This window comes from Streptomyces sp. NPDC088746 (assembly GCF_044751065.1).
GTDB lineage: Bacteria > Actinomycetota > Actinomycetes > Streptomycetales > Streptomycetaceae > Streptomyces.
The window spans coordinates 399438-628844 of sequence record NZ_JBIVLA010000003.1 but is presented as its reverse complement, the minus strand read 5'-3'; the positions used below and the strand labels follow the sequence as shown (position 1 = coordinate 628844).

Here is a 229407-nt window from a genome sequence, read left to right as displayed (position 1 = left end):
CACGTCAGTGCTCCCTGACCAGATCGGCGTACGGGCCCCCGGCGGCCACCAGGTTCTCGTGCCGGCCGCGCTCCACGACGGTCCCGTGGTCCAGGACCACGATCTCGTCGCTGTCGCGGACGGTGCTGAGCCGGTGCGCGATCACGACGCACGCACAGCCGCGCCGCCGCAGGTTGTCGATGATGACCCGCTCCGTCTCGGCGTCCAGCGCGCTGGTCACCTCGTCCAGGACCAGGATGCTGGGGCGGCGCACCAGCGCCCGTGCGATCTCCAGGCGCTGACGCTGCCCGCCGGAGAAGTTCCGGCCGTCCTGCTCCACCCGGCTGTGGATGCCGCGGGGGCGGCGGGCGACGACGTCGTACAGGGCGGCGTCCCGGAGGGCTTCGGCCACGGCCTCGTCAGGGACCGAGGGATCCCACAGCGCCACGTTGTCCCGGACCGTCCCCTCGAAGAGGAAGACGTCCTGGTCGACGAAGGACACGGACGCGGCCAGCGCGCCCCGGGGTATGTCCTCCAGGCGCTGCCCGTCGATGCGGATCGTGCCCTCCCAGGGGCTGTAGAGACCCGAGATGAGCCGCGAGACCGTCGACTTGCCGCTGCCCGAACCGCCGACGAGCGCCACCTGCTGCCCGGGTCCCACGGAGAGCGAGAAACCGGTGAGCAGCGGCTTGTCGAGCGGGCTGTAGCCGAAGGTGATGTCCTCCAGCGTCACATGGCCCTTGAGCCGGCGGGTGCTCGCCGCAGGCTCACGGCGGGAGTACAGCGGGTCGACAGGGAAGTTCTCGACGTCCTTGAGCCGGGCCACGTCGGCCGCGAAGTCCTGCACCCTGCCGGCCACCCCGTTGAGCCGGGTGACCGGCGCGGTGAAGCGGGTCACCAGAGCCTGGAAGGCGACGAGCAGGCCGATCGAGATGTGCCCCTCGACGGCCCGCAGTCCGCCGATCCACAGGATCAGCGCGCTGTTGAGCGTCGCGAGCGCGGGGGCGACGACGCCCAGCCAGGCGCTCGGCACACCGAGACGCTGCTGCTCCTCCAGCGTCGTCGCGTGCTGCCCGGCCCACCGGCGGAAGTACCCGTTCTCGCCCCCCGTGGCCTTCATCGTCTCGATCAGCTGGAGGCCGGTGTACGAGGTGTTCGTGAGCCGCGCGCTGTCGGCGCGCAGCTTCTGCGTCCCGACGGCCCGCATCCGTACGACGATGCGCATGGCGACCACGTTGAGCAGCGCGATCCCCACCCCGATCACGGTCAGCTGGGGGTCGTAGGTCCAGAGCAGGAACGCGTAGAGGAGGACGACGATGCCGTCCACGCCCGCCGCGGTGAGGTCCCGGGCGAGGGTCTCGGCCACGGCGTCGTTCGACTGGAGGCGCTGGACGAGGTCGGCCGGGCTGCGCTGCGAGAAGAAGGTGACGGGCAGCCTGAGCAGATGCCGGAAGAAGCGCGCGCTGCCGAGCGTGGACGCGATGACGCGCCCGCGCAGCAGATTCGCCTGCTGCAGCCATGTCAGCACGACGGTGAGGGCGACCATGGTGCCCATCGCGGCGAACAGCACGCCCAGCAGCGAGGTCTGCTCGCCAATCATGAACATGTCGATATAGGTACGGCTCAGGGCCGGGAGCGTCGCCCCGACCGCCACCAGCAGCAGGCTGGCGAGCAGGGCGACCAGCATCGTGCCCGTCGTGCCGCGCAGCCGGGCCGGCAGGGCGGCCATGACGCCGGGCTTCCGTCCGCCGCGCTCGAAGCCCTCGCCGGGTTCGAGGACCAGGACGACCCCCGTGAAGCTGGTGTCGAAATCCTCGGAGGGCACGAACCGGCGCCCCTTGTCGGGGTCGTTGATGTACACGCCCCGCCGTCCGAGACGGCGCCCCACGCCGTCGTACACGACGTAGTGGTTGAACTCCCAGAACAGGATGGCGGGCGCCCGGACCTCCGCGAGGGCCGCGGGCTCCATCTGCATGCCCTTGGCCTGGAGACCGTAACTACGGGCGGCCTTGAGCACGTTGCTGGCGCGCGAGCCGTCACGCGAGACGCCGCAGGCGATCCGCAGCTCCTCCAGCGGCACATGGCGGCCGTAGTGGGCGAGCACCATCGCCAGTGAGGCCGCACCGCACTCCAGCGCCTCCATCTGGAGCACGGTGGGGGTGTGCACGGTCTTGGTCCGCCCTGGCTTCGCCGCCGGGCGCGACCGCCGCCTGTTGCCCGGAGCCCCCTCCGGGCGGTGCCTGCCACGACTGGGCGGCGGCAGCTGCTGGGCGGTGGGGGACGGATGCGGTGCGGTCACGGGAGCAGCCAATCGATCGGGCGCTGGTCGGCGAGACGGACGGAGCCGGTGGCCAGGGTCATGGAGCCGATCGCGTACGGGGGGCCGTCGGCCGAGGACCACCGGTAGCCGGACTTCGTGGAGTCCGAGGGCTCGATCTTCACCAGGACCGCCAACGGCCTGCCGTGCCGGGAGAACTGCTCGCCGAGCTGGGCGTCACCGAGGAAGCGGGTGATCTGCTGCTGTGTCTGCGCGGTCCTGCCGACCGCGGCCACCTTGCCGCGCAGCACCCCGTACTGCTGGGCGGGCACGGACTGGACGGTGAGGTCGACGGAGGCGCCCACCGGGACCGAGGCGGCACTGCTGCCGGACACGTAGAGCAGGACGACGAGCGGGTCGTCGGCGCCCTCGATCCGTTCGACGCTCGCCACGTCCGCGCCGGTGGTGACCACGGCGCCGATCGTGGCCGTCACCGAGGTGAGCCGGCCCGCGTCGATCGTGCGGACCACGCGTTCGCCCTGCGCCGTACGGACCTTGAGCAGGGGGGAGTTCCGGGGCAGGGTCTCGCCCTCGTCGGCGAGCACCTCGGTGATCTGGCCGGCGACGGGGCTCTGCAGGATGTAACTGCCGCGGGAGTGCGTGAGGACGCCGGGGGCGTCGAGGGTGCTGGCGACGGAGCCCGTCACGGCCCAGAAGCAGGCCGCGGCCATCACCGCGACGGTGACGCAGAGGACGAGGAGGCCCTGCGGGCGGGCGAAGCGCACCGGAAGGTCGAGCTGTTCGGGCGACTGCAGCTTGGAAAGGGCCTGTTGGCGGAACTGCACGGAACTCTTCCCTCACCTGTCAGCGGTCGGCACCGAGCCCCGGAACCGACGGGTTCCGGGGCTCGGCGGGGTACTGCCGTGTCTCAGAGACCGGCGGTGAGGCCGGTGGCCAGGCCGGTGACCGCGCCCGTGTTCACGCCGGTGGCGGACTCGACGAGACCGGTGACCGAGCCGACGATGCCGGCGACCGGGACGATGCCCTCAACGGTGCCCGTGACGTTGCCGAGCACGCCGCCGACGAGGCCGCCCGAGACGTTGTCGAGGTCGCTGTCGGAGATCTCGGCGGTCTCGACCTGGGGGGTGTAGTTCATGATGAGCGCTGCCCTTCGTGTGGAAATTTCCTATATACGGAAACCCGTGGTGCGGCCTCCGTATGGGCCAGGATCAAAGCACGCCTGCGCCTCGTACAGCCAATCGAACTGCGGCGGATCTGTGGTTATGGGCCCGCTGGAATCGACTTACGTGCAGAAGTGTTCATTCCATGGCGGCAAATCCTTCACGAGCTTCACCGGATGAATTCCGTGATTCCGCGGCTTCACGCCCCCCAAGTGGGGCACTCCCGCCCCAATCGCCCTCTGACCGGGTCTGGACCTGGTGTTCCGTGCCAGGTCGCGTGATCGGTGTGCGCACGCCGTGTGCAGGTTTCTTCGATCCGGGGGCCCTTCCGATTCCGCGTGCCGGTGGCGAGGGCGGCCGCGCTCCGTTCGGAAGGTATCGGTATTCACGCTGCTGTGAAACATGAACATGGCTCTCTTTTCTCTGTGTCCGGGGTATGAATGAACAGCGCGTTTATGAAGCATTTTCCGAGTTCAAGTGATCACGGTGTCACCCTGCCTCCGGATATGTGGAGAAGATGTGCCGCCTTTCCTGGGTGCCGCGGGCGGGGTGTGGGTGCCCGCGTGGTCGCAAGGGAGGGGTGGGTCTGATTCATCCGATGAGACGTCCGCACCACCCTTCTCCGGAGCGGCATGCGGCGCTACCATCGGGATGCCTTATGGGAGCGCTCCCATCTCTGTGTCAGCCCCGTACCGCCGCTGAGCGGCGGTCCAGCTCGGAGAGGACGTTTCCGTGCGCTTGAGCACCAGACCAATCGCTGCCCTACTGGCGGCACTTGCCCTCACCGCCGGGTTATCGGTCACCGGAACCCCGGCGGTGGCACGCTCGGACGAAGGGCCCGCCGCGACCGAAGCATCGGATGTGTCCGTCGCCGCGGACACATACACATGGAAGAACGCACGGATCGACGGCGGTGGCTTCGTACCGGGCATCGTCTTCAACCGGTCGGAGAAGAACCTCGCCTACGCGCGCACCGACATCGGCGGCGCCTACCGCTGGGACCAGTCGGGCAAGCGGTGGACACCGCTGCTGGACTGGGTGGACTGGGACCGGTGGGGCTGGTCCGGGGTGGTGAGCCTCGCCTCCGACGCGGCCGAGCCCGACAACGTGTACGCCGCCGTCGGTACGTACACCAACGACTGGGACCCGACGAACGGGGCCGTCCTGCGCTCCTCGGACCGGGGCGCCTCCTGGAAGGCGGCCACGCTGCCCTTCAAGCTCGGCGGCAACATGCCGGGACGCGGGATGGGGGAGCGGCTCGCGGTCGACCCGAACAAGAATTCCGTGCTGTACCTCGGCGCCCCCAGCGGCAACGGGCTCTGGCGGTCCACCGACTCGGGCGTCACGTGGTCGGAGGTGACCGCCTTCCCGAACCCCGGCAACTACGCGCAGGACCCCACGGACACCAGCGGGTACGGCAACGACAACCAGGGCATCGTGTGGGTGACCTTCGACGAGCGCTCCGGCAGCGCGGGCACCGCCACCCAGGACATCTACGTGGGGGTCGCCGACAAGGAGAACACCGTCTACCGCTCCACGGACGGCGGCACCACCTGGTCCAGGATCGCCGGCCAGCCGACCGGGTACCTCGCGCACAAGGGCGTGCTCGATTCCTCGACGGGCCACCTCTACCTGACGCTGAGTGACACGGGCGGTCCGTACGACGGCGGCAAGGGACAGATCTGGCGGTACGACACGGAGTCCGGCGCCTGGACGGACGTCAGTCCCGTCGCGGAGGCCGACACCTTCTACGGCTTCAGCGGCCTCTCCGTCGACCGGCAGAAGCCCGGCACCCTGATGGCGACCGCCTACAGCTCGTGGTGGCCCGACACCCAGATCTTCCGCTCCACGGACAGCGGCGCGACGTGGACACAGGCGTGGGACTACACCAGCTACCCCAACCGCTCGAACCGGTACACGCTGGATGTCTCCTCGGTCCCCTGGCTCAGCTGGGGCGCGAACCCCTCACCGCCGGAGACCGCGCCCAAACTGGGCTGGATGACCGAGTCCCTGGAGATCGACCCCTTCGACTCGGACCGGATGATGTACGGCACGGGTGCCACGGTCTACGGCACCGAGGACCTCACCTCCTGGGACTCCGGGAGCCAGTTCACGATCGAGCCGATGGTGAAGGGGCTGGAGGAGACGGCCGTCAACGACCTGGCCAGCCCGCCCTCCGGCGCGCCGCTGCTGAGCGCGCTCGGTGACATCGGAGGCTTCCGGCACACCGACCTCGACGCGGTGCCCGCCATGATGTTCACCTCGCCGAACCTGGACTCGACCACCAGCCTGGACTTCGCGGAGAAGTCCCCCGGCACGGTCGTGCGGGTCGGCAACGCCGACGCCGCTCCGCACATCGGCTTCTCCACCGACAACGGTGCCAACTGGTTCCAGGGCTCCGAGCCCTCCGGTGTCACCGGCGGAGGCACGGTCGCCGCCGCGGCGGACGGCAGCGGATTCGTCTGGAGCCCGGACGGCGCGGCCGTCCACCACACCACCGGTTACGGCAACTCCTGGACGGCCTCGACCGGGATCCCGGCGGGGGCGACGGTCGAGTCGGACCGCGAGAACCCGAAGAAGTTCTACGGATTCAAGGCCGGCACCTTCTACGTGTCGGCCGACGGCGGTGCCACCTTCACCGCGAAGGCGACCGGCCTGCCGGCCGAGGGCAACGTCCGCTTCAAGGCGTTGCCCGGCAAGGAGGGCGACATCTGGCTCGCGGGCGGTGCCGCCACGGGGGCGTACGGGCTCTGGCGCTCCACCGACTCCGGTACGACCTTCACCGAGTTCTCCGGAGTGGAGCAGGCCGACAGCGTCGGCTTCGGCAAGGCGGCATCCGGGGCCTCCTACCAGACCGTCTTCGTCAGCGCGAAGATCGGCGGGGTGCGCGGCATCTTCCGGTCCACGGACGCGGGCGCCAACTGGACGCGGATCAACGACGACGCGCACCAGTGGGCCTGGACGGGCGCGGCCATCACCGGGGACCCACGGGTCTACGGCCGGGTGTACGTCTCCACGAACGGCCGGGGCATCCAGGTCGGCGAGGCCTCCGGCACCGGCGGCGGAGGCACGGACCCGGACCCAGACCCGGACCCAGACCCGGACCCCGACCCGGACCCGACCGATCCGCCGGCGGACGCCGACTGCTCGGTGACGTACACGGTCACCAACCAGTGGTCCGGCGGCTTCCAGGCCGAGGTGACGGTGACCAACACCGGCAGCACCGCCTACGACGGCTGGCAGCTGGGCTGGTCATTCCCGGGCGGCCAGAAGGTCACCCAGATGTGGAACGCCTCCCACCAGCAGGACGGGGAGAAGGTGACCGTGACGAACGTCGGCTGGAACGGCAAGGTGGCGCCCGGCTCCTCGGCCGGCTTCGGCTTCACCGGCACGACACCGGGCGGCAGCACCGAGCCCGACGCGTTCACGCTGGGCGGTGAGGCCTGCGCCGTCGGCTGACGTCCGGGGGCCGGTGCGGCGGGCGGAGCACGCCCCGCACCGGCCCTGCGGGCCGCCAAATGGACATACCGTCCACGGCGTGCTGCATTGGAGTGAACGCACCTCGCCCTGGGAGGCACCCGTGGCCGACGTCGATGTGCTGATCGCGGGGGCGGGCCCCGTGGGCCTGACAGCCGCGTCCGAGCTGTGCCGCCGCGGAGTGTCGTGCCGGATCGTCGACCGGCTCCCGGCACGGCTTCCCTATGCCCGGGCCGTGGGCGTCCAGCCCCGGACACTGGAGATCTGGGACCGGATGGGAATGGTCCGTGAGGCCCTGGAGACAGCCGTCCCGCTGAAGGGACAACTGCTCTACGTCAACGGCGAGGAAGGCCCGCGGATCGATCTCGAACTGCCGCCTGAGGTGCCGTACGGCTTCGCCGCCCTCCCGCAGTACGAGACCGAGCGGCTTCTGGAGGAGCTCCTCCGCAGCAGGGGAGGCGACGTCGGACGCGGCACCGAACTCGTCTCGTTCGAGCAGGACTCCGACGAGGTGCGGATCGTTCTCTCCACACCGTCGGGAGGTACCGAGGAACTGACTGCGAGCTACCTCATGGGCTGCGACGGCGCCCACAGCGCGGTACGCAAGGGGCTGGGCCTGTCCTTCGAAGGCGCGGCCCTTCCCGAGGAGTACATGCTGGGAGACGTCGAGGTCGACTGGGACCTGCCGGCCGGATACGGCATCCGCGCCTCACGCGTCGTCGACGGGCGACCGGACGACCTCCTCGTGTGCATCCCGCTGCCCGGTGACCACCGCTACCGGATGTCGATGGCGGCCCCGCCCGGACTGTCCCGTGCGGGGCGGCAGGACCCGGACGGCGTGACGCACGGCCTGAGCGGTGAACAGGGCCCGGTGCCCGGTCTCGACCACATCCAGGCAGTGCTCGACCGGCTCTCCCCCCGCCCCACGACCGCGTCCGCGCTGCGCTGGTCCTCGGTGTTCCGCATCAGCCACCGCATCGTCGGCCGGTACGGCCGGGGGCGGGTCTTCGTGGCCGGGGACGCCGCGCACATCCACCCGCCCACGGGCGCCCAGGGGATGAACACCGGGATCCAGGACGCCTACAACCTGGCCTGGAAGGTCGCCGCCGCGGTGCGGGGGCACGCGGGTCCCGGACTGCTGGAGAGCTACGACGCCGAACGCCGGCCGGTCGGTGAGGAAGTGGTGGACCGAACCCTGCGCCACGCGCGGAGCGGCATCCAGGCCGACCCGGACGACCCGGCGGCCATGATGCTCCGTGAGGCCCAGCTCCTCCTCGGCTACCGGGGCAGCGCGATCGTGGGGCCGGACGGCTCCGCACACGACGGCCCCTCTCCGGGCGACCGGGCGCCCGACTGCGGCGGCCTCCTGTACGCCCTGGGAGCCTTCCCCGTCCGGCTCTCCAGCCTGCTGCGGGAGCGCGAGCACACCCTGATCCTCTACGCCGACCACGAGGACCAGCTCGCACCGTTCGGACACGTGGCGGCCGCGGCGGTGCACGCGGCCCACGGCATGCTGAACGCCTGCGCGGTGCTCGCCCCGAAGGTGAGCGCGCCCGCGCTGCGCCTGCCCGCCGTGCACGACGGCCTCGACGAGTTCCGCCGTACGTACGGCGTGCGGGGCGGCGAGGCGGTCGTCGTGCGGCCGGACGGCTATCTCGGACTGCGTGCGATTCCGGCGGACGGACCGGACCTGCCGGCGTATCTGGCCATGCTCCTCGGGACGTGACGCGGGGCCCGGCAGGGAGTGACCGCCGGGCCCCGCGCCGTCCGATGAGCCGACTCCGCTCATCTCATCCCGCCTCAGGGAAAGGACACCACCTGGGAGGGGATGGTCGACGTACCGGATGTGGGGGATCCGGTGTTGTTGATGACGTGGTCGTACTGTCCCTGGCCGCCGAGGGAGACGACGAGCAGGTCGTGGAACTTGACTCCGGGTTTCACCGGGGCCTGGAAGCCGTGCTGCTGGCGGATGGTCGGGTCGACGTTGTAGTAGCAGTAGCTGCCCATGCCCCAGCCCTCGTGGGTGGTGACGGAGTCGGCCACCTTGTAGGCGGCGTAGCCCTTGATGTCGCCGTTCTGGATGGCGGCCTGGTTGGGGGCGTCGTACGCCTTCTCGTTCTGGAAGAAGATCGTCTTGCCGTTCTCGCCGTACCACTGGACGTCGTACTTGTTGAAGTGCTCGACGAACAGCCCGGTGGCCAGCACGTCGTCACCGTTCACCCGGAGACCGTAGTCGGACCGGTTGGTCTCCCAGCCGACCCCGTCGCCGTGGTCCGCGCGCCACAGCCAGGTGTGGTCGATGATCGTGTCGTCGCTGTTGATCACCATCCCGGTGGTCGCCTTGCCGGCGCCCGCGCCACCGACCCGGACGAACACGTCCTGGAGGCTGGTCGGATTGGCCGAGTGGTCGGTCGCCGCACCCTCAGGACCTACCTGGACGAGCACCGACGAGTTCTGCGTCCCCGCGTCCACGAGGAGTCCGGCGAGCTTGACGCCGTCGACGTCGCCGACCTTGATCGCGGTCACGCCGTTGTCCGGGATGATCGTGGCGAGCCCGAGACCGAGGGCCACGGTGTTCGCACGGTTGATCTCGATGGGCTGGTCGACGTGGTAGATGCCCGGGGTGAACAGCAGGTGCAGTCCCTGGCGTACGGCCGCGTTGATGGTCTGCGCGGTCGCGCCCGGCTTCACGACGTAGAACTGGCTCAGCGGGATGGACTCGCCCTGCGGCGTGCCGTTCCACGAGACACCGCGTGCGTTGGTGCGCTTGGCGGGGACGAAGACCTTGTAGGCGTCGCCGTCGAGGTAGAGGAAGGGCTTCTCGCGGGAGACCGGGGTGGTGTCCAGCGTGGTGTACGGCGGCTCGGGGAAGCTCTGGGCGGGGGCGCCCTCGACGCCGGAGAACGTCATGTTCCAGACGCCGTTGCCCCAGCTGCCGATGGAGCTGTCGCGGGTGTACCACTGCTGCTGCGAGTACGGGCCGACCTGGCCGTCGATCTTGCTGTCGGCGATGTAGCCGCCGCTCGCCCATCCATAGCCGTTCGGCGCGAGGTTGAGTCCGCCCTTGACGTGCATACGGCGGAAGGGGGCGGCCTGGGAGACGGCCCAGCGGTTGGTGCCGCTGACCGGGTTCAGGGCGAGGTTCTCGGCAGAACGCCAGAAGTTCTGGGTGGCGTTGCCGTTGAACCAGCCGGCGTCGACGGTGACATCACCGTTGAAGGTGGTGTCGTCGGGCTTGAGCCCGAGCCCGGCGATGGAGGTGTAGAAGCCGATCTGGGCATTGATGTTGTTGTACGTGCCCGGCTTGAACATCAGCGCGTAGCGGCCCGTGCCGAACTGCGCGGACTCCTGCTGCTTGAAGATCGCGTCGACCTTGCCCTGGATGTCGGGCGTCGAGGGGTCGAAGACCAGCACGTTGGGGCCGAGGTCACCACCGCCGGGGATCTGCGGGTCGCCTCCGCCGGTCGTGCCGAACACCTGGAACTCCCAGAGTGAGTGACCGTATCCGGTGGCGCGCGCCGTGCCGGTCAGCCGGACGTAGCGCGCGGTGCCGGAGACGTTCAGGGTCTCCGTGCCGCCGGGGCCGGTGGTGGTGGAGTAGGCGGTGCTCCAGCTGCTGTTGTCCGGGGAGAACTCGATCCGGTAGCCGGTGGAGTAGGCCGCTTCCCAGCGGAGCACGATCTGGCTGACCGAGGCGGCGGCGCCGAGGTCGATCTTGATCCACTGGGGGTCGGAGAACGCGCTCGACCAGCGCGTTCCGTTGATGCCGTCCACCGCGGCGGCGGCGGGGGTGCCGTCGTTCTCCTGGCTGGACGAGGTGACCGTCTTCCCCTGGGAGAGCAGCGAGGGTGCGGCGCTCGCGGGGGAGTGGGGGACGAAGGCCAGGAGCGAGAGGACGAGGCCGGCGATGACGGCCAGCACACCGCTGCGTCTTCCGAGCGGGGCGAACACGGGTCTGTGGGGGTTCGGAGGTGCGTACATGGGGTCTCCTGAGTCGTGGGGCGGGTACACGACGCGTACAGCCGGAGAGCGCTCTCTCCGGCTGTGCGAGATACTCCACCCTGGTTACGGACGCGTCAAGAGATGTGCAACAACAGGTATCTCAGGGCCTGTTGTCGACAAGAACTGATGGCTTCGGTGCGGTGCCGGCCCCTCCGGATCGCCCTCCTCGGTGACTGATTGTGATAACTGACGGGTCATGGGTTCAGGAAGTGGTGGCGGGTTTCAGGAGGCTCCGTACGTCCGCACGTAGTCGAAGTCCGCTGTCGCGCCCGCCCGGTTGTGGGACACCAGGCCGATCCTCAGATCGCCGCGCACCGGGAGGGTCCAGGTGCCGCCCGGTGACCAGTGGATGCCGTCGCGGCTGGTGGACGCGCGTACCTCGTGCTCCCCGTGCGCGGTGTCGCGGTGGTAGGCCATCCGCAGCCACATCGTGTCGGCCGTGGGTCCCCCGAACATCGGGGCGTTGGCCACGGCCGTCGGCGGGGTGGTGGTGGGGCGCTCGCCCTCCTTGCCGAACTCGCTGACATCGAGCACGGCGCCGTTGCCGTTCGTGAGCGGCAGCACCGAGTGGACGAGCTTGAACCACCGGTCGTCGTTCTCGTACAGCACGAGACCGGCCTGCTGGGCCGCCTGGCCGGGGGCGAAGCGCAGTTTGGTCTCGACCGTGTAGTCACCTCCGGGCGCGTCCCGCAGGAGCACGGACGCCGTGTTGGTGCCGAGATGGAGCTCTGCGTTCTGCGTCGGCCAGGAGAGCGCCCCGCCGGACACGGTGACCCCCGGGGCCGGTCCGCGCACCCACTGCCAGGGGGAGTCGGTACCGGTGCCCGGGACCATGGCGGTGGCGAACTCGTCGCTGAACTCCGGCAGCAGACGCCCCGGCGGATCGACGGCCACCCGCTCCGTCACCGGCCGGTACAGGGCGGCCGCCCCCACGTTGTCCGCCGCCGCGCCGACGCCCCGCGCGGCGGTACCCACCGCGCCCTTGCGCACAGCGGCGGCCGGCAGGTCACGGGACTGCAGGGCCACCGGGTCCCGCAGCCGGTCGCCGGTCACCTCTGCCGTCAGCCGGGTGCCGCGCAGTTCCACGGACACGTTGTTCCAGGTGTCCCAGGAGAATCCGGAGGGCAGCTCGGTGACCTGTTCGCCACGGCTCCTGCCGCCGACCCGTACGTCGGTGACGAGAGCTCCGCGGGCCCGGTCGAGCCAGGCCACGACCCGGTTGCCGGGGTCCCGGTAGGCGACGGTGAGCCCCGCCGCGCCATCCGCCGCCGACACCTTCAGATCCGCCTCGGCCCGCAGGTCCGCGGGGGCGCGCCCGTCGGCGACGAGATACGCGGTGCCCTTCCTGGAAGCGCCGGGGGTGTGCACGGCGTGGACGCCCGAGTCCGGATCGGTCGCGGTGGACCAGCCGGTGGGCGCGTCGCCCTTCGCGCGCCAGCCCGACAGGCCGCCGTCCTCGAAGGATCCGCCCGTCGCCCAGGAGGTCACCGGCGCGGCTGTCGGCCCGTCCGAGGGCCCCGCGCCCGCCCGCACGACCGGCCAGCCGTCGATCCAGTCGAGCCGGTCGATGAGCATCGGGCGCCGGGTCAGCTTCAGGGTGCCGTTCGAGGCGGGGGCGAGATCGGGCGACTCGGCGGGGATGCCGTGGTAGACCAGCCAGTCCTGGCCCGCCAGGTCGGTCTGGAGGGAGTTGTGGCCGGGCCCGATCCACCGGTTGCCGTTGGCCCCGGCGACCACGCCCGCCTTGCTGGTGAGGGCCATCAGGTCGGTGCCCTCGTCGTCGGTGAAGGGGCCGGTGGGGCTGGTGGAGCGGCCCACCTTCACCTGGTAGCCGCTGTACGCGCCGTCGCAGCAGCCGGCGTCGGAGTAGAACAGGTAGTAGAAGTCGTCGCGTCGCACGACGAAGCCGCCCTCGACCCGGCGGCCGCGGGCCACCTGCGTGACCTCGCCCTCGGTCCGGGACAGGTCGGCGTTCAGCTTCGCGACGCAGATCGTGTCATAACTGCCCCAGTACAGGTAGGGGGTGCCGTCCGTGTCCGTGAACTGCGCCTGGTCGATGTTGCCCGCCGGGCAGCCGCTCGGCGAGGGCAGCACGGCTCCGCGGTCGGTCCACGGGCCCGTGGGTGTCGTGGACGTGACGAGACCGACGGTGTTGCGCCCGGGCACGGAGTAGTAGAGGTGGTAACGGCCGAGGGCGTAGCGCACCTCGGGCGCCCACAGCCGCGAACCCTCGTGCCAGGCAGGCTTGTTCCCGGGCGTGAACACCTCGCCCGCGTACTCCCACGTCACCATGTCGGCCGAGCGCAGGATGGGCAGCATGCGCTCCCCGTCCTCGCCCTTGCTCTGCATGACCGGATTCTGGGTGCCGTAGGCGTACCAGAGACCGTCCTTGCCGCGGATCATCGCGGGGTCGGGGAAGGTGTCGACGGCCCCGGTGGACACCGGGTTGGTGTACGTCGCCCTGGAGGCCGCGCGGTCCTGCGCACCGTGCGACGGAGCGGAAGCGAGGGTGAGGATCCAGACCAGGGCGGCCGCTCCGGCCGCCCACCGGGGCAGGAAGCGGGTGCGGGCGGTCCTTCGTGTGCGTCTCATGGGGTCTCCGCGAGTGTCCCGCCCGGATCCGCCGTCGCGGTCCAGGTCGTGTCGTCCGTCTCGAAGGCGCTCAGGCTCGGGTCGTAGTCGGAGGCGCCGATGTCGTACATGGACGTCATCCAGTGGTAGAAGTTGTCGCCCCTGTCCCGCAGCAGCTCGTAAAGCCGCCGCATCAACCGGGCCCGGACCGCCTTGAATTCGGGGTGCGTGTAACGGTTGCTGAGTTCGTGCGGGTCCGCCTCCAGGTCGTACAGCTCGTTGACCGACTCCGGGTTGACGACGAGCTTGTAGCGGTCGTCGCGGATCATCCGCTGCGGGTACGGGAAGTGGTGACCGTGGAACTCCGCGACCAGCTCACCCGGCCAGTCCGGGGTCTCGCCCTTGACCAGCGGGACCAGGCTGTGGCTGTCCACGGCCGGTGACGGGTCGCAGCCCGCCAGTTCGAGCAGTGTGGCGGTGCAGTCGGTGAGGCTGACCAGCTCGTCCCTGACCTGCGGGGCGGCCCCGGGGATCCGGATGATGCCGGGGATGCGGTAGATGTCCTCGTACATCGCCGGGCCCTTGTCGTGGAGCCGGTGGGCGCCGGTGAACTCGCCGTGGTCCGCGGTGAAGAACACGGAGGTGTCGTCGCCGAGCCCCAGCTCGTCGAGGCGGGTGAGGATGCGCCCGATCTGTTCGTCGATGAGGGTCACATAGCCCCAGTAGACGGCGATCAGCTTGCGGGTCGTCTCGATCGGGATGGTGTCGAAGGCCCAGTGCGCGCTGTAGTTGCGCTGCACCGGTGGCTTGCCCTCGAAGGTCTCGGCGATGGACGGCGGCAGCTCGACGAGCTCCGGATCGTAGAGGTCGAAGTAGGCGTCCGGGAGCAGATAGGGCAGGTGCGGTCCGAAGAAGTGCGTCGCCAGGAAGAACGGCTCCCCACCGGCCGCGTACCGTTCCAGGTGCTCGATGGCCCGGGTGGCGAGGTAGTGCTCGAACGTCGCCTCCACCGGCTGGTGCAGCCGGGCGGCCAGCAGATTCCCCGGGTTGCCGCCCGGGGCGGTGCCCCGGACCGGTTCGGAGATCCGGTACGGCGGCAGCCCCCGCTCCTCCAGATACGCCAGGTAGTCCGGATGGTCGACGGGGTTGTGCCAGCCCGGCAGGTCCGGGCCCTCGAAACCGTACGAGGCGGCGTTGCGGTGGGTCCCGCCGTGCCACTTGCCGATGAGCCCCAGCCGGTAGTCGCGCTCCGCCAGGGCCGCCGGGAAGGTGAAGGCGTCCTCGCGCAGGTCCTCCAGATAGCCCACGTTGCGCTCGTAGTTGGCGAGCAGCCGGTGCCGGAAGGGTGCCTGTCCGGTGAGGAGACTCGCGCGCGCCGGGGTGCATATCGCGGTCGGCGTGTAGAAGCGGTCGAAACGTGTGCCGGCGGCGGCCAGACGGTCCAGGTTCGGGGTCGCGACGTGCGGGTTGCCGTAACAGCCGAGGGTGTCCACCCGGTGCTGATCGGTCATCAGGAACAACAGGTTCACTTCTTGTACGCCTTCGTGTAGAGGTCGCCCTCGTAGTACGTGTCCGCCGCCGGGGCCTTCTTGAGCTGGCCGGTGTCCACGAAGAACTCGCCGAGCCCGTCCAGCCAGCCGTCCACGGTGCCGTCCTCGGTCCTTGCGACCAGATCGGCCGTCGACAGCGTCTCCACGTTGGCCGCGTCCGCCGCGACCTTGGCGCGGTCGATCTTCAGCAGGGAGGCGGCCGCGTCGATGGCCTCGTCGGGGTGTGCGGCGCGCCAGTCGTTGGCCTTCTGGAGGACCTTGACGACCTTGCTGTTCAGCTTGTCGTCACTCCTGGCGGGCGCCACGAAGGCCGTGGGGAACGCCCGGTCCTTGAAGTCGGCCGTGCTGGCGACCTCGTTGAGCTTCGGCTTCTTCGCCTTGATGGTGTCGATCAGCGGATACCAGAGGCCTGCCCCGTCGATCTGCCCGGAGACGAACGCCGAGACGACCGTGGACGGGTCCATCGGGACCTTCTCGACGTCCTTCTCCGACATCCCGGCCTTCCGCAGCGCGAGGTTGAGCGCCATCGCGCCGGAGGTGCCCTCGGGCACACCGACCTTCTTGCCCTTGAGGCCCTCGATGGACGTGATGCCGGGCTGGGCTATGACCCGGTCGGCGCGGGCGAGCGTGTTGATCGCGACGACCTTGGCCTTGCCCGACGCGGGCAGCCACATGGCACCGGGCCCGATGTAACCGAAGTCGAGGTTGTCGGACCCGAGCGCCTGGATCTGGAGCGGGCCGTTGGTGAACGGCTTGTACTCGGGGGTCAGCCCCTCCTTCTTCCACAGCCCCTGCTCGTCCGCGATGGCCAGCAGGCTCGCGCCGTTGTAGTCGCTGATGTAGCCGAAGCGGACGGTGGCCCCGTCGGACGACGAGTCACCGGAGCATCCGGTGACGGAGAGTGCCAGGGCGGACACGGCGACGGCCGCCGTCAGGGCGCGCTGAGGTAGACGCATGACGCAGGGTTCCTTACGAGTTCGGGGGAGCGGGCGGGAGGTCTCAGGCGGCCTGGGCGGCCGGGGTCTGGTGGTAGACGGAGGTCCACACGGCATTGCGGATCCGGGCGAACTCGGGGGAGAGGCGGATGGCTTCGGTACGCGGATACGGCAGGTCCACGTCGATGACCGACTGGATGCGGCCCGGCCGCGCGGCCATCACGACGACGCGGCGCGCGAGGTACACGGCCTCGTCCACGTCGTGGGTGACGAACATGACCGTGCGCTTGTCCCGGCTCCAGGTGTCCAGCAACTGGTCCTGGAGCTGGACCCGGGTCAGCGCGTCCAGCGCTCCGAAGGGCTCGTCCATCAGCAGCACCTGTGGGTCGACCGCGTAGGCACGGGCGATCGCGCAGCGCTGCTTCATCCCGCCCGACAGCGTCTTGGGCAGCGCGTCGGCGAAGTCGGTGAGGCCGACCAGCTCGATGGCGCGCTCCGCCCGCCGCTTCCGCTCGGCGGCCGGCACGGACGCCAGCTTCAGTCCGAACTCGACGTTGCCGCGCACCGTCAGCCAGGGGAAGAGCGCGTACTGCTGGAAGATCACCCCACGGTCCGGTCCGGGGCCGTCGACGGGCCGCCCGTCGACGAGGACCTCGCCCGAGGTCGGGACGGCGAGGCCGGCGGCCAGATTGAGCAGGGTGCTCTTGCCGCACCCGGACGGGCCGACGACGGTGACGAACTCCTCGTCACCGATGTCCAGCGACACCTCGTCCAGAGCGGTGAAGGTGGTCTTCTTCAGCGGATACGTCCTGGACACGTTCCGGAAGGAGATCTTGGCGTTCATCGGGTCTCCTGCCAACGGGTGAGGCGGCGTTCGGCGAGCAGCAGCAGCCGGTCCATCAGAAGGCCGAGCAGACCGATGGTGATCAGACCGACGAAGATGGTGGGGAGGTCGTAGTAGAGCTGGGCGTTCTGCATCCGGTAGCCGAGCCCCTCCTGGGCGGCGATCAGCTCCGCCGCGACGAGGGTTCCCCAGGCGGAGCCCAGGCCGATCCGCATCCCGACGAGGATGAACGGAGCGGAGGCGGGGACGACCACCTTCAGGAAGATGGTCCCGTCCCGGGCGCCCAGCACCCGGGCCGCGTCGATGAGCGTCCTGTCGACCCCCACGACGCCCTGGAAGGCCGCCACGACGCTCGACAGGAACGCCGCCAGGAAGATGACGAACACCTTGGGTACCTCGCCGATGCCCAGCAGCACGATGGCCAGCGGGATCATGGCCAGCGGCGGCACGGTGCGGAAGAACTGGACGTACGGCTCCAGCAGCCCGCGTGCCACCGGGTACCAGCCCATCAGGAAGCCCACGGGCACGGCCAGCAGGGTGCCCAGCGCGAAGCCGCTCAGGACCCGGCGCAGGCTCGCCAGCGAGTCGTCGGCCAGCGTGCCGTCAGCGATCAGCTCCCCCGCCCTGTCCGCCACGGCAGCGGGCCCCGGGAGCGCCTGCACCCCGAGCGAGGCCAGCCAGGCCCACAGGCCGATGCCCGCCGCCAGGGCGATCAGGTTCAGGACGACCGCGGGGACCCGGAGGCGCTTCCGCCTGCGCTCGCGGGCGGGTACCGCGTCCTCGGGTACGGGTCCGGCCTGCTTCAGGGGTGTCTCCGTGGAACTCATGTGGCGTCCTCGGGAAAGTCGTCGGCGCCCGGACCCGGGTAGCGGGCGAGCAGAGGGGATTCGTGCAGGGCGAGGGCGACCCCGCCGAGCGCGCCGCCCGCCTCGCCGAGCCCGGCGGGCAGCAGCGTCACGCGTCCACGGGCCAGCGGCATGACATGCGCGTCGAGTGCCTCCTGCACGGGTGCGAGCAGAGCCTCGCCGGCCCGGGCCAGCTCACCGCCCAGCACGATCACACCCGGACCGACCGCGTTGACGACCCCCGCGAGCACCGTGCCGGTCCTGACCCCAGCCGCCCGCAGCACTTCGTGTGCCGCCCGGTCGCCGTTCTCGACCGCTCGCAGCAGGGTCGGGACGTCGTCCGCGCGTCCGCCCAGAGCGCGGAAGGAGGCGAGTACGGGCCCGATCGACGCGATCGTCTCCAGGCACCCCGTGCCCCCGCACTCGCACGGCCGGCCTTCGGGATCGGCGGTGATGTGCCCGAGCTCGCCCGCCAGTCCGTCCACACCCCGGTGGAGCGAACCGTTCACCACGAGACCGCCGCCCACTCCGTGCGACAGCCGCAGATACAGCACGTCCTGGCTGGCCGCCGCAGCCCCCCAGGTGGACTCCGCGAGGGCCGCGAGCCGGGTGTTGTTGTCCAGCAGGACCGGGGCCCCGAACCGCTTGCCCAGCAGCCCGGCCAGATTCGCCAGCGGTTCCTCCGGCGCGCCCGCGGCCGTCCGCACCGGGCCCACGACACCGACCCCGACCGCACCGGTCGTGCCGAGGGCGGCCAGCCGCAGGGTGCCGCCCGCCAGCGAGGCGACCAGCCGCTCGGCCAGCTCCACCCGCCGCTCCCAGGAGAGCCCGGGAGGATGGGCCCGGCTCGCCGACCCGATGACCTCGTGCGCCACGTTGGCGGCGGCCACATGAACGGCGCGGCGGGCGAAATCGATGCCGACGGCCTGGCCGGCCGCGGGATTGAGCGTGAGGTGCTCGACCGGACGGCCGCGCCGGCGCGGACCCGGTTCCGCGGCGGCCGCCACGACGGCACCGCTCGCGACCAGGGTCCCGACTATGTCGTACAGCGTGGTACGCGACAGTCCGGCCTGGCGTCCGAGCTCGGCCCGGCTCTGTGGTCCGTGACGGCGCAGCAGACCGAGTACGCGTTCCTCGTGCCCGCGCCTCAGCCGCGAGAGAGGTCCACCGTGTGAGTGCATGGCGCCCAGCATGATGACCGCGCGATTTTTTAGTCAATGACCCGGAAAAATATTCATGTTGCCGCAATGACGGCGGGATCAGGCCGGGCGCACACAGCGGAAGCCGAGGTTCCCGGTCGTGCTGTCCGGCGTGTTGCGGGTGCGCGCGGCCACCCGGTAGCGGTTGCAGTACGAGCGGTGGCACAGGTAGGAGCCGCCCCGGATCACCTTGGCGTCACCCGTGCCCGGCCCGCGCGGGTCGCTCCGGCGGGCCGCCCGACGGTCGGTGCTCCACCAGTCCTGGCACCACTCCCAGACGTTCCCCGCCATGTTGTACAGGCCGTATCCGTTGGGCTGGTACGCGTCGACCGGTGCGGTGCCCGCGTAGCCGTCCTCGGCGGTGTTCTTCGTGGGGAAGTGCCCCTGCCAGACGTTGCAGCGGTGCTCCCCATCCGGGGTCAGCTCGTCGCCCCACGGGAAGCGTGCCTGCACCAGGCCGCCCCGTGCCGCGTACTCCCACTCGGCTTCCGTCGGCAGCCGGGCCTCTGCCCAACGGCAGTACGCGCGCGCGTCGTTCCACGAGACATGCACGACGGGATGGTCCGCGCGGTCCTCGATCCCGCTGCCGGGACCTTCGGGCCTGTCCCACCGGACGCCCTCCACCCCGCACCACCACGGGGCGCCGTCCGGACGGCCCGCGCCGCGCCGGAGCGCGGCCGGCAGGAACCCGGCGAAGACGTACGACCAGCCGAAACGCTCGGCCTCCGTGACGTGACCGGTGGCCGAGACGAACTCCGCGAACCGCTCGTTGCTGACCGCGTGGGCATCGATGCGGAAGGCGGACACCCGCACCTCGCGGACCGGGCCCTCACCGTCCGCCCGGAACCCGTCGGGGTCCTCGGTCCCCATGAGGAACGGTCCGCCAGGGAGCAGCACCATCCCGTCGGCGGCATCCTTCGACGCTGATACCGCGGGGGCGGCCCGGTCCTGACCTGGGCGGACGGAGGGGATGGCCCCGGACGGGCCGTCAGGCCCTCCGCGCCCGGGTGAGCAGCAGCCGGCAGGTGCTATGTCGTTCATGCCGCGATCCTACGAGCACCGCTGAGCCCCCTACACCGGTGATCGCCGCCGCCCAAACCTCCTCCCGGCGTGGCGTGCCGTCCAACGGGTGACATCTGGCTCCCTGTCACACGATGGGCCCACCGCTTCCCTCGAATGCGGCCTTCCCGAGTGGTGGGCGTCCGGATTTCAGCTGACGGTGGATCACGTCGCACCCGTGATCCGATGAGCCGACAACCAGCCGGCCAGCGCGGGGGTGGCGAAAGGACTGTGTATCCATGCGCTCTGCCCGCACCCTGTTCGCATCGGCCGCCGTCACGGCGGTCCTCGCGGTCTCCGTTCCCGCCGCATACGCCGTGACCTCGGCGGACGACTGGGACAAGGACAGCGGTTCCTCCGCCAGCAGCAACGACGACCGTGAGAAGCCGGACTCGTGGAAGCACGACAAGCCCGAGGGCGGCGTCCACGCCGGCGGCGGTGCGCTGGCCGGCGTGTCGGCCGATGACTGGGAGAAGGACAAGGAGTCCGGTTCCGGCAGCAACGACGACCGTGAGAAGCCGGACTCGTGGAAGCACGACAAGCCGGAAGGCGGCGTCCACGCCGGTGGCGGTGCGCTCGCCGGTCTGTCGGCGGACGACTGGGAGAAGGACAAGGAGTCCGGTTCCGGCAGCAACGACGACCGTGAGAAGCCGGACTCGTGGAAGCACGACAAGCCCGAGGGCGGCGTCCACGCCGGTGGCGGTGCGCTCGCCGGTCTGTCGGCGGACGACTGGGAGAAGGACAAGGAGTCCGGCTCCGGCTCCGGCTCGGGTTCCGGCGACAGCGAGCAGACCTGGAAGCACGAGAAGCCCGAGGGCGGCGTCCACACCGGCGGTGGAGCGATGGCGCTCTCCGGCAGCGGCCTGGCCGCCGGTTCGGTGCTGATGCTCGGTGGCCTGGGTGCCGCCGCGTACAAGCTGCGCCGCCGCAACGCCTCGGGTGCGGCGGCCGCCTGACCGGCGCACCGCACCACTGAGCGAATCTGTCGTGGCCGCCGCCCTCTCCGGGGCGGTGGCCGCGCCGATTTTCCCCGTACAGCCGCCCGTCCCTCCCGTACGCGAAAGGCAGCATGCGCATGGCCGCCCCGCAGCCGTCAGAACCAGCCCCCGCCTCCCCTGCCCTCGGCCGTTCCCTGCTGTGGCCCGTCGCGGCGGTGGGGCTGGGCTTCCTCCTCGTCTACAACTCCTTCGACGCGTCGGCCGGAGTCCCGCCCGCCCCCGCCGTGGTGTCCCTGCCCGCTGCCTCGGCGCCCGCCTCGCCCGCACCGTCGGCATCCGCGTCCTCCGCCGGCCTCGGGCTGCCCCGGTCCGAGCCCGAACGCATCTCGATCAAGTCGATCGCCGTCGACGCGCCCTTCACGCCCCTGTCGATCGGCGCCTCCGGTCAGCTGGACGCGCCGCCCGCGCACGACGCGAATCTCGCGGGCTGGTTCAAGGACGGTGCCACCCCCGGCGAGCGCGGCACCTCGGTGGTCGCCGGGCACGTCGACACCAAGACCGGTCCCGCCGTGTTCCTGCTGCTCAGCACGCTCAAGGCGGGCAACACCGTGGACATCACCCGCCGGGACGGCTCCGTCGCCACGTTCAAGGTCGACACGGTCGAGACCTTCAGCAAGGAGGACTTCCCGGACGACCGCGTGTACGCCGACAACGGCACCGCCCAGCTGCGGCTGATCACCTGCGGCGGTGTCTACGACAAGAAGAAGAAGGACTACGAGGACAACGTGGTGGTCTTCGCCCACCTCGCCTCCACCACGAACTCCTGAGGTGGTCCGGCCCTTGCCCCTGACGCACGGGTGAGGGCTCGGCGTCTGCGTGCTTCCGGCCGCCCGGGCCCGGAGCACGCAGACGAGGAGTCCGCCCATGACCGCACGTCCGACCCTGCCGCATACCGCCCGCCTCTCCCCCCTGCGGGAGCAACTGGCGTCCGGGGTCGGGGCGGTCCGCTGACAGCACGTTATCCACTGGCTGAGCCGCCCCGTCCACACCTAACATCCCGGGGTGACCACGGGCCCCGCGGACGCGCGGATACAGCAGCGACACACGTCCCGTCCGGGGCGTGACATGGCGGTGGACCTCTGCCCGGTCTCCGAGCTCGGCCGGCTCGTCGGACACGCGGACCGTCGTACGAGACATCTGGGGCTCACCCTCCTCGCCGAGCGGGCGGCCGGGCCCCACCTGCCGGCCGGTGAAGCGGCCGAGCTGGCGTCGCTGCTGCCGCCGGACGTTCCCGGGTCGCCCGAGGAGTCACTCCTCCTGGCCGGGCTGCACGGCCGTCTCGGGATCCACCTGTCGCGCCGGCTGCCCGCCTGGCGCACGGTCCCGCTGCCGGAACGGGTACGGATCGCCTGGCTGCGGGCCGAACTCCTCACCGACCCCTCCGCGCTACGGGACGAGCCGCCCGGCGAAGCGCTCCACCAGGCCGTGCGCTCCATCGACGCCTGGGACGCCCACCGGCCCGACCGGCTCGTGGCGGAGGTCCTGGACACCCATGACCCCGCCCTGCGTGCGGAGGCGGTCCGGCTGGTCCGGCAGGGCCTGCACGCCGGCCTGCTGGCCCCCGGCCTCGCCAGGGGCCAGCTGGCCGGGCTGCTCGGCGCGGGCCCGGACGACACGGCCGTCGCGGCCGCCGCCCTGGCGGAACTGGCCGAGCCCTGGGCGGCGTCGGACCCCCTTCCCGCCGCCCTCTTCGAGCCGTATCTCGCCCCCGCCCGGCCGGCCGCGGTCGCGGCCCCCGCGCTCACCGCCGCGGCCCGGCACGGGCACGGATCGCTGCTGCCGCGTACGGCGGCGGACCCCGCCGCACCTCCGGCGGTACGCCGACTGGCCATGGAACTCCTCGGCGATCTGGCGGGACGCGGCGACATCGGCACGCTCCTGGACATCGCGGCCCAGGACCCGCTGCTGCTCGGCGGACCCGCGATGACCTGTCTGCAAGGGCTCCACAGGCGCGGGCACTTCCCCGACACGTCGCAGGCACCGGCCGTCGTCGGCCTGGCACTGGCCGATCACTCGATCGATCCCCGCACGGTCGCGACGATCCTCTACACCTGCCGCCGGACGGTCCTGGACCTGCTCGTCGACGCCCCGGCGGACGACCCGGGCGCGCCGCGCCGGCTCGACCTGCTCGTCGCCCTGGCCCGGCAGGGGACGGGAGACCTCCCGATCGGGGCCGCCGTCACCCGGCTGCTCCCCTCCTCACGCGTACCCGCGCCGTTCCTCGGCGCGATCCGCGCACTCCGTCACGAGGACGCCGAGGAGGCCGTCCTCGCGCTGCTGCCCGAAGCCCCGGCCGCCGTCCTCGACACGCTCGAAGCCATCGGCGGAGACCGCACCGTCACGGCGCTGACCGAGGCACTCGGCCCGGACCCCGACGGCCGTGGGACCGCGCCCTTCCTCCGCCCCGTGCGCCACCGGGCACTCGAGCTCCTGTGGCAGCTGAACACCGATCCGGACCTCCGGCGCCACCTGCTCGCCCGTGTCGATCCCACCGCGCCGCCACCGGCCGTCGCGGCCGACCTCGGGGCCCCCGACGAGCGCGAACTGGCCCTGCTGGCCGCAAGTCCGGAGCCGGCCGATCCGGTGGCGGCCCTCTGCGCGCTCGCGGCCCGCGGGAGCGCCGCCACCCTGCCCGTCCTCACCGGCCTGCTGCTGAGGGTCGTGAGCGAACTGGCGGCCTCGTGGGAGGCGGTGGAGACGGGTCCGCACCCGGAACCGGCCCGCGCCGGGGAGCCCGTGGTCCCCCAGGAGATCGTGGACGCCGTACGCGGACTGGGCGGCCGCCTGCACGAGCGGCGCAGGATCAGGCCGTCCTGCCTGCTCGGCGCCCGGGACGCCCGGGAGGCCGGCGACGCGTTGATGGCCGGGATCGTCCTGGACCTGCTGGACCGGCCGGAGCTGTCCGCCCGTCAGCAGTCCGTCCTCCTCGAAGCCCTGCGGCGCGCACCGTCCGCGGAGACCCGTCCCCGCGTGCACCGGCTGCTCCGCCACCGCGATCCGCATGTGCGCAAGCAGGTGATCGCCCTCCTGGCCGCGGGCGCGGGCGGCGAGGACGCTCAGGCCCTGTCGGCGACACTGATCGCCCTGACCCGGGCCGAGGACATCCGGACCGTACGGCAGTCGCTGCTGGCCCTCGGCCACGCGGAGGCGCACTGGGCCTGCCCGGCGATCACCGCACTCCTGGACCACCCCAACATGAACATCAGGAAGACCGCCGCGTCGGCCCTCGCGCGCGCCGGGACACCGGACGCCGTGCCCGGCCTCCTGCGCGCCCTCGGCCGTAACGACAACCCGGGGCTGCGCGCCGGACTGGTCACCGCGCTGCGCGCGGTGCTGGGTGACGCCTGCACGGCCACGGTCCTCGCCGCCGCGGCACGCACCGGCGACCCCCGTGAGCGCACGCTGCTGCTGGGGGCCCTGACCGGTACCCTCACCGCCCGCACCGTCGTCGCCCTGGCCGATCAGGGCTCCCCGCTCGTGGCGGACCTGCACGCCGCGATCGCCGACGGCCGGATCCGCCTCGGCGCGGGGAGCGCCGCCGACCTCGCGGAGCTGTCGGCCGCCTACGGGATCGCACCGTCCGGCCGTCCGCCGGCCGGCGAGGCCGAGTCCTGGGCCGCCCGGCTCGTCGACCACGGCTGGAGCGCGCAGGCCGCCCTGTGCCTCGCGGAGAGCCCGGACGCTCTGCCGCCCCGGCGGCTGAGGGAGCTTCGGCCGATGCTGGCCGAGTGGCTGTGCCTGGCCCGCTCGGTGCCGGAGGGCACCCGCGACCGGGTCATCGGCCTCGTCCTGCGGCTGTGTCCCGCACCGTGGCCGGCCGACGAGCTGGAGAAGATGGCGGACTCCGTCCAGGTGCTGACGGACGGTCTCGCGGGTGAGCGGGAACACCGGCCCGGACTCCTCGCCGTACTCCAGGCCGTGGCGCCCCGGCTGCCCTGGCCGGAGCGCATGGAACTCGCCGATTCCGTACGCGCCATGACACCCCCTCAGCACGTGCCGGCGCTGCGGCTGCTCCGTGCCTGCGACGCCGTGCCGGTCAGAGGCGACCTGGACCGGGCCCTCGCCGCCGCCCGCCTCGACGACGACGTGCGGCAGGCCGAGAACGCCGTACTGCGTGAGGCGTTCGGCGTGCCGGAGCCGCCCACGGCCGGTGAGGAGGCGGAAGCGTGGCGGTCAGCGCTGCGCCCGGCCCTGCGCACCTCTCGCGCCCTGGAGGAGTTCCGGCGCCGCACCCCGTACCCGCCGGACTCCAGGCAGCGCCTCGGCGCCCTCGTCGACGCGTACCCCGATGCAGGCGACGACGGGGTACGCGCTCTGCTGGTGGACTGGATGACGGACCTTCAGCCCCTCGGCACACCCCCGTGGACGCTCTCCGAGACAGCCGGCCCGGCTTCGGAAGTCGTACGCGACGCCCCCGGCCGGCCGCGTTCCGCCGAGCGGCGCACCCGGCTGATGGACACGCTGGAAGCGCCGGATCCCGGCCGCCGATCCGGCGCCGCCCGGGAGCTCCTGGACTGGCCGGAGCCGGAGCCGGCACGCGCGGTCCTCGACGCGTACCTCCGAGGACGTGTCGACCTGCCCCCCGGAGGCTGCCTGGCGCGCGCCCTGGCCACCGTCCCTCCCGCGGAGCTGGGCGGCGAAGGGATCGTGCCCGCCAGGGTGGCCCGCCTCGTCCCGCACCTGGGCCCCTGGGAGACCGTGCCTCTGATCCCGCTGCTCCTCGGATGGTGGGAGCACGGCCCCGCCGGTCTCCGGACGGAAGCCGCCCACGCCCTGCGGACGGCGCCGGCCGAAGTCCTGGCGGATCACCTCCTGCCCCGGATCGAGGCAGGGGCCTGGGGGCTCCTGGACCTGCTTGCGGGACGGCCGCTGCTGGGCTCCCCGGACAGGACGAGGATCCGGGAGCGGCTGCGCGCCGAGGGACGGGACGACCTCGCCGAGGGGCTTCTCCTGGACGAGGGGCCGGGTTCCGTCCCCCGTACGACAGCTCCCGCCGGAGTGGTCCACCGGCCCGGGCGCGCCGAACTGCTGCGTCTGGCCCGGACCGGGGGACCGGAGCAGATACGCAGGGCCCTCGCCCGCCTCGCCGAGGAGCACACCGGCCGGGCCCCGGACCCGGACCCGGCCCTGAAGGAGGTCATCGGTGAGCTGCTGGCCCATCCCCGGCCCAAGGTCAGGCTGCACGCCCACCGGATCTCACGCATTATGCTGGACCGGCCGGCCCACCTGCTGCACACGGCCGTCCTGCTCGACGATCCGCAGCCGGACATCAGGCGCATGGCCATCAGGACGCTCTGCCACGCCGGCTGGGCGCCCGCCGTTCCCGCGCTGGTCGCCCTGCTCGGCCACACGCATCCGGGGGTCCGGGGAGAGGCCGCCGAAGGACTGCTGCTGATGGGCGGAGCCGCCGTCCCCGCTCTGCGGCACGCCGTCGCCCAGGCCCGTCCCGACAAGCGCTCCCGCTACTCGGACGTCCTGCACCGGCTCACCGGGTCCGGCGACGAGCCGCCCCTCCGGTAGGGGTCAGCGGGCGCCCTCCCGCTCGGCCACGGCGACCTGGTGCAGCGTGCGGCCGGTGCGGGCCGAGCGCGCGTGGTACGGGTCGGGGGTGCCCGCCCGGTCGTGGACGGCCTGCCGGTCGTCGGCCTTGATCAGCAGCCAGGCCTCCGGCCCACGGGTCCCTTCCTCGTCGTCGATGCGGAAGCGGGTGAGCGCGAACTCCCCGTGCAGCTTGGCTCCCTCGAGCCGGAACGTGGCGTGCCCGCGCTCCAGGGACTCGGCGAACGGGACGGGGTCGCCGGCGAGGTCGTGGCTCGTCGGGGTGTAGGTGCCCTGGTCCCAGACGATCACGGTGCCGCTGCCCTGCTCGTCCTGCGGAATGACGCCCTCGAACTCGCGGTACTCCAAGGGGTGGTCCTCCGTCGGCACGGCCAGCCGTTTGTCGCTGGGGTTGTCCGACGGGCCGCGCGGCACGGCCCAGGACTTCAGGACGCCGCCGACCTCGAGACGGAAATCGAAATGCATGCGCCGGGCGTCGTGGATCTGCACCACGAAACGCCGTGTGCTCTCGGTGTCCACGCCTGATCCTTCCGCCGGGATGCGGTCGGACGATGTGCGCCTGCCCGGCCGAGGCCGGGCAGGCCCCGCACAGTCCATGTCTCCACTGTGCGGCCGTCGCCCGCGCGCCGCACGGTGGCAGCCGCGCGGAGAGTCCGGTCAGTCGGTGTACCGCTCGAGCGTCGCGTCGGCCGCCGCGCTCGAGCGGTGCCACCACGTGGTCACGGGCTCCCACACCCGGAGCCCGTCCGGCGCTCCCAGCGAGGCGGAGCCGAAGGTCCGCCCGCGGTGTGCGGGGTCCCCGGCGACCGTCAGCCGGTCCACCACCCGCAGTTCCGTGGCCGCCGGGTCCAGGGTGCGCACCGCGGCGTAGCCGGATCCGCCCGCCGGCAGACGGTAGGGACCGCTCTCGCCCTCGGGCACCGGCAGGGCCGGGCCGTCCAGGTCGCCGAAGACGACCGTGGGGATGCGGTCGACGACGCAGGCCTGGCGGCCCCGGTTGGTGACGCTGATGCGCAGCGTCTCGGGCTGGTCGGAGGCCGCGGCGGCGACCTTCAGGCTGCTCTCCCGACAGGCCGGGACAGCGGGTGCGGCGGAGGAGGCCGTCGCGGCGCCGGCCGGAGCCAGCAGGGCGACCGCCAGGGCGAGGGTGGCGGGAACGGTGACTTCGGTACGGATGCGCATGAGTTGTCCGTTCCCCGCCGCGTCGAGTTCTACCCGTACCCGCCCGGTCTGGACCAGATCCTTGACGGGCCTCGGACCACTCCCTTAAATCAAGTGTTGAAAGATGCCGCTGGGGTAAGCGCGACATGCGTTCACCTCTCGGCGTTCATCTGTCATGCGCATGACTGTCATCCCCCCACCCCGAAAAGAAGTGATGACCGTGCATTCTCCCCACCACGCCGTGCGCCGCCTCCCGAAGAGGCGCCGTACGACGCTGTACGCCGCGCTCTCCCTGCTCTGCTGCTCCATGGTCATGACCGCACTGCCCGCCGGAGCCTCGGCCGCACCCGACCCCCACACGGCTGCGTCCTCCACGGATTCCCGAGCGGCGGCCGTGGCCTTCGCCGACGAGTTCGACGGCCCCGCGGGTTCGGCCGTCGACGGCGGCAAGTGGCTGACGGAGACCGGCGACAACGTCAGCAACCACGAGCGGCAGTACTACACGGCGGGCAACAGCAACGCCGCCCTCGACGGCCAGGGCAACCTGGTCATCACCGCGCGCAAGGAGAACCCCGGCAACTACCAGTGCTGGTACGGGACCTGCGAATACACCTCGTCCCGGCTCAACACCTCGGGAAAGTTCACCGCGACGTACGGACACGTCGAGAGCAGGATGAAGATCCCGCGCGGGCAGGGCATCTGGCCGGCCTTCTGGATGCTCGGCGCCGACATCGGCAGCGTCGGCTGGCCCAACAGCGGTGAGATCGACATCATGGAGAACGTCGGCTTCGAGCCCGGCACCGTCCACGGCACGCTGCACGGCCCCGGCTACTCCGGCAGCGGCGGCATAGGCGCCGGCTACACCTTGCCCGGCGGAGCCGCCTTCGCCGACGACTTCCACACCTTCGCCGTGGACTGGGCCCCCGACTCCATCACCTGGTCCGTCGACGGAACCGTCTACCAGCGCCGGACACCGGCGGACCTCAACGGCAACGCCTGGGTGTTCGACAAGCCGTTCTTCCTCATCCTCAACCTCGCCGTGGGCGGTTACTGGCCGGGCGACCCCGACGGCAGCACGAGCTTCCCGCAGCAGCTCGTCGTCGACTACGTCCGCGTGACCACAGCCGACTGAGCGCGGACGCGGACCGGCGCCGGCCATCCCCGCCGGTCCGCGTGCGGACGTAGCATGATCCGTATGGAGCAGCGCACACTCGGCAGGACCGGCCGTGACGTATCGGTCGTAGGACAGGGCACCTGGCAGCTGGGCGGGGACTGGGGCGAGGTGCGGGAGGCCGATGCCTTCGGCGTCCTCGACGCCGCCGTCGAGTCGGGTGTCACCTTCTTCGACACCGCCGACGTCTACGGCGACGGCCGCAGCGAACAGCTCATCGGCCGCTATCTGAAGGAACGCCCGGACGCGGAGGTCTTCGTCGCCACCAAGATGGGCAGGCGGGCCGAACAGCTTCCGGAGAACTACGTCCTGGACAACTTCCGTACCTGGAACGACCGCTCGCGCGCCAACCTCGGCGTCGACACCCTCGATCTCGTACAACTCCACTGCCCGCCCACGGCGGTCTACTCCTCCGACGCCGTGTACGACGCCCTCGACACGCTCGTCTCCGAGCAGCGGATCGCCGCGTACGCGGTGAGCGTGGAGACCTGTGCCGAGGCGCTCACGGCCATCGCCAGGCCCGGAGTCGCGAGTGTCCAGATCATCCTCAACCCCTTCCGCCTGAAGCCCCTCGACGAGGTCCTCCCGGCCGCGGCGGAGGCCGGGGTCGGCATCATCGCGCGCGTTCCGCTCGCCTCCGGGCTGCTGTCCGGCAAGTACACCGCCGACACGGTCTTCGCTCCCGAGGACCACCGCACGTACAACCGCCACGGCGAGGCGTTCGACCAGGGCGAGACGTTCTCCGGCGTCGACTACGCGACGGGCGTGGCCGCCGCCGTGGAGTTCGCCCGATTCGCTCCCGAAGGCGCCACCCCGGCACAGACCGCACTGCGCTGGATCATCCAGCAGCCCGGTGTCACCAGCGTCATCCCCGGGGCGCGGTCGGTCGAGCAGGCGCGGGCCAACGCGTCGGCCGCCGCTCTCCCGCCACTCCCGCAGAGCACCCTCGACGCGGTGCGCGACCTGTACGACCGCCGGATCCGCGCGGAGGTCCACGCGCGCTGGTGAGCCGGAGGCTCAGTCGTCCTCGCCCTCGCCGTCCTGGGCCGGCTCCGCAGCCGGTCCGGTCGGCGCGGGCGATTCGAGCCCCGCAGTCGGCGAGGAACCGGGATCCGGGGTGTCCGCCGCCCCGGTGTCCGGTGCGAAGAGGATCGTGCCCAGATACACCGCCGCCAGGAAGGCGACCGTACCGGCCACGGCACTCGCCACGCGCGGGCGGCGGCGGATGGCCTCACTCGTGCTGATCCGGCGCGTCGTGGCCGGTCCGGCCGCGGATCTGGACGTCCGGGGCGCGGGAGCCGCCCGCCTGCGGCCGCCGGACTGCGGCAGCCGGTACGTCGACGGGCCCCCGGCGGTCGGGGCGCCCGGGGCGGGCGGGACGGGCGCGGGGGGCCGCGGGGCGGCGGCCGCGTGGTGCGGCAGCGGCTCGGGCCGGCCACGCCAGGCATCCGTACGGAACCAGTCCGAGACCTGCTGCGCACTCGGCCGGTCCTCGGGCTGCTTCGCCAGCAGGCCCAGGAGGTACGAGTCGAACGCGGGGGAGATGTCCACCCCCCGCTGCCTGACCGGCACCGGAGGCGTGTCCACGTGCTGGTAGAGCGTCGCGGTCGCCGTGTCCGAGCGGAACGGCGGCTGCCCGGCCAGCAGTTGATAGATGACGCAGCCCAGCGAGTACATGTCCGACGCGGAGTCCGCCGTACGGCCGAGCGCCCGCTCGGGAGCCAGATAGAGGCTCGTACCGACGATGTGGCCGGCCGTGGTCAGCGCCGTCGAGGGATCGTCGACGAACTGGGCGATGCCGAAGTCCCCGATCTTCACGGACCCGTCGGCGTCCAGCATCAGGTTGCCGGGCTTGATGTCCCGGTGGACGATGCCCTGCCGGTGGGCGGCGGCCAGACCGGCGGCGGCCTGGCCCGCGATACGGGCGACCTGCTCGGGATGGACGGTCTCCTGAGCCTCCAGCAGATCCCCGAGACTCCTTCCCTCGACCAGCTCCATCACGAGATAGAAGCGGTCCTCCCAGGAGCCGAAGTCGAACACGGCCACCAGGTGAGGGTGGCTCAGACGCGCGGCCGTCTGCGCCTCGAGGCGGAAGCGCGCGGTCGACGAGGCATCGGCCTGGTCGCCCAGCAGCAGCTTCACCGCCACGGCCCGGCCCAGCACTTCGTCCGTGGCGCGCCACACCTCACCCATACCGCCACGGCCGATGGGGGATATCAGCCGGTACCGCCCAGCAACCAGCACCTGTGCACACCAATCTCGAATTATGGCCCTCTCCGACTGCCGCGGCGGCGACCTCATCGGGCTCATCGCCTCGGTACGGTGCGTCGGGGTGCGCGGCATGATCAGGATATCCGCCCCCGGGACCCCCGCTCGCCCGGCCGGAGCACGAGACGCCGGATCCGGCCAATCGGCGGCCGGACCGGCTTGTTCTCACCCGGCCTGGAGCCAGTCCAGCACGGCGGCAGCGGTGAATTCCGCCTGCCCGCCCGGGAACAGCAACTCCGCCTTCCCGAACTCGGCGCCGTCGGCCGCCACATGGGCCTCGGGGACGGCGACGCAGCGCATTCCCGCCGCGTGAGCCGCCCGGACTCCCGGGACCGCGTCCTCCAGGACCACGCACGAGCCGGGCTCCACACCGAGCCGCCTGGCCGCCTCCAGGAACACGTCGGGCTCCGGCTTGCCGTGCGCCACCTCCTCCGCGGACACGTACAGGGGGAGGTACGCCTCCAGCCCCGTGACCGCGAGCGAGGCCGCGATCGCCGCCCTGGAGGACCCCGACGCCACCGCCATCGGCACCCCGTCCTCGTGCAGCCGCTCGACGAGGGCCCGCATCTCCGGGAAGGCTTCGGTCGAGGCGCCGGCGAGCTCCAGGTACAGGGCGTTCTTGCCGGCCAGCAGTTCGTCGACCGGCGCCTCGATCCCGTACTCCTCCCGCAGGACCGTGAGGGTCTCCCGGGTGCCGATCCCGATGAAGCGGGTGTGGTTCTCCCAGCTGAAGTCCCGCACGCCGTACCTGGCGAGCAGCCGGCGCCCCGCCTCGTAGTAGTTCGGCTCGCTGTCCACGAGGGTGCCGTCGAGGTCGAAGAGTACGGGCGGAGCGGGGAAGGGCGCGGTCTTCATGGCCTCCAGCATGCCCGACGGCGATCAGCCGGGGCCGGCTGCCCGCCCCACCGACTCGACCAGCGGCAGGACCCGGTGCGGCACACGCTCGCGCAGAGCCACATCCGTCCGGGTCCTGACCACTCCGGGAAGCTGGATCAGCTGCTGGATCACGTCCTCCAGATGCCCGTTGTCGCGGGCCACGACGCGGGTCAGGAGGTCGCCGCCCCCGGTCGTCGAGAACGCCTCGATGATCTCCGGGACGGCGGCGAGCGCGTCACCAACCTCGTCCAGATGCCCCTGTGTCACCTCCAGATGCACGAAGGCGAGTACCGGGTGGCCGAGGGCTGCGGGGGAGAGGGCGGGGCCCGTGCCCGTGATCACTCCGTCCCGCTCCAGACGGTCCATCCGGGCCTGCAGGGTTCCGCGTGCCACGCCGAGGATGCGCGCGTACTCGCGCACGCTGGTGCGCGGCTGCTCGATGAGCAGCCTGAGGATGCGGGTGTCGAGGGCGTCCACCGCCATGTCTGGCTCTGCTCCTCCTGGCTCGGCGACGGGACGCCCGACTCTACCCAGGGCCGGGGCTCAGACCGCGGACCAGCCGTTGTCGACGGGGAGGATCGCTCCGTTGATGTTGCTCGCCGCGTCGGATGCCAGGAAGACGATCGCCGCCGCCTGCTCCTCCGCCCGGGCGGGCGAACCGACGTTGCCCATGTAGGGGGCGAGAGCGGTCGGCCCGTGGGCACCCTGGTCGGCAGCGACCTGGATGCTGGTGATCGTGCCGCCGGGCGCGATGGCGTTGGAGCGGATGCCCTTTTCGCGGTACATGACGGCCAAGGACTTGGTCAGGCCCGCGATGCCGTGCTTGGACGCCGTGTACGCGGCACCCGCGGCGCTGCCCCTCAGGGAGGCCTCGGAGGCGGTGAAGACGACGGCGCCCTTCCCCGCGGCGAGCATGTGCGGGAGCACGGCACGCGTGAGGCGGAACGGAGCCGTGAGGTTGATGCCGATGACGCGCTCCCACTCGTCGTCACCGGTGTCGGCCGCCGCCGACATGCTGTCCATGATTCCGGCGTTGTTGACCAGGACGTCTATGCCGCCGAACTCCTCCGCCGCGGTCGCGGCCACCCGGTCGACGACGGCCTGGTCCCGGAGGTCCCCGATCACGGTTACCGCGGTCCCGCCGGCCTGTTCCGTCTCCTTCGCGACGGTTCGGGCGGCCGCCTCGTCGACGTCGGCGATCACGATGCGGGCCCCCTCCCTCGCGAACAGCAGGGCGGTGGCCCGGCCGATGCCCGAACCGGCGCCGGTGACGATGACGCTGCGGCCCGGGCCGCTGGTGGTGGTGCTCACGTGATGCTCCTCGGTTTTGTCGACAGGAATAAACATATTACCTTTAATGGCGGGTAGTGCCAAAATGGCGAGCGGTGCCAGAAAAGATGTCGCTACGATGGGCCCAGCCGTGAAGGAAGGTGGCCGAAAACCGTGGAAGCCGCGCATGCCGGAGGGGCGCCGGACCCTGCCTCGGCCACCACCGGAGCCCCGGCCGGCGGTGGAGTCCGCCTCGGCCGCCCGCCGCTGACGGAGCGCCGCAAGGCCGCGACCCGGCTGGAGATCGCCCGGGAAGCCGTGCGCCTCTTCGCCGACCGGGGTGTGGCCGCGACCACCGCCGAGGAGATCGCCGCCGCCGCGGGAATCTCGCAGCGGACCTTGTGGCGCTACACCTCATCGAAGGAGCTGTGCGTCCGCCCCCTTCTGACCTACGCGCTCGACTTAGTCATCGCGCTCATGAGGTCGTGGCCGCGCGACCGGCCGCTGGTGGAAGCCGTCGTGGGGATTCCGTCCTCGCACCCGGCCGCGTCGGCGGACACGGACACGGACGCGGACACGGACGCCCTGCGGGACCTGGTCCTGCTCACCCGGACCGAACCAGGGCTGCGCGCCGTGTGGCTCCAGGTCCACCACGACGCGGAGCCGGCCTTCGCCGCGGTCATCGCCGAGCGGACGGGCCACGGGCCGGACGACCTCGAACCACGGGTGCAGGCGACCCTGCTCAACGGGGCGCTCCGCATCGCGGTCGAGCAGTGGGCGTGGAGCGCGGAGCCCCAGCCGGCCGTACTGTCCCGCACCATCCATCGCGCGCTGGGGATCGCCCGGTCCGGCCTGTCCGACTGAGTGCCCCCGCCCCGCGGTTCCGGACGTGTCCGCTCGCACTGCCCGTCGTTGACCAGGGCATGAACCTGCGGTCCATCTCCCTCGTGCTCGTCGCCCTGCTGAGTGCGGCCGGCTGCGTCTCCGTCCAGGCCGAGGCGCAGAGGCCGGCGTCCCCCGCCTCCGTACGTCCCGGAAACGCCCCCGCCGCACAGGCGTCCACGGTGCCCACCGCGCCCCCGGCCGTCCACGACGCCCTCGGGAAGACCGAGGAGGGGCCGGACCGTGCGGACGGCGGGAAGCGGAAGAAGGAGAAGGGATCGCGTGCTCCGGCCCGGCGGGCGGACGCGGTCGCGCCCCCGGTCCGCCAGGAGGTGCGGAACCAGCCGAGACGTGCGGCTCCCGCCCGGCCCCGACCGCCGCGCGGCGCGGACACCCCCCACCGGGCGCGGCCGCGGCAGACGTACGACATGCGCACCGTCTGTGCGACGGGGCGGGGGGTCGCGTCCGCCGACATCGTCGACCTGTGCCGCGCCACGTACGGTCGTTGACGGGGCGTCACGGAGCGCGGGCGAGGGGGCTGCGGGAGCCGTCCCGCCGGGGCTCGGCCCAGGAAGGGCGCTGCTCGCGCAGATCGCCGGCCCTGACGGCGAGCAGGAGCGGCATGACGCGCCTGGCGATGGTGCGGTGGGTCGCGGCGCGTTCGACTCCGGACGTGTCGACGGCCGTGCGGGTGCCGGTGGACGCGGACGGCCGGGTGGCAGAAGGCCTCAGACCGCGACGGAGAGCAGATCCACCACGAAGACGAGTGTCGAGCCCGCAGGGATCAACGCCGAGGGGGACTGGTTGCCGTAGCCGAGGCGCGGGGGAACGATGATCTCGCGCCGGCCGCCGACCTTCATCCCTCTGACCCCGCGGTCCCAGCCCTTGATGACCTTGCCACCGCCCACGGCGAACTTGAACGTCCGGCCCCGGTCCCAGGAGGTGTCGAATTCCTTTCCGGACCCGAAGGTGACCCCGACGTAGTGAACCTGGACAACCCTGCCCGGCTTCGCTTCGAGCCCGTCCCCGACGACGAGGTCGCGGATGGTCAGCTCGGTGGGAGCCTCACCCTCCGGGAGGTCGATCTCGGGCTTCGTCAGTTCACTCATCGCAGCCTCATTCGCTCGCCGCCGGAAGCCTTGTGCAGACCGGCCAGGCGCATGGTCACTCCATGCAGTAGATCATCATGGTGCGCGGGGCTCGGCGTGACCGCCGACGTGATCAATCCGGGGCCGGTGGACAACGGCTGGATGCCCGCCCCGCCCCCGCTCGAGGAACAGCTGACCGAGGCCACACCGCTGAGTCGCCTCGGCGTCCCGCGTGACTGCGCGAACCTGGTCGGTTTCCTCTGCTCCGAGCGGTGCGGACGGATCAACGGGCAACTGCTCAGCAGCGACGGCGGGATCGGGAGCTGACCACCGGACGTCAGAAGCCCGAGCCGGGAGTCCGTCGCCCCAGACTCCTTCAGCTGTTCGTGCGGCGGTATCGCGCGCGGCTGGTCCGTTGGCTCTGCCGTGGCCGGGTGATGTCAGCTTTTTGTGGGCCAATGGCCCAGCTGATCGGGCCCCGGTTGAACCATCAGCCACCTGGATGCTGAGATGGAGACATCAATGGCGCTGCGGGTCCCTCGGGGATCTCCGCGGCGCCTTTCTCATGTCCGCGCTGGTCTGTGTGCGAAAGGTACGGGGCAACTTGCTGAAGAGGGCGTTCGTGGCACCGGATCCGGGACAGATACGGCTGCGGTTCGCTTCCCGGGCCGTGCTCGGCATCGGGCTCGCCGTCGCGCTGTGCGGGGCCGCCGGGCACTCGCTCGCGGCGGCCGTCACCGGTGGTCTGGCCGCGCTGCTCGCACTGTTCACGGTGACCGACGCGACGGTGCGTGGGCAGGCGGTCACGACCGCCTTCCTCCCCGTCGTGGGCCTCCCGGTTCTCACGCTCGCCGCCGTGCTGCACGACGTGCCCGTCGCCCGTGACCTGGCGTTCCTCGCCGTCGTGGGGGCGGGGGTGTACGCGAGGCGGTGGGGACCTCGCGGGCACTCGCTGGGGGTGTTCGGCTTCATGTCCTACTTCTCCGCCCAGTTCCTGCACACCGTGCCCGGCCAGTTGCCCGAGCTGTACGCGGCCGTGCTGCTGTCGCTCGTCGCGTCGTCGGCGGTGCGGTTCGGTGTGTGGTGCTACGAGCGGCGGCTCGCGGCCCCCGTGGCCGTCGCACTCCCCGCCGGGGCGTCCGGGCTCGCGCGGATCACGACGCGGCAGGCCGTGCAGGCGACAGTGGGAGCGGGGTTCGCGCTCGCGGTGGGGCAGGTGCTGTCCGACCAGCGTTGGTACTGGGCTGTCGGCGCCACCTGGTGGGTGTTCGTGGCCACGACCTCGCGAGGCGAGACCGTCGTCCGCGGGTTCAGGCGATTCCTGGGCACGGTGCTCGGGATCGGGCTGGGCTTCGCCGTGGCCGTGCCACTGCACCACGAGCCGGTCGTGGCCGCCGTGGTCGTGGCGATCAGTGTGTTCGGGATCTTCTACACCGCCGCTGTCTCCTACACCTGGATGATGCTGGCCGTGACCGTCATGGCGAGCATGCTGTACGGGCTGCTCGGCGTGCTCGACACGGGCCTGCTCGTGCTGCGGGTGACCGAGACGGCGGTCGGGGCGCTCGGCGCCGTACTGGCGGTGCTGTTCGTGCTGCCGGTGACCACGCACGCGGTCACCGAGGCCTGGGTGGAGCGGGCGCTGCGATGCGTGCACACGTGCACGGCGGAGGCCGCCGCCCGGCTCGCCGGGAGCGAGGACGCCGACCCACCCGGGCGTGTCGTCGAGCTGGAGGCGATCCTCGGCCGGGTGCGCTTGTCGCTCGCGCCGCTGGTGCACCCGCTCAACCCGCTGAAGGCCCGCAAGCGACGGGCACGGCAGGTGCTCGCACTGCTGGACGACTGCGTACGCGAGGTGCGCGGTCTGGCCTCCGTCGCTGCCGACCCGGAGGCCTCGCACGACGTCCGGCTCGCCGCGGCCTGCTGGCGGGTGGAGACGGCCGTCGAGGCACTCACCGACGCGCCGGCCGTCGGGCGGCACCTCCGACCCGACGACATGACGGCTACGGAGCCGACGGGCGCCGAACAGATGCTCGCCCACCTCCATGCGCTGGAGCAGGCCCTGCTCGAACTCGCGGTGCCCCTCCGCAGGTCCGGCCGGATTCCGGCCGGCGCCTGAGCCGTCACGCACGGCGGGATCGTCGAGCGTCACCCCGGCCCAGGCCGCTCCGCCGGTCGGCATCCTGACGCCCCTGTCGAGGCCCGGACCGGAAAACGTCGCCTGCTACCGTCGGCCCGGAAGATCGTGACGGACGCGAAGAGGGGTAGCGGGATGGGCGCCGACGAAGAGAAGCGGGCATTCATAGGGTCGTTCACGTCGGCGGGCGGACTCGGCATCAGTGTCGCCGCCGTCGACCGGGACACCGGGGCGCCGTCCGTGCTCGCGTCCACGGACGCCGTCGCCGACCCCTCCTTCCTCGCGGTCGGCCGTGCTCCCGGGTCGGGAGACCCCGTGTTGTACGCGGTCAGCGAGACCTCCGACGGCGCCGCCGCGGCCTTCGGCATCGACGACGACGGAACGCCGCGGCTGATCGGCGAGGTACGGCCGGTCGGCGGGGGCAGCCCGACCCACCTGACCCTCGCCGCGGGCCATCTCCTGACGGCCAACTACGGCTCCGGGAGCGTCACCGCGCTGCCGGTACGGGACGACGGCTCACCCGGCCCGGCGGCCGGGGTGCTACGGCACGAGGGCCGAGGCCCCGACGACGGCCGCCAGTCGGGCCCGCACGCGCACCAGGTGCTGGCCGACCCCTCGGGGAACTGGGTGCTGAGCGTGGACCTCGGTACGGATTCCGTACGCGTCTGCGCGCTCGATCCCGCCACCGGCTCCCTGCGGCTGCACGCCGAGACGGCACTGCGGCCGGGGACCGGACCGCGCCACCTCGCCTTTCACCCGTCCGGGGGACACGCGTACGTCCTGAACGAGCTCGAGCCGACGGTCACCGTGTGCCGCTGGGACGCGGCGGAAGGCCTGCTCGAACCGCTCGGGGAGACACAGGTGCTGCCGCACGACCACGACGAGGGCGCAGGCGTGCGGACGTACCCGTCGGAAGTGGTGGTCTCGCACGACGGCCGGTTCCTGTGGACCGCCAATCGCGGCCACGACAGCATCTCCGTCCTCACACTCGACGGGACGGGCGAGAAGCCGGCCCTGGCGGCGGCTGTGGGCTGCGGCGGACGCTGGCCCCGCGATCTCACCCTCGACCCCACCGGGCAGTGGCTCTACGCGGCCAACGAGCACTCCGGGAACGTCAGCTGGTTCGCCGTGGACGCGGAGACGGGAATCCCGGCACACGCGGGCTCCATCGAGGTCCCGGCCGCCTCCTGCGTGGTCTTCGCCTGACGCCCGGCCCCGCGACGGCATGCGGCGCGGACCGGCGAGAACCGGTCCGCGCCGCATCTCCCGGCGCATGCGTGGCGCGAATCAGTGCGCCGACGCCCCCTGGGCCCCCTGGGGCGTCTCCGGGGTGATGCCCAGCGTCGTCGCGTACAGCGAGAGCACCAGCTTGCCGATGGCCGGGTACGCGCCGAGCGGCTCGGCGGTCGAGCAGCCGGCCTCCTTCGCGGCGGCGTCCAGCAGCCCGGGGTCGATCTCCGGGCCCACCAGGTACGGTGCGAGCGCCAGCTGCGCCGAACCGGAGTTCTGCAGCTGCGCGGCGATCGAGGCGACCGAGCCCTCCACGTCCAGGGCCGCGGCCATCACGGGCACGGCGAGGCGGGCGGCCAGCAGCATGCCGGTGATCCCGGCGGCCTGCACGGCCTCCTCGCCGCCCACCGTGGCCAGCACGATGCCGTCGGCCGCGGTCGCCACGGTGAACAGCCTCGCGCGGTCGGCGCGCGCCAGACCGGCCTCCGAAAGGCGTACGTGCAGTGCCTCGGCGAGCAGCGGGTGCGGACCCAGGACGTCGGTCAGCTCGGCCTGCGTGCCGCTGTCCATGACGGCCTGCCGTATGCGCCGGATCAGGACGCTGTCCGGGCCCGCGAGCAGCGGCACCACGACGGCGGACGGGCCCGAGGGCTCGGCGACCTCGCGGCCCGCGGCGACGGCCTGCTCGTAGCGCGCGGTGCGCTCGGCGGCGACATGGGTGAGCGCGGAGACGAGAGTGGGATATTCGGCGTCGTCGCCGTCGAGATAACCGATCTGCGCGTTCAGACCGGGCAGCTCGGAGCGGGCGATGCTGATCACTTCCTCGGCCAGGCTGCGCGAGGCCGGGGAAGGGGTACCGGGAAGGGCGAGAACGAGCGCGGCAGCGCCCTCAGGTGCGACCACGGGCTCCGGGCGGCGGTGCCGTCCGGACTGGCGAGGTCGCGGCATTCGTACAGGCAGGCCGGAAGCGGGCCCAGTGGGGGTGCTCATGGCGCCGCATGCTACTGGTTTTGGGTGCCCCTCTGTTCGGGGAGGGGGCCGTCAGGCGTTATCTGTCCGTATATGTCTGTTGAATGGCATAACAGGCGACTGACCTGCTCTGTCCGGGACGGACGACCGCTCGAATCGTCTATGTTACTCCCGGTACGAAGAGCAGTGACGGGTGGGCCGGGAGTCGCGGCCCGGGCCCTGCGAGGGTGCGGGCGATCTCCAGCGCACCGTGCAGCGGATCGCCCTTCGCCGGAACCACCCGTGCCTGCGGGACCTGCTGCGCCAGCTCGCCCCGCAGCGGGCCGAGAAGGGGCTCGCCCATGCGGAACAGCCCACCGGTCAGGGCCACTTCACATTCCTCGTGGCGGGAGCCGGTGGGGCGGGGACACACCGCGGCCGCTGCCTCGGCGATGTGGGCGGCCGCCTCCCGCAGGATGCCCGCCGCGACCTCGTCCTGGAGGGCGCAGGCTCCGACCTCGGGGGCGAAGGAGGCGAGCAGCGCCGGACGGTCCGTACGCGGATAGAGCAGGCCCGGAAGGCCGCTGACCGGCCCGAAGACCGCCTCCAGCCGCGCCAGCAGCACGGACGACCCTCCGCGGCGCCCGTCGTGGGCCCGCATCGCGGCATCGAGTCCCGCCCGGCCGATCCAGGCGCCGCCGCCGCTGTCGCCCAGCAGATGCCCCCAGCCGTCCGCCCTGCGCCACGACGTCAGATCGGTGCCGAGCGCGATCAGGCCCGTGCCACCCGCGACGACCGCTCCGGGCCGCTGTCCCAGCGCTCCGGCGTACGCGGTCACCGCGTCGGCGGCCAGCGCCAACCGCCGTACACCCAGGGAGCCGGCGAGCGCGTCCGGCAGCAGAGCGCGCAGCTGTCCGCCCAGGGTCGCCATGCCCGCGGCCCCGATCGCGGCGGCGGCGACGGTCGTCCCGGAACCCGCCTGCTCCAGCAGCCCCCGTACGGCGGGCAGCAGCTGCTCCAGGAGATGTCCGGCGTCCATGCCGTCCGCACCGGTCCGCACCGGCTCGGCGCAGGCGACGGTCAGCGCCGGGGTCTTCGCGTCCACCGGCCCGAGCGCCACGCGGAGCCCTGACCCGCCCGAGTCGACGCCGAGGACGAACGTGCCGGCGCTCACGGCAGCCGCCGGGAGGCCCGACCGCCGCAAGCCACGGGCAACGCTGTCTGCGGACGAACGCCTGCGCGCCTCATGGCTGGACTCCGGGGGGATGGAGGACTGACGACGACCGGCACCCTATCGCTCAAGCCCGTTCCATGGGGGACCACATGATCACTCGGCCCCGTGTAGGCCGGTAGAGTGACAGGTGTGGCAGCGCGACCGTTGAGCGAACTTGTGGAGCCCGGCTGGGCCGAGGCGTTGGGGCCGGTGGCCGGCCGGGTCGCCGCGATGGGGGATTTCCTCCGTGCGGAGATCGGGGCGGGCCGCACCTATCTCCCCGCGGGGAAGAACGTGCTGCGCGCCTTCCAGCAGCCCTTCGACGAGGTGCGCGTCCTGATAGTGGGTCAGGACCCCTACCCGACACCGGGCATGGCCATCGGCCTCAGTTTCGCGGTGGCGCCCGATGTGCGGCGTCTGCCGGGAAGCCTGGAGAACATCTTCAGGGAACTCCACTCCGACCTCGGCCTTCCCCGGCCTTCGAACGGAGACCTGACGCCCTGGACACAGCAGGGCGTGCTGCTGCTCAACAGGGCACTCACCACGGCTCCCGGTAAACCCGCCGCACACCGTGGCAAGGGCTGGGAAGAAGTGACCGAGCAGGCGATCCGCGCCCTGGCCGCCCGGGGCAAGCCGATGGTCTCCGTGCTGTGGGGCCGGGACGCGCGCAATGTGCGGCCGCTCCTGGGCGACCTGCCCGCGATCGAGTCCGCCCACCCTTCCCCCATGTCCGCGGACCGCGGTTTCTTCGGCTCGCGGCCTTTCAGCCGCACCAACGACTTCCTGCTGCGCGCCGGGGAACAGCCCGTGGACTGGCGTCTGCCGTGAGCGGTGCCGGGCCGGACATCCTGCTTCACCGTCACCCTTCGTCATCCTTCCGCCCCCAGGGGTGGACACTCCGCTGACAGCGGTGTCCGGGGGCGGTGTCCCGACGAGCCGGGAGCTCGCTCCTCGCCGCCGGGCGCCCGTCCGGGTGGGGGCCCGGGGACGGATAGCCCGGACGCGGGACACCGCCCGGACGGCTGCCCGCCGCCGGGCGCCCCGGCTGTTAGCGTCCCCACTCCACCGGACCGGCCGGCCCGGCTGGAGCCGTTGCCGCGGCAGAAGCGGCAGAGGAGTGGTGTCCGATGCGTGTCCTCCTGGTCGGCGCGGGTGGCGTGGGCACGGCGATCACAAGGATCGCGGCCCGGCGGCCCTTCTTCGAGCACATGACGGTCGCCGACTACGACATCGGCCGGGCCGAGAGCGCCGTCGCAGCCCTCGGGGAGCGCGGGGACCGTTTCGACGCGGTCCGGCTGGACGCGTCCGACCGGTCAGCCGTGCGAGCCGCTCTCGCCGGACACCGCTGCGACGTCCTGCTCAACGCCACCGACCCGCGCTTCGTCATGCCCTTGTTCGAGGCTGCTCTCGCCCATGGCGCGCACTACATGGACATGGCCATGTCCCTTTCCCGGCCGCACCCGTCCCGTCCGTACGAGGAGTGCGGCGTCAAGCTCGGGGACGCGCAGTTCGACCGGGCGGCTGAGTGGGAGGCCACCGGGCGGCTTGCGCTGGTCGGGATGGGCGTGGAGCCCGGGCTCTCCGACGTGTTCGCCCGGTACGCCTCCGACGAACTGTTCGACGAGATCGAGGAGATCGGGATCAGGGACGGCGCCGACCTGACGGTGGAGGGCTACGACTTCGCCCCGTCCTTCAGTATCTGGACCACCATCGAGGAGTGTCTGAACCCACCGGTCGTCTACGAGGAGGGGCGCGGCTGGTTCACCACCGCCCCCTTCAGCGAGCCGGAGGTCTTCGACTTCCCCGACGGCATCGGGCCCGTCGAGTGCGTCAACGTCGAACACGAGGAGGTACTGCTCGTCCCGCGGTGGCTGAAGGTCCGGCGCGTCACCTTCAAGTACGGCCTGGGTGACGAGTTCATCGGGGTGCTGCGCACGCTGCACAAGCTGGGCCTCGACCGTACGGACCCCGTGTCGGTGAAGAGCGGTGCAGGGAACGCAGACGTCTCGCCGCGTGACGTGGTGGCCGCCTGCCTGCCCGACCCGGCAGGACTCGGCGAGCGGATGCACGGGAAGACGTGCGCGGGCACCTGGGTGAAGGGGAGCAAGGACGGGCGGCCCCGGGAGGTCTACCTCTACCACGTGGTCGACAACCAGTGGTCGATGCGCGAATACGGCTCCCAGGCCGTGGTCTGGCAGACGGCGATCAACCCCGTCGCCGCGCTCGAACTCGTCGCGAGCGGTGTCTGGGGCGGCAGCGGAGTGCTGGGGCCGGAGGCCATGCCGCCGAGGCCGTTCCTCGACCTGCTGACGGAGTACGGCGCCCCGTGGGGCATGCGCGAGCAGTGACAGCCGCGATGCCGGCCCGCCGGACATGCGCACCCGGAAGTACGTCCATAGCATGTGGAAGAAATATTCCGCCTTCTCTTCAGGCCTGTGACCCGAGCGAGGGAACATGGCGAAGGACCCTGCCGGATCCGCCCCACCGGCAACCTTGAAGCCGAACGCGATCGGCTTCGTCGACGCGCTGGTCATCGGACTGAACGCCACGTCCCCTGCCTATTCGGTGGCGGCCGTCATCGGCCCGATCGTCGCGCTCGTCGGCATCTACGCACCAGGCGCGCTCTTCGCGTCCTTCGTGCCGATGCTGCTCATCGCCTCGGCCTTCTACTACCTGAACAAGGCCGACCAGGACTGCGGGACGACGTTCTCCTGGGTGACGCGCGCCCTGGGCCCGTGGACCGGCTGGCTCGGCGGCTGGGCGATCGCGATGACCGGTGTGCTCGTGGTCGGGTCACTGGCGGACATCGCCGTCAGCTTCGGGCTCCTCGCCGTCGGACTCGACAGCTGGGCCGAGAACACCTTCGTCCGCCAGCTGCTCACCGTGCTCCTGATCATCGTGATGACCGGGCTGTGCGTCATCGGGACCGAGCTGTCGGCCAAGGTGCAGAACGTCCTGATCCTGGCTCAGGTGGCTTTCCTCCTGGTGTTCGTGATCGTCGCGCTCTACCGGGTCTACGCGGGCACGACGTCCTTCGACTCGGTCAGACCCTCGGCCGAGTGGCTCAACCCCTTCGGGGCGGGCGGCGCGGCCCTCACGAGCGGGCTGCTGCTGGGCGTCTTCATCTACTGGGGCTGGGAATCGGCCGTGAACCTCACCGAGGAGGTCGAGGACTCCGCGAGTGCGCCGGGAAAGGCCGGGGTGTGGTCGACGGTCATCCTTCTGGTCACCTACCTGTCCGTCGGCTTCGCCGTCGTCGCGTTCGCCGGAACGGCCTATCTGTCGGAGAACGCGGGGGAGGAGGAGTTCGTCTTCGCCCTGCTCGCCGGCGAGGTCATGGGGGGCTGGGACTGGATCGTGCTGCTCGCGGTCGCGACGTCCGCGCTCGCCTCGACCCAGACCACCATCATCCCGGCGTCGCGCACCGCACTGTCCATGGCCCGCCGCCACGCGCTTCCCGCTCACTTCGCCCGTATCAGCCCACGGTTCCGGACCCCCGACGTGAGCACGTGGTGGGTGGCCGCCATCGCCATCGCCTGGTATCTCGTCGTCAGCCAGATCAGCGAGAACGCACTCTTCGACTCCCTGACCGCACTGTCCCTGCTCATCGCCTTCTACTACGCGCTCACCGGGGTGGCGTGCACCGTCTACTACCGCCGCCATCTGACGGAGAGCGTGCGCAACTTCTTCCTCGTCGGCCTCGGTCCGCTGGTCGGAGCCGGGCTGCTCACCTGGCTGCTCGTCAGGTCGGTCATGGACATGTCCGACCCGGCGAACTCCTACAGCGGGACCTCCTGGTTCGGGCTCGGTCCCCCTCTCGTCATCGGCATCTGCATCAGCCTCGCCGGTGTGGTGCTCATGGTGGTGCTGCGATTCCGGTCGCCGGCCTTCTGGGCCGAACGCCGAGGTGTGGTGGACCCAGACCTCGTACACGGCAAGGAGCCCTGAGATGTCCGTGGTCCTCGGATACGACGAGTCGCCGGGTGCCGCGCGTGCCCTGAAGGCGGCGATCGAGGTGGCCTCCGCGTTCGGCGAGCGGCTGGTCCTGGTCTACGGGGCGGCGCCGCCCGGTCCTACCGGCGAGGAGTACCGCGCCCACTACGAGGCCATCCGCCAGGCCGGGCGCACCGGGCTGGAGCGCGCCGTCGCCTCGGCCGAGGAGGCCGACGTGCCGACCACGGTCGAGGTCATCGACCTGAGTCCGGCACAGGCGCTGATCGAAGCCGCCTCGCGCCACGGAGCGAGAGTCATCGTGGTGGGCAGCTGGGGCGAGAGCCCGCTGCGGGGTGCGCTGCTCGGCTCCACCCCGCACAAGCTCCTGCACCTGTCGACCGTTCCGGTGCTCTGCGTGCCGACCGAGGAATGATCCGGCGGGCGGTGACACGGCGGCCGGTCAGCCGATCACGGCTGCCCGCACGCACAGCACGTCCGGCAGATGCGAGACGAGCTGCTGCCAGCTGTCGCCGTCGTCCGCGCTCGCGTACACCTCCCCGTTGCGATTGCCGAAGTAGACGCCGGCCGGGTCTGCGTCGTCCGTGCAGAGCGCGTCGCGCAGCACCGTCCCGTAGTGATCGCCGTCCGGAAGGCCGCGGGTCAGCGGCTCCCACGTCTCGCCCGCGTCCCGCGTGCGGTACACCCGGCAGCGGTGGCCGGCGGGGACACGGTCGGCGTCGGCGTTGATCGGGAAGACGTAGAACGTGTCCGGACGGTGAGGGTGCGCGGCGGCGGCGAAACCGAAGTCCGAGGGCAGGCCGGAGCCGATGTCGTTCCAGCGCTTCCCGCCGTCGTCGCTGCGGAACACGCCCCAGTGGTTCTGGAGGTAGAGCCGGTCGGGATCGGCCGCGTCCCGGGTGACCTTGTGCACGCACTGGCCGAACTCGGGATCGGGGTCCGGCAGGAAGACGGCGGAGACTCCCTTGTTGGAGGGAGCCCAGCGCTCACCGCCGTCCTCGGTACGGAACACGCCCGCGGTGGACACGGCGACGGTCACCGCCCGGGCGTCCCTCGGGTCGGTCAGGATGGTGTGGAGGCCCTCGCCGCCCCCGCCCGGGACCCACTGGGACCGGGTCGGGTGCTCCCAGAGCGGGCGTACCAGTTCGAAGGACTCGCCCCGGTCGTCCGACCGGAACAGCGCGGCCGGCTCGGTCCCCGCGTAGACGACGTCGGGGGCCTCGGGGCCTGCGGGGTGCAGCTGCCAGACCCGCTCCAGCGACGCGTCGGTGAACTGCGGGAACTTCACGGCAGGCTGCTTCGGCTCCACCCAGGTGGCACCCAGGTCGTCGGAGTGGAAGACGGAAGGGCCCCAGTGCGCGCTGTCGCCGCCGACCAGCAGCCGGGGCGCCTTCCCGCGGGTGTCGATCGCGATCGAGTAGATCGCCTGGGCGTTGAAGTGCGGATCGCCGAACTCCCATGTCCCGCCGCGCCTGCGGCCGAGGAAGAGCCCTTTGCGGGTGCCTACGGTGAGCAGTACATCGGTCATGACAAGACCTCCCGAGACGCCGTTGTGCCGGATACGGGTCAGTCTGCACCCCGCCACTGACAACGGCCCGCAACGACGGCACCCACCCAGGTCACAGCGGCCGTGGACGCGCACAGCCACCGGCCGGCCCGAGCCTCACCGGTGGCTTACGGCCTCCTCGTCGCCCGGTCCGCGAAGTCACGGCCATCGCTCAGCGTGCAGGCGGGGCCGTGCTGCTGCGCACCACCAGGCTCGTCGCCAGGTCGACCCGGGTGGTCGCAGGCTGCCTGCCCCGGCCCAGGTCGAGGACCAGCCGGGCGGCGGTCTCGGCCATCTCTATGAGCGGCTGGCGCACCGTGGTGAGGGGCGGGCCGATCCAGCGGGTGAGCGGCAGGTCGTCGAAGCCGACCACACTGAGGTCCTCCGGGATCCGCAGTCCCAGCTCGCGCGCGGCCTCGTAGACACCGAGTGCCTGCAGGTCGTCCCCGGCGAAGATGGCCGTGGGCGGTTCCGGCAGGCGCAGCAGCTCCAGGGCCGCCGTATAGCCGCCCTCGTGGTTGAACTCGCCCTCCCGGACCAGCTCGGGGTCCATCGGGACGCCCGAGGTCTCCAGGGCGGCGCGGTAGCCGTCGATCCGGGCGCGGCTGCACATCATGCGGGCCGGTCCACCGATGACGCCGATCCGCCGGTGGCCCAGCCCCGTCAGATGGCGGGTCGCGGCAAGCCCGCCCTGCCAGTTGGCCGCCCCGACCGACGGGATGTCGTCCCCCGGGTCGCCCGCCGGATCGACGACGACGAACGGGATGGAGCGGCTCGTCAGCTGGGCACGCTGCGCAGCGTCCAGGTCCGAGAGCACCAGGATCACCCCTGCCGGCCGGCGCGCCAGCACGCCGTCCACCCATGTCTGGCCCGGGGTGAGCCGGCCCGCGCTCTCCGAGAGGACCAGGCTCAGGCCCTCCTCCCTCGCGACGTTCTCGACGCCCCGGACGACCTCCATCGCCCAGGCGCTGTCCAGCTCGTGGAAGACCAGGTCGATGAGCTGGGACTGCTGGGAGGCGCCACGCCTGCGGCGGTAGCCGTGCCGCAGCAACAGCTCCTCCACCTTCGTACGCGTACCCGGGGCGACATCAGCGCGGCCGTTCAGCACTTTCGAAACTGTCGGAGCCGAAACTCCGGCCGCTCGGGCGATCTCTGCCAGCGTGGCGGTGCTCTCCGACGGCTCGTCGACGGGCGCCTTCTCCTGTTGGGGCTGGACCTTTGCAGGGCTCATGCACGAATCGTAGCTCCCTCACGGCTCTGTACAGGCGTCCGGGCAAGGTTGGTAAATCCTTGCTCCTGCCCTCTTGACGTGCCCGAAACACGACCGTACGGTTCCGGCAACATTCGAAAGCCACGCCGAAACATTCGACAGAGGGTGCGGTCATGCGGTCGGGGATATTCACTCAGGGCACACGTACGACGAGATGGGCCGCGGCGGGCGCGGCGATGGTCATGGCCGGTGTGCTGGCAGGCTGCGGCTCCGGGGGCGGCGGGAGCGACAGCGGGACCATCACCGCTTACGTCTACGGGGACGACGCGGTCAAGGTCCAGCAGGCGGCGGTCGACACGTTCAACAAGACCTCCAAGGTCAAGGTGAAGCTGGTTCCGGTCCCCGGCGCCGACTACGTGAACAAGCTGCGCAGCGCCATGGGTTCGCCCAGCGCCCCCGACGTCTTCTTCAACTGGGGCGGCGGGTCCATCAAGCCGTACGTCGACTCCGAGGAGCTGGTCGATCTGACCTCGACGGTCAAGAACGACGCCACGCTCAAGGACGGCTTCATTCCGTCGATCATGACGGCCGGCGGGCTCGAAGGGAAGGTCTACGGGGTGCCCATGCGCGGCATGCAGCCCGTGATGCTCTTCTACAACAAGACCCTCTTCGCCGAGCACAAGATCGAGCCGCCGAAGACCTGGGACGACCTCCAGGCGGCGATCAAGACCTTCAAGGCCGCCGGGATCATCCCCTTCGCGCTCGGCGGCTCGGAGAAGTGGCCCGAGCTGATGTGGATGGAGTACCTGCTGGACCGGATCGCCGGCCCCGAGGTCTTCAAGAGGATCCAGGACGGCGACACCCAAGGCTGGGGCGACCCCGCGGTGCTCAAGACGGCGCAGACCGTCAAGGAGCTCATCGACCAGGGCGCCTTCGGCAAGAACTTCAACTCCGTGGACTACGGCAGCGGAGCGGCGCCGACGCTGCTCAGCAAGGGCAAGGCCGCCATGCACCTCATGGGTTCGTGGGAGTACTCGACGCAGCTGGGCAAGGCCCCCGAGTTCGCCAAGAAGGACCTCGGCTGGACGGCCTTCCCGACCGTCGCCGGCGGTGTGGGGGACCCCGCGAACGTGGTGGGCAACCCCACCAACTACTGGTCGGTCAACGCCCGGACCGAGCACAAGGACACCGCCATCGCGTTCCTGAAGGCGATGGCGTCGAAGACCTACGCGCAGGCACTCGTCGACAACGGTGACGTACCCACCACGTCCAACGCGGCCTCGATGCTCAGCGGTTCACCCAACCCGGAGTTCGCCACCGACCAGTACGAAATGGTGCAGAAGGCCCCGAGCTTCACCCTCTCGTGGGACCAGGCGCTCGAATCCCAGTACGCCACGCCACTGCTCACGGAGATCAGCAAGCTGTTCGCCGGCAAGACGACCCCCGAGCAGTTCGTCGAAGCGATGAAGGCCGCGAAATAACGATGTCCCACCACACTCCGGTCGCGAAGAGCCACGGAGACGGGAAGGCGGCCGTCGGCAACGTCGGCCGCCCGCCGGTCGCCTGGGCCGTCCCCGGCATACTCTTCTTCGCCGTCTTCGCGATCGTCCCTCTGGCGATCGCCGTCTATCTCTCCTTCACCGAGTGGGACGGGCTCGACTCCCCGACCTTCACGGGGCTGGACAACTGGACCCGGCTGTTCAACGACTCCGAGTTCGGCCAGGCCGCCTGGCTGAGCCTCCTGCTCACCACGATCAGCTGGGTCTTCCAGACTCCGGTGGCCCTGCTGCTGGGCGTGTGGGCCGCGGGCCGCCAGCGCAGCCGTGCCTTCCTGTCCGCGATCTTCTTCATCCCGCTCCTGCTCTCCACCACCGCCATCGCGATACTCTTCCGTGCGCTGCTGGACCCCAACTTCGGTGTGATCCAGACGATCGGGCCCTGGCTCGGCGTCGACCCCAACGTCATGGGATCGTCCACCGGTGCGCTGCTCGTGGTGGCGTTCGTCGGCGGCTGGCAGTTCATGCCCTTCCACACGCTGATCTACCAGGGCGGCGCCCGGCAGATCCCGGAGGTCCTCTACCAGGCCGCCTCCATCGACGGCGCCGGCATGCTGAGGCAGTTCTTCCACATCACCCTGCCGCAACTGCGCCACACGATGACGACCTCCTCGATCCTGATGATCGTCGGCTCGCTGACGTACTTCGACACCGTGCTCATCATGACCAAGGGCGGCCCCGGCACGGACACGACGATCCTGCCCTACCTGATGTACCGGACCGGCTTCCAGACGTACGACCTCGGCTACGCGGCGGCCATCGCCACGGCTCTCGTCGTCGTGGCCACCAGCATCTCGCTGATCATGGTCCGCCTCAGTGGCTTCGGGACCATGCGGTCAACCCGGGAAGGTATGTGACGAGATGTCGATCGACACCCGCCCCGCTTCGCCGCGGCAGCGCACGACACCCACCCCGCCGCGTCGCGGCCGCCCGGTCCGCCGGCGCAGGTCCCTGGGCAACCCCGTGGCCGGCATCGGCTCGCTGATCTGGCTCGTCATCGTCCTGGTTCCGCTCTACACGCTGGTCTCCGCGTCGCTGATGCGGCAGGACGAGGCGCTGAACGGCGACCCGCTGGCCATCCCCTCGGATCCGACGCTGGACAACTACGACTTCGTGCTCGACAGCGGGTTCCTCTCGCTGATCGGCAACACCGCGATCGTCGCCGTTGCCACGGTCGCCATCGTGCTGGTGCTCTCCGTCCCGGTGGCGTACGTGGCGGTGCGCACCCGCAGCCGGCTCTCGTCGCTCGCCTTCCGGACGTTCCTGCTCGGTGTGGCGATCCCGGCGCAGGCGGTGATCGTGCCCCTGTACCTGATGATCGGCAAGATGGGGCTGTACGACACCCTGTGGGCGATCATCCTGCCCACCGCCGCCTTCGCGATGCCCGTCGCGGTCCTCGTGCTGAGCGGCACGATGCGCGACGTCTCGGAGGAGATGTACGAGGCGATGGCCCTCGACGGTGCCTCGCCCGTTCGCATGCTCTGGCAGCTGGCGGTGCCGTTGTCCAAGGCCGGGATCAGCACGGTGGCGATCTTCTCCGCCCTGCAGGCGTGGAACGGCTTCCTCTTCCCGCTGATCCTGACGCAGTCGGAGGAACAACGCGTGCTGACGCTCGGACTGTTCAACTTCATGAGCCAGTTCGGCGTGAACATCCCCGCGGTGCTGGCGGCGATCATCCTCTCCGTCATCCCCATCTTCGCCGTGTACCTCGTGGCGAGGCGGGCGCTGATCAGCGGACTGATGGGGGTGGGCGGCAAATAGCACACCGACGCCGCTCCGGAACCACCGCACTCATGAGAGGAACCCCTGCCGCCATGGCAATCCACCCCGCCCCGCACACCCGCCGGGCCGACCCGCCCACCACCGCCGACGGCCCGTGGAGCGACCCGTCGTTCAGCCCCGAGGAGCGGGTGGCCGACCTCACGGCCCGTATGACGATCGAGGAGAAGGCCGCCCAGCTCTACGGAATCTGGGTGGGCGCCGACGCGGAGGGCGACGGAGTCGCACCGCACCAGAACGACATGGTCGACCCGGTCGACTTCGAGGACATCACCACGCGTGGACTCGGTCAGCTCACCCGGCCGTTCGGCACCGCGCCGGTCGACCCTGGCGTCGGCGCGGTCTCGCTGGCCACGGCGCAGGCCAGGATCTCCGCGGCGGGCAGATTCGGGATCCCCGCCCTCGCCCACGAGGAGTGCCTGGCCGGGTTCACCGCCTGGGGTGCCACCGCCTATCCGGTCCCGCTCGCCTGGGGCGCCGCCTGGGACCCGGAGCTGGTCGCCGAGATGGGCCACCGCATCGGCAGCGACATGCGGTCGGTCGGTGTCCACCAGGGCCTCGCCCCGGTCCTGGACGTGGTGCGGGACCTGCGCTGGGGCCGCGTGGAGGAGACGATCGGCGAGGACCCGTACCTCGTCGCGACCATCGGTACGGCCTACGTGCGGGGCCTGGAGTCCTCCGGGGTCGTCGCCACGCTCAAGCACTTCGCGGGCTACTCGGCGTCGGCCGGCGCCCGCAACCTCTCCCCGGTCCGGGCCGGTGCCCGGGAGATGGCCGACGTGATCCTGCCTCCGTTCGAGATGGCGATCCGTGACGGCGGTGCCCGCTCGGTGATGCTGTCGTACGCCGAGATCGACGGCGTACCCGTGGCGGCCGACGCGTCGCTGCTCACCGGACTCCTCCGCGACACCTGGGGGTTCACCGGCACCGTCGTCGCCGACTACTTCGGCATCGGCTTCCTCGAGACCCTGCACAAGGTGGCCGCGGACCGCGGCGACGCCGCGCGCCTGGCCCTCACCGCGGGCGTCGACGTGGAGCTGCCCACCGTGCGCAGCTACGGTGACGCCCTGGTCGCCGCCGTACGCGACGGAGCCGTGGCGGAGGAACTGGTGGACCGTGCCCTGCGCAGGGTCCTGCTGCAGAAGTGCGAGCTCGGCCTGCTCGATCCGGACCGGAAGGTCCTGCCCGCCGTGCTCAACGGGGTGGATCCGGAGCAGGCACGCGGCACGGTGGACCTCGACCCGCCGCGGAACAGGGCCCTGGCCCGGCTGCTCGCCGAGCGTTCCTGTGTCCTGCTGGCCAACCCCGAGGCCGCGCTCCCGCTGAGCGGCACCGGGCGGATCGCGGTCGTGGGGCCCCGCGCCGACGACCCGCTGGCGATGCTCGGCTGCTACTCCTTCCCCAGCCACGTCGGGGTGCAGCACCCCGAGGCAGCCATGGGCATCGACGTGCCGACCGTGCTGGAGGCGCTCCGTGAGGAGTTCCCCGGTGCGGGCATCGACTACGCGCAGGGCTGTGACGTGGACGGCACGGACGCCTCCCGGATCGAGGAGGCCACCGCTCTGGCGGCCGGGGCCGACGTCTGCGTGGCCGTGCTCGGCGACCGGGCCGGGCTGTTCGGCCGCGGCACGTCCGGCGAGGGCTGCGACGCGGCCGATCTTTCACTGCCCGGTCTCCAGGGCCGGCTCCTCGACGCGCTGCTCGCGACCGGCACCCCGGTCGTCCTCGTCCTGCTGACGGGACGGACGTACGCGCTCGGCGGGCGTGCGGACCGGCTGGCCGGCTGCGTGCAGGCGTTCTTTCCCGGTGAGGAGGGCGGCCCGGCGCTCGCGGGGGTGCTCTCGGGGCGGGTCAACCCCTCCGGGCGCCTGCCCGTGGGCGTGCCCAACGGTGCCGGCGGGCAGCCGTGGACGTATCTGCAGCCGCCTCTCGGCCGGGCCAACGGGGTCAGCAACCTGGATCCGACCCCCCTCTATCCCTTCGGTCACGGACTCTCGTACACCTCGTTCGCCTGGGAGGCCGGCGCCGACGTGCCGGCCGACCTTCCCACCGACGGCGAGACCGACCTCGCGGTCACCGTCCGCAACACCGGAGACCGGGACGGGGCCGAAGTGGTCCAGCTCTACGTCCACGACCCGGTCGCCCAGACCACGCGCCCCGAGGCGCGGCTCATCGGGTACGCCCGGGTCGAGCTCGCCCCGGGGGAGTCCCGGAAGGTCAGCTTCCGATTCCATCCGGACCTGGTCTCCTTCACCGGGGCCGACGGGCGCCGGATCGTCGAGCCCGGTGACCTGGAGCTGCGCTTCGCCACCTCCAGTGACCTGGCCGGCGTCAAGCACACCGTACGGCTGCGTCTCACCGGCCCTGAGCGGACCGTCGATCACCGCCGGCGCATGGTGTGCGCCACGTCGGTCGACCCGCTGATCGCCCCGGTGTGACGTACGGGGGCCTCGGCCCCCGCGTACCCGCCCCGCGCACCCCCTCCGGGGTACGCGGGGCGGCGCCGAAACTTTCGAAGGCCACCTCGGCGCGCCCGGGCGCAGGCTCGCGTCCCCGTGCCACCACGGAAAGGCACCTGTCATGCTCAAGGCAACTCGTTCGGTCGCGGTCGGCTCCGCGGCCGCCGTCCTCCTGGTCTCCGCGTTCACCCTCTCCAGCGCCTCCGCCGCCGGCAACGACTCCGGACGGCACGGCGGGAAGGGCCACAGCGCCGCCCCGCGGAGCCTCGGCGACCTCGGCAGGAAGGCCGGACTGCGCATCGGGACGGCGGTCGACACCTCCGCCCTGGCCGAGGACGCGCCCTACCGGGCCAAGGCCGCGGGGGAGTTCTCCTCCGTCACCGCGGAGAACGTCATGAAGTGGGAGGCTGTCGAGCCGCAGCGGGGGACGCACGACTGGGCCGCCGCCGACGAGCTCGTCGACTTCGCGAAGAAGAACGGACAACTGGTCCGCGGCCACACCCTGGTCTGGCACAACCAGCTGCCCGCGTGGCTGAACGAGGGCGACTTCACCGCCGCCGAACTCCGGGAGATCCTGCGCCGGCACATCACCGACCAGGTCACGCACTTCAAGGGCGAGATCTGGCAGTGGGACGTCGTCAACGAGGCCTTCAACGACGACGGCACGCTGAGGGACAGCATCTGGCTGCGGAAGCTCGGCCCCGGCTACATCGCGGACGCCTTCCGCTGGGCCCACCGCGCGGACCCCAAGGCCCGCCTGTTCATCAACGACTACAACATCGAGGGCGTCAACGCGAAGAGCACGGCCCTCTACGAGCTGGTCACCGAGCTGCGTGAGCAGCACGTGCCCGTCCACGGAGTGGGTATCCAGGGCCACCTCGGAGTCCAGTACGGCGCACCCCACGACATCGCCGACAACATGCTGCGCTTCGACCGCCTCGGCCTCGAGACCGCGATCACCGAGGCCGACGTCCGGATCCCCATGCCGGCCGACAGCACGGAGCTCGAGGCCCAGGCCGAGGGCTACGCCGTCCTGCTGCGCGGCTGCCTCCTCACACCGGGCTGCAACGACTTCACCGTGTGGGGCTTCTCCGACACCTACTCCTGGGTCCCGGACACCTTCCCCGGCGAGGGCGCGGCCAACATCTTCGACGAGAACTACGTGCCCAAGCCCGCCTACAACACCCTGCGCCAGACCCTGACGCTCGCCGCGGGCCGGCACTGAACCACGCACCACCACGGGCGCCGATGAGGCGCGCGGTCGGCGTGCACGCACCCCTCGCACCGCGGGCGACCGCGAGGTCGTGCTGCCGGGCCGTCACCACCGGGGCGGCCCGCTCCGTTCCAGGCTCCACCCCGGGATCCGCGGCACCTTCGGCCCGGGGCGATCCCGATGCCGCTGGGACTGCTGCCCGCCTTCCGCCGGTTCGGGCCCCGGGCCGCACTGTCCTCCTGGTCGCTGGGGACGCTCGGTACCTCTTCGTGCAGTTCGGGCTGATCAGCCCGGAGCCGGACGACACCGCCGACGCCATCGTCGCCGCGCTCCCGCCCGGCCCGGGCCAGGAGGGCGGCCTGACCTCGCGGCGCCCGCTCCGCACATCCGCCAAGGGCTCACGCCCACTCAATCAGTCATGCGTGTGAACGATATGGGGAGAGCGACATGGACAGGCACACCAGCCGCAGAGCGGTCCTCGGGGCCGGACTCGGCGTCACGGCACTGGCGACGACGCCCCTCGGATCGCTGATGGGACTGACGGGGGAGGCCGGGGCGACGCCCGCCGGCCCGGGGGACTCCGCGGCGGTGCGGCCCACCGACCCCGGGGCGTACATCTCCTTCACGCCACGCTCCGGCGCCTTCGCCCTGGTCAGGGCCGGCAAGGCGGCCCCGGTCGTGGTCAGTGACAAGGACCATGACGGCGTCGTCCGGGTGGCGGGCGACCTCCAGGACGACATCGAGCGCGTCACCGGCGTGCGCCCCGGGCTCTCCCGGAACGAGGCGCCCCGCGCCCGCGAGATCGTCCTCATCGGCACCATCGGCCGCAGCCCGCTGATCGACGGGCTGATCGCCGCGGGCAAGCTCAAGGTCTCCGGGATCGCGGGCGCGTGGGAGACCAGCCTGCAGACGGTGGTGGAGAAGCCGCTGCCCGGAGTGGACCGCGCGTTCGTCATCGCCGGCAGCGACCAGCGCGGCACGATCTTCGGCACGTACGACGTCTCCCGCGGCATCGGGGTCTCGCCCTGGTACTGGTGGGACGACGTCGCCCCCGTCCACCGCGACGCGCTGTACGTCCTGCCCGGCCGGCACAGCCAGGGCACCCCCGTCGTGAAGTACCGCGGGTTCTTCATCAACGACGAGAACCCCGCACTCGGCACCTGGGCACCCGCCTTCTTCGGCCCCGGCAAGGCGCCCGGCTTCGAGGGCGGCTTCAACGCCGCCTTCTACGCCAGAATCTTCGAAGTGATGCTGCGGCTCAAGGCCAACTACCTCTGGCCGGCGGTCTGGGGCCGCGCCTTCGCCGAGGACGACCCGGAGAACCACGCCACCGCGAAGGCCTACGGGGTCGTGATGGGAACCTCCCACGAGGCTCCCATGATGCGGGGCATCGAGGAGTGGAACCGGCACGCCGTCGCCGCTGTACGCGACGGCGAGGGAAACATCACCCAGCCGGGCCACGACCCGTACGGCGGCACCGGCGAGTGGTCGTTCCGCCGCAACGCCGAGGCCATCAAGGCCTACTGGCGCGAGGGCGTCCGCCGCATGGCGGACGAGGACTTCGAGGGCGTGGTCACCCTCGGGATGCGCGGCAACGGCGACGTCAGCCTGCCGGACGGCGACGGAATCGACCTGATGACGGAGATCATCGCCACCCAGCGTCAGATCCTCGCCGAGGAACTCGGCGCGCAGGACGCCGTCCCGCAGGTCTGGACCCTCTACAAGGAGGTCCAGCACTACTGGGACCGTGGACTGCGGGTCCCGGACGACATCACCGTCGTCCTCACCGACGACAACTGGGCCAACGTCCGCAAGCTGCCGGACCTGAAGAACGACGCCCGCAGCGGCGGTTACGGCCTCTACTACCACTTCGACTACGTCGGGGTGGGGCGCAACTACAAGTGGGTCGACACCGCCTCGCTCCCCAACATGTGGGACCAGCTCCACCAGAGCGCGGCCTACGGCAACCACGGCCTCTGGGTCACCAACGTGGGGGACCTCAAGGGCAACGAACTGCCCACCCAGTTCTTCCTGGAGTACGCCTGGGACCCCGACCGCTGGCCCCTGGAGGCGCTCCCGGAGTGGGAGGAGCGTTACGCGGCGCAGAACTTCGGCGAGCGCCAGGCCGAGGAGATCGCCGAGATCCTTCGTACCTACGCCCGGCTGCAGTCCCGCCGCAAGCCCGAGCTGCTCAACCGGAAGATCACCCTCGATCCGGCCAAGGACCCGGCCACGGACTCCTCCGCCATCGTCTACGACGACCGGGCCACGCCCTTCAGCATCGTCGACTACCGCGAGCTGGAGCGGGTCACCGAGGACTGGCAGCGGCTCGACGCCGCCGCCGAACGTGTCCGGCGGAGTCTGCCGGAGTCCGCGCAGGACGCCTGGTACGAGCTCGTCGGCTACGCGGTCCGGGCGACCGCCAATCTGTACGCCCTGCGGGAGGCGCAATTCACCAACCTGCACTACGCACCCCAGGGCCGCGCCCTGACCAACCAGCTCGCCGCGACCGCCGAGGCGGGCCTGGCCGAGGACTTCGCGCTGGCGCACCGCTTCAACACCGAGGTGGCCGACGGCAAATGGGAAGGATTCCAGACCCAGCCGCACATCGGCTACGGCGATGTGGACCGATACGGCCCCAACGCCCCCTGGCAGCAGCCCGAGCTGAACAACGTGGCCATCGCGGACGAGATCTTCCCCGCCGTGCGGCGCATCGAACTCCCGCGCGAGGCCGAGATGGGCGTGGCCGTCGACGGCTCGTCCGACTGGTGGCCGGCGTCCGGCGCGGAGGCGGTCCTGCCCGTTTTCAGCCCGTACCAGAGCCAGCCCGCGCAGTACGTGGAGGTGTTCAACCGGGGCACCGAACCCTTCGGCTTCCGCATCCGTACGGGTGCCCCCTGGCTGATCGCCGACCGGACGCGGGGCAGGGTGGACGCCCAGACCCGGGTGACCTTCCGGGTGGACTGGTCCCGGGCCCCGAAGGGCGTCACGCGGGTCCCCGTCACCGTCTCCGGCCCCGGCGGAAAGGAGATCACCGTCCGCGCCGTGGTCGACCGGCCCCTGCTGGAGCGGTCACAGCTCAAGGGGTTCGTGGAGGCCAACGGCTACGTCTCCGTCGAGGCCGACCACTTCCACCGGGCGGTCGGCGGGGAGGGGGTCTCCTGGCGCCGCATCCCGGGCATCGGACGTACCGGATCGGGCATGGAGCCCTTCCCCGTCACCGCGGCACGGCAGACGCCGGGCGGCCGGGGGCCCCGGCTGGAGTACCGGGTCAGCCTGTTCACCACCGGGCCGGTGACCGTCTGGGCGTATCTGTCGCCCCGCAACAGCGCCCTGGCCACCGACGGACTCACGTACGCCGTCTCCTTCGACGACGACGCCCCGCAGTCCGTCGACATCACCGAGGTCACGGGGTCGGACGACGGCACCATGAACACGCAGTGGGCCCGCAACACCTCGGACAACGTCAACCGCACCGGCACCGCGCACCACATCGGCCGGGCGGGCGCCCACGTACTGAAATTCTGGATGGTCGACCCGACCGTGGTACTCCAGAACCTCGTGGTGGACACCGGCGGCCTCAAGCCCAGCTATCTGGGCCCGCCGGAGAGTCTCCGGCTGAGCTGACCGGAGCGGGACGAGGAGGCGCAGGGATGAGCATCGAGATCCGGGACACCGAGGGGCGCGGCGCGGCGCTGGAGGTGGCCCCCGGGCCCGCGGAGGGGCCCCTCCAGGTCGCCATCCGGATCGAGGGCGCCTCCTGGTCCTGCTCCACGGCCGCGGCCAGGGAACTGGCCGCGACGCTCGTCGCCGCGGCCGCCGAGGCGGAGAACGCGCGGTCGGCGGAGCCCGTCACCGTCAAGGCGCGCGAGCTGCTGCGCGGGGACGTGCGGGACGGGGACCGGCTGATGACGGTGGAGTCCGTCCGGACGGACGGCGCGAACGTCCAGGTGACCTGGACGTCGGGAGGCGGACGCAGCTGGAGCCAGATGTACGAGGCCGACGCCGGCATCCGCCTCCGGCGGCGGCTGCGGCCGGAGAGGTGAGGAAGGGTCGTACGGGCCACCTCGTATTTCGACAGCCGCCGTAGTACGGTGAATCTCGTAGTACGGTGGATCTCGTACGAAGCGACGGCCCGGGGCGCCCCCGGGCCGTCGCGCCGCCCGTCGCGTCCCGAGGAACCGGAGTCCCCTGTGAGTGCACTGTTCGAGCCCTACGCCCTGCGGTCGCTGACCGTTCCCAACCGGGTCTGGATGGCCCCGATGTGCCAGTACAGCGCGGAAACGTCGGGCCCCGACACGGGGACGGCCAACGAATGGCACCTCGCCCACTACGCCTCCCGCGCCGTCGGCGGCACCGGGCTCGTCCTGGTCGAGGCGACCGCCGTCAGCCCGGAGGGCCGGATCAGCCCCGCCGACCTCGGCATCTGGAACGACCGTCAGGTGGAGGCGTTCCGCCGGATCACCGGCTTCCTCGCCTCTCAGGGAACCGTCCCGGGGATCCAGCTCGCGCACGCCGGGCGGAAGGCGTCGACGGACCGTCCATGGCGCGGTGGGGCCTCCATCGGCGTCGGTGACCCCGAGGGCTGGCAGACGGTCGCGCCGAGCCCCCTCGCGTACGACGAGGGCCACACGGTGCCCGCCGAGCTGGGCGTCGACGACATCCAGCAGGTCGTGCGCCAGTTCGCCGACGCCGCCCGCCGGGCGCTCGACGCGGGCTTCGAGGTCGCCGAGATCCACGGAGCACACGGCTATCTGATCGGACAGTTCCTGTCTCCGGAGAGCAACCACCGCACCGACGCCTACGGTGGCTCCTTCGAGAACCGCACACGCTTCGCCCTGGAGGTCGTGGACGCCGTGCGCGCCGTGTGGCCCGAGGAGCTCCCGCTCTTCTTCCGTATCTCCGCGACCGACTGGCTCACCGAGAACGCGGACGACCCGCGCGAGGGATGGACCGCCGACGACACCGTCCGCTTCGCACGCGAGCTGCTCGCTCATGGCGTGGACCTGCTGGACGTCTCGACCGGCGGTCTGGCGCCGAAGGCGAGCATCCCGGTGGAGCCCGGCTACCAGGTTCCGTTCGCCGAGCGGGTGCGCAAGGAGACCGGCCTTCCGGTGGCCGCGGTGGGCCTGATCACCGACCCCGTGCAGGCGGAGAAGATCCTCGCCGACGACAGCGCCGACGCCGTCCTGCTCGGCCGCGAGCTGCTGCGTGACCCCTATTTCGCCCGCAAGGCCGCGCGGGAACTCGGTGGTGACATCCGGACGCCCGACCAGTACGCCCGGGCGGTGTGACACCGCGTCTGTGGGTACGCTGAGCGGCGATGTTCACTCCTCAGGGCCCCACGCTGCGCGAACTGGCCGTTCAGGCGTTCTCCTCGACGATGCGCGGATACGACCTGCTCGCGCCGAAGTTCGACCTGACGCCCTACCGGACTCCGGACCGGGTGCTCGAAGCCGTCGCCGAAGCGGTGCGGCCCCTCGGGCCCTTCGGCCGGGGTCTGGACGTCTGCTGCGGCACCGGAGCGGGGGCCGGCGTGCTGCGCGGCCTGTGCCGGGAACGGGTCACCGGCGTCGACTTCAGCGCCGGCATGCTCGACGTCGCCCGCCAGGCGTACGCCGCGGACGCCGGCGGTCCCGCCGTGGACTGGGTCCGGGCCGACGCCCTGGCCCTGCCGTTCACAGGCGTCTTCGACCTGGCCCTGAGCTTCGGGGCGTTCGGCCATTTCCTGCCGGAGGAACGTCCCGCACTGTTCGACCAGGTGTACGCGGCGCTGCGGCCCGGCGGCCTCTTCGTCTTCCCGGTGGGCGCGCCGCCCGCGGTGGGCTCCCGGGCCTACTGGGCCCTGCTCGGCTTCGACCTGGCCATGCGGGCGCGCAACGCGCTGTGGCGTCCGCCCTTCGTCATGTACTACCGCACGTTCCCGCTCGCCGGAGTGGTGGACGACCTCGTGGGGAGCGGATTCACCGTGCGGCTGCTGCCGATGGAGGGGTTCGGCCGGAGACCGGACGGCAGCCCTCGCGTCCGGCTCGTGGTGGCGGCCCGTGGCTAAAACTACGACGACTCTCGTACAATGGATCGCCCGGAACGAAGTGGAGGCACCGTGACGTCGAACGCCGCTCGCGTGCTCGCCCACCCCTCGCGCGAGGAGATCCGCGTCGAGGGCGTGCTCCACGCGCTGTCCGACCCGATCAGGCTCCGCATCGTGCACCAACTGGCAGGCGCGGCCGACGAGCAGTCCTGTTCCCGCTTCGACCTCCCGGTCTCCAAGTCCACCACCACGCACCACTTCAGGGTGCTCCGCGAGAACGGCGTCATCTCCCAGTTCTACCGGGGCACGGCCAAGCTGAGCTGCGTGCGGACCGAGGATCTGGAGGCGCTCTTCCCCGGCCTGCTGGACAGTGTCCTCGGCGGGGTGGAGCTGCAGGCCGAGCGTCTCGGCCTGAGCTGACGCGCTACCGGGACTCGCCCCGGGCCGCGTCGAGCAGTCCGGACCAGTCGGGGATCTTCACCGGCCCGCGGCCGAGAGAGCGGCCGAGCGCCGACTCCGCACGCTCGATGGACTGCCAGCCCTCCCATTCCACCGGACGCAGCCCCTGGTCCCGGAGAGCGCCCAGGGGGTCGGCGGACACCTCCCGGGCGACGAGCAGCGGCGCGTCCTCGATCAGCGCGGCGACCGTCTCCTTCGCGCACGATCTGTTCGAACCGATCACCCCGGTGGGGCCACGCTTGATCCACCCGGCGACGTACTCCCCGGGCGACGCCGCCCCGTCCCTGACGACCCGGCCCGCGAGATGCGGCACGGTGCCGCGCACCGGGTCGAAGGGCAGACCGGGCAGGGGCGTCCCCCGGTACCCCACGGCCCGCAGCACGAGCTGCGCCTCGATGTCCTCGTACACCCCGGTGTCCCGTACGCCTCCGGCACCGTCCGGGGCCGTCCGCGCGAACCGTACTCCGGCGACCCGCCCGTCCCGCTCCAGCAGCTCGACCGGACGAAGGAAGAACCGCAGCCGGATGCGGCGCTCCCGGCCCACCGCCGCGGGTGGCGGATCCGTCGCCCACCCGCGCAGCACGTCCAGATTGCGCCGGACCACGGCAGGCAGCGGCGCCCCCGGACGCCCCGCCGTGACGGCGTACGCCGGATCCAGCGCCAGCTCCGCCCCGTCGACGGCGACCCGGGCCCCGGGGAGCGCGCCCAGTTCGCGGAGCTCCTTCGTGGTGAACCTGGCCTGCGAGGGGCCGCGCCTGCCGACGATGTGGACCTCACGCACCCTGCTCGCCGCCAGCGCGTCGAGCGCGGCCCGCGGGACGTCCGTCCCCCTCAGTTCGGCCGCGCCGCGGGCGAGGATCCGCGCCACGTCGACCGCCACGTTCCCGACGCCGACCACCACGGCCGAGCGGGCCCGGAGCGCGAAGCCGTCGGCGGCCGCGTCCGGGTGGGCGCTGTACCAGGAGACGAACTCGGTGGCGGACCAGCTCCCCGGCAGGCCCTCCCCGGGAACGGCGAGGGGCCGGTCGGCCGCGGCGCCGACGCAGTAGACCACCGCGTGGTACAGCTCCTTGAGCCGGGCGGGTGACAGCCCGCCCGCGCCACCCACCCCGACATGGCCGACGAAGGTGATCCGGTCGTCCTCCAGGACCGCCCGGAGACTGCTCTGCAGTGACTTGATCTTCTCGTGGTCGGGCGCCACGCCGTAGCGGACGAGTCCGTACGGTGTGGGCAGCCGGTCCAGCACATGCACGCGCACGTCCGGCACCCGGGACTGCTCCAGCAGGGCCTGGGCGGTGTAGACCCCACTGGGGCCCGAACCCACGACGGCGACACGGAGCACGGCGCACCTCCTCCGGCAGGTTCCCTCCAGCATGGCACCGCCGCGGGGAAGCGGGGAGAGGCTCGCGGGCCCGGGGGCCCCGGTGGGGCCCTTCAGGTCATCAGGCCGCGCATCCGGTCGATCTCCACGGTCTGCTGCGCGACGACGTCGTTGGCCATCTCCTCCACCAGCACGTTGTTGCCGTCCGCGAGAGCCTCGGTCGCCATCGTGACCGCGCCCTGGTGGTGAGTGATCATCAACTCCAGGAACAGCTTGTCGAAGGCCTTGCCCTGGGAGGCACGCAGCTTCTCGATCTGCTCGTCGGTCGCCATGCCGGGCATCGTGGAGTGGTCGTGCGTCTCCTCACGGTCGTCCCCGCCGTTGTTTTTCAGCCAGCCCTCCATGGCGCCGATCTCCGGCTTCTGGGCTGCCGATATGCGTTTCGCGAGCCGTTCGACAGATGGGGACGACGCCCGTCCGGGAACGAGGGCGGTGAGCACGAGCGCCTGTTCGTGATGCTCGATCATCATGCGGGCGTAGCGGAAGTCGGCCGAGTTGGGCGTGTCGTTCCCGGCGGCCTTCGCCGCTTCGTCCGCCGAGAGGGTCCTGGCCGGTTCACCGGGCTTCCCGGGAGCCACGACCGAAACGCCCCTGTCCGCCCCGGCATCGGCCGCTTCGCCGCTGCCGTCGTCGCAGGCGCCCAGAGCGAGAACCGCGGCCACGAGCGTCGTCGTCAGGGCGGCTGCGCGCACACGTGTGGTCCGACGGGGCATCAACACGGCGACCTCCATTGGCACATGAATCTGTCGCAGACTGTCCTAACACCTTCCACCTGCTCGTGATCAAAAACTTTTATTACGTCTCTGTTGCCGTCTGTTGGTGTGTACATGAGAGGGACGATACTGCCGGGGTCCAATGACCGTTCGTCGACGAACGGATACAAGGGAGGACGCAGTGACCTCGTTGCACACCACCAGCGTGCGGCGCAGACGTCTGGGCGTGGCGGCAGCCGCGGCCGGGCTCATCGCCACGCTGTTCACGGCCGGACCCGCGGCCGCGACACCGGACCCCGGTGACACCGCCACCACCCGCAGCGGTGTTTCCGCGAGCGAGCAGGCCGAAGCACGGGCCGCGATCGAGAGCGGCGAGATACCCGGCGTGGACGAGATCGTCCACAGCGCCAACATCGAGCACCTCACGAACGTCCCCAAGGACGCGCTCCAGGGGACCAACACGGACCTGGCCTTCCAGGGCACCTACGCCTATGCCGGAAACTACGACGGTTTCCGGATCTTCGACATCCGCAACCCGAAGAAGCCGAGGACCGTCGCGCAGGTTCTGTGTCCCGGGTCGCAGAACGACATCTCGGTCTCCGGGAATCTCCTCTTCCTGTCGACCGACTCCTCCCGCAGTGACAACTCCTGTGCCAGCACCACGCAGCCCGCCACGGAGAAGTCCTCCTGGGAGGGCATGAAGGTCTTCGACATCAGCGACAAGCGCCACCCGAAGTACGTCGCCGCCGTCGAGACCGCGTGCGGTTCGCACACCCACACGATCGTCCCCGAGCGCAGGAACGTGTACGTGTACGTCTCCTCGTACTCGCCGAACGAGACGTTCCCGGACTGCCAGCCGCCGCACGACGGAATCTCCGTCATCAAGGTGCCGCGCAGCGCCCCCGAGGACTCCCGGATCGTGAACTTCCCGGTCCTCTTCCCGGACGGCGGCAACCCCGGAGCGCCGGCCAACCCCGGCGTCTCCAAGACCACCGGATGCCACGACATCACCGTGCTGCCGTCCAAGGACCTGGCGGCCGGCGCGTGCATGGGTGACGGCCTGCTGTTCTCCATCGAGGACCCGGAGAACCCGAAGATCATCGACCGGGTCCAGGACAACGTGAACTTCGCGTTCTGGCACTCGGCGACCTTCAACCAGGACGCCGACAAGGTCGTGTTCACCGATGAGCTCGGCGGCGGCGGTGCGGCCACCTGCAACGACGAGATCGGCCCGAACCGCGGTGCCGACGGCGTCTACGACATCACGGGCAGGGGGGACCACCGCAAGCTGGTCTTCCGCAGCTACTTCAAGATCGACCGCCCGCAGGCGGACACCGAGGTGTGCGTCGCGCACAACGGCTCGATCATCCCGGTCAAGGGCAAGGACCTGATGGTCCAGGCCTGGTACCAGGGCGGCGTCTCCGTGTGGGACTTCACCAACTCCTCGAAGCCGAAGGAGATCGCGTACTTCGAGCGCGGTCCGGTCTCCACGGACGCGGTCACCACGGCAGGCCCCTGGTCGGCCTACTACTACAACGGCTACATCTACTCCAACGACATCGCCAAGGGCTTCGACGTCCTGAAGCTCGACGACCGGCGGACCGACCCCGCGAAGAAGGTGCGGCTGAAGGAGCTCAACGTGCAGACGCAGCCGGACTACTTCGACCGCTGAACCACCGGTTCCTCCCGCAGCTGAAAGCGAGTGCCCCGCCGGACGGTCTCCGCCCGGCGGGGCACGTTTATCTCATTGACCGGTGGGCGGCACGGGGACATGCTGTACCCCTGATTCCGGCGATGCGGGGGATCGCCGGAATCAGACGCGGGTGGCGCGCCGCCCCGGTCGCTCAGGCGGCCGGCCGCACGCTCGTACCCGCGGCCGCGGCCCACTCCACCAGCAGGCGCTGGTACTCCGTCTCCTCGTCCGGGGACAGCAGTCCGCCCGAGCGCTGCCACAGGGTGCGGATCTCTTCGTTGACCACGGAGGCGGGGCGCACGGTGGCGGACGGGTTCGGATACGGGGACATGTCCACCAAACTAAACCCCCCGCAGGCCGTAGGACCCCTTCCGGGACAGGGATATCCCTCACACCGTCTCCCGGAATCCTTCACGGACGGCGCGGGCCGGGTGCCTCCACGGGGAGTCCCGGAAGCCCGAGCGCCCGGAGCCCCTCCGGCCGCTCCGCCACGGGCAGATGGTCCACGAAACGCACCTCACAGCCCACAGCGGCCGCGCCGGCGTCCGCGTGGCGGTCGTCACCCACCATGACCACATCCGCGGGATCCAGCTCCAGCAGCGCGCACGCCGTGCGGAACAGGCGCGGATCGGGCTTCTGGACGCCGTGCTCGTAGGACAGGACGTACGCGTCGACGCATTCGTCCAGGCCGTGCGCGCGGAAGACGGGGCGCAGGTCCCAGCCGATGTTGCTGACGATCCCGACCGCGGTGCCGTCGCGACGCAGCCCGCGCAGCACCTCCGCCGCATCGGGGTACGGCTGCCAGGCCGCAGGGGTCATATGGCGGTCGTACAGCGCGTCGTACAGGCCCGGGTCCGGAAGGGGCACCTCCCGGGCCAGCCCGGTGTACGCCTCCCTGTGCGCCCGCGCGGTGCGGTCGCGGTCGGCCCACGCCGAGGCCAGTGCCGGCGGGATCCGTGCCGGGGCCGGGCCGCCGGGCAGCGCTCCGGCCTCGGTCAGCAGGCGCGTCCAGTGCTCGAAGTCCGCATGCTCCACCGCCGTGCCCCGCGCGTCCAGGACCGCGCGCAGCCACGCGGAGACGGACTCGATCCGGAAGAGGGTCCCGGAAAAATCGAAAAGTACACCCTTGATTGGCATGAGCCGATCTTCGCCGCCTCCGGCGAGGATCTACAAGGGCGTGCCGCCCTCACCGGCCGGCCGCCTGCTGCGCCTGGTGTATTCGGTGTAGCCGGCCGCTGACAGAGAGGCCAGGGCGACGCCCATGAGAGTTCCGCCCACCACATCGCTCAGCCAGTGAACGCCCAGGTAGACACGGGTGAGGGCCACGCCGGTGACCGAGATCACGGCGAGCGCGAATGAGCCCCACCACAGGGGCGGCCGCGCGCCGTACAGACGCAGCAGCCACACGAGCAGTCCGCAGGTGACCGCCGCGGTCATGGCGTGACCCGAGGGGAACGCCGCGTACTGCGCCGAGTCCACCGGGTCGATCCAGCGGGGGCGTTCCCGGCCCACGGCGGCCTTCAGCCCCTGCTGCACGAGCGAGGTGAGCAGACTGGTCGCGGCGACCCACCCCGCGAGCAGCCGGAAGCCGCGCCACCACAGGGCGACCACCACGACGGCGGTCAGCAGACGCATGGTCCAGGGGTCCCACACCCAGTCCGTCAGCACCCGGCTGACCTGGACCAGCCCCGGTTCGGTCACCGCCCGGCGGTGCAGCGCCCCGGCCACCGAGGTGTCCAGGGACGTCACGGGTGACCAGCGCACCGCGACCAGCACGAGCAGAACGAGGGACAGCGAGGCGCAGACGACGCCCGTGATCAGGAAGGGGCGCCGGGCGGGCGGGGGGAGGGGAGGAGGGGAGTGCATGGGGGTGATCCTCGTGCATGATCCGCTCGTGAGGCTATCCCAGAGCCCTGAGTCCCGGTACGAAGGCCACCAGCAACGGTACGACGGGTACCAGCGCGGCGGCGGCGGTCAGCCGCAGCCGGCGCCCCGCGGTCAGCCGGTCCACCGGGGCGAGCAAGCGGTCGACCCTGAGCGGCACATGGGCTCCGGAGGCCGGTGCCGGGCCGAACACACCGCGGTCCTCGTTGAGTTCGACCAGGGCGAGTGCGATCGTCAGACGTCCGAAGCGCCGTGACGCCACGTCGTCCGCTGCCAGTTCGACGAGGTGGTGCATCTCGTCGCGGAACGCCGCGAACACCGGCACCTGCGGGAATCCGGTCGCGAGCGCGTCCGAGCAGTGCAGGAGCCAGTCGTGACGGGCCTGGGCGTGGCCCTGCTCGTGCGCCAGCACGGCATCGAGCTGACGCCCCTTCAGCCGGCCGAGTGCCGCGGTGGTGATGACCAGTTGAGGAGCCGCTCCCGGCAGCCACCAGGCATCGGGCCGTTCGCCCTCCAGCACCACGAGGCGCCCGCTGCCGGGCTCCTCGCCCGGCATCAGCGGGGAACGTACCAGCAGTTCGCCGCGCCGCTGCCGACGGCGGGCCCGGGCCCGGTGGATCTCCCGGACGAGCATGGCGGCGGTCCACACTCCCCCGAGCGCCAGCAGGACCGCGATGACCGCCGACCACGGCCCGTACGCGCCCAGGGCGTACGCCTCGACCACGGCGTGCGGAGCGGGGGCGAAGACATGGCCGCGGACCGCCTGCCAGGCAGCAGCCGCACTGAAGGTCATGGAGAGCCCGAACGACAGCAGGACGCCCGCGACCACGCACTGCCAGACCCACAGGGCCACGACCGGCTCGCGCTCCGGCCATCGGGCCCTAGCCATCAGGCCCGGGGCCACGACGGCAGCCAGTGCACCGAGCAGCAGCAGCGCGAGGGAGACCAACATGGCGTCAGCCTATGAGTGCCGTGGTACCCACGGGTATGGCCGCGCGCGCCAAGTGACGTACGACACGGCGTGAGGCACGCCGCCTCACAGCGTGAGCAGCATGGCGAACATGGCTATCCCCATGGTCAGCCTGCACGCCAGGGCGAGCTCCGGCCGCGCGCCCCAGGCCGGGGCCGCCGGCATACCGCCGTGGCCGCCACCGCTCCCGCCGGCCGGCACGCCGACGGGCGGGGGAGCGGGTATCAGCCGCCCCGCCGAGTGCAGGACGTAGAGCGCGTAGTAGACCAGCAGCGTCCCGGTCAGCACGGGAACGCCCCCGGCCGTACCCGCTCCGTGGCCCGCGTGGCCGCCTCCCGTGGCATGGGCGGCTCCCGGGGCCATGGCCACGGCCATGTAGACCATGGCCAGCGAGCCCACCAGATGGTGCAGGTGGTGACCGCCGCCCCTGGCGTACACGACCGCGTGCAGCGCGGCCGCGCCGAACACCACCGCGTACACCACCCACATCCACTCCGGGAGCGTGAGCAGGGCCGCGGGCACGGCCATCGCGGCCATCCCGAACCCCATCAGCGCCTCGGCGCGCGCCGAGCCGCGTTCCCGCTCGGTGCCGTCGCGGGTCCGCAGCAGGCAGTACGCCCCCGTGGCCCCGCACAACACCATGAGCAGCCAGCCGGACAGCGCCGGTCCGTGCACGGTGCACCTCCCCCTACGGCGAATCACGCCGGTGTCGTCCCATCGATGCCCCGTGCCGGCCGCTCCTACCGGGGCGCATTGGGGTACTGGGGGAGCGCGGCAGAACCCGCGGGGGCGCGGCGGGGGGCGGGTTAGTCTCGGGAAAACACCGTCGGCAGCACAGGACCGGAGAAGAACCACATGGACAGCGCACCGGCCACGGCACGGGCAGAACTCACCTTCCGCGACGCGACCGGCGACGACGTGCCGGTCCTGGTGCGACTCGTCGAGTCCGCCTACCGGGGCGACGCGAGCCGGGCCGGATGGACCACCGAGGCGGACATCCTCCAGGGACAGCGCACGGACGCCGACGGGGTGCGCGAGGTGCTCGCGGTCCCCGGGGGCCGGGTCCTCGTGGCCGAGCGGGACGGCGAGCCGGTCGCCTGCTGCCAGCTCGAACACCGTGGGCAGGCCGCGTACTTCGGCATGTTCGCGGTGAGGCCGCAGCTGCAGGGCGCGGGTCTCGGCAAGGTGATCATCGCCGAGGCGGAGCGCACGGCCCGGGAGGAGTGGGGCGTGAGCGAGATGCACATGACGGTGATCTCGGTCCGGGAGGACCTGATCGCCTGGTACGAGCGCCGGGGCTACCGCCGTACGGGAGAGCTCACGCCCTTCCCGTACGGCGACGAGCGTTTCGGCATCCCGCAGCGCGACGATCTCGCGTTCGAGCTCCTGACCAAGGAGCTGTAGGGGCGCAGGAAGCGGGGTGCGCGCGGGGCGCCTCAGGCGGTGAAGCGGCCCGCGCGCCGGATCTCCGGATAGTCGGTCGTCGCGCCGTCCAGGCCCAGCGCGCGGACAAGACGCAGGTGGTCGGGGGTGTTGACCACCCAGCCGATCACCTTCAGCCCCTCCGCGTGGGCGCGCTCGACGACCTCGAGGGTGAGGCGGCGGATGTTCAGGGCGAGCGTCGCCGCGCCCACCGCCTTCGCCCGGTCGACCACATCGCCCTCCCAGTGACTGGCGATGAGCACCGTGCGTACGCCCGGGACGAGCTGCGCGATCTCGGCGACCGCCTCGTCGTGGAACGAGGAGACCTCGACGCGGGCGGCCAGATCGCGTCGCAGCATCACCTCGGCCAGTGCCCTCGCCGCCGCCACGTCCTTGATCTCGGCCTGGACGGGCGAGCCGATCGCGTCGAGCACCTCCTCGAAGACCGGCACCCGCTCGCCCTGCCCGGCGTCGAGCTCGCGGAGCTCCGCCAGCGTCTTCTCGGCGATCAGCCCCCGCCCGTCCGTCGTGCGGTCCACGGCGGCGTCGTGCATCACGGCGAGCGCGCCGTCCTTGCTCAGGTGGAGATCCAGTTCGACGGCGTCCATCCCGGCCTGCTCCGCGTGCGCGAACGAACGCAGCGTGTTCTCCGGCTCGACACCCATGACCCCGCGATGACCGATGGTGAGAAAAGTCAAGGCACTCCCGCTTCCGTCCGTCGTGTACGCCCCGCGTGCGGCTCCTACACCCCCCAGGGAACCAGTTCTCCCGTGCAGGACGGCCCCTGCCCTGCCAGTCCGGCGGAAGAAGTTGTCGCGTGGATGTGTGGCAGGAAAAATAACGGTGAAAATGTGGGTCGGCAGGATAATTTTCTGCCCTCCACTTGTCCGATGGAACCGTGGATGGATACGGTTGCTTGACGCGAGGTTCTCCCGTGAAGGAAGTGTTATGACGGAAATTCTTGAGCACGCCGCCGCCACCGGCGCGATAGCTTCTGCCCAGCGGGTCGTGGAGCACCCAGCCTGGCCGGCGCTCAAGAGTGCCGTGGAGGAGCTCCGCCCCTGGCAGTCCAAGGACGGCTCCATCGACTTCGGGTCCGAGGGCGCCCCCTCGGCCGAAACGGCCGGGGCCGTCATCGAGCGTGTCGTCACCGCGGTCGAGCAGCTCTCCCCGCTGCTCCCGCACGACGACGCCTACCACCGCGCGCTCGTCACCGACCTGCGCCGCTGGGCCGCGGACGGATTCGGCGTCCCGGACTTCCTCGACTCCCTGCTCGCCTTCCAGCCCGCCAGGAGCCGCGCGGACGGCCTCCAGCACCTGGTCGTGTTCGCGATGTACACGCAGAACGGCAATCCGGACCGCAATCTCGAAGCCGTCGTGCTGCGGATGGTGTGGCCCGAGTGGCTCGCCGACCTCGAGGCCACGCGCTATGACAACCCGCTGTTCTGCGGCATCACCTTCGAGGACTTCACCTCGGGCTACGACACCAACTCCGCCGTGCTCTTCCCCGAGACCATCGCCGTACGCGAGGCCCCGGAGCGCTTCAGCTGGGGCGGCATCTTCTGCGACCGTGAGGCCGCCCGGTTCCGCCGCGTGACCGAGGCCTCCGTCGACCTGCTGGGCGTCGAGCTGCCCGACGACGTCCGCGAGATGATCGGCGACCAGAAGCGCTGCGAGCAGGCGTTCGTGCTCTGGGACATGGTCCATGACCGCACCCACAGCCACGGCGACCTTCCGTTCGACCCGTTCATGATCAAGCAGCGCCAGCCGTTCTGGATGTACGGGCTGGAGGAGCTGCGCTGCGACCTCACCGCCTTCCGGGAGGCCGTGAAGCTGGAGGCCGACGGCTTCGGCCAGGGCCGCGACGTCCAGTTCGCCGTGCTCTTCGACCGGATGTTCCGCTTCCCCGTCACCGGCGAGCGTGTGCGCAACTACGACGGCCTGGGCGGCCAGCTGCTCTTCGCCTACCTCCACAAGCACGACGTCGTCCGCTGGACCGACAACACGCTCAAGATCGACTGGGCCCGCGCCCCCGAGGTCACCAACCAGCTCTGCGGTGAGATCGAGAAGCTGTACCGCGACGGCATCGACCGCCCCAAGCTCGTGCACTGGTTCGCGGCGTACGACCTGGTCGCGACCTATCTCGCACCCCACCCGGGGTCCCGCTGGGCCAAGGGCCCGGACGCGCTGGACCTCAACCAGCCGCCTCGTAAGCTCGTCGACGACGTGCTTCCGGACGAGTTTCCCCTGAGCATGTTCTATGAGGCGCTCTCGAAGAAGCTGAAGCATGTGATCGCCTCCACCAAGGGGATCACCGCGGCGGACGCCGGGCGGGCAGCTGCGTGAGCGCGGGTTCTGAGGAGGCGGTGGCGATGAACGGAACAGGCAGGGCCGACAGCGGTGTGCTCGAAGGCGCTGTGATCGCGGTGGCCGGAGCGGCGGGGCCGGCGGGCCGCGCCACCCTGCTCAGGCTCGCGGAGGCGGGGGCGACCGTGGTCGCCTCCGACGCGAACCCCGAGCGGCTCGTGGAAGCGGTCGACGCCGCGCGTTACGCCCACGGGGGAGCGACCGTCACCGGCGACACGGTCGACCTCCTCGATCCGGGGGCCGCGCGGGAATGGGCCCTCAAGACGGAGAAGGAGTTCGGTCGCGTCGACGGACTGGTGCATCTCGTCGGAGGCTGGCGCGGCGGCTCCGGCTTCGCGGACACCAGCCTGGCCGACTGGGACTACCTGGAGAAGCTGCTGATCCGCACGGTCCAGTCCACCTCGCTCGCCTTCCACGAGGTCCTCCAGCGCAGCGACCGAGGCCGCTACGTGCTGGTCAGCGCGGCCGGAGCCGGCAACCCGACCGCCGGCAACGCGGCCTACGCCGCGTCCAAGGCGGCGGCCGAGGCGTGGACGCTCGCCATGGCGGACGCCTTCCGCAAGGCGGGGGGCGAAGCGGGCCCGACGTCGGCTGCTGCGATCCTGGTCGTCAAGGCACTGGTGCACGACGCTATGCGCGCCGAGCGCCCGAATGCGAAGTTCGCGGGCTTCACGGACGTCACGGAGCTGGCCGAGGCCATCGCCGGAGTCTGGGACAAGCCCGCCGGAGAAGTGAACGGAAAGCGTCTGTGGCTGACCCCGCAACCGTAAGGACCGACGCGCGACGTCATCACGACCCGCAGGTGCGCGGTTTCGCCAGTGACAACTACGCGGGCGCGCACCCGGAGGTCCTCGCGGCCCTCGCCCTCGCCAACGGCGGCCACCAGGTCGCCTACGGTGAGGACGACTACACCGGACAACTCCAGCGGATCATGCACAGCCACTTCGGCCCCACCGCGGAGGCCTTCCCGGTCTTCAACGGCACCGGAGCCAACGTCGTCGCCCTCCAGGCTCTGACCGACCGCTGGGGCGCGGTCATCTGCGCCGAGTCCGCGCACATCAACGTGGACGAAGGCGGAGCGCCGGAGCGGGTGGGCGGGCTGAAGCTGCTCACCGTCCCGACGCCGGACGGCAAGCTCACGCCGGAGCTCATCGACCGGGAGGCACACGGCTGGGACGACGAACACCGGGCGATGCCGCAGGTCGTCTCGATCACCCAGAACACCGAGCTCGGCACCGTCTACACGCCCGGCGAGATCCGCGCCATCTGCGAGCACGCCCACGAGCGGGGCATGAAGGTGCATCTCGACGGCGCCCGGATAGCCAACGCCGCGGCGTCGCTGGACGTGCCGATGCGTACGTTCACCAACACGGTCGGCGTGGACGTCCTGTCCTTCGGCGGCACCAAGAACGGCGCGCTCTTCGGTGAGGCCGTCGTCGTCCTGAACCCGGACGCGGTCCGGGCCATGAAGCATCTGCGCAAGCTGTCGATGCAGCTCGCCTCCAAGATGCGCTTCGTCTCGGTCCAGCTCGAGGCGCTGCTCGCGCGGGATCTCTGGCTGCGCAACGCGCGCCACGCCAACGCCATGGCCCAGCGGCTCGCCGACGGGGTCCGGACGGTGGACGGGGTGGAGATCCTCTACCCGGTGCAGGCGAACGCCGTCTTCGCGAGGCTGCCGCACGAGGTGAGCGAACGGCTGCAGAAGCGGTTCAGGTTCTACTTCTGGGACGAGAAGGCCGGAGACGTCCGCTGGATGTGTGCCTTCGACACCCGTGAGGACGACGTCGACGCCTTCGTCCTGGCGCTCAAGGAGGAGATGGCCAGGCAGTAGCGGCATACATATGCGTCCGGCCGGAAACATATTGCTTCCGGCCGGGCGCATCGCTACGCTCCCCGGGCATGAAGCTGATCCAGCACGACTCGGACATCTCCGTCTATCTGGCTGAGGATGAGGTCATCGACCACCGTCATCCGCTCGTGCGGGAGACGTCCGAGCGTCTCGGTGACGAGGCGGCCGACGCATACGCATACGCTTCCGCGGCGTTCTCGTTCGTGCGTGACACCATCCCGCACTCGATGGACACGGGTGATCCGCGGGTCACCTGGCGCGCGTCCGACGTCCTCGCCGCCCGCACCGGCATCTGCTACGCCAAGTCGCATGCCCTGACCGCGCTGCTGCGGGCCGCGGGCATCCATGCCGGCCTCTGCTACCAGCGGCTCGTCGGGAGTGACGGCGTGGGCCTCGTCGTCCACGGCTTGGTCGCGGTGCGGCTCCCCGGGTGGGAGCGGTGGGTGCGACAGGACCCGCGCGGGAACGTGGGCGGAATCGACGCCCGGTTCTCGGCCGGCGCGGAGCGGCTGGCCTGGGTGCCGCGGCCTGAGTTCAATGAAATGGACTATCCGGTAGTCTATGCCGTACCGCATGCGGCGACTCTCCGTGCCCTGCGGAGCTCACGCGACCGCGAGGAGCTGGGCCGGAACCTTCCGGCCGCGCTCTGATCCCGGCCGTGCCCCCGAAACCCACACCGGAGCACTGCAGAAGATGACCCTGACGATCACGGTCTCCGACGAGGTCCGCAGCCTCGCCCCCGGCTTCACCCACATCGCCGTCGAGGCGCACGGCCTCGTCAACGGCCCCAGCGACGAAGAGAGTTCGGCGCTCCTCGACGACGCGACCCGAAGGCTCACCGAGCGGCTCGGCGGCCGGGCCCCGCACGAGGACGCGCACGTGGCCGCCTGGCGCGAGATGTACACGGCCTTCGGCGCCAAGCCCTCCCGGACCCGCAACTCCGCCGAGGCCCTCGCGAGGCGCGCCCTCACCGGGGCCGGGCTGCCCCGCATCAACCGCCTGGTCGACCTCTACAACGCGATCAGCGTCGCCCGTCTGATCCCGGTCGGCGGAGAGGACACCGACCGCATCAGCGGCGCCATGCGGCTGGTGCGCTCCACCGGCCTGGACCCGTTCCCCACGGTCGCGGGCGGCGAGGAGGTGGTGGAGTACCCCGAGCCCGGGGAGGTCGTCTGGCGTGACGACGCCTACGTCACCTGCAGGCGCTGGAACTGGCGCCAGGGCACACGCACCCGTCTCACCGAGGAGTCCGTCAACGCCGTCTTCCTTCTGGAGGGCCTCGCCCCCGTGACGGCGCCGGAGCTCGGGGCCGCGGCCGCCGAGCTCGCCGAGTCGCTCGAGAAGATCAGTCCCGGAGCACGGATCACCCTCCACGACCCGGCGTGAAGTTTCCTCCGACGCGCGGAGGATCAGCCGAGCTCGCGCGCCTCCGCGGGCGTCGGAGCCGTACCGCCGAGGTGCGCCGGCACCCACCAGGTGTCGGCCGCGTCCTTGGGGCGTACCGGATAGGCGCGCTGCGCCGCCTCGAGGAGCTCCTGGACACGTTCACGCAGCCGTCGGGTGATCGCACCCGCGTACTGGTCCGTGGGCGCTTCCAGGGCCTCACCCACGCGGATGGTGATCGGGGTGTGGCTGCGCCGGAAATTGCGCGGGCGCCCCTTGGTCCACAGCCGCTGGGTACCCCACAGCGCCATCGGGATCAGCGGTACGCCCGCCTCCTGGGCGAGGCGCGCGGCGCCCGACTTGAAGCTCTTCAGCGTGAACGACTGGGAGATCGTCGCCTCGGGGAACACTCCGACGATCTCGCCCGCGCGCAGCGACGCGAGCGCGTGCGCGTAGGCGTCCTCGCCCTGGTTGCGGTCGACGGGAATGTGCTTCATGCCGCGCATCAGCGGTCCCGACACCTTGTGGCGGAACACCGACTCCTTCGCCATGAAGCGGACGAGCCGCTTCTGGGGCAGGGCGCCGAGTCCGGTGAAGATGAAGTCCAGATAGCTGATGTGGTTACTGACCAGAACCGCGCCACCGGTCTTCGGGATGTGCTCCGAACCCTGGGTGTCGATCTTCAGGTCGAGCGCCTTGAACAGGGTGCGAGCGGCGCCGATGACCGGCCGATAGACGAGCTCTGCCATCTGGATGAAGACCCTTCTTCAATGCCTGGGGAGGGTTCTCCCGGCGGAAGTTACGCAGCCGTAGGTTTTCGGCATTGGGGCGATCGTGCCCCATGTGCGACGCCCTGGCCAGCCCCAAAGGGCCCGGCGCGAGAGATTCTCGTCACGTGAATCATCCGGGAATGTAATGAGGTCGCAGGGTGCTGACCCTTTGCGCAGAGCTCTGAGAGGGAGGCCGGGATGGACGGGCGGACGGACGCGGGCACGCTGGACGCGGCCCAACTCGGGGCGGAACTGGGGGATCGGGCGACTCTCGTGCAGTTCTCGACCGCGTTCTGCCAGCCGTGCCGCGCCACCAGGCGCACCCTCGCGGAGGTGGCCGGCATGGTCGACGGCGTCGCTCACGTCGAGATCGACGCCGAGGCGCATCTCGCGCTCGTGCGCGGCCTCGGCATCAGCCGGACCCCCACGGTCCTGGTGCTCGACGCGGCGGGCCGCATCGTCCGCCGGGCGGCGGGGCAGCCGCGTACGGCGGATGTCCTCGCCGCACTGGGGCAGGCGATGTGACGGACCGTGACGCATCTCCCACATGACGGGACTCACTTGACTGTGTGCACCACGCGTCGTCACGCTGACGTCATGCCGCCAGAACTCCTTCTCTCCGGCCGGGTCCATGTCGACCTCGTGCGCCACGCGGGTGCGCGCTGTCCGGGTGCCTGAAGACCCCACGGCCCCGTACCGCCCCCTCGCAGAAGGACTCCCCATGACGGCCTCGCCCGATCTCGGCACCACCCGGACGGCTTCCCCCGAACTCCTCCGCTCCGTCTTCCGCCGGCATGCCGCCGGGGTCGCGGTGATCACCGCCGCAGGCTCGGGGCCGGTCGGCTTCACCGCCACCTCGCTCAACTCCGTCGCCGCCGAACCCCCGCTCGTCTCCTTCGGTGTGGGCACCTCGTCCTCCAGTTGGCCCGTCGTAGCGGAGGCGGAGCACGTGGGCGTCCACATACTCGGCGAGGACCAGCGGGAGCTCGCCGCGACCTTCGCCCGCAGCGGTGCCGACCGGTTCGGGCCGTCCACCGACTGGAGCAGGGGCCCCGAGGGGGTCCCGCTGCTCGGGGGCGTGGTCGCCTGGATGGTCTGCCGGGTGGTGGCCCGGATCCCGGCGGGGGACCACCGCATCGTGATCGCCGAGGTCGTGGCCGGGGATCCGTCGCGGGGCGGCAGGCCGCTGGTCTACCACGAGGGGCGTTTCACGGCTCTGCGAGACTGAGGACGAGCAAGGCGGGGCCGGACCCGGGCCCGTTGGCTATGTCACAGTTCCAAGCGCTTGCTTATGGGTAATGTACTGGGTGTACTGACGAGTAATATTTTGGCCGGGAGCCGGGTCGCCCCGACCGGAAACCGCCCGACAAGGCGCCTATGCTGCGTGCAACAAGGCAGCCCAGAAATGACGATGCAGTAGGAGAGCCGGCGTGAGCTTGAGGATCGTTGTCTGTGTGAAGTACGTGCCCGACGCCACCGGCGACCGGCACTTCGCCGATGACCTGACCCTGGACCGTGACGACGTCGACGGTCTGCTGTCGGAGCTCGACGAGTACGCGGTCGAGCAGGCACTGCAGATCGCCGACGAGGCGGACGACGCGGAGATCACCGTGCTCACGGTGGGCCCCGAGGACGCCAAGGACGCGCTGCGCAAGGCGCTGTCGATGGGCGCCGACAAGGCCGTCCACGTCGAGGACGACGACCTGCACGGCACCGACGTCATCGGCACCTCCCTGGTCCTGGCCAAGGCTGTCGAGAAGACCGGTTACGACCTGGTCATCTGCGGCATGGCGTCGACGGACGGCACCATGGGCGTGCTCCCGGCCCTGCTCGCGGAGCGCCTCGGCGTCCCGCAGGTCACGCTCCTCTCCGAGGTCTCGGTCGACGGCGGCACCGTGAAGGGCCGCCGCGACGGCGATTCCGCGTCCGAGCAGCTCGAGGCGTCCCTGCCGGCCGTGGTCTCCGTGACCGACCAGTCGGGCGAGGCCCGCTACCCGTCGTTCAAGGGCATCATGGCGGCGAAGAAGAAGCCGGTCGAGTCCCTGGACCTCGAGGACCTGGAGATCGAGGCGGACGAGGTCGGCCTGGGCGGCTCCTGGACCGCGGTCGACTCCGCGGCCGAGCGTCCCGCCCGCACCGCGGGCACGATCGTCAAGGACGAGGGCGAGGGCGGCAAGCAGCTGGCCGAGTTCCTCGCGGGCCAGAAGTTCATCTGAGCCCCGCCCGTCCCCATCGCCGCCCCGCCTCTTTCGCACGCAGGAGATTGAAGTCCCATGGCTGAAGTTCTCGTCTATGTCGACCACGTGGACGGTGCCGTCCGCAAGCCCACCCTGGAGCTGCTGACGCTCGCCCGCCGCATCGGCGAGCCCGTCGCGCTCGCCCTGGGCAAGGGTGCCGCCGACACCGCCGCCGCGCTCGCCGAGCACGGTGCGGTCAAGGTCCTGACCGCTGATGCTCCGGAGTTCGCCGACTACCTCGTCGTGCCGAAGGTGGACGCGCTCCAGGCGGCGTACGACGCGGTCTCGCCGGTCGCCGTGCTGCTGCCCTCCTCGGCCGAGGCCAAGGAGATCGCGGCCCGTCTCGCGCTCCGCATCGGCTCCGGCATCATCACCGACGCCGTCGACCTGGAGGCCGGTGACTCCGGCCCGGTCGCCACGCAGTCGGCGTTCGCCGCCTCGTACACCACCAAGTCCCGTGTCTCCAAGGGCACCCCGGTCATCACGGTCAAGCCGAACTCGGCCGCCGTCGAGGCCGCCCCGGCCACGGGCGCCGTGGAGGCCCTCACGGTCTCCTTCTCCGCCACGGCCACCGGCACGAAGGTCCTCTCGCGCACCCCGCGTGAGTCGACCGGGCGTCCGGAGCTGACCGAGGCCGCGATCGTCGTCTCCGGCGGACGCGGCGTCAACGGCGCCGAGAACTTCGCGATCATCGAGGCGCTCGCCGACTCCCTCGGTGCGGCCGTCGGTGCCTCGCGTGCCGCGGTCGACGCCGGCTGGTACCCGCACACCAACCAGGTCGGCCAGACCGGCAAGAGCGTGTCCCCGCAGCTGTACATCGCCTCCGGCATCTCGGGCGCGATCCAGCACCGGGCCGGCATGCAGACCTCGAAGACCATCGTCGCGGTCAACAAGGACGCCGAGGCCCCGATCTTCGACCTCGTCGACTACGGCGTGGTCGGCGACCTCTTCGACGTCGTCCCGCAGCTCACCGACGAGGTCAAGACCCGCAAGGGCTGACCCGGCAGGAGCTCTGCCCGTACGAAGGCCCGGGGCCGCGTGGTGTTCTCACCGCGCGGCCCCGGGCTCTTTCCGATCACCATTGACGCGGGGAGCGGGGACTTATAACTTCACTATGCGGATGAAGAATTCCGGGAAGCGGAAACACTGAACGTGGAGGGTACGGTCATGGGTCAGCAGGAGAAGGTGGCGACGAGCCTCGCCGGCACGGTCGGCGAGGAGATCAGCGCCTCCCTCACGTCGGTGGACGCCGAACTCGCCCGCCGGTACCCAGGAGACCCGGGCACACGCCAGCCCGTCCACACCGTCTACGTGCCCGCGGACGGCTTCACCCCCACGACCCTCCGCACCTGGGGCGACCAGGCGCTCGCGGCGCTGGACGAGCACGCCCCCGACGCCGCCGCCCTCGCCTCGGTCCTCGGCATCCCGCAGGAGCTCGCGGAGCCGGTCCACGACCGCGTACGCGCCAAGCTGGAGCGTGAGCCGGTCGAGGACCTGCGGATCGACTTCGAGGACGGGTACGGCCCGCGCCCCGACGCGGAGGAGGACGAGGCCGCCGCCCGCGCGGCGCGCCTGGTGGCCGAGGCGTACGCCGACGGCACCGCGGCTCCGTACATGGGGATCCGGATGAAGTGCATGGAAGCCGCCGTACGCGACCGGGGCATCCGCACCACGGACATCTTCCTCACCGGCCTGATGCGGGCAGGAGGCCTTCCCGAGGGGCTCGTGCTGACGCTCCCCAAGGTGACGTACCCCGAGCAGGTCACCGCTTTCGTGCGGCTGCTCGAGGCCTTCGAGGAGACCCACGGTCTGCCCTCCGGCCGCCTCGGGTTCGAGATCCAGATCGAGACCAGCCAGTCCATCCTGGCGGCGGACGGGACCGCCGCGGTGGCCCGCATGATCGACGCCGCCCGGGGCCGGGCGACCGGTCTGCACTACGGGACCTTCGACTACAGCGCCTGTGTCGGTGTCAGCCCCGCCTACCAGGCCAGTGACCATCCCGCCGCCGACCACGCCAAGGCCGTCATGCAGGTCGCCGCCGCGGGCACCGGCGTGCGGGTCTGCGACGGTTCCACGAACGTGCTCCCGGTCGGCCCCACCCAGCAGGTCCACGACGCCTGGCGCCTGCACCACGGCCTCACCCGCCGCGCTCTGGCCCGCGCCTACTACCAGGGCTGGGACATGCACCCGGGCCACCTGCCCACCCGCTACGCCGCCGTCTACGGCTTCTACCGTGAGGGCCTCGGCCAGGCCGCGTCCCGGCTCGCCGCCTATGTGGCCAAGGCCGGCGGGGACGTCATGGACGAGCCCGCCACCGCGAAGGCGCTGAGCGGCTATCTGCTCCGCGGCATCGACTGCGGCGCCCTGGACACCACGGAGGTCACGGATCTCACCGGTCTGAGCCGCGCGGACCTCGACGGCTTCGCCTCGCCCCGGCGCGGCGGGCTGACCGTGACGGCCCCCTGAGGTCTCCCGTCCGGAACGCCCGGGGCTCATTCGCCCCGGGCGTTCACGCGGGCGGGAGCTCCCCCGAGCCGCGCGGGATGAGCCGCGTCGGGAGCTCCACCCGCGCGGGGGCGTGAGCGGCGCCGTCGAGGCGGCGGAACAGGTGCTCCGCCGCGGTGCGGCCCACCGCGGCGGCGTCCTGCGAGATCACCGTGATGCCGAGCAGGTCGGCCAGCTCGATGTCGTCGAAGCCGACCAGGGCGATCCGGCGTTCGCACTCGGCCAGTACGCGGACGGCGGTGACCGTCACGCGGTTGTTGCCCGCGAAGAGGGCCGTCACCGGCTCGGGCCCGGCCAGCATGGCCTCGGCGGCGGACCTGACCCGGGCCGGGTCGGTCGGGCCCAGGGAGACCCAGGCGTCCTCCACCTCGATCCCCGCGTCGGCCAGGGCCGCGTGGTAGCCGCGCAGTCGTTCCGTCGCGGTGTGGATGCGCGGCTGGTCACCGATGAAGCCGATCCTGCGGTGGCCGTGCGCGACCAGGTGGGCGACGCCCGCGCGCGCCCCGCCGAAACTGTCCGACAGGACCATGTCCGCGTCGACCCGGCCCGCCGGGCGGTCGACGAACACGGTGGCGATGCCGGCCTTCATCTCCGGCTCCAGATAGCGGTGGTCGTCGCCCGCAGGGATCACGATGAGGCCGTCCACCCGGCGGGCGCAGAGCGCGAGGACGAGCTCCTGCTCGCGCTCCGGGTCCTCCGCGCTGGAGCCGTTGATCAGCAGCGCGCCATGCGCGCGGGCCACCTCCTCCACGGCGCGGCTCAGCGGACCGTAGAAGGGGTCCGCGAGGTCCTCCAGCACGAGGCCGATCGACGCGGTGCGGCCCTTGCGCAGGACGCGCGCGCTGTCGTTGCGGCGGAAACCGAGCGCCTCGATGGCCTCCTGGACGCGGCGTTCGGTGTCGGGGGTGACTCCGGGCTCGCTGTTCACCACGCGTGAGACCGTCTTGAGGCCTACTCCGGCACGGGCTGCCACGTCCTTCATGGTCGGCCTGTTGCCGTAGCGGGACTCGGAATGGCGGGCGGTCTCGGCCACGGTGCGCTGTCCTGACGTCGGGAACGGGTGATTCCGGCCCCCTTCGGCGGTGCCGGGAGGGGGCCGGGTGCTGTGGCGTCGAGCATAGGCCCTGGACAACGTTGTCAAGAGAATGGAGACTAGGAGCATCATCTGACTGAAGTCGCAGGTCCTGCGCCTCACCCCCTCCGGAGAGTCCACACCGATGCATACCGACCTCGTCATCGCGCTCGACATCGGCGGTACCAAGATCGCCGGAGCGTTGGTGGACGGCGGCGGATCCCTTCTCGCAAGGGCGCAGCGCCCCACACCGGCCCGCGAGGGTGCCGAGGCCGTGATGGGCGCGGTGAGCGACGTCCTGGCGGAGCTGGCGGCCTCCCCGCTGTGGCACCGGGCGGGCGCGGTCGGCATCGGGAGCGCGGGGCCCGTGGACGCCTCGGCCGGCACGGTCAGCCCGGTCAACGTCCCCGGCTGGCGCGGTTTCCCGCTGGTGGACCGGGTGGCCGCGGCAACCGGCGGGCTGCCGGTCACACTCGTCGGTGACGGGGTCGCGATGACGGCTGCCGAGCACTGGCTGGGTGCCGCCCGGGGTTATGACAACGCGCTGTGCCTGGTCGTCTCCACCGGTGTCGGCGGCGGTCTCGTACTCGGTGGAAAGCTTCACCCTGGTCCCTCGGGCAACGCCGGTCACATCGGCCACATCAGTGTCGACCTGGACGGCGACCCCTGCCCCTGCGGCGCGCGCGGCTGCGTGGAGCGCATCGCCAGCGGGCCGAACATCGCCAGGCGGGCCCTGGAGAACGGCTGGCGCCCCGGCCCGGACGGCGATGCCACGGCCGCCGCGGTGGCCGCCGCCGCGCGGGCGGGGGACCCCGTCGCCGTCGCTTCCTTCGAACGGGCCGCCCAGGCTCTCGCCGCCGGGATCGCCGCCACCGCCACCCTGACGGACATCGACATCGCGGTGGTCGGCGGGGGAGTGGCCGGAGCGGGCGAGGTGCTCTTCGCGCCGCTGCGCAGGTCCCTGCGCGACTACGCCACGCTGTCCTTCGTCCAGGACCTCACCGTGACCTCCGCGGTGATGGGCACCGACGCGGGACTGGTCGGTGCGGCGGCCGCGGCTTCGACGGTCCGCCACGGCGCCTCGAACGGCGTGCGGGCCGTAGCCACCCCGTAGGACCGGCCGGGCCGCCCGGTCAGCGGCCCCGGTCCGTCGGCTGCTGGGGCACCACCACCAGGAAGGCGTCCTGCTCCAGGTCCATCACCACCTCGGCGGCCATGCCCTCTCCGCGGCGGGCGGCGGCGAACTCCTCAGCGGGCCGGCTGCCCCGTGGCCCTCCCGCGGGAAACTGCCCAAGTACCGTGCGGCGCACCGCGCATCCCCTCGTCGTTCCAGTGACTGTCCGCTCCAACGACGTCCGGCCGTCACTCGTTACGGCGGTGCCCCGGGCCCGGTTCGTACAGTGGGACGCCCCCCGGCGTCCGCGCCGGCGCAACCGCGTCGCCCCTGCGGGGTTTCCGGAGCGGGGTGTTGCGGGCAAGCCACAGGGGGCTACGGAAGAGGGGGACCCGTGATCGTCTGGATCAACGGTGCGTTCAGTGCGGGCAAGACCAGCGCCGCGTGCGAACTGATCGATCTGATCCCGAACAGCACCTTCTACGACCCCGGGCTGATCGGCGGGGGACTGCGTCGGCTCCTGCCCCAGAAGAAGCTCGCCGAGGTGACCGACTTCCAGGACCTGCCGATATGGCGGCGCCTGGTGGTCGACACGGCCGCCGCGCTCCTCGCGGAACTCTCCGGGGTGCTGGTCGTGCCGATGACACTGCTGAGGCAGGAGTACCGCGACGAGATATTCGGCGGGCTCGCCTCCCGGCGCATACCGGTGCGTCATGTACTGCTCTCACCTGAGGAAACGATCCTGCGGAGCCGGATCGCCCAGCGCGAGGAATTCGCCGACGACCCCGAGCACAGCGAGCGCGTCCGGCAATGGGCCTACGAGCACATCGAGCCCTACCGGGCGGCCCTCGGATGGATCACCGCGGACGCCCACACCATCGACACCAGCGCCCTCACCCCGTACGAGACGGCCGAGCGGATAGCCGAAGCCCTGCGCACCGGCGAGGCAGGGGAGTGCGGCATCGTCCAGACCCCCGAACCGCGTGCGGAGACCGTCGCGTCCGGGGTGCTGCTCTTCGACGAGCAGGACCGGGTGCTGCTCGTCGACCCCACCTACAAGCCCGGCTGGGAGTTCCCCGGGGGCGTGGTGGAGGCCGGAGAGGCTCCCGCCCAGGCCGGGATACGAGAGGTCGCCGAGGAGCTGGGGCTCCACCTGGACAGGGTGCCGGGGCTCCTGGTGATCGACTGGGAGGCGCCGAAGCCGCCCGCGTACGGAGGACTGCGCTTCCTGTTCGACGGCGGCCGGCTGCGGGGCGAGGACGCCGCGCGGCTGCTGCTGCCGGGTTCGGAGCTGCGCGGCTGGCGGTTCGTCACCGAGGAGGAGGCGGCCGGCCTGCTCCCGCCGACCCGCTTCGAGAGGCTCCGCTGGGCACTGCGCGCCCGTGAGCGGTCCACCGTGCTGAATCTGGAGGCCGGAGTGCCCGTGGGCGGCCGGTAGCGTCCTGCGGGCCGCCGTTCACCGCGCGGCGGACCGCAGGACGGTCGCCGCGTCGGTGGTGAGCGGGTCACCGTGGCCGAAGCAGGCGACGACCGGACGGAGGGCGGCCAGCCGGTGGAAGGACGCCCGGGCCTGTGCGTGGTCCGTGTTGAACACACCCGGCATCACCCGGTCCACCCCCGCCACGGTGTCCCCGGTGAACAGCACGGCGTGGCGGGGCAGGTGCACGGCGATCGAGCCGGGGGTGTGACCGGGGGAGTGGACCACCCGTGCCCCGCCCCCGAACGGGAGCTCGTCGCCGTCCTCCAGCTCGCGGTCGACCCGGGTGGGCGGCGCCTCGGGGACCGTCAGCGCATGGGCGTACAGGGGCCGCTCCCAGTCGTGCAGGTCGGGATCGGACATGCGCTCCTCGCCCCGGACCACCGGGGCGTCCAGGCGGTGCGCCAGGATCTCGGCGCCGTACCGGTCCGCCAGCTCCTGGGCGGCGCCGTAGTGATCGGGGTGGCCGTGGGTGAGGACGATGCGCCGGATCCCGGCCGGGTCCGCACCGAGCCCCCGTATGCCGTCCTCGACGGCGGCCGCCGCGTGCACATCACCGGCGTCGATCAATGTCAGGTCCGCGCCGTCACGCCAGAGATACGCCTGGCCGATCCGGAAGCGGAACATGTGCAGCTGCGGGAGTACCTCGACACGGTCCATACGGTCAACGTACGGACGGCGGGCGGCCCGCCGCCCGGAGTTCTGCTCCGGGCGACTTCGCTCAGCGCGTACCGGGGGCGGGCGCGGCCCTCAGCCGTTCCTGGACTCCGCGTAGTTGCGCAGGAACAGCGCCTCGGCGACCGAGAGCCTCTCCAGCTCCTCCGGCGACACGCTCTCGTTCACCGCGTGGATCTGGGCCTCGGGCTCGCTCAGCCCGATGAGCAGGATCTCGGCCTGGGGGTACAGCGCGGCCAGGGTGTTGCAGAGCGGGATGGAGCCCCCCATGCCGGAGGTCTGCATCTCCTCACCCGGGTAGGCGAGCCGCATGGCCTCGGCCATCGAGGCGTAGGCGGGGCTGGTGACGTCGGCGCGGAACGGCTGGCCCTGGCCGACCTGTTCGACGGAGACGCGAGCTCCCCAGGGGGCGTGCGACTCGAGGTGGGCGGTCAGCAGCTTCGTCGCCTCGGAGGCGTCGTGGCCCGGCGGCACCCGCAGACTGATCTGCGCCCGGGCGCTCGCCTGGAGCGACGGAGTGGCGCCGACCACCGGCGGGCAGTCGATGCCGATGACGGTCACCGCGGGCCGCGCCCAGATGCGGTCGGCGACCGTACCCGTGCCGATGAGCCCCACGCCGTCGAGCACCTTGGCGTCGTCGCGGAACTCGCTCTCCGGGTACTGCAGTCCGTCCCACTCCGCGTCCGCCGTCAGTCCGTCGACCGTGGTCGTGCCGTCCTCGGCCCGCAGGGACGCCAGCAGCTGGATCATCGCGGCCAGGGCGTCGGGAGCGGCGCCGCCGAACTGTCCGGAGTGCAGGTTCCCTTCGAGGGTGTCCAGCCGCACCCGCAGCATGGTCATACCGCGCAGCGTCGCGGTGACGGTGGGCAGCCCGACGCGGAAGTTGCCCGCGTCACCGATGACGATCGAGTCGGCGGCCAGCAGCTCCGGGTGCGCCTCGGCGTACCGCTCGAGGCCCCCCGTGCCCTGCTCCTCCGAGCCCTCCGCGATCACCTTGACGGACACCGGGACGCCGCCGTTCGCCATGAGGGCGCGCACCGCGAGCAGGTGCATGATGAAGCCGCCCTTGCAGTCCGCCGTACCCCGGCCGAACCAGCGGCCGTCACGCTCGGTCAGCTCGAACGGCGGGGAGAGCCAGGCGGACTCGTCCAGCGGCGGCTGCACGTCGTAGTGCGCGTAGAGCAGCACGGTGGGCGAGCCGGGCGGGCCCGGCAGGTAGCCGTACACCGACTGGGTTCCGTCGGGGGTGTCAAGCAGTGCGACGTCCTGGAAGCCCTCGGCGCGCAGCGCGTCCGCGACCCAGCCGGCGGCCGCCTCGCACTCGCTCCGGGGGAACTGTGCGGGGTCCGCCACCGACCGGAAGGCCACCAGCTCGGCGAGCTCCGCTTTCGCGCGGGGCATCAGCGAGGCGACGGTCTCTGAAATCGGACGGGCGGTCATGGGCACGCTCCTCGTGGGTGCGACGTTAGGACTGTGGCGCGGTGTGTACGCGGCCGGGGGCGACGCCGTGGACGCGGCGACGCGTGTACAACGAATTCATGGCTGATCCTCCCACAGCGGAGTTCGGCCGCGACGCGCCGTAGGATGCCGTGAGCAGCTGGGGCCACTGGTCGGATCAGGAGCAGAAGCACATCGTGAGCAGCGAGAACGCAGACGCCGGACGTGAGCCGGATGAGACGTCGTCGGTACCGCAGGAGTCCTCGGTATGGGACGTCGTCGTGGTCGGCGCGGGCCCGGCCGGAGCTTCCGCGGCGTACGCGGCGGCCGTCGCAGGCCGTCGGGTGCTGTTGCTGGAGAAGGCGGAGATCCCCCGTTACAAGACGTGCGGCGGTGGAATCATCGGGTACTCGCGGGACTCCCTGCCCCCCGGGTTCGAACTCCCCCTGAAGGACAGGATCCACGCGGTCACCTTCTCGCTCAACGGGAAGCTGTCGCGCACCCGCAGGTCCAAGCGGATGCTCTTCGGGCTGATCAACCGGCCGGAGTTCGACGCAGGGCTGGTGGAACAGGCCCAGAAGGCCGGTGCCGAGCTGCGTACGGGCGCGGCGGTGACGCGGGTGGAGCAGCACGGCACGGCCGTGCCCGACCGGCGCACGGTCGCCGTCGTGCTGGCCGGCGGGGAGACGGTGCTCGCCCGGGCCGTCGTCGGCGCGGACGGCAGTGCCGGCCGCATAGGGGCTCACGTCGGCGTGAAGCTCGACCAGGTGGACCTCGGGCTCGAGGTGGAGATCCCCGTCCCGGAGACGGTCGCCGAGGACTGGGCGGGCCGGGTGCTCATCGACTGGGGCCCGATGCCCGGAAGTTACGGCTGGGTCTTCCCCAAGGGCGACACACTGACCGTCGGCGTCATCTCGGCGCGCGGCGACGGTGCGGGGACCAAGCGGTATCTGGAGGACTTCGTCGGACGCCTGGGCCTCGCAGGGTTCGAGCCCACGGTCTCCTCCGGCCACCTGACCCGGTGCCGCAGCGACGACTCGCCGCTGTCCCGTGGACGGGTCGTGGTCTGTGGCGACGCGGCCGGGCTGCTGGAACCCTGGACCAGGGAGGGCATCTCCTTCGCCCTGCGGTCCGGGCGGCTCGCGGGCGAATGGGCCGTGCGGATCGCGGAGTCGCACGACGCGGTCGACGCCCGCCGGCAGGCGCTCAACTACGCGTTCGCGATCAAGGCGGGCCTGGGTGTGGAGATGAGCGTCGGACGCCGCATGCTCAGGCTGTTCGAGCGCCGCCCGGGGGTCCTGCACGCGGTGCTGACGGGCTTCCGCCCCGCCTGGAACGCGTTCGCGGGGGTCACCCGGGGGACGACGTCACTGGCCGAGCTGGTCCGCACGCATCCGCTGGCACAGCGGGCGATGCATGTGATGGACCGCCAGGGGTCGGGCGGGGTCAGCTCTCGACCGTGATCCGGAAGACCGGGTGGTCGGGGCAGGCGGCCAGGAGCTCGGCGTCGGTCGACTTCGCCGTGATGCCCTGGAAGTACTGGTTGACCTCCCAGCCCCAGCGCTTCAGATAGGCGCGGACGATCCGCACCTTCTGCTCGTCGTCGGCGATCTCCACGGCGGTGAAGGCACGGACCTTCCGGCCGACCTTCAGCTCTCCGCCTCCGGCCACGCGCATGTTGCGCACCCACTGGGAGTGGCCGCGGGCGGAGACCAGGTACTGGGCGCCGTCGTGGTGGTGGGGGTTGACGGGGATGCGCTGCATCCGGCCGCTCTTACGGCCCCGTACCGACATCTCGGCGGAGCCGAGGAGGCTGACGCCGTGCCGTGCGAGCCAGCCGACGACTCCGTTCATCCGCTGGGCGAAGGTGTTGGCCTGGAGGTAGTACGGCTGCTGCGACATGGGTGGCTCCTGCCGGCGGGTGTCGTTGGGAGAGCGGTGCTCTCGCTTGAGATCAGTGTGCACGAATGCGGTGCGCCAAAGCAAGAGCACTGCTCTCGTTTATGTTCAGTGCTCCGATCGCGTGGCAGACTGAAGCGATGAGCACCATTCGAGGAGCCCGAGAACGCGCCCGCATCGAAGTCACCGCGGCGATCAAGGACGAGGCCAGGAGACAGCTCGCCGCCGAAGGCGCCGCGAAGCTCTCCCTGCGAGCCGTCGCCCGCGAGCTCGGCATGGTGTCCTCCGCGCTCTACCGCTACTTCCCCAGCCGCGACGACCTGCTGACGGCGCTCATCGTCGACGCCTACGACGCGGTGGGCGAAGCCGCGGAGGCGGCGGCGCGCGGCATGGCGGGCGCCCCGGCCGTTTCCCACCCGGCCCGCTGGCTGGCGGTCGCCTGCGCCGTACGCGACTGGGCTCTTGCCCACCCCCATGAGTACGCGCTGATCTTCGGTTCGCCGGTCCCCGGTTACACCGCCCCGCAGGACACCGTCGGTCCCGCCTCCCGTGTGGGCCAGGCCCTGATCGGCCTCGTACGCGACGCCTACCTCGCCGAGGGCCTCGCCGTCCCCCCGCGGGATGCCGGACTGCGCACCGAGGGCGCACGGATGGCGGCCGACCTGGCCGAGGACCTGCCGCCCGCCGTCGTGGTGGCCCTGGTGGCCGCGTGGGCACAGCTCTTCGGGCTGATCTCCTTCGAACTCTTCGGTCAGTTCAACCGCGTGGTCGAGGCACGCGAACAGTTCTTCCGGCACGCCGTTCACGAGCTCGGGCGCTCGGTCGGCCTGCTGGACGGCCGCTCCGCCGGTGCCGGAGGTGCGGGCTGACGCGGCGCGGGGAAGTCATGAGGGGCGTGCCCGGGGCGCGCGCCCGGCCAGGCGGGGGCGGCGCCCCGGACGGGTACTCCGCAGGGAGTACGTGGGACCACCACGCCCGGCTGACGTGCGCCAAGGGTCCGCGCGTCTAGCGTGGCCGGTATGCAGGATCAGCGAGCGCACCCGGGTGCGGCGGCCGGCCACCGCCGGGGGCCGGGAGGCCGACGGGCCGGCCTCGGCCCCCCGTGGCGCGGACGGCACGACGGCGGGGAGGGGCCCGGTGGCCTGGGGAGGTTCGCCGGCCGGGGAGGGCGCGGCGACCGGCTGCCATGGCCGTCGACCGTCGTCCTCGGCGTGATCGTGATGGTGGGGACCACCGTCGCCGCGCACGGCCAGGACCGCGAACCGCTCGGCCTCGTCGCCCGGCTGCTGCTCCTCGCCGCGGTCGCCGTGCTGCTCGTGCGCCACCGCCACCCCGTCGTCGCGGTGGCCGGCACATCCGCCGCCACGCTCGTCTATCTCGGCCTCGGGTATCCGTACGGACCGGTCTTCCTCGCCGTCGCCGTCGGCTGCTTCAGCGCCATCGTGTCGGGGCACCGCAAAGCGGCGTGGTGGTCGCTGGGCACCCTCTGGGCGGGGCACCTGCTGGTCGCGCACCGGCTGTACCGATGGCTGCCGCCGGACGGCGACGGCCCGGCTCCCTGGGCCCAGGAGGCGTTCATCACCGCCTGGGTCGTGGCCGTCGTCGCCGCGGCCGAACTCCTCCGGGTGCGCCGTGAGCAGTGGGCGGCGGCCAGGGCGGAGCGGGAGGCCGCGGAGAAGCGGCGGGCCGACGAGGAGCGGCTGCGCATGGCCCGTGAACTCCACGACGTCCTGGCCCACAGCATTTCCGTCATCAACGTGCAGGCGGGGGTCGGGCTGGCCCTGCTCGACTCCGACCCTGAGCAGGCCCGTACTGCACTCACCACGATCAAGTCCGCCAGCAAGGAGGCGCTCGGCGAGGTGCGCCAGGTGCTGGAGAACCTCCGGACCCCCGGCGACGCCCCCCGGGCCCCGGCCCCAGGCCTCGACCGCCTGCCCGAACTGGTCGACCAGGCCGCGGGAGCGGGGCTCACCGTGACCGTCGAAACGGACGGCGCACGGGGGCCGGTCCCGCCCGGCACCGACCTCGCCGCCTTCCGCATCGTGCAGGAGGCCCTGACGAATGTGGTGCGGCACTCCGGATCGCGTACCGCACGTGTACGGATCGCGTACGGCGCCGATCACCTCGGCCTGCTGGTCGACGACGAGGGGCCGGCCACGGGCGACGACGCCGGAGGCAGCGGCAACGGACTCATCGGCATGCGGGAGCGGGCCGCGGCCCTGGGTGGCACGATCGACGCGGGGCCCCGCCCCGGCGGCGGATTCCGTGTCACGGCGGAACTCCCGCTGCGGCCCGGCCGGGGCGGTACCGCCGCAGGGGACGAGACGGGAACGCAGGGGGCGACGTGATCCGCGTACTGCTCGCCGACGACCAGCTGCTGGTCCGGGCAGGGTTCCGGGCGCTTCTGGACGCCCAGCCGGACATCGAGGTGGCCGGTGAGGCCGCCGACGGGGCGGAGGCCGTACGCCTCGTGCGCGAACTGCGCCCCGACACCGTGCTCATGGACATCCGGATGCCGAAGCTGGACGGTCTGGCGGCGACCCGGGCGATCACCGACGACCCGGCCCTCCGCGAGGTGAGGGTGGTCATGCTCACCACGTTCGAACTCGACGAGTACGTCTTCGAGGCGATCCGCTCCGGAGCCTCCGGATTCCTGGTCAAGGACACCGAACCGGACGAACTGCTGCGCGCGGTCCGTGCGGTGGTGGCCGGGGACGCCCTGTTGTCGCCGGGAGTCACCCGGCGGCTCATCGCGGAGTTCGCGGCCCGCTCCAAGGCGCCCGCGGCGGCGACGGTCCTGGACGAACTGACCGAACGTGAGCGGGAGGTCATGGCCCTGGTCGGTATGGGCCTCTCCAACGAGGAGATCGCCCGCAGGCTCGTCGTCAGCCCGCTCACCGCGAAGACCCACGTCAGCCGCGCCATGGTCAAGCTGGGCACCCGGGACAGGGCGCAACTCGTCGTGCTGGCCTACGAGTCGGGGCTCGTGCGGCCCGGCTGGCTCGGCTGATCGGCCGGCAGCCGCCCCTCCTCGGCCGCGCCGGGGAAGTGCCGGAGCACGTGCACCACCCGGAGGGCGAACACCAGCGCGCCGAGCACGGCCCCACCCGGAACAGCACGCGTTCGGCGCCGGACGGCAGTTGGAGGAGCAGCGCGGGGAGGCAGACCCCGGCGAAGGCGGCCGCGGCCACCACGGCTGCGCTGACCAGGGCGTAGCCGATCTCCACGGTCATGGCGTCCCGTTCCGCCCGGGTGCGTCGCGACATGTCCGAAGTGTCACAGGAGCCGAGGCCGGCGGCAAGGATGCGTTTCCGCGCGATTTCCGCAGTACCCCGCGACCCCCTGCCGCTCCCGCCACCCTCGGACGCGACCTCGGAACGTTCTGATGCGTATGCATTTAATGTGCGCGCATGAATGATCCGCGCCTCTGCTAGCGTGCGGTCATGGCAGCGAAGAAGTCCGAGCAGGCGCTCGTCGGCGAGTGGCGCGAGATGCTCGCACTGCACGCCAGGACCCTGGGTGAGCTGGACCGGGCGCTGGACCGGCACGGCCTGGGAGCCAGTGACTTCGAGGTCCTGGACATCCTCGCGGAAGCCGGTGCGGAGGGCGGCGACGGCTGTCTCCGCGTGCAGGAGATCGCTTCGCGGGTCCATCTCAGCCAGAGTGCGCTGTCGCGTCTCGTCGCGCGGCTGGAGAGGGACGGCCTCGTGCGCCGGGCGATGTGCAGCGAGGACCGCCGAGGCGTGCGAGTCGAGCTGACGGAGACCGGCCGGTCCCGCCATGCCGAGGCCAGGCCCCTTCAGCGGGCGGTGCTGTCCCGGATGCTCAACCACCCTGGGGGCGCGGGCAGCCCGGGGATCTGAGCGGATCCTCCCCCCACTCACGACCAGACGATGGCGGATTTCTCCTCCCACAGTGCGGCGACCCCTGGGTCCCCGGACAAGGCGACGGACGACAGCGGGGCGCGGTTCCACAGCCCCAGGTAGAGCTCCTCGGCCGCGCCGCTGAGCGTGCAGTCGGCAGATGTCTCCAGGGCGGCGGCCCCGCGCACCGTGAGCGGCGGCTCGGCGGACAGGTGTACGGTCCACACCGCGTCCGTGTCCATGGCCCGGACCCGGAGAGTGCGCGGGGACTCCGTACGGACACGGCTCTTGGCGCGCGCGTGGAAGCCGGCCAGGAGTTCGTCGATGCCGTCCACCGCGTGCGGCGGTGCCACGGAGGTGAGGGGGCCGCCCCGTGCCGACTCCGCGTCCACCCGGTGGATCCTGGTCTCGTGCGCCTGCCGGCGCGCCCAGAACGCGAGCGGGGCCGGTGAGGGGAAGACCGTCCAGCACTCCAGGCCGTCCGGTGCGGTCCGGAGCGCGTCGACGAGCAGGCGGTGGCCCTCGGTGAAACGGTCGAGCAGTGCGTCGCCGTCCAGGTCCGGCTCCTCGGCCGCCGGGCGGTACGTCCGGTGCCCGTCGACGACGAACGCGGTGGCCCAGCGGTGCACCATGCAGGTGTGCTTGAGGAGATCGCGCACCCGCCATCCTGGGCAGGTCGGGACCGGGGCGTCCGTCCCCGCCTCGCGAGCGGCCCGGGCGAGTGCGTGGCCTTCAGCGGTGAGGGCTGTCAGGTGCTCGGGGGTCTCCACACCGGCGATTGTGTCAGAACGGCGTCAGGCGCCCTGGGGGTGCGCCGGACCGCCCCGGCGCGGCCCGCGGAGCAGCCGTGAGAACCGGCCACGCGCACAGGCCCGCACGAGCACGGACATGACCAGCGCGAGACAGGTGAACCAGGCCGCCGGCGCGATGCCTCCGTCCTGCGCCGGGGAAGCCGGTGGTGCCCGAGTACGGCCACTCAATCACTCGGGCGTTCGTTCACGTTGCGGGCGGCACCGCCCAGCACCGCCGCCGTGGCGGCGAGCAGGGTCACCGTGGTGAGGGCCACCGGGAGGGAGATCCAGTCGGCGAGGAAGCCGATCACCGGCGGCCCCAGAAGCATCCCGCCGTAGCCGAGGGTCGATGCCGCGGCCACCCCGCTGGGCCCCGCCAGCGCGCCGGCCCGGCCGACCGCGACGGGAAATATGTTGGCCAGGCCCAGACCGGCCACGGCGAAGCCGAGCAGCACGAGCCAGACGGCCGGAGCCAGCGCGCCGAGCAGCATCCCCGCCGCGGCCGTGACCCCGCCCGCCACCAGGGTGCGGGTCTGCCCGAACCGTTCGAGGAGAGCGGTGCCGCTGAGCCTGCCGACGGCCATCGTCAGCGCGAACAAGGAGTACCCGGCGGCGGCGAGACCGGGGGTGGCGCCCAGGTCCTGGCTGAGGTGCAGCGCGCCCCATTCGGCCAGCGCCCCTTCCCCGTACGCCGTGCAGAGGGCGATGACGCCGAAGAGGACGACGACCCGGCGCGCCTGGGTGCTCATCCCCTTCGGCCGCTCACGGGTGTCCGTCGCCCGCTGTTCCACCGGGAGTGCGGCGGCCCGGCCACGCAGGAGCACCGGGCCGGTCACCGCGGTGACGAGTAGTCCGATGCCCGTCAGGGCGAAGAGATGGGCCGCGGGCCCGAGGCTGCCCGCGACCAGCCCGCCGAGACCCGCGCCCGCCATGCCGCCGAAGCTGAACGCGGCGTGGAAGCTCGGCATCACCGGGCGGCGCAACGCGGCGACCACTTCGACGGCCGCGCTGTTCATCGCCACGTTCAGTCCGCCGTACGCCGCACCGAAGAACAGGAGCACGAGGCCCAGGGCGAGAGCCGAACCCGTCTGTGCCGGAAGGGCGATGCTCAGAGACAGCAGCACACCGCAGACCACGGTGACCGCGTGACTTCCGTAACGCCTGCACAGTCTCCCGGTGAGCATCATCGTGATCACCGCACCGGCGGAGACGCCGAGCAGGGCGAGGCCGAGGGTGGAGGCGCTGGCCCCCGTCCGGTCCTTGATGGCCGGAATGCGGACCACCCAGCCGGCGAAGAGGAACCCGTCGAGGGCGAAGAACACGGTCAGCGCGGTACGGAGGCGGGCCGGCGAAGGTGGAGCGGTGTCTCCGCCACCTTCACCCGGCAGGGCCGTCCGCAGTTTGTTTACTTGCGGCACAAAGTGAGGATAGGGTCGCCCCGAGAGACCGCGCAAGACCGCTGCGCCGGTGACCGGCCGGTGAACGGTGCGGGGCGCCGGAGCGTCGGCAACGGCTCCGGATCATGGGAGACTCGCCCCCATGAACGGCAAGTCGACCACCACGCGGACGAAGTTGGAGAGGGGCCGCAGCGCGCTCGGGCCCGCCCTGGAGCTCGTGCACACCGGGCGTGCCCCCACCCGCGCCGTGCTCACCTCCGAACTCGGCGTCACCCGTGCCACGGCGGGGGCGGTGGCCGCGGAGCTCGAGGCGCTCGGGCTCATCAGGGTCGACTCCAGCCCGGGCTCAGCCGCCGGCTCGCAGGGCCGCCCCTCGCACCGGCTGTCCATCCGTGACAGCGGGCCCGTGGCTCTCGCCGCCCAGGTCCACTCCGACGGCTTCCGCGCCGCGCTCGTGGGGCTCGGGGGCAGGATCGTGGCCACCGCGCCCGGCTGCGTCGCCGTCATGGCCGATCCCGCCCAGGTCCTCGGCGAGGTCGTCGAGGCCGGGGCCCGGCTCCTGCGTGAGACCGGGCTGCGCTGCGTCGGGGCCGGGCTCGCCGTGCCCTCCGCCGTGGCGGAACCCGAGGGGACGGCCCTCAATCCGCTGCACATCGCCTGGCCGGCCGGAGCGCCGGTCCGGGAGATCTTCTCCACCTGCGTACGCGCCGCCGGCATCACGGGCCCCGCGTTCACCGCCAACGACGTCAACCTCGCCGCCCTCGCAGAGCACCGGCACGGCGCGGGGCGTGGTGCCCAGCACCTGCTCTGCGTGGCCACCGGCCACCGGGGGGTGGGTGGCGCCCTCGTCCTGGACGGCCGCCTGCACAGCGGGAGTTCGGGACTCGCCCTGGAAGTGGGGCATCTGACCGTCAACCCCGAGGGCGGCCCCTGTCACTGCGGCGGGCGAGGCTGCCTCGACGTGGAGACGGACCCCCTCGCCTTCCTCACCGCGGCAGGCCGGGAGCCCGGTCCCGAGGAGTCGCTGCTCAAGCAGTCCGGCGGCCTGCTCCGCACGGAGTACGGCGACCCCGATGTGCGGGCCGCGGCCGAAGAGCTGATCGACCGTCTCGGCCTGGGTCTGGCCGGGCTGGTCAACATCCTCAACCCGGACCGGATCATCCTCGGCGGCCTGCACCGCGATCTCCTGGAGGCCGACGCCGAACGCCTGCGGGCCGTCGTCGCCGACCGCAGCCTCTGGGGGCGCAGCGGAAGCGTGCCGATCCTGTCCTGCACGCTCGACCACAACAGCCTGGTGGGCGCGGCCGAACTGGCCTGGCAGCCCGTACTCGACGACCCGCTGGCCGCACTGGCCTGACCGGCGGGTCGGGGTGCGGCTCCGCTCAGGGCGAACGCCGGCGCGGGATCACCACTGCTTCCCCGGCCTCAGCCGGTCACGCTCCGGCGCCGACAGGTGCAGCACCTCGTAGCGGTCGCCCGGGCCGTCCGACGGCTCGTCCTCCCAGAGCGTGAAGGGGAGCAGCTCCCAGTGGCGCGGATCGACGGCCAGCGCGGTGGCGACGGCCCCCCGGGTGGCGGCCAGCCGACGGCTCTCCTCCAGCCCGGCCTCCACCGCGACAGCCGGGGCCGTGGTGTCCGCGATCCGCTCGCGGCGGCGGACAGCGGTGCGGGGGAGCGCCGCCGAGGCCGCCCCCTCCTGGAAGAAGAGTCCGGTCCAGTGCTGCACCTCGGGTCGGCCGAAGTCATCCACGATGCCCTGGAATCCCGGGCCCCGGAGGAAGCTGTTCATGCCCTCGGGGGCGGACCACAGATACAGCGGTGCGTACTGGTTGACCGGTGAGCCGTCACCGCGTTCGCGGACCAGGTACGCCTTGAGGCCCAGCCCTGGAAAGCCGTCGAGGAGATGCCCCCTGGTCGCGACCCGTTCCCGGATGATCCCCATGTCATAGGCAGCGGGCAGGGTGATCTCGTACTGCATGGCGTGCATCGCGTACCCCTCAGGCTGTGCGGTTCGATGGGACGTGCGGGGCGAGCAGGGAGAGCAGCCCCTGGACGGCCGAGTCGAAGGCCGCCGGTGATCCGGACGCCCGGGCCAGGACGTAGCCCCCCTGGACCGTGGCCACGACGGCCGCCGCGACGTCCCGGGGAACGAGGCCGGGGGCGAACTCGCCCGCGTCCAGGCCCTCCTGGAGGATCTCGGTGAGCCTGCCGCGCAGCCAGCCGATCGTCTCGTCCACCGGTGCCCGCAGCGCGTCGCTGGCCACCACGTCGGGATCCATCGTCAGCCGCCCCACCGGGCAGCCCCGCAGCACGTCACGCTCGCGCAGCAGATAGGCCGAGATCCGCTCGTACGCCGATCCGGGGCCGTCCAGCAGGCGGCCGGCCGTCTTCCGCATCTCCGCGGATGTGCGGAGCACGGCGGCGAGCGCCAGGTCGGGCTTGCCCGCGAAGTGGTGATACATGCTGCCCTGGCCCGCCCCGGCCCGCTGCTGGATCGCCTTGGGGCTCGTGCCGACATAGCCGCGCTCCCACAGGAGCTCCTGGGTGGCCTCGATCAATCGGTCCGGAGTGCTCATGCACGCCACTGTACATACCAGTAGGTACAGAACGCACGGTGGCCGGTGGAAGCAGGCGCCCGGCACCGCCCTACTCCCACCGCCGTACGCGAACTGCCGCCGCCCGTACGACGTTCCGGCCGCCTCCCCGAGACAGGCTCGTAGGTGACAGGAACGCACGGACGAACAGCTGAGGAGCTGACCGCGATGAACACCCTGGCGAACCACGGAGGGCCCGGGCCCTGGATCCTCCTCTTCCCCCTCATCTGGGCGGCGGTCGCCGTCGGCGTCGTCACGCTGCTGCGCCGCACCGTCCGGCGCGGCCGCCGCCCAGGACCCTGGCAGCCGCACGGCGTCCGGCGGGGCGGACCCGGGGGCGAGCACTCGCCGATCGATCTCCTGGGCCGGCGGTTCGCCGCCGGTGAGATCGACGAGGACGAGTACTGGCGGAGGCTCTCCGTCCTCGACGAGCCCTACGGCCGTTACGACAAGGACGGCCCGACGTGACCGCGAGAGGCGGATGGGGCTCCGGGTGCGAACGGAGCGGAGCGCGCCGGTCCGTGTGAGGACCGGCGCGCTCCTGTGCGTGGTGTACGGTGCGGCCGCCTTCCGGTCAGCCGACGACGGCCGACCGGGCCCGCGTCCGTACTGCTGTCGGCTCCATGAGCCCCGCGACGTCCGAGCCGAACGGGCCGTCGGTCGTCGACCCGTACACCGGGAGAGGGGGCAGAGCGGTGGTGAACGACGGTGCGGGCAAGGTGAACCAGATGACCTTCCCCGCGTCGTCGCTCGGTCGTACGCCCCAGCTCTCGCTGACCGCGGCGATCATCGCCAGTCCGCGCCCGGAGGTGGCGGACTGATCGGCGTCGCACACGGTCGGCAGCCGGGGGTCGTGGTCGTGGACGGAGACCGTCAGCCGGTCGAGCAGCAGCTCGATCTCGACGGTGCATGATTTGTCCGGCTGTGCGTGCCGGTGGACGTTGGTCAGCAGTTCGGTGACACCGAGCGCTGCCGGGTCGATCAGAGGATCGAGATGCCAGTAGCGCAGTTGCGCCGAAATGATTCTGCGGACCTGACCGATCCGCGACGGCAGGGCTTGGAGCTCCACCGCGCAGTGCCTGCTTGGCTCGCTGATCACGGCTGCGACTCCCCGAATGAGGTCCGGAAGAAGACGAAGGAACGGATCCAGCAGATGGCTGACTGCTGTTTCTGGTCATGCGTGGTCCGCCCTGCGTGGCTCCCGGCGGGGGCTGCTTTCGCTGTCACCACCGGTGCACCATCAGTGACGTGTGACCAGCGTGACCCAGGGGGTTGGGCTCCGCAACTCGCGGTGTCCGTACCGGACCGTACAGTCAGATCCGCCGTCCCGCGGCGCTGCGCAGCGCCTTCAGGAATCTGCGGACCGGCGCCGCCCCGCCGGGCCGGCGGTTGCGCTGGCCCATGGTCAGCCGGTACCGCACGCCGTTGATCCTGGCGACCGCCGAGTCCGCCGCCAGGAACCACGGCCTCCCGGCGCTCACCGCGGTCACCGGGGCGCTGGCGATCTCCCGCCCGTCGCTCGTCAGCAGCGCGATCCGGCCGTCCTCGACGATCACTTGGCCGGCCCTGGTCAGTGACCGCGCCCAACGGCGGATCCTGACATCGCTCGCCCTGAACTCCACCGCGCCGAACTCCCGCGCGCCGAAATCCGCAGGGCTGAATTCTGTCTCGGCCATGGCGACTTCGCCCCCCTTGTACCGGCTTCTGCAATTCTGCCCGTGGACAGGGCTCGTACGCCAGGCCTCACCCCCATCGATTCCGGCCGCGGCCCGGATCGGGCACGCGGCCGGGCGTGCCGGCGGGGCGCCCGGGCCAAGGGAGGCCTATGGGGCGCCAAAGTAAACGTTTGTGCAGGTAGGGGGAATATCGTGGGTCCTACGGAGAACCGCCGTCACCCGAAGGAGACCGCTGATGGACACCGGTGAGCGCACACCTGGCGGTGGCGTCATGAAGACCGTCGACGTCGACCGGAGCGACCCGGACTACCGGGCCTGGCTCAAGGAAGCCGTGCGCAAGGTCCAGGCGGACGCGAACCGTTCGGCGGACACCCATCTCCTGCGCTTCCCGCTGCCGGAGCACTGGGGCATCGACCTCTACCTCAAGGACGAGTCGACGCACCCGACGGGCAGCCTCAAGCACCGGCTGGCCCGTTCCCTCTTCCTCTACGGACTCTGCAACGGGTGGATCCGACGTGGCAAACCGGTCATCGAGGCCTCCAGCGGCTCGACGGCCGTCTCGGAGGCGTACTTCGCGAAGCTGATCGGTGTGCCCTTCGTCGCGGTGATGCCCCGGACCACCAGCCCCGAGAAGTGCCGCCTGATCGAATTCCACGGCGGGCAGTGCCACTTCGTCGACGACTCCCGCCGGCTCTACGAGGAGTCGGCGGCCCTCGCGGCCGAGACGGGCGGTCACTACATGGACCAGTTCACCTACGCCGAGCGCGCCACCGACTGGCGGGGCAACAACAACATCGCCGAGTCCATCTACCAGCAGCTGAGGCTGGAGCGGTATCCCGAACCCGCCTGGATCGTCGCCACCGCCGGCACCGGCGGGACCTCCGCGACCATCGGGCGCTACGTCCGCTACATGCAGCACGACACGCGGATCTGCGTGCCGGACCCGGAGAACTCCTGCTTCTTCGACGGATGGACCCGGCACGACCAGCTGGCGACCAGCGACCGCGGCTCACGCATCGAAGGCATCGGCAGACCCCGGATGGAGCCGAGCTTCGTGCCCGGAGCCATCGACCGCATGATGAAGGTGCCCGACGCGGCCAGCGTCGCCGCAGTCCGGGTGCTGGAGCGCGCCATCGGCCGCAAGGCGGGCGGCTCGACCGGCACCGGGCTGTGGAGCGCCTTCAAGCTTGTGGCCGAGATGGTGGAGACGGGGAGCACCGGGAGCGTCGTCTCGCTCTTCTGCGACCCGGGCGACCGCTATCTCGACAAGTACTACTCGGACGAGTGGCTGAGCGGCCAGGGCCTGGACATCAGGCCGTACACGGAGACGATCGACCACTTCCTGGCCACCGGCACCTGGCCGGCCTGAGCCGGGCAGCCGCTCACCCCGGGCCCGGAAGCCGTTCCACCGCCACAAGGGCGGCGTCGTCCCCCAGGTGGCCGCCCGCGTGGCGCAGCAGATCGGCGCAGATCCGCTCCAGCAGCGGCTCGGGCCCCATACGCGGCCACGAGGCCACCCGCTCGGCCAGCGGGTAGAAGTCACCCGAGCCGTTCCGCGCCTCCGTGACCCCGTCCGTGTACAGCAGCAGCACATCACCGGCCCGGAACGCGAACACGTCCTCGGTGTGGCCACCGGCGGTCAGCGGACCGACCCCGAGGGGCGGAGCAGGCTCCGTCGCGTCGAGGGCGTCCACCCGGCCCGCCCGCAGGAGCAGGGGCGGCGGATGACCGCAGCTGACGAGACGGAGCTCCTGCACGGCATCCGGGATGTCGAGCACGGCCGCGGTCACGAACGCCTCGGCGATGTGCTGGTCATCGGCCGGGTCGTCCGCCTCGGTCAGGGAGTCGATCTGCTGGGCGGCCACACTCGACTCGAGCCGGGCGACCAGCCCGGGCAGATGCTCCTCCTGGCGGGCCAGCGCGCGGAAGGCGCCGAGCACGCCGGCGGCGCTGCTGATGGCGTCGAGGCCCTTGCCGCGGACGTCTCCGATGATCACCCGGGTTCCCCGGGGCGTGCGCGCGGTCGCGTACAGATCACCGCCGAGCTGGGCGCCCTCCTCGGCCGCCAGATAGACCGAGGCGAGGCCCAGCGGGCCACTGCGGCCGGGCAGGGGCCGGAGCACACTCCGCTGGGCCGCCTCGGCCACGGTGCGCAGCTGCACCATCTCCGCCGCGTGGCGCTCCCGCAGGTGGGCGAAGAACGTGACGATCGCCGAGATCAGGAAGAGAGCGGCGATCTGGTACATGTGATTGAGATCGGTGATGCTGGTGCGCGCCAGCGCCACGACCGCCTGGGCCACCACCGCCACCGCGCCGACGAACGCGGTCAGCCGCGGACCGGCGAACGACGCGGTGAGCGCCGGGGCCGCCACGAGGAACGGACCGAGGTGCACCTCGGGGGGCACGACGATGTCGACCACGGTCACGATCGCGATCAGTGCGAAGGGCACCGCGACGAAGGCCCGGGTCCGCCGGGTACCGCCCTGGAGTCCGTCCGTCGATTGCCGCACACCCATGGATCCGGGATACCGCATCGCACTCCTCGCCGCCCCTCCTGGGCGCAGGCCCCGGAGGGACCGCACCACAGGGACGGGCGCCCAGGCGCGCCTCAGTCGTCGAGCAGAGTGCCGAGCACCCGGCCGAAGACCCGTCGCCCCGCCCCGGCCAGCAGCGGATCGGTCCAGCGCGGCAGCAGCCTCACACGCAGCTCCTCGACCCAGATCACATGCGAGCCCGAACCGGTCGGGCACACGTCGATCGACGCCCGGCCGCGCACCAGGGAACCCCGCTTCTCCAGCCGGCACAGCCCCGCCCGGCCGGCGGCCGGCGGGGTCCACCGCACCACTTCCATCGGATCGTCGAAACCCAGCGGCCCCACGCCGGTACGGGCGACGAAGACCGTCCCCGTCCCGGTCGGCAGGCCCGCGGGGACGGTGACCGTGGTGAACGGAACGGTCCCGCCGTGCCGCTCCCAGTCGGTCACCCGTCGCCATGCCTCGGCGGCAGGGAGGGGGGTGAAGCGCTCTATGCGGAATACGGCCACACTCCGATCCTAGGACGTCCGCCGCCCGTGAGCCCGGGAACGGAAGGCGTGGCCCGCCCGGCGGACTACTCGTCCGCCGGCCCGCCCGCCACCACCAGGCCCGGCAGGTGCTCCTCGATCTCCTGCCTGACGCTGCCCGGCAGACCCGCGTCCGTGACGAAGGCATCGACCTCGTCGAGCGCCGCGAAGGAACTCAGGCCCACCGTCCCCCACTTGGTGTGGTCGGCCACCACGACGACACGCCTGGCCGCCTGCACGAAGCGGCGGTTCGTCTCGGCCTCCGCGAGATTGGGCGTGGAGAGTCCGGCCTCGACCGAGATCCCGTGCACGCCGAGGAACAGCACGTCGAAGTGGAGCGAGCCGATCGCGCGGTCCGCGACCGGCCCGACGAGCGAGTCCGAAGGCGTACGCACCCCGCCGGTCAGCACCACCGTGGCCGCGCCGGCCCGCGCGCCGCCCGCAGCCGTCGGCCGCTGCGCGCCGTGGAACACATCGGCGACCCGCACCGAATTCGTCACCACGGTCAGGCCCGGGACGTCCAGGAGATGCCTGGCCAGCGCGAACGTCGTCGTGCCGCCGGAGAGCGCGATCGCGCTGCCGGGCAACGCCATCCCGGCCGCCGTGCGCGCGATGTCCTCCTTGGCACTGAGCTCCAGCGTCGACTTGGCCTCGAAACCGGGCTCGTGCGTGCTCGCCTCGACGACCGGCACCGCTCCGCCGTGGACCTTCTCGATGACACCCTGGCGCGCCAGTGCGTCCAGGTCCCGGCGGATGGTCATGTCGGAGACGCTCAGCTTGCGGGTCAGCTCGTTGACCCTGACCCCGCCGCGCTTGCGGACGTCGTCCAGAATGAGCGCACGCCGCTGCTCCGCGAGCAGGTTCTGATTCTCGCTCAACGCCGGGCCCCGGTCCTTCGCTCTGTCCGCACGGTCCGGCAGCGGTCCTGCGGGACCCCCACATCCTCCCACGCACGCGTACGAGCCGTCCCACTGGGGAGATTCGGTGAGAGCCGGTGCGGCGGACGGCTCCCGTCGGCGATGGTGGTGACTGCGCGTCAGCCCAGCTCGTCCCGCGCGCACCAGCCCAGCTCGTCCCGGACGAACAGCCGCCCACCGGCCGTGAGCCGGAAGGACCAGAGAGCGAGTCACCGACATTGCCCCCTGCCCCCAAGGCCGAGGCCGCCCAGAGCAGCGGCGTCGCACTGGAACTGCTCGTCCACGGTGTCGGCGGAACCACTCCGCAGGAGATGCTCGGCGACCCGCGTACGACGAGGATCACGGGTGACGCCACGGCCGCCGTCCACCGGCGCACCGAGGACGTCGGAGCCGAACACCACCCCGAGCGCCACCGGGACGGGCCCATCGCCGAGGCCTACTGCTGGTCCAACCTCACCTCGGGCAACGGGTCCCGCGCCCTCTGGCTGCTGCTGCTCCCCTTCATGGTGGTCAACCTCGCCCACTGGATGCGGCCCGCCGCCCAGGGGCGCAGGAGGACGGTCCGGATCTACGGGGTGCTGGTGCGGCTCCTCGCGCTCAGCCTCACCGTGCTCCTGACCGCCGCGGTCTGCGAGGTCGCCCTCGACCTGGTGGCCTGGCAGTGCGCGGGGACGCCCGAGTGCTCCGTGCAGCGCTCCTGGCTGGGCTTCCTCTCCACGCGGCAGGACGGCTGGTTCGCCCAGCCCGGACGCCGCCTCGCCGTCGCGGCCCTGGTGCCCGCCGCCCTGGTGGGACTCCTCTGGTACCTGTCCAACCGCACCTGGGCCGCCTACGAGTCACAGCGCTCCCTGACCTGGGACGAACCGGACAGCGCGGAGACGGACGAGGAGGCGGACACGGACGAGGCCGCGCAGCCCGGCGGGCCCCTCGTCCGCCCGGCCCTCGGCAGGCCCGGCTTCTGGTACGGACGCAGGCTGGTGGCCCGGCTGCGCGCGGCGCACACCGCTGCCGGACTCCTCACGGTCGCGGCGGCGGTCGGCAGCACGGCGGCCCGGCACGACAGGGCCGCCGGCAGCCCCGTACCCCCGGTCGTCGGCGTCCTGTTCGAGACCGTCCTCGCCCTGTGCGGACTCGTCGTCGTCGCCGTGGTCTGCCACCGGGGGCGCAGCGAGCGGCGCCTCGACAACCGGCTCGACCGGGCCGTCACCACCTTCCTGCCCTGCGCCGCCCTCGCCCTGCTGCTCGGCGCGGTCGTGTACGCCGGCTGGTCACGCCCCGACTGGGTGTCCTCGGGTGCCCTCTCCGGAGAGGCCGTCTTCCGCACGCTCGCACTGGGCCAGGGCCTGCTCGTCTCCGTACTCGCCGTGGTGGCCCTGAGCCTGTACCGGCGTGCCCCCGAGCCGCGCACCACCCTCCACGGTCTCGGCGGCCCGGCGGTGGCCATGCTCGCCTGCGCGCTCGGCGGGGTGATGACCGGCGGGATCGCCCAGCGCGTGGCCGACTGGCTCGACGGCCCCGGCACGCCCGGCATGGGTGCGGGCGCGGACATAGAGGGGCCGCCCGTGCTCCTCAGCTGGCAGGCATCCGTCATCCCGGTCCTGCTGCTGCTCCTGCTCCCGCCCGTCATCTGGCTGGCCGTCCGCACCGTGCGCCGTGCCCGCAGGCTGGGGCCCGCCGTCGAGGCGGAGTACGAGGAGAAGAACCCCGAGCCCGGACGCACCCGGCGGATCGCCCGCACCCGGGCCACCGCGGCACTCACCGACTCCGCGCCCGGGATCCTCGGGCTGCTCTCCGCCGCCACGCTGCTGCTCGGTGCCGCAGCCGTGACCGGCTCCTGGCTCACCGGCGAGGTTCCCGGCCTCGCGACGGACGGCACGGGTCCGTTCGTCGAGTCGGCCGCCGAGACCGCCCAGTCGACCGGCTCCTGGATGACCGGTTTCGGCGTGATACTGCTCGTCACCTGGGGGCGCCGTGCCTACCGTGACGTCTCCGCCCGGCGCACCATCGGCATCCTGTGGGACGTGGGCACGTTCTGGCCGCGTGCCGCCCATCCGTTCGCACCGCCCTGCTACGCGGAGCGGGCCGTCCCGGACCTCTCGTCCCGCATGTGCGCCTGGACGGGGAGCACCCGCGGCAGGCTCGTCATCTCCGGCCACTCCCAGGGAAGCGTGCTCGCCGCGGCGGCGGTGTGGCAGCTCCCCGACACCGCCCGGCGCCGGGTCGCTCTGCTCACGTACGGATCCCCGATCGAGCGGCTGTACGGGCGCTGGTTCCCGGCCTACTTCGGCCGCGTCCCCCTCGAAGGGCTGCACCGGTCCGTCCACTGCTGGCGCAACCTCTGGCGTTCGACGGACCCCATCGGCGGCCCCGTCAGGATCGACGAGGGGCCGGGCCACGAAGTGGACCGGGGCCCGCTGAAGGACCCGCTGGTCCACGGCCGCACCGCCGAACACCCGCTGCCGGAACCCATCCTGGGGCACTCCGACTACCAGGCCGACCCGGTCTTCGCCGTCGAGCGTGCCGCGCTCCTGCAACGGCTCGAGCCCGTCGTGCCCCAGCAGGCGGGTACGGAGGGCCGGGACAGCACCGCTCAGGGAAGCGCCGGAAGATCCTCGGGGTAGAGCATGGTCAGGTCCTCGGTGGTCGGTTCGGGGAGCTGGGCGACGCGGCCGGCGTGCCGCTCCACCATCGACTCGAAGGTCTGACGGGCCGTTCGGCCGTTGCCGAAGGCGGGGCCCTTGGGAAGCGCCGTGAAGTACTTGAGCAGCGCTTCCCCCGTGCCCTCCGCAAGGCTGTACTCGTGCTCGTCGCTCTGCTGCTCGACGATCCGCAGCAGCTCCTCGGGCTCGTAGTCACTGAAGGTGATGGTCCGCGAGAAACGGGACGCCACACCGGGGTTGACGGTGAGGAAGCGCTCCATCTCGTGCGTGTACCCGGCCACGATCACCACCACGGCGTCGCGGTGGTCCTCCATCAGCTTCACCAGCGTGTCGATGGCCTCCCGGCCGAAGTCGCGGCCCGAGTCCTCGGGCGAGAGGGCGTACGCCTCGTCGACGAACAGGACCCCGCCGCGCGCCCGGTCGAACGCCTCCTGGGTGCGGATCGCGGTGGACCCGATGTGCTCGCCGACCAGATCGACGCGCGACACCTCCACGAGGTGGCCGTGCTCCAGGACACCGAGCGAGGCCAGGATCTCCCCGTACAGCCGGGCCACCGTCGTCTTGCCCGTGCCGGGGGAGCCGGTGAAGACCAGGTGCCGGCGCACCGACGCCGCCTTCAGACCCGCCAGCCGGCGGCGCCGGCCCACCTCGATCATGTCGGTCAGCGCCCGCACCTCACGCTTGACGCTGTCGAGGCCCACCAACGCGTCGAGTTCGCCCAGGACGGCGCCCGAGTCGCGCACCGGTTCGGCGGGCGCCGCGGGCACGGCGGCGGGCTCGGCGGTCCGCTGCCCGGGCATCGCGCCCAGCAGTCCGGGAGTGGTCTGCGTCGCCGTCAGGACCGGCGGGGGCGGGGGAGTGGCGCCGCGCAGGCCGCTCTCGTCGCTGGTGCAGTCCCGCGCCACCGGACCACCGGCGCTGCCGTCGCCGCCGGAGCCGTCGGCGAACTCGTATCCGCCGCGTGCGCACCGCTCGGTCCGGCACCGGGTCAGGGTCGAGCGGCAGCCGCCCATCACATGGAAGCCGTAGCCGTCGCTCCCCGTGACCCGGCAGCTGTCGAAGGTGCCCCGGCCCTCCGCGGAGACGTAGAAACCGGCCTCCGCGGGCGAGGTGACCGTGCACCTCTCGATGGTCGGGTCGGCGCCCTTGGTCACGATGACCCCGGTCTGCGCCGCGTCGATCGTGCAGTTGTTCAGTGTGCCGCCGCTGCCGTGGTCCCGGAACCACGCTCCGGTGGAGGCCTCGCGGATCCGGCAGTCGTCGAGCTGGGCGGTGGCGCCGTCGCTCACCGACACCGCCGTGTTGCGGATCTGGGTCAGATCGCTGTCCACGACATCCGCGCGTGAGCCCCGGTCGAGGACGAAGAGGGCGTCGGGCACATCATGGACGCGGCACGAGTCGAGTATCACCGTGGCCCCGTCGCTGACCCACACCGCCGGATAGTCACCCGTACTGTCGTGGATCTCGCACTGGTTGGCGTCCACACGGGTACCCGGATCCCAGACCGAGAGGCCGTTGCGGCCGAACCTGCGGACGGTGGAGCGGGTCAGGGTGAGGACCGAACGGGAGCGCAGGTCGACCGCGTTCTCCGGAATGTCGTGGATGTCGCAGTCCGCGAGCGTGAGAACCGCGTCGGTGTCCAGGGTGACCCCGTCGGCGGACGTACGGTGCACGCTGCAGTCCGTGAGGTGCGCGGTACCGCGGGAGGTGACCTGCACCCCGCTGCCCTTGATCTCGTACACCTCGCAGCCCACCGCCTCGAGGCCGCTGCCCTCCCCGGTCACGCTCAGCCCCGCGCCCGACGAGTGGTGCACGCGGCAGCGTTCGAGCCGGGGGTGCGCGCCGTCGCGGACCGCGACGCCGGACCGGCCCGCCGAGACGATCTCGCAGTCCTCGAACACGCCTCCGGCACCGTCGAGTACGGCGATGCCCACCCCGGCCGGGTTGTCGACCGTGCAGCGGCGCACGGTCGGCCTGGCGGCACCCCGCACCTCCATGCCGGCGGCCGACCTGGTCACGATGCGCAGGTCCGACAGCTCGGGGGTGCCCTCCTCGACGAGCAGCGCGGGGGCGGCCGAGTCCTGGCCCTCCACATGCAGGTCCTGGACGACGGCGGAGGCGCGGACGGTCAGGGGGACACCGTCGGCCGGCGCGATCCGTACCGAACCCGCGGATCCCTCGGGGCCGCGCAGCGTCACCGCGCGGTGGACGACGAGATTCTCCCGGTAGGTGCCGGGGGCGATCGTGAGGACGTCACCGTCCGCTGCGGCCTCCAGGGCTGCGGTGAGGGATGCGTATTCGCCCGTACGGCGCCGCCATCGCGATGTGCCGGTGTGCGTCACCTGGACCGTGCCCTGTGCCATGGTGCTGCTGTGCCCCCACCTCGTGCCGTGTGCGCTGCCTCGTGACGTGTCCCCAGGCGCCGCCGGTCGGCCGGCAGCCCTCTGGCCCGCCTGCCGAGGAGTCGGGCGGGCCGGTCCACCGTAGCGCGCGTGACGGGCGCGAGTTGACGGGTCGGCCGCCGAAGGCCACTGGTCAGCCGGATACGGGGGGAACCCGCGCCCCCGGGGTCAGCTGCCCGTACCCGTTCTGCCCCAGTCGGGGCCGACTTCGGCCCAGGCGCGGTCGAGCCGGGTGTACCGCCGTTGCATCATGCGCCATACGACGAGCCTGCGGGCGATTTCGGTCAGACCGCCCGCGATCAGCGTCGCACCGATGCCTGCGAGCACCGTGTGGGTGCGGGCCGTGGACATGTCCATGGGACGCATCGCGGGACGGCCCCGGTCGTCCGTCCAGATCTGGATCCGGGTGCCGGGCGCGGTCTCCGTGGACCCCGTCGACACGGTGCCGGTGCGTGCCGTACCGTCCGGGGCGAGCCAGTCGGCCACCACCGACGTACGCATGGAGCCCTCGGCGACGGCCGCCTCGGGGTCCTGGGCGAAGCGGGACGTGCCCGGGGCCGCGCGGACCACGACGGCGGCGGTCGGACGGCGTTGCTCGTGCTGGGTCCGCACCGTCTGCCGGAGTGCGTCGTCCGTGAGTACGCCGACCTTCCAGCCGAGGGCCGGTGCCGCCAGCAGCATCAGGAGCAGCGCGGTCAGCGCCACCCATGCCTCGTGCCGGTCGGTGGCCCGGCACACGGGATTGTGCCGCCACCGCCGGATTCCCAGAACCGCTCGCACAGTCATGCACCCCCTTCCCTGTCCGTGATAACCCGGGAGGGCGGCGATTACGTCCTCCGACGGCGAAGAGAGAGCAACCTCACGCCGCCAACGGCCCCCACGCCCGCCCGAGTTCCGATCCGCTCCGCCTCCGGTGCGCCGGGTGGTCAGCCGAGGATCCGCACCGGGTCCCCGGCCCGGATCACACCGGCGCCCTCCGGGACCAGGAGCTGGCCGAAGAGGAGGAGCTTCCCGTCCTGGCGGTGCCGGGCGAGCGTGCGCAACGGCTCCCTGCCCCGCTCACCGGTCCGCTGGTCGGTGGTCGTGATGACGCACCGTCCGCACGGCTTGGCGACACGGAACGCGACCTCCCCGATCGTGATCCGCTTCCAGTCGTCCTCGGCCCAGGGCGCGGTGCCGTCCACGACCACGTTCGGCCGGAACCGGTTCATCGGCAGCGGCCCCTCGTCCGGATGGTCCCCCTGGGCCACCAGCGAGTTGAGCGCGTCCAGCGAGGCACGCGTGGTGAGGAGCAACGGGAACGTGTCGGCGAGCGACACCGTCTCGCCCGGCCGGCCGAACTCCGGATCGACGGGTCTGCGGTGCGACGGCGCGTCGAGATGGACGAGCCGGACCTCCGCACCGAGCCGCGCGCCGAACCACGCGTGGGCGGCGTCCGCGGCCGGAACCGTCGTGACCTTGCTCCGGTGGAGCTCCGCGACGACCGTGCGGGCCGGGTCGGGCACCTCCACCGTCAGGGACGGGCTCCCGGGCGCCGACAGCACGAGTCCGCCGCCCGGCACGGGCTCGGCGGACAGCTGCGCCATGCGCGGCTGCTGACGCTGGGTGACGACCCTGCTCCCGCTGTCGATCAGCATCCAGCGGCGGTCGCCGGCGAGTCCCCACGGCTCGACGACGGCCTCGTCGGCGGCGCGGGCAGCCAGCGACTTGACCGGGTGGATGTGTACGGCACTGAGCGCGGGCGAAAGCATGCGCTCATCCTGCCAGCCGTCACCGACGACGGCAGGCGGCGTCCGTCAGTAGCCCCGGCTCTGGTACGGGCGGTTGTACGGATCCTCGTACGGCGACTGCGCGGGGGCGGGCACGGGCCGGGGCGACGCGGGACGCATCGCCTCGTAGCCCGTGCCGGGCCGCTGCTGCTGTTGCTGCTGGTAGCCGCGGGGCGCGGACGGCTGCTGCGGGATGTACGGCGCCGGCGCGTGCTGCAGCTGTGCGGGCTGCATCATCGGCGCCTGCTGCGTCCCGGCGTTCTGGTACTGCGGCTGCGCCGCCTGCTGCGGGTAGCCGTAGGACCCGGTGTGCTGCGACGGGGCCGCGGGCAGCGCCGGAAGAGCGGACGGCAGAGCCGGCAGGTAGCTGTTCCCGGTGTCGTAGGCGGCGGGAACCCGGATCGGCGCGATCTGAGGGGTCCCCCGCTCGGCGACGAGGGAGTCGTAGATCGGGGTGTCGGGGAACGACGGCGCGGCGTAGTAGCCGCTGCCGTAGGTGGAGCGGGGGGAGGTCATGACACATAAGTTAAGCCCACGATGTGCCGGTTGGGGAGCCCCAATCTTGGGCTTATCCGTTTTACGCCAGTTCTGGCGGCCTGACCTGCTAAAACATTGCCAAAGCTTCCGTTGACGGCGGGGGCTTTTTTTATGTCCTACGAGAAGTGGCGCACGTGCCGCGGAGGGCGGCACCTGCCCGGCCCTCGTCCGGAACGGTTCAGGACGTCCCGTCGGCGGTGTCCGGTTCGGGGTTCCAGTCCAGGAGCCTCACCTTCGCGACGGTGCGGACGTGGCGCCGCATCGCCGCGGCGGCGGCCTTGCCGCGCCGCTCCTCGATGGCGTCGAGGATGGCCTGGTGCTGGGTCAGGGACCGGCCGGGCCGCCGCGGCTGGCGCAGGGACTCGTGCCTGCTCTCGGTGATCTGGTCGGCGATGGACCGCATGAACTCCGCCAGCAGCGCGCTGTGGGCGGCCGCGGTCACCGCGGCGTGGAAGCGCCGGTCGCCTTCGACGCCGTGGCCGCCGTCGGCGATCTCCGCGGCCATGTGGGCGAGCGACGCCCGCAGCGCGGTCAGATCCTGCTCGGTGCGCCGCTCCGCCGCGAGTTCGGCGAGTTTGGTCTCCAGCGCCTCACGCGCCTCCAGCACGTCGGGCAGTCTGCGCCGGCGCTCGACGAGCCGCTCGACGGGTTCGGCGTCCAGCCCGTCCCCGAGGAGGTAGGTGCCGCCTCCGTGCCGCACCTCGACGAGCCCCTGCACCTCGAGGACGACGATGGCCTGCTTCACCGAGGCCCGGGAGACTCTCAGGCGCTGAGCGAGGTCGCGCTCAGGCGGAAGCCTGTCACCGGCCACCAGACCGCTCTCGGCGGCGAAGGAGCGCAGCCGGTCGAGCACTTGCTCGTACAGTCGTGTGCGCCCCATGGGCCGCAGTGCGTCGGACATCCCCTGCCCTTGTTCCGGAGGGCCCCCGCGCCCTCTTGGCACCGGCAGCGTAGCAGCGCCCAGTGGTCCGGAGGCTGAACCAATTCCTGCGCACCCCCTTGACGGCTGTTGCCGCGCCCCGGACTCTGAGTGCCGTCAACAGGCGAAGTGGCTCATCCACCAGACCAATGAGGGTCGGCCCAGGACAGGAGCCCGCAATGTCCGCGGAACTCATCTCTATCCTCGTACTCGTGGTGGTCTTCGTGATCGCCACCACCCGCTCGATCAACATGGGCGCGCTGGCCTTCGCCGCCGCGTTCGTGGTGGGGGAGCTGGTCGCCGACCTGGACGCGGACGGTATCTTCGCCGGGTTTCCCGGAGACCTCTTCGTCGTCCTGGTCGGCGTCACCTATCTGTTCGCGATCGCCCGGGCCAACGGCACCACGGACTGGCTGGTGCACGCGTCCATACGCCTGGTCGGCGGGCGCATCGCCCTGATCCCCTGGGTGATGTTCGTGATCACCGGGGCGCTGACGGCGATCGGCGCGGTCAGCCCCGCCGCCGTGGCGATCGTCGCACCGATCGCTCTGAGTTTCGCGGCCCGTTACGGCATCAGCCCGCTCCTGATGGGTGCGATGGTGGTGCACGGGGCGCAGGGTGGCGGCTTCTCCCCGATCAGCATCTACGGCTCGATCGTGAACGGCATCGTGGAGCGCGAGAACCTGCCGGGGAACGAGATCGCCCTGTTCCTCGCCTCGCTGGCGGCCAACCTGGTGATCGCCGGTGTGGTGTTCGTACTCTTCGGCGGCCTGAAGCTCGCCCGGCACCGTGCCGCGGAGGGCGACGACTCGCCCGGGCCTCCCGCGGACGAGGAGACCCCCCGGCTCGACGCGCCCCGGGCGGCCACCCTTCTCGCGCTGGTCGCCCTCGTCGTCGCCGTACTCGGCTTCGATCTGGACGCGGGCCTGACCGCCATCACGCTCGCCGTGCTGATCAGCGCCGCGTGGCCGGACACCAGCCGCAAGGCGGTCGGCGCTATCGCCTGGCCCACCGTGCTGCTCATCTGCGGCGTGCTGACCTACGTCGGCGTGCTCGAGGAGATGGGCACGATCAAGTGGGCGGGGGAGGGCGTCGGAGGCATCGGAGTACCGCTGCTCGCGGCGCTGCTGCTGTGCTACATCGGCGCGATCGTCTCGGCGTTCGCCTCCTCGGTCGGCATCATGGGCGCGCTGATCCCGCTGGCCGTGCCGTTCCTCGCGCAGGGAGAGATCGGGGCGATCGGAATGATCGCCGCGCTGGCGGTGTCGGCGACCGTGGTGGACGTCAGCCCCTTCTCGACCAACGGGGCGCTCGTTCTCGCCGCGGCGCCGGACGTCGACCGGGAACGCTTCTTCAAGCAGCTGATGGTGTACGGCGGGGTCGTCGTCGCAGTGGTGCCCGCCGCGGCGTGGCTCGTCCTGGTGGTGCCGGGATTCGGGTGACTCCCGGCAGACCGCCGCCCCCGGCTCTCCCCTTCCCGCCGTTCCGTCGATCGGAGTACGACGCGTGAATGCCCCCACGGCACTGTTCCCCGCACTCGCCGAGCGCGGTTCGCGGCCCGCTCTGCGGTTCGGGGACCGCACCCTGTCGTACGAGGAACTCGCGGCGTCGGCCGGCTCCCTCGCCGCGACCCTGGGCACGGCCCGCCGGGTCGCCGTATGGGCGACGCCGACCCTGGAGACCGCCGTCGGTGTGGTGGCGGCCCTCCTCGCCGGAGTGCCCGCGGTGCCGCTCAATCCACGGACCGGCGAGCGCGAACTGGCGCACATCGTGGCCGACAGCGCGCCGTCGCTGGTCCTCGCCGCGGCGGACGACGCACTCCCCGCCGCGCTGGACGGACTGCCTCGCGAGAACGTCGACGCGAACGCGGGCCCCGCGGGCGCACTTCCCGCCGAACCCGGCCCGGGGCACCCCGCCCTGATCGTCTACACCTCCGGCACCACAGGCCCGCCCAAGGGCGCCGTCCTGCCGCGGCGGGCCCTGACCAGCACGCTGGACGCCCTTCGGGACGCCTGGGAGTGGGACGCCGACGACGTACTGGTCCACGCGCTGCCGCTGTTCCACGTGCACGGGCTCATCCTCGGCATCCTCGGACCCCTGCGGCGCGGGGGATCGGTGCGCCACCTCGGCCGGTTCAGCACCGAGGGCGTGACACGGGAACTGAGCGCCGGGGCCACGATGCTGTTCGGTGTGCCGACCATGTACCACCGCATCGCCGAGGCTCTCTCCACGGGACCGGGTGACGCCGCGCTCGCCCGGGCGCTGTCCGGTGCGCGCCTGCTCGTGTCGGGATCGGCGGCGCTTCCGGCACGCGACCACGAGCGGATCGCGGAGGCGACAGGCCGGACCGTCATCGAGCGCTACGGGATGACGGAGACCCTGATGAACACCAGCGTGCGCGCGGACGGTGAGCCTCGCGCCGGAACCGTCGGAGTGCCCCTGCGCGGGGTCGAGTTGCGGGTCGTCGACGAGGAGGGCGAACCGGCCGGCACGGGTCCGGACGTCGTCGGCGAGATCCAGGTGCGGGGCCCGAACCTCTTCACCGAGTACCTCAACCGGCCCGAAGCCACCACCGAGGCGTTCACCGGGGACGGGTGGTTCCGCACCGGAGACATGGCGGTGCTCGATCCGGACGGCTACGTCCGCATCGTCGGCCGCAAGGCGACCGACCTCATCAAGAGCGGCGGCTACAAGATCGGCGCGGGCGAGATCGAGAACGCGCTGATGGAGTACCCCGGCGTGAGGGACGCGGCTGTGACGGGTGAGCCGGACGCCGACCTCGGCGAGCGGATCGTGGCGTGGATCGTACCGGAGGACCCTCGACACCGCCCTGGCGTAGCCGAGTTGGCCGACCACGTCGCTGCTCAGCTCGCCCCGCACAAGCGTCCGCGGACCGTGCGCTACCTGTCCGAGCTGCCCCGTAACGACCTCGGCAAGATCATGAAGCGGGCTCTTCGCGCGTGATGCTTCGCACGGACCGGCGTAGGGGCACAGGCCCCCGAACTCCCGTCGGAGCCCGGCCGGAGGACCCGGCACGGAACCCCTTCCCCTCTTCCCACGGAAAGGCAAGCCGTTGATCCATTCCCTCGTCGCCGGAGCCCGCCGCCTCAGGGTGCCGCGGACCGGACGCACCTCGATGGCGGCGGCCGCCACCATGCTGGCGGCAGCCCTCGCCGTCTCCGCACCGACGACCGACGCCGCGGGCGACACCGCGTCCGGGCAACGGTCCGGCTCGCGCGGCTGGTTCACTTCCTGGGCGAACTCGCAGCACGACCTCGCCCCCGCTCCCCTGCGTGACCAGACCGTTCGCATGGTCAGCCACCTCAGCCAGGGGGGCGACGCGCTCCGCATCCGGATCCAGAACACATTCGGCACGACCCCCCTCACCGTGGACGCCGCCACCGTGGGGCTCACGGACGGCAGGAGCGCCGCCACACAAGGGCGTCCCCGGCCCGTCACCTTCGACGGCCGGCCGGAGGCGGTCATACCGGCCGGCGGCGAGCTCTGGAGTGACGCCACCGCCCTGACGACCCACGCCCAGACGGACGTCGCGGTCTCCCTGTCCGTCTCCGGCACCGTCGTCCCGGGCCGGCACGGGGCCGCGTTCCGTACCAACTACCTCACCGCGCCCGGCACCGGGGACCACACCCGCGACACGAGTCCCGCCGCCTACACGGAGACGACCGAGTCGACCTACCTGGTCACCGCCGTGGACGTGCACAACCCGCGCCTGAAGGGCGGCCTCGTCGCCTACGGCAGCTCCGTGGTCGACGGCGTCGGATCCACCGACTGCGGCCCCGGCTGCACTCAGCTCGGCGCCAACCGCCGATGGACCGACGACCTCGCACGGCGGATCACCGCGGAGCTGCCCCCGACGGGCCGGCTCACGGTGGCGAACGCCGGTGTCAACGGCACCACCAGCGCACCCGACTGCCCGAAGCTCGCAGAACCCCTGCGCGGCCTGGACTCGGGAGCGCGCCTGCAGCGGGACGTCCTGTCCCTCCACGGAGTCACCGGGGTCCTCTACTACTACGGCACCAACGACCTGCCCGCCGGATGCGACGCCGGGCAGGTGCTGGCGAGCTACCGCGACACCTTCCGACGGCTGCACGCGGCCGGCATCAAGGTGTACGTCACCCCGGTGACCCCCCGGCCGGGCTACACCGACGAGCACAACAGGGTCCGCCACACCGTCAACTCGTTCGTCCTGAACCGGAACGACTGCGGTGGCACCTGCGACGGCATCATGGGTTTCGACCAGGTCCTGAAGGACCCGTTGAAGCCGAACGCCATCAACCCGCCCTACGACACCGGTGACGGTGTCCACGTGAACATCTCGGGACAGCAGGCCCTGGCCGACACGCTCTCGCTGCCGATGCTCGCGGCCTCGGCACATCGGTGACCCCCGTCCAGGTGTGGGCTCACCGCAGGCCCGGGGATTAGGTTGTCGGGAGACTCTCCGGGCAGCCGGACTCGTGATGGGGGCGAGCATGACCATGCAAAAGGGAACCAATGTCGCGGTGCCGGCCCGGACCGTACGGGTCGAACTGGGCCGGCGTACGTCGCCCGGGACACCGGACGTGGACGCCTCGGCACTCCTTCTCGTGGCGGGCAAGGTACGCAGCGACGCGGACTTCGTCTTCTACAACCAGCCGGAGCACGCGTCCGGAGCGGTGCGCCACGAAGGCAAGCAGACGTCGGCAGGCGCCGTCACGGAAAGCCTCGCCGTGGACTTCTCGCGCATGGAGCCGGCGATCGACCGTGTCGTGATCGCGGCCTCGGCGGACGGCGGCACCTTCGGCCGGGTGACCGGCCTCTACGTGCGGATCGTGAACCCGGCCGACGGCTCCGAGATCGCGCGCTTCGAGAGCGCGGACGCGACCGTCGAGACCGCGTTCATCCTCGGTGAGCTCTACCTGCGCCAGGGCGCCTGGAAGTTCAGGGCCGTAGGACAGGGATACGACACCGGACTCGCGGGCCTCGCGACGGACTTCGGCATCTCCGTCGACGAACCGCAGCAGGCGCCGCCGCCGCGGCAGCCGCAGAGGGCTCCCGAGCCGCCCTCCCGTCCTGCCGCCCCCACGCCCCCGGCCGCCCCGCCCGCCGTCCGGCTGACCAAGGTCACGCTGACCAAGGAAGCCCCCACGGTGTCGCTGTCGAAACAGGGCGGCACATCCGGAGCGCTGCGCGTCAATCTCAACTGGGAAGTGCGCAAGCAGTTCAAGGGCTGGGGCGCGAAGCTCGGCAGGGCCGTCGCCATGCACGCGGACCTGGACCTCGATCTCTGCGCGCTGTACGAGCTCACGGACGGCAGCAAGGGAGTCGTGCAGGCGCTGGGAAACGCCTTCGGCTCTCTCCGGCAGCCGCCCTACATCCACCTCGACGGGGACGACCGTACGGGCGCCGTCTCGTCCGGCGAGAACCTCACGGTCAACCTCGACCACAAGGACCGGCTGCGCCGTGTCCTGATCTTCGTCACGATCTACGAGGGCGCCCGGAGCTTCGCCGACCTGCATGCCACGGTCACGCTCCAGCCGCAGAACGGGGCGGCGATCGACTTCTCCCTCGACGAATGCACCGTGCCGTCCACGGTGTGCGCGCTCGCACTGCTCACCAGCGAGGGGGGAGACCTCACCGTGCAGCGCGAGGCCCGCTATCTCGTCCCCCAGCGCGGGGTCAGTCCCCAGCGGACCATCGACGCCGCCTACGGGTGGGGCATGAACTGGACACCCGGGCGCAAGTGACCCGCCGGGCTCAGGGCTCCGGCGCGGCCTCGGGACGGGCGTACGTACGCCCCTTCCAGGCCGCGCCGAGCCCCCGGTGGTGCTGCACCGCGGAGTCCACCGTCATCAGGAGATAGAGGACCGCGGTGAAGGGCAGCAGCGGTGCCAGCCACAGCGACTGCCGGTAGTACCCGAGCATCGGCATGTACGTCCCCGCCATCACCGCCCAGGCCGCCCCGCCCGCCGCCGCTGCCACCGGATCGCCCGTCAGCAGCCCCGCCACCAGCGTGACGGGCGGCGCGACGTAGACCAGGCCGAGGCCGAGGACCGTGCCCGCGAGCAGCGTGGGGCTGTGCCGCAGCTGCGCGTACGCGCTCCGCGCGACCATCGACCACAGGTCCGCCAGCCGGGGGTAGGGCCGCACACTGTCCACCCGGTCGGCGAGTCCCAGCCAGATGCGGCCACCGCTGCGGCGCACGGCACGCGCCAGCGACACGTCGTCGATGACCGCCGAACGGATGGACTCCGGGATCCGCGCCCGCTCGACGGCTCCGGCCCGCAGCAGTACGCAGCCGCCCGCCGCCGCGGCCGTCCGCGACGCCTTGCCGTTCACCCGGCGGAACGGATAGAGCTGGCCGAAGAAGTAGACGAAGGCCGGCACGACCAGACGCTCCCAGGTGCTCGTCACCCGCAGTCTGGCCATCTGCGAGACCAGGTCGAAACCGCCGGCGCCCTCGTTCCCGGCCGCGGCGACCAGTTCCCGCAGGCTGTCCGGCTCATGGGCGATGTCGGCGTCCGTCAGGAGCAGGAACTCGGGCTCACGCTGCCGGGCCAGCTCCATCCCGTGCCGCAGGGCCCAGAGCTTGCCCGTCCATCCCGGCTCCGGCTCACCCGGCGTCACCACGGTCAGCGGCAGCCCGCCGTACCGCTCGGACAGCGCCCGGGCGAGCCCGCCCGTGCCGTCGCCGCTGCAGTCGTCGACCAGGAAGACCTCCGCGTCACCCGGATAGTCCTGGGCGAGCAGGGAGGGCAGACTCAGCGGCAGGACCTCGGCCTCGTTTCGTGCGGGTACGACCACGGCCACCGGGGGCCAGCGCGTCGGATCCCCGCGCAAGGGCAGCCGCTGGTCGGTCCGCCAGAAGAAGCCCTGGCCGAGCAACAGCCACATCCACACGACCAGCGAACCCACGGCGATCCAGGCAACGGCGCTCATCCGTCGAAGTGTGCCCCACTCCGGCGGTGCCGCAAGGGCTGTCGACTATGGTGACCGGGTGAAGATCGCACTCATGGACTCGGGAATCGGCCTGCTCGCGGCAGCGGCCGCGGTACGCCGGCTGCGGCCCGACGCCGATCTGGTGGTGTCGTCGGATCCCGGGTCGATGCCCTGGGGGCCCCGTACGCCCGAGGACGTGACCCGGCGCGCGCTCGCCGTGGCCCGCGCGGCGGCGGCCCACCGGCCGGACGCTCTGATCGTCGCGTGCAACACCGCCTCCGTCCACGCCCTGCCCGCCTTGCGGGCCGAACTGGAGCCCGGACTGCCGGTCATCGGCACGGTGCCCGCGATCAAGCCCGCCGCCGCGGGTGGCGGCCCCTTCGCGATCTGGGCCACGCCGGCGACCACCGGGAGCCCCTACCAGCGCGGGCTGATCAATGAATTCGCCCACTCCGTGGACGTGACCGAAGTGCCCTGCCCGGGTCTCGCCGACGCGGTGGAGCACGCCGACGAGGAGGCGATCGACCGCGCGGTGGCCGCCGCCGCCGCCCTCACCCCCGCGGGGGTGACGGACGTCGTCCTGGGCTGCACCCACTACGAACTGGTGGCCGAACGCATCCGCGCCGCCGTGGAGAGCAACCGGCCCGGCCGCGCACCCCTCGTGCTCCACGGCTCCGCCGACGCGGTCGCCGCCCAGGCGCTCCGCCGTGTCGGGGCGGTGCCCGCTCCGTCGGCCGAACCGGTCGGCACTCTCACCGTCCTGCTCGCCGGACATGCCGGTGACCTGCCCGACCCCGCTCTGGCCTACGCCGAGGGCCTGCTGCTCAAGGCCGTCACCCCCGCGCTCTGAGCGCTCCCGGCGCCCCGCCGGGACGCACGCCCCCTCCCCGCGGCGTGGAACGTGGGTACGCTGCTGGGCATGACGGACCACCCCGGTAACACGTGGCACGGTTCGAGCCAGGCCGCGAGCACGGTCTGGACGGGACGGGCCACCAATCGCTTCCAGTGGCTGCTCGCGGCCATCGGCGCCGCATGTCTCGCGCTCGGCATCGAACTCGCGGTCGACTCGGCCTGGCACGGCGGGTTCGCCCCGCTGCTCATGTCCGTCATCGGCTGTGTCGCCGCAGGGCTCCTGATCCTCTTCGGAACCCTCGCCTTCGTCCACGTGGCCGTGAAGGTCGACGGCGACGCCCTCGAGGTGCGCTGCGGCCACGCCGGGCTGCCCCGGCGCCGGATCCTCCTCACGCATGTGGTGGGCGCGGACTTCGCCCCCAAGGTCACTCCGCGCCAGTGGGGCGGCTGGGGTTACCGCTGGCGCCCCGAGCAGGGCACGGCCGTGGTCGTGCGCCGGGGGGAGGCGCTGGTCCTCCGGCTGGGCGACGGCATGACCTTCACCGTCACGGTGGACGACGCGGAGGCCGCCGTACGCTTCATCCGGGACCGCCTGCACCTCCCCACCCCCGGGAAGACCACGGGGAGCTGAGCCGCCGGGGCACAGGACGGCAGGAGCGGCTGCCGCCCTCACAGCCGTCCACCGTAGACTCCGGCAGGTGAGCGCCACCATCACCACCGCCGAACCGCCGCCAGCCCCCGTGTCCCGCAGCAGGAAGCTGTGGCCGCGGCTCGTCCGGCCTGCCGCCGCCGTGCTGTCCGGTGTGCTGCTCTACGCGAGCTTTCCGCCCCGGCCGCTCTGGTGGCTGGTGCTGCCCGGCTTCGCCCTGCTGGGGTGGGTCCTGACCGCACGGCGGCTGCGGGCGGCACTGGGCCTCGGCCTCCTCGCGGGCCTGGGCTTCATGCTGCCCCTGCTGCACTGGACGGGGGAGGAGGTCGGCCCCGTACCCTGGCTCGCGCTCGCGCTGGCGGAGGCCCTGTTCATCGCCGTCGGCTGCGTCGGGATCGCCGCGGTCTCCCGGCTTCCGTACCGGCCCGTCTGGGCAGCGGGCGTGTGGACCCTGGACGAGGCGCTCCGCGCCCGTGTCCCGTTCGGCGGCTTCCCCTGGGGCAAAATCGCGTTCGGCCAGGCCGACAGCGCGTTCCTGCCGCTCGCCGCGGTGGGCGGAACCCCCCTGCTCACGTTCGCCGTCGTGCTGTGCGGCTTCGGGCTCCTGGAGGCCGCCCGGCAGGTCCGCCGCTACCGCACCACCGGCACCGTGCCCCGCTCCGCCGTCGTCGCCGCGGCCGTCACCGTGGCCGCCCCCGTCGCCGCCGCCCTGGCGGCCCTTCCGCTCGTGGACGACTCGCCCGAGGACGGCACCGCCACGGTCGCGGCGGTCCAGGGCAACGTGCCGCGCCTGGGGCTCGACTTCAACTCCCAGCGCCGGGCCGTCCTGGACAACCACGCGGAGCGCACGGAACAGCTCGCGCGGGACGTCAAGGCCGGGAAGGTACCCCAGCCCGACTTCGTGCTGTGGCCGGAGAACTCGTCCGACCTCGACCCCTACCGCAACGCCGACGCCCGCGAGGCCATCGACCGGGCCGTGCGGGCCATCGGTGCCCCCACCGTCATCGGCGCCGTCCTCACCCCCGACACCGGACCCCTCCGCAACACCCTGATCGAGTGGGACCCGGAGAGCGGCCCCGTGGACACCTACGACAAGCGGCACATCCAGCCGTTCGGCGAGTACATGCCGATGAGGTCGGTGGCACGGATCTTCAGCAAGGACGTCGACCGGGTGCAGCGGGACTTCGGCCCCGGCAGCAAGGTCGGCGTGTTCGACCTGGCGGGCACGAAGGTCGGGCTCGTGACCTGTTACGAGGCCGCGTTCGACGACGCCGTACGCGACACCGTCAAGGACGGCGGACAGCTGATCGCCGTGCCGAGCAACAACGCGACCTTCGGGCGCAGCGAGATGACCTACCAGCAGCTGGCGATGAGCCAGGTGCGGGCGGTCGAGCACGGGCGGTCCGTCGTCGTGCCCGTCACCAGCGGTGTCAGCGCCGTGATCCGGCCGGACGGGACGATCGTGGAGAAGACGAAGATGTTCACCCCGGACGCCCTGGTCGACGAGGTGCCGCTTCGCTCCTCACTCACCCCCGCGACCCGTCTGGGCACCCTGCCCGAAGGCATCCTGGCGCTGCTCGCCGTCGCCGGTCTCGGCTGGGCGACAGCCCGCTCGGTGCGCGCGAGGAAGGTCCGGCAGGACGGGTCGGCCGGTCCGGAGGACGTGCCGGCCGCCACGTAGGCTCGGGCGCATGGCTACTCCAGACTTCATCCGCGACATCCGTGCCACCGCCGGCCACCAGCTGCTCCTGCTGCCAGGAGTCACCGCCGTCGTCTTCGACGACCAGGGCAGGGTGCTGCTCGGCCGGCGGTCGGACACCGGCAAGTGGTCGGTCATCGGCGGGATCGGCGAGCCGGGCGAGGAGCCCGCGGCGACCGCGGAGCGCGAGGTGTACGAGGAGACGGCGGTGCACTGTGTCGCGGAGCGGGTCGTGCTGACCCAGGCGCTGAAGCCGGTGCAGTACGCCAACGGCGACCGCTGCCAGTACGTCGACATCACCTTCCGGTGCCGGGCCACCGGCGGCGAGGCGCGGGTGAACGACGACGAGTCGCTGGAAGTCGGGTGGTTCGACGTCGACGCGCTGCCGCCGCTGAGCGAGTTCTCGGTCTTCCGCATCAAGCAGTCCCTCACGGACGGCCCCACCTGGTTCGAGCGGACTCCCGAGGTCTGACGGGCCCGGCTCCCCCGGCGGAGACGGGCCCTTCGGCGCGGCCGGTTCAGACGCTACGGGCGTCGGCGGGCAGCGTCGCGGTGTCCGCGGCCTGCCGGCCGGTGTCCGGCTCGATGTCGGCGAGGTCCCGGCTCCTGGTCTCCTTCGCGCAGACGATCGCCAGCACGGTGAGGAGCGAGGCGGCGATGACGTACAACGAGATCGGCGTCGAGCTGCCGAAGTCGGCGAGCAGCGCCGTGGCGATGAGGGGCGCCGGGGCGCCCGCGGCGACCGACGAGAACTGGGCGCCGATCGACGCGCCCGAGTAACGCATCCGCGTCGCGAACATCTCCGCGAAGAAGGCCGCCTGCGGCGCGTACATGGCGCCGTGGAAGACCAGCCCGACGGTGACGGCCAGCAGCAGACTCCCGAAGCTCCGGGTGTCGATCAGTGCGAAGAACGGGAACATCCACAGCGCCACACCGATGGCGCCGACCAGATAGACGGGCCTGCGCCCCACCCGGTCGGACAGCGCCCCCCACAGCGGGATCACGGCGAAGTGCACGGCGGACGCGACGAGTACGGCGTTGAGCGCCGTCTGCTTGCTCAGGTCAGCGGATGTCGTCGCGTACACGAGGATGAACGCGGTGATCACGTAGTAGCTGATGTTCTCCGCCATCCGCGCGCCCATGGCGATCAGCACGTCGCGCCAGTGATGCCGCAGAACCGCGACCAGAGGCATCTTCTCGGCGGGGGCGGCCGTCGCCTTGCGCTGCTCGGCCTGGGCCAGTGCCGCCTTGAAGACAGGCGATTCATCGACGGAGAGACGAATCCACAGACCCAGGATCACGAGCACCCCGGAGAGGAGGAAGGGTATCCGCCAGCCCCACGCCTCGAAGGCGGACTCGGACATGAGCGCCGTGAGGGCGGAGAGCACCGCGGTCGCGAGCAACTGGCCTGCGGGCGCCCCCGTCTGGGGCCATGACGCCCAGAACCCCCGCCGTTTCGCGTCGCCGTGCTCCGACACGAGCAGCACGGCACCGCCCCACTCGCCGCCGAGGGCGAACCCCTGCACCAGCCGCAGGACGGTGAGCAGGACGGGTGCGGCGGAACCGATGGTGGCGTGCGTCGGCAGGAGCCCTATCGCGAAGGTCGCGCCGCCCATCATCAGCAGGCTCAGCACCAGCAGTTTCTTGCGCCCGAGCCGGTCGCCGTAGTGCCCGAACACCAGGGCCCCGATGGGGCGGGCGGCGAAGCCCACGGCGTAGGTGAGGAAGGACAGGAGAGTACCTACGAGCGGGTCGGACCCGGGGAAGAACAGCTTGTTGAAGACCAGCGCGGCGGCGGAGCCGTAGAGGAAGAAGTCGTACCACTCCACCGTGGTCCCGACGAGGCTCGCGGCGACGATGCGGCGGAGGTTGGACGGCGGTGGGGGAGCGGTTGCTGGGGCGGCCATGGATACCACTTCCGGACAGTTGGCGGGGACGTTTCCGTGTCGCCATACCGTAGGAAGGGGCAGGTCAGGGGCGTATGTGGCGGGACACCATAGTTCGGGTGAACGGTGTGCGGGCGGACGCCACTCCGACGGTGCGCCCACCCCTCGGCAGCTCGGCCTCGGTGGGCGGTCAGCGCGCCTCGGCCGTCATCGCGTCGATGAGCAGGTGGTCACCGGCCGAGGCGCGGCTCCACGTCGACGACGGCAACTGCCTGAGCTGGGCGAGTACTACGTCAGCCGGCAGGCCCCCTCCATGGGCCGGGATGCCATAGGAATCCCCTATAGCACCTGCTGACATTTCGTCTTTGCCTCTCATTCTTTTCCGGACGTACCGTGAAGCAGCTCGACGAGGTGCCCACCGCGAATTCTTCGAAGAATCGCGTTGTGTGCGCGCCGATATTTCTCCCGTCGAGCGGTCGATACGTACATGAGAGGACCGGTGGCATGGCCACGATCGAAAATGGACCGGGAAAACGAGAACTCGCGGGAAAGCGGGCTCTGGTGACGGGCGGGTCCCGCGGGATCGGAGCGGCCGTCGTGCGCCGGCTCCTCGACGCGGGGGCGGAGGTGCTCACGACCGCGAGGTCGGCGACGAGTACGGTGCCGGAGGGGGCCACGTTCGTGGAGGCCGACGTGCGCACCCGGGCCGGTGCGGAGGCGCTCGCCGAGGTCGCCCACGATGTGCTCGGCGGGGTGGACATCCTCGTCCACAACGCGGGTGGGGGGCAACCGCACAAGGGTGCTCTGGCCATCCCTGACGAGGAGTGGCAGGACGCGCTGGACCTGAACTTCCTGGCGTCGGTGCGGCTGGACGCGCTGCTGGCACCGGGGATGCGGGAACGGCGTTCAGGGGGGATCGTGCATGTCTCCTCGGCCGCGGTCCCCACCGTGGCACCACCGTTCCTGCACTACGTGGCGGCGAAGGCGGCCCTGGAGCACTACAGCCGGGGACTCGCATCGGAACTGGCCCCGTTCGGAATCCGGGTCAACACCGTGTCTCCCGGCAGAACCGCCACCCCCGGCGGTGAGGCGACGCGGGAGCAGTGGGCGCGGCTGGGCCAGGGGCCGGGCCAGGACAACACCAGCCCTCCGCTGGGGCGCGACGGACGGCCCGACGACATCGCCCACGCGGTGCTGTTCCTCATGTCCGACCGGGCGAGCTGGCTGACCGGGAGCAATCTCGTCGTGGACGGTGGTGAATTCCCCCGAGGCTGACGCCTGGGGAACTCCTGGGAACTCCGCACTGCCGATTTCGGCAGGAATGGAATTCAGCGGGGCCCCGCTCTCCATTCAGCTGTCAGAACACCGCTGAGAAGGAAGCGGAATCGGACCAGTTCTCCTCACGCAGGAGTTCGAGGAGAGCCGTCTCAGCCGGGCCGGCGCCGGCCCGGACCACGGCGATGACCGGCTGGGACACGACAGGGAACACCGGGCGGACGAGGTGCTCGTGCCCGTGCGGCACCGCGGAGGCGGGGGCGAGCGTCACCCCCAGTCCGTGGGCGGCCCAGCGCACCGCCGTCGCCGTCTGGGAGACCCGGGCGACCGTGGTCGGGGTCAGATCGTTGTCCCGCAGCACGTTCAGCAGCACGCCGTCGAGCGCGCTGTCCCGGTCGAACCGCACCCACGGCTCCCCCTCCAGTTCGCGCAGCTCGACCCGGTCCGCGGCGAGCAGCCGGTGGCCGGCGCCCAGCACCACGACGAACTCCTCGTCGCCCAGGTGGTGGGCGTCGGCGGGGCTCTGCTCGCAGGCCGCCATGAGGGCGAGGTCCAGAGTGCCCCGGCGGCCCAGCCGCTCCAGCTCGACGGAGCTCGGCTCCTCGAAGACGGTGACCTCCAGGCGTGGGAAGCGACGACGCAGCGCACTCAGCGCGCCCGGCAACTGCCGGGTCCCGAAGCCCATCTGCACCGCTACCACCAGCTCACCCACCAGCTCGTCGGCGCCGGCCCGTGCTGTCGCCCTCGCCCGCCGCGACGCGTTCACCGCGGCCTCCGCCTCCCGCAGGAACGCGCGGCCGACGACGGTGGGCACCAGCCCGGTCGGCGTACGGGCGAACAGCTCCACGCCGAGTTCCCGCTCCAGGCCGCGGATCTGCTGGGACACCGACGGCTGGGCGACGCGCAGCAGTTCCGCCGCCGCCGTCACCGAGCCCTCCTCGGCAACGGCCAGGGCGTACTCGTACTGACGAAGGCTCATCCGCTCCCGCCCCCTCCCCGCGGCGGGCCACGGCCCACCTTGTCGTGGTGATGGGATCTGCAACACGGGAGGCGGCGCGTTTACTCCGACGGGCGGATCCATCCGGTCGCCCGACCGTACGGAATGGAGCCCTCTGACTACGGCTTCGGGGTTCCGGATCCGGATGCCCGCCGGGGGAGCAGCAGCGGGGTCGTCAGCACGAGGACGCCGGCCAGGCCGATGGCCGTACGAGGGCCGAGCAGGCTGCCCAGTACTCCCCAGAGGGCCGTCAGGAGCGCGGCCGACGTTTTGGTCGTCACCGCCCAGGCGGACAGGGTGCGGGTGACCCGGTCCGTGGCGGTGCGCTCCAGGCGCCAGGTGGCGTGGACGGGATTGAAGACGGCGCAGCAGAAGATGAGCCCGAGCTCGACCCCCATCACCAGCAGCAGCCCGCCGGTGCCCGGCCCCAGGAAGGCCAGGCCGACGGGCCAGACCGCGCGCAGCGTCCCCGACATGACCAGGACCTGATGCTGCCCGAACCGGGTGGCCAGCGGCCGGGCCAGCCGTGAACCGAGCAGCCCGCCGACCGCGGGAGCGGCGAACGCGAGGCCGTACTGCCACGGCGCGAACCCGAGCCGGCCGAGCATGAGAACGGCCAGCAGCGGCTGGGTGGCCATCACCAGGCCGTTGAACAGGGCGGTGTTGAAGAACAGGGCACGCAGCGCCGCGTCCGCGAGGATGTACCGCCAGCCGTCGAGCAGGTCCCCTGCCCGCATACGGGCGGCCTCCCGTCGTCCGGGCAGCGGCTCGTGCCCGCCCGTCGCGCGGATGCCCAGGGCCGAGAGCAGATAGCTGACCGCGTCCGCCACCAGCGTGGCAACGGGACCGAGCAGCCCGATCAGCGCTCCGCCCAGCGGCGGTCCGATGATCGTGGTCGTCCAGTTCGTGGACTCGAACCGGGCGTTGGCGACCAGCAGGTCCCCGGGCGGCAGGAGCGTCTTCAGGTACGCGCCCGAGGCGGCGCGGAAGGTGATGTCCGCTGCCGAGACGACCACCGTGACCAGCAGGAGCTGAACGAAGGTGAGCGCGCCGAGCGCGAACGCGGCGGGGACCGTCAGCAGCGCCGCGAACCGGACCAGGTCCATCGTGATCAGCACCGGCCGCTTGCGGCGGAACTCCACCCACGGGCCGAGCGGCACCGCGACCGCCGCGCCCACCGCTGCCCCCACGGAGGACAGTGCCGCGACCTCGGCCGGTCCGGCGTGCAGCACCTGGACGGCGATCAGCGGGAACGCGCCGAAGGCGAGCCACGTGCCGAGCGCGCTGGTTCCGTACGCTCCCCAGAGCCACCCGAACCGCCGGCCCAGCCGGTGCCCGCTCTTCATGCCCGGCTCTCGCCCTTCTCCCGTACAACCGATCCGCGATCGATGTCATCAAAGCGGGCCCTGTGAACGGGGGTCAAACAACCGCAGGGCCGCAAGCCACAACCAACAGTTGTGGCCGTAGGGTGTCCGGCATGGATCTCGATGCCGTCCGGACCTTCGTCGCCGCCGCCGACGCGGGTCAGTTCCAGGAGGCCGCCACCGAGCTGGCGGTCACCCAGCAGGCCGTCTCCAAGCGCATCGCCGCGCTGGAGCGAACCCTCGGCGTACGGCTGTTCACCCGCACCGCGCGCGGAGCCGGGCTCACCATCGACGGGCAGGCGTTCCTGCCCCATGCCCGCGAGCTGCTGCGCGTCGCCGAGCGCGCCGTCGCGTCCGTGCACACCGGCAGCCGTCCGCTGCGCGTCGATGTGATCAACTCACGTGGTGCGGTATCGGGCCTGATGCGCGACTTCCACCGGGCGCATCCCGAGATCGACCTCGACGTGGTGATGCTCTTCGAAATCGAGACGGCCGTAGCCGCCATCCGGTCCGGTGCGATCGACGCGTCCTTCCGCGCCGTCGCCGCGCCCGGCCGGCCCCTCCCGGAGGACATCGAGTCCGTCCGGGTGCTCGACGAGCCGCTCGAACTCCTCACGGGCCCCGGCCACGCGCTGGCGGGCGCCCGGTCGGTTACCGTCGCCCAGCTCGCCGGTCACCGCATCTGGATGCCCGGCATCGTGCCCGGTACGGAGTGGGCCGCGTACTACGACGACCTCGTGGCCGGGTTCGGCCTCACCATCGAGGCGACCGGCCCCAACTTCGGCTCCGACGCCCTCCTGGACACCGTCGCCGACACTCCGGCCCTGGCCACCTTCATGGGAGGGCGGACGCGCCTCGTCTGGCCCGCCGGCCACGGCCTGCGCCGCATCCCGGTGACCGGCCCGACGCCCGTGTACCCGCACTCGCTCCTCTGGCACCGCGACAATCCCCACCCGGCGCTGGCCACCCTCCGAGCTCACCTCGCCTCCGGCGCGACCGGCCATGGTGCGGCCGGGACCTGGGCGCCGGACTGGGTGCTTCCCCACTGAACGCCGCCGCGTGGTGAGGCCGACGAGCCTGACCGCCGGTTTGCCCTCCCGCCGGAGTGCGACCTCTGGGGACGAGCGGCGGGCCGACACGACCACGATTCTAATACCGGTATAGTTTGACCGGTATAGTTGTTGGTTCCGTGAGGAAAGTGGCACATGATCGAGATCCTGAACCCCGCCCTGCTGGCCCGAGCGAAAGACACAGGGGCCCTGGTCGCGGACATCCTGCAGACGCTGAAGGGCCGGAGCACGGTCGGGACGAATCTCCTGGACATCGACCGGTGGACCAAGGCGATGATCACCGAGGCGGGAGCGCAGTCCTGCTACGTCGACTACGCGCCGTCCTTCGGACGAGGTCCGTTCGGCCACTACATCTGCACGGCCGTCAACGATGCCGTGCTCCACGGCCGGCCGCGCGACTACACACTCGCCGACGGGGACCTGCTCACGCTCGACCTCGCCGTCTCCAAGCGAGGAATCGCGGCGGACGCCGCGATCAGCTTCGTCGTGGGCGATGCGCGGCCCCCGGAGAGCATCGCGATGATCAGGGCGACCGAGCGCGCTCTGGCCGCAGGGATCGCCGCCGCCGGGCCCGGAGCCCGTATCGGCGACATCTCCCACGCCATCGGCACGGTCCTCGGTCAGGCCGGATACGAGGTCAACACCGAATTCGGCGGGCACGGCATCGGGTCGACGATGCACCAGGACCCGCACGTCGCGAACACCGGACGGCCCGGCCGTGGATACAAACTGCGTCCGGGGCTGCTGCTGGCGCTGGAGCCGTGGGTCATGGCGGACACCGCGAAACTGGTCACCGACGCCGACGGGTGGACGCTCCGAAGTGCGACGGGCTGCCGGACGGCACACAGCGAGCACACGATCGCCATCACCGAGGACGGAGCGGAAATCCTCACGTTGCCGAAGCTGTCGCAGCCGTAGGGCTGAAACCCCGGGGCCCCTCCTCCCGTTGCGGTGAGCACACACAGCACCATCAAGGACGTCGCGGCGCGAGCCGTCGTCGCACGGGCGAGGCCGTGACCCGGCCCAGGGTCACGGCCTCGCCCGTACGGCTTGTCCATGGGTCAGGCGTACGGGGATCCGTCCAGGGGCTGTTCAGGGACCGGGCCGCCGGGCCGGAACCGCTCGACACCGACGATGTGCCGCACCTTGAGCGGGCGCACGATCACGGCGACCCGCTGCTCCTCCGGCATGAGCCACTCGAACCGCTCGCTGCCCAGGTACTTCTGTGCCAGCCGGTCCATCCGTGTGTGCGCCTCCTCGCCCTCGATGAAGCGGGCCACCACGCCGCTGATCTGTACGCGGTCGAAGGGATCGGCGGCGTCCGCGTGGGAGAGGTAGACGCGCGGGTCGCGGCGCAGGTTCTCCTCCTTCACCCGGCCCACCGAGGTGTTGAAGGCCAGCTCGCCCTGGCCCTCCAGGTCCACCCACATCGGGCTGACCTGCGGCGCGCCGTCGGCGAACACGGTGCCCACGTACCAGATGTGGGGAGCCTGCAGCCGGGCACGGACGGCTTCGTCGAAGATCGCAGTCATCCTTCGAGGCTACCAACCATGATCGACAGGACGTTCCCGCACCCGGCCGCCGTGAAAGGACGCGAGGGCACGGCTGTGCGTCTGCGACGAACTCATCGAACGCCCAAGATCAATGGGTGTGAGCGCGTGGGGCTCTGATGGCGGGTCACGCCGGATCGGGTCACGTGGTGGGAGGGCCGCATCACACCGGTCCGCGCTGTGTATTCTGCCCAAGGAACTCGAAGTTAGGTTAGCCTCGCCTAGGTTCGGACGGGGCGGGTGTCCCGGCCGGACGTGCGCGTACGTCGCTCCCGCGATGGGGCGTCGTGACCACCATCGCCGGTGCTGACCCCGCAGCCGGTGTCCATCCCCTCAGGAGTCCTCCCATGAACCAGCAGACCTTGACGCCCGAGCGTGTTCGCGCCGACGTCGCGGAACTGATCGGCTGCGACCCCGCCGAGATCGAGCTCGACGACAACCTGAACGACCTGGGGCTCGACTCGGTGCGGACGATGGTCCTGATCGAGCGCTGGCGCGGAGCGGGGGCGGACACGCTGGAGTACCCCGACCTGGCCGAGCAGCCCGAACTGGGGCACTGGACGGAGCTCCTGACGGGTGGCGCCGCATGAGCCTGGCCGACCACCGGAGCCGTCACCTGGACCGGATCGCAGAAGTCCGTGCCGGCCGCCGTGCCGAGAAGGTGGGCTACCCGATCGGCATCCGGGAGACCGAGGTGGTGCGAACCGCCATGGTCGGGGCCGGTCTGCTGCGGGTGACCCTCGGCGGGAAGGGCACCGAGGGGTTCGAGGCGCATGCGCCGGACGAACACGTGAAACTGCTCTTCCCGGATTCGGACGGCACCCTGCGACTGCCGGAGCCGAACGGGACGATGCTGCGCTGGGCGGGATCGGTGCTCCGTTCGCGTCAGTACACGGTGCGGCGCTACGACCCGGTCTCGGGCGAGATCGACATCGACGTCGCCCTCCACGACGGTGGCCTCGCCTCCGACTGGGCGCGCGAGGCCCGGCCCGGCGCGGTGATGCATCTCGCGGGTCCGCCCGGCGGGCTGATCGTCCCGCACTCCTACGACCGGTATCTGCTCGCGGGCGACATCACGGCCCTGCCCGCCATCGCGCGCCGGCTGGAGGAGCTGCCCAGGAGCGCGAAGGGCTGGGCGTTCGTCGAAGTGCCCGACGCCTCACAGGAGATCGAGCTCTCCGCGCCCGAAGGTGTCGAGGTGAGCTGGCTGCACCGCGACCACCGGACCGCCGCGGCCGACGAGGCCTTCGTGCGGGCCGTGACCTCGGTGACCGTGCCCGAGGGTGAGCGGGTGTACGTGTGGGTCGCGGGGGAGGCGGGGCAGATCAAGCCTCTGCGCCGCTGGGTCCGCGACGAGCTGGGGCTGGACAGGGCCGACCACGACATCACCGGCTACTGGAAGCGCGGGGTCGCCGACTTCGACGAGGACGACCACTGACCGACGGGCAGGTCAGAGGGCGGACTTGCTGCCGCTCCGGGGTGTCTTGATGAGAATTTTTGAACTAAGGTAAGCCTTACCTAAATTTCGAGGAGCATTGATGTCCATACGCAGAACCTCCGGTCTCGTCGGCGCCGTGTCGCTGGCCCTGATCCTGACCGGGTGCGGGTCCTCGTCCGACGGCGAGAGCGGGTCGGACGCGTCGGGAGAGGCCAAGACCCGGGTGTTCGCCGCGGACAACGGGAAGATCACCATTCCGGCGGACCCGAAGCGTGTGGTCGCCACCGGCTACGCCGTGCCCGCCCTGATCGAGGCCGACGCGCCCCTCGTCGGGATCTCGTCGTGGAAGCGCGGCGAACCGATGATGAGCAAGGAGGACCTCGCCGAGTACAAGAAGCTCACCAAGGTGGCGGGTGAGCAGGCGGCCGAGACCAACTACGAGGCCATAGCCGAGGCCGAGCCCGACCTGATCGTCATCGGTGTGCCCGCACCCGTGCTCGGCGACATCGACGTCAAGCGGCTGGAGACCATCGCGCCCGTCGTGGCGATCGGCCCGACCCTGCCGTCCGCCTGGCGCGACCTGTCCCGCAAGCAGGCCGACGCGGCCGGCGCCCTGGGGAAGTTCGACGCCGGTCAGAAGGCGTACGAGGCCAAGGCCGCCGAGCTGGCCACGAAGTACAAGGACGTGCTGCCCCAGCTCAAGCTGGGCCACGTCGGAGCGTACGGCGAGGTGGCCAAGGGCAACTTCCACCGGGAGTTCGGTGGTTCGTGGGGGACCAACGTCGCCGAGGACGTCGGCGCGACGTACTACGGCAAGGTCAAGAAGCCCGGCAAGGGATCGAGCGCGGTCAGCGAGTACCCCTCCCTCGAGGAGCTTCCGGCGTCGCTCGCCGAGGCCGACGCCATCACGTACTCCGTCAACGCCGACGGCACCGTCTCCGAAGCGGTCCAGTACGTCCTCGACTCCAAGCTGTGGAAGAACCTGCCCGCCGTCAAGGCCGGCAAGACCTTCCCGCTCCGTTACACCGAGGCCGCGACCTACGGGTCGGCCATGAACACCCTGGACGCGATCGACACGTCGTTCGCTCCGCTGCTGAAGTCGTGACCGTCGCGGGTCGCGCGTCGGGACCGGTGGTGAAGACGCGGGCCGCCCTGCCGCAGATCGGCCTGCTCGTCGGGGGACTGGTGCTGCTGGCGGTGGTCGCCGTGCTCAGCATGGGCGTCGGCGCCCGCCCGGTCCCTCCGGCCGAGGTAGTCCGCGCGCTGCTGGACTACCAGGGCACGGACGATCACGTGATCGTCCGTGACGTCCGGGGGCCCCGTTCGCTGCTCGCCGTCGCGGTGGGCGCCGCCCTCGCGGTGTCGGGTGCGCTGATCCAGACGCTGGCCCGCAATCCGCTGGCCGAGCCCGGCATCCTCGGGGTCACCGCGGGTGCCGGGTTCGCCATCACCGTCGGCTCGGCGCTCGGACTGGCCGCCGGGCAGGCGGGCCAGCTCGGCTTCGCCGTCATCGGGTCCGTGCTCGCGGCGCTCCTGGTGGCCGCCGTGGGGCGCCGCTCACCGCTCCGTCTCGTACTCACCGGAGTAGCCCTGACCGCGGTGCTGAGCGGCGTCGCCCTCGGCCTGCGGCTGATGCTCCCGGACGTCTTCGACATGTACAGGTTCTGGTCGGTCGGATCGCTGGCGGCCCGCGAACAGGCCCCGCTCGCGCTGCCGTCGGCCGCCATCGTGGTCTGCCTCGCCGGCGCGCTGCTGCTCAGCAGGGCGCTCAACGCCCTGGCGCTCGGCGAGAGCGTGGCGCACACCCTGGGTGCGGGCGTGGGCCGGGTGCGGGCCGCCGCCCTGGTGCTGATCACCGTGCTCTGCGCGGCGGCGACGGCGGTGGCCGGACCGATCCTTTTCGTCGGGCTGATCGTGCCGCACCTGGTACGCAAGCCGGCGGCCGGCTCGGTCCCCTGGCTGATCCTCTACTCGATGGTGGTGGGCCCCGTCCTGCTCCTGATCGCCGACATCGGCTCCCGGCTGCTGCTGCCGACCGGCGAAGTGCCGGTGGGCATCGTGACCGCCTTCCTCGGGGGCCCGATGCTGATCTGGGCCGTCCGGCGCTACGGGGCGGGATCGCTGTGAAGACACTCGGACTGAGAATCGAACGTCGTACGACCGTACTTGTGTCGGTCATGACCGTCCTGATGCTGGGCCTCGGACTGCTCGGCCTCTGCTACGGCGCCTCCTGGGCCTCCCCGGCCAAGGTGTTCGCCGTGCTGACCGGCGCGGAACACTCCGTGGTCATCTCGGACTGGCGGCTCCCGCGCGTGCTGGCCGGGCTCGTCTTCGGCGCCGCACTCGGTGTGGCGGGGGCGATCTTCCAGAACCTCACCCGCAACCCGATGGGCAGCCCGGACGTGATCGGCCTCGACGCCGGCGCCTACACCGGTGCCCTCGTCGCCCTCACCGTACTCTCGGGCACGTCCGTACAACTGGCCGCCGGCTCCGTGCTCGGCGGACTGGTCGTCGCCGCGGCGATCTACCTGCTCGCCTACCAACGAGGCTTCTCCGGACTGCGGCTGGTGGTCATCGGCATCGCGGTCAACGCGATGGTGACGGCGGTCAACTCGTGGATCGTGCTGCGCGCCGAGCTGGAGGTGGCCATCGCCGCAGTCGGCTGGAGCGCGGGTTCACTCAACGGCGTCGGGTGGGGCGACGTGCAGATCCCGTTCGCGGTGATCGCCGTACTGCTCATCCTGATGACCACGCGGGCGCACGCCATGCACCAGGCATCGCTCGGCGACGCGGTCGCGGCGACCACCGGGGTCGGACTCAACCGGCTGCGGCTGCTGATGGTGCTGGTCGGCGTCGGCTGCACGGCCACGGTGACCGCGGTGGCCGGGCCGATCGCGTTCATCGCCCTGGCCGCCCCGCAGATCGGCCGCAGGCTCGCCGGCGCGGCCGGCGTGCCACTGCTCCCGGCCGCGCTGACCGGGGCGGTTCTGCTCCAAGGCGCCGATCTGCTCGCCCAGATGCTGCTGGCGCCCGTCGCGCTGCCCGTGGGAGTGGTGAGCACCGCGATCGGCGGTTGCTATCTGATCTGGCTGCTGACCAAGGAGGTGAGGCGCGCGTGACCGCACGCCTGACCGCGCGGGACATCACCCTGCGCTACGGAGACCGGGTCGTGTCCACACGGCTGAGCCTCGACGTCCCCGACGGTGCGTTCACCGCCGTCGTGGGCCCCAACGCCTGTGGCAAATCGACCCTGTTGCGCGCCCTGGTGCGGCTGCTGCGCCCGGAGGCCGGCCACGTGGAACTCGACGGCCGTGAGGTCGGCGGGTACGCGCCCAAGGCGCTGGCCAAGCAACTCGGCTTCCTGCCGCAGGACCCGCTCGCCCCCGATGACATCAAGGTCCGGCAGCTCGTGAGCCGGGGACGGTTCCCGCACCAGTCGCTGCTGGCCCTGTGGTCGCCGGACGACGAGGAGGCCGTCACCGAGGCGATGGCCGCCGCCGGTGTCGAGGACCTCGCCGAACGGCCGGTGCAGGAACTGTCCGGCGGGCAGCGGCAGCGGGTGTGGATCGCCATGGTGCTGGCCCAGCGGACGCCCTACCTGCTGCTCGACGAACCGACGTCGTTCCTGGACATCACCCACCAGTACCAGTTGCTCGGCCTGCTGGCCCGGCTGCGCGACGAGGGCCGCACCGTCATCGCCGTCCTGCACGACATCAACCAGGCGTGCCGCTTCGCCGACCACCTGGTCGCCATGAGGGACGGCAGGGTGGTCGCCGAGGGCGTCCCCGGAGACATCGTGGACGCCGCCCTCATGAAGGACGTATTCGACCTGCCGAGTGTCATCGTCCCCGACCCCGTGACCGGCACACCGATGGTCGTCCCCACACTTCAAGGAGAGTAAGTTGAGCACCGCAAGCGTCTCCTCCGGCGGCCTCCTCCCCCTGACCCGGGCCCAGTTGGGCATCTGGAACGCGCAGCGTCTGGAGCCGGACTCGCCGTACTACGTGGTCGGCGACGTCGTGGAGATATCCGGCGGCGAGCCGGTCGACGTCCAGGCGCTGGTCGAGGCGGTCCGGGCGACCACCGAAGAGGCGGAGACGCTGCGGTTGCGGGTGTACGACACCCCCCAGGGGCCCCGCCAGGCGGTCAGCGAGGAGCCGGTCGAGCCCCCCGAGGTGATCGACGTCAGGGGAGCGGCCGACCCCGTGGCCGCCGCGCAGGCACTGGTCGACGCCGAGCGGGCGCGGGCGGCCGAGCAGTGCCGGGGGATGGTGGACCGGCCGCTCTACTCACGTACCGTCATCCGGCTCTCCGACCGGGAGGTCTGGTACACCCAGCTCGGCCACCACCTGGTCTTCGACGGCTACACCGCCGCGATGCTCGCCCGCCGCACCGGCGCCCGCTACACCGCCCTGGTGCGGGGGAGCGAGCCTGCCAGGTCGACGTTCGGCAGCTTCGCCGCTCTCGTCGCCACCGACCAGGCCTACCGGGACAGCGACCGGTTCGCCGAGGACCGGGCGTACTGGGTCGAGCGGTTCACCCCGCTGCCCGAACTCGGACCGGACGGCCCCGACACCGCTGTAGGCGCCCCCGACCGCACCCTCACCGCCCGTACGGTCCTCGCACCCGAGGAGACGGCCCGGCTGCGCGCGTTCGCCGACACCGAGGGCGTCACCTGGGGTGAGGCGCTGATCGCCGGGTACGCCGCCTTCCTGCACCGCATGCTGGCACGCACGGACGTCGTGTTCGCGCTGCCGCTGATGTGCCGGGCCGGCTCCGTCGAGCTGCGTACGCCCGCCATGGCCGTCAACGTGCTGCCGCTGCGGGTCACCGTGCGCGGCGGCGACGGGCTCGGCGACCTGAGCCGGCGGGTGGCCACCGCGATGCGCGAGATGCGCGACCACCAGCGGTACCGGGGCGAGGACCTTCCGCAGGACCTCGGTGTACCCGGCGCCGGCGCTCTGCTGCACGGACGCGGGATCAACCTCAAGGCGTTCGACCTGGCGATCGACTTCGCCGGGGCCGGCGGTGTGATGCGCAACGTCGCGGGAGGCCCTCCGGAGGACATGGGCCTGAGCGTCCTGCCGACCCGGGACGGCGGGCTGCTGCTCGGCTTCGAGGTCGACGCGCGGACCAACGACCAGGCAGCGGTGGACAGTCTGCTGTCCGGGCTGCGCACCCTGCTGACCGCCCTCGTCGACGGCAGGCCCGTCGGGCGGATCGCCATGACCGGCGACGTGGACCGGCTGATGCGGGCCTGGTGCCCGGCGCCGCTGCCCGGCACCCCCCTGGACGTGCCCACCGCGTTCGACGCTATGACCGCCGCCGGACCCGGGCGTACGGCCCTGGTCTGCGGTGAGGAGCGGCTGACGGCGGCGGACCTCGCGGACCGGGTGCACCGGCTGGCCCGCGCACTGCGGGCCCGCGGGATCGGGGCCGACGACGTCGTGGTGCTCGCGCTGCCACGCTCCGCCGACTCGGTCGTCGCCCTGCTGGCCGTGCTGGACGCGGGCGCCGCCTTCCTGCCCCTGGACGCCGCGTACCCGCCCGAGCGACTGCGCGAGCTGATCGACGACACCCGCCCCGCACTGGTGGTGACCTCCGGCGCGATCGACGGGCTCGCGTGGGACACCCTGCTCGCCGAGGCCGCCGTCCTTTCGGGCGCGCCCCTGGCGGCCGGTGAACTGGCCGCGCCCCGGCACCCCGAGCACCTGGCCTACGTGATCCACACCTCCGGGTCGACCGGACGGCCCAAGGGCGTGCTCGGCCGCGTCGGCGGTCTCGCCGCGCTGCTTCACCACCAGCGGTCCACCGTCGTCGCGGAGGCCGAACAGGCCGCGGGCAGGCGGCTGCGCGCCGCTCACACCTACTCGTTCGCCTTCGACTCCGCGTTCGACCACCTGGTGTGGCTGCTCTGCGGCCACGAACTGCACGTCTACGACGCGGAGACGATCCGCGACGCCGACGCCCTGCTCGCCGCGTACGCCCGAGACGGCATCGACATCGTCGACACCACGCCGTCCATGGCCGCGCCGCTGATCGAGGGCGGTCTGCTGGACCTGCGTCCGACGCTGCTGGTCCTCGGCGGCGAAGCCACCCCGCCCGCGCTCTGGCGGAAGGTCGCCGGGTCGGGGACGAACGCGCGCAACATCTACGGCCCGACCGAGGCCACCGTCGACAGCACCACCGCCCGGATCGACGACGGGGAGCCGACGATCGGCCACCCGCTCGCCGGCACCCGGACCTACGTGCTGGACAGCGCGCTGCAACCCGTCCCCTACGGCACGACGGGCGAGCTGTATCTGGCAGGGCCGCACCTGGCCCGCGGCTACCTCGGCCGGCCGGGAGCCACCGCCGACCGCTTCGTCGCCGACCCGTACGGCGCCCCGGGAGACCGGATGTACCGCACCGGCGACCTGGCCCGATGGGTGCCCGGCCGGGGCCTCGCATACGGGGGGCGGGGCGACGGGCAGGTCAAGATCCGCGGACACCGGGTGGAGACCGGCGAGGTCGAAGCGGCCCTCGCGGCGGTCCCCGGTGTCACGGCGGCCGCCGCCAGGGTGCTCTCGTCCCGGCTGGTCGGTTACGTCGTGTCGGCCTCGGTCAGCGGGGACGCGGTGCGTGCGCACCTCGCCGAGCGGCTGCCCGACCACATGGTGCCGACGGCGGTGGTGGTGCTCGCCGAACTGCCCGTCACGCCCAACGGCAAGCTCGACCGCGCCGCCCTGCCCGCGCCCGCGGCCGCAGGCGGCGGCCGGGGGCCGAGCACCGAGCAGGAGCGCCTGCTCTGCGCCGTGCTCGCCGACGCGCTCGACGTCGAACGGGTCGGGGTGGACGACGACTTCTTCGCCCTCGGCGGCGACAGCATCACCGCGATCACCGTCAGCAGCAGGCTGCGGGCCGTGGGCCTCGGGCTGCGGCCGCGAGACCTGCTGGCGCGCCGTAGCTTCGCCGCCCTGGCCGCCTCCGCCGAACTGCTGCAGGACGTCCCCGAGCCGGTGGACGACCCGGCCGGAGCCGTGCCCGCGCCGCCGATCGTACGCGGCCTGCTCGACCCGCATCCCGATGTGGACGTCGTCGCCGGCTACGCCCAGTGGACCGCGCTGAGCGTCGACGAACTGGACCGCGACGCCCTGGTCACCGGCGTGCAGGCCGTGCTCGACCACCACGACGCCCTGCGTCTTCGGGTGGCCGACGGCCTGGAAGTGCTGCCCCGGGGCACGGTTCGGGCCGCCGTGGACGAGGTGCGCGGCGAGGACCCGACCGTCCTGGCCCGGCGACTGGCGGGAGAACTCGACCCCAGGACGGGCGACCTCCTGCGGGCGGCCCTGCTCCGCACCGGCGACGACACCGCGGACCGTCTCGTCGTCGTCGTGCACCACCTCGCCATGGACGGCGTGTCCTGGCGCGTCCTCCTGCCCGACCTGCACACGGCGTGCACGGGCGGCGCCCTCGACCCGGTCGGGGCCTCGTGGCGGCGGCACTCCCTGCTGCTCGCAGAACAGGGGACGACCGGCGCGCGACGGGGCGAACTCGGCCACTGGCGACAGGCGCTCGCGACCGCGTCCCGGCTGGGCACCCGGCCGCTGGACCCGGCGCGTGACACGGTGTCGACCGCCCACCGCTCGGTCACGGTGGCCTCACCCGAGGCCACCGAGGCAGTGCTGACGACACTGCCCGCGGCCTACCGCGCCGGGGTGGACGAGGTGCTGCTGGCGGCGCTCGTGCTCGCCCTGCGGAGCTGGGGCCTGTCCGGCGACGACATCACGGTCTCCATGGAGGGCCACGGCCGCGAACACCTCGACCTCTCCCGCACGGTCGGCTGGTTCACCAGCGAGTACCCCGTGCGCGTCCCCGCCTCCGACGACGCGGGCCGTGCCCTGCGCGCCGCCAAGGAGGCCAGGCGCCACATCCCCGACGCCGGCATCGGATACGGCGTCCTGCGCCACCTCGACCCGGAGGCCGCTGCCGAGCTCTCGGCCACCCCACCCCCGGACGTACTGCTGAACTACCTGGGCCGGTTCGCCCCGCTGTCCGCGACCGGATGGCGTCTGCCGGAACACGACGCGTTCTCGGTGATCGAGCCCGGCGCCAAGGCCCTGGAACAGGTCCTGGCCCTCAACTGCTTCGTCCACGAGGGAGACGCGCCCCGGCTCGCCGTCGAGTGGACCGCGGCGACCGAAGTGCTCGGCACCGACGTCGTGGCGGCGCTGCAGACGGCCTGGGCCGCGGCCCTGGACACACTGACCGAGCACGCGCTCCACACCCCGGGCGGGCTCACCCCGTCCGACCTCCCGCTGGTCCACCTCGACCAGGCAGCCATCGACGCCCTCGAACGCACCGGCCGCATCGCCGACGTACTGCCCGCCACACCGCTCCAGGTCGGGCTGTCCTTCCACACCCTGGTCCGCGACGAGGACGACACCGACGTCTACGTCGTCCAGGCCGTGACCACCCTGGCCGGCGAGCTGATCCCGGACCGGATGGCGGAGGCCGCACGCGAACTGCTGCGCCGGCACCCCGCTCTGCGCGTGTACCTGGGCACGGCCGGCGACGACGTGGTGCAGGTGATCCCCGCCGACATCACTCTGGAGTGGCGGCAGGACGACCGGTTCCCCGAGGCCGCGCGCGCCGATCTGGAGCGCCCGTTCGACCCGAGCAGGCCACCGCTGATCCGCTTCCTGCTGTCCCGTGTCGGGCCCGCCGAGCACAAGCTGGTGATCACCAACCACCACTCCCTGCTCGACGGCTGGTCGATGCCCCTGGTCGGCCGGAGCCTCCTCGCCATCTACGCCGAGCTGGGCGGCGGGCCCGCCGCCCCCGCCGGTCAGCCGCTGTCGGAGTACTTCCGGTGGCTGGCGGGCCGGGACCGGGACGCGTCACTCGCCGCGTGGCGGGACGCCCTGGCCGGCGTCGACGACGCGACCAGGCTGGCACCCGCGCGCACCGAGACCGGCATCGAGCGGCCGGGCCGCGAAACCATCGGGCTGGACCGCGGGTTCAGCGACCGGCTGCGCGCGTTCGCCCGCGACGAGGGCGTCACCCTGACCACGGTCCTCCAGACCGCGTGGGGACTGCTGCTGGGCAGGCTCACCGGACGCCTCGACGTGGTGTTCGGCTGCCCGGTCTCCGGGCGGCCCGCCGAGGTCGACGGAGTCGAGTCGATGATCGGCCAGCTCGGCACCACGATCCCCGTACGCGTCCGGCACAGCCGGGACATGACGGCCCGTGAGCTCATGGCCCGGGTGCACTCCGAGAGCGTCGCCCTGGCCGAGCACCACCATGTCGGTCTGCCCGAGATCCAGCGGGCCACGGGCATCGGCGAACTGTTCGACACGATGCTCGTGATGGAGAACTTCCCGCTGTCCAGCCGGAAGCGCACCCCCCTCGCCCCCGGCCTCGACCTCGCCGGGGTGGACATCACCGACGCCACGCACTACGCGCTGACCGTCATCGTGATCCCCGACGACGAGATCACCATCGGCTTCGGCTACCAGCCACGCGCCTTCGAGGCGTCGGCCGTGCGCGACTACGGCCGCTGGCTGCGCAACCTCCTGCGGGAGATCGTCGACGACCCGGCACGGCCCGCGATCCGGCTGCCCGCACTCGACGCGGACGAGCGCGCGCGGATGCTCCGCACCGGAACCGAGGTCGTCGCCGCCAAGGCCCGCGGCCACTGGCTGGACGAGTTCGCCGCCTGGGTCGACCGCAAGCCCGGCGCCGAGGCGCTGGTCTGCCGGGACCGGAGCCTCAGCTACGCAGAGCTGGACGCACAGGCGAACAGGCTCGCCCACGCGCTGATCGCGCGCGGCGTACGGCCCCAGGACCCGGTGGCGGTCCTGCTCGGACGCGACATCGAGATGACCGTGGCGCTGTTCGGCGTGGCCAAGGCCGGCGCCGTGTACGTACCGATGGACGCGAGTTACCCGCGCGAGCGCCTGGCCTACATGTTCGACGACATCGAACCGGCCGCCGTCGTGACGACCGGCGCCGAACTGCCCGTCGCACGCGAGATCCCGGTCCTGCGGCTGGACGACCCGAGCACGCTCGCGTCGGCGCCGGACACCGACCCGGCCGAGGCACGCGCCGCGCTCACCGACGACGCGCTCGCCTACGTCATCTACACCTCCGGCACCACCGGGCGCCCCAAGGGCGTAGGCGTGACCCACCGAGGCGTGCCCGACCTGATCGCGCTCCAGGAGGAGGTCGTCGGCGTCACCGAGCACGACCGGTACCTGCACTTCGCGTCGACCAGCTTCGACGTCGCGTTCTGGCAGACCATGGTTCCCCTGCTCTCGGGCGGCACGTCCGTGATCGCACCCGAGGAGGTGCGCGTGCCCGGCGACGAACTCCTCGACTACATCGCCGAGCACCGGGTGACGGGGGTGAACCTGCTCCCCTCGTTCCTGGCCGCGATGCCCGACGACCGCACCGTCGATCCCGACGTGTTCTTCGTCGTCGGCGCCGAGCGCCTCGACCCCGAGCTGGCGCGGCGCTGGGGCGAGGGCCGCAGGGCACTGTTCAACGCCTACGGGCCGACCGAGGTCACGATCAACTCCACGACGTGGCGGTACGACCCGCAGGACACCGGACCGCTGCCGATCGGACGCCCGGACCCCGACGTCCGCGCCTACGTCCTCGACGGCGGGCTCCAGCCGGTCGGCGTCGGCGTGACGGGCGAGCTGTACCTCGGCGGGCCGAGCCTGGCGCGCGGCTACCTCGGCCGTCCCGGCCTGACCGCCGCGACGTTCGTGGCCTCCCCGTTCGGCCCGCCGGGGGAGCGGATCTACCGCACGGGCGACCTGGTGCGATGGCGGCCGGACGGGCAGCTGGTGTTCCTCGGCCGCGCCGACCACCAGGTCAAGATCCGCGGTTTCCGCGTCGAACTGGGTGAGATCGAGACCACCCTCACCGGTCATCCCGATGTCCGCGCCTGCGCCGTGATCATGCGGGAGGGCAGGCTCGTCGGCTACGTCATCCCGACCGACGACGCCGACCTCGACACCGCGCGACTGCGCGAGTACCTGGCCGGGGAACTGCCCGACCACATGGTGCCCACGGCGCTCGTGCCGATCAGCCGGCTCCCGCTGAGCCCCAGCGGCAAGCTCGACACCTCGGCGCTGCCCGCTCCCGAGATCACCGCCGCCGCACGACGCGAACCCGCCACCGAGGCCGAGGCACTGCTCCTCGCCGTGTTCCGGGACATCCTGGGCACCGACGAGGTCGGCCTCGACGACGACTTCTTCGCCGTCGGCGGAGACAGCATCGTCGCGCTGCAAGTGGTCTCGCGCGCCCGGCGCCAAGGGCTCGGACTCGCCGCGCGCGACGTTTTCGAGGGGGAGACCGTCGCCGGCATCGCGGCGCGGGCCCGGGACCTCGACGCCGGCGACGCACCCGCGGTCGGGGACGCCCCGCTGACCCCGGTCATGCGGGACCTGCTGCGCCGTGCCGGGGCCGCCGCGGACGGATTCTGCCAGTGGGTGGAGATCTGCGTCCCGTCCGGCGGCGACGAGACGACCTGGCGGGGCGTGCTCGACACGCTCCTGGCCCGGCACGACGTGCTGCGCGCCCGTCTGGTCGGGGACGTACTGCGCATCCCGCCCGTCGGCGCGGTCACCGGAGCCGACGTGCTGACCCGCGTACCGGCGGCGGACGGCCTGCGGGCCGCCTCCGACGCCGGGACCGAGGCGGCCCGGGGTGCGATGGACCCGCGCACCGGTCCGCTGCTGCGCGCGGTATGGGTGGACGCCGGGCCGGCCAGGCCGGGCCGACTCGTCCTGATCGCCCACCACCTGGTCGTCGACGGTGTGTCCTGGCGCGTCCTGCTGGACGACGTGGAACACGCCTACTCCGGTGGGACCCTGGCCCGGCACGGCGAGTCGTTCCTCGGCTGGGCGCGTTCACTGCACGACGCCGACCGGCGCGCCGAACTGCCGCACTGGCAGCGGATGAGCGCCACACAGGCTCTCGCCCGCCCGCTCGACCCCGCCCGGGACACCGTGGCCACGGCGACGCACCACGAGATCCGGCTCGACCCCGAATCGACGCGCGCCCTGGTCACGACGCTGCCCGCCGCCTACCGCACCACCCCGGACGCCGTGCTGCTGACGGCGCTCGCCCAGGCGGTACGGGACTGGCGCGGGCCGCGGAGGCTGCTGGTCGCGCTGGAGAGCCACGGCCGCCCCCGGCAGGTCGACCTGTCACAGACCGTCGGCTGGTTCACGGCCGTCCACCCCGTGCTGCTCGACGCGGACGATGACGTCAAGGCCGTCAGTGAGCGGCTGCGCGCACAGGGCGACGGCCTCGGCCACGGTGTTCTCACCGCTGCCGGCCTGCTGGACCCCGTGGAACCGGAGGTCGCGTGGAACTACCTCGGCCAGTACCCCGGCGCCCCGGCGGACGAGACGCCGTGGCAGGCAGCTCCGGACGCCGACCCGCTCGGCTCGGGCGGCTCCGACGCCATGCCCCTTCCGCACAGCCTGATGGTCAACGCCCTCGTACGCGACGACGTGCTCGGCGTACGGATCACATGGCCGTCCGCGCTGTTCACCGCCGCCGAGATCGAGGACCTGGGCGGACATCTGCGGACCGCGCTCCTGAGCACCGCGGCCGCGCCGGAGATCAGGGCGCTCGGCCCCGACCGGCCGGTCGCCGGCATCCAGCCGCTCACGCCGTTGCAGGAGGTGATGCTGCGGCACTCGCGCACCGAGCGGCCCGACCCGTACACCGTGCAGTCGGCGTTCTCCCTCGCCGGCCCGCTCGACACCGACGCCCTGCGCGCCGCGGGTGACGAACTGCTGGCCCGCCACCCGAACCTGGGCGCCGTGTTCCCCGCCGCCCTGGCGGTGATCCCCATGTCGCCCAGGCCGGACTTCCGGGTGACCGACGGGCCGGCCGAGGAGGTGCTGGCCGCGGACCTGGCCGAGCCCTTCGACCTCACGGCAGGCCCGCTGGTGCGCCTGACCGTGATCAGGCGCGGCCCCGACCGCTCCGACCTGGTCCTGACCACCCATCACGTCCTCTCCGACGGCTGGTCGGCCCCGCGCATCCTCATCGAGCTGTTCGCCCTCTACACGGCGCGGGTCCGGGGCGTGGCCCCGGAGCTGCCCGCCCCCGTACCGTTCGCCGACTACCTGAGCTGGTGCGCCGACCACGAGCCCGACCTCGGGGCCTGGAAGGCCGAGCTCGACGGCCTGCCCGAGGGCGACCACCTGGGTGGCGGAGTGCCGGGCCCGGCATGGCAGGACCCCGAGGTCATCGACTTCGACGCCGCCTTGGTGGCCGATCTCAGCCGCCTCGCCGCGGGGCGCGGTCTGACACGCAACACGCTGGTCCAGGGCGCGTGGTCGGTGCTGCTCGCCAGGCGCTCCGGCCGGACGGACGTCTGCTTCGGGGCCATGGTCGCCTGCCGTCCCCCGGAGCTGGACGGTGTCGAGGAGATCATCGGGCTGCTGGCCAACACCGTCCCCGTACGGGCACGGCTCGCCGGCACGCTGGCCGACACGCTGGCCGACCTCCAGACCCGGCAGCGGGCCCTGGTGGAGCACCAGCACGTCGCCCTGTCCGACCTGGAACGGCTGACCGGGCGGAACCGGCTGTTCGACAGCATGGTGGTGTTCGAGAACTACCCCGTCGACCCGGAACGCCTCCGCGAACCCGCCCCCGGGCTCACGGTCGTCGGGACCCGCTTCCGCGAGGCCACGCACCACCCGGCGACCCTGACGGTCATGCCGGACGGCGACGGCTGGACCGGCGTGCTCGCCCACCGGGCGGGCGTGGACGTCGACGGGCTCGCCGAGGAGCTGCTCGACCTGCTCCGGAACCTGGACAAGCACCTCGACGCCGACGTGCTCGATCTCCTGGAGGGCCGATGAGCAAGGACGTCGCGCCTCCCGTCGAGCGGGTGGACCGACAGCTGCTGCGGGTCGCGTTCATCCTGGTGCTCGGCACCTTCATGGCCACGCTGGACGCCACGATCGTCAGCGTCGGAATCGACGCCCTGACCGACGAGTTCGGCGCATCGGTCGCGGAGATCCAATGGGTCAGCACGGCCTACCTCCTGGCCGTGGTCGCCGCCGTGCCCGCGTCCGGCTGGCTGGCCGACCGGTTCGGCGGCAAGCGGACATGGCTCGCCGCCGTGGGCGTCTTCCTGCTCGGCTCGCTTCTGTGCGCGCTGGCGTGGTCGGCGACCAGCCTGATCGTCTTCCGGGTGATCCAGGGCCTCGGCGGCGGCCTGCTGCCCGCGACCGGGCAGGCACTGCTGGCCCGCGTCGCGGGACCGAACCGCACCGGCCGGGTGATCAGCGTCGTCGCGGTCGTCCCGCTGCTCTCACCGGTCTTCGGCCCGCTCGCGGGCGGCTCCATCCTCAGCGTGGCGCCCTGGCCGTGGCTGTTCCTGGTCAACCTGCCGATCGGGGCGGCCGCCGCTCTGCTCGCCCGCCGTCACGTCCCGGCGGTGGCGCCGTCGCCGCGGCGGACGCCGTTCGACGTGCGGGGCGCCGCGCTGCTCTCGCCCGGCCTGGCCGTGCTGGTGTACGGGCTGACCGAGGTGGCCAACGGCAGCACCCTCCCCGCCGCGGTCGGAGTGACCGCGGGCCTCGCGATGCTGGCCGGTTTTACCGTGCACGGGCTGCGCACGCGTGCCACACCGCTGGTCGACCCCCGGCTCTTCACCCGGCCGCCCTTCGGCGCGGCCGCCCTCGCACTGGCGGTGCTGGGCGCTTCGGTCTTCGGCACGATGTTCCTGCTGCCGCTGTACTTCCAGACCGGCCGCGGCCTCTCGGCCTGGGAGGCGGGGCTGCTCCTGGCCCCCCAGGGGCTGGGCGCGGCCGCCGGTTCGGTCCTGGTCAACCGCACCATCGACAAGGTCGCGCCGCGGACCCTGGTGGTGACCGGAATCGTGCTGATCCTCGCGGGCACCGTTGCGTTCACCCAACTCGGCCACGGCATCCCGGACGCCGTGATCGCCACCGCGCTCGCCGTACGCGGCCTCGGGATGGCGATGGTCGGAGCGCCGGTGATGAACATCGTCTACAGCCGGATCGAGCCGGAGCAGCTGCCCCGTGCCGCCGGAGCGCTCAACCTGCTCAACACCGTGGGCGGTTCAGTGGGTACCGCCGCTCTCGCCGTGGTCCTCCAGAGCCGGCTCTCCGCCCGTGGCCAGGACATCTCCTCGGCGTTCGCCGACACCTTCTGGTGGGTTCTCGGCTTCTGCCTGCTCGCCGCGGCAGGGGCCACGAGGCTGCCCCGTACGCAGGCCAGGACGCCATGACGGCCCCGCTGTAAGGATCTTGACGCATGGTCAGTAGCCAGCCCTCCGGGGCCACCGGGGCGTGGGCCGAACTTTGAACTCGCAGATGACAAAGTATGGACTTCCCCGGCAGAAGTCCCCTAGCGTGGCGGCGCCACCGTAGGCGCACAGCTCATGCGCGGATCAGTACAGCCCGACCGGAGTGCCACCCCCTGCTGGAGGACCGATGCATCCACGGCTGTTGTCACGTGCCCGAAGACGGCTCACCACTCTGCTCGTCGGCGCCTTCCTCGCGGGCGGCGTCTGGGCCGGCCACCCGGCCGCCGCCGCGCCCGACGACATTCCGCCCCAGGAACCCGGCGTCACCCTGCGCGTGTTCGACACCCAGGTGCCACTCAGCAAGCTGTGCACGCTGAAGCCGGGACAGACACCCAACCACGACAAGCTGATGCCCACCGTGGACTGGTCCACGGCCGACGACTTCGGCGGCTACGCCGACAACTTCGTGGCGGAGGCGTCCGGATACCTGGTCGTCCCGGCCGACGGGACGTACTCCTTCCGCCTCAACAGCGACGACGGCTCCCGGCTGACCGTCGACGACCGGGAGGTCATCGACCACGACGGTCTGCACGGCGCCGAGCCCAAGGACGGATCCGTCCAGCTCACCGCGGGCTCCCACCCGTTCCGCGTCGACTACTTCGAGCGCGGGGGCGAGCAGCAGCTGACCCTCGCGTGGAAGCCGCCGGGCGCGGCCGACTTCGGCGTCATTCCGAGCGAGTCCCTGAGCACCGACGCGGGGGTCGTCCGGGTCACCGCGCCGGGCCGCAAGGAGTGCGAATCCGGCGCGGACAGCCCCGGTGACGGACTTCCGCTCACCGATGTGCGCCCCGACCTCGACCTCACCGATCTGCGCCCGGACGGCTTCGAACCGCAGGTCACCGGAATGGACTGGCTGCCTGACGGCCGCCTGGCGCTCTCCACCTGGGGTGGCTCCGAGAACGTCACGGGCGAGGTGTACCTCCTCGACCACGTCACCGGTGACACCAGCCGCGACAAGGTGACGGTGACGAAGGTCGCCGAGGGGCTGCGCGAGCCGATGGGCATCAAGTACGTCGACGGCTCGCTGTACGTCTCGCAGAAGCACGAACTGACGCAACTCGTCGACACCGACAAGGACTTCGTCACCGACGAGTACCGCACGGTCGCCACCTGGCCGTACGGCGGGAACTTCCACGAGTTCGCGTTCGGGCTGCTCTACCGTGACGGCTACTTCTACGTGAACCTGTCCGTCGCCATCAACTACGGCGGCGCGACCACCACCCCGCAGCCGGCGCAGGGCCGCGGCACGACGTACAAGGTCAGCAAGAAGACGGGCAAGATCCATGCGATCGCGGGCGGGCTGCGGACCCCGAACGGCATCGGATGGGGCCCCGGCAATTCCATCTTCACCACCGACAACCAGGGCGGCTGGCTGCCCGCGTCGAAGCTCGTGCAGATCAAGCAGGACCGCTTCTTCAACCACTACACCCAGCCGACGGGCACGTTCGACAACCAGCCCGTGACCCAGCCGGTGCTCTGGCTGCCGCAGAACGAGATCGCCAACTCTCCCAGTACGCCGCTGTATCTGACGGAGGGCCGCTTCGCCGGCCAGATGCTGTTCGGCGACGTCACCTACGGAGGGCTCCAGCGCGGTTACCTGGAGAAGGTGAAGGGCCAGTACCAGGGCGCCGTGTTCCGCTACACGCAGGGCCTCGAAGCCGGCGTCAACCGCATCACCATGGGTCCCGACGGCGCCATATACACGGGCGGTCTCGGCGCGGACGGCAACTGGGGCCAGGAAGGGAAGCTGAAGTTCGGCCTGCAGAAACTCACACCGAACGGGGGCAACACCTTCGACATCAAGGAGATGCGTGCCGTTCCCGGCGGTTTCGACTTGGAATACACCCAGCCCCTGTCGGAGGCCACGGCCGCGGAGCTGACGTCGCGCTACCAGGCGGAGCAGTGGCGCTACACGCCCACGTCCGACTACGGCGGCCCGAAGATCGCCGAGGAGCAGCTCGCCGTGAGCTCGGCGGCCCTCTCCGAGGACGGCCGCACCGTGCGGCTGCGTCTCGACGGGCTCAAGCCCGACCGCGTCGTACACCTCCGCTCACCGCGCCCCTTCGCCGCCGAGTCCGGCGAGACCCTGTGGAGCACGGAGGCCTGGTACACGCTCAACGCCCTGCCGGGGAAGCAGCCGCCGCCGGCCACGCTGTACGAGGCCGAGGAGGCACGGCTCACCGGCACGGCAGGCATCCACACCGACCACACCGGCTACTCGGGCAGCGGCTTCGTCGACCGCTACGCCACCGAGGGCCAGGCCGCAACGACCTTCGACGTGACAGCCCCCGAGGTCGGCGACTACGACGTGAACCTGCGCTACTCCAACGGCCCCAACCCCTTCCAGGGCACCAAGTCCCTCTCCCTCTACGTCAACGGGAAGAAGGTGAGACAGACGGAACTCGCCTCCACCGGCACCTGGGACGCCTGGTCGACGCAGACCGAGCGGGTCCGCCTGCACGCGGGGCCGAACACCGTCTCGTACCGCTTCGACCCGGGTGACACCGGTCATGTCAACCTCGACCTGATCACCGTGCGCCCGCACGGAGCTCCTGTCGCCCTCTTCGACGGGACCACCGCCTCCCAGGCGCAGTGGCAGCACACGGACGGCCGGACGGTCGAATGGCCGCAGGCCGCCGAGCAGTCCATGGAGGTGTGCTGCGGTGACATCCGCACCAAGGACGCCTACCAGGACTTCAGGCTGCGGCTGGAGTTCCGGGTGCCGCTGCTGCCGGACGACGTGACGGGCCAGGACCGGGGCAACAGCGGGATCTACCTCCAGGACCGGTACGAGCTGCAGATCCTCGATTCGTTCGGTGACACCACCCTCGCCACGAACGAGGCCGGTGCGATCTACGAGAAGAGGGCGCCGGACGTCAACGCCGCCACCGCTCCGGAGACCTGGCAGACATACGACATCACCTTCCGTGCGGCACGCTTCGACGACAGCGGGCGCAAGACCGCCGACGCGCGCGTCACGGTGGTGTGGAACGGCAAGAAGGTCCATGACGACGTCACGATCGACGGACCGACCGGTGCGGGTGCGCCGGAAGGACCCTCGGCCGGAGCGATCCGTCTCCAGGACCACGGCAACAAGGTGCGGTTCCGTGACATCCGCATCGAACCGCTGAGCTAGCGCCCTTCGTTCGGGTCAGGAAGCGGGGCACCTGCGGACCACGCGGGTGCCCCGTGTCAGCCGGCCGGGGCTTCCGACGCGCGCCAAGCGGTCGCGAGTCCCTCCAGCCACGCCGGCGGGAGCTCCGCCCGCTCCCACTCCGCCCGGAGCGCCTCCGGCGCGCCGACGAGGCGTTCGAGCACGGCGATGCTCGTGGGGGAGTGGAGGAGGGAGTAACGGCCGTGGACGGCGATGTGGCTGCCCGGCCCGAACCGCGCGTACAGCCGGTCCAGCCGCTGCCGGTGGGGCTCGGTGAACCGCTCCAGCTGCCCGGCGTACCCGACCCGGCCCACGACGCTCATCGTGCCGAGCACGGCGCCGAGGACTTCGTCCGACACCTCGGGGTCGAGGTCCGAGGTACCGCTGAACGCGAGGTAGAGCGGTGTCACCGCGACCTTCGCGCGCTCCACGTCCACCCGTCCGACGAGGTGATGGCCCCCTGCCGCGCCCCCTGACGGGCCGGATGCCGGGCCGATGGCACGCTCGAGTGCCCGCTCGGCGACGCGGAGGAGTTCGTCCCCGACCGCCCGGGCGCCGTCGTGCCAGCCGGCGCCGTACGGCCCCTCGGAGCCGGCCGGGGCGCTCCGCGCCTTGCCGGTCTCGTCGTACGCGTCCACGACGGCGCCGGCCTCCACGAGCGCGATCAGTTCTTCCGCCTCGCCCCGGAACACTCCCGCGCGGCCGAGGAGCTCGAAGAGGGTGTTCTTGGCGTTCAGGACGCTGGCGGGGTCCAGCGGGGGCCGGCCCATCTCGGCGGTGTCGATCGTGTCCCTCCTCATACGTCCGTGCTCGGTGTTCACCATAGTTCGGGAGGGCGGTGTGCGGCGGGCGCCGCGGGGGCGTTGCCGTGCTGATCACCGGAGCCGCTCCGGCGTACGTATCTCCGGTCTATACCAAACCCTTGACACGCTCCGTGTTCACTCCTTATATCAAGAGGTGAACTAAGTGCTTCCACCCCGTCGCCCGCCCTTTCCGCTCGGTTCGGGGGGCGTACGGGGAGTGTTCGATGTGGTGCCTGCCCGTCTCGCTCGGATCTGACATGCGCACGTCAGTCCATCACGCTCCCCGAAGGGAGAAGGCATGAGTTCCCCGCGTTCGCCTCGGCGTCTGGTTCTGTCCCTCGTCATGGCGCTCGGCCTCGCCTCGCTGGTCACCGTCCCTGCGCAGAGCGCACCGGCGCCGGTGACCCCGGCCGCAGCCCCCGCACCCGCCGCCCTCACGTTCTCGGACGACTTCGACGGTCCGGCCGGGTCCGCCGTCAACGGCTCCAAGTGGCAGATCGAGACCGGCGACAACGTCAGCAACCACGAGCGGCAGTACTACACGGCGGGCAGCAACAACGCCGCCCTCGACGGCCAGGGCAACCTGGTCATCACCGCGCGCAAGGAGAACCCCGGCAACTACCAGTGCTGGTACGGGCGGTGCGAGTACACCTCCGCCCGGCTGAACACGGCCGGCAAGTTCACCACCACGTACGGCCGGGTGGAGGCCCGGATGAAGATCCCGCGCGGGCAGGGCATATGGCCCGCCTTCTGGATGCTCGGCAACGACATCGGTCAGGTGGGCTGGCCCAACAGCGGTGAGATCGACATCATGGAGAACGTCGGCTTCGAGCCCGGCACCGTCCACGGCACGCTGCACGGTCCCGGCTACTCCGGCAGCGGCGGCATAGGTGCCGGCTACACCTTGCCCGGCGGACAGGCGTTCGCCGACGCGTTCCACACCTTCGCCGTCGACTGGAGCCCGAACTCCATCACCTGGACCGTCGACGGCACCGTCTACCAGCGGCGTACCCCCGCCGACCTCGGCGGACGGCAGTGGGTCTTCGACAAGCCGTTCTTCGTGATCCTCAACCTGGCGGTCGGCGGCTACTGGCCCGGCGACCCCGACGCGAGCACCTCCTTCCCGCAGCAGCTCCTCGTCGACTACGTCCGGGTCAGCTCCGACAGCGGCCAGCCGGGCGGCGGCGGAGGACCCATCACGGGTCTGGCGGGGAAGTGCGTGGATGTGGCGGCCGGATCGGCTGCGAACGGTACGGCGGTGCAGTTGTACGACTGCAACGGCACGGCCGCGCAGCAGTGGACCGTCGGAGGCGACGGCACGATCCGGGCGTTGGGCAAGTGCCTGGACGTGACGTCCGGGGGCACGGCGGACGGAACCCCGGTGCAGCTGTACGACTGCAACGGTTCGGCGGCACAGCAGTGGGCGACGCCGGCGGCCAGGGACATCGTGAACCCGCAGGCGGACAAGTGCCTCGACGTGAGCGGCGCGAACACCGCCAACGGCACCCGGCTGCAGATCGCGACCTGCACAGGTGTCGCTGCACAGAAGTGGACGGTGACCCGCTGACCCTGGGCCCTCGCCGGAGCTGTGACCGGTGCTCTCGCGGCGCGCACCGCCGCGGGAGCACCGGTCTCCGTGCGCTAGTGGCCGTCCTGCTCCTCGATGGCGGCAGGACGTGTCTGGGCTGCCCGGATGCGCTCCACGTCGAGTTTGGCTGAGCGGTCGAAGCGGTAGACGCCGTTCTCCTCCTGGAAGACGTCGGTCAGCTGTGTGTAGCAGTAGCCGAACATCGCGGGGTCCCGCAGCAGCACGCCGGTGAGGCCGCTGAAGCGCTCGTGGAACTCCTCCTCGTTGCGCACCCGCTCGCCGTAACCCCAGGAGACGGTGCGGTCCTCGCCGGACAGCTCGGCCGCGGCCTCCGGGTTCCACCAGATGCCGCCGAACTCACTGACGAAGTACGGCTGCCCCCGGTAGGGCTGGGAGTAGGCGGCCCCGTTCTCGTAGGCGTTGACGAACGGCTCGCCCTTGGCCAGACCGGCCATCAGCTGCCGGAAGGTCTCCGGATCCTGCTCGTAGTTGTGGGCGTCGTAGACGTCGGTCTCCGCGACCCGGTGGGCGTAGCCGGACGCGTCGATCACGGGACGGGTGGTGTCCAGCGCCTTGGTGGCGAGGAACATGGCCCGGGTGACGTCGTCGAGCCCGGTGATGCGGTCGTGCAGCTTCTGGTACGTCTCGTTGAGCGGGCACCAGCCGACGATCGACGGGTGCGAGTAGTCGCGTTCCACGGCTTCGAGCCACTGGCTGACGTAGGACGCGTCGGGCTGCTGGTTGTTCCCCGACGAACCGCCCGTCTCGCAGCCCCAGTCGCCGAACTCGCCCCAGACCAGATAGCCGAGGCGGTCCGCGTGGTACAGGAAGCGCTCCTCGAAGACCTTCTGGTGGAGCCGGGCGCCGTTGAAGCCCGCTTCCATCGCGAGCTCGATGTCGCGGACCAGCGCCTCGTCGGTCGGCGCGGTCATCAGCCCGTCCGGATACCAGCCCTGGTCGAGGACGAGCCGCTGGAAGAGTGGGCGCCCGTTGAGAGTGACCGCCTTGCCCCGTACGCCCACGGCGCGCAGCCCGGCGTAACTCTCCACCGAGTCGAGCACCTCGCCCCCCTCGTCGGTGAGTTCGAGCCGGAGGCCGTACAGGTGCGGGTCGTCCGGACCCCACTCGCGCCGCCGCTCCTCCGGGACCGGGAGGTGGAGACGGGGCGCGAGGTCCAGGTCGGCGCGTGCCTCGGCCCGGCACACCTCTCCGTCCCCGTCGCTCAGGACGGCCCGCACACGGTGGCCCGGCAGGTTTCCGGACAGCGGGAGTTCCAGGTGGAAGGCGGAGCCGGCGAGGTCCGGGGTGATGCGCGGACGCCTCAGATGCACCTCATGGACGGGCTCCAGCCAGACGGTCTGCCAGATGCCGGTCACACGCGTGTAGTTGCAGTCGTGGTTGGCGTACTTGATCGCTTGCTTGCCCCGCGCCTGCGGGCCCGAGCGGGGGTCGCGGGCCCGGACGGTGACGACCACCTCCTCCCCGGAGCCGGCGATGTCGCCGAGATCGGCGGAGAACGGGGTGAAGCCGCCGCGATGACGCGCGACCTCGGTGCCGTTCGCCCAGACGGTCGTGTCGTGGTCGACGGCCCCGAAGTGCAGCAGGACCCGGCGTCCCGCCCACGCGGCCGGCAGCCGGAGAACCCGTCGGTACCAGACGGCCTCCAGGAAGTCGGTGTCGCCGATCCCTGACAGCTCGGACTCCGGCGGGAAGGGTACGAGGATCTCCCCGCCCAGCTCCCGGGTGAGGAGACCACGCTCGAGACCGCTGTCGCCTCTGTCGGTCTCGAACTGCCAGAGGCCGTTCAGGTTGAGCCAGTCGCGACGGACGAACTGCGGTCGCGGGTACTCCGGGCGGGGTACGGAGTGAGTGGGCACACATGCTCCAGTGAGTCGTCGGACCGGCGGCGGACCGCCGGCCCCGGGGTGGTACGGAGAGAGGGGAGTGCGGGGCGGATCAGGAGCCGCCGAGCCCGGTGGTGGCGACCGAGCTGACGATGCGGCGCTGGAAGAGCAGGAACACCACGACCAGCGGCAGCGCCGCCAGCAGGGCCGATGCCATGGCCTGGGCGTACTGGATCCCGAAGGCGTCCTTGACGGTGGCCAGCCCCACCGGGAGCGTCATCAGGTCGGGATCGTTGATGACGATGAACGGCCACAGGAAGTTGTTCCACGCACCGATGAACACGAAGATCGAGACGGCCGCCACGATCGGCCGGGAGAGCGGCAGCACGACCGACCGGAAGACGCGCACCTCGGACGCGCCGTCGAGCCGGGCCGCGTCCTCCAGCTCCCGGGGTATGCCGTCGAAGAACCGCTTCAGGATGAACACCATCATGGGCGCCACGACCTGGGGCAGGATCATCGCCGCGTAGGTGTCCACCAGGTTGAACATCAGCATCTGCTCGAACAGGGGCACGACGAGCAGTTGCGGCGGGACCATGACCGCCGCGACGGTCACGGCCATCAGTCCACGGCGGCCGCGGAACGTCCCGCGCGAGAAGCCGTAGGCGGCCAGGGTGGAGATCACGACGGTGATCAGGGTGACCAGTCCGGCCACCAGGAAACTGTTCGCCGCCCAGAGGACCACGTTGCCGCGTTCCAGGATCTGCTCGTAGGCGGACAGGGTGAAGGCGCCCTTGAACGGGGAGAGCCCCGGCTTGGACACGTCCTGCTCACTCTGGAGAGACGTGGCCACCGCCCAGAGGAACGGCAGCAGCCAGACGGCCGCCAGCACGGTGAGCGCGGTCCCTGCGAGGACGCGCGGCAGCCGGCCGTGGCCGAGGAGCAGGGGGGATCCGGACGGGCCCCCGGGCGGGCGGCGCCGGGTCCGCACGGTGGTTGCGGTGGTGGACATCGGTCAGTCCTCCTGGCGGAAGAGACGGAGCTGCGCGAGCGAGACGACGATCACGAGGGCGAAGAAGACGTAGGAGACCGCGGAGGCGTAGCCCAGCCGGTAACCGGTGAACCCGACGTCGTAGACGTACTCGAGGATGGGGCGGGTCGAGCCGTTGGGGCCGCCCTTGGTGAGGATGTAGATCTGGTCGAACACCTTCAGCGAGGCGAGGATCTGGAGCATCGAGACCAGGACGGTGGTCCTGCGCAGCTGGGGGAGGGTGACGGACCACAGGCGGCGCCACGCGCCGGCGCCGTCGAGTGCGGCGGCCTCGTCGTACGTCGTCGGCAGGGACTGCAGAGCGGCGAGGTAGAGCAGGAAGTTGAAGCCGACGGTCCACCACACCGTGAGCGCGGCCACCGACCACATCGCGACGGCTTCGTCGGACAGCCAGCCGACCGGTTCGAAGCCGAGCGTCCTGAGCAGTTCGTTGCCGAGGCCGATGTCCGGCTGGTAGAGCCAGGTCCAGATGAGGGTCACCACGGTCACCGGCAGCAGGTACGGCACGAAGAAGGACAGCCGCCACACCCACTGGCCGGCCAGGCCGCTGTGCACCAGGACTGCCATGACCAGGGCGACCAGCACCAGGGGGATGCTGGAGAGGGCGGTGAAGAGGACCGTGTTGCCGAGACTGCTCCAGACGTCCGGGTCGCCGAAGGCCTCGGCGTAGTTGTCGAACCCCACGAACGACGTGTCGCGCAGCGTGAGGGAACTGTCGGTGAAACTCATCCAGAGGCCCTGGACCACGGGCCACACCAGGAAGAGGACGAAGGGGACCGCGAAGGGCAGGACGAAGAGCAGGCCCGGGCCGCGCCGGCGGGAGCGGCGGGGAGGCGGGGAGAGGGGCCGTTCGCCGGCGGGCGCGGGGGCCGCGACGGGCGTGGTGGTGGTCACGTCGGTAACTCCTTCTGCTCGGTCAGGCCACCGGATTGGGCTGCCGCAGCAGCGTGTTCGCCTCACGGACCATCTGCCGCACCGCCTTCTCGGCGGAGGTGTTGCCGAGCAACGCCGACTGGAGGGGCTGGCACATGCGGTTCTGGAAGTTCGATGCCGCCCCGGCGAACCAGTTCGGCGGATCGAGGACCGCCACCTCCCCCGCGTCGGCGTACGAGGACTGGGGCTTCAGCGCCGCGTACTCCGGCTCGGCGAGCACCGGCTGGTACGCCGGGATGTGCCCCGCGCTCGCCCAGGTCAGGCTCTGCTTGAGTATCTGGGCGACGTAGCGGTGCGCCTCCCTGCGGCGGGCCGGGTCCGGGCTGCTCTGGTGCGGCAGGACGAAGCTGTGGGAGTCGGTGTAGACGGCGGGCCGGCCGAACACCTGCGGGAAGGGCGCGGCTCCGAGCGGGATCCCGGACTTCTGGAGCGTCGGCAGCTCCCACTCCCCGAGCATGGCCATGCCTCCGCGACCGCCCAGGAAGCCGGCCAGCGCGCTGTTGTAGTCCAGGTTGTTGGGATTCGTTTTGCCGTCGAAGAGCTGCTGCATGAACGACACGACCTGTACCGCCGCGTCGGTGTCGATCTCGGCCGGCCCGCCGTCCGGCAGGGTGAAGGCCGCACCGGTCTGCGCGTAGAGCGCGGCGAACTGCCGCCAGCTCTGGGCGGTGTCGGTGACATGGCCGAAGAGGATGCCGGATTTGCCCGTGACGTCGGCCAGGGCCTTGCCCGCCTCCAGGAGCGCCTTCGGCGAACCCATGGGGGCGAGTTCGCCCTTGGGGTCGAGGAGGCCCGCCTCGCCCGCGGCCTTCCGGTCGTAGAAGACGATGAACGGGTGGACGTCCAGGGGGATGGCGTAGACACGCCCCTGATGCTTCGTGCGGGACCAGACCGCCGGTGTGAAGTCCTTCTCGGTGACGCCGAACTCGGCCAGCAGATCGAGGTCGAAGGGGTCCAGCAGCCCGCCGGGCGCGTAACCGGCCAGCCGGGACAGGTGCAGGACGGCCACGTCGGAGGCGCGTCCGCCCGCTGCGGACATGGCGAGCTTCGTGTAGTACGACGGCCCCCAGTCGAGGATGGTGCGGTCGATCCGGAAGCCCTCGGGACCCTGGGAGACGGCCTTGATCATGTCGTTCATCAGCATGCCGTCACCGCCCTGGAACAGGTCCCAGACGCTCAGCGCCGAGGCATCGGAGGCGGAGGCGGGGGAGGAGCACCCCGCCAGGGGGCCCATGGCGAGCAGCGCGCCCGCCCCGGCTGTTCCGTGACGCAGGAACCGGCGACGGCCGATTCCGGGTGCGGGGCCGGAGCCGGGCACGGCCGACGCCTCGTGGGCGGAGGACGAAAAACTCATCGCGGACCTTTCGACGGCCGGACGCTCATGCCGGATCGGCGGTGGACCGGCCCGTGCGGGCGGGTCCACCGCACACGGCAGGTGGGTGGCCGCACTGGCTGAAACGGTGCGGTCACATGTTTTTACATCGATGTACATTGGCTGTAAAGAGTTCGAGCGGTACGGGTGTTCGAGACCTGCGGGGCGCACCTCGTACGGTGTCCGACGCCTCCGACGGCCCCCGGAACGCCGGGACATAGAATCGGCAGCGTTCGAGGGCAGGGAGGTCGGCCGTGGCACGGCCCAGGATCAAGGACGTCGCACGGCACGCGGGGGTGTCGGAGAAGACGGTCTCCAACGTGATCAACGACTACGTCCATGTCTCCGAACGGACCCGGCGCGTGGTCCGCGAGTCCATCGAGCACCTCGGGTACCGGGTGAACCTGGCGGGCCGCCATCTGCGGAAGGGGCGCACGGGCATCATCGCCCTCGTCGTTCCGGAGCTGGACGTCCCGTACTTCGCGGAGCTCGCCCGGCACGTGATCCGCGAGGCGGAGCAGCTCTCGCTCACGGTGCTGATCCATCAGAGCGGAGCGGACCGCGAGCACGAGCTGGCCGCACTCGCCGGCTTCGGCTCCGACTTCGTCGACGGGATCATCCTCAGCCCGCTCGCCCTCACCGCGGACGACGTCCGTCAGCGGGCCGGCGTTCCGCCGACCGTGCTGCTCGGGGAACTGCTGGAGGAAGGGGCCGACCATGTCGCCATCGACAACGAGAAGGCCGCGCGTCAGGCCACCGAGCACCTGATCGCCCTCGGGCGCCGGAACATCCTCGCGGTCGGTGGACACGAGGCCCCGGGCCTCGGGACCGCGGAGGCCCGCACGCGTGGCTACCTCGCGGCCCTGGCCGAGGAGGGCCTCACCCACCACCCGGACGCGCTGCTGGCGGTGGACGACTTCAGAATGCCCGCCGGCGCCCGGGCGGTGAGCCGGGCACTCGACGCCGGCCTGCGGCCGGACGCTCTGCTGTGCCTCAACGACCAGCTCGCCCTGGGGGCGTTGCGGGCGCTCCACGAACACGGGCTCCGCGTGCCCGAGGACGTGGCGGTGATCGGTTTCGACGACGTGGAGGGGGGCCGGTTCAGCGTCCCGACGCTGAGCACCGTGGCGCCGGACAAGGCGGCGGTGGCCAGGGTCGCCGTCCAGCTCCTCAACCACCGCATCGAGGAAGCGGCAGCGCTGACCCCGCAGACGGACGACCCCGGGGGCTCCGGTGTCCAGGCACCTCAGGACCGCGTGGTGGCTCACCGTCTCGTGCTGCGTGAGAGCACCGAGGGCCCCGAGCCCCGCTGACACCGGCCGCGGCTCCGCACCGGCCGGTCCCGCCCGCCGCGCCCCCGGCACCGGGTGCGCCGTGGGGGGCCGCTCCACTACGCCGACCCCGCCATCGCCGCGGTCACGGCGACGAGCCCTCCTGCGCACCGCGTCGGTCGGCGAGGTCGGCGGCCGCCTCGGCTGTGCCTCCCCCGCAGCGTTCACCGCGGCTTTCACGCGTGCCTTCGGCACACCGCCGTTCCGCTTCGCGGCCGCAGGGGCCGGGAGTGCGCGCAGAACCCGCTCCGGGCGACCGGTCGCCGAGGACCGCGCCACGGTGACCGTAGGCTAAGCCCTGGTCAACGCATCGGCGGGCGGCTTCCGAGCGGGAGCGGGGGGCCGGAGCCCCGCGCGGTCCCGGCCGGGGTGGCCGTCGCCCGCTCGCTGACCGGACGCGTACGACCCATGAGCAAGGAAGTCCATGCAGGGAGTTCTCACCGGTTTCGCGGTGATCGCTGTCGTCATCGGCATCGGCTACGTCCTCGGGCGCCGCGGACACCTGGGGGACGAAGGCCGAACGGTCCTGACCAGGCTCGCCTTCAACGTGGCGACCCCCGCCCTGCTCTTCACGACCCTGGCGGGCGCGGACCTGTCGGTCATCTTCTCCCAACGGCTCCTCGTCACCGCGGCGGGAACCGCCTCCGCGGCCGCCCTCTTCATCGCCGTAGGACTCCTACGACGATGGGGCACGGGACAGATCACCATCGGAGCCCTGTGCTCCAGCTACGTCAACGCCGGGAACCTCGGAATCCCGATCGCCGTCTACGTGCTGGGCGACGCCTCCCTCGTCGCCCCCGTCCTGCTCTTCCAGCAGATCGTCGTCACCCCGCTGGCCCTGACCGTCCTCGACCTGAACCGGCCCGGTGAGCCCCGCCCTCTCCTGCGGCGCCTGACCACACCGCTCCGCAATCCGATGGCCGTCGGCTCACTCTCAGGCGTCGTCGTGGCCGCCACCGGATGGACCGTCCCGTCACCGGCCCTCGAACCCCTCACCCTCATCGGCAACATGTCCGTCCCCGCGGTCCTGCTGGCCTTCGGGATCTCCCTGCGCGGCAGCGGCATACCCGCCCGGGGGGACAACCGGGCCGCCGTCGTCCTGTCCGCCACGCTCAAGACGACCGTCCAGCCGCTCATCGCCTGGAGCATCGGCGCGGGCGTCTTCCATCTCCAGGGCGCCGCTCTCCTCGACGTCGTCGTGACCTCGGCGCTGCCCGCGGCGCAGAACCTCTACACCTACGCCTCGCAGTACCGGGTCGGCGAACAGATCGCCCGGGAATCCATCCTGCTGTCCACCGTGGCCTCGATCCCCGTACTGGTCGCCGTCGCCGCGCTCCTGGGATAGCCGGACCCGGCGCCCGCCGGGCCGGCGACCGAGCGCCGCCGCTAGTGTGTCCCGTCCGACGGGCACGGCCGTGAGCGCCCTGCAACCGACACAGGACGGGTGGGTGCGATGAGTGACATGTGGACCGGGGAGAAGGTACGCCTGCGAGGTGTCGAGCCCGACGACTGGGAGGGCTTCCGCGACCTGGCCCGGAACACCCTCGACGTCCGTAACGCGGACCAGGTCGAACCTCCGCGCTCCGCCGAGAGTTTCCGGTCCTGGACCGAAGAGCGGGCCGGGCGCCCACCGGGAGGCGAAGCCTTCCGCCTGGTGGTGGAGGGGCTGGCGGACCGGGCTTTCGTGGGGTCCGTGACGGTCGGGGAGACCGACAGCCGTGCGGGACGGTTCAGGACCGGCATCGAGATCAGCCGCGACCACCGCCGCAGAGGGTATGCGGCCGAGGCGACAGAACTCGTCCTCACCTACATGTTCGCCGAGCAGCGCTACAACAAGTGCGAGGTGGAGGTCTACGCCTTCAACGACAGCTCACTCGCGCTCTACCGCAGGCTGGGCTTCGTCGAGGAGGGCCGGCTCCGCGAGCACGAGTTCTTCGCCGGCGGCTACCACGACGTGGTGCTGCTCGGCATCACCGCCGCCGAACACTGGGCCGCACACCGGCGTCCCTCGGTGCGGTGACCTCCTCGGCCCCGCGTGCCGCACGCTTCGACGCCCGCCCCGGCACCCGGAGTTCGAGTCCGTGACGGGCGTCGTCCCCCGGCGTCACGAAGGCGCGGCCTCCAGGGGGATGAAGCCTGCCCCGCTCACCAGGTCTTGCCGGCCTGCTCCCGGATCGTGCGGTTGATCCGGTTGAAGAAGTTGGTCGTCGCGATCTCCAGGATGATCGCGCCCAGTTGCTCCTCGGTGAAGTGGTCGGCGGCGGCGTCCCAGACCTCATCGGTGACGCCCGGTGCGCCGTCCTGGATACGGGTGGCGGCTTCGGTCAGGGCGAGGGCGGCCCGTTCCTCATCGGTGTAGAACGGCGTCTCGCGCCACGCGACCACGTTGTGCAGCCGCTCCTCGGCCTCACCGGCCTTCCTCGCGGCCTCGACCGAGGCGAAGACGCACGGGCCGCACCCGTTGATCTGGCTGGTGCGCAGGTGGACCAGGGACAGCAGCCGACTGTCCACGCCCCCCGCATGAATCGCCTTGTACAGGTGCTGAATCGCTGTGATCACATCGGGACCGGCCGGGCTCGTCACACGTGCTTCCATCGGTTCTGCTCCTTCATCGGTTACCTGCGCCCTTCCGGGCTCGTCATACGCATGACGGAGCAGAGCCGAGGAAGGTAACACCATGGCCGACACCAGCCCGACGGACCCGATAGCCGAGACGTTCGAGGCCCAGCGAGACCGGCTGCGCGCGGTCGCCCACCGCATGCTCGGGTCGCACGCCGACGCCGAGGACGTGGTCCAAGAGGCGTGGCTGCGCCTCTCCCGGCAGGACACGGCGGCCATTCACAACCTCGCGGGATGGCTGACCACGGTGGTGGGCCGGATCAGCCTCGACGTCCTGCGCTCGCGCCAGGCCCGCCCGGAGGCGTCCTACGAGGACGGGCTGCCCGATCTCGTGGTGACGCTCGACGACAACCCCGCCCCCGAGGACGACGCGGTGCTCGCCGACTCGGTGGGGCTCGCGCTCCTCGTCGTCCTCGAATCGCTCGGACCGGGCGAACGGCTGGCGTTCGTGCTGCACGACCTGTTCGCGGTGCCGTTCGACGAGATCGGCCGCATTCTCGGCAGGTCCACCGCTGCCACCAAGATGCTCGCCAGCCGCGCCCGCAGGAAGGTGCGGACGACGGAACGACCCACCGGCGCCGGCCGGGAGCAGCGAGAGGTGGTCCAGGCCTTCCTGGCCGCGGCTCGCAACGGCGACTTCCAGGAGCTGCTGCGGGTACTCGACCCCGAGGTGAAGCTGACCGTCGACACCCCGTCCGGCGTGGTCGTCGCCCTCGGCGCCACCCGCGTCGCAGCCGGCGCGCAACTGTCCGCCGGTGCGGCCGCACAGGGACAAGCGGTGCTCGTCAACGGCGCCCCAGGGGTCATGTCCTGGCACGAGGACGGCACCCCGCTCTCCGTCCTCGCGTTCACCGTCGTCGACGGCCGTATCACCGGCATCACGGCCGTGACCGCCCCGGTCAAGCTCGCGTCGATGGACCTGCCGGCCCGTGTGCGACGGTGAGATGGGTGGCGTAGAAGGAGCTGAGCCTGGCCACCGCCGGGGTGACATGCTCGTCCCGGTCATAGAGGGAGACGTGGGTGCCTCCGTCGATGACGAAGAGTTCCTTGGGCTCCGCCGCCCTCTCGATGGCCTCCTGGCTGATGTACGCCGTGTTCGCGTCCGACCCGATGATCATCAACAGGGGGCGCGGCGAGATGAGGCGGATCCGTGCATACGAGTCGTACTGGATGATCCGGTCGAGGCTGTGGACGGGCCAGGGCAGGACCGCGCGGGGGTGGTGCCCGCGTGGGGTGCGGTAGTACTCGTACGTCTCCGCGTCCACGGCCTCGGTGATCCACTCCTGGCGGTGGACGGCCTCGCCGCGGGCCTCCGCGGTGCGGGCGGCCGCGGCGAGTTCGAGCATCGAGCGCATGACCGGAGGATGCTGGGCGCGGCCGAGACCGTCGCGCATCACCGACCCCAGATCGCCCGCACTCACGGTGGCGACGGCCTTGATGCGCAGGTCTGTCTGGGCCGCGTAGGGGACGTAGCCGCCGGAGGCGCAGATCCCCAGGGCGCCGATCCGGTCGGAATCGATCTCCTCGCGGGTGGTCAGGGAGCTCACGGCGGACTTGATGTCCTCGGCGCGCTGGAAAGGGTCCTCCAGGCCGCGCGGTTCGCCCTCGCTCTCGCCCTGGTAGGCGGCGTCGAACACCAGGGCGGCGAAGCCCTCGTGGGCCAGGCGCTCGGCGTAGATGCTCGCCGTCTGCTCCTTCACGCCGCCGCTCGGATGGCCGACGACGACGGCCGGGAGCCGAGCTGCGGTGGGCGTGTCCGGCAGGAAGAGAATGCCGGAGAGCGTCAGGCTGCTGCTGAGGAAGGTGACGTCCGTCTTCATGACACCGAGCCTGGCAGGCCCCCCACGCCGGTATAAGGGGCCGGAGCCGGCCCCCTCACAGGCCGGTGTCCCGGTGCGAGACTTGACCGCATGAGCAGCCAACTGGGTGACTTCCTCAAAGCGCGGCGCGGGGAGCTGAGCCCCGCGACGGCCGGGCTCCCCGACGACGGCCGGCGGCGGGTCCCGGGCCTGCGCCGGGAGGAGATCGCTCTGCTGGCTTCGATCAGCCCCGGCTACTACACCCGCCTGGAACAGGGCCGCCGCCGGGCCTCCGAGCCGGTGCTGGACGCCCTCGCACGCGCACTGCGGCTCAGCGAGGACGAGCGCGCCTACCTTTTCGAGCTCTCGGGGAAGGACGCCGGACGACCGCGCCGACGGCCCGCCCAACGGGTCCGGCCACAGCTGCAGCGCCTGCTCGACGACTTCACGGACACCCCGGCCCTCGTCCTGGGGCGGTGCACCGACGTTCTGGCGTGGAATCCGCAGGCCGCCGCGCTGTTCACCGACTTCTCGCTCCTTCCCCGGGAGCGACGCAATTTCGTGCGCCTGGTGTTCCGCGACCCGACGGTACGGGCCCTCTACACCGACTGGGAATACATGGCGCGTGCCTGCGTGGCGCAGCTGCGGATGGAGGCGGCACGGGATCCGGAGAATCCGCGCCTGACGGCCCTGGTGGGAGAACTGTCGGTGCGGGACCCTGACTTCCGGACGTGGTGGGGCGACCACCGTGTGGCCGTGCGGACGGCGGGAACCAAGGCGCTGCGCCACCCGGTCGTGGGTGAACTCGCCCTCGACTGGTCCGCACTGACCGACGCGTCGGACCCGGACCAGCACCTCATCGCCCTGACCGCCGCGCACGGCACCTCCTCCCACGACGGCCTGCGTCTCCTGGGCGCCCTCGCGGCCGCACCCTCCACGTAGCCACCGTTTGTGACCTGTGGGGCGTCAACCGGGAGCGGTCCGGGTAAGGTGACAGCAACTAAGTGAAGGTAGCCTTACCTAAGTTCAAGGAGTTCCGGTGACCAACCCCTTCGAGGACGAGAACGGCACCTACCTGGTGCTCGTCAACGACGAGGGACAGCACTCGCTGTGGCCTGCCTTCGCCGAGGTGCCCGGCGGCTGGACCGTGGCCCATCAGGAGGACACCCGTCAGGCCTGCCTCGACTACGTGGAGCAGAACTGGACGGACCTGCGGCCCAAGAGCCTGATACGGAGCATGGCGTCCAGGCCGGTGTGAACCCTGTGGAACGCCCGAAGGCGTTCGTCCGGCACTCCGGACGAACGCCTTCGGCGGTGAACTGCGGCGTGAGGTCAGGACTCCTCGGCGGCCGCGGTCCTCGGCGCCGGGGCGGCGACCGCCGGTGCCGCCTCGTCACGCCGCGACCGGTGGGCCATCCAGGCGGCGACCAGCGCGCCCGAGATGTTGTGCCACACGGAGAACACCGCGGCCGGCAGGGCGGCCAGCGGGCTGAAGTGAGCGGTCGCCAGCGAGGCGGCGAGCCCGGAGTTCTGCATGCCGACCTCGAAGGCCATGGCGCGGCTCGCGGGCCGGCCGAGCCCTGAGATCTTGCCCGCGCCGTAACCGAGCGCGAGTCCGAGGCCGTTGTGCAGCACGACGGCGATCAGCACGGTCACGGCGGCCGACTTGATCGTGCCGGCGCTGCCCGCCACGACGGCGCAGACGATCGCGGCGATGGCCAGCGACGACAGCCAGGGCATGAGGCCCAGCACCCGGTCGACGAGCTTGCCCGCGACGAGCCGCACCACCAGGCCGCCGAGGACCGGCAGCAGCACCGTCTTGAGGATGTCCGTGATCATCGAGCCGGCGTCCACCGGCAGGTACGCGCCCGCGAGCAGCAGCGTGAGCGGGGGTGTCACCAGAGGGGCGACCAGGGTGGAGACGGTGGCGACGGAGACCGACAGGGCCACGTCGCCGCGGGCCAGGAAGGTCACCACGTTCGACGCCGTTCCGCTCGGCGCGCAGCCGACCAGGATCAGTCCGGCCGCCAGTTGCGGCGGCAGCCCGAGCAGGTGGGCGATGGCCCAGCCCAGCCCCGGCATGATCACGTAGTGCGCGACCAGCCCGATGGCCACGGCCCACGGGCGCTTCACCACACCCCTGAAGTCGAGCGGAGTCATCGTCAGGCCCATGCAGAACATGACGATCCCCAGCAGGTACGGAACCGATTCCGTCCAGCCGTCGAACGTGCCGGGTGTGACGAGACCGGCTACGCCCGCCACAAGCACGAGGACGGGGAACACCGTGACGGCGCGCCTCGCCGCCTTGTCGTCGGAGGCCGGTTGATCAGGGGATATCTGTTCGGTTTGCACAGGCGCGATGAGACGCCGCATGCGCGGGCCTCCGCAAACGCGTCTCACCATATGGGCATCCTGTCCAGGATGCGTCTGCTCGAAGTCCCCGCCTACCAGGGCCGGAGGCGCAGCTCGCGCCCCTGCCAGCGCCTCCGTAGCCAGCGGTCGTGACCGGCCAGCACGATCGCTCCGGGGCCCGCGCCCATGGCGGCCTCGAGTTCGTCGCAGAGCCGGGGGGACAGATGGTTCGTGGGCTCGTCGAGCAGCAGCAACTCCGGCGGATGCGCCACCAGGAGGGCCAGCGCGAGCCTGCGGCGCTGGCCGACGGAGAGGCGCCCGACCTGCTTGCCCAGGTCCGCCTCGCTCATCAGCCCCAGCGAACCCAGTGGCACGGCCTCCGCACGCTCGCTCCCGAGGGCGTGCGCGTAGGTGTCCCGGACGGTGCGGTCCGGCCGTGCGAACACGGTGTCCTGGGCCAGCATCCCCACCGAGAGGCCGCTCTTGCGCCGCACGTCGCCGTCCGCCGCGAGACGTCCGGCGAGCACGGAGAGGAGCGTGGACTTACCCGCCCCGTTGTCACCCGTCACGAGCAGCCGCTCGGTCGCGGCCACGTCGAGGCGGTCGACGGCGAGGCGGCCCCGCACCCGCACGTCCCGCAGGGAGACGAGGAGCCCGTCCGCCGAAGGCCCGGCGAGGGCGGTGCGCCGGAACCGCAGCGGCTGCGGGGGCTCGGCGGTCCTGTGCCGTTCGAGTGCCTCCAGCCGGCGGGCGGCGTTGCGCGCCCGCCGCGAGATCTGGCTCTGCACCCGGTTGGCCCGGACGCCGTAACCCATCTTCTCGTTGTCCCGCGGCCCACGGTCCGGGGCGACGCGGTGCGTGGTGGTGCCGATCGACCGGTGCAGTGCCTCCAGTTCCTCCTGTTCCTCCGCGAAACGCCGTTCCCAGCGCTCCCGTTCGGCCCGCTTCTCGGATTGGTAGGCGGTGTAGTTGCCGCCGTACCGCACCGGCCCGTCCATGGCGGGGTCGAGGTCGACCAGATCCGTGCACACGGCGTCGAGGAAGGCCCGGTCATGGCTCGCCACGACGACGGCGCCCGGCAGGCCGCACACCTGCTCCTCCAGGAACTCCGCGGCACGGTCGTCGAGATGGTTGGTCGGCTCGTCCAGCAGCAGCGCGGAAGGCCTCCGGACCAGCAGGGAAGCCAGGGCCAGGCGCCCACGCTGCCCACCGGACAAGGAGCCCAGCGTCCGGTCCCGCCGGATCCCGCAGAGGCCGAGGCCTTCCAGCACCATCGTGGCGCGCCGGTCGGCGTCCCACGCCTCCCGCTCCTGGGCGCGCTCCAGCCGCCGGCCGTAGGCGTCGAGCAGGGCGGCGTATCCGGGGGAGTCCTCGTCGGCGCGGGCGAGCTCCGCGGAGAGGCGCTCGACCTCGGCGAGATCGTCGCGGACCTCGCTCAGCGCCTCGTCCAGCACGTCGGCGATCGTGGCGGCGGCGGCGAACGGCATCTCCTGGTGCAGGAAGCCCAGATCGGCCGGGCGGGTGATGCTTCCCGCGTCGGGTTCGTCGGCCCCGGCGAGCAGACGGAGCAATGTCGACTTGCCGACGCCGTTCTCCCCGATCAGTCCGATGCGGTGGCCGGGGGGCGCCGTGAGGGAGAAGCCGTCGACCACGCGACCTTCGCCGAAGGAACGGACGATGTCGCGTGCGAGCAGGGCTGCGGAGGCGTCGGACATGGGAGATGACCTCGTGTGCGTGCGGGCGGACGGACTTCCGCCCCGGGCGGACAGGGGGAACGGGAACGACACAGGGCCTCGCGGCAGCGGTGCTGTCGCGCACCTGCCCACGGGCGATCACATCCGGGTGTCACCCGGAGATGTCGTCGTCTCCCACCATGTCCGGTCTCCTCACCGAGAGAGCGATGTCCACGGCGAGCCTAGCAGCCGGCCGTCCCCCGGTCCTGAGGTGCCGTCATGCCTACGTGCCCGAGCCGACCGGGGTCACCGTGACGCGGGAGACGGAGCCGGACCTCCGCCCGCGCGGACGCCGCCGCGCCCGTGCCGCTGCCGTCCTCACCGTCGCAGGCGGTGAGGGAGAGGGCGGCCGCCACTGCGGCGGCGATGACGTCCCCTGTGATGAGGCACCGGCTGCTCCGTACGAGCACTTACGTGGGCAATGCACGCGGCTGTCCCGCGAACGGGTGCGCGCCGGGCCGAAGATCATCACGTCGGAAGGACACCGGCCCGCCCCGCGACCACAAGAGGCTCATGCCCGTCAGAAGCCCCGCCATGTACGCCGGACCGTCGCGCCGGGGATGCGGTGGGCCGTGCTTGCGGGCAGCGTGGGGGAGTGCCGCAGCTGCTGAGAACCCAGTGGATCCCCGTAGGCCTCATCGTGCTGGCCGTGGTGGTCGACCTGGTCACCCCGCACGACGTGACGTCCGCGCCGCTGCTCATGGCGGCGCCCGTCGCCGCCGCGCCGCTCTGCGGCATCCGCGCGATCATCGGCATCGGGCTCACGGCGATGGTCGTCCACGCGTTCCTCGCACGGCTCGACGGAACCTTCGGCTGGCGCGCGGGCATCGCCAACCAGATCACCCTGGCGGCCGTCACCGCCCTCGCCGTCCTGATCCACCGCACACTGCGCAGGCAGTACGCCCGCGCCCGGCGCGCCCAGCACGTCGCGGCCGTCGCCCAGCGGGCCGTGCTGCCCAGGCCCCCGTCGCGGCTGGGGGACCTGCACATCGACGCCCGGTACGTGCCCGCCGAGAGCGAGGCACTGATCGGCGGCGATCTGTACGTGGTGCAGAGCACCCCGTACGGGATCCGGGTCATGGTCGGGGACGTACGGGGGAAGGGGCTCGGGGCGGTCAGCGCCGTCAGCGCCGACCTCGGCGCCTTCCGGTACGCGGCGGACGAGGCCGAGGACCTCCCGCAGCTCGTGACCCGGCTGGAGCGCGCCCTCCTGCGCGAGGGCGGGCGGCGTGGCGGCCAGCAGCAGTCGGAGGGCTTCACGACAGCGCTCATCGCCGAGTTCTCCGCGGACCTGGAGACCGTACGCCTGGTCAACCGGGGCCATCCGCCTCCGGTACTCCTGGACGCACAGGGCCGCACCACCCTTCTCCAGGCGTCCGAGGAGGCGCCCCCGCTGGGGATGAGCGATCTGGGCACGTGGTCCTCCCCGGTCGACAGCTTCCCCTTCCCCGCCGGCTCCACCCTTCTCTGCTTCACCGACGGCGTCACCGAGTCGCGCGACGCGGCCGGACGCTTCTACGACCCCGTCGCACGCCTGCCGCTCGTCCTCGGCAGACGGGCGCGCTCCGGGGGACGCCTCGCTCCGGGGCAGATCCTGGACACGCTGATCCAGGACGTCCGGCGCCACGTCGGCGGCCGGCCGCAGGACGACCAGGCCATGCTGGCCCTGCACCGCTCCCGCACCGAGGACGAACCCGCTCCGCGGGCCAGGGCCGGCCCCCCGGGCTGACGGCCCTCCGGTCACGAAAGAGCGGAGACGCGGAGGAGCTGAGACACCGCCATCCGCCGTACGACGGCCGCGACCTGGATGTGCGAGCCCTTCCCATCCGGTTGACACTCGGACCATGCGCACCGACAGTCCCGCCCCGGGCACGGCCGGCCCCCCTGCCGCAGGGGGAGCCGCCAACCAGACGCTGGCCCTCGCGGCGATGCTCTTCGCCGTGTCGATGACGTTCATCGACCAGACGATCGTCGCCGTCGCCGCGCCGAGCATCATCGACGAACTCGGTCTCTCGTCCTCCGGTATGCAGTGGGTCGTCAATGCCTACCTGCTCGCCCTCGCCGCCTTCTTCGCGCTCGGCGGGCGGCTGTCCGACATCTTCGGCCACCGTCGGGTGATGCTGATCGGCACGCTCCTGTTCGTCGTCTCCTCCGTGCTGTGCGGCTGCGTCCCGGAGGGCGGTTTCGCACAGGCCTGGCTGATCATCTTCCGCGCCACCCAGGGACTCGGCGCGGCGCTCATGTTCCCCGCCGCGCTCGCCGTGGTCATCGCCGTCTTCCCCGTGGAGAGGCGCGGCCGTGCGCTCGCGCTGTTCTTCGGTCTCTCCGGAGCGCTCACCGCGGTCGGGCCGTTGCTCGGCGGCTGGCTGACGGCCTGGACCTGGCGGGCGATCTTCTGGGTGAACGTGCCGATCGCCGTCATCGCCCTGGTCCTGGCCGTCATGGCCCACATCCCCGAGACCCGCCGGCGCGAGAAGCTGGACGTGCCCGGTGCCGTCCTGGTCGCCGTGGGCATGGGGCTGAGCGTGCTCGGGTTCCAGCAGGCGTCCGCGTGGGGCTGGAGCAGCGTCGCCACCTGGGCGTGCGTCGTGGGCGGGCTCGTCGTCCTGGCGGTGTTCTGCCGCTACGAACTCGGGGTGGCGGAACCGCTCATCAAGCTGCGTGTCTACCGCGACCGGGCGTTCACCGTCGACATGCTCGTCCTCTTCTTCGCGATGCTGGCCTTCGTCCCGGTCTTCTTCTTCGCGTCCGTCTACGCACAGGTCTCGCTGAGCGCCTCGCCGAACCAGGCCGCCCTGTACCTGCTCTACTTCTTCATCGGGTTCGGGATCGCGTCCCAGTGGGGCGGCCGCATCCTGGACCGGCGCGGAGCCCGTCCGGCGATGAAGCTCGGGACGGCGCTCGGCGCGGTCGGGTTCGCCCTGTGGGCGAACAAGCTGACGGACCTGTCGATGCACGACCAGTGGCCGTACGCCGCGCTCGCGGGAGCGGGCATCGGCTTCCTCCTCGCCCCGGCCTCCACCGACGCGGTCAACCGGTCGATCGGCGCCTCGTACGGCGAGGTCACCGGCATCACCCAGACCGTGCGCAACTACGCGGCGAGCATCGGGATCGCCGTCTTCGGGACGGTCCTCACCCACGTCACCACCGACAGGGTCGTGGAGACCCTCACGTCCGGAGGAGTGCCGGCAGGCGCGGCGAACGACGCCGCCAGATCGGTCGCGGAGGCCGTCACCGGAAATCCGGACGCGCAGGAGCCGTCCGGCGGCGGCCGGGTCGCCACCCTCATGAGGGACTCGATGGACGCGGTCAGAACGGACTTCGCCGAGGCGAACCAGTGGGTGTTCTACGGGATGGCCATCGCGCTCGGTATCGGGTACCTGTGCGCGCTCCGTCATCCCGGGACACGGGTGACCGGAGACTCGGTCACCGAGCCTTCCGGGCAGCCGGGGCGGGGCGGACGGGAAGCCGGAGACTGACGGCGGTACACGCCTCACGTGCGGCCGACGCCCTCTGAGCCCTCCCCGCCGTGTCATGCCTGCCCCCCCCTGCTCGGAGAGGAGCGCGGTGCCGCCGCTGACCCCGTACTTCGTGATGTGCGTCGGCCAGGCCCCGCTCGTCCCGTACGCCCCGCCCGGCAGGTCGTCCAGGCGGCGGCGGGCGGGTGAGGAGCGTCTCACCCGCCCGCCGCCGCTTGCTATGCAACCAGTTGCATAGAACGATCGGGGCATGGCGCTCGAACACGCGATCCTCGTCTCGCTGCTGGAACAGCCGGGCTCGGGCTATGAGCTCGCCCGGCGGTTCGAGCGGTCCATCGGATACTTCTGGACCGCCACGCACCAGCAGATCTACCGCGTCCTCAAGCGCATGGAGAGCGACGGCCTGCTCGACGTCCGCGATGTCCCGCAGGAGCGCCGGCCGGACAAGAAGGAGTACTCCGTCGCCGGCCCGGGCCGCGCCGCCCTCTCCGGCTGGCTGCACGAGCCGATCGAACCCGAGAGCCTCCGCCACGACCTCGCCGTGAAGATCCGTGGTGCGGCCTTCGACGACCCGGCCGCGCTGCTGCACGAGGTCGAGCGGCACCACCGGGTGCACAGCGACCGGCTCGCGCACTACCTCGCCGGGGAGCTGCGTGACTTCACCGGCCCCGGCGCCCCCGCGCCGCTCGACGCGGGGCAGGAGCTGCAGCACGTCGTGCTGCGCGGCGGCATCGCCTACGAGCGCATGACGGTCGCCTGGCTCGACGACGTACTCGCCACTCTTCACCGGCTCGGCGCGTACCACCCGCGCAGCTGAACCCCTCCAGCATCCCCCCGTCCCACCACCTCCCGGAAGGCGTGCCACCATGGCCGACCCGCTGCTGTTCAACCCGCGTACCTACGACCCGGCGTACTTCGACCCGGAGACCCGCAGGCTGCTCCGTGCCACCGTCGACTGGTTCGAGGCCCGCGGCAAGCGCCGGCTGATCGAGGACTACCGGACGCGCGCCTGGCTGGGCGACTTCCTCGAATTCGCCGCGAAGGAAGGCCTCTTCGCCACCTTCCTCACCCCCGCCTCCGCCGCGGAGCGGGACGACCAGCGCTGGGACACGGCCCGGATCGCCGCTCTCAACGAGATCTTCGGGTTCTACGGACTCGACTACTGGTACGCCTGGCAGGTGACCATCCTCGGTCTCGGCCCGGTCTGGCAGAGCGACAACGCCACCGCTCGCAGCCGCGCGGCACAACTCCTCTCCCAGGGGGAGGTGTTCGCCTTCGGCCTCTCGGAGAAGGCGCACGGCGCCGACATCTACTCCACGGACATGCTCCTGGAGCCGGACGGCGACGGAGGCTTCCTGGCCACCGGTTCCAAGTACTACATAGGCAACGGCAACGCCGCCGGACTCGTCTCCGTCTTCGGCAGGCGCACCGACGTCGAGGGTCCGGAGGGCTACGTCTTCTTCGCGGCCGACAGCCGCCACCCCGCCTACCACCTGGTGAAGAACGTCGTCGACTCCTCGAAGTACGTCAGCGAGTTCCGCCTCGACGGCTACCCCGTCGGCCCCGACGACGTCCTGCACACCGGCCGCGCCGCCTTCGACGCCGCCCTCAACACCGTCAACGTGGGCAAGTTCAACCTCTGCACCGCCTCGATCGGCATCTGCGAGCACGCGATGTACGAGGCCGTCACCCATGCGCAGAACCGCATCCTCTACGGCCGCCCCGTCACCGCCTTCCCGCACGTCCGCCGTGAGCTGGCCGACGCCTACGTCCGGCTCGTCGGCATGAAGCTGTTCAGCGACCGTGCCGTCGACTACTTCCGCTCGGCCGGCCCCGACGACCGCCGCTACCTGCTGTTCAACCCGATGACGAAGATGAAGGTGACCACGGAGGGCGAGAAGGTCATCGACCTGATGTGGGACGTCATCGCCGCCAAGGGCTTCGAGAAGGACACGTACTTCGCCCAGGCCGCCGTGGAGATCCGCAGTCTGCCCAAGCTGGAGGGCACGGTTCACGTCAATCTCGCCCTCATCCTGAAGTTCATGCGCAACCACCTGCTGGACCCCGCCGGGTACGCACCCGTGACGACGCGTCTGGACGCCGCGGACGACGCGTTCCTCTTCCGGCAGGGACCGGCCCGCGGCCTCGGCTCCGTACGCTTCCACGACTGGCGTCCGGCCTACGACGCCTACGCCGAGCTCCCCAACGTCGCCCGCTTCCGGGAGCAGGCGGACGCGCTGTGCGACTTCATGTCCGACTCCGCGCCGGACGAGGAGCAGAGCCGCGACCTCGACTTCCTGCTGTCCGTCGGCCAGCTCTTCGCACTGGTGGTGCACGGGCAGCTGATCCTGGAGCAGGCGAGGCTGACCGGACTGGACGAGGACGTGCTCGACGAGCTGTTCTCCGTACTCGTCCGCGACTTCTCCGCGAACGCCGTCGAGCTGCACGGCAAGGACTCCGCGACCGAGGGACAGCAGCGCTGGGCCATCGGCGCCGTGCGGCGTCCCGTCGTGGACGACGCTCGGTCGGCACGGGTCTGGGACCGGGTCGAGGCCCTGTCCGGGGTGTACGAGATGGCTTTGTGACGCCGACCGGGTATTGGGCCGGTCAGGCCCGCATCGCCCGCGCTCACAGGGGCATATGGAAGGTCCGGCAGCCGGAACGGCCGGCTGCGAGGCAAGGGGATGACCATGGAAAGGGTCTGGGCCGGGCGGGCACAGGCGGACGGCGCACTGGATGACGGCGTCATCGGGTACGACGTGGAAGCACCGGACGGCAGCGTGGGCACCGTCATCAGGCTCTCGCCGGTACCGGGGTTCGACCACCTGGTGATCGACGCGGGGGTCTGGAAGTTCGGGAGAAGCGTCGTCGTGCCCGCCGGCATGGTGACCGGCGTCGACGACGCCGAGCGTGTGATCAAGGTCGGGTGCACCAAGGAGCAGATCAAGGAGGCCCCGCGCTTCGAGCGTGATCAGGACACCGGGGACCTCTTCTATCTGCGTCGGCTCGGTGCGTACTACGAATCGCTGACAGCTGCCCACGGGTGAGCGGGTCCGGGTCCGGCGCCGTCGACGTACGACGACGGCGCCGAACCCCTGTCCGGCCCCCGGTCGGGAAGACCTCCCCGGACCGAGGGCCACGGAACGCGGGCGATGAGCGATGAGGGCGAGCCGGAGTGCGGCCGCGGGTCAGACGGCCTGGAGATTGTCGTCCCGCTGTGTACCGACGGTGTGGCGGAGGGCGGGGGAGACCGCTGTCCGCATGCCGAGCATGGTGTCGGCGGCATGGAGGGCCTGCGGAACCGTCTGGGTGCCGGTCATCACGCACAGGGTGTAGGCGGCGTCCTCCGCGGCACGGGCGGTCGCGTCCGTGGAGCGGCGCGCGTCCTCGATCCGTGCGTCGGCGTAGCGGGCCAGAGCGACTCTCAGGTCCTGAGGACTGGGTGTCAGCACAGCAGTTCTCCTCTGTTCTGTTCAGATCCACGTCCGGTGCGGAGCGCCGGGACACGGGGGCCTTCGTCCGGCCCTGCCGAGCGGTGCGGTTGCACACGCCGTCGTGTGACCCGCCGTCACGCGTGTACCCGCTTGCGAGCGGAGTACGCGCTCTCCCGCGTGTGCACCGCCCGTCGCCGGTCCGGGCGCTCTACCGTTCACCGATGCGGTCTGTCTCCTGGTGGGTCCTGTTCTCCTCGGGGTGCGCCCCGATCCTCCTCGTCGGTGGCTGGGCGGTCTCCGCGGAGCTCCAGGGGCCCGGCTACGATCCCGCGTCGGCGACGATCAGCATCCTGGCCGCCGACGGCGCCGCCGGTTACTGGGTGATGACGTCCGCTCTGCTCGCCCTCGGAGCCTGCCACGTGGTGACCGCTTGCGGACTGCGACCCGCCGCGCCGTCCGGACGGGTGGCCCTGGCCGGCGGTGGGATCTCGGCGATGCTGCTGGCCCTGTTCCCGGCGCCGAGCAGTGGGGGCTCGTTCTCCCACGGCGTCGTCGTGGCGGTGGGGTTCTCGCTGCTCGCGCTCTGGCCGGTCCTGGCAGTACGACGCTCCGCAGCCGGCCGGCGGGCCCCGTCCGGGCCAGGTGCCGCCGGCGCGCCTCGTGTGGCTGCGCCTTGGGGGCTGCGGGCCGGGCCGTCCTTCATGGCGGCCGCACTGATATGGCTCGGCGGCGCCTGGTTCCTGCTCGCTCTCTTCCTGCTCGACACCGCGGGTGCGGCCGAGCGCGTCCTCACGTTCGCCCAGTCGTTCTGGCCTCTCGTTGTGGTCCTGTCCTGCGTCCGGGCGCGGGACGACGGGTTCGAGGCAGGGGTCCGGGCCGACGGCTGACGCGGCGGCCCGGTGTTCCCTCCCTCAGGGGCGCGGCCCGATCAGCCGGTTGCCGTCGCGGACCAGGACCGCCGCCGCGGGGCAGGAGTCCGCGGAGTCCAGCGCGCGTTCGTCAGGAGCGATCCGCTCCCGCCCGCCACATGCAGGGCGGGGAAGCGCACGAGCAGCGCTTCCAGCGCCTCGTGGAGCTCCAGCCTGGCGAGTGGTGCGCCCGGACAGTGGTGGACCCCGGGACCGCCGACGAGGTCAACAATGCCTTGCCCGCCATCCCGGACCGTCGCCTCCCCCGCGGAGCGACGGCCCGGCTCCGTCGGACGGTTTACCGCTTGCGGCCGACCGCCACATAGCCGGCGCTGATGATCTCGTCCTGGCCGGGGACGGGTTCACCGAGTCCGGGGTGCCAGGCCTCCGCTGCCACGATGCCCGGTTCGACGATGTCGAGTCCGTCGAAGAAGCGGGCGAACTGAACACGCGTGCGGGGTGCCAGGGTGAGCGTGTTGGCCTTGTACATCTCGTTGACCTTGCCCGCCTCCGCCGGGTGGAAGTCGGCGGTGAGGTGCGAGATCACCACATGGCTGCCCGGCGCGAGCACCTCGGTCAGCCGCTCCACGAGCTCGTAGGCCCCGTCCTCGTCGCTCACGAAGTGCAGCAGCGAGATCAACGAGAGCGCGACCGGCCGGCTGAAGTCCAGGGTCTTGCCGGCGTGTTCGAGGATGGCGTCCACCTCGCGGGCGTCCGCCTGCACATAGTCGATGGCGCCCTCCGGAGTGCCCTTCAGCAGGGCCTCGGCGTGCGCCAGGACGATGGGATCGTTGTCGCAGTAGACGACCCGGGCGGCCGGCGCCGCCTGCTGGGCCACCTGGTGCAGATTCGGCTCGGTGGGTATCCCCGTGCCGATGTCGAGGAACTGCCGGATCCCCTGCTCGGTGAGCCACCGGGTGGCGCGGTGCATGAAGGCCCGGTTCACCTTCGCCATGACCGGGACCGAGGGTTCGACGGCCAGCATCTGCCGGCCCATGGCCTCGTCCACCGGGTAGTTGTCCTTGCCACCGAGGAACCAGTCGTACATCCGGGCGGGATGGGGTCTGCTGGTGTCGATGCGCAGGGCGGGGGCATCGTTCTCCGGTCGGGACATGGCGAACTCCTGGGTGTGCGTGGCAGCGGATGATCAGCTTTCGACCAGAATAGGCAACGGATGTGCCTGAAACGTCGGATGGAGCGCAACTCCGCTGTGGAATAAGGGCACTTCGTCGGTGATGTCGTCTACGTACCGGGTGAGTCCCTGCCGGCGCCGTTCGCGGGCGCGGCCGGGGCGTGGGGGCGGTGGGCAGGGCCACCGCCCCCACCCGGCCCGGAACGGGTGTCAGCCGGCGGTGCAGGTGACGGTGGGCCAGGTCCAGTTGCCGTTGGCCTGGATGGTGGCGCCCCAGTTGTTGCCGCTGCCGTTGGATCTGGCGCTGAGCACCTGGGCGCTGGGGTAGCTGGCGCTGGTGTTCCAGGTGGAGAGGACCTTGGCGGGGGAGGGGACGTTCATCGTGACGGTCCAGTTGTCGGAGCCGGAGACCGAGACGTTGAGGTTGTAGCGGTCGCTCCACTTCTGGCCCGCGGTGACGGTGGCGGTGCAAGCGCCGCTGCCACCGCTCCCTCCGCTGCCGCCGTCAGGAGCGACGGCGCGGCCGGTCTGCGGCGAGATCATGCCGGCGCACAGCCCCCGGCTCGCCAGGCCCTGCGCGATGCGCGGGATGGCCGCGAGCGTGTTGGCCGGCCAGTCGTGCATGAGGATGATCTGGCCGTCGGTGAGCCGGGCGTTCGCCTGCACGATCGCGTCGGTGCTCGCGTTGTTCCAGTCCTGCGAGTCGACGTCCCAGATGATCTGGGTCAGACCGTACCTGGCCGCGGCCGCCTGCACCGTCGAGTTGGTCTCACCGTACGGAGGACGGAACAGCTTCGGCGTACCCCCGCCCCCGGCGGCGATGGCCTGCTGGGTCCGGGAGAGCTCCGAGTCGACCTGCGCCTGACTCTGCTGGGTCAGGTGCGGGTGCGTGTAGCTGTGGTTGCCGACCCACATGCCGGCGTCCACCTGCGCCCGCACCTTGGCCGGGTCGGCCGCGGCGTACTGGCCCTGGTTGAACATCGTGGCCCGCAGCCCGTTCTGCTTGAGGGCGTTGAGCAGGGCCGGGGTGCTGCCCGACGGGCCGTCGTCGAAGGTGAGCCCGACGTACCCGTTGCAGGCGGCGCCGGCCGCGGCCTGGGAGGGCGTGGTGTCCACGGCGAGCGTGGCGGTCGCGGCCACCGCGGCGACGGCCAGTGCCGTGACCACCGGCCGCAGGGACAGGCGTGGCGTGATGCGCATGCGGGGGAGTCCTTTCTCGTCCTGATGGACAGGGACATGGGGGAGACGGTTGGCCGTGGGGCGGCGGGCAGGTACCCACCGCCCCACGACCGGGACGTACCGGCTGCCCGGGTGTCAGCCGGCGGCGCAGCTGACGGTGGGCCAGGTCCAGTTGCCGTTGGCCTGGATGGTGGCGCCCCAGTTGTTGCCACTGCCGTTGGATCTGGCACTCAGTACCTGGGCGCTGGGGTAGCTGGCGCTGGTGTTCCAGGTGGAGAGGACCTTGGCGGGGGAGGGGACGTTCATCGTGACGGTCCAGTTGTCGGAGCCGGAGACCGAGACGTTGAGGTTGTAGCGGTCGCTCCACTTCTCGCCCGCGGTCACGGTGGCGGTACAGCTACCGCCACCGCCTCCGCCACCGCCGCCGGAGGTTCCGCCCACGGTGATGTTGGAGCTTCCGCTGCTCTGGTAGCCCTCGGTCGCCATGATCATGTAGTTGAACGTGCCCAGATTCATCCCCTGCCGGGCCCATGCGTCGAAGTGGTTGCCGGTGGTGATGGTTCCGCCGGTCCGCTTCGACTGCCGGACGCTCCAGAACTGCTTGAACGTCCGGGTGCCCTCGATCGACGGGGCGTTGACACGGGTCGTCTCGTAGATGTCGTACGTCCCGCCGTCGCTGGTGACGGTGCCCTTGAAGGTGCCTGTCGGGCGGTAGGTGCCCCAGTTGTCGACGATGTAGTACTCCACGAGCGGGTTCGTCGACCAACCGTAGAGGGTGAGATAGGCGTTGCCGGACGGGTTGAAGGAGCCCGAGTACGTCACGCTCCTGCGTCCGCCGGTGCTCCATCCCTTGCCTGCGACGAAGTTGCCGGTGTTGCTCCACGACGTGCTGTAGCCACCGCCGGATGACAGGTTCATCGAGACGGTGCCGGGGCTGTCGGTCCAGAAGGAGTAGTAGTAGCCGTTGTCGGTGCCGGTCCGGTTCGAGTTGACGACCGTGTCCGCGCTCGCGCTGCCGGGCAGGGCCAGCACGGCCACGACTGCCGTCGCCATGGCGAGGACATTGCGGATGGACCGTCTGAGACGGCCGCGTCCGCGGCTCGTCGACTGTGCGGGTGCGTCTTCCATGTGCGTGCTTTCCTCCTCGTCCTCTGAGGCCGGGTGGGGGATCCGGGCAGCGCGAGACGCCCTCTGTGGGGGGTGTCGGTGCACGGGCGATCACGCGATCGCGTGGGTGTCGCGCGTCCCGGCCGGACTGGGCCGGCCGTCGTGCTCGGCGACCGGCCTGGGGTGCCGGGTCGGGGGGACCCGGATCGACAGTGATTGAGGTCTGTCGACGGCGAACAGTGTTGAACTGGCCCTGACGGGTGTCAATAGTTTCGACAAGGATTACGAAACCGTCGATCGGGGATTGAATGCCGTGAGGGTTGTTGTACCAGTTCAACCCTGGTCTCACTCGTGCGGCGTGGAGTCGATTGCCGTACTCCGGGAGAAGTGGCCCGGAATTCGCGTCCCAAGATTCCGAAAGTTTCGAAACGGAGGCGAATTCGAAGGGCGACCGAGGCGGAACGGCGAAGCCGGTCGTGGGGGGAGAACGCGAGTGGCGGCGGTTCCGGGCTGGAACCGCCGCCACTGACCGCCGGGCTGTGTCAGCCCTCGGTCACGTCCTTGAGCGCTGTGTTGAGCTCCAGGACGTTGACCCGGGGCTCGCCCATGAACCCGAGGGTGCGGCCCTCGGTGTGATCGGCCACCAGCTTCGCGACCTGCTCGACGGGGAGGTTGTTCCTCTCGGCGACCCGGTGGACCTGGAGTTCCGCGTACGCCGGGGAGATGTTGGGGTCGAGCCCCGAGCCGGAGGAGGTGACCGCGTCGGCCGGCACGTCCTGGGGCCGCACCTTGTACGACGGGGTGGAGTTGTCCGCCACGACCGCAGCCTTCGCCTCGGTGACCCACGTGACCAGGTCGGCGTTGTCCGCCGAGCGGTTGGTGGCACCTGAGAGGATCAGTGAGTACTGGAGGTTCACGCTGTTGCTGCCCAGACCGTTCGACGGGCGGGCCTGGAACCACTTCAGGTCCGGCTTCGCCACCTCGTCCGGGTCGTCGGGATTCCGCTTCGGCAGGTTGTAGGCCTGCCCGATGAGGGACGACCCGACGGTCCGGCCGTCCCCGTCACTGATCTCGGAACCGTTGGCCTTTTCGCTGAAGAGCGCCTGGGCGACGCCCGTGACGGCGAGCGGGTAGAGGACGCCGCAGATGACGCTGAGGACGAGCAGGGCGCGCAGCCCCGCCCCGAGGAGGCGGGCGGTGTTCTTGAGAGAGGTGTTCATGGCTGATCAGCCGTTTCTGGTTCAGGAGAGCCCGGGAACGAGGGAGAGGAGCAGGTCGATGATCTTGATGCCGATGAACGGGGCGACCAGGCCGCCGAGTCCGTAGATCCCGAGGTTGCGCCGCAGCATCCTGTCGGCGCCGGCCGGCCGGTACCTCACGCCCTTGAGGGCCAGCGGTACGAGGGCGATGATGATCAGCGCGTTGAAGATGACGGCGGACAGGATCGCGGACTCGGGTGACGCGAGACCCATGATGTTCAGCTTGTCCAGGCCCGGGTGGACCACGGCGAACATGGCCGGGATGATCGCGAAGTACTTCGCGACGTCGTTGGCGATGGAGAAGGTGGTCAGAGCCCCCCGCGTGATGAGGAGCTGCTTCCCGATCGCGACGATCTCGATGAGCTTGGTGGGGTCGGAGTCCAGGTCCACCATGTTCCCGGCCTCCTTGGCGGCCGAGGTACCGGTGTTCATCGCCACGCCGACATCAGCCTGGGCGAGCGCCGGGGCGTCGTTGGTGCCGTCCCCCGTCATCGCGACGAGCTTGCCGCCCGCCTGCTCCCGCTTGATGAGGGCCATCTTGTCCTCGGGGGTGGCCTCGGCGAGGAAGTCGTCGACTCCCGCCTCGTCGGCGATCGCCTTGGCGGTCAGCGGGTTGTCACCCGTGATCATGACGGTCCTGATGCCCATCCGCCGCAGTTCGTCGAACCGCTCCCGCATGCCGTCCTTGACGACGTCCTTCAGATGGACGGCGCCCAGGATCCGGGCGCCCTTCGCATCCTCGACGGCGACGAGCAGCGGGGTGCCGCCCGCCTCCGAGATCCGGCCGGCGAGCGCACCGGCGTCGTCGGCGACGTGGCCGCCCCGCTCCCGCACCCATGCGACGACCGAACCAGCCGCCCCCTTGCGGGCCTTGAGACCGTCCACGTCCACCCCGGACATACGGGTCTGAGCCGTGAAGGCGACCCATGCGGCGTGGGCGAGCTCGCCCTGGTGGCGTTCGCGAAGACCGTACTTCTCCTTCGCGAGGACCACGATCGAGCGGCCTTCGGGAGTCTCGTCGGCCAGCGAGGAGAGCTGCGCCGCATCGGCCAGCTCCGCCTCGGTCGCACCCCTCACCGGCACGAACTCCGCCGCCTGCCGGTTCCCCAGCGTGATCGTGCCGGTCTTGTCGAGCAGCAGCGTCGAGACGTCACCCGCCGCCTCCACCGCGCGCCCCGACATGGCCAGCACATTGCGCTGGACGAGACGGTCCATGCCCGCGATGCCGATCGCGGAGAGGAGAGCACCGATGGTCGTCGGGATCAGGCAGACCAGCAGCGCGGTCAGCACGATCATGGACTGCCTGGCGCCGGCGTAGATCGCGAACGGCTGGAGGGTCACGACGGCGAGCAGGAAGACGATGGTCAGCGAGGCGAGCAGGATGTTCAGCGCGATCTCGTTGGGGGTCTTCTGCCGGGCGGCGCCCTCGACCAGAGCGATCATCCGGTCGATGAAGGTCTTCCCCGGTTCGGTGGTGATCCGCACGACGATCCGGTCGGAGAGCACCTTCGTGCCACCGGTGACGGCACTGCGGTCGCCGCCCGACTCCCGGATCACGGGGGCGGATTCGCCGGTGACGGCCGACTCGTCGACGGACGCCACGCCCTCGACGACATCACCGTCGCCGGGGATGATGTCACCCGCCTCGCAGACGACCAGGTCGCCGACGCGCAGTTCGGTGCCGGGCACCTCCACCTCGTCACGGCCGTGCAGCCGGCGGGCGACGGTATCGGTCTTCGCCTTGCGCAGGGTGTCGGCCTGGGCCTTGCCGCGCCCCTCCGCGACGGCCTCGGCGAGGTTGGCGAAGACGGTGGTCAGCCACAGCCAGGCCGTGATGGCCCAGCCGAACCAGTCCCCCGGATCCTGGAGCGCCAGCAGCGTGGTGACCACCGAGCCGACCAACACCACGAACATGACCGGGGACTTGATCATGACGCGCGGGTCGAGCTTCCTCACCGCGTCCGGGAAGGACCTGAGCAGCTGCTTCGGGTCGAAGAGCCCCCCGCCGACACGGCCGGACGCGGCGCCGTCGCCGGACAGGTCCGTGTGCGGGGCACGGGTGGGGGTGACGGTACTCATGAGGCGAGTCCTTCGGCGAGCGGCCCCAGCGCCAGGGCCGGGAAGTAGGTCAGACCGGTGAGGATGAGGATCGTGCCGACCAGCAGGCCCGCGTAGAGGGGCTTGTCGGTCCGCAGGGTGCCCGCTGTGGCGGGGACGGGGTGCTGCTCGGCCAGTGAGCCGGCCAGTGCCAGGACGAACACGATGGGCAGGAAACGCCCGAGCAGCATCGCGATGCCGATGGTGGTGTTGAACCACTGGGTGTCGGCGTTGAGCCCGGCGAAGGCGGAGCCGTTGTTGTTGGCGCCGGAGGTGTAGGCGTAGAGGATCTCGGAGAACCCGTGCGCACCACTGTTGGTCATCGAGTCGGCCGGAGTCGGCAGGGCCATCGCCACCGCGGTGAAGCAGAGCACCAGGGCGGGGGTGATCAGGATGTAGCACGCCGCGAGCTTGATCTGCCGGGTGCCGATCTTCTTTCCGAGGTACTCGGGTGTACGGCCGACCATGAGGCCGGCGATGAACACGGCGATGACCGCCATGACCAGCATGCCGTAGAGACCGGATCCGACACCGCCGGGCGCGATCTCCCCCAACTGCATGCCGAGCATGGTGATGCCGCCGCCCAGCCCCGTGTACGAGGAGTGGAAGGAGTTCACCGCACCGGTCGACGTGAGGGTGGTCGCCACGGCGAAGACCGACGATCCGCCGATGCCGAACCGTGTCTCCTTGCCCTCCATGGAACCGCCGGCGATGTCGAGAGCAGGGCCGTGGTGGGCGAACTCCGTCCACATCATCAGGGCCGTGAAGCCGATCCAGATGGTGGCCATCGTGGCGAGGATCGCGTAACCCTGCCGCAGGTTGCCGACCATGCGGCCGAAGGTGCGGGTCAGCGCGAACGGGATCAGGAGGATCAGGAAGACCTCGAACAGGTTGGAGAAGGGGGTCGGATTCTCGAAGGGGTGGGCGGAGTTGGCGTTGAAGTAGCCGCCACCGTTCGTACCCAGCTCCTTGATGACCTCCTGCGACGCGACCGCACCCCCGTTCCACTGCTGCGTGCCGCCCGAGAACTGTCCGACCTCGTGGATGCCGGAGAAGTTCTGGATGACACCGCACGCCACCAGGACGACCGCGCCGATCACGGCGATCGGCAGCAGGACGCGTACGGTGCCGCGCACCAGGTCCGTCCAGAAGTTTCCGAGCTCGCCGGTGCGGGAGCGCGAGAACCCGCGTACGAGGGCCACGGCCACGGCCATGCCGACAGCGGCCGAGACGAAGTTCTGCACCGCGAGACCGCCGGTCTGCACGACGTGGCCCATGGCCTGTTCGCCGTAGTACGACTGCCAGTTGGTGTTCGCCACGAAGGACGCCGCGGTGTTGAACGCCTGGTCCGGGTCGATCGACACGAAGCCGAGCGAACCGGGCAGAGCCCCCTGCAGGCGCTGAAGCGCGTAGAGGAAGAGGACGCTCACCGCGGAGAAGGCGAGTACGCCGCGCAGATAGGCGGGCCAGCGCATCGAGGCCGACGGATCGGCTCCGACGGCACGGTAAATCCACTTCTCCGGCCGGTAATGCTTTTCCGAGGAGTACACCCGGGCCATGTGGTCACCGAGCGGACGGTATGCGAGGGCAAGCGCGGAAATCAGCGCGAGCAACTGAAGCACACCAGCTGTTACAGGGCTCATATCGAGCTTCAGAACCTCTCCGGGTACACGAGCGCAAGGACGAGGTACACCAGCAGGGAGACGGCTACGACCAGGCCGGCGATGGTTTCGGCGGTCACAGTTTCGTCACCCCCCTTGCTATGAGAGCCACCAGTGCGAAAACCGCGATCGTGGTGGCGACGAAGGCCAGATCGGCCATCGTGAGCTCCTGTATGAAGTGAAAGGAATGGAATCGGCCGGTGCGGCCGAAGAAAAGCAAACCGCATGGCCTGCCGGGTGTTGAGCGCCATTGACGGGCTCCATACGGGAGGGGCGCACTTCTTGACGCGGTTCGTACGGTGGGCGGCTTCACGGCCGAAATGCCGGGCCGCGCCGCGCTCCCGGACGGGCGCGCGTCCACGGCGCCCGAGCATGCGGTGTCGACGGGCTCCGCGGATCCGCACTCCTAGTCGGTTCGGTGATTTGCCTAATGTCTCTAGGTAAACGCATAATCGAATCCGGTGGAGGAAGGGTGACCATGGCACGAGCAGGACTGACCGCGGAACGCCTGACGCGGGCCGGAGCGGACATGGCCGACGAGGTCGGCTTCGACAACGTGACCGTCGCGGCACTCGCCCGGCAGTTCGGCGTCAAGGACGCGAGCCTCTACTCGCATCTGAAGAACTCCCAGGACCTCAGGACGCGGATCGCCCTGCTTGCCCTGGCGGAACTCGCCGACCGCGTCGCCGCCGCTCTGGCCGGACGAGCCGGCAAGGACGCGCTGGAAGCGTTCGCGAACGCCTACCGCGACTACGCCCGGGAGCACCCCGGCCGCTACGCCGCGGCGCAGCTCAGGCTCGACCCGGAGGCGGCCGCCGCCAGTGCCGGCGCGAGGCACGCCCAGATGACACGGGCGATCCTGCGTGGCTACGACCTCACGGAACCCGACCAGACACATGCGGTCCGGCTGCTGGGCAGTGTCTTCCACGGCTACATCAGCCTGGAATCGGGCGGAAGCTTCAGCCACAGCGCCCCCGGCACGCAGGAGACCTGGTCGAGGGTCCTGGACGCCCTCGACGCCCTGCTGCGGAACTGGCCCGCGCCCTGAAACCGGCCGGCCCCTCCCGGCCGACCGACGCACGACGGAACAGGTACGAACAATGAGCACCCAGCTGATCGCGACCCCGCTCACCGAGGACCTCCTGCGCGGCGCCCTCGACCTGGAGCGCACCGAGCACGGTCTGCTGCCGCACCGGCTGCCCGCCCGTGCGCGCGCCCGGAACACCGACGGCCAGCTGGCCATGGCGGAGGCCCAGCCCTCCGGCGTGCGTCTCGTCGTGCGTACGCGGGCGACCGTCGTGGAGCTGGACACCCTGCCCACCAAGCGGGTGTACGCGGGCGCCCCGCCCCGGCCGGACGGCGTCTACGACCTGCTGGTCGACGGCCGCCTCGCGGACCAGGCCACCGTGACCGGTGGCAACACCCTGACCGTCGACATGGCCACCGGATCGACCGGGGTCCGGCCCGGGCCGGTGGGCACCCTCCGCTTCAGCGGTCTGTCCGCAGACCTGAAGGACCTCGAGATCTGGCTGCCGCACAACGAGACCACCGAGCTGGTCGCCCTGCGCACCGACGCCCCGGTCGAGCCGGTCCCGGACCGGGGCCGGACGGTCTGGCTCCATCACGGCAGCTCCATCAGTCAGGGCTCCGATGCCGCGAGCCCCACCGCCACCTGGCCCGCGGTAGCCGCCGCCCACGGCGGGGTGGAGCTGGTCAACCTGGGGTTCGGCGGCGGTGCCCTGCTCGACCCCTTCACCGCCCGCGCCCTGCGGGACACACCCGCCGACCGGATCAGCGTCAAGATCGGCATCAACCTGGTCAACACGGACGTGATGCGCCTGCGCGCCTTCACCCCGGCCGTCCACGGCTTCCTCGACACGATCCGCGAGGGACACCCCACCACCCCGGTACTGGTCGTCTCGCCCATCCTCTGCCCCATCCACGAGGAGACCCCCGGCCCCAGCGCACCGGACCACACCGCCCTCAGCGAGGGGAAGCTGAGGTTCAGCGCCGCGGGAGACCCGGCCGAAACGGCCGCCGGCAAGCTCACGCTGGGCATCATCAGGGACGAACTCGCCCGCATCGTCGAGCAGCGGGCGGCCGAGGACCCGCATCTGCACCACCTCGACGGCCGCGAACTCTACGGCGAGGCCGACTCCGTGGAGCTGCCGCTCCCCGACGCCCTGCACCCCGACGCCGCCACGCACCGTCGCATCGGCGAACGCTTCGCGAAGCTGGCGTTCCACCCGGGCGGCCCGCTCGCCGTCGGGGGCCGCTGAGCCAATCGGCTGCGCCGGGGGGAGTCGGCGGTTGAGAGCGGGAACCCGCAAAGGCATTCTTGAACAAAGGTCGCATATGGATGTTCGTGGGCGACCTGCCTAGGCGGGGAGGACGAGTGATGAGCCCATGAGCATGGACGAGACGGGCCGAGCCGGTCCGTCGGCGGGCAGTGGTGAGCCCACGCCGGAGACCGTGGGTGACGGAACGACCGCCTACGTGCCGTCCGTGCAGGTGCGCTGTCAGATCCTGGAGCAGCTGCCGGTGCCTGTGGCCTATTTCGGGCGGGACCAGCTGCTCGCCATGGCCAACGCGGCAGCGACCGGCTCGGTCGGCAAGCCCGAAGCGTCGCTGATCGGGCTCCTGCCCGGGGAGATCGAGCCCGGACTGTTCCTCGAAGGCGGGAAAGGGCTCACCGAAGCCATCGACCGGGTGCTGAGGACGGGCGAGGGCGAGCCGTACGAGACGCATCTCGTGGTGGCGGGCAGCGAGCACATCTGGCAGGCGGCGATGTCGCCCGTACGGGATGCCGCCGGCGAGGTCCAGGGAGTGTCCGTCGTGACACTCGATACGACCGAGCAGTTCCTGGCGCGCAGGCGCCTGGCCGTGCTGAACAAGGCCAGCGGGCGCATCGGCAGCACGCTCGACGTGGGGCGCACCGCCGAGGAGCTGGCGGAGCTCGCCGTCGAGGACTTCGCCGACTTCGTGACCGTCGACCTGCTCTCCGAGGTGCTGACGGGCGACGAGGCGCGTTCGGTGCTCCACAGGGACACGATCAGCTTCCACCGCGTGGCCCAGCAGTCCGTGCTCGAAGGGTGCCCCGAGTCGGTCGTCCCGCTCGGTGAGATCCATGCGTACGACCGGGACTCCGAGGTGGGCCGCGCCCTGGTCCTCGGCGAACCGGCGCGCTGCACCGTCGACGAGGAGGCGCTGCAGCGCTGGAGACTGGTCGATCCCGCACGGGAGCGGAGCCTCCGTGAGAACAGGATCCACTCGATTCTGCTGGTTCCGCTGCGAGCCCGTGGGATCACGCTGGGCACATCCATGTTCTGCCGGCACCGGACGCCCGGCGGGTTCGGCACCGCGGATCTGCAGCTCGCCGCCGAACTCGTCTCGCGCGCGGCGGTGTGCGTGGACAACGCCCGCCGGTACACCCGCGAGCGGGCCACGGCGCTCGCCCTGCAGCGCAGCCTGCTGCCGCGCCGGGCAGCCCGGCAGCAGGCGGTCGAGGTCACGGCACGCTATCTCCCGAACACCACCGGGTCGGGCATCGGAGGGGACTGGTTCGACGTGATCCCGCTGTCCGGGGCGCGGGTCGCGCTGGTGGTCGGCGACGTCGTCGGCCACGGTCTCCACGCCTCGGCCACCATGGGCAGGCTCCGCACCGCCGTACGGACCCTCGCCGATGTCGACCTCGCACCCGAGGAACTCCTCACCCAGCTCGACGACCTCGTGCTCACGCTCGACCGTGAACAGCCGGCGGACAGCTCCGAGGGCGCGCAGGTAGCCGGTGCCACCTGCCTCTACGCCGTCTACGACCCCTCGACAGGGCTCTGCACGATGGCCAGGGCGGGCCACCCCGAGCCGATGCTGGCCTGCCCGGACGGCACCGTCAGACAGCTGCCGCTGCCCTCCGGGCCACCGCTCGGCGTCGGCGGACTGACCTTCGAGGGGGCCGAGTTCGAGCTGCCCGAGGGCAGCCGGCTCGCCCTGTACACGGACGGCCTGATCGAGACGGCGGGCCGGGACGCCGATCATGCCCTCGCCGAGTTCCGCGACCTGCTCGGCCGCTCCACGTACTCCCTCGAAGAAGCCTGCGACACCGTCGTGGACGCGCTGGTTCCCGAGCAGCCGAACGACGACGTCGCCCTGCTGCTGGCCCGTACCCGGCGTCTCGACGCGGGCCACTACGCCGCCTGGGACCTCCCCGCCGAACCGTCGGTCGTCTCGGACGCCCGCAAGCGTGCCGCCGCCCAGCTCACGGCGTGGGGCCTGGACGACGCGGTGTTCACCACCGAGCTGGTCGTCAGCGAACTGGTCACCAACGCCATCCGCTACGGCGCGGAACCGATCCGGCTCCGCCTCATCCGGGACACCGCGCTCATCTGCGAGGTCTTCGACGGCAGCAGCACCGCCCCCCACCTGCGCCGCGCCCGGATCTTCGACGAAGGCGGACGCGGCCTCCTGCTCGTCGCGAGTCTCACCGAGCGCTGGGGCACCCGCTACACGAGCACCGGCAAGACCATCTGGGCCGAGCAGCCGCTGCCGGACGCGGAGGCGGCGGACCTGGTCTGAGTCCGGTCCACCACGCGCGCGGACACCGGTCCGGCGCTGCCCCTTCGTGAAGGGCCCCGCCGTCGTTCGGACACGAGCCCGAGGGCGGCCCGGAGTTCAAGGCGGAGGGGCTGTCGGCCGAAGACTCAGGTATGTCGCACCCACACACACGCCGCACCGTACTGGCGGGCGGGGCCCTGCTGGGCGCCGGAGCCCTCCTCGGTGCCGCCCCCGTCGGCGCCGCCGGCGGAGCCGTCACCGAACGACGCCTCGACGAACGGCTGGTCGAACTGACCGTCGACTCCCCGGCTCTCGGCGGCCGGAGCACCGTGGCCCTGCTCACCCCACGCGGCTGGGACCGCCGCAGCCCCGCTGACCGCTGGCCCACCCTCTATCTGCTGGCAGGTGGAGACGGAGACCACACCGCCTGGACGAAGCTTTTCAAGGTGCAGGAGCTGGACGAGCTGCGTGACGTCCTGGTGGTCATGCCGGGCATGCCGCTGTTCGGGTTCTGGACGGACTGGTGGAACCACGGCAAGGGAGGCGCACCCCAGGTACGCAAGTACTTTCTCCGGGAGGTCGTGCCGCTGGTGGAGCGGGACTACGGGGCCGGGCCGAACAGGGCAGCCGCGGGGGAGTCCCAGGGCGGATTCGGGGTCCTGGGGCTCGCGGCCCGCGTCACGGGCCTGTTCGGTGCCGTCGCCGCGTTCGGGGCTCCCGTGCATCCGGTCAGGCACCCGGAGATGTGGCTGTCCGGAGCGAAGTTCGTGGGTGTGGACGGCTACGCGATCTTCGGCGACCCGTGGAAGCAGTGGAAGACCTGGCTCGACTGGGATCCGTACCACCACGCCGCAGGACTGCGTCGTACGCCCGTCTACCTGGCCTCCGGTGACGGGAAGCCCGGTCCGCTCGACGGGGACGAGCCCGATCCCCACATCCCCGGAACCGAAAAATGGGTCGCTCTCGCCGACGACGGTGTCGTATCCGTCACCGAGGCCGTCTGCGGCGAGGAGACGAGGATGCTGAGCGACCGGCTCACCACTCTGGGCGCTCCTGTCACCACTCACCTCTATCCGGGCGGACACACGGGTACCTACGGGTACAGGGAACTGCGCCACGCCCTGCCGATGCTGACGGCGGGGCTGCGCCGGTGACGGCCGGCCCTTCGGCATGTCCCGCCTGACCGGCATCCGCGACATGGTGCGCCTCGTGGCCAGGGCACCTCGAACCGGCGCGGCCGACGGCTCCCGACACAGGGAGCCGTCGGCCGCAGGGTCAGACCGCCGGTGCCGGGTAGGTCGGGTACTCGACCCCCGAGACGTGCTGGACGACCCGGACGACCTGGGAGGAGTAGCCGAACTCGTTGTCGTACCAGAGGTAGAGGATCGCGTTGTCGCCCTCGACCTTGGTGGCTCCGGCGTCGACGATCGAGGCGTGGCGCGAGCCGATGAAGTCGCTCGAGACCGCGTCGGGAGCGGTGATGAAGTCGATCTGTCGCCTGAGCGGCGAGGTCAGCGACACGTTGCGGAGGTAGTCGAGGACCTCCTGGCGGTCGGTGCCGCGCGCGAGCTGCAGGTTCAGGATGGCGATCGAGACGTCCGGCACCGGGACCCGGATCGAGCTGCCGGTGATCTTCGCGTCGAGGTCGGGCAGCGCCTTGGTGACGGCGGAGGCGGCCCCCGTCTCGGTGATGACCATGTTGAGCGGTGCCGAGCGGCCCCGGCGGTCCGAGTTGTGGTAATTGTCCAGCAGGTTCTGGTCGTTGGTGAACGAGTGGACCGTCTCCACGTGACCGCGCAGCACGCCGTACTCGTCCGCCATCGCCTTCAGCGGCGGGACGATCGCGTTGGTGGTGCAGGAGGCGCAGGAGATGATCTGCTCGTCCGGCTTGATCGTGTCGTGGTTCACCCCGTGCACGATGTTGGGGACGTCGCCCTTGCCGGGCGCCGTCAGGACGACCTTCGCGATGCCGGGGCGCAGGTGCTTGGACAGCCCCTCGCGGTCGCGCCAGCGGCCCGTGTTGTCGATGAGGATGGCGTCCTTGATGCCGTGCGCCGTGTAGTCCACCGCCGTCGGGTCGTCGGAGTAGATCACCTGGATCTCGTTGCCGTTGGCGATGATGCGGCTGTTCGCCTCGTCGACGGTGATCGTGCCCTGGAACTGGCCGTGGATGGAGTCCCGGCGCAGCAGCGAGGCGCGCTTCACGATGTCCTGCCCGGCGCCCTGGCGTACGACGATGGCGCGCAGCCGCAGGCCGTTGCCGGAGCCGGTCTTCTCGATGAGCAGGCGGGCCAGCAGGCGGCCGATGCGGCCGAACCCGTAGAGCACCACGTCGCGCGCCTCGCGGCGCTCCGTCTTGTTGGCGCCCGTGGCGCCGGCCACGGCCTCGGCGGTGAAGTCGCCCACCGACATGCCGCGGTCGTCCGTCCGGTACGTCGCGGCGAGCATGCCCAGATCGATCTGCGACGGGCCGAGGTCGAGCGCCATGAGGGCGTGCAGGAACGGCAGCGTCTCGGTGACCGAGAGCTCCTCGCCGGCTATCTGCCGGGCGAAACGGTGGGTCTTGAGGATGCTGACCACCGACTTGTTCACCAGGGAGCGGCTGTGGAGCAGGATCGTGACGTCCCGCTCCCGGTGCAGCTTCCCGATGATCGGGATCATCGACTCCGCGATCTCCTCGCGGGTCTTCCAATTGGTGAACGAGTCCTCGGTGGCAGTCACAAGTCCATCTTTCGAGCTAGGCGGTGCTCATATGTTAACCGCACCAGTTTTTGATCACGCAATCGGTGCCGCCCGTGGCCTCGGCCCGCTCGGATTGATGTGCCCTGGTCAGGAGAGCGCGCCCCTTCAGGGGCTGGGGCGGTGACCGAACCTCACCCCCTCCCAGGGCACCTCGGCCGGGAACGGCTCCGCGCGACGCTGCCCGGCCGGCCGGGCAGCGGCCCGCTCGATCACGGGCTTCACACCCTCGATCCGCTCCAGCCACTCCAGCAGTTCCGCCAGCAGCCCGTCGGCGACCCCTCGGTGCGAGGCGAGCCCGGCGAGGTTGTCCAGCTCGTACGGGTCGGCCGCCAGGTCGTACAGCTCGGTCTCCGTGTAGAGCCCCGCGTCCGGCTCGTTCCAGGCGTCCGCCCCCGGCGCGTCCACCGCGTACTTCCACCGTGAGGTGCGCACCGCACGGCCGACCCGGTCCTCGCTGATCTGGACGAGGACGGACCCCGACCGGCCGGGGTCATGGCCGCCGCCGGTCAGCGGCAGGAGGGACCGGCCCTGGACGCCGTCCGGTACGGCGATGCCCGCGGCCTCCAGCAGCGTGGGCATCAGGTCGACCGTGCCGACCGGCTGCCGGACCAGCCCGCCGCCGGTGAATCCGGGACCGGTGAGTGCCAGGGGCACCCGCACGGACGACTCGTGGGCGGAGCGCTTGTACTCGCTGTTGCGCGTACGGAAGTGGGAGCCGTGGTCCGCGGTCCATGCCAGCACCGTGCTGTCCTCCGTGCCCAGGCTCCGGAGCACGTCGCGCAGTCGGCCGACTCCCTCGTCGACCCGCTTGATCTGGCCGAGGTATCCGGCGAGATGACGGTGCGCGCCGCCCTGCGGTGCGCCCTGCGCGAGTGCCGCCAGGTCCGGCGGCAGCCAGGCGCCCTCGTAGCGCTCGCGGTAGCCCGTGGGCGCCGGGTAGTCGTCGGTGGGGTTCTGGTGATGGGGCTCGAGCAGGGAGACGAAGAGCAGATAGGGGCGGTCGTGGTGGTCGGCCACGAAGCGGATGGCGGCGTCGATCAGGGCGTCCGAGCGGTACCCGGGAAGCCGGACCGGATCCCCGGCCTCGTCGTGCACCACCGTGCGGTAGGCGTCCGAGGTGAACTCCAGGCGGTCCGAGGCGAGCCACTTCTCGTAACCACCCCGTCGCCCGGGCGGTACGGGGCCGTCCGGCCCGTCCTCGCCCGCCAGATGCCACTTGCCGATGTAGCCCGTCGTGTACCCGGCCCCGGCGAACGCCCCGGCGAGGGTGGGTACGTCCTCGGGGAGCGGCAGCCCGTTGCGGAAGACGCCGGAAGCGGTGGGGTAGCGGCCGGTCTGCAGGGCCGAACGGGCGGGCGCGCAGACGGGGTTGGGTGTGATCGCCTGCTCGAACAGGGTGCCCTCGCGGGCGATCCTGTCGAACTCGGGCGTCACCCCCGCGCGGTTGCCGTGCACTCCGGCTGTGTCCCAGCGCTGCTGGTCCGTGAGGATCACGATCACCTGCGGGGGCGCCCCGGCGGACGGTGCCGTGGCACCGTCCGCCGGGACGGGTGTGTCACCGTGCCCGCTCATGCGTGCGTCTTCTCCGCGGCTCCGGTCGCCTCGGCGTCCTCGGCGGTCGAGGCCCCGGAGGCGATGCCGAACGAGGGGTCGGGCACCTCCTCGGGGCTGATCAGCGTCGAGGAGCGGCCGTCGGTGCCGACCGGGATGTCGCCGTCGATGGTGACGCGCCGGAGCTTGCGCTCGTGGGCGTCCGAGTCGTCCGCGCCGTAGTGCTGCGTGGCGCGGTTGTCCCAGATGGCCACGTCGCCGGTCTGCCACTGCCAGCGCACGGTGTTCTCCGGACGCTCGATGTGGGACTGGAACAGGTCGACGAGGGCGCGGGAGTCACGGCCGGTCAGCCCGCTGATGCGCTGGACGAAGTTGCCGAGGAGCAGGACGCGTTCGCCGGTCTCGGGGTGGACGCGGACCACCGGGTGTTCGGTCTGGAACTTCGTCGAGGTGAACACCTTGCGGTACTGGGCGAGGGCCTCCGGGCGGGCCTCGGGACGCACGGCCACGTAGTCGTAGTCGTTGGAGTGGACCGCGCGCAGGCTGTCGGCGAGCACGCGCAGCGGCTCAGGCAGTTCGGCGTACGCGGCAGCCGTGTTGGACCAGAGGGTGTTGCCGCCGTACGGAGGGATGACGACGGCACGCAGGATCGAGAAGGCCGGATAGGCCGGCACGAAGGTCACATCCGTGTGCCACTGGTTGGCGCGTCCGCCGTGGTCGGAGTCGATGCCGAGCGAGTACCGGCCGTCGGCGGAGGGCACGGTGGGGTGGGCGACCGGCGTGCCCAGCAGCCGGCCGAACGCCTCGTGGGTCTCCTCGTCCAGATGGTCCTGGCCACGGAAGAAGACGACCTTGTGGGCCAGCAGTGCGGTCCGGATCCCGGCGACCGTCGCCGGGTCCAGGTCCCCGCCGAGGCGCACTCCGGAGATCACAGCGCCGATCCGGCCGCCGATCTTCTGGACGGTGGGAGTGGTGGCGGGAGCGGTGGTTGCTGAGGACATGACGGGATTCCCTTCGGTTTTCGGGATCGTCCAAGACCGGTCATTGATTAATCTTGGAGAGGAAGTAATCGGCCCAACAGTGGGCGCGAGAGGTGTGGAGCGCTGGGTGCGTGGCTGGACCGTGGTGCGGGACGCGGTCGTCCCGGTCGTACGGGACGGGCCGGAGGGGGCAGGGTCAGGCAGCCGTACAGCGGCCCGGACACGCCATCGGCGTGGTGGGGCGGCCGGCGTGGGCGGGCCGCGCATCGGGAACGGCCGTCGCGGACATGCCCCGGAGACTCGCAGCGCCGCACGGAGGGCGTCAAGCACCGGCCGGTGCCCCGGAGGCCGTCCGGCGATGGTTGAATCAGCGCTCCCACAACGCACGCACGACCTCCGGTGACGTCCCGTCAAACCGTCTCCGACCTGCGGTTCTTCCTCCGGTCGCGTACGTGGTGCGCAGCCCGCCGGAGAACCGGGCACCAGGCCCCGACCGATTTCACGCCGCCGTAATGTTGCGATGCCCCGGCGTCGCAGGACCGAAGGAAGCCCCCATGACAGCCGCCCCGCAGATCTCCCGGGCGACCGGCGACGGCCGCCGCGAGACCAACGCCGCCACGGTGCTGCGCACGGTGCTCGATCACGGGCCCGTCGCCCGCCGGACGATCGCCGATCTCTGCGGGCTCAGCCCGGCCGCCGTCTCGCGCCAGTGCACCGACCTCGTCCGCCTCGGCCTGGTGAGAGAGCTGCCCGAACTGGTCGAGAGCAGCGGCGTGGGCCGGCCCCAGATCCCGATCGACCTGCACACCGGGACGGCCGGGGAGCCCGACGGAACAGCGGGCCCGGTGGCCGGCGGCATCCATATCGGCGTGCCCGCCTCGACGTTCGGCCTCATGGACCTGCGCGGCCGGCTCCTCGCCCGGCGCCACCTCCCGCACGACGGCATCGCCCCCGGGGACCTGTCGCACCGGATCACCTACGGCATGCGCGGGTTCCTCGACGACACGGTCCAGGGCCGGCCCCTGCTGGGCGTGGGGACGGCGCTCGGCGGCTGGGTGGACCCCGCCCTGGGGACGGTGGTCCGGCACGACGCGCTCGGCTGGCACCAGCGTCCGCTGGCGGCCGAACTCGCCCGTGGCCTGGGCGGAGTCGACGTCCGGCTCGACAACCATGCCCGGGCCATCGCCCAGTCGGAGATCCTCTTCGGCCGGCCCGCGGCCCGCCGCAGCCTCGTCCATCTCTTCGTCGGCAACGTGGTCGACGCCGCCCTGGGGATCGCCGGGGTGGTCCACCAGGGACCCGGGTCCGGCGCGGGCGACGTGGCCCACCTGCCCGTACCCGACTCCACGACCCCCTGCGCATGCGGGAGAACCGGATGCCTGGAGGCGACGGCGTCCAACACCGCGATCGCGCTGACCGCCGTGCGCCGGGGCATCGTGCCCGAACCGGACGCGTTCCTGGTGGTGGACGCGGCAGCGGCGGGGGACCGGCGGGCGGACCGGCTGCTCCGTGAGCGGGCCCGCGCGGTCGGCCGGGCGGCGGCCCTGCTGCTCGACGTCCTCAACCCCGACCTGGTCGTGGTCACCGAACACTCCAGCCTCCTCAACCCCGACTACCTGGAGGAGATCCGGGGCGCCGCGGTCGATCTCTCCCATGTCTGCGGGGACCCCGAACGCATCGTCAGTCCGCATGCCGGGACGGCCGCATTGCCTGTGGCGGCAGGCACGATCCTGCTGAACCCGCTGTTCAGAAGCCCTTTGGCAGCCGCCGAGCGTGAGCTCCGGGGGTGAAGGGCGGGGGAGGGGACGCGTACCAGGATGCGGACAGGGCGGGTTGACCGTCCGGCGGAGCCACTGTCATATTGCTCCCGTGAACCCGGATGTGCGCCTTGTCTCCCGCAGGCACGTCGACCTCTGTCGACAGGCCAGCGCGGTCTGTGCTGTCCGCGACTGATCACCACCCTCTCCTCCCCGGCCCGCGACGGGCGCCGCTGACGCCACACCGGCTCGGCGATGCTTCCGGCCGACGCGGCTGTCCCGGGCTCGACCGATCCTTCCCGGCCTGATCAGCGGCCTGGTATCCCCGTACGGGAACGCGCCTCCTACGAGACGCGCCCGCGCACCCAATTCGTGCCGCAGCGGAAGCAAAGCGCCCGCGTGCCCCGGTCCACCGCCCTCCCTCCCACCGTCACAGGCAGGCTTCGATGACCGAGCTGTACCCGTCCACGTCCACCGGACCGTCCCGGCGCTCCACGCTGCGCGCCGCGGGCGGCGGCACCCTGCTTCTCGGACTGGGCCTGGCGGGCTGCCGCTCGGCGGTCTCGGAGGCCTCGTCCGACGCCCGGAGCGCGGGCCCCTCACCCGTACGCGGCGGCACGCTCGACATCGCCGTCAACGCCGACTTCGCGCCCGCCCTGCTCTTCTCGCAGAGTCAGCAGTCCCTGCAGCACCGGCTGATCTTCAACACGCTGACCCGCTACGACGACCGGCTCAGCCCGCAACCGGAGCTGGCCGCCTCCTGGACGTACGCCGAGGACGGGCGCAGCATCACGCTGCGGCTGCGCGACGACGTCACCTTCCACAGCGGGCGGACGTTCACGGCCGACGACGTCGTCTTCGCGGTGAAGAACCTCCAGAACCCGGTGCGCGCGGCGCAGTTGCGCAGTACCGCCGAGACGATCACCGGGTTCGAGAAGCGGGGTGACCACGAGCTGGTGCTCAAGCTGGCGCACCCCGTGAACAACCTCTTCGACCTCTTCGAGTTCATGATCATCGCTGACTCGGAGACGGTCGAGGACGCCGTCACCGGCAGGAAGCTCATCGGCACCGGGCCGTTCAGGCTCAAGAAGTGGAGCCCCGGCTCCGGGCTGAGCCTGACACGGAACGACAGCTACTGGCAGCGGGGCCGCCCCTACCTCGACGGCGTGGAACTGCGCGTGATCCCGCAGGCCGACGCGCTGATCTCGTCCCTGCGCTCCGGCCAGTCCCAGCTCTCCTTCAACGTGCCCGGCAAGAACCTCGGCACCGTCAAGAGCGACAAGCGGCTCGCCGTCACCGACTACGACACGGGCGCCGGAGCCATCTACCTCGGCGTCAACACGACCGTCGCTCCGCTGGACGACCGGGCGGTCCGGCACGCCCTCGCCTGGGCCGTCGACCGCGACCGGCTCCTCGCACAGACCCTCGGCGGTTACGGTCTCGCCTCCGCCGCGCCCTGGCCCAAGTCCTCGCCCGCCTTCACCGAGGCCCACCGCACCCGCTACTCCCACAACCCCGGCAAGGCGAGGGAACTGCTCCGGTCCGCGGGGCACACCAAGCTCGAACTCCCCCTGCTGCACCTCGCGCTTCCGAGCGAGACCGCGATCGCCGAGTCCCTCCAGTACGACCTCGAGCAGGTGGGCGTCCACGTCACGCTCCAGCCCACCGACCCCGCCACCGCGCAGAAGAAGCTGATCTCCCAGGACATGCCCGCCCTGTGGACCATGGGGCACGGCTTCGCCCAGATCCAGCCCTCCACGCTCGCGGTGAGCGCCTATCCGTTCAACGAGGCCAAGAACACGTCCCGTTACCGGTCCGACGAGTACACCACGGTGGTGCGGGAGGCCTGGACGAAGCCCGAGACCAGCACGGCGGCGGCGAACGCCCTGCACGAGAAGATCTCCGGCATCCTGCTCGACGAGGCCTTCATCATCGACCTCGTCGTACGGGGCCAGGTCCAGGTGTCCGCCGCCGGGCTGCACGGCGTCACGCTCAACAAGTTCTCCTACCTCAACCTCGACAACGCCTACCTGGTGTGACATGCGCGGCTACCTGCTCCGGAGGCTTCCCTCCGCCCTCCTCGTCCTGCTCGTCACCTCCTTCCTGATCTTCACCATCCTGCGGCTCGTCCCCGGCGATCCCGCCAGCACCCTCGCGGGGCCTGACGCGGACGCGGCGACGGTCGCCGCGATCCGGGACCGGCTCGGCCTCGACGCGCCGCTCCTCACGCAGTACACGCACTGGATCGGCTCGCTGGTGACGGGCGACCTCGGCCCCTCGTACGCGATCGGCGGACAGACCTCCGACCTGATCCGGGACGGGCTCGGCGCCACCGTCGAACTCACCCTGGCTGCCCTGCTGTTCGTGGTCCTGCTCGGTACGGCCTTCGGCGTCATGGGCGCCACCTCCCGAAACCGCTGGATCCGCTCCGCGATCCGGGTGACCACGACAGCGGCACTCGCCGTGCCCCCCTTCATCAGCGGTGTCGTCCTCGTGCTCCTGTTCGCCGTGATCCTGGGCGTGCTGCCCCCGGGCGGCCGGATCGCCTTCTTCACCGCCCCCGACCTCGCGGTCCAGTACCTCCTGCTGCCCGCGCTCTGCCTCGCCCTCCCCAGCGCCGCCGTCCTCGGCCGCTACCTCAAGGACGGGATCGAGCACGCGCTGGCCGAGGACTACATCCGCACCGCGACCGCCGCCGGCGTCGCGCCACGCAGGCTGCTGTGGCGGCACGCCCTGCCGAACGCCCTCCCGCCCGTCGTCACCCTTCTCGGCATGCAGACCGGGCACCTGCTCGGCGGAGCCGTGCTCGTCGAGGCGATCTTCGCCTGGCCGGGCCTCGGCCAGCTCGCCGAACAGGGGCTCGTCCGCCGTGACTACCCCGTCGTCCAGGACCTGCTGCTCCTCCTGGTCGCCGTGTTCGTCCTCGTCCAGCTCTTCACCGACCTCGTGTACGCCTGGCTCGACCCCCGGATCAGGTGGGAGTGAACCATGACCACAACGAACGGCCCCGTCCTCACCGGACCGCCCCCTCCCGCCGCCACCCGCAAGTCCGGCCGCCGGACCCGTCCACGCCACCCGTACCGTGCCGCACTGTCCACCGCACGTGCCCGCACCGGCCTCGTCCTCGTCGGCGCGGTCGTTCTCGCCGGCCTGCTCGCACCACTGCTCGCCGGGCACGGGCCCACCGAGCAGAGCGCACAGAGCCTCGCCGCCTTCGGCGCCCCCGGGCATCCGCTGGGCACCGACGACCTCGGCCGGGACCTGCTCAGCCGGGTCCTCCACGGCATCCGCGCCGACCTCGGCATCATCTCGGTCGCCGTGCCCCTCGGCGCCGTACTCGGCTGCCTGGCCGCGCTCCTCGCCGCCTCGCATCCGGTGGCGGACACGATCGTGCAGCGCGTCTTCGACCTCGTACTCGCCTTCCCGGGGCTGATCCTGGCCCTCGCGGTCACCGCGATCCTCGGCCCCGGCCGAACCCCCGTCATCCTGGTCATAGCCCTCGCCGAGATCCCGGTCTTCGGCCGGCTGCTGCGCGGCTCGGTCCTGGTGCAGCGGGAGCGGGAGTACGTCACCGCCGCCCGGGTCGGCGGCAGCTCCGGGCGACGGGTGCTGTTCCGTCACATCCTGCCGAACGCCGCGGACCCGCTGATCGTCCAGATCGCCGTCTCACTGACCGTCGCCGTCTTCATCGAGGGTGCGATGAGCTTCCTCGGCGTGGGCGTACGGCCGCCGGAACCCACCCTCGGGGCCGTACTGAGCCAGTCCCTGCCCTACCTCGCCGAGGCCCCCCACTTCGCGGCAGGCCCCCTGATCACCGTGACCGCGCTCGTCCTCGGGCTCTCACTCGTCGCCGAGGCGCTCAACCGGGAGGTACGCCGATGACCGACCGGCACCTGCTCGAAGTCCACGACCTCGGCGTCGAGTTCACGACCGACGACGGTTCGGCCCTGCGTGCCGTGCGCGGCGTCTCCTTCAGGCTGCGCCGTGGCGAGACACTGGCCGTCGTCGGCGAGTCCGGATCCGGCAAGTCCACCACCGCACTCGCCCTGACCCGGATGCTGCCCGGCACCGGCCGCATCACCACCGGTTCGGTCCTGCTGGACGGCAACGACCTGGCCGACGCCACCGACGCCGAACTGCGCGCCGTACGCGGCGCCCGCATCGGCATGATCTTCCAGGACCCCATGACGGCCCTCAACCCCGTGATGACGGCCGGCCGCCATCTCGACGAGGTGCTCCGCGCCCACGGGCACCACGACCGGTCCGCCCGCAGGGACCGCGCGGTCGAACTCATGGACCGGGTCGGCATCCCTGAACCGCACCGCCGCGTGGACGACCACCCGCACCAGTTCTCCGGCGGTCAGCGTCAGCGGATCCTCATAGCCATGGCGCTGGCCGGCGAGCCGGACATCCTCGTCGCCGACGAGCCCACCACCGCGCTGGACGCCACCGTCCAGGACCAGATCCTCACCCTGCTCGCCGACCTGAACCGGGAGACCGGCACCGCGCTGGTCCTCATCACCCACAACATGGGCGTCGTCGCCCGCTCCTGCGAACGCGTCCTCGTCATGTACGGCGGCGGAGTCGTCGAGGACGGGCCCACAGCCGAGGTGCTCACCCGGCCCCGTCACCCGTACACCGCCGGCCTGCTCGCCGCCGTCCCCCGCCTCTCCGCCCCCTCGGGCACCCGGCTCACCGGCATTCCCGGCAGCCCGCCCGACCTCACCCTGCTCGGTGACGGCTGCGCCTTCGCCGACCGCTGCGCGCTCGTCGAGGACCGCTGCCGCACCACGGCACCCCCGCTCGTCGAGCTGGCCGACGGGGTGCGGGCCGCCTGCCCGCCCGCCGCCGGGCGTACCGAACCCCTGCCCGCGCCCGCTCCTCCCTCCCGGATCGACCGCCCCGCACCGGGAGCCGTCGTCCTGGAGGCCGAGGGACTGCGCAAGACGTACAAGGGGCGCGGGATACGGGGACGTAAGGGGTTCACCGCCCTCGACGGGGTGTCGCTCACCCTCTCCGCCGGGGAGACCCTCGGCATCGTCGGCGAGTCCGGCTCCGGGAAGTCCACCCTGGCCCGCGTACTGGCGCACGCCCACCCCGCGGACGGCGGACGGCTGCTTCTGGGGGGCGAGGACGTCACCCGGCCCTCGCGCCGCGAGCTCCACGCGGTGCGCCGCCAGGTCCAGATGGTGTTCCAGGACCCCTACGCCTCGCTCAACCCCCGGATGACGGTCGGGCAGATCGTCGCCGAACCCCTGCTCGCCTTCGGGCTCGGCGACCGGGACGAACGGGAGGAACGGGTCGCGGAACTTCTGCGGCTCGCGGGCCTCGACCCGGCCGTCGCCGACCGGCACCCGCGCTCCTTCTCGGGCGGCCAGCGCCAGCGCGTCGGCATCGCCCGGGCGCTCGCCCCCGCACCGTCCGTCCTCATCTGCGACGAACCCGTGTCCGCGCTCGACGTCTCGGTGCAGGCGCAGATCGTCGGCCTCCTCACCGACCTCCAGCGCGACCTGGGCCTCGCCCTGGTCTTCATCGCGCACGACCTCGCCGTGGTCCGGCAGGTCAGCCACCGCATCGCCGTCATGCACCGGGGCCGGATCGTGGAGAGCGGCAGCGCCGACGAGATCTGCGAGAACCCGGGCGACCCGTACACCCGCGCGCTCCTGGCCGCCGCGCCCGAACCCGTGCCCCGGGCACCACGCTCCCACCGGACGGAGGTCCTCGCGTGAGCGCCTGCTGCACCCCGGGGCGCCCCTGTGGGGGCGGGCGGGGAACGGCTCTGCTGCCGCTGCCGTCGGCACGCCGCGCACCGGCGGCCCACCGGGCGATGGCCGAACTCCCCGGCGGCGTCTTCCGGATGGGCGACGCGTTCGGCGAGGGCTACCTCGCCGACCGGGAGGGCCCCGTGCGCGAGGTGCGCGTGGAGCCCTTCGCGATCGACACCGCCGCCGTCAGCAACGCGGACTGGGCGGCGTTCACCGAGGCCACCGGCTACCGCACCGACGCCGAGCGCTACGGCAGCTCCTACGTGTTCCACCTGCTCGTCCACCCGGCCGCCGCAGGCAGCGTCCTCGGCCGGGTGGCCGGGGCCCCGTGGTGGCTCGGGGTCTCGGGGGCTTCCTGGGACGCCCCCGAGGGCCCCGGCTCCGACCTCGCCGGACGGGCGGACCACCCGGTGGTCCACATCTCCCACGACGACGCACTGGCCTACTGCGCCTGGGCCGGTGCCCGGCTGCCCACCGAAGCCGAATGGGAGTACGCCGCGCGCGGCGGCCTGGACGGCGCGCGCTACCCGTGGGGTGACGAGCTCACCCCCGGCGGCCGCGAGATGTGCAACACCTGGCAGGGTCGCTTCCCGCACCGCTCGGAGCGGCCCGGCGGCCGCACCGGAACCGTGCCCGTCACGGCGTACGACCCCAACGGCTACGGCCTCCACAACACTTCGGGCAACGTCTGGGAGTGGTGCGCCGACACCTTCGGGCCGGGCGAACGCGTCATCCGCGGTGGCTCCTACCTGTGCCACGCCTCGTACTGCAACCGCTACCGGGTCGCCGCACGCTCCCACAACACCCCCGACTCCTCGACGGGCCACGGTGGCTTCCGCTGTGCCCGCGACCTCGCACCCGCCCCCGCCGCGGAAGGACGTACCCCCTCGTGAAGGCAGTCATGGTGATGTTCGACAGCCTCAACCGGCACCTGCTGCCGCCCTACGGTGCCGACTGGATCCACGCCCCGAACTTCCGTCGCCTCGCCGAGCGCACGGTCACGTACGACACCTGCTACGCGGGCTCGATGCCCTGTATGCCTGCCCGCCGCGAACTGCACACCGGCCGCCACAACTTCCTGCACCGGGGCTGGGGCCCGCTGGAGCCGTTCGACGACTCGATGCCCGAGATCCTGAAGCGCCACGGCGTCTACACCCACCTCGTCAGCGACCACCAGCACTACTGGGAGGACGGCGGTGCCACCTACCACGGCCGCTACAACTCCTGGGAATTCTTCCGCGGACAGGAGGGCGACGCCTGGAAGGGACAGGTCGCCGAACCGGAGATCCCCGAGGACCTGCGCACCACCCGCAACGACCTCTGGCGCCAGGACTGGGTCAACCGGCAGCACCTGGACAGCGAGGCGAAGCAGCCGCAGACCCTGACCTTCGACGCCGGGCTCGAATTCCTGCGGACCAACCACGCCGAGGACGACTGGTTCGTCCAGATCGAGACCTTCGACCCGCACGAACCCTTCTTCACCCAGGACCACTACAAGGACCTCTACCCGCACGACTACGAGGGCCCGCACTTCGACTGGCCCGACTACAACCGCGTCACCGAGACGGACGACCAGGTGCGGCACGCCCGCTACGAGTACGCCGCGCTGCTCTCCATGTGCGACCACTCGCTGGGCCGGGTCCTGGACGCCATGGACGCCCACGGCCTGTGGGACGACACGATGCTCGTCGTCTGCACCGACCACGGCTATCTGCTGGGCGAGAAGGGCTGGTGGGCCAAGGTCGTCACCCCCTGGTACGACGAACTGGTCCACACCCCGCTCTTCGTCCACGACCCACGCCGCCCGGACCGTGCCGGCAGCCGCGACGGCGCGCTCGTCCAGACGATCGACCTCGCGCCGACCCTCCTCGACTTCTTCGGCGTCGACCGGACCCCCGACATGCAGGGACGGCCGCTGCGCGAAGCCCCCGACACCCGACAGCCCCGCGAATCGGCTCTGTTCGGGATGTTCGGCGGGCACGTGAACGTCACCGACGGGCGGTATGTCTACATGCGGGCCTGTCATGACGACACCAACCAGCCGCTGTACGAACACACCCTGATGCCCACCCGCATCCGGGGCCGCTTCACCCCCGGAGAGCTGTCCGATCTGGCCCTCGCCGAACCGTTCGGCTTCACCAAGGGCGTACGCACCCTCAGGATCGCCGCCAACCCCTCACCACTGCTGGGACCGCAGCGCTTCGGCAGTCTCCTCTTCGACCTGGCCACCGACCCTCAGCAGGAGAAGCCCCTCGTCGACGACGCCGTCGAACTGCGCATGATCAGGCTGCTGGTGGAGCGGCTGAGGGCGAGCGAGGCACCGGACGACCAGTACGAGCGGCTCGGCCTGCCGCAGGACCCCGACGAGGTGACCGAGGCCCACCTGCTGGTGGCCGGCCAGCGCGAGCGTGCCGAGGCGGCCCGTGAACCGGCCGCCCGCTCCGACGAGTTCCCCGAAGGAGCCCTCGGTCTCCGTACGCCTCTGGCGGAGCTGCTCGCCGAACCCGCCGCCACCGACGCGATCCGCCGGATCGTCCCAGGGCTGCTCGACACCGAGCTGCTGACCGTGCGCGGGGGCGGATCCCTCCTCCAGATCGCGGCCTTCGCCGGACACCCCGGGCGTGCCCAGCTCACCGCCCTGGCCGAGGAACTGGCCCGTCTCTTCCCGCGGCGGACGGACCACGGAGCCGTCCGACGATGACCACCCCGCCTCTGCCGTCCGTCCATGTGGTGCGCAGGTCCAGGGGCTGATGGCTCCGCCGTTCCTGCACGAACTACTCTGCGGTCGGGTCGGGACAGCAGAACCGACGGTCGTAGGAGAGGTGTCATGGGGACAGTCGTCCATGTACCGCAGACGCGGGACATGATCGGGGAGGAGCTCTCGGGGGACGAAGCTCTCAGCGCGCTGCGGCATTACGGCGGGCGCAAGCTGTTCCTCGACGCCTTCGCACGTTTCCGGTACGCCGACGGGTTCAGCTTCGCGAGGTCCCTCGGGTTTCAGGTGGTCGTGGGCATGGTGCCCTTCGTGATCGCGCTGGTGGGCGTGGCCACGACGGTGCACACCGAGAGCATCGGCCGCGTGATCGAGCTGACGCTCGGAAGGATCGTGCCCGGCGCCAGCGTGGAACTCGTGCAAGGAGCGTTGCGGGACACCCGCCGGAGCGCGGATTCCACGACGGCGGGGGCCCTGGCGATGTGGCTCGGCCTCGGCTTCGCCGTGCTCAATCTCGCCTCGGCGATGGGCCAGATCGAACGAGGCTGCAACCGCATCTACGGCATCGAGCGCGATCGCCCCTTCCTCGTCAAGTACGGTCGCGGCCTGCTGCTGGCCGTCGCCGCGGGGCTGCCGCTGATGCTGGGGTTCCTCGTGCTGGTCGCCGGCGAAGCCGTCGGGGACTCGGTGGTGGAGGCCCTCGGCTGGTCGCGGTCCTGGCTCGGCTGGTGGGACGTCCTCGAGATACCGGTCGGAACGGTCTGCGCCGCACTGGCCTCCGCCGTGATCTTCCGCTGGTCGCCCCGGCGCGTGCAGCCCGGCTACACGTGGCTGGTCTTCGGCTCCGCCGTGCATCTGGTCCTGTGGGTCGCGGCCACCTGGCTGCTCACGTTCTACGTGGGCAGGAGCGGCTCGTTCGGTGCCGTATACGGCCCGCTGACCGCGTTCGTGGCGCTGCTGCTGTGGGCCAACCTGACCGGCATCGTCCTGTTCCTCGGGATCGCGTTCGCGGCCCAGCTGGAGGCCGCCAGAGCGGGTATCACCGAGCCCGTCCGGCCGGACCCCGGTCCGGGCACCTGAAGGCCGGCCTGCCGCGGGGACGCATCGGTCGCGGCAGGCGGGGCAGGCGCGTGTCATGCAGGGAAGCGACGTACAGGCCAAGACGGACACGCCCCACCGTGCGCCCCTCCGTGGGCCGGACGACGTGGAACACCCCACGCACCACGGTGGCGGGGGCCGCCACCGACTGCGCAGGCACCGCAAGGGCGACTGGCACCGGCGCATGCTCGCCTACAGCGAGGTCGAGCTGGTGCAGTCGACCGGGTGGGGCGCCGGTGACACGCAGTGTCTGCTCCTGGTACACGTGCGCAAGGTGGTGGGCCACGTGGATTTCCGCCTCTGCGCTTCCTGCGCGGAGGCGGTCATCACCGAGGTGCTCATCGAGAAGCAGTTCCATCGCAGCGGGCTGGGCACCAGGGCGCTCTCCCACTTGCGGGCCCGGTATCCGGGAGTCGTCTGGCGCACCACGCTCGATCGGCGCGGGACGCGCGACCTCATGCGCCGGATGCGGGTGCCGAGGCAGGCCGAGGGAAGCCGGTGCTCCCACACGGGCGATTGACGGCCGGACCCGGCTCGTCGTGGGCCCGGAGAGGCCCTTCCGTGCCGAGCTGACACCGTCTCCGCGCCACAGTGGAGCCGCGTCGGCCCAGCGGTCATTCCGCCGCGCCGGACCGCTCCCCGTCGGCGTCGAGGATCGAGATCTCCAGCTTGCGGAGCAGCCGCGCGAGCTGCCGGCGCTCGGAGGGGGACAGCCCTCCGAGCATCCGGTTCTCGTTGTCCAGGTGCTCGGTGAACGCCGTGTCCACCGTCGCGAGGCCCTTCTCCGTCAGCCGGGAGTAGACGACCCTGCGGTCCTGGGTGTCCCGCTCGCGGACGATGAGGCCGTCCTTCTCCAGACGGTCGATCCGCAGGGTCACCCCCGCCGACGACACCAGCCCGGAGTCGGCGAGCTGCCCGGCCGTCAGCCGGTAGGGCTCCCCGGACCTGCGCAGCGCGGTGAGGACGTCGAAGCCCGCGACGGACAGGCCGTGCCGCTCGATGGATTCGGTGAGTCCGGTGCTGTAGCGCAGGAAGGAGCGGTGGAGCCGGGCGAGGACCTCGAGCGGGCTCGTGTCCAGCTCCGGCCGCTCCCGCGCCCAGTCCTCGACCACCTTCGCCACGGCGTCCTGGTCCCCAGGCCTTGATGCTGCCATCTCATCCCCTCGTACGGCGTGGGCCGGCGTCCCCCCGGCTTCTCACGGCACTGAGAATCTTACCGCTGAGGTGATGGGAGGCTCAGCCGCGGGACCGCCGCCTCACCGCCCTGACCAGCACCACGGCGAACAGCACGGCGGCTTTCCTGAGCGGGACGGCAGTGCCGCCGCGCCCAGGTGCACGGCCTCCGGCGGGGAGCAGCGCTCACTGCTCCCCGCCGGAGGCCGTGCACCGCCGTGATCAGGCGTTGAGTTCCTCCAGCGTCCTGCCCTTGGTCTCGACCGCGAACCAGGCGATCACGGCGCCCACCGCCCCCACGACGGCGAGCTGCGCGAAGACCAGCCCCAGCCCGCCGCCTGCCCCGATGACCGCGCCGACGGCCACCGGGCCGAGGATGACGCCGCACCGGTTCCACAGGCCGCCGAACGCCGCGCCCCTGGCCCGGTTGGACGTCGGGTACAGCTCGGGGGAGTAGAGGTAGAGCCCCGCGTTGATCGCGTACAGGAAGAACGTCGTACAGGAGGCGAAGAGTGCCACCTGGCCGCCCGAGGTCGCGCCGGCGAGCGCCAGTACGGCGAGTGAGAGCACGGTGCCGACGAAGGCGCCGATCAGGGCGGGCCTGCGGCCGATGCGGTCGATCAGCATGGCCACCACGAAGGTGCCCAGCAGGCCGGTGACGTTGCTGACCAGGGTGTACACGAGCGCCGTGGTGAGGTCCAGGCCGAACTCCTTCGTGTAGAGGGAGGGCAGCCAGGTGGAGATGCCGTGGTTCACGTAGTACGCCACGAACCACAGGCCGGACAGGACAGCCGTACGCCGCAGATAGCGTCCCCGGAACAGGTCCATGAGGGTGCCCTTGGGCTCGTCCGGCGTGTCCACGGACGGAGCCGGCGCGGGGAGTTCCTCGGAGGTGGCGCGGGCGACCTCCGCCTCGATCCGGGCGATGGCCGCCTCGGCCTCGGCCGTACGTCCACGGGACAGCAGCCAGCGCGGGGACTCCTCGACGTGGCGGGGCAGCATCGCGGCGATCACCACGGGGAGCGCGCCCACGAGGAACATCGCGCGCCAGCCGAAGGCCGGCACCACCCAGACGGCGAGCAGGGTGGCGGCCGCCAGTCCGGCCGGGAAGATCATCTCGTACAGCAGGACGAAGCGGCCCCGCTTGTCGGACCGGGCGATCTCGTTGATGTACGTCGCCGCGACCGGCACGACGCCGCCGATCCCCAGTCCCTGGATGAACCGGAAGAGCGAGAACGTCTCGATGGTGCCGGAGAAGGCCACGGCGAGGCTGGCGAGGCCCGTGACCCCGACGCCCAGGGCGACGGTGCGCACGCGTCCGATGCGGTCGCCCAGCCAGCCCGCCGCGAGGGCGCCGAGCAGCATGCCGATGGAGGCGGAGGTGACGGCGAAGGTGGCCTGCCCGGTGGACAGGTGCCATTCCTTCATCAGGACGGGCAGTGCGGACGCGGCCAGCAGCTGGTCGAACGCCTCGAAGAAGGTGACGGCGCCGATCAGGAACCGGACCTTGATGTGCCAGCGCGAGTGCGGCAGTCGTTCGAGTCTCGCGGCGATCGAGCCGAGAGCGGGCTTGCCGGCCACAGTCGTCATGGAGGGGGTCCTTCCGCGGGCAGATGAGTTGCGGAGACAGTAGGGGGCTATATCTAAGTGGTCAATAGTTAAGAGCTTAGGAAGCTTGCTCCCCGCGACTCGGACACCATCATCGATCGCGTGGAAGTGGTGCTCAAGACCTCTCGGGCAACGATTTCACCGCAGGGTCTTGTGTCGAGAAACTTAAGCGCTTAGATTTCTAGCACTTCGGCAGTCCGGGGGCGGCAACCCAACGAGCCTGTCCGCGCCCGGAGTCGACCCCTTTTCCGCCTCGTCCGGAGGTCCACCCGTGCTGCAGTTCCCCACCCACATCCTGATCGCGGGCCAGTGGCGGCGCGGTGCGGGCGAGCCCGTCGACACGGTCGACCCGGCGACCGGCCGCGTCCTCGCCACCGTCCACTCCGCCTCGGCGGACGAGGTCGCCGAAGCGGCGGAAGCCGCGGCGCGGGCCGTGGCGGACCCGGCCTGGCGTGACCTGCCCGCCCATGAGCGGGCACGGCTCCTGCACCGCATCGGCGAGCTCACCGAGCGGGCCGCCGACGAGCTCTCCGCCCTGCAGACCGCCGACACCGGAAAGACCCTCACCGAGACCAGGGCCCTCGCGCTCAGCGCGGCGGGCACGTTCCGCTACATGGCGGCCGTCCTGGAGACGGCCGAGGAGTCGGTGACCCCGTCCCGGGGCCCGTACGTCACGGTGAGCACGCACGAGCCCATCGGCGTCGTGGGCGCGATCAACCCCTGGAACTCCCCGGTCGCCAGCGACGCCCAGAAGATCGCTCCCGCGCTCGCCGCCGGCAACGCTGTGATCCTCAAGCCCGCGGCCTGGACCCCCCTGGTCTCCCTGGCGCTCGGGCGGATCGTCTTCCAGGCGCTCGACGAGTTCCGGCTGCCGGCCGCACTGCTCTCCGTGCTGCCCGGCAGCGGCCGGGTGGTCGGTGACGCCCTCGTGCGCCACCCCCTCGTCGGCCGGATCGGGTTCACCGGGGGCACGGAGACCGGGCGGTCCATCGCCGAGACCGCCGCCCGGAAGCTGATCCCCGCCTCACTGGAGCTGGGCGGCAAGTCGCCGACGATCGTGCGCGCCGACGCCGACGTCGAACAGGCCCTGGCCGGCGTGCTGTTCGGGATCTTCTCGTCCAGCGGCCAGTCCTGCATCGCCGGATCCCGGCTCTTCGTGGCACGCGAGATCTACGACTCCTTCGTCGGTGAACTGGTCGAGCGCGTACGCAAGCTGCGCGTCGGCCCCGGCACCGACCCGGCCACCCAGGTCGGCCCCCTGGTGCACCACCGCCACCGCGACTCCGTCGCCGCGTACGTCGACCTCGCCCGGTCCGAAGGGGCCCGCGTGCTGTGCGGCGGTGCGGCGCCCGAGGGAGAGCTGTACGAGGCCGGGGCGTACTACCTGCCCACCGTGCTCGACGGCCTCCCGAACACCTCGCGCACCTGCCAGGAGGAGATCTTCGGCCCGGTCCTGGTCGCCCTGCCCTACGACGACGAGGACGACCTGGTCCGCCAGGCCAACGACTCCGTCTACGGCCTGGCCTGCGGGATCTGGACCCGCGACCTGCGCGCCGCCGGGGCGCTGGCGCGCCGGATCGAGGCCGGAACCGTCTGGATCAACACCTACAAGCAGTTCAGCGCCTCCACCCCCTTCAGCGGGTGGAAGGACAGCGGCCTCGGCACGGAGAAGGGCCGCGACGCGATCCGCGCCTACCAGCGCCAGAAGTCCCTGTACTGGGGCATCTCGGACCACCCGCTTCCGTGGGCCAACTGACCCGGCACACCTGCCAGTCCTGGAGGGACCCCATGCACCCGATACCGCCCGGTCCGATCGCCCGGCTCCGCTCGCTCCGCTACGTCGAGCTGCACACCCCGGCCTTCACCGAGGCCGCCGACTTCTACGAGGACGTCTGGGGCCTCGAGACCGTCGAGTCCGACACCGGCGCCCGCTGGCTCCGGGGCACGAGCGACGAGCACCACGTCCTGCACCTGACCGAGCGGGACCGGGTCGGCCTCGGCAGGATCGCCTTCGCCGTCGCCACACCCGCCGAGGTCGACGAGGCGGCGCGCCGCCTCGAAGCGCGCTCCCTGGTGCCCGTCACCGGACCAGGCCCGCTGGACCAGGCCGGCGGCGGTTACGGCCTGCGCTTCACCGACCCCGAGGGGCGTCTCATCGAGATCAGCGCCCAGGTCGAGGCCGTCGTCCCGCGCGGCCGGGACGGCGCCGTCCCCGTCGGAGTCACGCACGCCGTGCTCAACACCACCGACATCGACGCCGCCGTCTCCTTCTACTGCGATGTACTCGGCCTGCGCGTCTCCGACTGGTCCGAACACCAGATGGCGTTCCTGCGCTGCAACAGCGACCACCACTGCATCGCCTTCAACCAGGCGGAGTGGACCTCCCTGAACCACGTGGCGTACGAGATGACCTCGGTCGACCACTTCATGCGGGGCCTCGGACGGCTGCGCCACCACGGCATCACCCCCCAGTGGGGCCCCGGCCGGCACGGCCCGGGGAACAACACCTTCTCCTACTTCACCGACCCCTCCGGGCTGGTCTGCGAATACACCTCCGAGGTCGCCCAGATCGTCGAGGACGCCTGGATCGCCCGGGTGTGGCGACGGGTCCCCGAACTCTCCGACCTCTGGGGGACGGCCGGCGCGCCGTCGAAGGAGATCCGCTGCAGCATGGCCGGCTCCCCGGACCCCGGCCCGCTCGCCGCCCCCGATGCCCTGGGCGCCGGCCCGCTCGTTCCCGTAGACGCCCAGGAGGCCACCGCATGAACACCGTACGCAAGGTCGCCGTCGTCGGCTGGGGCGCCATCGGCCGCGTCGTCGGCACCGCGCTCGCCGAAGGGCGTGTGACCGGCGCAAAGCTGGTCTGCGTCGTCGACAACCGCCCGCTCGGCGAGGCCGCCCCCGTGCGGCAGGCCACCTTCGAGGAGGCGATGGAGTCCTGTGACCTCGTCGTCGAGGCCGCAGGACAGGGTGTCGTACGCGAATGGGGCGAGCGGGTCCTCGCCTCCGGCACCGACCTGCTCATCGCCTCCACCGGCGCGCTCACCGACGACGAGCTCACCAAGCGGCTGCTGGCGGCCGGCCCCGGCCGGGTGTACTTCACGGGCGGCGCCGTCGGCGGACTCGACCTGCTCCAGGCGGTACGCACCCTCGGCCCGCTCGACGAGGTCCGGCTGACCACCACCAAGCTGCCCTCCACCCTCGAACAGCCCTGGATGGAAGAGGAACTGCTGGGACGCATGCGGACGGCGACCGGCCCCGTCGAGGTCATGTCCGGGACCGCCCGCGACGTCCCGGTCAAATTCCCCAAGTCGACGAACGTGGCCGCCTCGGTCGCGCTGGCCGTCGGCGACCTGGACGCTGTGCGGGTCCAGGTCGTCGCCGACCCGGCGGCGCACCACACGCGGCATGTGATCGAGGCGTCCGGCAGCCACGGCTCCTACCGCTTCGAGGTCGCGCACCTGCCCGACCCCGTCAACCCGGCCACCAGCCAGGTGGTGCCGTACGCCGTGCTGCGCAGCCTCGCCGCACTCGCCGGCCGGACCGGGCAGATCCTGTGAGCGCCGCCCACGTCCACGTCGAGGAGGCGGGCGACCACGGACCGCTGCTGCTGTGCCTGCACGGCATCGGCTCGTCCTCGGCCGCCTTCGCCCCGCAGCTCGCCGAACTCTCCGCGTACGTACGGGTCGTGGCCTGGGACGCCCCCGGGTACGCCAAGTCGCCCGACCCCGAGGCCCCCCTCGACCTGGACGGCTACGCGGACGCGGCGGCCGCCCTCATCCGGGAGCGTGACACCACCGCCCACGTCCTCGGCGTCTCCTGGGGCGGTGTGATCGCGCTGCGTCTCGCCACCCGCCACCCCGACCTCGTCGCCTCGCTGATCATCGCCGACTCCAGCCCCGGCTCGGGAACCGACGAGGCCAAGGCGGCCGGCATGCGCGCCAGGGCCGCCGACCTCGCCGAGCTCGGCCCCCGCGCCTTCGCCGAAGCACGTGGCCCCCGGCTGGTGTCGCCCGACGCGCCGGACGAACTGGTACGCCGCGTCGTCGACACCATGGCCGCCTCGGTACGCCTGCCGGGCTACGCCCACGCCGCCGAATCGATGGCCTCCGCCGACCTGCGCGCCGAACTCCCTTCCATCGCCGCCCCCACCCTCGTGCTCTGCGGCGAACAGGACCGGGTCACCGGCACCGAGGCGAGCCAGGCCATCGCCGGGGCCATCCACAGGACCGCCTACGTGATCGTCAAGGACGCCGGTCACCTGGCCAATCAGGAGCAGCCGGGCCACTTCGACGCCTGGGTGCTCTCCCACCTCCGCATCACCGCGGCCATCCCCGAATAGGAGCCACCACCATGCCCCTGACCACCGACGCGTACGACAACGGCGACGACCTCTCCGCGTACACCGACTCCCTCATCGCCACCAAGGCCTCCCGGGTCGCCGACTTCGACACCCTGTCCTTCCAGGAGAAGGCCGGCCCGCAGTTCCGCCGCGGCCAGATCCGCTACGTCGGCTCCGGCGCCACCGGCAACCACGAGAGCGACAGCCGGATCCTCCCCTCCGGCGGGTTCACCTTCTCCAACATGCTGCTGCCGCCCGGCGCCGAGGGCCCGGCCCACACCCACCACGACGTCGAGGAGGCGTTCTTCGTCCTGGAGGGCGAGGTCAAGGTCGGCATCCACCGCGGCGCCGACGAGGCCGAGTACCGCACCCTGGGCTACCGCGACATGATCGTCGTCCCCGCCGGAGTCACCCGTTCGCTCAAGAACGAGGGCGACACCGACGCCCTGTTCTGCGTCGTCATCGGCACGCAGAAGCCGCAGGTGCCGACCTACCCCGAGTACTCGCCGATGCACGGCGTCACTCGTGGCTGACCAGCCCCCGGCAGGCCGGCGCACCGTCGTCGTCACCGGAGCGGGCCGTGGCCTCGGACTGGCCATGGCCCGCCGGGCGGGCACCGACGGCTTCCGGGTCGTCCTCGCCGAACTGGAAAGGGAGCGGGGCGAGCGAGCCGCGGCGGAGCTGCGCGCCGAGGGGCTCGACGCCCACTTCGTACGCTGCGACGTCGCCGACCCCGCCTCCGTGGAGGCGCTCGCCGACGCCGTCCGCGAGCTCGGCCCGCTGTACGGCCTGGTCAACAACGCGGCGCTCGCCAACGGCGTGGGCGGAAGTGAGTTCCAGGACATCGACATCGAGGTGTGGGACCGGCTGATGGCGGTCAACGCCCGTAGCCCCTGGCTGGTGTCGAAGGCCCTCTACCCGCTCTTCACCGAGCCGGGCCGGATCGTCAACCTCGCCTCGGACGCCGCGCTGTACGGCTCCCCGCGGCTCGCCCACTACATCGCCTCCAAGGGCGCCGTCATCGCGCTGACCCGCGCCATGGCCCGCGAACTCGGAGACAGGGGGATCACCGTCAACGCGGTGGCCCCCGGCCTCACCGAGTGCGAGGCGACCGAGACCGTGCCGGCCGAACGGCACGACCTCTACCGCGTGAACCGGGCCATCTCCCGCCCGCAGCAGCCGGACGACCTCACCGGGATCGTCTCCTTCCTGCTCGGCGAGGAATCCCGCTATCTGACCGGACAGGTGATCGCCGTCAACGGCGGCTTCACCATGAACTGAACCGCAGGAGACACGAGTTATGGATCTGGGCCTCGCCGACCGCACCATCGTGGTCACCGGCGGCAGCTCGGGCGTCGGCCTGGCCACGGTCCGCGCCCTGCTCGACGAGGGCGCGCGCGTCGCCACCTGCGGCCGCGACGCCGGCCGGCTCGCCGAGGCGGCCGCCGGCCTCGGCGCCGCGAACGGCCGCCTGCTGACCGGCGTCTGCGACGTACGGGACGCCGACGCGGTGCGCGCCTTCGTCCGCCGTACCGCCGAGGAGTTCGGCGGCATCGACGGACTGGTCAACAACGCGGGACAGTCCCGCATGAAGGGGCTCGACGACTCCACCGCCGAGGACTGGCGTGACGAACTGGAGCTGAAGTTCGCCGGGGTGCTGAACCCCCTCCAGGCGGCGCGCCCCCATCTGGCCGCGTCCGGAGCGGCCAGCGTCGTCAACATCAACGCGGTCCTGGCCAAGCAGCCCGAGACCCGGCTGATCACGACGAGCGCCGCACGCGCCGGTATCCTCAACCTCTCCAAGTCCCTGTCCGTCGAACTCGCCGCCGACGGCATCCGGGTCAACTCCGTCTGCCTCGGACTCGTCGACACCGGCCAGTGGACCCGCCGCCACGCGGCCGCGGACTCCGGCCTGTCGTACGAGGAATGGCAGACGGAACTGGCCGAGGACCGGGGCATCGCACTGGGCCGCCTCGGCCGGGCCGATGAGGTCGCGTACGCGGTCGTCGCCCTGCTCTCACCCCGCGCCTCCTACATCACCGGCACCGCCATCGACGTCTGCGGCGGCGTCGGCCGCTCCATCCTCTGAGGAGACCACCATGCGTCACGACAACGGAGGCGATCTCCTCGTCACCGTCCTGCGCGAACTCGGCATCGACACCGTCTTCGGCATCGTCAGCGTCCACAACCTGCCGCTCGTCGAAGCCGTCGACCGCGAGCTGCGCTTCGTGCCCGTGCGGCACGAGGCATCAGCCGTCAACGCCGCCGACGCCTACGGCCGCGCCCGGGGCTCCCTCGGCTGCGCCCTGACCTCCACCGGCACCGGCGCGGGCAACGCCGCCGGATCGCTGATCGAGGCGCTCAGCGCGGGCAGCTCGGTGCTGCACGTCACCGGTCAGGTGGAGAGCGAGTTCCTGGGGAGCGGGCGGGGATTCATCCACGAGACCAAGGACCAGCTCGGCATGCTCCGAGCCGTCTCCGCGTACGCCGCGAGCGTGCCGGACGCCGCACAGGCGGGCCGGATCCTGCGCGAGGCCGCCCGCTCGGCCCTGACCGCGCCCGGCGGCCCCGCCAGCGTGGAATGGCCGATCGACCTCCAGTACGCCGCGCAGACCGACGAACCCGCCGAGCACGCCGAGAGCGCCCCCGCGACCCCCACGAAGGGCGAACTCGCCGCCGCGGGAGCCCTCCTGGCCTCCGCCCGCCGCCCGCTCGTCTGGGCCGGCGGCGGCGCGAACACCGCCCGCGGCGAGCTGGCCCGGCTGCTGGAGGCGACCGGAGCCGGACTGATCACCTCGAACTCCGGCCGAGGCAGCGTCCCCGAGGACCACCCGCAGGTCATCGGGAACTTCGCCACCACACCGGCGGTGCGCGCCCTCATCGAGGACGCGGACGTCCTCCTGACCATCGGCACGCACTTCCGGTCGAACGAGACCGCGGACTACACCCTGGAACTCCCCGGGGCCCACATCCAGATCGACGTCGACGCGGCCGCCCTCGGCAGGGTCCACCCGGTCACCCACGCGCTGCACGGTGAAGCGGCGGGCGCCCTGACGGCCCTGCTGCCGCACGCCGTGACAGCCGAGCCCGGCTGGACGGACCGCGTCGGAGCCGTACGCACCGAGGTACGCGCGATCCTGCACGACAACATCGGACCGCAGGCAGCGATCTGCGACGCCATCCGCGCCGCGCTTCCCCGCGAGGCCGTCGTCGCCCGCGACGTCACCATCCCCTCCAGCAGCTGGGGCAACCGGCTCCTGGAGATGTACGACCCCAAGGACAACGTCTTCCCGCGCGGCGGAGGCATCGGCCAGGGACTGGGCATGGGCATCGGCGCGGCGCTCGCGCGGCCCGGCACGCCCACCGTCGTGATCGCGGGCGACGGCGGACTCGCCGTCCACCTCGGCGAACTGCTCACCCTGGCTCAGGAACGGCCCCGTCTGACCCTGATCGTCTTCAACGACGGCGGCTACGGAGTGCTGCGCAACATGCAGGACCACCACAGCGAGCGCCGCTCGGGAGTCGACCTCACCACCCCCGACTTCGAGCTCCTGGCCCGCGCCTGCGGCCTGCCGTACGCCCGCATCTCCACCCAGGAGCACGCGGGCCCGGTGCTCGACGAAGCCATCGCCTCGGACGGCCCCACGCTCGTCGAGGTCGACCTCGACGCCCTCGGCCCGATGAAGAACCCGTTCACCCCGCCCGTCAGGATCCCGGGCCAGTAGCCCGGCCGACCGAACCGCCGGCAAGGAGGCAACAGACCATGAGCGAGGATTCGCTGCGGCTGACCGTCCGTCGTATGACCTGGGAGGCCGAGGGCGTCCTGTCCGTCGAACTGACCCACCCCGACGGCAAACCCCTGCCCGCCTGGACCCCCGGCGCGCACCTCGACGTCCACGCCGGCGGCCAGGTCCGCCAGTACAGCCTGTGCGGCGACCCGCACACCCCGGACGTCTACCGCATCGGCGTACTCAACGAGCCCGCGTCGCGAGGCGGTTCACGCTTCGTGCACACCCAGCTGCGGCCGGGCCAGGAGATCACGGTCTCCGAGCCTCGTAACCACTTCGTGCTGGAGGACGTTGACTCCTACGTGTTCGTCGCCGGCGGGATCGGCATCACCCCACTGCTGGCGATGGCCCGGGAGGCCGCCCGCAGGGGAGCCCGGTGGCGCATGGTGTACGGCGGCAGGAGCAGGGCCTCCATGGCGTTCACCGGCGAGCTCGACGCGCTGGGCGGTGACGTCACGCTCGTCCCGCAGGACGAACACGGCCACATCGACCTGGACTCCGCGCTCGCCGGACTGCCGGAGGGCACCCTGGTGTACTCCTGCGGCCCCGAGCCCCTGCTCGCGGCCGTCGAACAGCGCTGCCCCGCGGACCGGCTGCGCCTGGAGCGGTTCGCCGCGCCGACGGTGGAACGCACCGGCGACGACGAGGCGTTCGAGGTCGAGTGCCGCACCTCCGGGACGACGCTCACCGTCGGTGCCGGGACCTCCGTCCTGGAGGCCGCCGAGAGCGCCGGACTCACCGTGAACAACTCGTGCCGCGACGGCATCTGCGGTTCCTGCGAGACCCGGGTCCTCGAAGGCATCCCGGACCACCGCGACTTCCTGCTCAGCGAGGCCGAACGGGCCGCGAACACCACGATGATGATCTGCGTCTCGCGGTGCGCCTCCGGCCGGCTCGTCCTCGACCTCTGACACCCCCCGCACTCTCAGGAGACACCGTGACCGACACCTGGCCCTACCTGGACGTCCACCAGTCCCGTACGCACGAGCCGGCCCCGTACGAGTACAAACTCGCCGCCACCCTCGAAGAGGTCTACACCCGCGAGGGACACGAGCTCGCCGACGTCGTGCGCGGGCTCAACGCCCGCCAGGTCCACGCCCCCGACGGCAGCCCGTGGACCGAGGAATCCTTCCGTGCCGAGATGAACCGACTGGGAGCCTGACCATGACGCTGTCGTCCTCCGCCACCGCGGACCACATCTACGCCACCGGTCTGCGCAACCAGTGGCACCCGGTCGTCCCCTCGCACTTCGTGGCCCCCGGCGCGATGCGCAAGGTGACCGCGCTCGGCGAGCAGTGGCTGCTGTTCCGGCGCTCCGACGGCGCCCTGTCGATGCTCGCCGACCGCTGCCCGCACCGTGGTGCCCCGCTCTCGCTCGGCAAGCACCTCGGTGACCGGGTCGCCTGCTGGTACCACGGCGTCGAGGTCGAGTCCGACGGCACCGTCTCCTCCGTGCCCGGGCTGCCGGGGTGCAGCCTGGAGGGCAAGAAGCTGGTGACCTCGCTGCCGGTGCGCGAGGTCGCGGGCGCGATCCTCGCCTACTTCGGGGACGAGGAGCACCCCGAGCCCGTCGAGCTGACCCTGCCGGAGCCGCTGACCGACCCCGGCGTGGACGCGTTCCTCTGCTACGCGGAATGGGACGCGCCCTGGCGGTACGCCGTGGAGAACCTGCTCGACCCCATGCACGGCGCGTTCCTGCACCACGACTCGCACACCATGTTCGACGGTGGCACGACGGCCAAGTTCCGCATCCGGGAGACCGGGCGCGGCTACTTCTTCGAGAAGACCGACCAGCGCGGCGTCAACTTCGACTGGGTGGAGCTCTGCCGCACCGGGGTGGACTGGGTGGACCTCTCGATCCCGTACCCGCCGTCGGCCGGTCCCGGCGGTCCCTTCGGCATCGTCGGCATGGTCTGCCCGGTGGACGAGCGGCGCAGCGGCGTCTTCTTCTGGCGCTACCGCCGGGTCGAGGACTGGCAGCGCGCCTCCTGGCGCTTCCTCTACCGGACGCTGATCGAGCAGCGCCACTGGGACGTCCTGGAACAGGACCGCGTCATGCTGGAGGCCATGCCGACGGACGCCGACCAGCAGGAGAACCTCTACCAGCACGACCTGGGCGTGGTGCGGCTGCGCCGCCTCTACCGCGCGGCGGCCGAGGCGCAGTCGACGGCCGGAGCCTGAGGGGCGCATCGCGCGGGGCCATCACCGGGGGACAGCCTCCCCCGGTTCCCGCGGCCCGGGGACGGTGTCCATGGGGCCGTCGGCCGCCCGGTCCCGTTCCAGGTGCGCGTGGACGCGGCGCAGCAGGGAGGCGAACAGCTCGCGTTCGCCAGGGCTCAGCGGGGCGAGCAGGTCCGCCTCGGTGGCGGACACCTCCGCGTCGAGCCGTGCCAGAGCGCACCGGCCCGCCGCTGTCAGGGCCACCTCGATCCGGCGGCGGTCCGAGGGATCGCGGGCGCACACGACGTATCCGGCCGCGTCCAGGTCCGTGACGGTCCTGGTCAGATCGCTCTGGTTCATGTCCAGTCGCGAGGCCAGATCGCCCTTGGACAGCGGGCCGGTCTCGTCCAGCATGGCCAGGATCGTCAGGTGCCACAGCCGCAGCCCGTGAGCCGTCAGCGTGCCGGTGAGCCTGCGGCGTGCGGCCTTGCCCGTCGCGTACATGAGATAGGCGTTGAGGCTCAGCACGCCCGCCGGCGTCACGCCCGCGGTCCGGGGCCCGGGTGCCGTCCCCGGCACGCTCGGCTGGTGCATGGTTCTTCCTAACGTGGCGACGGCCGGCAGGAGGCCGGGAGGTCAGGGCCGGCCGGTGAGGTAGCCGCCCATCGAGGTGAAGTACTCAGTCGCGGGCAGCTCCTGGCCGTCATCCGTACGCACCCGGGTGACGGCCAGACCGCGGTTGCGGCCGGTCCGGGCGTCCGCCCCTGCGACGATCACCACTCCGTCGCCCTCGCGGTAGAAGATCCTTCCGGGGGTGCCGCCGTAGCGCCCCTCGGACACGACCGCCGTCACGATCTCCAGACGCCTGCCCCGGTGATGGGTGAACGCGCTGGGGTACGGGGCGGACTGCGCGCGCACGAGACGCTCGAGGTCCTCGGCCGGCCAGTTCCAGTCGATGCGGATGTCCTCCTCGGCGCGCTTGTGGAAGAAGCTCGCCAGGGACCGGTCCTGCCGGGTGAATTCCGTGTGTCCGGAGGCGATGAGGTCGAGCGCCTCAGTGGTGACGGGGGCGATGAGGTCGACGGTCCTGTGGAACAGGTCCGTCGCCGTGTCGGCGGGTCCGACCTCCACCGCGCGCTGCACCACGATGTCCCCGGCGTCGAGCTCGGCGTCCATCATGTGCGCGGTCACGCCCACCTCGCGCTCACCGTTGATCAGCGCCCAGATCAGGGGCGAGAAGCCCGCGTACTTCGGGAGCAGCGAATCGTGCACGTTGAGTGTGCCGTGCCGGGGGAGCCCGTAGATGTGCGGCGGAATCCACGTACGCCAGTTGTTGGCCACGATGATGTCCGGTTCCGCCTCCTTGAGACGGGCGAACAGCTCCTCGTCGTCGGGCCGGTTGCGGATCAGGACGGGCACGCCGTTCTCCTCGGCGAGGTCGGCGACCGAGTCGCTCCAGATCTTCTCGTACGCGTGCTCGCTCCTGGGGTGTGTCACCACCAGCACCACGTCATGTGCGGAGTCCAGGAGAGCTCGCAGGGTCCGGTGCCCCCAGGTCTGATAGCCGAACATGACGACCCGCACAGGTTCCTCCTCGGAACGACGATGAAGCTTAGTAAAGCAAGCCTAACCTAAGCATGCAATGCCTGTCGCTTCAGGGTGAGTTGACTGCGGCTTACCCGGTATCCGTCCGGATTGCCCTGTCGACAGCATGCAATGATGAGGTTAGCTTTACCTAAGTTTCGCCCCGGCTGCCGCTCAGCCGGTGTGCTCTGTTCCGCTTTCCCCACGTCCGCCAAAGCGGCTGCCCCCGCACGATGGGAGTGACATGTCACAGGCTTCACCCGACGACGCACCACCGGTCCACGACCTCATAGGAATCGGCTTCGGACCGTCCAATGTGGCCATGGCGATAGCGCTCACGGAGCGCAACGAACGCGTCGGCAGGCAGCAGGCCGTCACCGCTCACTTCTTCGAGAAGCAGCCGCGGTTCGGCTGGCACCGCGGGATGCTGATCGACGACGCCACGATGCAGGTGTCCTTCCTCAAGGACCTGGTGACGCTGCGGAACCCGTCGAGCGAGTTCAGCTTCCTCTGCTACCTGCAGAGCCAGGGGCGGCTGGTCGACTTCGTGAACGGCAAGAGCCTCTTCCCGCTGCGGGTCGAGTTCCACGCCTACTTCGAATGGGCCGCCGCGAAGGTGGACGACATGGTGTCCTACGGGCACGAGGTCATCGACGTCAGGCCGGTCGTGCTCGGCGGTGTCGTGGAGTACGTGGACGTGACCTCCCGTTCGGGGTCCGAGACAGTGGTCCACCGGGCGCGGAACCTCGTGATCGGCACGGGCCTGCGGCCGCAGATGCCCGAAGGGATCGAGCGTACGGACCGGATCTGGCACACCTCCGACCTGCTGGCCAGGGTGGAGGGCCTGGACGGGGCCGAGCCGCCGTCCCGCTTCGTCGTCGTCGGAGCGGGTCAGAGCGCGGCCGAGAACGTGGCCTATCTGCACCGCCGCTTCCCGGAGGCCGAGGTCTGCGCGGTCTTCTCGCGCTACGGCTACAGCCCCGCCGACGACAGCGGTTTCGCCAACCGGATCTTCGACCCGGACGCGGTCGACGAGTACTTCACCGCCCCGGACGAGACCAAACGCAGACTGATGGGTTATCACGGCAACACCAACTACGCCGTGGTGGACATCGACCTCATCGACGACCTCTACCGCACGGCGTACCAGGAGAAGGTCCTCGGTACCGAGCGGCTGCGCTTCCTCAACGTCTCCCGGGTCGTCGACGCCGTCGAGACACCCGACGCGGTCCGCACCACGGTCGAATCGCTGGTCACCGGGGAACGGACGACGCTGGACGCCGATGTGGTCGTCTACGCCACCGGTTACCGGCCCGCCGACGCGCTCGGCCTGCTCGGCGACATCGCGGAGCACTGCCTGCTCGACGACCAGGGGCGGGTCCGTGTCGAGCGCGACTACCGCGTGGCGACCGATCCCGGCCTGCGGTGCGGCGTCTATCTGCAGGGCGGTACGGAGCACACCCACGGCATCACGTCGTCCCTGCTGTCGAACACCGCGATCAGGGTCGGCGAGATCCTCGACTCGGTCGTGGAACGCGGGCGGAGGGACGCGCCCGGCCGGCCTCACGACACGGTGGGAGGCGTGGGCGCTCCGCTCTGATGCGGGCCGACCCCACCTCCGTCCGGCCCGTCGGTGAACCCGACGGGCCGGGACGGGTGTTCAGCCCGGGATGCGCCGCCGGCCGCCCCGCGCCGCCGCCACCAGCTCGGGCAGCGTCGCCAGCTTGACCCGGGGGCGGCCGTCGCGGCGGCCCAGGGCGAGCTCGGCACGCTCGATCTCCGCCAGGCCGCGGGCGTCCACGATCCGCCGGTTACGGCGGCGTACGAGGCGCCGGAACGCCTTCGCCCCCTGCTCGGGCGCGGGCAGCGAGCCGGCGACGGCATCGTCGAGCAGCGTGCCCACGGTCTCGGCGGCGCAGGTCCGGTTGGCCCCGATGCCGCCCGAGGGGCCGCGCTTGATCCATCCCACGACGTACGTTCCCGGCCGGCCCGTCACCCGGCCGCCCTCGTGCGGAACGGTCCCCGTCGCCTCGTCGAACGGCAGCCCGGCGACCGGCAGTCCACGCTGGCCGACAGCCCGCAGCAGCAGCCCGGCCGGTATCTCCCGGCCGGCGTCGCCGCCGCTCACCCGCACCGCGCGGACACCGCCGTCACCGAGCGCCTCCACCGGCGCGGAGTGGAAGCGGAACACGATACGGCGCCCCGCCGGCGGCGGGCGCGACCAGTCCACCTCCTCGCGGGCGACATCCGCCAGCAGCGCGGCCCTGTCACCGGGCTCCGCCGTCTCGATCGCGGCACCGGTCCTCGGGTCGTGGCCGTCGACCACCAGCTCCACACCGGGCAGGTGCTTGAGCGCGAGCAGCTCGGACCTGGTGTACGCCGCGTCCTCGGGCCCCCGCCGCCCGAGCAGCACCACCTCGCGCACCGAGCCCGCGCGCAGGGCCTCCAGCGCGTGTCCGGCGATGTCCCCGGCCGCCAGGGCACCGGGGTCCGAGACCAGGATCCGCGCCGCGTCGAGGGCCACGTTCCCGTTGCCGACCACGACGACCCGCTCCGCGGACAGGTCCACGGCGTCCGGGGCGACCTCGGGATGGGCGTTGTACCAGGAGACGAACGTCGTCGCGCAGATGCTGCCGGGCAGGTCCTCACCGGGTATCCCGAGCCGGCGGCCGGCCGACGCGCCTACCGCGTAGATCACCGCGTCGTGGTGTGCGGCGAGTTCCTCCGGGGTGATGTCCTTGCCCACCTCGAGGCCGAGGCACATGCGCACCCTCGGATGCGTGTGGAACCTGGCGAACGTGTCTCCGGCCTTCTTCGTGGACAGGTGGTCGGGCGCCACACCGTAGCGGATGAGCCCGCCCGCGACCGGCAGCCGGTCGATCAGCGTCACCTCGGCGCCCGTGTGCAGCAGCAGGTCCTCGGCGGCGTACATCCCGGCCGGCCCCGTGCCCACGACCGCGACCCGGAGCGGCCCGAAGTCCGACGGCAGACTGCGGTCGAAAGACGGCTCTCCCCACACGTGGAAGTTCGGCCCCCCGGGAGCCGGCGCGGGCTCCCGGTCAGCGAAGTACGCCGCGTTGAGCGGGCCGTACTCCTGCTGCGAGGAGGGGAGGCTGTCCACCGGGAAGACGGCATCCACCGGGCAGGCGTCGGCGCAGGCACCGCAGTCGATGCAGGACTTCGGGTCGATGTACAGCATCTCCGTCCGGCCGAAGTCCGGTTCCTCCGGGGTCGGGTGGATGCAGTTCACGGGACACACCGAGATACAGGTGGCGTCGCCGCAACACGTCTGGGTGATGGCGTAGGTCATCTCGTCCGCTCAGATCAGATGGGCACGCTTGTAGAACGCCAGGGCGGGCTTGGTGAGCAGCCGGGCCGAGGCCAGGAACTCCATGAGGCCCGAACAGCTCGAGCGCATCATCGACTTGTGGTGCTCGTTGGCCTTCGCCTCCTCGACGGCACGTTTCCCGTCGAGTCCTGCGTTGGCGTACACGTCCTTGTTCACCATGCTGGTGACGATCACGTACGACGCGATCGCGATGACGAGGGCGTTGATCCGCCGTCGCACCGGGCCCGCACCGCTGAGGTGCCTGCGGGTCTCCGCGCGGGCGAACTTCATGTGCCGGGATTCCTCGACGACATGGATGTTGTTGATGGTGCGGACGAAGGGCACGACCCGCTCGTCCCGCATCCAGTCGCGCTGCATGACGTCGAGGACCTCCTCGGCGACGAGGATCGCCGCGTACGCGGCCTCGCCGAACGCGAGCGTCTTGAACGCCCGCCCGAGCTCCACCGCGAGCCGGTGCGGCCGGTAGGGCGGGGCGCCCAGCTTCTGCGCGCCGCGGGCGAACATGATCGAGTGCCGGCACTCCTCGGCTATCTCGGTCAGTGCCCACTGGACGTCCGCGCTGGTGGGGTCCTTCGCGTAGACGTCGCGCAGGACCATCTGCTGGAGGATCATCTCGAACCAGATGCCGGTGCTGGCCACCGAGGCGGCTTCCTGGCGCGTCAGTTCCTTGCGCTGGTCCTCGGTCAGCTCGGCCCAGTACGCGGTGCCGTACAGGGTGCTCCACTCAGGGCTCGCACCGTGGAAGTCCTTGTCCAGCGGTGTGTCCCAGTCGACCTCCGTGGCGGGGTCGTACGCCAGCGTGGCCGCCGAATCGAGCAGGCGGCGGGTGAGATGGTCCTCGGGCGGCCGGTCCTCGGCATCCGGCCGGACAGTGCTGCTTGCCATGGTGCGGCTCCTCGGTTCGTCAGTGATGTTCCTTGGTGCTGTCACATGTGCGATGCCGGTGACGGCCCGTCATATGCCGGACCGCCGACGGGAGACGGCGGCAGCCGTGAGCGAGGGACCGGTGCCGGTCCCGGCCGGACGGCCTTCCGTCCTCCTTGTTAGACGGAAGGTATAGCAAGGCGGCCGGGTGGGCCTACCCCCCAGTAAGAAATGTGTGCGCATCCCCGCGACATCTCCTCGCGCGCGCCCGTGCGCACGCCTTCCCGTTCCGTCGGCGCCATGCCTGGGAGAGGTCCGGCTGTTCGCGATGTCGAACATCGTTCGCAATTTCAGCGCGAGTCATTGACGCGACGTTTTCCCGGGCCTACGGTCCCGTCCGAAGTGGCGGTCACGCGTCGAAATATCGAACGTACGCCTCCCCTTCACGCGTCCCCGCACCTCAGAGACGAGCCGAGACGAGCCGCCATGCAACCACCCCTCCTCAGCCGGCGCCGAGCCCTCGCGGGCGGTGCCGGCGCCCTGGCCGCCGCCGGAGCCCTGGGCTCCCTGTCCGGCTGCGCCGCACCGGCGACCGCCGCGGGCCCGGGACAGACCCTGCTGCGGTACTGGCACCTGTTCGGCGGCGGTGACGGCGTCAACATGCAGGCCATGCTGGACGACTTCCGGTCCGGGCACCCGGAGATCGCCCTGGAGGCCTCGACCCTGCAGTGGGGCGCCCCGTACTACACCAAGCTCGGCATGGCCGGCGCGGGGGGACGGGCCCCCGAGCTCGCCGCCCTGCACCTCGCCCGGCTCGCGGGCTTCGCCCCCGGCAGGCTCCTCGACCCGTTCGACCTCGACCTGCTGGCCGAACGCGGCATACGGGAGGAGGACTTCCCGCCGGACATCTGGCGCCGGGGCCAGGTGGACGGCAAGCAGTACGCCGTCCCGCTCGACACCCACCCCTTCGTCCTCTACTACCAGACCGAGATCTGCGAGAAGGCCGGACTCATGTCGGGCGGCCGGCTCAAGCCGATCACCGGTGCCGACGACTTCGCCGACGCACTGCGCGCCGCGAAGAAGGCGACCGGGCAGCCGGGCCTGGTGACCGAGACGCTCGGGCCCGACTGCATCACGCCCTGGCGTCTCTTCTCCAGCTTCTACGCGCAGACCGGCGGCACGGTGCTCTCCGCGGACGGCAAGCGCCTCGCGCTCGACGACGCCAAGGCGCTGCGGGTGCTGGAGTACCTGGCCCGGCTCGTCGAGGAAGGGCTGATGGTGCGCCGCGTCGACTACGCCGGATCCATCGGCGTCTTCAACGGCGGGAAGACCGCCTTCCACCTCAACGGCGAATGGGAGATCACCACCTTCAAGACCACCGGGCTCCCGTTCTCCATGACCCGCATACCCGCGCTCTTCGGGACCGCGGCCACGCAGGCCGACTGCCACGCCTTCGTCCTGCCGCACCAGGCGGACCGCGGGGGAGCCCCGAACGAGGCGGCCCACACGCTCGTCGCCTGGATGCTGAAGCACTCCGTGGCCTGGGCCGAGGGCGGGCACGTGCCCGCCTATCTGCCGGTGCTCGACGATCCGGCCTATCTCGCCCTGAAGCCGCAGTCCGAGTACCGCACCGTGATCGACGACGTGGCGCTGGACGAACCCGCGTGGTTCGCCGGTTCCGCCTCCCGGCTGTGGATCGAGCTCGGAGCCGTGTTCTCCGGGGTCCTCACCGGCTCCAGGAGCCCGCGCAACGCCCTGACCGAGGCCAAGGCCCGGCTGCGGACACTCCTCGACACCCGCAACCCCCTCCCGGGAGCCGCGTCATGACCTCCACCACCGCGGCGCCGGCACCCGTCGCGAAGCCCGCCGAGGGTGCGGCCGGGCGCCCGGCCCGCGCCGTGCACAGGAAGTGGACCGAACACGGCCTGGTGTTCATCGCGCCCTTCCTCCTCGTGTACGCCGGCTTCCTGATCTGGCCGCTCATGTCCGGCCTGCACATGAGCCTCACCAGCGAGAACATCACCGGCACCGGAGGTGAGTTCGTCGGCCTCGACAACTACGCCGAAGCCGTGCGCGACCCCGAGGTGTGGTCCTCGCTGTGGAACACCGTCTGGTTCACGGTCCTGTCCACCGTCCCCCTGGTCCTCGTCGGCCTCGTGCTCGCCCTGCTCGCCCACCAGCTGCGGGTGGTGCAGTGGCTGTGGCGGCTCAGCTGGTTCGCTCCGTTCCTGCTGCCGTCCGGGGTCGTCTGCCTGCTCTTCCTGAACATGATCCTGCCGTCCGACTTCGGCCTCGCCGACCAGATGCTCGCCGCCGTCGGGCTGACGCCTGAGATCGGATGGCTGACCGACGAGCGGTACGCCATGCTCAGCATCGTGGCGACCACCGTCTGGTGGACCGTCGGCTTCAACTTCCTGCTCTACCTCGCCGCACTCCAGGCCATCCCGGCACATCTCTACGAGGCCGCCGAACTGGACGGCGCGGGCGCCGGGAAGCGTCTCCTGCACATCACCCTGCCGATGCTCAGCCGCACCACCGGGCTCGTCGTGGTCCTCCAGGTACTGGCCTCGCTGAAGATCTTCGACCAGGTCTACATCATGACCGGCGGCGGCCCCGACGACTCCACCCGGCCGATCCTCCAGTACGTCTACCAGCAGGGCTTCACGGGCTACCGCATCGGCTACGCCTCCGCCGTCTCGTACATCTTCTTCGCCCTGATCCTGACCGTCTCCCTGGTGCAGCCGCTGCTGTCCCGGCGCCGAGCTGAGGAGGCCGCGAAGTGAGCGGTTCCACCACCGTCACCACCCGCCCCACCCCCCGCCGGGAGCGGTCCGCCGACGCCGGGGGCCGCCGCCCGCGCTGGACGCCCGGCAGGATCGTCCTCCTCGTCATCGCCCTGCTCCTGACCGCGGCCTGGCTCCTGCCGCTCGCCTGGGCCGTCGCCACCTCCCTGAAGCCGGAGGGCGACACGACGAAGACACCGCTCTCCTGGATCGGCTCGCGCGTCACCTTCGACGCGTACAGCAAGGTCTGGGAGTCCGGCGACCTGATGGTCTGGCTCATGAACTCGGCGTACATCTCCGTCATGACCACGCTGCTGACCGTCGTGACGTGCGCGATGGCCGCCTACGGGTTCACCCGCACCGACTTCCGCGGCCGGCGGCTGCTCTACGGGCTCGTGCTCGCCGGCATCATGGTGCCCCCGCAGGTGCTCATCGCGCCCCTGTTCCGCGAGATGGTCCAGCTCGGCCTCGTCGACACGTACTGGGGTGTGATCCTGCCCCAGGTCGCCGTGCCCGCCATGGTGTTCATCCTGGTGAAGTTCTTCGAGGGCGTGCCCCGGGAACTGGAGGAGGCCGCCTTCTGCGACGGGGCCGGCCGCTGGCGGGTGTTCTGGACGATCGTCATCCCGCTGTCCCGGCCCGTGCTGGCGGCCGTGGCGATCTTCACCTTCATCTCGACCTGGAACAACTTCCTCTGGCCGTTCCTCGTGACCACCGACCCGGGCGGCATGACCCTGCCCGTCGGCCTCGTCAACGTCCAGTCGTCCTTCGGGGTCCGGTACGCCCAGATCATGGCCTCGCTCGTGATCGCCGGGATGCCGCTCCTCATCGTCTTCGCCTTCTTCCAGCGGCAGATCGTGCGCGGTATCGCGCACACCGGTCTCGCCGGCCAGTAACGGCCACGCCGGAGCTGACGGCCCGTACGGACGGCACCACGTCCGTACGGGCCGTCAGGCGATCTCCGTGCCCCGCGCGAGCAGCAGCGCCACATCCGCCGCGGCCACCGCCACCGTCCCCCCGAGCGCCGCCTTGCGCCACGCCCTGACCGGCCGTCGACCCGCGTACACCGTCGTCGCCGCCACGGCGCAGAGAGCCACACCGGAGAGCACGGCGACACCCCACCCGCCCGGCATCCCCGCGGGGCCCAGGACCAGCACCGCGGTGGCCGCCACCAGCGGGAGGGGCAGCAGGAACCGCGTGCGGACCGGGCCCAGCCGCTGGGGCAGACCGCGGATCCCGGCCCGCAGGTCCTCCTCGATGTCCGGCAGCACGTCGCCCAGATGGGCCGCGACGCCGAGGAGCGCACCCGCCGTCACCGCCCACCACGCGGGCCAGGGGCTCCCCGGGAGGCTCAGGGTGACCAGACACGGGAGGGCGCCGAAGCCGATCGCGTACGGCAGCCAGGACATCACCGTCCCCTTGAGCCTCAGGTTGTACGCCCACGCCGCGACGACCCCGGTCAGATGCGCCGCCCCCGCCGCTCCACCGCACGCGAGCGACAGCACCGCGCACAGGAACAGCGCGGTGAACGCCGCGCCCCACACGGCACTTCGGCTCACCTCGCCCCGGGCCACCGGCTTGCCCGGCCGCGCGGCCTCGGCGTCGCGCAGAGCGTCGAACGCGTCGTTGCACCACCCCACCGAGAGCTGCCCGGTCAGCACGGCGGCGGCGACCAGCACCCGGCGGCCGCTCCCCGGACCCGAGCTCACGGCCAGCGCGGTGACGAGCGCGGTCACCGCCACCACCGGCCCCGGATGGCAGGACAGTGCGAGCCCCGGCCACGGGCCGGACAGGCGGAGGGAGGGCGCGTGCGCCGGGGGCCGGTCCGTGGTGTCCACGGGGCGATCGTAAGGACACCGAGGCGTACGAACACGGCAGCCGCGCGCCACATGTGCTCCGATTTGTCCCGTTCTGTGGGCAGGATGTGCGGCATGACCTTTCCGAAGCGGTGGCCAGGGTGACCCGGATCGCGGCCGTGCACGGAGTCCTGCCGCCGCACCGCCACACCCAGGGCGACGTCACCGACATGGTGGCGCGCACCTGTCTGCCCGCGGGCACCGACCGCCGGGTGCTCGACCGGATCCACGCCAACGCGGGCGTGCGCACCCGGAACACTGTGCTGCCCCTGGAGCGCTACGGCGAACTGGACGGCTTCGGGGCCGCGAACGACGTGTTCATCGGAGCGGCCGTCGACCTCGGAGCCGAAGCCGTCCGAGGCGCGCTGCGCAAGGCCGGACTGCGCCCCGCCGACGTGGACCTGCTTCTGTTCACCTCGGTCACGGGGATCGCCGCCCCCTCCGTCGACGCACGGCTCGTCGGGCGTCTCGGTCTCCGCCCCGACGTGAAGCGTCTCCCCGTCTTCGGCCTGGGCTGCGTCGCCGGAGCCGCCGGGGTGGCGCGGCTGCACGACTACCTGCACGGCCGGCCCGGCCAGGTGGCCGTGCTGCTCTCCGTCGAGCTCTGCTCCCTGACCTTCCAGCGGGACGACGCGAGCCCCGCCAACCTGGTGGCCACCGCGCTGTTCGGCGACGGCGCCGCGGCGGCGGTCCTCGTCGGCGACGGCCACAGGACGCCGGTGGACGGCCCCGTGGTGGTGGACACCCGCAGCCGCCTGTACCCGGACACCGGGCACGTCATGGGGTGGGACATCCGCGGCTCCGGCTTCAGGGTGGTCCTCGACCCGGCCGTCCCCGACGTCGTACGCCGATATCTGGCCGATGACGTCAGCGGCTTCCTGGAGGAGCACGGGCTGAAACCGAAGGACGTCGCCCGCTGGGTCTGCCATCCCGGCGGCCCCAAGGTCCTGGACGCCGTCGCCGACGTCCTGTCCCTGCCCGAGGGCGCCCTGGACGTCACCTGGCGCTCGCTGGCCGAGGTCGGCAACCTGTCGTCGTCCTCGGTCCTGCACGTCCTGCGGGACACGATGGACCGGCGGAGACCCGAGCCCGGAACGCCCGGTCTGCTGATGGCCATGGGCCCCGGCTTCTGCTGCGAACTGGTGCTGCTGCGCTGGTAGTCCGGAGGAACACATGATCTGGTACACGGCCCTCGTGCTGGCCGTCGCCGCCGAACGCCTGGCCGAGCTCGCGGTGGCGCTGCGCAACGCCCGCTGGAGCCTGGCCCGGGGCGGCACCGAAGCCGGGCGTGGACACTACCCGGCGATGGTGGCCCTGCACACCGGGCTCCTCGCCGCCTGTCTCGCCGAGACATGGCTGGCCGGCCGCCCGTTCGTGCCCTGGTCCGGCTGGGCCATGGTCGCGGTGGTGGTCCTGGCGCAGGGACTGCGCTGGTGGTGCGTCCGCACGCTGGGGCGCCGCTGGAACACCCGGGTGATCGTCGTCCCCGGCCTGCCCCTGGTGACGGGCGGGCCCTACCGGTGGCTGCGCCATCCGAACTACGTGGCGGTCGCCGCCGAGGGGGCCGCCCTGCCGCTGGTGCACGGCGCCTGGGTGACCGCCGTCCTGTTCACCGTGGGCAACGCGGCGCTCATGACCGTACGCATCCGCTGCGAGGACGGCGCGCTGGCCCGCCTCGTCGGAGCGGACGCACGCGCGTGATCGACATCCTGGTGGCGGGCGGCGGACCGGCCGGCCTCGCGGCGGCGATCCGGGCCGCCGCGGCAGGACTGGAGGCCGTCGTCGTCGAACCCCGCCCCATGCCCGTGGACAAGGCCTGCGGCGAGGGAATCATGCCCAGCGGAGTGGCGGCCCTGCGCGCCCTGGGGGTCACTCCGGCCGGCAGCGAACTCCGGGGGATCCGGTACGTCGAGGGCCCCCGACAGGCCGAGGCGGCCTTCCGGGGCAGCCCCGGACTCGGCGTCCGGCGCACGGAGCTCCACGCCGCCCTGCACCGGCGCGCCCAGGATCTCGGGGTACGCGTGATCGCCGGCCGGGCGGCGGAGGTGCACCAGGGGCCCGACAGCGTCACGGCGGCGGGGCTGACCGCCCGCTGGCTGATCGCCGCCGACGGGCTGCACTCACCGCTGCGCCGTGCGCTCGGCCTGGAACGCCCCTGCGCCGCACCCCGCAGATACGGGCTGCGGCGGCACTACCGGACCGCCCCCTGGACGGACCTCGTGGAAGTCCACTGGTCGCGGCTCGGTGAGGCGTATGTGACACCGGTGGGGGAGGGGCTCGTGGGCGTCGCCGTGCTCAGCCGCCACCGGGGCTCCCACGAGCAGCACCTCTCCGCCTTCCCCGCCCTGGCCCGCAGGCTCCGCGGCCTGGAGGCGGGCCCCGTGCGCGGCGCCGGCCCGCTGCGCCGGAGCGCGAGCGCGCCGAGGGCCGGCCGGGTCCTGCTGGCGGGCGACGCGGCGGGTTACGTCGACGCGCTCACCGGCGAGGGCATCGCCCTGGCCGCGGCGAC

196 protein-coding genes and 4 pseudogenes (2 of these 200 running past the window's edge) are annotated in these 229407 nt (G+C 71.6%); 115 read left to right on the top strand and 85 right to left on the bottom strand.

Annotated elements, in window-relative coordinates:
* The 4 genes from ACIP63_RS17260 to ACIP63_RS17245 all read right to left on the bottom strand — a co-directional run.
* Positions 1–3: the beginning of an NHLP bacteriocin export ABC transporter permease/ATPase subunit gene (locus ACIP63_RS17260; RefSeq protein WP_401516409.1), read on the bottom strand. 2856 nt of this gene lie to the left of the window's left edge; 3 of the gene's 2859 nt are visible here — the first part of the coding sequence; the start codon lies at positions 1–3; the stop codon falls past the left edge of the window.
* A gap of 1 nt (position 4) precedes the next feature.
* On the bottom strand, positions 5–2278 hold the full coding sequence (locus ACIP63_RS17255; RefSeq protein WP_401516407.1) for an NHLP family bacteriocin export ABC transporter peptidase/permease/ATPase subunit: 2274 nt from the start codon (positions 2276–2278) through the stop codon (positions 5–7).
* Positions 2275–3081 (bottom strand): HlyD family efflux transporter periplasmic adaptor subunit, encoded by an 807-nt coding sequence (locus ACIP63_RS17250; protein WP_401516406.1) that lies wholly within the window; start codon positions 3079–3081, stop codon positions 2275–2277. Before ACIP63_RS17250 ends, ACIP63_RS17255 begins: the two co-directional genes overlap by 4 nt.
* Positions 3082–3164: 83 nt before the next feature.
* Positions 3165–3392, bottom strand: coding sequence for a type A2 lantipeptide (locus ACIP63_RS17245; protein WP_401516404.1), 228 nt, complete (start codon positions 3390–3392; stop codon positions 3165–3167).
* A gap of 757 nt (positions 3393–4149) precedes the next feature.
* Between ACIP63_RS17245 and ACIP63_RS17240 the strand changes: the two genes are divergently transcribed.
* Complete coding sequence (locus ACIP63_RS17240; protein WP_401516402.1) at positions 4150–6876, top strand: cellulose binding domain-containing protein; 2727 nt, start codon at positions 4150–4152, stop codon at positions 6874–6876.
* Between the two features lie 121 nt (positions 6877–6997).
* Positions 6998–8620, top strand: coding sequence for an FAD-dependent monooxygenase (locus ACIP63_RS17235; protein WP_401516925.1), 1623 nt, complete (start codon positions 6998–7000; stop codon positions 8618–8620).
* A gap of 74 nt (positions 8621–8694) precedes the next feature.
* On the opposite strand, the gene ACIP63_RS17230 is transcribed toward ACIP63_RS17235, so the two are convergent.
* The 8 genes from ACIP63_RS17230 to ACIP63_RS17195 all read right to left on the bottom strand — a co-directional run bounded on the left by ACIP63_RS17230 (position 8695) and on the right by ACIP63_RS17195 (position 19881).
* Complete coding sequence (locus tag ACIP63_RS17230) at positions 8695–10875, bottom strand: discoidin domain-containing protein (RefSeq protein ID WP_401516401.1); 2181 nt, start codon at positions 10873–10875, stop codon at positions 8695–8697.
* 243 nt (positions 10876–11118) lie between these two features.
* A complete protein-coding gene (locus ACIP63_RS17225) occupies positions 11119–13488 on the bottom strand; it encodes a family 43 glycosylhydrolase (protein WP_401516399.1) in 2370 nt (789 codons plus the stop codon).
* Positions 13485–14996: a sulfatase-like hydrolase/transferase gene (locus tag ACIP63_RS17220; protein WP_401516397.1), complete on the bottom strand. Its 1512-nt coding sequence runs from the start codon at positions 14994–14996 to the stop codon at positions 13485–13487. Before ACIP63_RS17220 ends, ACIP63_RS17225 begins: the two co-directional genes overlap by 4 nt.
* Positions 14993–15973 (bottom strand): aliphatic sulfonate ABC transporter substrate-binding protein, encoded by a 981-nt coding sequence (locus ACIP63_RS17215; protein ID WP_401516395.1) that lies wholly within the window; start codon positions 15971–15973, stop codon positions 14993–14995. The genes ACIP63_RS17220 and ACIP63_RS17215 overlap by 4 nt, the downstream gene beginning before the upstream one ends.
* 43 nt (positions 15974–16016) lie before the next feature.
* Positions 16017–16796, bottom strand: a complete 780-nt coding sequence (locus tag ACIP63_RS17210) for an ABC transporter ATP-binding protein (protein WP_401516394.1) — start codon at positions 16794–16796, stop codon at positions 16017–16019.
* Positions 16793–17623: an ABC transporter permease gene (locus ACIP63_RS17205; protein ID WP_401516393.1), complete on the bottom strand. Its 831-nt coding sequence runs from the start codon at positions 17621–17623 to the stop codon at positions 16793–16795. Before ACIP63_RS17205 ends, ACIP63_RS17210 begins: the two co-directional genes overlap by 4 nt.
* On the bottom strand, positions 17620–18834 hold the full coding sequence (locus ACIP63_RS17200) for an ROK family protein (protein ID WP_401516391.1): 1215 nt from the start codon (positions 18832–18834) through the stop codon (positions 17620–17622). Before ACIP63_RS17200 ends, ACIP63_RS17205 begins: the two co-directional genes overlap by 4 nt.
* 66 nt (positions 18835–18900) lie before the next feature.
* Entirely contained in the window at positions 18901–19881 is a 981-nt protein-coding gene (locus ACIP63_RS17195) for a formylglycine-generating enzyme family protein (RefSeq protein ID WP_401516389.1), read from the bottom strand.
* Between the two features lie 257 nt (positions 19882–20138).
* Here ACIP63_RS17195 and ACIP63_RS17190 point away from each other — a divergent pair, with 257 nt between their 5' ends.
* The 3 genes from ACIP63_RS17190 (at position 20139) to ACIP63_RS17180 (ending at position 26417) form a co-directional block, all read left to right on the top strand.
* The gene (locus ACIP63_RS17190) at positions 20139–20855 is read left to right on the top strand and encodes a hypothetical protein (protein ID WP_401516387.1); all 717 of its coding nucleotides are present in this window, start codon (positions 20139–20141) and stop codon (positions 20853–20855) included.
* 119 nt (positions 20856–20974) lie between these two features.
* A complete protein-coding gene (locus tag ACIP63_RS17185) occupies positions 20975–21664 on the top strand; it encodes a class F sortase (RefSeq protein ID WP_401516385.1) in 690 nt (229 codons plus the stop codon).
* Positions 21665–21899: 235 nt separating this feature from the next.
* Positions 21900–26417, top strand: coding sequence for a HEAT repeat domain-containing protein (locus tag ACIP63_RS17180; RefSeq protein WP_401516383.1), 4518 nt, complete (start codon positions 21900–21902; stop codon positions 26415–26417).
* A 3-nt stretch (positions 26418–26420) separates the two neighbouring features.
* On the opposite strand, the gene ACIP63_RS17175 is transcribed toward ACIP63_RS17180, so the two are convergent.
* Both ACIP63_RS17175 and ACIP63_RS17170 read right to left on the bottom strand, forming a co-directional pair.
* Entirely contained in the window at positions 26421–27053 is a 633-nt protein-coding gene (locus ACIP63_RS17175; RefSeq protein ID WP_401516382.1) for a DNA polymerase ligase N-terminal domain-containing protein, read from the bottom strand.
* 60 nt (positions 27054–27113) lie between these two features.
* The gene (locus ACIP63_RS17170; protein ID WP_401516380.1) at positions 27114–27638 is read right to left on the bottom strand and encodes a DUF4232 domain-containing protein; all 525 of its coding nucleotides are present in this window, start codon (positions 27636–27638) and stop codon (positions 27114–27116) included.
* Positions 27639–27831: 193 nt separating this feature from the next.
* Here ACIP63_RS17170 and ACIP63_RS17165 point away from each other — a divergent pair, with 193 nt between their 5' ends.
* Positions 27832–28749, top strand: a complete 918-nt coding sequence (locus ACIP63_RS17165; RefSeq protein ID WP_401516379.1) for a family 16 glycosylhydrolase — start codon at positions 27832–27834, stop codon at positions 28747–28749.
* 54 nt (positions 28750–28803) lie between these two features.
* The gene (locus ACIP63_RS17160) at positions 28804–29796 is read left to right on the top strand and encodes an aldo/keto reductase (RefSeq protein ID WP_401516377.1); all 993 of its coding nucleotides are present in this window, start codon (positions 28804–28806) and stop codon (positions 29794–29796) included.
* Between the two features lie 9 nt (positions 29797–29805).
* On the opposite strand, the gene ACIP63_RS17155 is transcribed toward ACIP63_RS17160, so the two are convergent.
* The 4 genes from ACIP63_RS17155 to ACIP63_RS17140 form a co-directional block, all read right to left on the bottom strand.
* Positions 29806–30981: a serine/threonine-protein kinase gene (locus ACIP63_RS17155; protein WP_401516924.1), complete on the bottom strand. Its 1176-nt coding sequence runs from the start codon at positions 30979–30981 to the stop codon at positions 29806–29808.
* 240 nt (positions 30982–31221) lie between these two features.
* Positions 31222–31911: an HAD family hydrolase gene (locus ACIP63_RS17150; RefSeq protein WP_401516375.1), complete on the bottom strand. Its 690-nt coding sequence runs from the start codon at positions 31909–31911 to the stop codon at positions 31222–31224.
* 24 nt (positions 31912–31935) lie between these two features.
* On the bottom strand, positions 31936–32415 hold the full coding sequence (locus ACIP63_RS17145) for an Lrp/AsnC family transcriptional regulator (protein WP_401516373.1): 480 nt from the start codon (positions 32413–32415) through the stop codon (positions 31936–31938).
* Between the two features lie 60 nt (positions 32416–32475).
* Complete coding sequence (locus ACIP63_RS17140) at positions 32476–33279, bottom strand: SDR family NAD(P)-dependent oxidoreductase (RefSeq protein WP_401516372.1); 804 nt, start codon at positions 33277–33279, stop codon at positions 32476–32478.
* Between the two features lie 189 nt (positions 33280–33468).
* Here ACIP63_RS17140 and ACIP63_RS17135 point away from each other — a divergent pair, with 189 nt between their 5' ends.
* Positions 33469–34065, top strand: a complete 597-nt coding sequence (locus tag ACIP63_RS17135; protein ID WP_401516922.1) for a TetR/AcrR family transcriptional regulator — start codon at positions 33469–33471, stop codon at positions 34063–34065.
* A gap of 59 nt (positions 34066–34124) precedes the next feature.
* Positions 34125–34592: a hypothetical protein gene (locus ACIP63_RS17130; RefSeq protein ID WP_401516370.1), complete on the top strand. Its 468-nt coding sequence runs from the start codon at positions 34125–34127 to the stop codon at positions 34590–34592.
* Between the two features lie 219 nt (positions 34593–34811).
* Here ACIP63_RS17130 and ACIP63_RS17125 read toward each other — a convergent pair whose 3' ends face one another.
* A complete protein-coding gene (locus ACIP63_RS17125; RefSeq protein WP_401516368.1) occupies positions 34812–35192 on the bottom strand; it encodes an FKBP-type peptidyl-prolyl cis-trans isomerase in 381 nt (126 codons plus the stop codon).
* A gap of 84 nt (positions 35193–35276) precedes the next feature.
* On the opposite strand from ACIP63_RS17125, the pseudogene ACIP63_RS17120 reads away from it, so the two are divergent.
* The 3 genes and pseudogenes from ACIP63_RS17120 to ACIP63_RS17110 form a co-directional block, all read left to right on the top strand.
* Positions 35277–35498, top strand: a pseudogene (locus ACIP63_RS17120) (SDR family oxidoreductase); the annotation flags it as partial.
* 277 nt (positions 35499–35775) lie between these two features.
* Complete coding sequence (locus ACIP63_RS17115; RefSeq protein WP_401516366.1) at positions 35776–37287, top strand: FUSC family protein; 1512 nt, start codon at positions 35776–35778, stop codon at positions 37285–37287.
* Between the two features lie 153 nt (positions 37288–37440).
* On the top strand, positions 37441–38511 hold the full coding sequence (locus ACIP63_RS17110) for a lactonase family protein (protein ID WP_401516364.1): 1071 nt from the start codon (positions 37441–37443) through the stop codon (positions 38509–38511).
* Between the two features lie 81 nt (positions 38512–38592).
* Here ACIP63_RS17110 and ACIP63_RS17105 read toward each other — a convergent pair whose 3' ends face one another.
* Together ACIP63_RS17105 and ACIP63_RS17100 are read right to left on the bottom strand one after the other, a co-directional pair.
* Positions 38593–39525: a sirohydrochlorin chelatase gene (locus ACIP63_RS17105; RefSeq protein WP_401516362.1), complete on the bottom strand. Its 933-nt coding sequence runs from the start codon at positions 39523–39525 to the stop codon at positions 38593–38595.
* 139 nt (positions 39526–39664) lie between these two features.
* Positions 39665–40657 carry an N-acetylglucosamine kinase gene (locus ACIP63_RS17100; RefSeq protein ID WP_401516360.1) on the bottom strand — a complete coding sequence of 331 codons (993 nt, stop codon included), beginning with the start codon at positions 40655–40657 and terminating at the stop codon, positions 39665–39667.
* A 189-nt stretch (positions 40658–40846) separates the two neighbouring features.
* On the opposite strand from ACIP63_RS17100, the gene ACIP63_RS17095 reads away from it, so the two are divergent.
* The 4 genes from ACIP63_RS17095 to ACIP63_RS17080 all read left to right on the top strand — a co-directional run bounded on the left by ACIP63_RS17095 (position 40847) and on the right by ACIP63_RS17080 (position 45062).
* Positions 40847–41524, top strand: a complete 678-nt coding sequence (locus ACIP63_RS17095; protein ID WP_401516359.1) for a uracil-DNA glycosylase — start codon at positions 40847–40849, stop codon at positions 41522–41524.
* 299 nt (positions 41525–41823) lie between these two features.
* Entirely contained in the window at positions 41824–43044 is a 1221-nt protein-coding gene (locus ACIP63_RS17090) for a saccharopine dehydrogenase family protein (protein WP_401516357.1), read from the top strand.
* A gap of 106 nt (positions 43045–43150) precedes the next feature.
* A complete protein-coding gene (locus tag ACIP63_RS17085; protein ID WP_401516356.1) occupies positions 43151–44644 on the top strand; it encodes an APC family permease in 1494 nt (497 codons plus the stop codon).
* Between the two features lies 1 nt (position 44645).
* Positions 44646–45062: a universal stress protein gene (locus ACIP63_RS17080; RefSeq protein ID WP_401516354.1), complete on the top strand. Its 417-nt coding sequence runs from the start codon at positions 44646–44648 to the stop codon at positions 45060–45062.
* Between the two features lie 27 nt (positions 45063–45089).
* Here ACIP63_RS17080 and ACIP63_RS17075 read toward each other — a convergent pair whose 3' ends face one another.
* Complete coding sequence (locus tag ACIP63_RS17075) at positions 45090–46175, bottom strand: WD40/YVTN/BNR-like repeat-containing protein (RefSeq protein ID WP_401516353.1); 1086 nt, start codon at positions 46173–46175, stop codon at positions 45090–45092.
* A 190-nt stretch (positions 46176–46365) separates the two neighbouring features.
* On the bottom strand, positions 46366–47424 hold the full coding sequence (locus ACIP63_RS17070) for a LacI family DNA-binding transcriptional regulator (RefSeq protein WP_401516351.1): 1059 nt from the start codon (positions 47422–47424) through the stop codon (positions 46366–46368).
* A 215-nt stretch (positions 47425–47639) separates the two neighbouring features.
* Between ACIP63_RS17070 and ACIP63_RS17065 the strand changes: the two genes are divergently transcribed.
* The 10 genes from ACIP63_RS17065 (at position 47640) to ACIP63_RS17020 (ending at position 60861) form a co-directional block, all read left to right on the top strand.
* Positions 47640–48884 carry an extracellular solute-binding protein gene (locus tag ACIP63_RS17065; protein ID WP_401516920.1) on the top strand — a complete coding sequence of 415 codons (1245 nt, stop codon included), beginning with the start codon at positions 47640–47642 and terminating at the stop codon, positions 48882–48884.
* A 2-nt stretch (positions 48885–48886) separates the two neighbouring features.
* Positions 48887–49816, top strand: coding sequence for a carbohydrate ABC transporter permease (locus ACIP63_RS17060; protein WP_401516349.1), 930 nt, complete (start codon positions 48887–48889; stop codon positions 49814–49816).
* Between the two features lie 4 nt (positions 49817–49820).
* A complete protein-coding gene (locus ACIP63_RS17055) occupies positions 49821–50720 on the top strand; it encodes a carbohydrate ABC transporter permease (protein ID WP_401516347.1) in 900 nt (299 codons plus the stop codon).
* Between the two features lie 53 nt (positions 50721–50773).
* Positions 50774–53176, top strand: a complete 2403-nt coding sequence (locus tag ACIP63_RS17050) for a glycoside hydrolase family 3 N-terminal domain-containing protein (RefSeq protein ID WP_401516345.1) — start codon at positions 50774–50776, stop codon at positions 53174–53176.
* A gap of 142 nt (positions 53177–53318) precedes the next feature.
* Positions 53319–54422: an endo-1,4-beta-xylanase gene (locus ACIP63_RS17045; protein WP_401516343.1), complete on the top strand. Its 1104-nt coding sequence runs from the start codon at positions 53319–53321 to the stop codon at positions 54420–54422.
* A 435-nt stretch (positions 54423–54857) separates the two neighbouring features.
* On the top strand, positions 54858–58037 hold the full coding sequence (locus tag ACIP63_RS17040) for a glycosyl hydrolase 115 family protein (protein ID WP_401516341.1): 3180 nt from the start codon (positions 54858–54860) through the stop codon (positions 58035–58037).
* 26 nt (positions 58038–58063) lie between these two features.
* Positions 58064–58456 carry a hypothetical protein gene (locus tag ACIP63_RS17035; RefSeq protein WP_401516340.1) on the top strand — a complete coding sequence of 131 codons (393 nt, stop codon included), beginning with the start codon at positions 58064–58066 and terminating at the stop codon, positions 58454–58456.
* Between the two features lie 147 nt (positions 58457–58603).
* Positions 58604–59704 (top strand): NADH:flavin oxidoreductase/NADH oxidase, encoded by a 1101-nt coding sequence (locus ACIP63_RS17030; RefSeq protein ID WP_401516339.1) that lies wholly within the window; start codon positions 58604–58606, stop codon positions 59702–59704.
* Between the two features lie 29 nt (positions 59705–59733).
* Positions 59734–60462, top strand: coding sequence for a class I SAM-dependent methyltransferase (locus tag ACIP63_RS17025; protein WP_401516337.1), 729 nt, complete (start codon positions 59734–59736; stop codon positions 60460–60462).
* Positions 60463–60513: 51 nt separating this feature from the next.
* Positions 60514–60861 carry an ArsR/SmtB family transcription factor gene (locus ACIP63_RS17020; RefSeq protein ID WP_401516336.1) on the top strand — a complete coding sequence of 116 codons (348 nt, stop codon included), beginning with the start codon at positions 60514–60516 and terminating at the stop codon, positions 60859–60861.
* 4 nt (positions 60862–60865) lie between these two features.
* On the opposite strand, the gene ACIP63_RS17015 is transcribed toward ACIP63_RS17020, so the two are convergent.
* The gene (locus tag ACIP63_RS17015; protein ID WP_401516335.1) at positions 60866–62242 is read right to left on the bottom strand and encodes an FAD-dependent oxidoreductase; all 1377 of its coding nucleotides are present in this window, start codon (positions 62240–62242) and stop codon (positions 60866–60868) included.
* 92 nt (positions 62243–62334) lie between these two features.
* Positions 62335–62994, bottom strand: a complete 660-nt coding sequence (locus ACIP63_RS17010; RefSeq protein WP_401516918.1) for a DUF305 domain-containing protein — start codon at positions 62992–62994, stop codon at positions 62335–62337.
* Between the two features lie 181 nt (positions 62995–63175).
* On the opposite strand from ACIP63_RS17010, the gene ACIP63_RS17005 reads away from it, so the two are divergent.
* A complete protein-coding gene (locus ACIP63_RS17005; RefSeq protein WP_401516334.1) occupies positions 63176–64666 on the top strand; it encodes an LVIVD repeat-containing protein in 1491 nt (496 codons plus the stop codon).
* A 172-nt stretch (positions 64667–64838) separates the two neighbouring features.
* Here ACIP63_RS17005 and ACIP63_RS17000 read toward each other — a convergent pair whose 3' ends face one another.
* The 5 genes from ACIP63_RS17000 to ACIP63_RS16980 all read right to left on the bottom strand — a co-directional run bounded on the left by ACIP63_RS17000 (position 64839) and on the right by ACIP63_RS16980 (position 68216).
* Complete coding sequence (locus ACIP63_RS17000; RefSeq protein WP_401516332.1) at positions 64839–65018, bottom strand: hypothetical protein; 180 nt, start codon at positions 65016–65018, stop codon at positions 64839–64841.
* A gap of 80 nt (positions 65019–65098) precedes the next feature.
* The gene (locus ACIP63_RS16995; protein WP_401516330.1) at positions 65099–65824 is read right to left on the bottom strand and encodes an HAD family hydrolase; all 726 of its coding nucleotides are present in this window, start codon (positions 65822–65824) and stop codon (positions 65099–65101) included.
* A gap of 30 nt (positions 65825–65854) precedes the next feature.
* Positions 65855–66553 carry a phosphatase PAP2 family protein gene (locus ACIP63_RS16990; protein WP_401516328.1) on the bottom strand — a complete coding sequence of 233 codons (699 nt, stop codon included), beginning with the start codon at positions 66551–66553 and terminating at the stop codon, positions 65855–65857.
* A 34-nt stretch (positions 66554–66587) separates the two neighbouring features.
* Positions 66588–67523, bottom strand: a complete 936-nt coding sequence (locus ACIP63_RS16985) for a M56 family metallopeptidase (protein ID WP_401516326.1) — start codon at positions 67521–67523, stop codon at positions 66588–66590.
* Positions 67524–67607: 84 nt separating this feature from the next.
* Positions 67608–68216 carry a DUF5134 domain-containing protein gene (locus ACIP63_RS16980; RefSeq protein ID WP_401516324.1) on the bottom strand — a complete coding sequence of 203 codons (609 nt, stop codon included), beginning with the start codon at positions 68214–68216 and terminating at the stop codon, positions 67608–67610.
* 180 nt (positions 68217–68396) lie between these two features.
* Here ACIP63_RS16980 and ACIP63_RS16975 point away from each other — a divergent pair, with 180 nt between their 5' ends.
* Entirely contained in the window at positions 68397–68945 is a 549-nt protein-coding gene (locus ACIP63_RS16975; RefSeq protein ID WP_401516322.1) for a GNAT family N-acetyltransferase, read from the top strand.
* A 32-nt stretch (positions 68946–68977) separates the two neighbouring features.
* On the opposite strand, the gene ACIP63_RS16970 is transcribed toward ACIP63_RS16975, so the two are convergent.
* Positions 68978–69628, bottom strand: a complete 651-nt coding sequence (locus ACIP63_RS16970) for a glycerophosphodiester phosphodiesterase (RefSeq protein WP_401516917.1) — start codon at positions 69626–69628, stop codon at positions 68978–68980.
* A gap of 283 nt (positions 69629–69911) precedes the next feature.
* On the opposite strand from ACIP63_RS16970, the gene ACIP63_RS16965 reads away from it, so the two are divergent.
* From ACIP63_RS16965 to ACIP63_RS16945, 5 genes are all read left to right on the top strand, one after another.
* Positions 69912–71309, top strand: coding sequence for a DUF6421 family protein (locus tag ACIP63_RS16965; protein WP_401516320.1), 1398 nt, complete (start codon positions 69912–69914; stop codon positions 71307–71309).
* Positions 71310–71335: 26 nt separating this feature from the next.
* Entirely contained in the window at positions 71336–72100 is a 765-nt protein-coding gene (locus tag ACIP63_RS16960) for an SDR family NAD(P)-dependent oxidoreductase (protein ID WP_401516318.1), read from the top strand.
* Entirely contained in the window at positions 72079–73161 is a 1083-nt protein-coding gene (locus ACIP63_RS16955; protein ID WP_401516317.1) for a threonine aldolase family protein, read from the top strand. The genes ACIP63_RS16960 and ACIP63_RS16955 overlap by 22 nt, the downstream gene beginning before the upstream one ends.
* A 68-nt stretch (positions 73162–73229) precedes the next feature.
* A complete protein-coding gene (locus ACIP63_RS16950) occupies positions 73230–73829 on the top strand; it encodes a transglutaminase family protein (protein ID WP_401516315.1) in 600 nt (199 codons plus the stop codon).
* A gap of 43 nt (positions 73830–73872) precedes the next feature.
* Positions 73873–74565, top strand: coding sequence for a B3/4 domain-containing protein (locus ACIP63_RS16945; protein ID WP_401516313.1), 693 nt, complete (start codon positions 73873–73875; stop codon positions 74563–74565).
* 23 nt (positions 74566–74588) lie between these two features.
* On the opposite strand, the gene ACIP63_RS16940 is transcribed toward ACIP63_RS16945, so the two are convergent.
* On the bottom strand, positions 74589–75311 hold the full coding sequence (locus ACIP63_RS16940) for a lysophospholipid acyltransferase family protein (protein ID WP_356716922.1): 723 nt from the start codon (positions 75309–75311) through the stop codon (positions 74589–74591).
* Positions 75312–75530: 219 nt separating this feature from the next.
* Between ACIP63_RS16940 and ACIP63_RS16935 the strand changes: the two genes are divergently transcribed.
* The 5 genes from ACIP63_RS16935 to ACIP63_RS16915 all read left to right on the top strand — a co-directional run bounded on the left by ACIP63_RS16935 (position 75531) and on the right by ACIP63_RS16915 (position 80035).
* Entirely contained in the window at positions 75531–75857 is a 327-nt protein-coding gene (locus ACIP63_RS16935) for a TlpA family protein disulfide reductase (RefSeq protein ID WP_401516312.1), read from the top strand.
* A gap of 196 nt (positions 75858–76053) precedes the next feature.
* Positions 76054–76560 (top strand): flavin reductase family protein, encoded by a 507-nt coding sequence (locus ACIP63_RS16930; protein WP_401516310.1) that lies wholly within the window; start codon positions 76054–76056, stop codon positions 76558–76560.
* Positions 76561–76762: 202 nt separating this feature from the next.
* Positions 76763–77548 carry an electron transfer flavoprotein subunit beta/FixA family protein gene (locus ACIP63_RS16925; RefSeq protein WP_033305351.1) on the top strand — a complete coding sequence of 262 codons (786 nt, stop codon included), beginning with the start codon at positions 76763–76765 and terminating at the stop codon, positions 77546–77548.
* A gap of 57 nt (positions 77549–77605) precedes the next feature.
* On the top strand, positions 77606–78568 hold the full coding sequence (locus ACIP63_RS16920) for an electron transfer flavoprotein subunit alpha/FixB family protein (protein WP_401516308.1): 963 nt from the start codon (positions 77606–77608) through the stop codon (positions 78566–78568).
* A 168-nt stretch (positions 78569–78736) separates the two neighbouring features.
* Complete coding sequence (locus ACIP63_RS16915; RefSeq protein ID WP_401516307.1) at positions 78737–80035, top strand: DUF6986 family protein; 1299 nt, start codon at positions 78737–78739, stop codon at positions 80033–80035.
* A 43-nt stretch (positions 80036–80078) separates the two neighbouring features.
* Here ACIP63_RS16915 and ACIP63_RS16910 read toward each other — a convergent pair whose 3' ends face one another.
* On the bottom strand, positions 80079–81107 hold the full coding sequence (locus ACIP63_RS16910) for a LacI family DNA-binding transcriptional regulator (RefSeq protein WP_104790888.1): 1029 nt from the start codon (positions 81105–81107) through the stop codon (positions 80079–80081).
* Between the two features lie 184 nt (positions 81108–81291).
* Here ACIP63_RS16910 and ACIP63_RS16905 point away from each other — a divergent pair, with 184 nt between their 5' ends.
* On the top strand, positions 81292–82260 hold the full coding sequence (locus ACIP63_RS16905) for an ROK family protein (protein WP_401516305.1): 969 nt from the start codon (positions 81292–81294) through the stop codon (positions 82258–82260).
* 19 nt (positions 82261–82279) lie between these two features.
* Here the strand turns inward: ACIP63_RS16905 and ACIP63_RS16900 are convergent, their stop codons facing one another.
* Positions 82280–82456, bottom strand: a complete 177-nt coding sequence (locus tag ACIP63_RS16900; protein ID WP_362929842.1) for a hypothetical protein — start codon at positions 82454–82456, stop codon at positions 82280–82282.
* A gap of 198 nt (positions 82457–82654) precedes the next feature.
* Here ACIP63_RS16900 and ACIP63_RS16895 point away from each other — a divergent pair, with 198 nt between their 5' ends.
* Entirely contained in the window at positions 82655–83698 is a 1044-nt protein-coding gene (locus ACIP63_RS16895) for an NUDIX domain-containing protein (protein WP_401516303.1), read from the top strand.
* Between the two features lie 18 nt (positions 83699–83716).
* On the opposite strand, the gene ACIP63_RS16890 is transcribed toward ACIP63_RS16895, so the two are convergent.
* Together ACIP63_RS16890 and ACIP63_RS16885 are read right to left on the bottom strand one after the other, a co-directional pair.
* Complete coding sequence (locus ACIP63_RS16890) at positions 83717–84397, bottom strand: MBL fold metallo-hydrolase (RefSeq protein WP_401516302.1); 681 nt, start codon at positions 84395–84397, stop codon at positions 83717–83719.
* A gap of 90 nt (positions 84398–84487) precedes the next feature.
* Complete coding sequence (locus ACIP63_RS16885) at positions 84488–85852, bottom strand: dipeptidase (protein WP_401516300.1); 1365 nt, start codon at positions 85850–85852, stop codon at positions 84488–84490.
* A 194-nt stretch (positions 85853–86046) separates the two neighbouring features.
* Here ACIP63_RS16885 and ACIP63_RS16880 point away from each other — a divergent pair, with 194 nt between their 5' ends.
* Positions 86047–87312, top strand: coding sequence for a geranylgeranyl reductase family protein (locus tag ACIP63_RS16880; protein WP_401516915.1), 1266 nt, complete (start codon positions 86047–86049; stop codon positions 87310–87312).
* Here ACIP63_RS16880 and ACIP63_RS16875 read toward each other — a convergent pair.
* The gene (locus tag ACIP63_RS16875; RefSeq protein WP_401516298.1) at positions 87296–87751 is read right to left on the bottom strand and encodes a nitroreductase family deazaflavin-dependent oxidoreductase; all 456 of its coding nucleotides are present in this window, start codon (positions 87749–87751) and stop codon (positions 87296–87298) included. The two genes, ACIP63_RS16880 and ACIP63_RS16875, sit on opposite strands and share 17 nt — an antisense overlap.
* A 137-nt stretch (positions 87752–87888) precedes the next feature.
* Between ACIP63_RS16875 and ACIP63_RS16870 the strand changes: the two genes are divergently transcribed.
* From ACIP63_RS16870 to ACIP63_RS16860, 3 genes are all read left to right on the top strand, one after another.
* Entirely contained in the window at positions 87889–88617 is a 729-nt protein-coding gene (locus ACIP63_RS16870) for a TetR/AcrR family transcriptional regulator (RefSeq protein ID WP_401516297.1), read from the top strand.
* A 150-nt stretch (positions 88618–88767) separates the two neighbouring features.
* Complete coding sequence (locus tag ACIP63_RS16865; protein WP_401516295.1) at positions 88768–90096, top strand: sensor histidine kinase; 1329 nt, start codon at positions 88768–88770, stop codon at positions 90094–90096.
* On the top strand, positions 90093–90758 hold the full coding sequence (locus ACIP63_RS16860) for a response regulator (RefSeq protein WP_401516294.1): 666 nt from the start codon (positions 90093–90095) through the stop codon (positions 90756–90758). Before ACIP63_RS16865 ends, ACIP63_RS16860 begins: the two co-directional genes overlap by 4 nt.
* On the opposite strand, the pseudogene ACIP63_RS16855 reads toward ACIP63_RS16860, so the two are convergent.
* Positions 90719–91014: pseudogene (locus ACIP63_RS16855) on the bottom strand (DUF6332 family protein). The gene ACIP63_RS16860 and the pseudogene ACIP63_RS16855 overlap by 40 nt on opposite strands.
* A 177-nt stretch (positions 91015–91191) precedes the next feature.
* Between ACIP63_RS16855 and ACIP63_RS16850 the strand changes: the two are divergent.
* Positions 91192–91611, top strand: a complete 420-nt coding sequence (locus ACIP63_RS16850) for a MarR family transcriptional regulator (RefSeq protein WP_401516293.1) — start codon at positions 91192–91194, stop codon at positions 91609–91611.
* Positions 91612–91628: 17 nt separating this feature from the next.
* Here ACIP63_RS16850 and ACIP63_RS16845 read toward each other — a convergent pair whose 3' ends face one another.
* Together ACIP63_RS16845 and ACIP63_RS16840 are read right to left on the bottom strand one after the other, a co-directional pair.
* Positions 91629–92381, bottom strand: coding sequence for a maleylpyruvate isomerase family mycothiol-dependent enzyme (locus ACIP63_RS16845; protein ID WP_401516292.1), 753 nt, complete (start codon positions 92379–92381; stop codon positions 91629–91631).
* Positions 92382–92587: 206 nt separating this feature from the next.
* Positions 92588–93820, bottom strand: a complete 1233-nt coding sequence (locus ACIP63_RS16840) for an MFS transporter (RefSeq protein ID WP_401516290.1) — start codon at positions 93818–93820, stop codon at positions 92588–92590.
* Positions 93821–93941: 121 nt separating this feature from the next.
* Here ACIP63_RS16840 and ACIP63_RS16835 point away from each other — a divergent pair, with 121 nt between their 5' ends.
* Positions 93942–95156, top strand: a complete 1215-nt coding sequence (locus tag ACIP63_RS16835; RefSeq protein ID WP_401516289.1) for an ROK family protein — start codon at positions 93942–93944, stop codon at positions 95154–95156.
* 48 nt (positions 95157–95204) lie between these two features.
* Here the strand turns inward: ACIP63_RS16835 and ACIP63_RS16830 are convergent, their stop codons facing one another.
* Positions 95205–95786: a DUF4865 family protein gene (locus ACIP63_RS16830; RefSeq protein ID WP_401516287.1), complete on the bottom strand. Its 582-nt coding sequence runs from the start codon at positions 95784–95786 to the stop codon at positions 95205–95207.
* A 10-nt stretch (positions 95787–95796) separates the two neighbouring features.
* Entirely contained in the window at positions 95797–96375 is a 579-nt protein-coding gene (locus ACIP63_RS16825; RefSeq protein WP_401516285.1) for a TetR/AcrR family transcriptional regulator, read from the bottom strand.
* 186 nt (positions 96376–96561) lie between these two features.
* Here ACIP63_RS16825 and ACIP63_RS16820 point away from each other — a divergent pair, with 186 nt between their 5' ends.
* Positions 96562–96861, top strand: a complete 300-nt coding sequence (locus ACIP63_RS16820) for an SHOCT domain-containing protein (protein ID WP_401516283.1) — start codon at positions 96562–96564, stop codon at positions 96859–96861.
* 106 nt (positions 96862–96967) lie between these two features.
* Here ACIP63_RS16820 and ACIP63_RS16815 read toward each other — a convergent pair whose 3' ends face one another.
* Positions 96968–97492: an ATP-binding protein gene (locus ACIP63_RS16815; protein WP_187355897.1), complete on the bottom strand. Its 525-nt coding sequence runs from the start codon at positions 97490–97492 to the stop codon at positions 96968–96970.
* A 214-nt stretch (positions 97493–97706) separates the two neighbouring features.
* Positions 97707–98069: a hypothetical protein gene (locus ACIP63_RS16810; protein ID WP_401516281.1), complete on the bottom strand. Its 363-nt coding sequence runs from the start codon at positions 98067–98069 to the stop codon at positions 97707–97709.
* Between the two features lie 235 nt (positions 98070–98304).
* Here ACIP63_RS16810 and ACIP63_RS16805 point away from each other — a divergent pair, with 235 nt between their 5' ends.
* Entirely contained in the window at positions 98305–99438 is a 1134-nt protein-coding gene (locus ACIP63_RS16805) for a PLP-dependent cysteine synthase family protein (RefSeq protein ID WP_401516280.1), read from the top strand.
* A gap of 13 nt (positions 99439–99451) precedes the next feature.
* On the opposite strand, the gene ACIP63_RS16800 is transcribed toward ACIP63_RS16805, so the two are convergent.
* From ACIP63_RS16800 to ACIP63_RS16790, 3 genes are all read right to left on the bottom strand, one after another.
* Complete coding sequence (locus ACIP63_RS16800) at positions 99452–100585, bottom strand: PP2C family protein-serine/threonine phosphatase (protein ID WP_401516278.1); 1134 nt, start codon at positions 100583–100585, stop codon at positions 99452–99454.
* Positions 100586–100677: 92 nt separating this feature from the next.
* Positions 100678–101112 carry an SRPBCC family protein gene (locus tag ACIP63_RS16795; RefSeq protein ID WP_401516276.1) on the bottom strand — a complete coding sequence of 145 codons (435 nt, stop codon included), beginning with the start codon at positions 101110–101112 and terminating at the stop codon, positions 100678–100680.
* A 65-nt stretch (positions 101113–101177) separates the two neighbouring features.
* Complete coding sequence (locus ACIP63_RS16790) at positions 101178–102008, bottom strand: DeoR/GlpR family DNA-binding transcription regulator (protein ID WP_401516274.1); 831 nt, start codon at positions 102006–102008, stop codon at positions 101178–101180.
* 257 nt (positions 102009–102265) lie between these two features.
* On the opposite strand from ACIP63_RS16790, the gene ACIP63_RS16785 reads away from it, so the two are divergent.
* Positions 102266–104668, top strand: coding sequence for a hypothetical protein (locus ACIP63_RS16785; RefSeq protein ID WP_401516272.1), 2403 nt, complete (start codon positions 102266–102268; stop codon positions 104666–104668).
* Here ACIP63_RS16785 and ACIP63_RS16780 read toward each other — a convergent pair.
* The 5 genes from ACIP63_RS16780 to ACIP63_RS16760 all read right to left on the bottom strand — a co-directional run bounded on the left by ACIP63_RS16780 (position 104638) and on the right by ACIP63_RS16760 (position 110316).
* Positions 104638–107070, bottom strand: a complete 2433-nt coding sequence (locus tag ACIP63_RS16780) for a right-handed parallel beta-helix repeat-containing protein (RefSeq protein WP_401516270.1) — start codon at positions 107068–107070, stop codon at positions 104638–104640. The two genes, ACIP63_RS16785 and ACIP63_RS16780, sit on opposite strands and share 31 nt — an antisense overlap.
* A 207-nt stretch (positions 107071–107277) precedes the next feature.
* Positions 107278–107895: a hypothetical protein gene (locus ACIP63_RS16775; protein WP_401516269.1), complete on the bottom strand. Its 618-nt coding sequence runs from the start codon at positions 107893–107895 to the stop codon at positions 107278–107280.
* Positions 107896–108035: 140 nt separating this feature from the next.
* Positions 108036–108860, bottom strand: a complete 825-nt coding sequence (locus ACIP63_RS16770) for an MOSC domain-containing protein (protein ID WP_401516268.1) — start codon at positions 108858–108860, stop codon at positions 108036–108038.
* A 45-nt stretch (positions 108861–108905) separates the two neighbouring features.
* Positions 108906–109394, bottom strand: a complete 489-nt coding sequence (locus ACIP63_RS16765; protein WP_401516267.1) for a DUF6643 family protein — start codon at positions 109392–109394, stop codon at positions 108906–108908.
* 199 nt (positions 109395–109593) lie between these two features.
* On the bottom strand, positions 109594–110316 hold the full coding sequence (locus ACIP63_RS16760) for a FadR/GntR family transcriptional regulator (protein WP_401516265.1): 723 nt from the start codon (positions 110314–110316) through the stop codon (positions 109594–109596).
* A gap of 197 nt (positions 110317–110513) precedes the next feature.
* Between ACIP63_RS16760 and ACIP63_RS16755 the strand changes: the two genes are divergently transcribed.
* The 4 genes from ACIP63_RS16755 (at position 110514) to ACIP63_RS16740 (ending at position 116078) form a co-directional block, all read left to right on the top strand.
* Positions 110514–111776, top strand: a complete 1263-nt coding sequence (locus ACIP63_RS16755) for an SLC13 family permease (RefSeq protein ID WP_401516263.1) — start codon at positions 110514–110516, stop codon at positions 111774–111776.
* A 64-nt stretch (positions 111777–111840) separates the two neighbouring features.
* Positions 111841–113298 (top strand): acyl-CoA synthetase, encoded by a 1458-nt coding sequence (locus ACIP63_RS16750; protein WP_401516260.1) that lies wholly within the window; start codon positions 111841–111843, stop codon positions 113296–113298.
* Between the two features lie 109 nt (positions 113299–113407).
* A complete protein-coding gene (locus tag ACIP63_RS16745) occupies positions 113408–114736 on the top strand; it encodes an SGNH/GDSL hydrolase family protein (protein ID WP_401516257.1) in 1329 nt (442 codons plus the stop codon).
* Positions 114737–114812: 76 nt separating this feature from the next.
* Positions 114813–116078, top strand: coding sequence for a TerD family protein (locus ACIP63_RS16740; RefSeq protein ID WP_401516254.1), 1266 nt, complete (start codon positions 114813–114815; stop codon positions 116076–116078).
* Positions 116079–116088: 10 nt separating this feature from the next.
* On the opposite strand, the gene ACIP63_RS16735 is transcribed toward ACIP63_RS16740, so the two are convergent.
* Positions 116089–117270 (bottom strand): glycosyltransferase, encoded by a 1182-nt coding sequence (locus ACIP63_RS16735; RefSeq protein WP_401516252.1) that lies wholly within the window; start codon positions 117268–117270, stop codon positions 116089–116091.
* A gap of 58 nt (positions 117271–117328) precedes the next feature.
* On the opposite strand from ACIP63_RS16735, the gene ACIP63_RS16730 reads away from it, so the two are divergent.
* From ACIP63_RS16730 to ACIP63_RS16715, 4 genes are all read left to right on the top strand, one after another.
* Complete coding sequence (locus ACIP63_RS16730) at positions 117329–118120, top strand: glutamate racemase (protein WP_401516250.1); 792 nt, start codon at positions 117329–117331, stop codon at positions 118118–118120.
* A gap of 69 nt (positions 118121–118189) precedes the next feature.
* Positions 118190–118753: a hypothetical protein gene (locus tag ACIP63_RS16725; protein ID WP_401516248.1), complete on the top strand. Its 564-nt coding sequence runs from the start codon at positions 118190–118192 to the stop codon at positions 118751–118753.
* Positions 118754–118820: 67 nt separating this feature from the next.
* A complete protein-coding gene (gene lnt / locus ACIP63_RS16720; protein ID WP_401516245.1) occupies positions 118821–120452 on the top strand; it encodes an apolipoprotein N-acyltransferase in 1632 nt (543 codons plus the stop codon).
* A 10-nt stretch (positions 120453–120462) separates the two neighbouring features.
* Complete coding sequence (locus tag ACIP63_RS16715) at positions 120463–120942, top strand: NUDIX hydrolase (RefSeq protein ID WP_401516243.1); 480 nt, start codon at positions 120463–120465, stop codon at positions 120940–120942.
* A 46-nt stretch (positions 120943–120988) separates the two neighbouring features.
* Here the strand turns inward: ACIP63_RS16715 and ACIP63_RS16710 are convergent, their stop codons facing one another.
* Positions 120989–122377 (bottom strand): MFS transporter, encoded by a 1389-nt coding sequence (locus tag ACIP63_RS16710; protein ID WP_401516242.1) that lies wholly within the window; start codon positions 122375–122377, stop codon positions 120989–120991.
* Between the two features lie 483 nt (positions 122378–122860).
* Between ACIP63_RS16710 and ACIP63_RS16705 the strand changes: the two genes are divergently transcribed.
* Complete coding sequence (locus ACIP63_RS16705) at positions 122861–123631, top strand: SDR family oxidoreductase (RefSeq protein ID WP_401516239.1); 771 nt, start codon at positions 122861–122863, stop codon at positions 123629–123631.
* Between the two features lie 82 nt (positions 123632–123713).
* Here the strand turns inward: ACIP63_RS16705 and ACIP63_RS16700 are convergent, their stop codons facing one another.
* Together ACIP63_RS16700 and ACIP63_RS16695 are read right to left on the bottom strand one after the other, a co-directional pair.
* Positions 123714–124610: a LysR family transcriptional regulator gene (locus tag ACIP63_RS16700; protein ID WP_401516236.1), complete on the bottom strand. Its 897-nt coding sequence runs from the start codon at positions 124608–124610 to the stop codon at positions 123714–123716.
* Between the two features lie 137 nt (positions 124611–124747).
* On the bottom strand, positions 124748–125974 hold the full coding sequence (locus ACIP63_RS16695) for an MFS transporter (RefSeq protein WP_401516234.1): 1227 nt from the start codon (positions 125972–125974) through the stop codon (positions 124748–124750).
* Between the two features lie 131 nt (positions 125975–126105).
* On the opposite strand from ACIP63_RS16695, the gene ACIP63_RS16690 reads away from it, so the two are divergent.
* Together ACIP63_RS16690 and map are read left to right on the top strand one after the other, a co-directional pair.
* Positions 126106–127041 (top strand): LysR family transcriptional regulator, encoded by a 936-nt coding sequence (locus tag ACIP63_RS16690; RefSeq protein ID WP_401516232.1) that lies wholly within the window; start codon positions 126106–126108, stop codon positions 127039–127041.
* 156 nt (positions 127042–127197) lie between these two features.
* Positions 127198–127980 (top strand): type I methionyl aminopeptidase, encoded by a 783-nt coding sequence (map, locus tag ACIP63_RS16685; RefSeq protein WP_401516229.1) that lies wholly within the window; start codon positions 127198–127200, stop codon positions 127978–127980.
* Between the two features lie 143 nt (positions 127981–128123).
* Here the strand turns inward: map and ACIP63_RS16680 are convergent, their stop codons facing one another.
* The gene (locus ACIP63_RS16680) at positions 128124–128594 is read right to left on the bottom strand and encodes a PPOX class F420-dependent oxidoreductase (protein ID WP_401516226.1); all 471 of its coding nucleotides are present in this window, start codon (positions 128592–128594) and stop codon (positions 128124–128126) included.
* A gap of 365 nt (positions 128595–128959) precedes the next feature.
* On the opposite strand from ACIP63_RS16680, the gene ACIP63_RS16675 reads away from it, so the two are divergent.
* From ACIP63_RS16675 to ACIP63_RS16635, 9 genes are all read left to right on the top strand, one after another.
* Positions 128960–129202 carry a phosphopantetheine-binding protein gene (locus tag ACIP63_RS16675; RefSeq protein WP_322986379.1) on the top strand — a complete coding sequence of 81 codons (243 nt, stop codon included), beginning with the start codon at positions 128960–128962 and terminating at the stop codon, positions 129200–129202.
* Positions 129199–130050, top strand: a complete 852-nt coding sequence (locus ACIP63_RS16670) for a siderophore-interacting protein (protein WP_401516223.1) — start codon at positions 129199–129201, stop codon at positions 130048–130050. Before ACIP63_RS16675 ends, ACIP63_RS16670 begins: the two co-directional genes overlap by 4 nt.
* 100 nt (positions 130051–130150) lie before the next feature.
* The gene (locus ACIP63_RS16665; RefSeq protein WP_401516220.1) at positions 130151–131155 is read left to right on the top strand and encodes an ABC transporter substrate-binding protein; all 1005 of its coding nucleotides are present in this window, start codon (positions 130151–130153) and stop codon (positions 131153–131155) included.
* On the top strand, positions 131152–132177 hold the full coding sequence (locus ACIP63_RS16660) for a FecCD family ABC transporter permease (protein WP_401516217.1): 1026 nt from the start codon (positions 131152–131154) through the stop codon (positions 132175–132177). The genes ACIP63_RS16665 and ACIP63_RS16660 overlap by 4 nt, the downstream gene beginning before the upstream one ends.
* 50 nt (positions 132178–132227) lie before the next feature.
* Positions 132228–133169, top strand: a complete 942-nt coding sequence (locus ACIP63_RS16655) for a FecCD family ABC transporter permease (RefSeq protein ID WP_401516214.1) — start codon at positions 132228–132230, stop codon at positions 133167–133169.
* The gene (locus ACIP63_RS16650) at positions 133166–133951 is read left to right on the top strand and encodes an ABC transporter ATP-binding protein (RefSeq protein WP_401516211.1); all 786 of its coding nucleotides are present in this window, start codon (positions 133166–133168) and stop codon (positions 133949–133951) included. Before ACIP63_RS16655 ends, ACIP63_RS16650 begins: the two co-directional genes overlap by 4 nt.
* Position 133952: 1 nt before the next feature.
* Positions 133953–143924, top strand: coding sequence for an amino acid adenylation domain-containing protein (locus ACIP63_RS16645; RefSeq protein ID WP_401516209.1), 9972 nt, complete (start codon positions 133953–133955; stop codon positions 143922–143924).
* The gene (locus ACIP63_RS16640) at positions 143921–145321 is read left to right on the top strand and encodes an MDR family MFS transporter (protein WP_401516207.1); all 1401 of its coding nucleotides are present in this window, start codon (positions 143921–143923) and stop codon (positions 145319–145321) included. The genes ACIP63_RS16645 and ACIP63_RS16640 overlap by 4 nt, the downstream gene beginning before the upstream one ends.
* A gap of 205 nt (positions 145322–145526) precedes the next feature.
* Positions 145527–148535, top strand: a complete 3009-nt coding sequence (locus tag ACIP63_RS16635) for a family 16 glycoside hydrolase (protein WP_401516204.1) — start codon at positions 145527–145529, stop codon at positions 148533–148535.
* Between the two features lie 56 nt (positions 148536–148591).
* On the opposite strand, the gene ACIP63_RS16630 is transcribed toward ACIP63_RS16635, so the two are convergent.
* Positions 148592–149353, bottom strand: coding sequence for a hypothetical protein (locus ACIP63_RS16630; protein ID WP_401516201.1), 762 nt, complete (start codon positions 149351–149353; stop codon positions 148592–148594).
* Between the two features lie 301 nt (positions 149354–149654).
* Here ACIP63_RS16630 and ACIP63_RS16625 point away from each other — a divergent pair, with 301 nt between their 5' ends.
* Positions 149655–150923 carry a ricin-type beta-trefoil lectin domain protein gene (locus ACIP63_RS16625; RefSeq protein WP_401516199.1) on the top strand — a complete coding sequence of 423 codons (1269 nt, stop codon included), beginning with the start codon at positions 149655–149657 and terminating at the stop codon, positions 150921–150923.
* A 74-nt stretch (positions 150924–150997) separates the two neighbouring features.
* Here ACIP63_RS16625 and ACIP63_RS16620 read toward each other — a convergent pair whose 3' ends face one another.
* The 4 genes from ACIP63_RS16620 to ACIP63_RS16605 all read right to left on the bottom strand — a co-directional run bounded on the left by ACIP63_RS16620 (position 150998) and on the right by ACIP63_RS16605 (position 156126).
* On the bottom strand, positions 150998–152821 hold the full coding sequence (locus ACIP63_RS16620) for a glycoside hydrolase family 2 protein (RefSeq protein ID WP_401516196.1): 1824 nt from the start codon (positions 152819–152821) through the stop codon (positions 150998–151000).
* A gap of 79 nt (positions 152822–152900) precedes the next feature.
* Positions 152901–153800: a carbohydrate ABC transporter permease gene (locus ACIP63_RS16615; RefSeq protein ID WP_401516194.1), complete on the bottom strand. Its 900-nt coding sequence runs from the start codon at positions 153798–153800 to the stop codon at positions 152901–152903.
* 3 nt (positions 153801–153803) lie between these two features.
* Positions 153804–154733: a carbohydrate ABC transporter permease gene (locus tag ACIP63_RS16610; RefSeq protein WP_401516192.1), complete on the bottom strand. Its 930-nt coding sequence runs from the start codon at positions 154731–154733 to the stop codon at positions 153804–153806.
* A gap of 22 nt (positions 154734–154755) precedes the next feature.
* A complete protein-coding gene (locus ACIP63_RS16605; protein ID WP_401516189.1) occupies positions 154756–156126 on the bottom strand; it encodes an extracellular solute-binding protein in 1371 nt (456 codons plus the stop codon).
* Between the two features lie 272 nt (positions 156127–156398).
* Between ACIP63_RS16605 and ACIP63_RS16600 the strand changes: the two genes are divergently transcribed.
* The 3 genes from ACIP63_RS16600 (at position 156399) to ACIP63_RS16590 (ending at position 159495) form a co-directional block, all read left to right on the top strand.
* The gene (locus ACIP63_RS16600; RefSeq protein WP_401516186.1) at positions 156399–157457 is read left to right on the top strand and encodes a LacI family DNA-binding transcriptional regulator; all 1059 of its coding nucleotides are present in this window, start codon (positions 156399–156401) and stop codon (positions 157455–157457) included.
* Positions 157458–157899: 442 nt separating this feature from the next.
* Positions 157900–158820: an AEC family transporter gene (locus tag ACIP63_RS16595; RefSeq protein WP_401516185.1), complete on the top strand. Its 921-nt coding sequence runs from the start codon at positions 157900–157902 to the stop codon at positions 158818–158820.
* Between the two features lie 108 nt (positions 158821–158928).
* Positions 158929–159495: a GNAT family N-acetyltransferase gene (locus ACIP63_RS16590; RefSeq protein ID WP_401516183.1), complete on the top strand. Its 567-nt coding sequence runs from the start codon at positions 158929–158931 to the stop codon at positions 159493–159495.
* A gap of 125 nt (positions 159496–159620) precedes the next feature.
* On the opposite strand, the gene ACIP63_RS16585 is transcribed toward ACIP63_RS16590, so the two are convergent.
* Positions 159621–160070: a carboxymuconolactone decarboxylase family protein gene (locus ACIP63_RS16585; RefSeq protein ID WP_401516181.1), complete on the bottom strand. Its 450-nt coding sequence runs from the start codon at positions 160068–160070 to the stop codon at positions 159621–159623.
* Between the two features lie 82 nt (positions 160071–160152).
* Here ACIP63_RS16585 and ACIP63_RS16580 point away from each other — a divergent pair, with 82 nt between their 5' ends.
* Positions 160153–161037, top strand: coding sequence for a sigma-70 family RNA polymerase sigma factor (locus ACIP63_RS16580; protein ID WP_401516179.1), 885 nt, complete (start codon positions 160153–160155; stop codon positions 161035–161037).
* Here the strand turns inward: ACIP63_RS16580 and ACIP63_RS16575 are convergent.
* Positions 160994–161914 (bottom strand): alpha/beta hydrolase, encoded by a 921-nt coding sequence (locus ACIP63_RS16575; RefSeq protein WP_401516176.1) that lies wholly within the window; start codon positions 161912–161914, stop codon positions 160994–160996. The two genes, ACIP63_RS16580 and ACIP63_RS16575, sit on opposite strands and share 44 nt — an antisense overlap.
* Positions 161915–162004: 90 nt before the next feature.
* Between ACIP63_RS16575 and ACIP63_RS16570 the strand changes: the two genes are divergently transcribed.
* Together ACIP63_RS16570 and ACIP63_RS16565 are read left to right on the top strand one after the other, a co-directional pair.
* Positions 162005–162835, top strand: a complete 831-nt coding sequence (locus ACIP63_RS16570; protein ID WP_401516175.1) for a helix-turn-helix domain-containing protein — start codon at positions 162005–162007, stop codon at positions 162833–162835.
* A 97-nt stretch (positions 162836–162932) separates the two neighbouring features.
* Entirely contained in the window at positions 162933–163151 is a 219-nt protein-coding gene (locus ACIP63_RS16565) for an MbtH family protein (protein ID WP_401516172.1), read from the top strand.
* 74 nt (positions 163152–163225) lie between these two features.
* Here the strand turns inward: ACIP63_RS16565 and ACIP63_RS16560 are convergent, their stop codons facing one another.
* Complete coding sequence (locus ACIP63_RS16560) at positions 163226–164266, bottom strand: bile acid:sodium symporter family protein (RefSeq protein WP_401516169.1); 1041 nt, start codon at positions 164264–164266, stop codon at positions 163226–163228.
* A 71-nt stretch (positions 164267–164337) separates the two neighbouring features.
* Entirely contained in the window at positions 164338–165960 is a 1623-nt protein-coding gene (locus ACIP63_RS16555) for an ABC-F family ATP-binding cassette domain-containing protein (protein WP_401516167.1), read from the bottom strand.
* A gap of 613 nt (positions 165961–166573) precedes the next feature.
* Between ACIP63_RS16555 and ACIP63_RS16550 the strand changes: the two genes are divergently transcribed.
* From ACIP63_RS16550 to ACIP63_RS16525, 6 genes and pseudogenes are all read left to right on the top strand, one after another.
* A complete protein-coding gene (locus ACIP63_RS16550) occupies positions 166574–167707 on the top strand; it encodes a PP2C family protein-serine/threonine phosphatase (protein WP_401516165.1) in 1134 nt (377 codons plus the stop codon).
* A gap of 115 nt (positions 167708–167822) precedes the next feature.
* Complete coding sequence (locus ACIP63_RS16545) at positions 167823–169457, top strand: MFS transporter (protein ID WP_401516162.1); 1635 nt, start codon at positions 167823–167825, stop codon at positions 169455–169457.
* Between the two features lie 64 nt (positions 169458–169521).
* Positions 169522–169638, top strand: a pseudogene (locus tag ACIP63_RS16540) (aldolase); the annotation flags it as partial.
* 69 nt (positions 169639–169707) lie between these two features.
* Positions 169708–170274, top strand: coding sequence for a PadR family transcriptional regulator (locus tag ACIP63_RS16535; protein WP_401516159.1), 567 nt, complete (start codon positions 169708–169710; stop codon positions 170272–170274).
* A 49-nt stretch (positions 170275–170323) separates the two neighbouring features.
* On the top strand, positions 170324–172042 hold the full coding sequence (locus ACIP63_RS16530; RefSeq protein WP_401516156.1) for an acyl-CoA dehydrogenase family protein: 1719 nt from the start codon (positions 170324–170326) through the stop codon (positions 172040–172042).
* A 105-nt stretch (positions 172043–172147) separates the two neighbouring features.
* A complete protein-coding gene (locus ACIP63_RS16525) occupies positions 172148–172504 on the top strand; it encodes a hypothetical protein (RefSeq protein WP_401516153.1) in 357 nt (118 codons plus the stop codon).
* Positions 172505–172645: 141 nt separating this feature from the next.
* Here ACIP63_RS16525 and ACIP63_RS16520 read toward each other — a convergent pair whose 3' ends face one another.
* Positions 172646–172909, bottom strand: coding sequence for a DUF5133 domain-containing protein (locus ACIP63_RS16520; RefSeq protein WP_401516150.1), 264 nt, complete (start codon positions 172907–172909; stop codon positions 172646–172648).
* Between the two features lie 203 nt (positions 172910–173112).
* Between ACIP63_RS16520 and ACIP63_RS16515 the strand changes: the two genes are divergently transcribed.
* Positions 173113–173778, top strand: coding sequence for a DUF998 domain-containing protein (locus tag ACIP63_RS16515; RefSeq protein ID WP_401516147.1), 666 nt, complete (start codon positions 173113–173115; stop codon positions 173776–173778).
* A gap of 41 nt (positions 173779–173819) precedes the next feature.
* Here the strand turns inward: ACIP63_RS16515 and ACIP63_RS16510 are convergent.
* The 8 genes and pseudogenes from ACIP63_RS16510 to kdpF form a co-directional block, all read right to left on the bottom strand.
* Positions 173820–174014, bottom strand: a pseudogene (locus ACIP63_RS16510) (cytochrome P450); the annotation flags it as partial.
* Between the two features lie 83 nt (positions 174015–174097).
* Positions 174098–174913: an SAM-dependent methyltransferase gene (locus ACIP63_RS16505; protein WP_401516144.1), complete on the bottom strand. Its 816-nt coding sequence runs from the start codon at positions 174911–174913 to the stop codon at positions 174098–174100.
* A gap of 228 nt (positions 174914–175141) precedes the next feature.
* Positions 175142–176131, bottom strand: a complete 990-nt coding sequence (locus tag ACIP63_RS16500; RefSeq protein WP_401516141.1) for a polysaccharide deacetylase family protein — start codon at positions 176129–176131, stop codon at positions 175142–175144.
* Between the two features lie 114 nt (positions 176132–176245).
* Positions 176246–177238, bottom strand: a complete 993-nt coding sequence (locus ACIP63_RS16495; RefSeq protein WP_401516139.1) for a glycoside hydrolase family 11 protein — start codon at positions 177236–177238, stop codon at positions 176246–176248.
* A gap of 521 nt (positions 177239–177759) precedes the next feature.
* A complete protein-coding gene (locus ACIP63_RS16490) occupies positions 177760–178437 on the bottom strand; it encodes a potassium-transporting ATPase subunit C (RefSeq protein ID WP_401516136.1) in 678 nt (225 codons plus the stop codon).
* Positions 178438–178458: 21 nt separating this feature from the next.
* On the bottom strand, positions 178459–180555 hold the full coding sequence (gene kdpB, locus ACIP63_RS16485; protein WP_401516134.1) for a potassium-transporting ATPase subunit KdpB: 2097 nt from the start codon (positions 180553–180555) through the stop codon (positions 178459–178461).
* A complete protein-coding gene (gene kdpA, locus ACIP63_RS16480) occupies positions 180552–182216 on the bottom strand; it encodes a potassium-transporting ATPase subunit KdpA (RefSeq protein WP_401516131.1) in 1665 nt (554 codons plus the stop codon). The genes kdpB and kdpA overlap by 4 nt, the downstream gene beginning before the upstream one ends.
* Positions 182217–182224: 8 nt before the next feature.
* Positions 182225–182314: a K(+)-transporting ATPase subunit F gene (gene kdpF, locus ACIP63_RS16475; protein WP_351274347.1), complete on the bottom strand. Its 90-nt coding sequence runs from the start codon at positions 182312–182314 to the stop codon at positions 182225–182227.
* 398 nt (positions 182315–182712) lie between these two features.
* On the opposite strand from kdpF, the gene ACIP63_RS16470 reads away from it, so the two are divergent.
* From ACIP63_RS16470 to ACIP63_RS16455, 4 genes are all read left to right on the top strand, one after another.
* On the top strand, positions 182713–183282 hold the full coding sequence (locus ACIP63_RS16470) for a TetR/AcrR family transcriptional regulator (RefSeq protein ID WP_401516128.1): 570 nt from the start codon (positions 182713–182715) through the stop codon (positions 183280–183282).
* Positions 183283–183334: 52 nt separating this feature from the next.
* Positions 183335–184513: a GDSL-type esterase/lipase family protein gene (locus ACIP63_RS16465; protein WP_401516126.1), complete on the top strand. Its 1179-nt coding sequence runs from the start codon at positions 183335–183337 to the stop codon at positions 184511–184513.
* Positions 184514–184640: 127 nt separating this feature from the next.
* On the top strand, positions 184641–186806 hold the full coding sequence (locus tag ACIP63_RS16460) for a SpoIIE family protein phosphatase (RefSeq protein WP_401516123.1): 2166 nt from the start codon (positions 184641–184643) through the stop codon (positions 186804–186806).
* A 131-nt stretch (positions 186807–186937) separates the two neighbouring features.
* The gene (locus ACIP63_RS16455) at positions 186938–187939 is read left to right on the top strand and encodes an alpha/beta hydrolase (protein ID WP_401516121.1); all 1002 of its coding nucleotides are present in this window, start codon (positions 186938–186940) and stop codon (positions 187937–187939) included.
* 121 nt (positions 187940–188060) lie between these two features.
* On the opposite strand, the gene ACIP63_RS16450 is transcribed toward ACIP63_RS16455, so the two are convergent.
* The 3 genes from ACIP63_RS16450 to ACIP63_RS16440 form a co-directional block, all read right to left on the bottom strand.
* Positions 188061–189506, bottom strand: coding sequence for a glyceraldehyde-3-phosphate dehydrogenase (locus ACIP63_RS16450; protein ID WP_401516119.1), 1446 nt, complete (start codon positions 189504–189506; stop codon positions 188061–188063).
* A 126-nt stretch (positions 189507–189632) separates the two neighbouring features.
* The gene (locus ACIP63_RS16445) at positions 189633–191099 is read right to left on the bottom strand and encodes a sulfatase-like hydrolase/transferase (RefSeq protein ID WP_401516116.1); all 1467 of its coding nucleotides are present in this window, start codon (positions 191097–191099) and stop codon (positions 189633–189635) included.
* Positions 191096–192079: a TauD/TfdA dioxygenase family protein gene (locus ACIP63_RS16440; RefSeq protein WP_401516113.1), complete on the bottom strand. Its 984-nt coding sequence runs from the start codon at positions 192077–192079 to the stop codon at positions 191096–191098. Before ACIP63_RS16440 ends, ACIP63_RS16445 begins: the two co-directional genes overlap by 4 nt.
* Before the next feature lie 533 nt (positions 192080–192612).
* Here ACIP63_RS16440 and ACIP63_RS16435 point away from each other — a divergent pair.
* From ACIP63_RS16435 to ACIP63_RS16390, 10 genes are all read left to right on the top strand, one after another.
* Positions 192613–193848 carry an ROK family protein gene (locus tag ACIP63_RS16435; protein WP_401516110.1) on the top strand — a complete coding sequence of 412 codons (1236 nt, stop codon included), beginning with the start codon at positions 192613–192615 and terminating at the stop codon, positions 193846–193848.
* Positions 193832–194011, top strand: a complete 180-nt coding sequence (locus ACIP63_RS16430; protein ID WP_401516107.1) for a putative leader peptide — start codon at positions 193832–193834, stop codon at positions 194009–194011. Before ACIP63_RS16435 ends, ACIP63_RS16430 begins: the two co-directional genes overlap by 17 nt.
* A 250-nt stretch (positions 194012–194261) precedes the next feature.
* Complete coding sequence (locus tag ACIP63_RS16425) at positions 194262–195854, top strand: ABC transporter substrate-binding protein (RefSeq protein WP_401516104.1); 1593 nt, start codon at positions 194262–194264, stop codon at positions 195852–195854.
* A gap of 1 nt (position 195855) precedes the next feature.
* Positions 195856–196800, top strand: a complete 945-nt coding sequence (locus tag ACIP63_RS16420) for an ABC transporter permease (RefSeq protein WP_401516101.1) — start codon at positions 195856–195858, stop codon at positions 196798–196800.
* Between the two features lie 3 nt (positions 196801–196803).
* Positions 196804–197697 carry an ABC transporter permease gene (locus tag ACIP63_RS16415; RefSeq protein WP_401516098.1) on the top strand — a complete coding sequence of 298 codons (894 nt, stop codon included), beginning with the start codon at positions 196804–196806 and terminating at the stop codon, positions 197695–197697.
* Positions 197694–199544, top strand: coding sequence for a dipeptide ABC transporter ATP-binding protein (locus tag ACIP63_RS16410; RefSeq protein ID WP_401516096.1), 1851 nt, complete (start codon positions 197694–197696; stop codon positions 199542–199544). The genes ACIP63_RS16415 and ACIP63_RS16410 overlap by 4 nt, the downstream gene beginning before the upstream one ends.
* A 98-nt stretch (positions 199545–199642) precedes the next feature.
* A complete protein-coding gene (locus ACIP63_RS16405) occupies positions 199643–200473 on the top strand; it encodes a formylglycine-generating enzyme family protein (protein WP_401516913.1) in 831 nt (276 codons plus the stop codon).
* Entirely contained in the window at positions 200470–202281 is a 1812-nt protein-coding gene (locus ACIP63_RS16400) for a sulfatase (protein ID WP_401516093.1), read from the top strand. Before ACIP63_RS16405 ends, ACIP63_RS16400 begins: the two co-directional genes overlap by 4 nt.
* Positions 202282–202407: 126 nt before the next feature.
* A complete protein-coding gene (locus tag ACIP63_RS16395; RefSeq protein ID WP_401516090.1) occupies positions 202408–203373 on the top strand; it encodes a YihY/virulence factor BrkB family protein in 966 nt (321 codons plus the stop codon).
* A 55-nt stretch (positions 203374–203428) separates the two neighbouring features.
* On the top strand, positions 203429–203911 hold the full coding sequence (locus ACIP63_RS16390; protein ID WP_401516087.1) for a hypothetical protein: 483 nt from the start codon (positions 203429–203431) through the stop codon (positions 203909–203911).
* A gap of 94 nt (positions 203912–204005) precedes the next feature.
* Here the strand turns inward: ACIP63_RS16390 and ACIP63_RS16385 are convergent, their stop codons facing one another.
* Together ACIP63_RS16385 and ACIP63_RS16380 are read right to left on the bottom strand one after the other, a co-directional pair.
* The gene (locus tag ACIP63_RS16385; RefSeq protein ID WP_401516084.1) at positions 204006–204545 is read right to left on the bottom strand and encodes a MarR family winged helix-turn-helix transcriptional regulator; all 540 of its coding nucleotides are present in this window, start codon (positions 204543–204545) and stop codon (positions 204006–204008) included.
* Between the two features lie 241 nt (positions 204546–204786).
* Positions 204787–206154, bottom strand: a complete 1368-nt coding sequence (locus ACIP63_RS16380; protein ID WP_401516081.1) for an MFS transporter — start codon at positions 206152–206154, stop codon at positions 204787–204789.
* Positions 206155–206443: 289 nt separating this feature from the next.
* On the opposite strand from ACIP63_RS16380, the gene ACIP63_RS16375 reads away from it, so the two are divergent.
* Genes ACIP63_RS16375 through ACIP63_RS16325 form a run of 11 tightly spaced genes read left to right on the top strand, consistent with a single transcriptional unit; the run spans position 206444 to position 216483 of the window.
* Positions 206444–207928, top strand: coding sequence for an aldehyde dehydrogenase (locus ACIP63_RS16375; RefSeq protein WP_401516078.1), 1485 nt, complete (start codon positions 206444–206446; stop codon positions 207926–207928).
* Positions 207929–207960: 32 nt separating this feature from the next.
* Positions 207961–208938 (top strand): VOC family protein, encoded by a 978-nt coding sequence (locus tag ACIP63_RS16370; RefSeq protein ID WP_401516075.1) that lies wholly within the window; start codon positions 207961–207963, stop codon positions 208936–208938.
* Positions 208935–209732 carry an aspartate dehydrogenase domain-containing protein gene (locus ACIP63_RS16365; protein ID WP_401516073.1) on the top strand — a complete coding sequence of 266 codons (798 nt, stop codon included), beginning with the start codon at positions 208935–208937 and terminating at the stop codon, positions 209730–209732. Before ACIP63_RS16370 ends, ACIP63_RS16365 begins: the two co-directional genes overlap by 4 nt.
* Positions 209729–210514, top strand: coding sequence for an alpha/beta fold hydrolase (locus ACIP63_RS16360; protein ID WP_401516070.1), 786 nt, complete (start codon positions 209729–209731; stop codon positions 210512–210514). Before ACIP63_RS16365 ends, ACIP63_RS16360 begins: the two co-directional genes overlap by 4 nt.
* Positions 210515–210525: 11 nt before the next feature.
* Complete coding sequence (locus ACIP63_RS16355) at positions 210526–211047, top strand: cupin domain-containing protein (RefSeq protein WP_073749699.1); 522 nt, start codon at positions 210526–210528, stop codon at positions 211045–211047.
* The gene (locus tag ACIP63_RS16350) at positions 211040–211795 is read left to right on the top strand and encodes an SDR family oxidoreductase (protein ID WP_401516067.1); all 756 of its coding nucleotides are present in this window, start codon (positions 211040–211042) and stop codon (positions 211793–211795) included. Before ACIP63_RS16355 ends, ACIP63_RS16350 begins: the two co-directional genes overlap by 8 nt.
* 19 nt (positions 211796–211814) lie before the next feature.
* Positions 211815–212603, top strand: a complete 789-nt coding sequence (locus tag ACIP63_RS16345) for an SDR family oxidoreductase (RefSeq protein ID WP_401516064.1) — start codon at positions 211815–211817, stop codon at positions 212601–212603.
* 10 nt (positions 212604–212613) lie between these two features.
* Positions 212614–214239: a thiamine pyrophosphate-binding protein gene (locus ACIP63_RS16340; protein ID WP_401516061.1), complete on the top strand. Its 1626-nt coding sequence runs from the start codon at positions 212614–212616 to the stop codon at positions 214237–214239.
* A 38-nt stretch (positions 214240–214277) separates the two neighbouring features.
* Complete coding sequence (locus tag ACIP63_RS16335) at positions 214278–215213, top strand: PDR/VanB family oxidoreductase (protein ID WP_401516058.1); 936 nt, start codon at positions 214278–214280, stop codon at positions 215211–215213.
* A 26-nt stretch (positions 215214–215239) separates the two neighbouring features.
* Entirely contained in the window at positions 215240–215464 is a 225-nt protein-coding gene (locus tag ACIP63_RS16330; RefSeq protein WP_401516056.1) for a recombinase-like helix-turn-helix domain-containing protein, read from the top strand.
* A gap of 2 nt (positions 215465–215466) precedes the next feature.
* A complete protein-coding gene (locus tag ACIP63_RS16325; RefSeq protein WP_401516053.1) occupies positions 215467–216483 on the top strand; it encodes a Rieske 2Fe-2S domain-containing protein in 1017 nt (338 codons plus the stop codon).
* A 21-nt stretch (positions 216484–216504) separates the two neighbouring features.
* Here the strand turns inward: ACIP63_RS16325 and ACIP63_RS16320 are convergent, their stop codons facing one another.
* Together ACIP63_RS16320 and ACIP63_RS16315 are read right to left on the bottom strand one after the other, a co-directional pair.
* The gene (locus ACIP63_RS16320; RefSeq protein ID WP_401516050.1) at positions 216505–217056 is read right to left on the bottom strand and encodes a MarR family winged helix-turn-helix transcriptional regulator; all 552 of its coding nucleotides are present in this window, start codon (positions 217054–217056) and stop codon (positions 216505–216507) included.
* Positions 217057–217098: 42 nt separating this feature from the next.
* Positions 217099–218046: a methionyl-tRNA formyltransferase gene (locus tag ACIP63_RS16315; RefSeq protein ID WP_401516047.1), complete on the bottom strand. Its 948-nt coding sequence runs from the start codon at positions 218044–218046 to the stop codon at positions 217099–217101.
* Positions 218047–218290: 244 nt separating this feature from the next.
* On the opposite strand from ACIP63_RS16315, the gene ACIP63_RS16310 reads away from it, so the two are divergent.
* The gene (locus ACIP63_RS16310) at positions 218291–219646 is read left to right on the top strand and encodes a lysine N(6)-hydroxylase/L-ornithine N(5)-oxygenase family protein (RefSeq protein WP_401516044.1); all 1356 of its coding nucleotides are present in this window, start codon (positions 218291–218293) and stop codon (positions 219644–219646) included.
* A 60-nt stretch (positions 219647–219706) separates the two neighbouring features.
* Here the strand turns inward: ACIP63_RS16310 and ACIP63_RS16305 are convergent, their stop codons facing one another.
* Together ACIP63_RS16305 and ACIP63_RS16300 are read right to left on the bottom strand one after the other, a co-directional pair.
* A complete protein-coding gene (locus ACIP63_RS16305) occupies positions 219707–221356 on the bottom strand; it encodes an FAD-dependent oxidoreductase (protein ID WP_401516041.1) in 1650 nt (549 codons plus the stop codon).
* Between the two features lie 9 nt (positions 221357–221365).
* Positions 221366–222280 carry a diiron oxygenase gene (locus ACIP63_RS16300; RefSeq protein ID WP_401516038.1) on the bottom strand — a complete coding sequence of 305 codons (915 nt, stop codon included), beginning with the start codon at positions 222278–222280 and terminating at the stop codon, positions 221366–221368.
* Positions 222281–222745: 465 nt separating this feature from the next.
* Here ACIP63_RS16300 and ACIP63_RS16295 point away from each other — a divergent pair, with 465 nt between their 5' ends.
* The 3 genes from ACIP63_RS16295 to ACIP63_RS16285 are packed head-to-tail and all read left to right on the top strand — an operon-like array spanning position 222746 to position 225938.
* Positions 222746–224086, top strand: a complete 1341-nt coding sequence (locus ACIP63_RS16295; protein WP_401516035.1) for an extracellular solute-binding protein — start codon at positions 222746–222748, stop codon at positions 224084–224086.
* A complete protein-coding gene (locus ACIP63_RS16290; RefSeq protein WP_401516032.1) occupies positions 224083–225042 on the top strand; it encodes a carbohydrate ABC transporter permease in 960 nt (319 codons plus the stop codon). The genes ACIP63_RS16295 and ACIP63_RS16290 overlap by 4 nt, the downstream gene beginning before the upstream one ends.
* The gene (locus ACIP63_RS16285) at positions 225039–225938 is read left to right on the top strand and encodes a carbohydrate ABC transporter permease (protein ID WP_401516029.1); all 900 of its coding nucleotides are present in this window, start codon (positions 225039–225041) and stop codon (positions 225936–225938) included. Before ACIP63_RS16290 ends, ACIP63_RS16285 begins: the two co-directional genes overlap by 4 nt.
* 54 nt (positions 225939–225992) lie before the next feature.
* Here ACIP63_RS16285 and ACIP63_RS16280 read toward each other — a convergent pair whose 3' ends face one another.
* On the bottom strand, positions 225993–226880 hold the full coding sequence (locus ACIP63_RS16280; RefSeq protein ID WP_401516026.1) for a UbiA family prenyltransferase: 888 nt from the start codon (positions 226878–226880) through the stop codon (positions 225993–225995).
* Between the two features lie 119 nt (positions 226881–226999).
* Here ACIP63_RS16280 and ACIP63_RS16275 point away from each other — a divergent pair, with 119 nt between their 5' ends.
* The 3 genes in view from ACIP63_RS16275 to ACIP63_RS16265 are tightly spaced (at most 13 nt apart) and all read left to right on the top strand, a layout consistent with a single transcriptional unit that may run on beyond the window.
* Positions 227000–228058 (top strand): type III polyketide synthase, encoded by a 1059-nt coding sequence (locus ACIP63_RS16275; protein ID WP_401516023.1) that lies wholly within the window; start codon positions 227000–227002, stop codon positions 228056–228058.
* A 13-nt stretch (positions 228059–228071) separates the two neighbouring features.
* Positions 228072–228599 (top strand): isoprenylcysteine carboxyl methyltransferase family protein, encoded by a 528-nt coding sequence (locus ACIP63_RS16270; RefSeq protein WP_401516021.1) that lies wholly within the window; start codon positions 228072–228074, stop codon positions 228597–228599.
* A protein-coding gene (locus ACIP63_RS16265; RefSeq protein ID WP_401516018.1) for an NAD(P)/FAD-dependent oxidoreductase crosses the window boundary here: on the top strand, positions 228596–229407 show its 5' portion. The gene runs 202 nt beyond the window's last position; the window shows 812 of its 1014 coding nt (coding positions 1–812); it begins with the start codon at positions 228596–228598; its stop codon lies off the right edge, out of view. The genes ACIP63_RS16270 and ACIP63_RS16265 overlap by 4 nt, the downstream gene beginning before the upstream one ends.

What these genes read in the sequence shown, in the direction of transcription:
- ACIP63_RS16970 (WP_401516917.1), bottom strand. Translation starts at nt 69,628, where the DNA reads ATGGGTGTCGAGCCGGAGAACACGCTGCGTTCGTTCGCGCACGCGGAG.
- ACIP63_RS17160 (WP_401516377.1), top strand. Translation starts at nt 28,804, where the DNA reads ATGATCCGTATGGAGCAGCGCACACTCGGCAGGACCGGCCGTGACGTA.
- ACIP63_RS16890 (WP_401516302.1), bottom strand. Translation starts at nt 84,397, where the DNA reads ATGGACCGTGTCGAGGTACTCCCGCAGCTGCACATGTTCCGCTTCCGG.
- ACIP63_RS17205 (WP_401516393.1), bottom strand. Translation starts at nt 17,623, where the DNA reads ATGAGTTCCACGGAGACACCCCTGAAGCAGGCCGGACCCGTACCCGAG.
- ACIP63_RS16920 (WP_401516308.1), top strand. Translation starts at nt 77,606, where the DNA reads ATGGCTGAAGTTCTCGTCTATGTCGACCACGTGGACGGTGCCGTCCGC.
- ACIP63_RS16575 (WP_401516176.1), bottom strand. Translation starts at nt 161,914, where the DNA reads ATGAAGACGGACGTCACCTTCCTCAGCAGCAGCCTGACGCTCTCCGGC.
- ACIP63_RS16850 (WP_401516293.1), top strand. Translation starts at nt 91,192, where the DNA reads ATGGCAGCGAAGAAGTCCGAGCAGGCGCTCGTCGGCGAGTGGCGCGAG.
- ACIP63_RS16725 (WP_401516248.1), top strand. Translation starts at nt 118,190, where the DNA reads ATGACGGACCACCCCGGTAACACGTGGCACGGTTCGAGCCAGGCCGCG.
- ACIP63_RS16665 (WP_401516220.1), top strand. Translation starts at nt 130,151, where the DNA reads ATGTCCATACGCAGAACCTCCGGTCTCGTCGGCGCCGTGTCGCTGGCC.
- ACIP63_RS16820 (WP_401516283.1), top strand. Translation starts at nt 96,562, where the DNA reads ATGAACACCCTGGCGAACCACGGAGGGCCCGGGCCCTGGATCCTCCTC.
- ACIP63_RS17000 (WP_401516332.1), bottom strand. Translation starts at nt 65,018, where the DNA reads ATGTCCCCGTATCCGAACCCGTCCGCCACCGTGCGCCCCGCCTCCGTG.
- ACIP63_RS17105 (WP_401516362.1), bottom strand. Translation starts at nt 39,525, where the DNA reads ATGAGCACCCCCACTGGGCCCGCTTCCGGCCTGCCTGTACGAATGCCG.
- ACIP63_RS17075 (WP_401516353.1), bottom strand. Translation starts at nt 46,175, where the DNA reads ATGACCGATGTACTGCTCACCGTAGGCACCCGCAAAGGGCTCTTCCTC.
- ACIP63_RS16465 (WP_401516126.1), top strand. Translation starts at nt 183,335, where the DNA reads ATGAGCACCCAGCTGATCGCGACCCCGCTCACCGAGGACCTCCTGCGC.
- ACIP63_RS17070 (WP_401516351.1), bottom strand. Translation starts at nt 47,424, where the DNA reads ATGAGCCCTGCAAAGGTCCAGCCCCAACAGGAGAAGGCGCCCGTCGAC.
- ACIP63_RS17190 (WP_401516387.1), top strand. Translation starts at nt 20,139, where the DNA reads ATGCGCTCTGCCCGCACCCTGTTCGCATCGGCCGCCGTCACGGCGGTC.
- ACIP63_RS16615 (WP_401516194.1), bottom strand. Translation starts at nt 153,800, where the DNA reads ATGTCCACCACCGCAACCACCGTGCGGACCCGGCGCCGCCCGCCCGGG.
- ACIP63_RS16445 (WP_401516116.1), bottom strand. Translation starts at nt 191,099, where the DNA reads ATGAGCGGGCACGGTGACACACCCGTCCCGGCGGACGGTGCCACGGCA.
- ACIP63_RS16355 (WP_073749699.1), top strand. Translation starts at nt 210,526, where the DNA reads ATGCCCCTGACCACCGACGCGTACGACAACGGCGACGACCTCTCCGCG.
- ACIP63_RS16435 (WP_401516110.1), top strand. Translation starts at nt 192,613, where the DNA reads ATGACAGCCGCCCCGCAGATCTCCCGGGCGACCGGCGACGGCCGCCGC.
- ACIP63_RS16495 (WP_401516139.1), bottom strand. Translation starts at nt 177,238, where the DNA reads ATGGAAGACGCACCCGCACAGTCGACGAGCCGCGGACGCGGCCGTCTC.
- ACIP63_RS16990 (WP_401516328.1), bottom strand. Translation starts at nt 66,553, where the DNA reads ATGCACTCCCCTCCTCCCCTCCCCCCGCCCGCCCGGCGCCCCTTCCTG.
- ACIP63_RS16755 (WP_401516263.1), top strand. Translation starts at nt 110,514, where the DNA reads ATGTCCGCGGAACTCATCTCTATCCTCGTACTCGTGGTGGTCTTCGTG.
- ACIP63_RS16775 (WP_401516269.1), bottom strand. Translation starts at nt 107,895, where the DNA reads ATGACTGTGCGAGCGGTTCTGGGAATCCGGCGGTGGCGGCACAATCCC.
- ACIP63_RS17130 (WP_401516370.1), top strand. Translation starts at nt 34,125, where the DNA reads ATGAACCTGCGGTCCATCTCCCTCGTGCTCGTCGCCCTGCTGAGTGCG.
- ACIP63_RS16555 (WP_401516167.1), bottom strand. Translation starts at nt 165,960, where the DNA reads ATGTCCGACGCCTCCGCAGCCCTGCTCGCACGCGACATCGTCCGTTCC.
- ACIP63_RS16825 (WP_401516285.1), bottom strand. Translation starts at nt 96,375, where the DNA reads ATGAGCACTCCGGACCGATTGATCGAGGCCACCCAGGAGCTCCTGTGG.
- kdpA (WP_401516131.1), bottom strand. Translation starts at nt 182,216, where the DNA reads ATGAGCCCTGTAACAGCTGGTGTGCTTCAGTTGCTCGCGCTGATTTCC.
- ACIP63_RS16585 (WP_401516181.1), bottom strand. Translation starts at nt 160,070, where the DNA reads ATGGAAGCACGTGTGACGAGCCCGGCCGGTCCCGATGTGATCACAGCG.
- ACIP63_RS16270 (WP_401516021.1), top strand. Translation starts at nt 228,072, where the DNA reads ATGATCTGGTACACGGCCCTCGTGCTGGCCGTCGCCGCCGAACGCCTG.
- ACIP63_RS17210 (WP_401516394.1), bottom strand. Translation starts at nt 16,796, where the DNA reads ATGAACGCCAAGATCTCCTTCCGGAACGTGTCCAGGACGTATCCGCTG.
- ACIP63_RS16505 (WP_401516144.1), bottom strand. Translation starts at nt 174,913, where the DNA reads ATGTCCCGACCGGAGAACGATGCCCCCGCCCTGCGCATCGACACCAGC.
- ACIP63_RS16975 (WP_401516322.1), top strand. Translation starts at nt 68,397, where the DNA reads ATGGACAGCGCACCGGCCACGGCACGGGCAGAACTCACCTTCCGCGAC.
- ACIP63_RS16965 (WP_401516320.1), top strand. Translation starts at nt 69,912, where the DNA reads ATGACGGAAATTCTTGAGCACGCCGCCGCCACCGGCGCGATAGCTTCT.
- ACIP63_RS17175 (WP_401516382.1), bottom strand. Translation starts at nt 27,053, where the DNA reads ATGGACTGTGCGGGGCCTGCCCGGCCTCGGCCGGGCAGGCGCACATCG.
- ACIP63_RS16460 (WP_401516123.1), top strand. Translation starts at nt 184,641, where the DNA reads ATGAGCATGGACGAGACGGGCCGAGCCGGTCCGTCGGCGGGCAGTGGT.
- ACIP63_RS16690 (WP_401516232.1), top strand. Translation starts at nt 126,106, where the DNA reads ATGGATCTCGATGCCGTCCGGACCTTCGTCGCCGCCGCCGACGCGGGT.
- ACIP63_RS16830 (WP_401516287.1), bottom strand. Translation starts at nt 95,786, where the DNA reads ATGCACGCCATGCAGTACGAGATCACCCTGCCCGCTGCCTATGACATG.
- ACIP63_RS16525 (WP_401516153.1), top strand. Translation starts at nt 172,148, where the DNA reads ATGGAAAGGGTCTGGGCCGGGCGGGCACAGGCGGACGGCGCACTGGAT.
- ACIP63_RS16345 (WP_401516064.1), top strand. Translation starts at nt 211,815, where the DNA reads ATGGATCTGGGCCTCGCCGACCGCACCATCGTGGTCACCGGCGGCAGC.
- ACIP63_RS16915 (WP_401516307.1), top strand. Translation starts at nt 78,737, where the DNA reads ATGGGTCAGCAGGAGAAGGTGGCGACGAGCCTCGCCGGCACGGTCGGC.
- ACIP63_RS16545 (WP_401516162.1), top strand. Translation starts at nt 167,823, where the DNA reads ATGCGCACCGACAGTCCCGCCCCGGGCACGGCCGGCCCCCCTGCCGCA.
- ACIP63_RS16325 (WP_401516053.1), top strand. Translation starts at nt 215,467, where the DNA reads ATGACGCTGTCGTCCTCCGCCACCGCGGACCACATCTACGCCACCGGT.
- ACIP63_RS16940 (WP_356716922.1), bottom strand. Translation starts at nt 75,311, where the DNA reads ATGGCAGAGCTCGTCTATCGGCCGGTCATCGGCGCCGCTCGCACCCTG.
- ACIP63_RS16300 (WP_401516038.1), bottom strand. Translation starts at nt 222,280, where the DNA reads ATGGCAAGCAGCACTGTCCGGCCGGATGCCGAGGACCGGCCGCCCGAG.
- ACIP63_RS16390 (WP_401516087.1), top strand. Translation starts at nt 203,429, where the DNA reads ATGCAGGGAAGCGACGTACAGGCCAAGACGGACACGCCCCACCGTGCG.
- ACIP63_RS17060 (WP_401516349.1), top strand. Translation starts at nt 48,887, where the DNA reads ATGTCCCACCACACTCCGGTCGCGAAGAGCCACGGAGACGGGAAGGCG.
- ACIP63_RS16385 (WP_401516084.1), bottom strand. Translation starts at nt 204,545, where the DNA reads ATGGCAGCATCAAGGCCTGGGGACCAGGACGCCGTGGCGAAGGTGGTC.
- ACIP63_RS16735 (WP_401516252.1), bottom strand. Translation starts at nt 117,270, where the DNA reads ATGAGCGCCGTTGCCTGGATCGCCGTGGGTTCGCTGGTCGTGTGGATG.
- ACIP63_RS17110 (WP_401516364.1), top strand. Translation starts at nt 37,441, where the DNA reads ATGGGCGCCGACGAAGAGAAGCGGGCATTCATAGGGTCGTTCACGTCG.
- ACIP63_RS17055 (WP_401516347.1), top strand. Translation starts at nt 49,821, where the DNA reads ATGTCGATCGACACCCGCCCCGCTTCGCCGCGGCAGCGCACGACACCC.
- ACIP63_RS17125 (WP_401516368.1), bottom strand. Translation starts at nt 35,192, where the DNA reads ATGAGTGAACTGACGAAGCCCGAGATCGACCTCCCGGAGGGTGAGGCT.
- ACIP63_RS17225 (WP_401516399.1), bottom strand. Translation starts at nt 13,488, where the DNA reads ATGAGACGCACACGAAGGACCGCCCGCACCCGCTTCCTGCCCCGGTGG.
- ACIP63_RS16655 (WP_401516214.1), top strand. Translation starts at nt 132,228, where the DNA reads ATGACCGTCCTGATGCTGGGCCTCGGACTGCTCGGCCTCTGCTACGGC.
- ACIP63_RS16670 (WP_401516223.1), top strand. Translation starts at nt 129,199, where the DNA reads ATGAGCCTGGCCGACCACCGGAGCCGTCACCTGGACCGGATCGCAGAA.
- ACIP63_RS16290 (WP_401516032.1), top strand. Translation starts at nt 224,083, where the DNA reads ATGACCTCCACCACCGCGGCGCCGGCACCCGTCGCGAAGCCCGCCGAG.
- ACIP63_RS16535 (WP_401516159.1), top strand. Translation starts at nt 169,708, where the DNA reads ATGGCGCTCGAACACGCGATCCTCGTCTCGCTGCTGGAACAGCCGGGC.
- ACIP63_RS16680 (WP_401516226.1), bottom strand. Translation starts at nt 128,594, where the DNA reads ATGACTGCGATCTTCGACGAAGCCGTCCGTGCCCGGCTGCAGGCTCCC.
- ACIP63_RS16310 (WP_401516044.1), top strand. Translation starts at nt 218,291, where the DNA reads ATGTCACAGGCTTCACCCGACGACGCACCACCGGTCCACGACCTCATA.
- ACIP63_RS17035 (WP_401516340.1), top strand. Translation starts at nt 58,064, where the DNA reads ATGAGCATCGAGATCCGGGACACCGAGGGGCGCGGCGCGGCGCTGGAG.
- ACIP63_RS16515 (WP_401516147.1), top strand. Translation starts at nt 173,113, where the DNA reads ATGCGGTCTGTCTCCTGGTGGGTCCTGTTCTCCTCGGGGTGCGCCCCG.
- ACIP63_RS17145 (WP_401516373.1), bottom strand. Translation starts at nt 32,415, where the DNA reads ATGGCGGTGGACGCCCTCGACACCCGCATCCTCAGGCTGCTCATCGAG.
- ACIP63_RS16370 (WP_401516075.1), top strand. Translation starts at nt 207,961, where the DNA reads ATGCACCCGATACCGCCCGGTCCGATCGCCCGGCTCCGCTCGCTCCGC.
- ACIP63_RS16835 (WP_401516289.1), top strand. Translation starts at nt 93,942, where the DNA reads ATGAACGGCAAGTCGACCACCACGCGGACGAAGTTGGAGAGGGGCCGC.
- ACIP63_RS16440 (WP_401516113.1), bottom strand. Translation starts at nt 192,079, where the DNA reads ATGTCCTCAGCAACCACCGCTCCCGCCACCACTCCCACCGTCCAGAAG.
- ACIP63_RS16410 (WP_401516096.1), top strand. Translation starts at nt 197,694, where the DNA reads ATGACCGACCGGCACCTGCTCGAAGTCCACGACCTCGGCGTCGAGTTC.
- ACIP63_RS16625 (WP_401516199.1), top strand. Translation starts at nt 149,655, where the DNA reads ATGAGTTCCCCGCGTTCGCCTCGGCGTCTGGTTCTGTCCCTCGTCATG.
- ACIP63_RS16405 (WP_401516913.1), top strand. Translation starts at nt 199,643, where the DNA reads ATGGCCGAACTCCCCGGCGGCGTCTTCCGGATGGGCGACGCGTTCGGC.
- ACIP63_RS16295 (WP_401516035.1), top strand. Translation starts at nt 222,746, where the DNA reads ATGCAACCACCCCTCCTCAGCCGGCGCCGAGCCCTCGCGGGCGGTGCC.
- ACIP63_RS17165 (WP_401516379.1), top strand. Translation starts at nt 27,832, where the DNA reads ATGACCGTGCATTCTCCCCACCACGCCGTGCGCCGCCTCCCGAAGAGG.
- ACIP63_RS16500 (WP_401516141.1), bottom strand. Translation starts at nt 176,131, where the DNA reads ATGCGCATCACGCCACGCCTGTCCCTGCGGCCGGTGGTCACGGCACTG.
- ACIP63_RS16700 (WP_401516236.1), bottom strand. Translation starts at nt 124,610, where the DNA reads ATGAGCCTTCGTCAGTACGAGTACGCCCTGGCCGTTGCCGAGGAGGGC.
- ACIP63_RS17085 (WP_401516356.1), top strand. Translation starts at nt 43,151, where the DNA reads ATGGCGAAGGACCCTGCCGGATCCGCCCCACCGGCAACCTTGAAGCCG.
- ACIP63_RS17050 (WP_401516345.1), top strand. Translation starts at nt 50,774, where the DNA reads ATGGCAATCCACCCCGCCCCGCACACCCGCCGGGCCGACCCGCCCACC.
- ACIP63_RS16570 (WP_401516175.1), top strand. Translation starts at nt 162,005, where the DNA reads ATGAGCAGCCAACTGGGTGACTTCCTCAAAGCGCGGCGCGGGGAGCTG.
- ACIP63_RS16935 (WP_401516312.1), top strand. Translation starts at nt 75,531, where the DNA reads ATGGACGGGCGGACGGACGCGGGCACGCTGGACGCGGCCCAACTCGGG.
- ACIP63_RS16635 (WP_401516204.1), top strand. Translation starts at nt 145,527, where the DNA reads ATGCATCCACGGCTGTTGTCACGTGCCCGAAGACGGCTCACCACTCTG.
- ACIP63_RS16380 (WP_401516081.1), bottom strand. Translation starts at nt 206,154, where the DNA reads ATGACGACTGTGGCCGGCAAGCCCGCTCTCGGCTCGATCGCCGCGAGA.
- ACIP63_RS16425 (WP_401516104.1), top strand. Translation starts at nt 194,262, where the DNA reads ATGACCGAGCTGTACCCGTCCACGTCCACCGGACCGTCCCGGCGCTCC.
- ACIP63_RS17150 (WP_401516375.1), bottom strand. Translation starts at nt 31,911, where the DNA reads ATGAAGACCGCGCCCTTCCCCGCTCCGCCCGTACTCTTCGACCTCGAC.
- ACIP63_RS16640 (WP_401516207.1), top strand. Translation starts at nt 143,921, where the DNA reads ATGAGCAAGGACGTCGCGCCTCCCGTCGAGCGGGTGGACCGACAGCTG.
- ACIP63_RS17045 (WP_401516343.1), top strand. Translation starts at nt 53,319, where the DNA reads ATGCTCAAGGCAACTCGTTCGGTCGCGGTCGGCTCCGCGGCCGCCGTC.
- ACIP63_RS16800 (WP_401516278.1), bottom strand. Translation starts at nt 100,585, where the DNA reads ATGGGTGTGCGGCAATCGACGGACGGACTCCAGGGCGGTACCCGGCGG.
- ACIP63_RS16590 (WP_401516183.1), top strand. Translation starts at nt 158,929, where the DNA reads ATGAGTGACATGTGGACCGGGGAGAAGGTACGCCTGCGAGGTGTCGAG.
- ACIP63_RS17065 (WP_401516920.1), top strand. Translation starts at nt 47,640, where the DNA reads ATGGTCATGGCCGGTGTGCTGGCAGGCTGCGGCTCCGGGGGCGGCGGG.
- ACIP63_RS17090 (WP_401516357.1), top strand. Translation starts at nt 41,824, where the DNA reads ATGCGTGTCCTCCTGGTCGGCGCGGGTGGCGTGGGCACGGCGATCACA.
- ACIP63_RS16770 (WP_401516268.1), bottom strand. Translation starts at nt 108,860, where the DNA reads ATGCTTTCGCCCGCGCTCAGTGCCGTACACATCCACCCGGTCAAGTCG.
- ACIP63_RS16340 (WP_401516061.1), top strand. Translation starts at nt 212,614, where the DNA reads ATGCGTCACGACAACGGAGGCGATCTCCTCGTCACCGTCCTGCGCGAA.
- map (WP_401516229.1), top strand. Translation starts at nt 127,198, where the DNA reads ATGATCGAGATCCTGAACCCCGCCCTGCTGGCCCGAGCGAAAGACACA.
- ACIP63_RS16995 (WP_401516330.1), bottom strand. Translation starts at nt 65,824, where the DNA reads ATGCCAATCAAGGGTGTACTTTTCGATTTTTCCGGGACCCTCTTCCGG.
- ACIP63_RS17025 (WP_401516337.1), top strand. Translation starts at nt 59,734, where the DNA reads ATGTTCACTCCTCAGGGCCCCACGCTGCGCGAACTGGCCGTTCAGGCG.
- ACIP63_RS16805 (WP_401516280.1), top strand. Translation starts at nt 98,305, where the DNA reads ATGGACACCGGTGAGCGCACACCTGGCGGTGGCGTCATGAAGACCGTC.
- ACIP63_RS16870 (WP_401516297.1), top strand. Translation starts at nt 87,889, where the DNA reads ATGAGCACCATTCGAGGAGCCCGAGAACGCGCCCGCATCGAAGTCACC.
- ACIP63_RS16710 (WP_401516242.1), bottom strand. Translation starts at nt 122,377, where the DNA reads ATGGCCGCCCCAGCAACCGCTCCCCCACCGCCGTCCAACCTCCGCCGC.
- ACIP63_RS16765 (WP_401516267.1), bottom strand. Translation starts at nt 109,394, where the DNA reads ATGACCTCCCCCCGCTCCACCTACGGCAGCGGCTACTACGCCGCGCCG.
- ACIP63_RS16415 (WP_401516098.1), top strand. Translation starts at nt 196,804, where the DNA reads ATGACCACAACGAACGGCCCCGTCCTCACCGGACCGCCCCCTCCCGCC.
- ACIP63_RS17200 (WP_401516391.1), bottom strand. Translation starts at nt 18,834, where the DNA reads ATGCTGGGCGCCATGCACTCACACGGTGGACCTCTCTCGCGGCTGAGG.
- ACIP63_RS16780 (WP_401516270.1), bottom strand. Translation starts at nt 107,070, where the DNA reads ATGGCACAGGGCACGGTCCAGGTGACGCACACCGGCACATCGCGATGG.
- ACIP63_RS16320 (WP_401516050.1), bottom strand. Translation starts at nt 217,056, where the DNA reads ATGCACCAGCCGAGCGTGCCGGGGACGGCACCCGGGCCCCGGACCGCG.
- ACIP63_RS16960 (WP_401516318.1), top strand. Translation starts at nt 71,336, where the DNA reads ATGAACGGAACAGGCAGGGCCGACAGCGGTGTGCTCGAAGGCGCTGTG.
- ACIP63_RS16675 (WP_322986379.1), top strand. Translation starts at nt 128,960, where the DNA reads ATGAACCAGCAGACCTTGACGCCCGAGCGTGTTCGCGCCGACGTCGCG.
- ACIP63_RS17185 (WP_401516385.1), top strand. Translation starts at nt 20,975, where the DNA reads ATGGCCGCCCCGCAGCCGTCAGAACCAGCCCCCGCCTCCCCTGCCCTC.
- ACIP63_RS16985 (WP_401516326.1), bottom strand. Translation starts at nt 67,523, where the DNA reads ATGTTGGTCTCCCTCGCGCTGCTGCTGCTCGGTGCACTGGCTGCCGTC.
- ACIP63_RS16630 (WP_401516201.1), bottom strand. Translation starts at nt 149,353, where the DNA reads ATGAGGAGGGACACGATCGACACCGCCGAGATGGGCCGGCCCCCGCTG.
- ACIP63_RS17040 (WP_401516341.1), top strand. Translation starts at nt 54,858, where the DNA reads ATGGACAGGCACACCAGCCGCAGAGCGGTCCTCGGGGCCGGACTCGGC.
- ACIP63_RS16885 (WP_401516300.1), bottom strand. Translation starts at nt 85,852, where the DNA reads ATGACCGCCCGTCCGATTTCAGAGACCGTCGCCTCGCTGATGCCCCGC.
- ACIP63_RS17010 (WP_401516918.1), bottom strand. Translation starts at nt 62,994, where the DNA reads ATGCCCCGTCGGACCACACGTGTGCGCGCAGCCGCCCTGACGACGACG.
- ACIP63_RS16335 (WP_401516058.1), top strand. Translation starts at nt 214,278, where the DNA reads ATGAGCGAGGATTCGCTGCGGCTGACCGTCCGTCGTATGACCTGGGAG.
- ACIP63_RS16365 (WP_401516073.1), top strand. Translation starts at nt 208,935, where the DNA reads ATGAACACCGTACGCAAGGTCGCCGTCGTCGGCTGGGGCGCCATCGGC.
- ACIP63_RS16490 (WP_401516136.1), bottom strand. Translation starts at nt 178,437, where the DNA reads ATGAACACCTCTCTCAAGAACACCGCCCGCCTCCTCGGGGCGGGGCTG.
- ACIP63_RS16905 (WP_401516305.1), top strand. Translation starts at nt 81,292, where the DNA reads ATGCATACCGACCTCGTCATCGCGCTCGACATCGGCGGTACCAAGATC.
- ACIP63_RS16305 (WP_401516041.1), bottom strand. Translation starts at nt 221,356, where the DNA reads ATGACCTACGCCATCACCCAGACGTGTTGCGGCGACGCCACCTGTATC.
- ACIP63_RS17195 (WP_401516389.1), bottom strand. Translation starts at nt 19,881, where the DNA reads ATGAACGACATAGCACCTGCCGGCTGCTGCTCACCCGGGCGCGGAGGG.
- ACIP63_RS16760 (WP_401516265.1), bottom strand. Translation starts at nt 110,316, where the DNA reads ATGTCCGACGCACTGCGGCCCATGGGGCGCACACGACTGTACGAGCAA.
- ACIP63_RS16595 (WP_401516185.1), top strand. Translation starts at nt 157,900, where the DNA reads ATGCAGGGAGTTCTCACCGGTTTCGCGGTGATCGCTGTCGTCATCGGC.
- ACIP63_RS16560 (WP_401516169.1), bottom strand. Translation starts at nt 164,266, where the DNA reads ATGCGGCGTCTCATCGCGCCTGTGCAAACCGAACAGATATCCCCTGAT.
- ACIP63_RS16740 (WP_401516254.1), top strand. Translation starts at nt 114,813, where the DNA reads ATGGGGGCGAGCATGACCATGCAAAAGGGAACCAATGTCGCGGTGCCG.
- ACIP63_RS16875 (WP_401516298.1), bottom strand. Translation starts at nt 87,751, where the DNA reads ATGTCGCAGCAGCCGTACTACCTCCAGGCCAACACCTTCGCCCAGCGG.
- ACIP63_RS16950 (WP_401516315.1), top strand. Translation starts at nt 73,230, where the DNA reads ATGAAGCTGATCCAGCACGACTCGGACATCTCCGTCTATCTGGCTGAG.
- ACIP63_RS16580 (WP_401516179.1), top strand. Translation starts at nt 160,153, where the DNA reads ATGGCCGACACCAGCCCGACGGACCCGATAGCCGAGACGTTCGAGGCC.
- ACIP63_RS16930 (WP_401516310.1), top strand. Translation starts at nt 76,054, where the DNA reads ATGACGGCCTCGCCCGATCTCGGCACCACCCGGACGGCTTCCCCCGAA.
- ACIP63_RS17140 (WP_401516372.1), bottom strand. Translation starts at nt 33,279, where the DNA reads ATGTTTATTCCTGTCGACAAAACCGAGGAGCATCACGTGAGCACCACC.
- ACIP63_RS16455 (WP_401516121.1), top strand. Translation starts at nt 186,938, where the DNA reads ATGTCGCACCCACACACACGCCGCACCGTACTGGCGGGCGGGGCCCTG.
- ACIP63_RS16705 (WP_401516239.1), top strand. Translation starts at nt 122,861, where the DNA reads ATGGCCACGATCGAAAATGGACCGGGAAAACGAGAACTCGCGGGAAAG.
- ACIP63_RS17215 (WP_401516395.1), bottom strand. Translation starts at nt 15,973, where the DNA reads ATGCGTCTACCTCAGCGCGCCCTGACGGCGGCCGTCGCCGTGTCCGCC.
- ACIP63_RS16605 (WP_401516189.1), bottom strand. Translation starts at nt 156,126, where the DNA reads ATGAGTTTTTCGTCCTCCGCCCACGAGGCGTCGGCCGTGCCCGGCTCC.
- ACIP63_RS16945 (WP_401516313.1), top strand. Translation starts at nt 73,873, where the DNA reads ATGACCCTGACGATCACGGTCTCCGACGAGGTCCGCAGCCTCGCCCCC.
- ACIP63_RS17080 (WP_401516354.1), top strand. Translation starts at nt 44,646, where the DNA reads ATGTCCGTGGTCCTCGGATACGACGAGTCGCCGGGTGCCGCGCGTGCC.
- ACIP63_RS17230 (WP_401516401.1), bottom strand. Translation starts at nt 10,875, where the DNA reads ATGTACGCACCTCCGAACCCCCACAGACCCGTGTTCGCCCCGCTCGGA.
- ACIP63_RS16395 (WP_401516090.1), top strand. Translation starts at nt 202,408, where the DNA reads ATGGGGACAGTCGTCCATGTACCGCAGACGCGGGACATGATCGGGGAG.
- ACIP63_RS16695 (WP_401516234.1), bottom strand. Translation starts at nt 125,974, where the DNA reads ATGAAGAGCGGGCACCGGCTGGGCCGGCGGTTCGGGTGGCTCTGGGGA.
- ACIP63_RS16420 (WP_401516101.1), top strand. Translation starts at nt 195,856, where the DNA reads ATGCGCGGCTACCTGCTCCGGAGGCTTCCCTCCGCCCTCCTCGTCCTG.
- ACIP63_RS17155 (WP_401516924.1), bottom strand. Translation starts at nt 30,981, where the DNA reads ATGGGTGAGGTGTGGCGCGCCACGGACGAAGTGCTGGGCCGGGCCGTG.
- ACIP63_RS16530 (WP_401516156.1), top strand. Translation starts at nt 170,324, where the DNA reads ATGGCCGACCCGCTGCTGTTCAACCCGCGTACCTACGACCCGGCGTAC.
- kdpB (WP_401516134.1), bottom strand. Translation starts at nt 180,555, where the DNA reads ATGAGTACCGTCACCCCCACCCGTGCCCCGCACACGGACCTGTCCGGC.
- ACIP63_RS16470 (WP_401516128.1), top strand. Translation starts at nt 182,713, where the DNA reads ATGGCACGAGCAGGACTGACCGCGGAACGCCTGACGCGGGCCGGAGCG.
- ACIP63_RS16715 (WP_401516243.1), top strand. Translation starts at nt 120,463, where the DNA reads ATGGCTACTCCAGACTTCATCCGCGACATCCGTGCCACCGCCGGCCAC.
- ACIP63_RS17245 (WP_401516404.1), bottom strand. Translation starts at nt 3,392, where the DNA reads ATGAACTACACCCCCCAGGTCGAGACCGCCGAGATCTCCGACAGCGAC.
- ACIP63_RS16810 (WP_401516281.1), bottom strand. Translation starts at nt 98,069, where the DNA reads ATGGCCGAGACAGAATTCAGCCCTGCGGATTTCGGCGCGCGGGAGTTC.
- ACIP63_RS17170 (WP_401516380.1), bottom strand. Translation starts at nt 27,638, where the DNA reads ATGCGCATCCGTACCGAAGTCACCGTTCCCGCCACCCTCGCCCTGGCG.
- ACIP63_RS16865 (WP_401516295.1), top strand. Translation starts at nt 88,768, where the DNA reads ATGCAGGATCAGCGAGCGCACCCGGGTGCGGCGGCCGGCCACCGCCGG.